Source organism: Ideonella alba (genome assembly GCF_018069845.1).
Classification (GTDB): Bacteria; Pseudomonadota; Gammaproteobacteria; order Burkholderiales; family Burkholderiaceae_C; genus Ideonella; species Ideonella alba.
This window is the reverse complement of sequence record NZ_JAGQDD010000007.1, coordinates 1-222,249: the sequence shown is the minus strand read 5'-3', so window position 1 is coordinate 222,249 and position 222,249 is coordinate 1. Positions and strand designations below refer to the sequence as shown.

213 protein-coding genes, 3 tRNA genes and 1 pseudogene (1 of these 217 only partly in view) are annotated in these 222,249 nt (G+C 69.9%); 140 read left to right on the top strand and 77 right to left on the bottom strand.

Features of this window, described 5'->3' with window-relative positions; translation table 11 throughout:
* Positions 1-304: the 5' portion of a carboxymuconolactone decarboxylase family protein gene (locus KAK03_RS12225; protein WP_210854223.1), read on the bottom strand. 92 nt of this gene lie to the left of the window's left edge; only the first 304 of its 396 coding nucleotides appear in the window; its start codon is at positions 302-304; the stop codon falls past the left edge of the window.
* Positions 301-1,872, bottom strand: coding sequence for a threonine ammonia-lyase, biosynthetic (ilvA, locus tag KAK03_RS12220; RefSeq protein WP_210854222.1), 1,572 nt, complete (start codon positions 1,870-1,872; stop codon positions 301-303). The genes KAK03_RS12225 and ilvA overlap by 4 nt, the downstream gene beginning before the upstream one ends.
* A gap of 316 nt (positions 1,873-2,188) precedes the next feature.
* On the opposite strand from ilvA, the gene KAK03_RS12215 reads away from it, so the two are divergent.
* Together KAK03_RS12215 and KAK03_RS12210 are read left to right on the top strand one after the other, a co-directional pair.
* A complete protein-coding gene (locus KAK03_RS12215; protein ID WP_210854221.1) occupies positions 2,189-2,611 on the top strand; it encodes an OsmC family protein in 423 nt (140 codons plus the stop codon).
* 238 nt (positions 2,612-2,849) lie between these two features.
* The gene (locus tag KAK03_RS12210) at positions 2,850-3,803 is read left to right on the top strand and encodes a porin (protein WP_210854220.1); all 954 of its coding nucleotides are present in this window, start codon (positions 2,850-2,852) and stop codon (positions 3,801-3,803) included.
* 83 nt (positions 3,804-3,886) lie between these two features.
* On the opposite strand, the gene lptM is transcribed toward KAK03_RS12210, so the two are convergent.
* Entirely contained in the window at positions 3,887-4,021 is a 135-nt protein-coding gene (lptM, locus tag KAK03_RS12205) for an LPS translocon maturation chaperone LptM (protein ID WP_210854219.1), read from the bottom strand.
* A 96-nt stretch (positions 4,022-4,117) separates the two neighbouring features.
* Between lptM and cyaY the strand changes: the two genes are divergently transcribed.
* Positions 4,118-4,474, top strand: coding sequence for an iron donor protein CyaY (gene cyaY / locus KAK03_RS12200; RefSeq protein ID WP_210854218.1), 357 nt, complete (start codon positions 4,118-4,120; stop codon positions 4,472-4,474).
* A gap of 35 nt (positions 4,475-4,509) precedes the next feature.
* On the opposite strand, the gene KAK03_RS12195 is transcribed toward cyaY, so the two are convergent.
* Entirely contained in the window at positions 4,510-6,876 is a 2,367-nt protein-coding gene (locus KAK03_RS12195) for a penicillin-binding protein 1A (protein WP_210854217.1), read from the bottom strand.
* A 251-nt stretch (positions 6,877-7,127) separates the two neighbouring features.
* On the opposite strand from KAK03_RS12195, the gene KAK03_RS12190 reads away from it, so the two are divergent.
* From KAK03_RS12190 to KAK03_RS12105, 18 genes are all read left to right on the top strand, one after another.
* On the top strand, positions 7,128-8,207 hold the full coding sequence (locus KAK03_RS12190) for a pilus assembly protein PilM (protein WP_375140980.1): 1,080 nt from the start codon (positions 7,128-7,130) through the stop codon (positions 8,205-8,207).
* Positions 8,204-8,815, top strand: a complete 612-nt coding sequence (locus tag KAK03_RS12185; RefSeq protein WP_210854216.1) for a PilN domain-containing protein — start codon at positions 8,204-8,206, stop codon at positions 8,813-8,815. The genes KAK03_RS12190 and KAK03_RS12185 overlap by 4 nt, the downstream gene beginning before the upstream one ends.
* Positions 8,815-9,513, top strand: a complete 699-nt coding sequence (locus tag KAK03_RS12180) for a type IV pilus inner membrane component PilO (RefSeq protein WP_210854215.1) — start codon at positions 8,815-8,817, stop codon at positions 9,511-9,513. Before KAK03_RS12185 ends, KAK03_RS12180 begins: the two co-directional genes overlap by 1 nt.
* Positions 9,510-10,043 (top strand): pilus assembly protein PilP, encoded by a 534-nt coding sequence (locus tag KAK03_RS12175; RefSeq protein ID WP_210854214.1) that lies wholly within the window; start codon positions 9,510-9,512, stop codon positions 10,041-10,043. The genes KAK03_RS12180 and KAK03_RS12175 overlap by 4 nt, the downstream gene beginning before the upstream one ends.
* A gap of 23 nt (positions 10,044-10,066) precedes the next feature.
* Positions 10,067-12,235 carry a type IV pilus secretin PilQ gene (locus KAK03_RS12170; protein ID WP_247661107.1) on the top strand — a complete coding sequence of 723 codons (2,169 nt, stop codon included), beginning with the start codon at positions 10,067-10,069 and terminating at the stop codon, positions 12,233-12,235.
* A gap of 29 nt (positions 12,236-12,264) precedes the next feature.
* Positions 12,265-14,232, top strand: a complete 1,968-nt coding sequence (locus tag KAK03_RS12165; RefSeq protein WP_210854212.1) for an autotransporter outer membrane beta-barrel domain-containing protein — start codon at positions 12,265-12,267, stop codon at positions 14,230-14,232.
* Positions 14,233-14,299: 67 nt separating this feature from the next.
* On the top strand, positions 14,300-14,848 hold the full coding sequence (locus KAK03_RS12160; RefSeq protein ID WP_210854211.1) for a shikimate kinase: 549 nt from the start codon (positions 14,300-14,302) through the stop codon (positions 14,846-14,848).
* A 68-nt stretch (positions 14,849-14,916) separates the two neighbouring features.
* The gene (aroB, locus tag KAK03_RS12155; protein WP_247661106.1) at positions 14,917-15,996 is read left to right on the top strand and encodes a 3-dehydroquinate synthase; all 1,080 of its coding nucleotides are present in this window, start codon (positions 14,917-14,919) and stop codon (positions 15,994-15,996) included.
* On the top strand, positions 15,971-17,149 hold the full coding sequence (locus KAK03_RS12150) for a deoxyguanosinetriphosphate triphosphohydrolase (protein ID WP_210854210.1): 1,179 nt from the start codon (positions 15,971-15,973) through the stop codon (positions 17,147-17,149). Before aroB ends, KAK03_RS12150 begins: the two co-directional genes overlap by 26 nt.
* A gap of 1 nt (position 17,150) precedes the next feature.
* Complete coding sequence (locus KAK03_RS12145; RefSeq protein WP_210854209.1) at positions 17,151-17,849, top strand: transposase; 699 nt, start codon at positions 17,151-17,153, stop codon at positions 17,847-17,849.
* Positions 17,850-18,008: 159 nt separating this feature from the next.
* On the top strand, positions 18,009-22,760 hold the full coding sequence (locus KAK03_RS12140) for a glutamate synthase-related protein (protein ID WP_210854208.1): 4,752 nt from the start codon (positions 18,009-18,011) through the stop codon (positions 22,758-22,760).
* Between the two features lie 27 nt (positions 22,761-22,787).
* On the top strand, positions 22,788-24,254 hold the full coding sequence (locus KAK03_RS12135) for a glutamate synthase subunit beta (protein ID WP_210854207.1): 1,467 nt from the start codon (positions 22,788-22,790) through the stop codon (positions 24,252-24,254).
* A gap of 150 nt (positions 24,255-24,404) precedes the next feature.
* On the top strand, positions 24,405-25,220 hold the full coding sequence (locus KAK03_RS12130; RefSeq protein WP_210854206.1) for an ABC transporter ATP-binding protein: 816 nt from the start codon (positions 24,405-24,407) through the stop codon (positions 25,218-25,220).
* On the top strand, positions 25,217-25,996 hold the full coding sequence (gene mlaE, locus KAK03_RS12125) for a lipid asymmetry maintenance ABC transporter permease subunit MlaE (RefSeq protein ID WP_210800557.1): 780 nt from the start codon (positions 25,217-25,219) through the stop codon (positions 25,994-25,996). The genes KAK03_RS12130 and mlaE overlap by 4 nt, the downstream gene beginning before the upstream one ends.
* A gap of 21 nt (positions 25,997-26,017) precedes the next feature.
* Positions 26,018-26,497 carry an outer membrane lipid asymmetry maintenance protein MlaD gene (gene mlaD / locus KAK03_RS12120; protein WP_210854205.1) on the top strand — a complete coding sequence of 160 codons (480 nt, stop codon included), beginning with the start codon at positions 26,018-26,020 and terminating at the stop codon, positions 26,495-26,497.
* Positions 26,494-27,249 (top strand): MlaA family lipoprotein, encoded by a 756-nt coding sequence (locus KAK03_RS12115; protein WP_210854204.1) that lies wholly within the window; start codon positions 26,494-26,496, stop codon positions 27,247-27,249. The genes mlaD and KAK03_RS12115 overlap by 4 nt, the downstream gene beginning before the upstream one ends.
* A gap of 103 nt (positions 27,250-27,352) precedes the next feature.
* Complete coding sequence (locus KAK03_RS12110; RefSeq protein ID WP_210854203.1) at positions 27,353-27,991, top strand: MlaC/ttg2D family ABC transporter substrate-binding protein; 639 nt, start codon at positions 27,353-27,355, stop codon at positions 27,989-27,991.
* Positions 27,991-28,257: an STAS domain-containing protein gene (locus tag KAK03_RS12105; protein ID WP_210854202.1), complete on the top strand. Its 267-nt coding sequence runs from the start codon at positions 27,991-27,993 to the stop codon at positions 28,255-28,257. Before KAK03_RS12110 ends, KAK03_RS12105 begins: the two co-directional genes overlap by 1 nt.
* A 2-nt stretch (positions 28,258-28,259) precedes the next feature.
* Here KAK03_RS12105 and KAK03_RS12100 read toward each other — a convergent pair whose 3' ends face one another.
* Together KAK03_RS12100 and zwf are read right to left on the bottom strand one after the other, a co-directional pair.
* Complete coding sequence (locus tag KAK03_RS12100; protein ID WP_210854242.1) at positions 28,260-29,126, bottom strand: MurR/RpiR family transcriptional regulator; 867 nt, start codon at positions 29,124-29,126, stop codon at positions 28,260-28,262.
* Positions 29,127-29,304: 178 nt separating this feature from the next.
* The gene (gene zwf / locus KAK03_RS12095) at positions 29,305-30,750 is read right to left on the bottom strand and encodes a glucose-6-phosphate dehydrogenase (RefSeq protein WP_210854201.1); all 1,446 of its coding nucleotides are present in this window, start codon (positions 30,748-30,750) and stop codon (positions 29,305-29,307) included.
* Positions 30,751-30,922: 172 nt separating this feature from the next.
* Between zwf and tal the strand changes: the two genes are divergently transcribed.
* From tal to KAK03_RS12080, 3 genes are read left to right on the top strand one after another with little or no spacing between them, the layout of a single operon-like run.
* Entirely contained in the window at positions 30,923-31,870 is a 948-nt protein-coding gene (gene tal, locus KAK03_RS12090) for a transaldolase (protein ID WP_210854200.1), read from the top strand.
* Position 31,871: 1 nt separating this feature from the next.
* The gene (gene pgi / locus KAK03_RS12085) at positions 31,872-33,467 is read left to right on the top strand and encodes a glucose-6-phosphate isomerase (protein ID WP_210854199.1); all 1,596 of its coding nucleotides are present in this window, start codon (positions 31,872-31,874) and stop codon (positions 33,465-33,467) included.
* Between the two features lie 18 nt (positions 33,468-33,485).
* Positions 33,486-34,112 carry an HAD family hydrolase gene (locus KAK03_RS12080; RefSeq protein WP_210854198.1) on the top strand — a complete coding sequence of 209 codons (627 nt, stop codon included), beginning with the start codon at positions 33,486-33,488 and terminating at the stop codon, positions 34,110-34,112.
* On the opposite strand, the gene KAK03_RS12075 is transcribed toward KAK03_RS12080, so the two are convergent.
* The 5 genes from KAK03_RS12075 to KAK03_RS12055 all read right to left on the bottom strand — a co-directional run bounded on the left by KAK03_RS12075 (position 34,092) and on the right by KAK03_RS12055 (position 38,742).
* Positions 34,092-35,099, bottom strand: coding sequence for a GlxA family transcriptional regulator (locus KAK03_RS12075; RefSeq protein WP_210854197.1), 1,008 nt, complete (start codon positions 35,097-35,099; stop codon positions 34,092-34,094). The genes KAK03_RS12080 and KAK03_RS12075 overlap by 21 nt on opposite strands.
* Complete coding sequence (locus KAK03_RS12070; protein ID WP_310738578.1) at positions 35,081-35,692, bottom strand: DJ-1/PfpI family protein; 612 nt, start codon at positions 35,690-35,692, stop codon at positions 35,081-35,083. Before KAK03_RS12070 ends, KAK03_RS12075 begins: the two co-directional genes overlap by 19 nt.
* Complete coding sequence (locus KAK03_RS12065) at positions 35,689-36,249, bottom strand: cysteine hydrolase family protein (RefSeq protein WP_210854196.1); 561 nt, start codon at positions 36,247-36,249, stop codon at positions 35,689-35,691. The genes KAK03_RS12070 and KAK03_RS12065 overlap by 4 nt, the downstream gene beginning before the upstream one ends.
* Before the next feature lie 114 nt (positions 36,250-36,363).
* Positions 36,364-37,566 (bottom strand): M20 aminoacylase family protein, encoded by a 1,203-nt coding sequence (locus KAK03_RS12060; protein WP_210854195.1) that lies wholly within the window; start codon positions 37,564-37,566, stop codon positions 36,364-36,366.
* 45 nt (positions 37,567-37,611) lie between these two features.
* Positions 37,612-38,742, bottom strand: coding sequence for an ABC transporter substrate-binding protein (locus KAK03_RS12055; protein ID WP_210854194.1), 1,131 nt, complete (start codon positions 38,740-38,742; stop codon positions 37,612-37,614).
* A gap of 119 nt (positions 38,743-38,861) precedes the next feature.
* Here KAK03_RS12055 and KAK03_RS12050 point away from each other — a divergent pair, with 119 nt between their 5' ends.
* Genes KAK03_RS12050 through KAK03_RS12040 form a run of 3 tightly spaced genes read left to right on the top strand, consistent with a single transcriptional unit; the run spans position 38,862 to position 42,317 of the window.
* Complete coding sequence (locus KAK03_RS12050) at positions 38,862-40,889, top strand: molybdopterin-containing oxidoreductase family protein (RefSeq protein ID WP_210854193.1); 2,028 nt, start codon at positions 38,862-38,864, stop codon at positions 40,887-40,889.
* Positions 40,890-40,902: 13 nt separating this feature from the next.
* The gene (locus KAK03_RS12045; RefSeq protein ID WP_210854192.1) at positions 40,903-41,997 is read left to right on the top strand and encodes an aminopeptidase; all 1,095 of its coding nucleotides are present in this window, start codon (positions 40,903-40,905) and stop codon (positions 41,995-41,997) included.
* A 14-nt stretch (positions 41,998-42,011) separates the two neighbouring features.
* On the top strand, positions 42,012-42,317 hold the full coding sequence (locus KAK03_RS12040) for a polyhydroxyalkanoic acid system family protein (RefSeq protein WP_210854191.1): 306 nt from the start codon (positions 42,012-42,014) through the stop codon (positions 42,315-42,317).
* 27 nt (positions 42,318-42,344) lie between these two features.
* Here the strand turns inward: KAK03_RS12040 and KAK03_RS12035 are convergent, their stop codons facing one another.
* Positions 42,345-42,599 carry an acyl-CoA-binding protein gene (locus KAK03_RS12035; protein WP_210854190.1) on the bottom strand — a complete coding sequence of 85 codons (255 nt, stop codon included), beginning with the start codon at positions 42,597-42,599 and terminating at the stop codon, positions 42,345-42,347.
* 106 nt (positions 42,600-42,705) lie between these two features.
* Here KAK03_RS12035 and KAK03_RS12030 point away from each other — a divergent pair, with 106 nt between their 5' ends.
* Positions 42,706-44,157 carry a wax ester/triacylglycerol synthase family O-acyltransferase gene (locus tag KAK03_RS12030; RefSeq protein WP_210854189.1) on the top strand — a complete coding sequence of 484 codons (1,452 nt, stop codon included), beginning with the start codon at positions 42,706-42,708 and terminating at the stop codon, positions 44,155-44,157.
* A gap of 167 nt (positions 44,158-44,324) precedes the next feature.
* Here the strand turns inward: KAK03_RS12030 and KAK03_RS12025 are convergent, their stop codons facing one another.
* Positions 44,325-45,098 (bottom strand): tetratricopeptide repeat protein, encoded by a 774-nt coding sequence (locus KAK03_RS12025; RefSeq protein ID WP_210854188.1) that lies wholly within the window; start codon positions 45,096-45,098, stop codon positions 44,325-44,327.
* 35 nt (positions 45,099-45,133) lie between these two features.
* Positions 45,134-45,802: a TetR/AcrR family transcriptional regulator gene (locus tag KAK03_RS12020; RefSeq protein WP_210854187.1), complete on the bottom strand. Its 669-nt coding sequence runs from the start codon at positions 45,800-45,802 to the stop codon at positions 45,134-45,136.
* 75 nt (positions 45,803-45,877) lie between these two features.
* On the opposite strand from KAK03_RS12020, the gene KAK03_RS12015 reads away from it, so the two are divergent.
* The 6 genes from KAK03_RS12015 (at position 45,878) to hisD (ending at position 51,257) form a co-directional block, all read left to right on the top strand.
* Positions 45,878-46,786: an ABC transporter ATP-binding protein gene (locus KAK03_RS12015; RefSeq protein WP_210854186.1), complete on the top strand. Its 909-nt coding sequence runs from the start codon at positions 45,878-45,880 to the stop codon at positions 46,784-46,786.
* Between the two features lie 101 nt (positions 46,787-46,887).
* Positions 46,888-47,646, top strand: coding sequence for an ABC transporter permease (locus KAK03_RS12010; RefSeq protein WP_247661105.1), 759 nt, complete (start codon positions 46,888-46,890; stop codon positions 47,644-47,646).
* Positions 47,647-47,694: 48 nt separating this feature from the next.
* On the top strand, positions 47,695-47,973 hold the full coding sequence (locus KAK03_RS12005; protein WP_210800604.1) for a BolA family protein: 279 nt from the start codon (positions 47,695-47,697) through the stop codon (positions 47,971-47,973).
* Positions 47,974-48,031: 58 nt separating this feature from the next.
* Complete coding sequence (gene murA, locus KAK03_RS12000) at positions 48,032-49,297, top strand: UDP-N-acetylglucosamine 1-carboxyvinyltransferase (protein WP_210854184.1); 1,266 nt, start codon at positions 48,032-48,034, stop codon at positions 49,295-49,297.
* Entirely contained in the window at positions 49,297-49,935 is a 639-nt protein-coding gene (gene hisG, locus KAK03_RS11995; RefSeq protein WP_210854183.1) for an ATP phosphoribosyltransferase, read from the top strand. The genes murA and hisG overlap by 1 nt, the downstream gene beginning before the upstream one ends.
* 5 nt (positions 49,936-49,940) lie before the next feature.
* On the top strand, positions 49,941-51,257 hold the full coding sequence (gene hisD / locus KAK03_RS11990; protein ID WP_210854182.1) for a histidinol dehydrogenase: 1,317 nt from the start codon (positions 49,941-49,943) through the stop codon (positions 51,255-51,257).
* Here hisD and KAK03_RS11985 read toward each other — a convergent pair.
* Positions 51,247-52,110: a hypothetical protein gene (locus KAK03_RS11985; RefSeq protein WP_210854181.1), complete on the bottom strand. Its 864-nt coding sequence runs from the start codon at positions 52,108-52,110 to the stop codon at positions 51,247-51,249. The two genes, hisD and KAK03_RS11985, sit on opposite strands and share 11 nt — an antisense overlap.
* Positions 52,111-52,260: 150 nt before the next feature.
* Between KAK03_RS11985 and KAK03_RS11980 the strand changes: the two genes are divergently transcribed.
* The 10 genes from KAK03_RS11980 to KAK03_RS11935 all read left to right on the top strand — a co-directional run bounded on the left by KAK03_RS11980 (position 52,261) and on the right by KAK03_RS11935 (position 58,438).
* Positions 52,261-52,494: a CopG family transcriptional regulator gene (locus KAK03_RS11980; protein WP_210854180.1), complete on the top strand. Its 234-nt coding sequence runs from the start codon at positions 52,261-52,263 to the stop codon at positions 52,492-52,494.
* Positions 52,491-52,949: a PIN domain-containing protein gene (locus KAK03_RS11975; RefSeq protein ID WP_310738577.1), complete on the top strand. Its 459-nt coding sequence runs from the start codon at positions 52,491-52,493 to the stop codon at positions 52,947-52,949. The genes KAK03_RS11980 and KAK03_RS11975 overlap by 4 nt, the downstream gene beginning before the upstream one ends.
* Positions 52,950-52,953: 4 nt before the next feature.
* Positions 52,954-54,048 carry a histidinol-phosphate transaminase gene (hisC, locus tag KAK03_RS11970; RefSeq protein ID WP_247661104.1) on the top strand — a complete coding sequence of 365 codons (1,095 nt, stop codon included), beginning with the start codon at positions 52,954-52,956 and terminating at the stop codon, positions 54,046-54,048.
* Positions 54,045-54,641 carry an imidazoleglycerol-phosphate dehydratase HisB gene (gene hisB / locus KAK03_RS11965; protein ID WP_210854179.1) on the top strand — a complete coding sequence of 199 codons (597 nt, stop codon included), beginning with the start codon at positions 54,045-54,047 and terminating at the stop codon, positions 54,639-54,641. Before hisC ends, hisB begins: the two co-directional genes overlap by 4 nt.
* 91 nt (positions 54,642-54,732) lie before the next feature.
* Positions 54,733-55,383 (top strand): imidazole glycerol phosphate synthase subunit HisH, encoded by a 651-nt coding sequence (gene hisH / locus KAK03_RS11960; protein ID WP_210854178.1) that lies wholly within the window; start codon positions 54,733-54,735, stop codon positions 55,381-55,383.
* Between the two features lie 93 nt (positions 55,384-55,476).
* Complete coding sequence (gene hisA, locus KAK03_RS11955) at positions 55,477-56,217, top strand: 1-(5-phosphoribosyl)-5-[(5-phosphoribosylamino)methylideneamino]imidazole-4-carboxamide isomerase (RefSeq protein ID WP_210854177.1); 741 nt, start codon at positions 55,477-55,479, stop codon at positions 56,215-56,217.
* A 61-nt stretch (positions 56,218-56,278) separates the two neighbouring features.
* Positions 56,279-57,058: an imidazole glycerol phosphate synthase subunit HisF gene (gene hisF, locus KAK03_RS11950; RefSeq protein ID WP_210854176.1), complete on the top strand. Its 780-nt coding sequence runs from the start codon at positions 56,279-56,281 to the stop codon at positions 57,056-57,058.
* Entirely contained in the window at positions 57,055-57,666 is a 612-nt protein-coding gene (gene rsmD, locus KAK03_RS11945) for a 16S rRNA (guanine(966)-N(2))-methyltransferase RsmD (RefSeq protein WP_310738576.1), read from the top strand. Before hisF ends, rsmD begins: the two co-directional genes overlap by 4 nt.
* Complete coding sequence (gene coaD, locus KAK03_RS11940) at positions 57,663-58,169, top strand: pantetheine-phosphate adenylyltransferase (protein WP_210854175.1); 507 nt, start codon at positions 57,663-57,665, stop codon at positions 58,167-58,169. Before rsmD ends, coaD begins: the two co-directional genes overlap by 4 nt.
* Positions 58,169-58,438 carry a YfhL family 4Fe-4S dicluster ferredoxin gene (locus tag KAK03_RS11935; RefSeq protein ID WP_210854174.1) on the top strand — a complete coding sequence of 90 codons (270 nt, stop codon included), beginning with the start codon at positions 58,169-58,171 and terminating at the stop codon, positions 58,436-58,438. The genes coaD and KAK03_RS11935 overlap by 1 nt, the downstream gene beginning before the upstream one ends.
* 12 nt (positions 58,439-58,450) lie before the next feature.
* On the opposite strand, the gene KAK03_RS11930 is transcribed toward KAK03_RS11935, so the two are convergent.
* From KAK03_RS11930 to KAK03_RS11920, 3 genes are read right to left on the bottom strand one after another with little or no spacing between them, the layout of a single operon-like run.
* Positions 58,451-58,909, bottom strand: coding sequence for a hypothetical protein (locus KAK03_RS11930; RefSeq protein ID WP_210854173.1), 459 nt, complete (start codon positions 58,907-58,909; stop codon positions 58,451-58,453).
* A 2-nt stretch (positions 58,910-58,911) separates the two neighbouring features.
* Positions 58,912-59,577, bottom strand: a complete 666-nt coding sequence (pth, locus tag KAK03_RS11925) for an aminoacyl-tRNA hydrolase (RefSeq protein ID WP_210854172.1) — start codon at positions 59,575-59,577, stop codon at positions 58,912-58,914.
* A gap of 7 nt (positions 59,578-59,584) precedes the next feature.
* Positions 59,585-60,571, bottom strand: a complete 987-nt coding sequence (locus KAK03_RS11920; RefSeq protein ID WP_210854171.1) for a LysR family transcriptional regulator ArgP — start codon at positions 60,569-60,571, stop codon at positions 59,585-59,587.
* 129 nt (positions 60,572-60,700) lie between these two features.
* On the opposite strand from KAK03_RS11920, the gene ald reads away from it, so the two are divergent.
* Entirely contained in the window at positions 60,701-61,813 is a 1,113-nt protein-coding gene (gene ald / locus KAK03_RS11915; protein WP_210854170.1) for an alanine dehydrogenase, read from the top strand.
* 65 nt (positions 61,814-61,878) lie between these two features.
* On the opposite strand, the gene KAK03_RS11910 is transcribed toward ald, so the two are convergent.
* The 6 genes from KAK03_RS11910 to KAK03_RS11885 all read right to left on the bottom strand — a co-directional run bounded on the left by KAK03_RS11910 (position 61,879) and on the right by KAK03_RS11885 (position 67,052).
* Positions 61,879-62,505 (bottom strand): 50S ribosomal protein L25/general stress protein Ctc, encoded by a 627-nt coding sequence (locus tag KAK03_RS11910; RefSeq protein ID WP_210854169.1) that lies wholly within the window; start codon positions 62,503-62,505, stop codon positions 61,879-61,881.
* A gap of 92 nt (positions 62,506-62,597) precedes the next feature.
* Complete coding sequence (locus KAK03_RS11905; RefSeq protein WP_310738575.1) at positions 62,598-63,560, bottom strand: ribose-phosphate pyrophosphokinase; 963 nt, start codon at positions 63,558-63,560, stop codon at positions 62,598-62,600.
* A gap of 101 nt (positions 63,561-63,661) precedes the next feature.
* Positions 63,662-63,738: transfer RNA gene (locus tag KAK03_RS11900), tRNA-Gln, on the bottom strand.
* A gap of 45 nt (positions 63,739-63,783) precedes the next feature.
* The gene (ispE, locus tag KAK03_RS11895) at positions 63,784-64,695 is read right to left on the bottom strand and encodes a 4-(cytidine 5'-diphospho)-2-C-methyl-D-erythritol kinase (protein WP_210854168.1); all 912 of its coding nucleotides are present in this window, start codon (positions 64,693-64,695) and stop codon (positions 63,784-63,786) included.
* Between the two features lie 6 nt (positions 64,696-64,701).
* Positions 64,702-65,238 carry a lipoprotein insertase outer membrane protein LolB gene (locus KAK03_RS25400; RefSeq protein ID WP_210854167.1) on the bottom strand — a complete coding sequence of 179 codons (537 nt, stop codon included), beginning with the start codon at positions 65,236-65,238 and terminating at the stop codon, positions 64,702-64,704.
* Complete coding sequence (locus tag KAK03_RS11885) at positions 65,235-67,052, bottom strand: tetratricopeptide repeat protein (RefSeq protein ID WP_210854166.1); 1,818 nt, start codon at positions 67,050-67,052, stop codon at positions 65,235-65,237. Before KAK03_RS11885 ends, KAK03_RS25400 begins: the two co-directional genes overlap by 4 nt.
* A gap of 69 nt (positions 67,053-67,121) precedes the next feature.
* On the opposite strand from KAK03_RS11885, the gene mutM reads away from it, so the two are divergent.
* The 3 genes from mutM to mutY are packed head-to-tail and all read left to right on the top strand — an operon-like array spanning position 67,122 to position 71,074.
* Positions 67,122-67,961, top strand: coding sequence for a bifunctional DNA-formamidopyrimidine glycosylase/DNA-(apurinic or apyrimidinic site) lyase (gene mutM, locus KAK03_RS11880; protein WP_210854165.1), 840 nt, complete (start codon positions 67,122-67,124; stop codon positions 67,959-67,961).
* 18 nt (positions 67,962-67,979) lie between these two features.
* A complete protein-coding gene (locus tag KAK03_RS11875) occupies positions 67,980-70,025 on the top strand; it encodes a dynamin family protein (RefSeq protein ID WP_310738573.1) in 2,046 nt (681 codons plus the stop codon).
* Entirely contained in the window at positions 70,022-71,074 is a 1,053-nt protein-coding gene (mutY, locus tag KAK03_RS11870; protein ID WP_310738572.1) for an A/G-specific adenine glycosylase, read from the top strand. The genes KAK03_RS11875 and mutY overlap by 4 nt, the downstream gene beginning before the upstream one ends.
* Here mutY and KAK03_RS11865 read toward each other — a convergent pair.
* The 4 genes from KAK03_RS11865 to KAK03_RS11850 are packed head-to-tail and all read right to left on the bottom strand — an operon-like array spanning position 71,052 to position 75,231.
* On the bottom strand, positions 71,052-71,690 hold the full coding sequence (locus tag KAK03_RS11865) for an LON peptidase substrate-binding domain-containing protein (RefSeq protein WP_310738571.1): 639 nt from the start codon (positions 71,688-71,690) through the stop codon (positions 71,052-71,054). The two genes, mutY and KAK03_RS11865, sit on opposite strands and share 23 nt — an antisense overlap.
* Positions 71,687-72,670, bottom strand: a complete 984-nt coding sequence (gene rapZ, locus KAK03_RS11860; protein WP_210854164.1) for an RNase adapter RapZ — start codon at positions 72,668-72,670, stop codon at positions 71,687-71,689. The genes KAK03_RS11865 and rapZ overlap by 4 nt, the downstream gene beginning before the upstream one ends.
* Entirely contained in the window at positions 72,667-74,334 is a 1,668-nt protein-coding gene (gene recN, locus KAK03_RS11855) for a DNA repair protein RecN (RefSeq protein ID WP_210854163.1), read from the bottom strand. The genes rapZ and recN overlap by 4 nt, the downstream gene beginning before the upstream one ends.
* A gap of 21 nt (positions 74,335-74,355) precedes the next feature.
* Complete coding sequence (locus KAK03_RS11850) at positions 74,356-75,231, bottom strand: NAD kinase (RefSeq protein ID WP_210854162.1); 876 nt, start codon at positions 75,229-75,231, stop codon at positions 74,356-74,358.
* A gap of 72 nt (positions 75,232-75,303) precedes the next feature.
* Between KAK03_RS11850 and hrcA the strand changes: the two genes are divergently transcribed.
* The 4 genes from hrcA (at position 75,304) to KAK03_RS11830 (ending at position 78,994) form a co-directional block, all read left to right on the top strand.
* Positions 75,304-76,335 (top strand): heat-inducible transcriptional repressor HrcA, encoded by a 1,032-nt coding sequence (gene hrcA, locus KAK03_RS11845; protein ID WP_210854161.1) that lies wholly within the window; start codon positions 75,304-75,306, stop codon positions 76,333-76,335.
* A gap of 46 nt (positions 76,336-76,381) precedes the next feature.
* Positions 76,382-76,458: transfer RNA gene (locus KAK03_RS11840), tRNA-Ile, on the top strand.
* 70 nt (positions 76,459-76,528) lie between these two features.
* Positions 76,529-77,770 (top strand): DUF6161 domain-containing protein, encoded by a 1,242-nt coding sequence (locus KAK03_RS11835; protein ID WP_210854160.1) that lies wholly within the window; start codon positions 76,529-76,531, stop codon positions 77,768-77,770.
* A 360-nt stretch (positions 77,771-78,130) separates the two neighbouring features.
* Positions 78,131-78,994 carry a KilA-N domain-containing protein gene (locus tag KAK03_RS11830; RefSeq protein WP_247661103.1) on the top strand — a complete coding sequence of 288 codons (864 nt, stop codon included), beginning with the start codon at positions 78,131-78,133 and terminating at the stop codon, positions 78,992-78,994.
* A gap of 269 nt (positions 78,995-79,263) precedes the next feature.
* Here KAK03_RS11830 and KAK03_RS11825 read toward each other — a convergent pair whose 3' ends face one another.
* Together KAK03_RS11825 and KAK03_RS11820 are read right to left on the bottom strand one after the other, a co-directional pair.
* Complete coding sequence (locus KAK03_RS11825; RefSeq protein ID WP_310738569.1) at positions 79,264-81,720, bottom strand: hypothetical protein; 2,457 nt, start codon at positions 81,718-81,720, stop codon at positions 79,264-79,266.
* A gap of 178 nt (positions 81,721-81,898) precedes the next feature.
* A complete protein-coding gene (locus KAK03_RS11820; protein WP_247661102.1) occupies positions 81,899-82,150 on the bottom strand; it encodes a helix-turn-helix domain-containing protein in 252 nt (83 codons plus the stop codon).
* A 168-nt stretch (positions 82,151-82,318) separates the two neighbouring features.
* On the opposite strand from KAK03_RS11820, the gene KAK03_RS11815 reads away from it, so the two are divergent.
* The 9 genes from KAK03_RS11815 (at position 82,319) to KAK03_RS11775 (ending at position 91,015) form a co-directional block, all read left to right on the top strand.
* Positions 82,319-82,795: a hypothetical protein gene (locus tag KAK03_RS11815; protein ID WP_210854159.1), complete on the top strand. Its 477-nt coding sequence runs from the start codon at positions 82,319-82,321 to the stop codon at positions 82,793-82,795.
* 109 nt (positions 82,796-82,904) lie between these two features.
* On the top strand, positions 82,905-83,072 hold the full coding sequence (locus KAK03_RS11810; RefSeq protein WP_210854158.1) for a hypothetical protein: 168 nt from the start codon (positions 82,905-82,907) through the stop codon (positions 83,070-83,072).
* A 90-nt stretch (positions 83,073-83,162) separates the two neighbouring features.
* Complete coding sequence (locus tag KAK03_RS11805; RefSeq protein ID WP_210854157.1) at positions 83,163-83,534, top strand: hypothetical protein; 372 nt, start codon at positions 83,163-83,165, stop codon at positions 83,532-83,534.
* 97 nt (positions 83,535-83,631) lie between these two features.
* On the top strand, positions 83,632-84,012 hold the full coding sequence (locus tag KAK03_RS11800) for a hypothetical protein (protein ID WP_210854156.1): 381 nt from the start codon (positions 83,632-83,634) through the stop codon (positions 84,010-84,012).
* 106 nt (positions 84,013-84,118) lie between these two features.
* Positions 84,119-84,709: a hypothetical protein gene (locus KAK03_RS11795; RefSeq protein ID WP_210854155.1), complete on the top strand. Its 591-nt coding sequence runs from the start codon at positions 84,119-84,121 to the stop codon at positions 84,707-84,709.
* Positions 84,710-85,005: 296 nt separating this feature from the next.
* Positions 85,006-86,547 carry a hypothetical protein gene (locus KAK03_RS11790; RefSeq protein ID WP_210854154.1) on the top strand — a complete coding sequence of 514 codons (1,542 nt, stop codon included), beginning with the start codon at positions 85,006-85,008 and terminating at the stop codon, positions 86,545-86,547.
* Positions 86,540-87,862 carry a cell wall hydrolase gene (locus tag KAK03_RS11785; RefSeq protein WP_210854153.1) on the top strand — a complete coding sequence of 441 codons (1,323 nt, stop codon included), beginning with the start codon at positions 86,540-86,542 and terminating at the stop codon, positions 87,860-87,862. Before KAK03_RS11790 ends, KAK03_RS11785 begins: the two co-directional genes overlap by 8 nt.
* A gap of 14 nt (positions 87,863-87,876) precedes the next feature.
* On the top strand, positions 87,877-90,213 hold the full coding sequence (locus KAK03_RS11780; protein ID WP_210854152.1) for a M15 family metallopeptidase: 2,337 nt from the start codon (positions 87,877-87,879) through the stop codon (positions 90,211-90,213).
* 289 nt (positions 90,214-90,502) lie between these two features.
* A complete protein-coding gene (locus tag KAK03_RS11775) occupies positions 90,503-91,015 on the top strand; it encodes a hypothetical protein (RefSeq protein ID WP_210854151.1) in 513 nt (170 codons plus the stop codon).
* A gap of 290 nt (positions 91,016-91,305) precedes the next feature.
* Here the strand turns inward: KAK03_RS11775 and KAK03_RS11770 are convergent, their stop codons facing one another.
* Complete coding sequence (locus KAK03_RS11770; protein WP_210854150.1) at positions 91,306-91,821, bottom strand: DUF6933 domain-containing protein; 516 nt, start codon at positions 91,819-91,821, stop codon at positions 91,306-91,308.
* A gap of 146 nt (positions 91,822-91,967) precedes the next feature.
* Here KAK03_RS11770 and KAK03_RS25515 point away from each other — a divergent pair.
* The 4 genes and pseudogenes from KAK03_RS25515 to KAK03_RS11755 form a co-directional block, all read left to right on the top strand.
* Positions 91,968-92,273, top strand: a pseudogene (locus KAK03_RS25515) (nucleotide pyrophosphohydrolase); the annotation flags it as partial.
* Between the two features lie 36 nt (positions 92,274-92,309).
* Positions 92,310-93,449 (top strand): PIN domain-containing protein, encoded by a 1,140-nt coding sequence (locus KAK03_RS11765; RefSeq protein ID WP_375140981.1) that lies wholly within the window; start codon positions 92,310-92,312, stop codon positions 93,447-93,449.
* A 22-nt stretch (positions 93,450-93,471) separates the two neighbouring features.
* A complete protein-coding gene (locus KAK03_RS11760; RefSeq protein ID WP_210854148.1) occupies positions 93,472-94,458 on the top strand; it encodes a helix-turn-helix transcriptional regulator in 987 nt (328 codons plus the stop codon).
* 78 nt (positions 94,459-94,536) lie between these two features.
* Entirely contained in the window at positions 94,537-96,501 is a 1,965-nt protein-coding gene (locus KAK03_RS11755; protein WP_210854147.1) for an amidohydrolase, read from the top strand.
* Between the two features lie 32 nt (positions 96,502-96,533).
* On the opposite strand, the gene KAK03_RS11750 is transcribed toward KAK03_RS11755, so the two are convergent.
* Both KAK03_RS11750 and KAK03_RS11745 read right to left on the bottom strand, forming a co-directional pair.
* Positions 96,534-99,329, bottom strand: coding sequence for a PhnD/SsuA/transferrin family substrate-binding protein (locus tag KAK03_RS11750; RefSeq protein WP_210854146.1), 2,796 nt, complete (start codon positions 99,327-99,329; stop codon positions 96,534-96,536).
* A gap of 93 nt (positions 99,330-99,422) precedes the next feature.
* Entirely contained in the window at positions 99,423-100,190 is a 768-nt protein-coding gene (locus KAK03_RS11745; protein WP_210854145.1) for a peptidoglycan-binding domain-containing protein, read from the bottom strand.
* Between the two features lie 250 nt (positions 100,191-100,440).
* Here KAK03_RS11745 and KAK03_RS11740 point away from each other — a divergent pair, with 250 nt between their 5' ends.
* The 7 genes from KAK03_RS11740 (at position 100,441) to KAK03_RS11710 (ending at position 110,819) form a co-directional block, all read left to right on the top strand.
* Entirely contained in the window at positions 100,441-102,543 is a 2,103-nt protein-coding gene (locus tag KAK03_RS11740; RefSeq protein WP_210854144.1) for a hypothetical protein, read from the top strand.
* 43 nt (positions 102,544-102,586) lie between these two features.
* Positions 102,587-105,958 carry a patatin-like phospholipase family protein gene (locus KAK03_RS11735; protein WP_210854143.1) on the top strand — a complete coding sequence of 1,124 codons (3,372 nt, stop codon included), beginning with the start codon at positions 102,587-102,589 and terminating at the stop codon, positions 105,956-105,958.
* A gap of 234 nt (positions 105,959-106,192) precedes the next feature.
* On the top strand, positions 106,193-106,960 hold the full coding sequence (locus KAK03_RS11730) for a DUF3348 family protein (RefSeq protein ID WP_210854142.1): 768 nt from the start codon (positions 106,193-106,195) through the stop codon (positions 106,958-106,960).
* Positions 106,957-109,128, top strand: a complete 2,172-nt coding sequence (locus KAK03_RS11725) for a DUF802 domain-containing protein (protein ID WP_210854141.1) — start codon at positions 106,957-106,959, stop codon at positions 109,126-109,128. Before KAK03_RS11730 ends, KAK03_RS11725 begins: the two co-directional genes overlap by 4 nt.
* Positions 109,128-109,769, top strand: coding sequence for an OmpA family protein (locus KAK03_RS11720; RefSeq protein WP_210854140.1), 642 nt, complete (start codon positions 109,128-109,130; stop codon positions 109,767-109,769). Before KAK03_RS11725 ends, KAK03_RS11720 begins: the two co-directional genes overlap by 1 nt.
* Positions 109,766-110,293, top strand: a complete 528-nt coding sequence (locus KAK03_RS11715) for a DUF2894 domain-containing protein (protein ID WP_210854139.1) — start codon at positions 109,766-109,768, stop codon at positions 110,291-110,293. The genes KAK03_RS11720 and KAK03_RS11715 overlap by 4 nt, the downstream gene beginning before the upstream one ends.
* Positions 110,294-110,384: 91 nt before the next feature.
* On the top strand, positions 110,385-110,819 hold the full coding sequence (locus tag KAK03_RS11710; RefSeq protein ID WP_210854138.1) for a cupin domain-containing protein: 435 nt from the start codon (positions 110,385-110,387) through the stop codon (positions 110,817-110,819).
* Positions 110,820-110,843: 24 nt separating this feature from the next.
* Here the strand turns inward: KAK03_RS11710 and KAK03_RS11705 are convergent, their stop codons facing one another.
* On the bottom strand, positions 110,844-111,509 hold the full coding sequence (locus KAK03_RS11705; protein WP_210854137.1) for a glutathione S-transferase family protein: 666 nt from the start codon (positions 111,507-111,509) through the stop codon (positions 110,844-110,846).
* A gap of 111 nt (positions 111,510-111,620) precedes the next feature.
* Here KAK03_RS11705 and KAK03_RS11700 point away from each other — a divergent pair, with 111 nt between their 5' ends.
* Positions 111,621-112,850, top strand: a complete 1,230-nt coding sequence (locus KAK03_RS11700; protein ID WP_210854136.1) for a polyhydroxyalkanoate depolymerase — start codon at positions 111,621-111,623, stop codon at positions 112,848-112,850.
* Here the strand turns inward: KAK03_RS11700 and KAK03_RS11695 are convergent.
* A complete protein-coding gene (locus tag KAK03_RS11695) occupies positions 112,844-113,686 on the bottom strand; it encodes a class III extradiol dioxygenase family protein (protein ID WP_210854135.1) in 843 nt (280 codons plus the stop codon). The two genes, KAK03_RS11700 and KAK03_RS11695, sit on opposite strands and share 7 nt — an antisense overlap.
* Before the next feature lie 19 nt (positions 113,687-113,705).
* On the bottom strand, positions 113,706-114,050 hold the full coding sequence (locus KAK03_RS11690; RefSeq protein WP_210804429.1) for a protocatechuate 4,5-dioxygenase subunit alpha: 345 nt from the start codon (positions 114,048-114,050) through the stop codon (positions 113,706-113,708).
* 84 nt (positions 114,051-114,134) lie between these two features.
* On the opposite strand from KAK03_RS11690, the gene KAK03_RS11685 reads away from it, so the two are divergent.
* The 3 genes from KAK03_RS11685 to KAK03_RS11675 are packed head-to-tail and all read left to right on the top strand — an operon-like array spanning position 114,135 to position 116,186.
* Positions 114,135-115,040 carry a LysR family transcriptional regulator gene (locus KAK03_RS11685; protein ID WP_210854134.1) on the top strand — a complete coding sequence of 302 codons (906 nt, stop codon included), beginning with the start codon at positions 114,135-114,137 and terminating at the stop codon, positions 115,038-115,040.
* Positions 115,041-115,090: 50 nt separating this feature from the next.
* Entirely contained in the window at positions 115,091-115,519 is a 429-nt protein-coding gene (locus KAK03_RS11680) for an MbcA/ParS/Xre antitoxin family protein (RefSeq protein ID WP_210854133.1), read from the top strand.
* Complete coding sequence (locus tag KAK03_RS11675) at positions 115,479-116,186, top strand: RES family NAD+ phosphorylase (RefSeq protein WP_210854132.1); 708 nt, start codon at positions 115,479-115,481, stop codon at positions 116,184-116,186. The genes KAK03_RS11680 and KAK03_RS11675 overlap by 41 nt, the downstream gene beginning before the upstream one ends.
* On the opposite strand, the gene KAK03_RS11670 is transcribed toward KAK03_RS11675, so the two are convergent.
* A complete protein-coding gene (locus KAK03_RS11670; RefSeq protein WP_210854131.1) occupies positions 116,187-118,562 on the bottom strand; it encodes a heavy metal translocating P-type ATPase in 2,376 nt (791 codons plus the stop codon). It lies immediately after the preceding gene.
* Positions 118,563-118,662: 100 nt separating this feature from the next.
* Here KAK03_RS11670 and KAK03_RS11665 point away from each other — a divergent pair, with 100 nt between their 5' ends.
* Together KAK03_RS11665 and KAK03_RS11660 are read left to right on the top strand one after the other, a co-directional pair.
* Positions 118,663-118,857 carry a heavy-metal-associated domain-containing protein gene (locus KAK03_RS11665; protein ID WP_210854130.1) on the top strand — a complete coding sequence of 65 codons (195 nt, stop codon included), beginning with the start codon at positions 118,663-118,665 and terminating at the stop codon, positions 118,855-118,857.
* Positions 118,858-118,956: 99 nt separating this feature from the next.
* Positions 118,957-120,534: an ABC transporter substrate-binding protein gene (locus KAK03_RS11660; RefSeq protein WP_210854129.1), complete on the top strand. Its 1,578-nt coding sequence runs from the start codon at positions 118,957-118,959 to the stop codon at positions 120,532-120,534.
* A gap of 21 nt (positions 120,535-120,555) precedes the next feature.
* Here KAK03_RS11660 and KAK03_RS11655 read toward each other — a convergent pair whose 3' ends face one another.
* Entirely contained in the window at positions 120,556-123,099 is a 2,544-nt protein-coding gene (locus KAK03_RS11655) for an ABC transporter permease (protein ID WP_210854128.1), read from the bottom strand.
* A gap of 83 nt (positions 123,100-123,182) precedes the next feature.
* Between KAK03_RS11655 and KAK03_RS11650 the strand changes: the two genes are divergently transcribed.
* From KAK03_RS11650 to KAK03_RS11625, 6 genes are all read left to right on the top strand, one after another.
* Positions 123,183-124,022 carry a dioxygenase family protein gene (locus KAK03_RS11650; protein WP_210854127.1) on the top strand — a complete coding sequence of 280 codons (840 nt, stop codon included), beginning with the start codon at positions 123,183-123,185 and terminating at the stop codon, positions 124,020-124,022.
* Positions 124,023-124,099: 77 nt separating this feature from the next.
* Complete coding sequence (locus tag KAK03_RS11645; RefSeq protein ID WP_210854126.1) at positions 124,100-125,554, top strand: PhoX family protein; 1,455 nt, start codon at positions 124,100-124,102, stop codon at positions 125,552-125,554.
* Positions 125,555-125,573: 19 nt separating this feature from the next.
* A complete protein-coding gene (locus tag KAK03_RS11640) occupies positions 125,574-126,176 on the top strand; it encodes a GNAT family N-acetyltransferase (protein WP_210854125.1) in 603 nt (200 codons plus the stop codon).
* 61 nt (positions 126,177-126,237) lie between these two features.
* Complete coding sequence (locus KAK03_RS11635) at positions 126,238-127,263, top strand: GGDEF domain-containing protein (RefSeq protein WP_210854124.1); 1,026 nt, start codon at positions 126,238-126,240, stop codon at positions 127,261-127,263.
* 89 nt (positions 127,264-127,352) lie between these two features.
* Positions 127,353-128,063 (top strand): toll/interleukin-1 receptor domain-containing protein, encoded by a 711-nt coding sequence (locus KAK03_RS11630; protein WP_210854123.1) that lies wholly within the window; start codon positions 127,353-127,355, stop codon positions 128,061-128,063.
* Complete coding sequence (locus tag KAK03_RS11625; protein ID WP_210854122.1) at positions 128,060-128,764, top strand: pYEATS domain-containing protein; 705 nt, start codon at positions 128,060-128,062, stop codon at positions 128,762-128,764. The genes KAK03_RS11630 and KAK03_RS11625 overlap by 4 nt, the downstream gene beginning before the upstream one ends.
* A 9-nt stretch (positions 128,765-128,773) precedes the next feature.
* Here the strand turns inward: KAK03_RS11625 and KAK03_RS11620 are convergent, their stop codons facing one another.
* Entirely contained in the window at positions 128,774-129,850 is a 1,077-nt protein-coding gene (locus KAK03_RS11620) for a BMP family ABC transporter substrate-binding protein (protein WP_210854121.1), read from the bottom strand.
* A gap of 249 nt (positions 129,851-130,099) precedes the next feature.
* Here KAK03_RS11620 and KAK03_RS11615 point away from each other — a divergent pair, with 249 nt between their 5' ends.
* Genes KAK03_RS11615 through KAK03_RS11585 form a run of 7 tightly spaced genes read left to right on the top strand, consistent with a single transcriptional unit; the run spans position 130,100 to position 139,794 of the window.
* Positions 130,100-131,701 (top strand): ABC transporter substrate-binding protein, encoded by a 1,602-nt coding sequence (locus KAK03_RS11615; protein ID WP_210854120.1) that lies wholly within the window; start codon positions 130,100-130,102, stop codon positions 131,699-131,701.
* A 59-nt stretch (positions 131,702-131,760) separates the two neighbouring features.
* The gene (locus KAK03_RS11610) at positions 131,761-132,771 is read left to right on the top strand and encodes an ABC transporter permease subunit (RefSeq protein WP_210854119.1); all 1,011 of its coding nucleotides are present in this window, start codon (positions 131,761-131,763) and stop codon (positions 132,769-132,771) included.
* Positions 132,772-132,778: 7 nt separating this feature from the next.
* Positions 132,779-133,660, top strand: a complete 882-nt coding sequence (locus tag KAK03_RS11605; RefSeq protein WP_247661100.1) for an ABC transporter permease subunit — start codon at positions 132,779-132,781, stop codon at positions 133,658-133,660.
* Entirely contained in the window at positions 133,657-134,628 is a 972-nt protein-coding gene (locus KAK03_RS11600; RefSeq protein ID WP_210854117.1) for an ABC transporter ATP-binding protein, read from the top strand. The genes KAK03_RS11605 and KAK03_RS11600 overlap by 4 nt, the downstream gene beginning before the upstream one ends.
* A complete protein-coding gene (locus KAK03_RS11595; RefSeq protein WP_210854116.1) occupies positions 134,625-135,581 on the top strand; it encodes a dipeptide ABC transporter ATP-binding protein in 957 nt (318 codons plus the stop codon). The genes KAK03_RS11600 and KAK03_RS11595 overlap by 4 nt, the downstream gene beginning before the upstream one ends.
* Entirely contained in the window at positions 135,581-137,740 is a 2,160-nt protein-coding gene (locus tag KAK03_RS11590; RefSeq protein ID WP_210854115.1) for a S46 family peptidase, read from the top strand. The genes KAK03_RS11595 and KAK03_RS11590 overlap by 1 nt, the downstream gene beginning before the upstream one ends.
* Complete coding sequence (locus KAK03_RS11585; protein ID WP_210854114.1) at positions 137,737-139,794, top strand: S46 family peptidase; 2,058 nt, start codon at positions 137,737-137,739, stop codon at positions 139,792-139,794. Before KAK03_RS11590 ends, KAK03_RS11585 begins: the two co-directional genes overlap by 4 nt.
* Before the next feature lie 399 nt (positions 139,795-140,193).
* Here the strand turns inward: KAK03_RS11585 and KAK03_RS11580 are convergent, their stop codons facing one another.
* The 3 genes from KAK03_RS11580 to KAK03_RS11570 form a co-directional block, all read right to left on the bottom strand.
* On the bottom strand, positions 140,194-140,649 hold the full coding sequence (locus KAK03_RS11580) for a hypothetical protein (protein WP_247661099.1): 456 nt from the start codon (positions 140,647-140,649) through the stop codon (positions 140,194-140,196).
* 81 nt (positions 140,650-140,730) lie between these two features.
* Positions 140,731-142,113 (bottom strand): pyridoxamine 5'-phosphate oxidase family protein, encoded by a 1,383-nt coding sequence (locus KAK03_RS24960; protein ID WP_247661098.1) that lies wholly within the window; start codon positions 142,111-142,113, stop codon positions 140,731-140,733.
* A complete protein-coding gene (locus tag KAK03_RS11570; RefSeq protein ID WP_210854113.1) occupies positions 142,110-143,960 on the bottom strand; it encodes a S8 family serine peptidase in 1,851 nt (616 codons plus the stop codon). Before KAK03_RS11570 ends, KAK03_RS24960 begins: the two co-directional genes overlap by 4 nt.
* A gap of 168 nt (positions 143,961-144,128) precedes the next feature.
* Between KAK03_RS11570 and KAK03_RS11565 the strand changes: the two genes are divergently transcribed.
* Positions 144,129-144,812 carry a dienelactone hydrolase family protein gene (locus KAK03_RS11565; RefSeq protein ID WP_210854229.1) on the top strand — a complete coding sequence of 228 codons (684 nt, stop codon included), beginning with the start codon at positions 144,129-144,131 and terminating at the stop codon, positions 144,810-144,812.
* Here the strand turns inward: KAK03_RS11565 and KAK03_RS11560 are convergent, their stop codons facing one another.
* Together KAK03_RS11560 and KAK03_RS11555 are read right to left on the bottom strand one after the other, a co-directional pair.
* A complete protein-coding gene (locus KAK03_RS11560) occupies positions 144,813-145,193 on the bottom strand; it encodes a tautomerase family protein (protein ID WP_210854112.1) in 381 nt (126 codons plus the stop codon).
* A complete protein-coding gene (locus tag KAK03_RS11555; RefSeq protein ID WP_210854111.1) occupies positions 145,181-145,390 on the bottom strand; it encodes a hypothetical protein in 210 nt (69 codons plus the stop codon). The genes KAK03_RS11560 and KAK03_RS11555 overlap by 13 nt, the downstream gene beginning before the upstream one ends.
* A 104-nt stretch (positions 145,391-145,494) precedes the next feature.
* Here KAK03_RS11555 and KAK03_RS11550 point away from each other — a divergent pair, with 104 nt between their 5' ends.
* Complete coding sequence (locus KAK03_RS11550; protein WP_210854110.1) at positions 145,495-146,388, top strand: LysR family transcriptional regulator; 894 nt, start codon at positions 145,495-145,497, stop codon at positions 146,386-146,388.
* A 3-nt stretch (positions 146,389-146,391) separates the two neighbouring features.
* Here KAK03_RS11550 and KAK03_RS11545 read toward each other — a convergent pair whose 3' ends face one another.
* Positions 146,392-147,135 (bottom strand): sulfite exporter TauE/SafE family protein, encoded by a 744-nt coding sequence (locus KAK03_RS11545; protein WP_210854109.1) that lies wholly within the window; start codon positions 147,133-147,135, stop codon positions 146,392-146,394.
* Positions 147,136-147,152: 17 nt separating this feature from the next.
* Between KAK03_RS11545 and KAK03_RS11540 the strand changes: the two genes are divergently transcribed.
* The gene (locus KAK03_RS11540; RefSeq protein ID WP_210854108.1) at positions 147,153-147,584 is read left to right on the top strand and encodes a DUF1841 family protein; all 432 of its coding nucleotides are present in this window, start codon (positions 147,153-147,155) and stop codon (positions 147,582-147,584) included.
* Positions 147,585-147,624: 40 nt separating this feature from the next.
* On the opposite strand, the gene KAK03_RS11535 is transcribed toward KAK03_RS11540, so the two are convergent.
* Genes KAK03_RS11535 through KAK03_RS11510 form a run of 6 tightly spaced genes read right to left on the bottom strand, consistent with a single transcriptional unit; the run spans position 147,625 to position 153,700 of the window.
* Complete coding sequence (locus KAK03_RS11535; protein WP_210854107.1) at positions 147,625-148,758, bottom strand: hypothetical protein; 1,134 nt, start codon at positions 148,756-148,758, stop codon at positions 147,625-147,627.
* Between the two features lie 16 nt (positions 148,759-148,774).
* Positions 148,775-149,557, bottom strand: coding sequence for a hypothetical protein (locus tag KAK03_RS11530; protein WP_210854106.1), 783 nt, complete (start codon positions 149,555-149,557; stop codon positions 148,775-148,777).
* On the bottom strand, positions 149,554-150,528 hold the full coding sequence (locus KAK03_RS11525) for a beta-1,6-N-acetylglucosaminyltransferase (RefSeq protein WP_210854105.1): 975 nt from the start codon (positions 150,526-150,528) through the stop codon (positions 149,554-149,556). The genes KAK03_RS11530 and KAK03_RS11525 overlap by 4 nt, the downstream gene beginning before the upstream one ends.
* Positions 150,529-150,547: 19 nt before the next feature.
* Positions 150,548-151,456, bottom strand: a complete 909-nt coding sequence (locus KAK03_RS11520; RefSeq protein ID WP_210854104.1) for an LOG family protein — start codon at positions 151,454-151,456, stop codon at positions 150,548-150,550.
* Positions 151,457-151,489: 33 nt separating this feature from the next.
* A complete protein-coding gene (locus tag KAK03_RS11515; RefSeq protein ID WP_210854103.1) occupies positions 151,490-152,245 on the bottom strand; it encodes a HesA/MoeB/ThiF family protein in 756 nt (251 codons plus the stop codon).
* Positions 152,246-152,266: 21 nt separating this feature from the next.
* Positions 152,267-153,700: a S41 family peptidase gene (locus tag KAK03_RS11510; RefSeq protein ID WP_210854102.1), complete on the bottom strand. Its 1,434-nt coding sequence runs from the start codon at positions 153,698-153,700 to the stop codon at positions 152,267-152,269.
* A 205-nt stretch (positions 153,701-153,905) separates the two neighbouring features.
* Here KAK03_RS11510 and KAK03_RS11505 point away from each other — a divergent pair, with 205 nt between their 5' ends.
* From KAK03_RS11505 to KAK03_RS11490, 4 genes are read left to right on the top strand one after another with little or no spacing between them, the layout of a single operon-like run.
* Positions 153,906-154,550, top strand: a complete 645-nt coding sequence (locus KAK03_RS11505; RefSeq protein ID WP_247661097.1) for a response regulator — start codon at positions 153,906-153,908, stop codon at positions 154,548-154,550.
* Positions 154,543-156,540 carry a sensor histidine kinase gene (locus tag KAK03_RS11500; protein WP_210854100.1) on the top strand — a complete coding sequence of 666 codons (1,998 nt, stop codon included), beginning with the start codon at positions 154,543-154,545 and terminating at the stop codon, positions 156,538-156,540. The genes KAK03_RS11505 and KAK03_RS11500 overlap by 8 nt, the downstream gene beginning before the upstream one ends.
* Positions 156,541-156,560: 20 nt before the next feature.
* A complete protein-coding gene (lpxC, locus tag KAK03_RS11495; RefSeq protein WP_210854099.1) occupies positions 156,561-157,496 on the top strand; it encodes a UDP-3-O-acyl-N-acetylglucosamine deacetylase in 936 nt (311 codons plus the stop codon).
* Between the two features lie 10 nt (positions 157,497-157,506).
* Entirely contained in the window at positions 157,507-157,692 is a 186-nt protein-coding gene (locus KAK03_RS11490) for a hypothetical protein (RefSeq protein ID WP_210854098.1), read from the top strand.
* Here the strand turns inward: KAK03_RS11490 and KAK03_RS11485 are convergent.
* Positions 157,619-158,287, bottom strand: coding sequence for a TetR family transcriptional regulator (locus KAK03_RS11485; RefSeq protein WP_210854097.1), 669 nt, complete (start codon positions 158,285-158,287; stop codon positions 157,619-157,621). The two genes, KAK03_RS11490 and KAK03_RS11485, sit on opposite strands and share 74 nt — an antisense overlap.
* 144 nt (positions 158,288-158,431) lie before the next feature.
* Here KAK03_RS11485 and KAK03_RS11480 point away from each other — a divergent pair, with 144 nt between their 5' ends.
* Genes KAK03_RS11480 through KAK03_RS11470 form a run of 3 tightly spaced genes read left to right on the top strand, consistent with a single transcriptional unit; the run spans position 158,432 to position 164,242 of the window.
* Entirely contained in the window at positions 158,432-159,664 is a 1,233-nt protein-coding gene (locus KAK03_RS11480; protein ID WP_210854096.1) for an efflux RND transporter periplasmic adaptor subunit, read from the top strand.
* A gap of 16 nt (positions 159,665-159,680) precedes the next feature.
* Positions 159,681-162,863, top strand: coding sequence for an efflux RND transporter permease subunit (locus tag KAK03_RS11475; protein ID WP_210854095.1), 3,183 nt, complete (start codon positions 159,681-159,683; stop codon positions 162,861-162,863).
* Positions 162,863-164,242 (top strand): efflux transporter outer membrane subunit, encoded by a 1,380-nt coding sequence (locus KAK03_RS11470; RefSeq protein ID WP_210854094.1) that lies wholly within the window; start codon positions 162,863-162,865, stop codon positions 164,240-164,242. Before KAK03_RS11475 ends, KAK03_RS11470 begins: the two co-directional genes overlap by 1 nt.
* A gap of 30 nt (positions 164,243-164,272) precedes the next feature.
* Here KAK03_RS11470 and KAK03_RS11465 read toward each other — a convergent pair whose 3' ends face one another.
* Positions 164,273-164,620, bottom strand: a complete 348-nt coding sequence (locus KAK03_RS11465) for a DMT family transporter (RefSeq protein ID WP_210854093.1) — start codon at positions 164,618-164,620, stop codon at positions 164,273-164,275.
* Positions 164,617-165,093, bottom strand: a complete 477-nt coding sequence (locus KAK03_RS11460; RefSeq protein ID WP_210854092.1) for a GNAT family N-acetyltransferase — start codon at positions 165,091-165,093, stop codon at positions 164,617-164,619. Before KAK03_RS11460 ends, KAK03_RS11465 begins: the two co-directional genes overlap by 4 nt.
* Positions 165,094-165,116: 23 nt before the next feature.
* Here KAK03_RS11460 and KAK03_RS11455 point away from each other — a divergent pair, with 23 nt between their 5' ends.
* Genes KAK03_RS11455 through KAK03_RS11440 form a run of 4 tightly spaced genes read left to right on the top strand, consistent with a single transcriptional unit; the run spans position 165,117 to position 167,996 of the window.
* Positions 165,117-165,740: a lysophospholipid acyltransferase family protein gene (locus KAK03_RS11455; RefSeq protein WP_210854091.1), complete on the top strand. Its 624-nt coding sequence runs from the start codon at positions 165,117-165,119 to the stop codon at positions 165,738-165,740.
* A 1-nt stretch (position 165,741) separates the two neighbouring features.
* Complete coding sequence (locus tag KAK03_RS11450; RefSeq protein WP_210854090.1) at positions 165,742-166,716, top strand: phosphatidate cytidylyltransferase; 975 nt, start codon at positions 165,742-165,744, stop codon at positions 166,714-166,716.
* Positions 166,713-167,276, top strand: a complete 564-nt coding sequence (gene ruvC / locus KAK03_RS11445; protein ID WP_210854089.1) for a crossover junction endodeoxyribonuclease RuvC — start codon at positions 166,713-166,715, stop codon at positions 167,274-167,276. The genes KAK03_RS11450 and ruvC overlap by 4 nt, the downstream gene beginning before the upstream one ends.
* 24 nt (positions 167,277-167,300) lie before the next feature.
* Positions 167,301-167,996: a dienelactone hydrolase family protein gene (locus KAK03_RS11440; RefSeq protein WP_210854088.1), complete on the top strand. Its 696-nt coding sequence runs from the start codon at positions 167,301-167,303 to the stop codon at positions 167,994-167,996.
* Between the two features lie 83 nt (positions 167,997-168,079).
* Here KAK03_RS11440 and arfB read toward each other — a convergent pair whose 3' ends face one another.
* The 4 genes from arfB to dusB are packed head-to-tail and all read right to left on the bottom strand — an operon-like array spanning position 168,080 to position 171,396.
* The gene (gene arfB, locus KAK03_RS11435) at positions 168,080-168,484 is read right to left on the bottom strand and encodes an alternative ribosome rescue aminoacyl-tRNA hydrolase ArfB (protein WP_210854087.1); all 405 of its coding nucleotides are present in this window, start codon (positions 168,482-168,484) and stop codon (positions 168,080-168,082) included.
* A gap of 2 nt (positions 168,485-168,486) precedes the next feature.
* The gene (purH, locus tag KAK03_RS11430; RefSeq protein WP_210854086.1) at positions 168,487-170,076 is read right to left on the bottom strand and encodes a bifunctional phosphoribosylaminoimidazolecarboxamide formyltransferase/IMP cyclohydrolase; all 1,590 of its coding nucleotides are present in this window, start codon (positions 170,074-170,076) and stop codon (positions 168,487-168,489) included.
* A gap of 30 nt (positions 170,077-170,106) precedes the next feature.
* Positions 170,107-170,343: a helix-turn-helix domain-containing protein gene (locus KAK03_RS11425; RefSeq protein WP_210854085.1), complete on the bottom strand. Its 237-nt coding sequence runs from the start codon at positions 170,341-170,343 to the stop codon at positions 170,107-170,109.
* Between the two features lie 18 nt (positions 170,344-170,361).
* The gene (gene dusB / locus KAK03_RS11420; RefSeq protein ID WP_210854084.1) at positions 170,362-171,396 is read right to left on the bottom strand and encodes a tRNA dihydrouridine synthase DusB; all 1,035 of its coding nucleotides are present in this window, start codon (positions 171,394-171,396) and stop codon (positions 170,362-170,364) included.
* A 72-nt stretch (positions 171,397-171,468) separates the two neighbouring features.
* On the opposite strand from dusB, the gene KAK03_RS11415 reads away from it, so the two are divergent.
* Together KAK03_RS11415 and KAK03_RS11410 are read left to right on the top strand one after the other, a co-directional pair.
* Positions 171,469-171,963 (top strand): YqaA family protein, encoded by a 495-nt coding sequence (locus KAK03_RS11415; protein WP_210854083.1) that lies wholly within the window; start codon positions 171,469-171,471, stop codon positions 171,961-171,963.
* Between the two features lie 96 nt (positions 171,964-172,059).
* Positions 172,060-173,556: a carboxypeptidase M32 gene (locus KAK03_RS11410; protein WP_210854082.1), complete on the top strand. Its 1,497-nt coding sequence runs from the start codon at positions 172,060-172,062 to the stop codon at positions 173,554-173,556.
* Between the two features lie 16 nt (positions 173,557-173,572).
* On the opposite strand, the gene KAK03_RS11405 is transcribed toward KAK03_RS11410, so the two are convergent.
* Together KAK03_RS11405 and KAK03_RS11400 are read right to left on the bottom strand one after the other, a co-directional pair.
* Positions 173,573-174,799, bottom strand: a complete 1,227-nt coding sequence (locus KAK03_RS11405) for a patatin-like phospholipase family protein (RefSeq protein WP_210854081.1) — start codon at positions 174,797-174,799, stop codon at positions 173,573-173,575.
* A gap of 49 nt (positions 174,800-174,848) precedes the next feature.
* Entirely contained in the window at positions 174,849-175,436 is a 588-nt protein-coding gene (locus tag KAK03_RS11400; protein ID WP_210854080.1) for a phasin family protein, read from the bottom strand.
* Positions 175,437-175,683: 247 nt separating this feature from the next.
* On the opposite strand from KAK03_RS11400, the gene KAK03_RS11395 reads away from it, so the two are divergent.
* On the top strand, positions 175,684-177,681 hold the full coding sequence (locus KAK03_RS11395; RefSeq protein ID WP_210854079.1) for an SDR family oxidoreductase: 1,998 nt from the start codon (positions 175,684-175,686) through the stop codon (positions 177,679-177,681).
* A 42-nt stretch (positions 177,682-177,723) separates the two neighbouring features.
* Here KAK03_RS11395 and KAK03_RS11390 read toward each other — a convergent pair whose 3' ends face one another.
* A complete protein-coding gene (locus KAK03_RS11390) occupies positions 177,724-178,020 on the bottom strand; it encodes a copper-binding protein (protein WP_210854078.1) in 297 nt (98 codons plus the stop codon).
* Between the two features lie 129 nt (positions 178,021-178,149).
* Between KAK03_RS11390 and argB the strand changes: the two genes are divergently transcribed.
* From argB to tatC, 13 genes are all read left to right on the top strand, one after another.
* A complete protein-coding gene (gene argB / locus KAK03_RS11385; RefSeq protein ID WP_210854077.1) occupies positions 178,150-179,058 on the top strand; it encodes an acetylglutamate kinase in 909 nt (302 codons plus the stop codon).
* Positions 179,059-179,097: 39 nt separating this feature from the next.
* Positions 179,098-179,787, top strand: coding sequence for a pyrimidine 5'-nucleotidase (locus tag KAK03_RS11380; RefSeq protein WP_210854076.1), 690 nt, complete (start codon positions 179,098-179,100; stop codon positions 179,785-179,787).
* The gene (gene slmA, locus KAK03_RS11375) at positions 179,787-180,440 is read left to right on the top strand and encodes a nucleoid occlusion factor SlmA (protein WP_210854075.1); all 654 of its coding nucleotides are present in this window, start codon (positions 179,787-179,789) and stop codon (positions 180,438-180,440) included. Before KAK03_RS11380 ends, slmA begins: the two co-directional genes overlap by 1 nt.
* Before the next feature lie 101 nt (positions 180,441-180,541).
* Complete coding sequence (locus tag KAK03_RS11370; RefSeq protein WP_210854074.1) at positions 180,542-182,365, top strand: bifunctional metallophosphatase/5'-nucleotidase; 1,824 nt, start codon at positions 180,542-180,544, stop codon at positions 182,363-182,365.
* Between the two features lie 40 nt (positions 182,366-182,405).
* Positions 182,406-183,341 (top strand): ATP-binding protein, encoded by a 936-nt coding sequence (locus KAK03_RS11365; protein WP_210854073.1) that lies wholly within the window; start codon positions 182,406-182,408, stop codon positions 183,339-183,341.
* Positions 183,334-183,810, top strand: a complete 477-nt coding sequence (locus tag KAK03_RS11360; RefSeq protein WP_210854072.1) for a (deoxy)nucleoside triphosphate pyrophosphohydrolase — start codon at positions 183,334-183,336, stop codon at positions 183,808-183,810. Before KAK03_RS11365 ends, KAK03_RS11360 begins: the two co-directional genes overlap by 8 nt.
* A gap of 25 nt (positions 183,811-183,835) precedes the next feature.
* On the top strand, positions 183,836-184,228 hold the full coding sequence (gene hisI, locus KAK03_RS11355) for a phosphoribosyl-AMP cyclohydrolase (RefSeq protein ID WP_210854071.1): 393 nt from the start codon (positions 183,836-183,838) through the stop codon (positions 184,226-184,228).
* Positions 184,225-184,572 carry a phosphoribosyl-ATP diphosphatase gene (locus KAK03_RS11350; RefSeq protein WP_210854070.1) on the top strand — a complete coding sequence of 116 codons (348 nt, stop codon included), beginning with the start codon at positions 184,225-184,227 and terminating at the stop codon, positions 184,570-184,572. The genes hisI and KAK03_RS11350 overlap by 4 nt, the downstream gene beginning before the upstream one ends.
* Positions 184,573-184,591: 19 nt before the next feature.
* Positions 184,592-184,978 (top strand): DUF4870 family protein, encoded by a 387-nt coding sequence (locus KAK03_RS11345; protein WP_210854069.1) that lies wholly within the window; start codon positions 184,592-184,594, stop codon positions 184,976-184,978.
* A gap of 24 nt (positions 184,979-185,002) precedes the next feature.
* Positions 185,003-185,350 carry a histidine triad nucleotide-binding protein gene (locus tag KAK03_RS11340; protein ID WP_210854068.1) on the top strand — a complete coding sequence of 116 codons (348 nt, stop codon included), beginning with the start codon at positions 185,003-185,005 and terminating at the stop codon, positions 185,348-185,350.
* A 60-nt stretch (positions 185,351-185,410) separates the two neighbouring features.
* Positions 185,411-185,647 (top strand): Sec-independent protein translocase subunit TatA, encoded by a 237-nt coding sequence (gene tatA, locus KAK03_RS11335; protein ID WP_210854067.1) that lies wholly within the window; start codon positions 185,411-185,413, stop codon positions 185,645-185,647.
* A gap of 25 nt (positions 185,648-185,672) precedes the next feature.
* Positions 185,673-186,149, top strand: coding sequence for a Sec-independent protein translocase protein TatB (gene tatB, locus KAK03_RS11330; protein WP_210854066.1), 477 nt, complete (start codon positions 185,673-185,675; stop codon positions 186,147-186,149).
* Between the two features lie 48 nt (positions 186,150-186,197).
* Positions 186,198-186,971, top strand: coding sequence for a twin-arginine translocase subunit TatC (gene tatC / locus KAK03_RS11325; protein WP_210854065.1), 774 nt, complete (start codon positions 186,198-186,200; stop codon positions 186,969-186,971).
* A gap of 13 nt (positions 186,972-186,984) precedes the next feature.
* On the opposite strand, the gene KAK03_RS11320 is transcribed toward tatC, so the two are convergent.
* Positions 186,985-188,154 carry a trypsin-like peptidase domain-containing protein gene (locus KAK03_RS11320; RefSeq protein ID WP_210854064.1) on the bottom strand — a complete coding sequence of 390 codons (1,170 nt, stop codon included), beginning with the start codon at positions 188,152-188,154 and terminating at the stop codon, positions 186,985-186,987.
* 27 nt (positions 188,155-188,181) lie between these two features.
* Between KAK03_RS11320 and KAK03_RS11315 the strand changes: the two genes are divergently transcribed.
* Together KAK03_RS11315 and pdxA are read left to right on the top strand one after the other, a co-directional pair.
* On the top strand, positions 188,182-188,928 hold the full coding sequence (locus KAK03_RS11315) for a Nif3-like dinuclear metal center hexameric protein (protein ID WP_210854063.1): 747 nt from the start codon (positions 188,182-188,184) through the stop codon (positions 188,926-188,928).
* Complete coding sequence (gene pdxA, locus KAK03_RS11310) at positions 188,928-189,899, top strand: 4-hydroxythreonine-4-phosphate dehydrogenase PdxA (protein WP_210854062.1); 972 nt, start codon at positions 188,928-188,930, stop codon at positions 189,897-189,899. The genes KAK03_RS11315 and pdxA overlap by 1 nt, the downstream gene beginning before the upstream one ends.
* Before the next feature lie 11 nt (positions 189,900-189,910).
* Here pdxA and mscL read toward each other — a convergent pair whose 3' ends face one another.
* Positions 189,911-190,345, bottom strand: coding sequence for a large conductance mechanosensitive channel protein MscL (gene mscL / locus KAK03_RS11305; protein ID WP_310738565.1), 435 nt, complete (start codon positions 190,343-190,345; stop codon positions 189,911-189,913).
* A gap of 235 nt (positions 190,346-190,580) precedes the next feature.
* Here mscL and petA point away from each other — a divergent pair, with 235 nt between their 5' ends.
* From petA to KAK03_RS11275, 6 genes are all read left to right on the top strand, one after another.
* Positions 190,581-191,177 (top strand): ubiquinol-cytochrome c reductase iron-sulfur subunit, encoded by a 597-nt coding sequence (gene petA / locus KAK03_RS11300; protein ID WP_210854060.1) that lies wholly within the window; start codon positions 190,581-190,583, stop codon positions 191,175-191,177.
* A 32-nt stretch (positions 191,178-191,209) separates the two neighbouring features.
* Entirely contained in the window at positions 191,210-192,622 is a 1,413-nt protein-coding gene (locus KAK03_RS11295; protein ID WP_210854059.1) for a cytochrome b, read from the top strand.
* Between the two features lie 26 nt (positions 192,623-192,648).
* Positions 192,649-193,371: a cytochrome c1 gene (locus tag KAK03_RS11290; RefSeq protein ID WP_210854228.1), complete on the top strand. Its 723-nt coding sequence runs from the start codon at positions 192,649-192,651 to the stop codon at positions 193,369-193,371.
* A gap of 129 nt (positions 193,372-193,500) precedes the next feature.
* Positions 193,501-194,112 carry a glutathione S-transferase N-terminal domain-containing protein gene (locus tag KAK03_RS11285; RefSeq protein WP_210799687.1) on the top strand — a complete coding sequence of 204 codons (612 nt, stop codon included), beginning with the start codon at positions 193,501-193,503 and terminating at the stop codon, positions 194,110-194,112.
* 19 nt (positions 194,113-194,131) lie between these two features.
* Positions 194,132-194,662 carry a ClpXP protease specificity-enhancing factor gene (locus tag KAK03_RS11280; RefSeq protein ID WP_210854058.1) on the top strand — a complete coding sequence of 177 codons (531 nt, stop codon included), beginning with the start codon at positions 194,132-194,134 and terminating at the stop codon, positions 194,660-194,662.
* 45 nt (positions 194,663-194,707) lie between these two features.
* Positions 194,708-194,783: transfer RNA gene (locus KAK03_RS11275), tRNA-Thr, on the top strand.
* A gap of 61 nt (positions 194,784-194,844) precedes the next feature.
* On the opposite strand, the gene KAK03_RS11270 is transcribed toward KAK03_RS11275, so the two are convergent.
* Entirely contained in the window at positions 194,845-195,165 is a 321-nt protein-coding gene (locus tag KAK03_RS11270; protein ID WP_210799689.1) for a hypothetical protein, read from the bottom strand.
* A 19-nt stretch (positions 195,166-195,184) separates the two neighbouring features.
* Here KAK03_RS11270 and KAK03_RS11265 point away from each other — a divergent pair, with 19 nt between their 5' ends.
* Both KAK03_RS11265 and secA read left to right on the top strand, forming a co-directional pair.
* Positions 195,185-196,147 carry a M23 family metallopeptidase gene (locus KAK03_RS11265; RefSeq protein ID WP_210854057.1) on the top strand — a complete coding sequence of 321 codons (963 nt, stop codon included), beginning with the start codon at positions 195,185-195,187 and terminating at the stop codon, positions 196,145-196,147.
* 125 nt (positions 196,148-196,272) lie between these two features.
* Entirely contained in the window at positions 196,273-199,017 is a 2,745-nt protein-coding gene (gene secA / locus KAK03_RS11260) for a preprotein translocase subunit SecA (RefSeq protein ID WP_210854056.1), read from the top strand.
* A gap of 34 nt (positions 199,018-199,051) precedes the next feature.
* On the opposite strand, the gene KAK03_RS11255 is transcribed toward secA, so the two are convergent.
* Positions 199,052-201,364 carry a hypothetical protein gene (locus KAK03_RS11255; protein WP_210854055.1) on the bottom strand — a complete coding sequence of 771 codons (2,313 nt, stop codon included), beginning with the start codon at positions 201,362-201,364 and terminating at the stop codon, positions 199,052-199,054.
* Positions 201,365-201,528: 164 nt separating this feature from the next.
* Here KAK03_RS11255 and KAK03_RS11250 point away from each other — a divergent pair, with 164 nt between their 5' ends.
* The 4 genes from KAK03_RS11250 to argJ all read left to right on the top strand — a co-directional run bounded on the left by KAK03_RS11250 (position 201,529) and on the right by argJ (position 205,465).
* A complete protein-coding gene (locus KAK03_RS11250) occupies positions 201,529-203,406 on the top strand; it encodes a hypothetical protein (RefSeq protein WP_210854054.1) in 1,878 nt (625 codons plus the stop codon).
* A 161-nt stretch (positions 203,407-203,567) separates the two neighbouring features.
* Entirely contained in the window at positions 203,568-203,903 is a 336-nt protein-coding gene (locus KAK03_RS11245; protein WP_210854053.1) for a hypothetical protein, read from the top strand.
* A 5-nt stretch (positions 203,904-203,908) separates the two neighbouring features.
* Positions 203,909-204,151 carry a hypothetical protein gene (locus KAK03_RS11240; RefSeq protein ID WP_210854052.1) on the top strand — a complete coding sequence of 81 codons (243 nt, stop codon included), beginning with the start codon at positions 203,909-203,911 and terminating at the stop codon, positions 204,149-204,151.
* Between the two features lie 84 nt (positions 204,152-204,235).
* A complete protein-coding gene (gene argJ, locus KAK03_RS11235; protein WP_210854051.1) occupies positions 204,236-205,465 on the top strand; it encodes a bifunctional glutamate N-acetyltransferase/amino-acid acetyltransferase ArgJ in 1,230 nt (409 codons plus the stop codon).
* Positions 205,466-205,512: 47 nt separating this feature from the next.
* On the opposite strand, the gene KAK03_RS11230 is transcribed toward argJ, so the two are convergent.
* Genes KAK03_RS11230 through KAK03_RS11210 form a run of 5 tightly spaced genes read right to left on the bottom strand, consistent with a single transcriptional unit; the run spans position 205,513 to position 207,664 of the window.
* Complete coding sequence (locus tag KAK03_RS11230) at positions 205,513-205,950, bottom strand: bactofilin family protein (protein WP_210854050.1); 438 nt, start codon at positions 205,948-205,950, stop codon at positions 205,513-205,515.
* 2 nt (positions 205,951-205,952) lie between these two features.
* Positions 205,953-206,396: a hypothetical protein gene (locus KAK03_RS11225; RefSeq protein WP_210854049.1), complete on the bottom strand. Its 444-nt coding sequence runs from the start codon at positions 206,394-206,396 to the stop codon at positions 205,953-205,955.
* Positions 206,377-206,877, bottom strand: coding sequence for a bactofilin family protein (locus KAK03_RS11220; RefSeq protein ID WP_210854048.1), 501 nt, complete (start codon positions 206,875-206,877; stop codon positions 206,377-206,379). Before KAK03_RS11220 ends, KAK03_RS11225 begins: the two co-directional genes overlap by 20 nt.
* 3 nt (positions 206,878-206,880) lie before the next feature.
* Positions 206,881-207,321: a bactofilin family protein gene (locus KAK03_RS11215; protein ID WP_310738563.1), complete on the bottom strand. Its 441-nt coding sequence runs from the start codon at positions 207,319-207,321 to the stop codon at positions 206,881-206,883.
* 25 nt (positions 207,322-207,346) lie between these two features.
* A complete protein-coding gene (locus tag KAK03_RS11210; RefSeq protein ID WP_210854047.1) occupies positions 207,347-207,664 on the bottom strand; it encodes a hypothetical protein in 318 nt (105 codons plus the stop codon).
* A gap of 67 nt (positions 207,665-207,731) precedes the next feature.
* Between KAK03_RS11210 and KAK03_RS11205 the strand changes: the two genes are divergently transcribed.
* On the top strand, positions 207,732-208,985 hold the full coding sequence (locus KAK03_RS11205; RefSeq protein ID WP_210854046.1) for an MFS transporter: 1,254 nt from the start codon (positions 207,732-207,734) through the stop codon (positions 208,983-208,985).
* On the opposite strand, the gene KAK03_RS11200 is transcribed toward KAK03_RS11205, so the two are convergent.
* The 6 genes from KAK03_RS11200 to ugpB form a co-directional block, all read right to left on the bottom strand.
* The gene (locus KAK03_RS11200; protein ID WP_210854045.1) at positions 208,973-210,142 is read right to left on the bottom strand and encodes a choice-of-anchor tandem repeat GloVer-containing protein; all 1,170 of its coding nucleotides are present in this window, start codon (positions 210,140-210,142) and stop codon (positions 208,973-208,975) included. The genes KAK03_RS11205 and KAK03_RS11200 overlap by 13 nt on opposite strands.
* Positions 210,143-210,239: 97 nt before the next feature.
* On the bottom strand, positions 210,240-210,983 hold the full coding sequence (gene ugpQ, locus KAK03_RS11195) for a glycerophosphodiester phosphodiesterase (protein WP_210854044.1): 744 nt from the start codon (positions 210,981-210,983) through the stop codon (positions 210,240-210,242).
* A complete protein-coding gene (locus KAK03_RS11190; RefSeq protein WP_210854043.1) occupies positions 210,980-212,047 on the bottom strand; it encodes a sn-glycerol-3-phosphate import ATP-binding protein UgpC in 1,068 nt (355 codons plus the stop codon). Before KAK03_RS11190 ends, ugpQ begins: the two co-directional genes overlap by 4 nt.
* Positions 212,048-212,050: 3 nt before the next feature.
* Positions 212,051-212,905 (bottom strand): sn-glycerol-3-phosphate ABC transporter permease UgpE, encoded by an 855-nt coding sequence (gene ugpE / locus KAK03_RS11185; protein WP_210854042.1) that lies wholly within the window; start codon positions 212,903-212,905, stop codon positions 212,051-212,053.
* Positions 212,906-212,988: 83 nt separating this feature from the next.
* On the bottom strand, positions 212,989-213,870 hold the full coding sequence (gene ugpA, locus KAK03_RS11180) for a sn-glycerol-3-phosphate ABC transporter permease UgpA (protein ID WP_210854041.1): 882 nt from the start codon (positions 213,868-213,870) through the stop codon (positions 212,989-212,991).
* Positions 213,871-213,907: 37 nt separating this feature from the next.
* A complete protein-coding gene (gene ugpB, locus KAK03_RS11175) occupies positions 213,908-215,209 on the bottom strand; it encodes a sn-glycerol-3-phosphate ABC transporter substrate-binding protein UgpB (RefSeq protein ID WP_210854040.1) in 1,302 nt (433 codons plus the stop codon).
* Between the two features lie 250 nt (positions 215,210-215,459).
* On the opposite strand from ugpB, the gene KAK03_RS11170 reads away from it, so the two are divergent.
* The 4 genes from KAK03_RS11170 to ubiE are packed head-to-tail and all read left to right on the top strand — an operon-like array spanning position 215,460 to position 220,973.
* On the top strand, positions 215,460-219,377 hold the full coding sequence (locus tag KAK03_RS11170) for a DUF3683 domain-containing protein (RefSeq protein WP_210854226.1): 3,918 nt from the start codon (positions 215,460-215,462) through the stop codon (positions 219,375-219,377).
* A complete protein-coding gene (locus KAK03_RS11165; RefSeq protein ID WP_210854039.1) occupies positions 219,377-219,811 on the top strand; it encodes an HIT family protein in 435 nt (144 codons plus the stop codon). The genes KAK03_RS11170 and KAK03_RS11165 overlap by 1 nt, the downstream gene beginning before the upstream one ends.
* Before the next feature lie 14 nt (positions 219,812-219,825).
* Positions 219,826-220,227 (top strand): gamma-butyrobetaine hydroxylase family protein, encoded by a 402-nt coding sequence (locus KAK03_RS11160; protein ID WP_210854038.1) that lies wholly within the window; start codon positions 219,826-219,828, stop codon positions 220,225-220,227.
* A 14-nt stretch (positions 220,228-220,241) separates the two neighbouring features.
* Positions 220,242-220,973 carry a bifunctional demethylmenaquinone methyltransferase/2-methoxy-6-polyprenyl-1,4-benzoquinol methylase UbiE gene (gene ubiE / locus KAK03_RS11155; RefSeq protein WP_210854037.1) on the top strand — a complete coding sequence of 244 codons (732 nt, stop codon included), beginning with the start codon at positions 220,242-220,244 and terminating at the stop codon, positions 220,971-220,973.
* A gap of 348 nt (positions 220,974-221,321) precedes the next feature.
* Here the strand turns inward: ubiE and KAK03_RS11150 are convergent, their stop codons facing one another.
* Entirely contained in the window at positions 221,322-221,975 is a 654-nt protein-coding gene (locus KAK03_RS11150) for a hypothetical protein (protein WP_210854036.1), read from the bottom strand.
* Positions 221,976-222,249: the final 274 nt, after the last annotated feature.

Sequence of the window (222,249 nt, the reverse complement as noted above, 5' to 3'; positions counted from 1 at the left end):
CGGCCGATTGCAGGAAGGCCTCGCGGATCTCCTCTCGCGTGACGCCGTTGTTCAGTGCGCCCCGCAGGTGCAGCTTCAGCTCATGCGGGCGGTTCAGCGCCACCAGCATCGCCAGCACCAGCAGGCTGCGGTCGCGCCGCGGCAGGCCGGGGCGGTTCCAGATGTCGCCCCAGGCGACCTGGGTGACAAATTCCTGCAGCGGCAGGCTGAACGGGTCGGCGTTGCGGATGGCGTTGTCCACGTAGTCGGCGCCCAGCACCTCGCGGCGCGTGGCCAGACCCTTGGCAAAGAGCTCGTCGTTCATTTCAGGAACAGCTGGTAGACCGGGTTGTCGGTCTCGTCGACACAAGGGTAGGCCAGCGTCGCGAGGAAGTCCTTGAAGGCCTTCTTGTCGGCCTTGGGCACCTGCATGCCCACCAGGATGCGGCCGTAATCGGCGCCCTGGTTGCGGTAGTGGAACAGGCTGATGTTCCAGTCGGGGTGCATGGCCGACAGGAAGCGCATCAGCGCCCCCGGCCGCTCGGGGAACTCGAAGCGGTACAGGCGCTCGTCGCGTGCCAGCTCGCTGCGGCCGCCCACCATGTGGCGCACATGCTCCTTGGCCAGTTCGTCGTCGGTGAGGTTGACGGTGGCAAAGCCGTGCTTGACGAAGTTGCGCTCGATCTTGTCGGCCTCGTCGCGCTTGCTGATGCTGACGCCCACGAAGACGTGGGCCACACGGGCGTCGGAGATGCGGTAGTTGAACTCGGTCACGCTGCGCGTGCCCACCAGCTCGCAAAAGCGCCGGAAGCTGCCGCGCTCCTCGGGGATGGTGACGGCGAACAGGGCTTCGCGTTGCTCGCCGAACTCGGCCCGCTCGGCGACGAAGCGCAGGCGGTCGAAATTCATGTTGGCGCCGCAGTTCACCGCCACAAAGGTCTTGCCCTTGAGCTGGTGCTTGTGCACGTACTGCTTCATGCCGGCCACGCCCAGCGCGCCCGAGGGCTCGACCACGTTGCGGGTGTCCTGGAAGATGTCCTTCATCGCGGCACAGAGCTCGTCGGTGGTGACGCGCACGTAGTCGTCCACCAGTTCGCGCGCCAGGCGGAAGGTCTCCTCGCCGACCAGCTTCACTGCGGTGCCGTCGGCGAACAGACCCACATCGGCCAGCTGCACGCGCTTGCCGGCCTGGACCGAGCGGATCATGGCGTCGGAGTCCACCGTCTGCACGCCGATCACCTTGATCTCCGGGCGCACCGCCTTGATGTACGAGGCCACGCCCGAGATCAGACCGCCGCCGCCAATCGCCACGAACACCGCCTCGATCGGGCCCTGGTGCTGGCGCAGGATCTCCATCGCGATCGTGCCCTGGCCGGCGATCACGTCGGGGTCGTCGAAGGGGTGGACGAAGGTCAGGCCCTGGGCCTTCTCCAGCTCGACCGCGTGGCCGTAGGCGTCGGAGTAGCTCTCGCCGTGCAGCACCACCTCGCCGCCGAGCGCACCGACGGCATCGACCTTGACCTTGGGCGTGGTCACCGGCATCACGATCACCGCGCGGCAGCCCAGCTTGCGCGCGCCCAGCGCCACGCCCTGGGCGTGGTTGCCGGCCGAGGCACAGATGACGCCGCGCTGCAGTTGCTCGGGCGTCAGGTGGGCCATCTTGTTGTACGCGCCGCGCAGCTTGAAGCTGAACACCGGCTGCAGGTCCTCGCGCTTGAGCAGCACGTGGTTGCCGGTGCGCCGGCTCAACGCACGGGCCGGCTCCAGCGGGGACTCGATCGCCACGTCATAGACCTTGGCCGTCAGGATGCGGCGCAGGTAGTCGGCGGGGGCGGGGCGTTGCGGGGTGGCCGCTCGCGTGCGCGCACGCGGCTGGCGGGGGGCGCCGGCCATGGGCGTCTCTCCTGTGGGGGGTGGGTGGGCGCACGACCCCGGCCGGGAGGCCCGACGTCGCTGCTGCAGCGCGTCATGATACCGGGGGCCCCAAGAAAAAAGCCCGGAGCCGTGAGGCTCCGGGCCAATCCACCAATGGAGGAGGTGGAGGAGACAACCGGTGCATCGGAAAACGTTTCCGGATGCGATGACCGCAGTCTAGCGGTAGTCATGGTGCACTGCAATATCCCTGTCTAGAGGGGGTCCACTAGCCCCGCATAATTCACGCTTCGCGCGCCCGGGGGTGGTGCGTCGAACGCCAACACAGGAGAAGTCGATGGAATGCACGGTGCGTTGGGTGGCCGATGCGGGCATGGTGATGCTGGCCGAGACCGGCAGCGGCCACACGCTGGCGATGGACGGCGCGCCGGAGGGCGGCGGCCGCAACCTGGCGCCGCGGCCGATGGAGACGCTGCTGGTGGGCGCTGGCGGCTGCACCGCCTACGACGTCGTGCTGATCCTGCAGCGCGGCCGCCACGCCGTGACCGGCTGCGAGGTCAAGCTGCAGGCCGAGCGGGCCACGACCGATCCCAAGGTCTTCACCGCGCTGAACCTGCACTTCATCGTCAGCGGCCGCGATCTGCCGCTGCCGGCGGTGGAGCGCGCGGTGGCGCTGTCGCATGAAAAGTACTGCTCGGCCACCGCCATGCTGGGCCGCACGGCGACCATCACCACCACGGTTGAGGTGCGCGCGGCCTGAAACCGCCCGCGCCTGGGGATGCCTTGGGACGAGCATTCCGTGGTAGGCGCTTCGTTTCACGTTGTTGCCAGACAACAGGGTTTTTCTATTTACCTGCCAAAGCTTGGCAGTCCGGAGCTCCCTCTGGTGCAATATCGGCAACTTCCGATGAGGAGGTTGGCCTGATCAGCCCCACCTGCCAGGTGATCCGGGTTCTCTCCCGATCGGGACCTCTTGTTCAACCTAGGAGATAGTTGAAATGAAAAAATCTCTGCTCGCTCTGGCCGTGCTCGGCGCTTTCGCCGGTGCCGCCTCGGCCCAATCGTCGGTCACCATCTACGGCAAGCTGAACGTTGAAGCTGGCAAGGCCATCGGCACCACCGACAAGACCCTGCTGGACGTCGCTGGCAGCCGCCTGGGCTTCCGCGGTGTTGAAGACATGGGCGGCGGCCTGAAGGCCACGTTCGGCATCGAGCACCGCTTCAACCCGGCCACCGGCGACAGCGCCGCTGCCAAGTTCTGGAACGGCTACAGCACCGTCGGCCTGATGGGCGACTGGGGCCACATCCGTCTGGGCCGCGACTACGTCGTCGGCTTCCTGATGGTGCAGAACCAGATCGACCCGTTCGGTGGCGACACCCAGGGCGCCCTGCGCAACATCGGCATGATCAGCGGCTCCACCGGCCCTGCCGGCGCCGGCAAGGTCCGCTACGACTCGCAGATCGAGTACCACTTCAGCGCTTCGGGCTTCAACATCGCTGCCCAGGTTGCTGACGCCGGTGCCGTCAACGGTGGCCGCGCCAAGCGTCCGTTTGCCCTGGCTACCAACTACGCTGGTGGCCCGCTGTTCGTCGGCCTGGCCTACGAAAACGGCGGCGATGCCGATGACAAGCACCTGTCGCTGGGCGGCCGCTACAACTTCGGCTTCGCCACCCTGTCGGCTGGCTACTCGCGCGGCACCAACGTCGCTGGCGTGGACGTCAAGGGCTACCTGCTGGGCGCCAACGTGCCGTTCGGCGCTGGCGACTTCAAGCTGGGCTACGCTGTGAGCGACAACGACGCCGTCGCTGGCAAGCTGAAGAAGGTCGGTATCGGCTACCACTACAACCTGTCCAAGCGCACCAAGGTGTTCGCTGACTACGGCAAGGTTGGCGGTGGCGAACCGGTCGGCCAGAAGACCGGCTACGACTTCGGTATCCAGCACAACTTCTGATCATGCTGCAGGCCTGCTCCGGCAGGCCCGCTGCACAGAAGACCAGGCCACCTTCGGGTGGCCTTTTTCATGGGGTCCTGGCGTCAGCGGCTGGGCGTGCTGGCCCCGGGCGAGGCCGGCGTGGCCGTCGCCGCCGCCGGGCGGGCCTCGACCCGCTGCAGCGGCCCGCGTTGGCCGCAACCCGCCAGCAGGGCCAGCGCGGCCAGCAGGGCGGCCATGCACCACAGCGAGGCGTCACGCCACCGCGCCGCACGAAGGGGAATCGAAGGCTCTACACTCGAAGCAATTGCAGTCATGACCGCGATCTTATCGAGATGTCCGCCCCCGCCGATTCCCTGCTCAACGACGCCGATTACCGCCGTCTGACCCATGCCCTGCTGTCCCTGGTGGAAAGCCAGGTGGACGCCTGGCTCGACGACGATGTGATCGACATCGACACCCACCGCAGCGGTGGCTTGCTCGAACTGTCCTTCCCCAATGGCAGCAAGATCATCCTCAACACCCAGCCGCCGCTGCACGAGGTGTGGATGGCGGCGCGCGGCGGTGGCTACCACTTCCGCTGGGATGGCCAGGTCTGGCGCGACACGCGTGACGGCGTGGAATTCCTGCAGCGGCTGTCGCAGGAATCCAGTGCGCAGGCCGGGCAGGCGCTGAGCTACGCCGCCCACTGAATCGCCAGGCGCCGCGCGGCGCGCGGCCCAGGCGGTCAGCGTTTGAACAGGTCCAGGATGCTGCGGCGCTCGTCGTCGCTGGGCGCCTGCGGCACGGCGCGCTGGTCCTCATCCTCGGTGCGCAGCGTGCCGACGCCGGCGCCCGGACCGAACTCCTCGAAGTACCACTCGTTGCCGATGTTGACGATGCCGGCCGGTGGCTGCATCTCGGCCACCGCCACGCCCTGCAGGGCCGTGGCCATGTACTCGATCCACACCGGCAGCGACAGGCCGCCGCCGGTCTCGCGGTCGCCCAGCTTGCGCGGCGTGTCATAGCCGATCCAGACGACGGCGGCCAGCGTGGGGTGGTAGCCGGCGAACCAGGCGTCCATCGAGTCGTTCGTGGTGCCGGTCTTGCCGTAGATGTCGCTGCGCTTGAGGGTGGCCTGGGCACGGGCGGCGGTGCCGGAGCGGGTGACTTCCTGCAGCAGGCTGCTCATCAGGAAGGCGTTGCGCGCATCAATGGCCCGTGAGGCCTCGGTCAGTTCGCGCGCCGGGGCCTGGAACAGCAGCTTGCCGCGGTCGTCGGTGACCTTGGACACCAGCAGGGGCGTCATCCGGTGGCCGCCGTTGGCGAACACGCCGTAGGCGGTGACCATCTGCAGCGGCGTCACCGAGCCGGCGCCCAGCGCCATCGTCAGGTAGGGCTCGTGGCGCTCGCGGTCGAAGCCGAAGCGGGTCACCCAGTCGCGCGCGTAGCCCACGCCGATCGACTGCAGCACCCGGATCGACACCATGTTCTTCGACTTGGCCAGCGCGCGGCGCAACGGGATCGGGCCATCGAAGGTGCCGTCGTAGTTCTTCGGCTCCCAGGGCTGGCTGCCGGTGCTGCCGGCGTCAAAGAACAGCGGACCGTCGTTGACGATGGTGCTGGGGGTGAAGCCTTTTTCCAGCGCGGCCGAGTAGATGAAGGGTTTGAAGCTCGAGCCCGGCTGACGCCAGGCCTGGGTGACGTGGTTGAACTTGTTCTTGCCCCAGTCGAAGCCGCCCACCAGGGCGACCAGTGCGCCGGTGCGCGGGTCCATCGAGACGAAGGCGCCCTCAACCTCGGGCAACTGGGTCATCGTCCAGTCGCCCTTGGCGCCCTTGATGACGCGCACCACCGCGCCGCGCCGGATCTGCACCTTGGGCTCGGCCTTGGACGACAGGCCCGAGGTGACCGGGCGCAGACCGTCGCCGGTGACCGTGACCAGGTCGCCGGACTGCAGCGCGGCAACCACCTTCTTCGGCGAGGCCTCGAGCACCACCGCGGCGCGCAGCTCGTCGTTGTCGGGGCGATCGCTCAGCGCCTCGGCCACCCGGGCGTCCACCGCCTTGGGGTCGGCGGGCAGGTCGACGAAGGCTTCGGGGCCGCGGTAGACCTGGCGGCGCTCGTAGTCCATCAGGCCCTTGCGCAGCGCGCGGTAGGCCACAGCCTGGTCGGCGGCGCGGATCGTGGTGTAGACGTGCAGGCCACGGGTGTAGGCGTCGGGCCCGTACTGGCTGTAGATCAGCTGGCGCGCGGTCTCGGCCACGTACTCGGCGTGCACCGGCATGTCGGTGGGCCGGCGCAGCTTGAGCACCTGTGCCTTGGCCAGGGCATGCTGCTCGGCGTTGATGAAGCCGTTCTCCAGCATGCGGTCGATGATGTACTGCTGGCGGGTGGCGGCGCGACGCGGATTGGCGATCGGGTTGTAGGCCGACGGCGCCTTGGGCAGGCCGGCCAGCATCGCCGCCTCGGCGATGGTCAGGTCCTTCAGCGGCTTGCCGAAGTAGATCTCGCTGGCGGCCGCAAAGCCGTAGGCGCGCTGCCCCAGGTAGATCTGGTTCATGTAGACCTCGAGGATCTGCTCCTTGCTCATGTGGCGCTCGATGTCCAGCGCCAGCAGCACCTCGTAGAGCTTGCGGGTCAGCGTCTTCTCGGTCGACAGGTAGAAGTTGCGCGCCACCTGCATGGTGATGGTCGAGGCACCCTGGCTGTGGGCATCGCGCAGGTTCTCGACGGCGGCGCGCAGCACGCCGCGGTAGTCCACGCCGCCGTGCTCGTAGAAGCGGGCGTCCTCGATCGCCAGCACCGCGTCCTTCATCACCCGTGGAATGTCGCCAAAGGCCACGAACTGCCGGCGTTCGTCGCCGAACTCGCCCAGCAAGGTCCCTTCGGCCGAGAACACCCGCATCGGCAGCTTCGGTCGGTAATCGGTCAGTGCACTGAGGTCGGGCAGGTTGCGGTAGGCCAGCGCCAATGCAATGCCGCCACAGGCCAGGCCGGCCAGCCCCAGTGCCAGCAGCAGCAGCAGCAGGCGCCCCAGCGCGCCGATCAGCGGGAGGCGGGTCCGGGTGGAACCCGGGCTGGCGGCGGGCGTGGCACTGTCTGGTTCGCTCATGGGGTGTCCGTTGGCGGCGGGATTATAGGAAGCGCCCCCTGCCGAACCCGCGCAGCGAGCAGCGGGCGCCCCGCCAGCCCCTGCAACCAGAGGTAAGGAGCCGCCAACATTTGACGAAGCTTTGCGCGAATCGCAACGCCCCCCCCACCGTGGCGCCTGCAAAACCTTGGTTTCACAACAATCTTGCTGATAGGATTGAAGTGCTTTGTTAACTTTGCGGCTGCAAGCTGTGGTCGCTGGAGCCTCTTTTCGTGGGTTTTCTTGATCGCCTGCTGGGCCGCAAGCACCCTCCGATGGTGGGCCTGGATATCAGTACCTCCAGTGTCAAGCTGGTGGAATTGGGACAGACCGCCTCTGGAGAGCCCATTCTTGAGCGGCTTGCCAGCGAGCCCTTCGAGAAGGGCTGGATCGTTGACGGCCAGGTCGAGAAGTTCGAGGAGGTCGCCGACGCGGTGCGCCGTGTCGTCAACCGCAGCGGCACCAAGACGCGGCAGGTCGTGATGGCCATGCCGCAGTCGGCCGTGATCACCAAGCGCATCGTGCTGCCCGCCGGGCTGCGCGAGGACGAGATGGAGATCCAGGTCGAGTCCGAAGCGCACCAGTACATCCCCTTCTCGCTGGACGAGGTCAGCCTGGATTTCTGCGTCATCGGCCCGAACACCAACTCGCCTGGCGATGTCGATGTGCTGATCGCGGCCTCGCGCAAGGACCGCGTGCAGGACCGCCAGGGCCTGGCCGAGGCGGCCGGACTGACGCCGGTGGTGCTGGACATCGAGTCGCACGCCTCGCGCATGGCCATGCAGCGGGTGCTGGCCGGCATGCCTGACACCGGCAAGGACGCGCTGGTGGCCCTGTTCGAGATCGGCGCCGACACCACCAGCCTCAAGGTGCTGCGCGACGGCGAACTGCTCTATGACCGTGACCAGTCCTTCGGCGGCTCGCAGCTGACCCAGCTGATCTCTCGCCAGTACGGCTTCTCCTACGAGGAAGCCGAGCAGAAGAAGATCTCCGGCGATCTGCCCGAGGACTACGAGCCCACGCTGCTGACCCCCTTCGTCGACAGCCTGGCCCACGAAGTCGGCCGCGCCCTGCAGTACTTCTTCACCAGCACGCCGCACCACAAGGTGCACCAGGTGATGCTGGCTGGTGGCACGGCGTCGATGCCCGGACTGCGCGAGCGCGTCAAGGACGTGACCGGCTTCCCGTCGCGCGTCGTCAATCCCTTCGAGAACATGAAACTGGGCCCGTCGGTGCGCGAGTCGCGGCTGCGGCGTGAGGCGCCGGCCTACCTGACGGCCTGCGGCCTGGCGATGCGGAGGTTCGTGCAGTGATCCTGATCAACCTGCTGCCTCACCGCGAGGCCCGCCGGCAGGAGCGCAAGCGCGCGTTCTATTCCGCATTGGGCCTGGCGGCGCTGATCGGTGTCGGCATCGTCATCCTGTGGTACGGCGTGCTGCAGCAGATGACCTCTGCCCAACAGGACCGCAATGCCTTCCTGCAGTCCGAGATTGCCAAGCTCGACGAGCAGATCAAGGACATCGCCACGCTGCGCGCCGAGATCGACGCCCTGAAGGCCCGCCAGCAGGCCGTCGAGAACCTGCAGACCGACCGCAACGTGCCGGTCTACCTGCTCGACGAACTGGCCAAGCAGACCCCGGAGGGCGTTTACCTGACGGCGGTGCGTCAGACCGGCACCACGGTTGCCATCAACGGTCTGTCCCTGACCAACGAGCGCGTCTCCGAACTGCTGCGCAACACCGCCTACAACTCCACCTGGCTGGAACGCCCTGAACTGGTCGAGATCAAGGCCGTGGATGTGCTGATCGGCCGTGACCAGCGCAAGCTGTTCGACTTCAATCTGCGCGTCACGATCAAGCGTCCGCAGTCGCCGGTCAAGCCCGGTGCTGCCGCTGCCTCCGACGCCGCGAAGGGCAAGTGATGGCCACCAAGCAAGCTGTTTCGCGCGTGGACATCGCCGCCAGCCTGAACGGGCTGAGCCGGCAGTTCCGCGAGCTCGATCCCAAGCAGCCCGGCCAGTGGCCGCTGATTCCCAAACTCACCGTCTGGCTGCTGGTCGTTCTGGGTGTGGTGCTGCTGGGCTGGCCGGCCTTGCTGAGCGGCGCTTCCGACGAACTGGAAGCCGCCCGCGAGCGCGAGCCCAAGCTCAAGGATGAATTCCGCAACAAGCTGGGTCAGGCCGTGAACCTGGCTGAGTTGCGCAAGCAGAAGGAGCAGGTCCAGGAGTACGTGACCCAGCTCGAGAAGCAGCTGCCCGGCAAGGCCGAGATGGATGCGCTGCTGTCCGACATCAACCAGGCCGGCATTGGCCGCGGCCTGCAGTTCGAGCTGTTCCGTCCGGGCCAGGTGGTGGTCAAGGACTACTACGCCGAGCTGCCGATCTCGCTGCGCGTCATGGGCCGCTACCACGACGTGGGCGCCTTCGCCGCCGACGTGGCCAACCTGTCGCGCATCGTCACACTGCACAACCTGAGCCTGGTGCCGGTCACCAAGGACACCAGCGGCAACCTCGTGATGGAAGCCACCGCGCGCACCTACCGCTACCTGGATGCTGCCGAGGTGGCCGAGGTCAAGCGTGCCGCTGCCGCGGACAAACAGAGGAAGGGAGGCTCGTCATGAGCCCGCGCTGGACCGCCCTGCCGCTGGGCATCGGCCTGCTGGCGCTGCTGTCGGCCTGTTCCGACAGCAACAATGAACTGAGCGCCTGGATGGACCAGCAGCGCAAGGAGATCCGGCCGCGCGTCGAGCCGATCACGCCGCCCACCAAGTTCGTGCCGCAGCCCTACCTGTCGGCCAAGGCGCTGGAGCCGTTCAATCCGCGCAAGATGGCGGCCACCTCGCAGATCACCCGCCAACCCAACGCGGTGCTGGCCTCCGAGATGCGCCGTCGCAAGGAACCTCTGGAAGCCTTTCCGCTGGACAGCATGGCGATGGTCGGCAGCGTGACGCGCGGCGGCAAGCCGTTCGCGCTGATCCGGGTCGACAACCTGCTGCATTACGTGAAGGCGGGCGAATACATGGGCCAGAACTTCGGCCGCATCACCCGCATCACCGAGAAAGACGTGACGCTGCGTGAGATCGTGCAGGACGCAGCGGGTGAATGGATCGAGCGCACCAGCACCCTCCAGCTACAGGAGAAGGCGCAATGAACAACGGGTTGGAGTCACGCAAGATGAGGAGTCGATTCAGCGCTGCGCTGGTCCTGGTGGCAGGGATGCTCTGGTCGGGTCTGGCCAGTGCCGAGAACCTGGTCCGCTCGATCACCGCCTCCCAGCAGGGCGGCAGCGACGTCGTCCGCATCGAGCTCACCGAACCCCTGGCAGGCAACCCGGGTGGCTTCGTCATCCAGTCGCCGCCGCGGGTGGCCATCGACCTGCCCGGCGTCGGCAATGGCCTGGGCCGCTCCAGTGTGGATGTGGCGCAGGGCAATGTGCGCAGTGTCAGCGTGGCCAGCGCCGGTGAGCGCACCCGGCTGGTGCTGAACCTCAAGCAGTCCGCCAACTACCGCACCCAGGTCCAGGGCAACACGCTGCTGGTGCTGCTTGACGGCGCGGCCATGTCGTCGGCCGAGACCACCACCGGCACGCCGGCCCAGCCGTCCTTCGCTGCCAGCCAGAACCAGGAGCAACTGGCGATCCGCGACATCGACTTCCGCCGCGGCCCCGATGGCGCCGGCCGGGTGGTGGTGTCGCTGGCCAACACCCAGGTGGGCGTCGACCTGCGCCAGCAGGGCCAGAACCTGGTGGTCGAGTTCCTGCGCTCCACGCTGCCCGAGCGCCTGCGTCGCAAGCTTGATGTGTCCGATTTCGGCTCGCCGGTGCAGTCGGTGTCGACCACGCAGTCGGGCGACCGCGTGCGCATGCTGGTCGAGCCCCGGGGTGCCTGGGAACACAGCGCCTACCAGACCGATACCCAGTTCGTGCTGGAGGTGCGTCCGCTCAAGCAGGACCCGAACAAGCTCTCGCAGGGCCCTGGCTACCGTGGCGACAAGCTCTCGCTGAACTTCCAGAACATCGAGATCCGCTCGCTGCTGCAGGTCATCGCCGATTTCTCCAGCTTCAACGTCGTCACCAGCGACACCGTCAGCGGCAACGTCACGCTGCGCCTGAAAGACGTGCCCTGGGACCAGGCGCTGGACATCATCCTGCAGGCCAAGGGTCTGGGCATGCGCAAGTCCGGCAATGTGCTGTGGATCGCGCCCAAGGATGAACTGGCGGCCAAGGAGCAGGTCGAACTCGAGGCGAAGAAGAAGATCGCCGAACTCGAGCCGCTGCGCACCCAGGCCTTCCAGCTGAACTACACCAAGTCCGAGGACGTGGCCAAGGCGCTGATCGGCACCAGCACCGGCGGTGGCGGTGGCGCGGGCTCGGGCAGCAGCGGGGGCAACAATGCCACGCGCATCCTGTCGCCGCGCGGCTCGGTGCTCTTCGAGCAGCGCACTAACCAGCTCTTCGTCTCGGACATCCCCTCCAAGCTGGAGGAGGTGCAGCAGATGATCGCCAAGATCGACATCCCGGTGCGCCAGGTGCTGATCGAGGCGCGGATCGTCGAGGCCGACGACAAGTTCGGCCGTGCGCTGGGCGCCAAGCTCGGTGTGGCCGATCTGCGCGGCCTGCGCGGTGGCGTGCCTGGCTACAGCGTGGGCGGTGGCAACTACGTCAGCATCGGCGGCAACTACGTCAACACCGGCATCCAGACCGGCCAGACGCCCAACACCGCCACCAGCTACAACAACACCCAGGTGGTGAACCTGCCGGCCAACACGGGCTCGATCAGCACCGAGGCGGCTGCCAACATCGCGCTGACGCTGTTCAGTGCCACCGCCAACCGCTTCCTGAACCTGGAACTGTCGGCCCTCGAGGCCGAGGGCAAGGGCAAGATCGTCTCCAGCCCGCGCGTCATCACCGCGGACCAGATCAAGGCCGAGATCGAGCAGGGCGAAGAGATTCCCTACCTGGTCGCCTCCACCGCGGGCAACACCTCGGTGCAGTTCCGCAAGGCCAGCCTGCGTCTGGAAGTGACGCCGCAGATCACGCCGGAAGGCAGCGTGCTGCTCGACGTGGCTGTCTACAAGGACAGCCGTGGCGTGACCACCACCGCGGGCCCGGTGATCAACACCAAGCGCGCGAAGACCCAGGTTCTGGTCGAGAACGGCGGCACCGTGGTGCTGGGTGGCATCTTCACCCAGAACGACAGCGACGAAGTGAACAAGGTGCCATTCCTGGGCGACATCCCCTTCGTGGGCAACCTGTTCAAGAACCGGGTGCGCTTCAGCAACCGCACCGAACTGCTGATCTTCATCACCCCGAAGGTGGTGACCGATCGCACCGGCGCGCGTTGAGTGCACCAGGCACCTTGAGGCTCTGAGAGATGGACATGATGGGAGAGAAGGCGATGCGAGGACTGCGAGCCTGGGGAACCGCTCTGGCGGTGAGCATGGGTCTCGCCGCGTGCGGCGGGGGAGGCGGCGATCCCGGCACCTGCTCACTGGGTTGCACCGGTGACGGCACGGTGGCCGAGGTGCGTGTGGCCGTGACCAGCGCCGCCACCAGCATCGACCTCAGCGCGCCGGTGGCGGTCACCGTCACCGTCACGGCAGTGGATTCGTCCAACCAGGTGGTGTCGGGCGCCACGGTCAGCGTCACCGCAGACAACGGCGGCAAGGTCACCACCGCCAGCAGCACCACCGGCTCCGACGGGACCGTCACTGCCACGGTCGAGTCCTCCAGCACCACGGCGGTCGGCGCCATCAAGGTCAGCGCCTCCAGCGGCGGGCGCAGCGCCAGCACCTCGATCAGCGTGACCGACAGCCAGGTGGCTGTGGGCGACCTGGTCATGGCCCTGTCGTCCAGCGCCATCGACAACTCTGGCGGCGACGAGGTCACGCTGACCGTCACCGCGGTCGATGCCAAGCGCAACACCGTGGCCGAAGCGCCGGTGACGATCACTGTTGACGACCCCGCCGCCATCATCACCCCGGCCGGCACGGTCACGGGCAGCGATGGCACGCTGACTGCCAAGGTGACGATCGGCAGCGACAAGGCCAACCGCGCCTTCACGCTGTCGGCCACCAGTGGCGCCATCACCAAGACCGCCGCAGTGCAGGTCACCGGTGCCAACCTCAGCGCCACCTTTGCCAGCGCGGTCTCTCCGGGATCGGCCGGCAATACCATTCGCTACTTGCTGGCCGACGCCAATGCGCTGCCTATGACGGGCCAGGCCATCTCGATCTCGGCGCCGGGTCTGGCCACGGTGGTCGGTACCACGGACACCGCAGGTGCATTCACCTACACCTATACGGCACCGTCTACCAACACCTCGCTGGTGGTGACCGCGACTGCGGGAGGCACCAGCAACGTGGCCACCATCCAAGTCCAGACATCTGGTACCGTGCCGCCCGCAACCGGCACCGTGGATGCGGCCCGGGTGACGATGGAGCCGCGGACCGTGGCTGTCAACGAGGCGGGCAAGACCACCAACCAGGCCCAGGTGCGAGTTCTGTTCCTCGATAGCAGCAACAAGGGCATCGCCAACATGCGTGTCCGCCTGGACCTGAACGGTGACGCCAACAACGTTGGCGGCACCTTTGCCAACGGCACCTCGATGCTCTACACCGGCAGCGACGGGTCGGTGACCACGTCGTACATCCCGGGTACGCGGTCCAGCCCGACGGACGGCCTCACCATCCGAGCTTGCTACAGCGCCCAGGACTTCGCTCAGGGCGTGTGCAGTGGCGCTGGTGTGTTCTCGACGACGACCACCGCCACCGTCACCAGTTCACCGGTGTCGATCAGTCTCGGCACGAACGAGACGATCGAGGTCGGTGACACCAGCCTCACCTACATCAAGCGCTTCGGCGTGCTGGTGTCGGACTCTGCCGGCGCGCCCATGCCTGGCGTATCGGTCAGTGCCTCGGTGGATCTGACCGACTATCGCAAGGGCAATTACGTGGTCTCGGGCGGCAAGTGGGTTCAGGTCGTGACGGCTCAGTGCACCAACGAGGACACCGACCGCGATGGCGCGCTGGACACCGGCGAGGACATCAACAACAGCAAGTCGCTGGAGCCGCGCAAGGCCGATGTGGTCGTGTCCGTGGTCAGCGGGACGACCGACACCAGCGGGCGCGCCGTGGTGAAGGTGGAGTACCAGCAGGAAGCGGCCTCGTGGGTCAACATGGTCCTGTCGGTCACCGCCACCGGTGTGAGCGGCACGGAAGGCACGGTCGCCAAGTCGGCCTGGCTGTGGACACCGGCTGATGTGATCAACAACACCTCGGCCTCGCCGCCCTTCCAGCTGAGCCCCTATGGCCAGGCTGCGGTCTGTACCAACAAGAACTGACCGTTACAGCGCACTCTCTGACCCTGCGGCGGCTCCGAAAGGTGCCGCCGCAGTTCCATCCAGACCGATGATTTCCTTGGTGGGCATGCCCGGCAGCGGCAAGTCGACGATCGGGCGCCAACTGGCGCGCGAACTCGGCTGGCGTTTTGTCGACACCGATATCGAGATCGAGCATCGCCTCGGCGAGTCCATCCGCGCCCATTTCGAGCGCATGGGCGAGGGCAGCTTCCGGGCGATCGAGTCGTCCACCCTGGCTGAACTGGCGCAGTCGGCTGGCGCCAGCCCCCTGGTGATGGCCACCGGCGGTGGGGCCGTGCTGCGCGAGGCCAACCGCGCCGTGCTGCGTGCGGCGGGTCCGGTGGTGTACCTGCGCTCGTCGCCGGAAGACCTGGCGCGCCGGCTGCGCCATGATCAGCAGCGCCCGCTGCTGCAAGGCGGCGACCCGCTGACCCGGCTGCGCAACCTCTACCGCGAACGCGACCCGCTGTACCGCGACGTCGCCAGCTACACGCTGGACACCGGCCGCTCCAGCGTGCCCACCCTGGTGCGGCTGCTGCTGTCGCAGCTGGAGTTGGCCGGCGTGGTCCCGGCCGACCGACCGCCGCATCGCCGCTGAGGCGCCCCAGGCAGCCGCGTACACTGCGGGTCCGGCCGATCCGGCCACATGCCATCGAGGGGGTTGAGTTGAGGCGCGTTGCGATTGACCTGGGGGACCGCAGCTACCACGTCTGCATTGGCGCCGGTCTGCTGGACCATGCCGAGAGCTTCGAGGGCCTGCCGAGTTCGTCCACCGCGGTCATCGTCAGCAACGAGACCGTGGCGCCGCTCTATGCCGAACGCCTGCAGCGCGCGCTGGCCCCCCGCCACGCCCAGGTGCTGGCCATCGTGCTGCCCGACGGCGAAGCCCACAAGGAATGGACGACGCTGAACCGGATCTTCGACGTTCTGCTGGCCCAGGGCTGCGACCGCAAGACAGTGCTCTATGCACTGGGCGGCGGCGTGATTGGCGACATGACCGGTTTCGCCGCGGCCAGCTACATGCGCGGCGTGCCCTTCGTGCAGGTGCCCACCACGCTGTTGTCGCAGGTCGATTCCTCGGTGGGCGGCAAGACGGCGATCAACCATCCGCTGGGCAAGAACATGATCGGGGCCTTCTACCAGCCCCTGCGCGTGCTGTGCGACCTGTCGACCCTGGCCACGCTGCCGCCGCGCGAGCTCTCGGCCGGTCTGGCCGAGGTCATCAAGTACGGCCCGATCCATGACCCCGGCTTCCTGGACTGGCTGGAGTCGAACATCGAGGCCCTGCGCGCCGGTGACCAGTCCGCACTGGCCCACGCCGTCGCCCGCAGCTGCGAGATCAAGGCCGAGGTGGTCGGCGCGGACGAGCGTGAAGCCGGGCTGCGCGCCATCCTCAATTTCGGCCACACCTTTGGCCACGCGATCGAGGCCGGCCTGGGCTTTGGCGTCTGGCTGCATGGCGAGGCCGTGGCCGCCGGCATGGTGATGGCGGCCGAACTGTCGGCGCGTCTGGGCCTGTGCGCGCCGGACCTGCGCCCCCGCCTGGAGGCCCTGCTGCAGCGCGCCGGCCTGCCGATCCGCGGGCCACGGCTGGGCGCGGCGGAGTACCTGCAGCACATGCGCGTCGACAAGAAGGCCAGTGCCGGTGAAATCCGCTTTGTACTGATCGACGGTCTGGGCCGGGCCGTGGTGCGGCCCGCCCCCGATGCGCTGGTGGCCGATGTCATCGAGTCCCTGTGTGCCTGAGACCGCTGGCCCGGCACCCTGGGCCAGCCAGGCCGCACTGAGCCGCGGCCGGCGCCGTCCGGAGCCGCCGGCCCCCACGCGCAACGACTTCCAGCGCGACCGCGACCGCATCATCCACAGCAGCGCCTTCCGGCGTCTGGTCTACAAGACCCAGGTCTTCATCAACCATGAAGGCGACCTGTTCCGCACCCGGCTGACGCACTCGCTGGAGGTGGCGCAGCTGGGCCGCTCGATCGCGCGCAGCCTGCGCCTGGATGAAGACCTGGTCGAGACCATCGCCCTCGCCCACGACCTGGGCCACACGCCTTTCGGCCATGCCGGGCAGGACGCGCTGGACGAATGCATGGCCCCCTGGGGCGGCTTTGAGCACAACCTGCAAAGCCTGCGTGTGGTCGACCGGCTGGAGCAGCGCTACCCCGAATGGGATGGCCTGAACCTGTGTTTCGAGACCCGCGAAGGCATCCTCAAGCGCTGCCCGGTGCCACTGGCCACGGCGATGGAGCAGCAGGAGCCTGGCGGCGTCGGGCGCCGTTTTCTGGACGGCACCCAGCCCAGCCTGGAGGCGCAGCTGACCAACCTCGCCGACGAGATCGCCTACAACGCCCATGACCTGGACGATGGCGTGCGCTCCGGCCTGATCACCCTGGAGCAGGCCCGCGCGGTGCCGCTGGTCGACCGCCACTGCCAGGAGGCGCTGGAGGCGCACCCCGGGCTGGCGGCCATGCCGCCGCGGCGCCTGCTGGCCGAAACGATCCGCCGCATGCTGTCGGCCCAGGTCTATGACGTGATCGGGGCGAGCCAGGCGGCGCTGGGCGCGGCCCAGCCGGCCGATGCCTGGGCCGCACGCCAGTGCCGGGGGCTGATCGGCTTCAGCGATGCCATGCGCCACGACAGCGCTGCGCTCAAGCGCTTCCTGTTCGCGGCGCTGTACCGCCATCCGCAGGTCAATGACAGCACGGCTCGGGCCCGCCGCATCGTCGCTGATCTCTTTGCGGCCTACATGGCGGATCCCGCGCTGCTGCCCCCGGAGTTCCGCCGCGAGGCCGACGTGGCGCGTGGCGTGGCGGATTACATCGCCGGCATGACCGACCGCTACGCCCGCCGCGAGCACCAGCGCCTGACCGGCCAGCAACTGTTCCTGGAGGGCGCCTGAGGTGGGCCGCCCGCTGCGGCTGGTCGCGCCCGGCCTGCCCCATCATCTGATCCAGCGCGGCCACAACAGCCAGCCCGTCTTCCTGGACGATCTGGACCGCGAGCGTTTCCTGGAGGACTTGCAGGTCGCCATGCGCGAATACCGCCTGGCCCTGCATGCCTACGTGCTGATGGGCAACCACATCCATCTGCTGCTCACGCCGCCCGACGAGGCCTCGCTGAGCCGGGCGATGCAATCCCTGGGGCGGCGCTACGTGGGCTGGTTCAACCACCGTCACCAGCGCCGCGGCACGCTGTGGGAGGGGCGCTTCAAGACCAGCGTGGTCGACACCGAGGGCTACTTCCTGGCTTGCCAGCGCTATGTGGAACTGAACCCGCAGCGCGCCGGCCTGGCATCTGACTTGCTCAGCTACCGCTGGTCCAGTCTGGCGCACCATCTTGGCGCGCATCAGGACCCGCTGATCACCGACCATCCCGCCTTCTGGCTGCTGGGCAACACCCCCTTCGAGCGGGAGGCCGCTTACCGGCGCTGGCTGGAGGAGGGGCTCGACGCTGCACGCGAGCGCTTTCTCCGGGACACACTGGCCAAGGGCGGGGTGCTGGGCGGCGAACGCTTCGTCGCTGCACTCGCTCAGCAGACCCAGCGGCGACTGACACCCGGTCGCCGCGGGCGTCCTCCCAAGCCCGCCAGCGGCGCATGAGCCGCTTGCAGAAGCCATTAATCGAGTCTGACACCATTAAATAACTGGAAGGCAACCTGTTTGCCAGTTAATAGAGTCTGACACCATTTAAATCTGCTTGAGTCCGGGGGAGAAGGCCCGTATCCTCGCGTTATCCCTGATCACGTGTAGGAGTGCGCCATGACCAAGGCCGCTGCCGGGGTGGCTTCGCCCCAGGAAATCCAATCGCTGGCCTCGCAAGGTCTGTACAACCCGGCGAACGAGAAGGACGCTTGCGGCGTCGGCTTCGTGGCGCACATCAAGGGCCAGAAGGACCACTCGATCGTCGAGCAGGGCCTGAAGATCCTGGAGAACCTGGACCACCGGGGTGCGGTGGGCGCCGATGCGCTGATGGGCGATGGCGCCGGCATCCTGATCCAGATCCCGGACGATTTCTTCCGCGCCGAGATGGCCGCGCAGGGCGTGGTGCTGCCGCCCCCGGGCGAGTACGGCGTGGGCATGATCTTCCTGCCCAAGGAGCACGCCAGCCGCCTGGCCTGCGAGCAGGAGATGGAGCGCGCGATCAAGGCCGAAGGCCAGGTGCTGCTGGGCTGGCGTGACGTGCCGGTGGACACCGAGATGCCAATGTCGCCCACGGTGCGCACCACCGAGCCGATCATCCGCCAGGTCTTCATCGGCCGCGGCGCCGATGTCATCGTGCCCGATGCGCTGGAGCGCAAGCTCTACGTGATCCGCAAGACCGCCTCGGCCGCGATCCAGAAGCTCAAGCTCACCCACAGCCGCGAGTACTACGTGCCCAGCATGAGCTGCCGCACGATCATCTACAAGGGCCTGCTGCTGGCCGACCAGGTCGGCAAGTACTACAAGGACCTGCAGGATCCGCGCACCGTCTCGGCCCTGGCCCTGGTGCACCAGCGCTTCTCCACCAACACCTTCCCCGAGTGGCCGCTGGCCCACCCGTACCGGATGGTGGCCCACAACGGCGAGATCAACACCGTCAAGGGCAACTTCAACTGGATGCGCGCCCGCGAAGGCGTGATGAAGTCGCCGGTGCTGGGCGAGGACCTGCCCAAGCTCTACCCGATCAGCTTCGAGGGCCAGTCGGACACCGCCACCTTCGACAACACGCTCGAACTGCTGACCATGGCCGGCTACCCGCTGGCGCAGGCCGCGATGATGATGATCCCCGAGGCCTGGGAACAGCACGAGATGATGGACGCGCGCCGCCGCGCGTTCTACGAGTACCACGCCTCGATGATGGAGCCCTGGGACGGCCCCGCCGCGATGGTCTTCACCGACGGCAAGCAGATCGGCGCCACGCTGGACCGCAACGGCCTGCGCCCGGCACGCTACCTGGTCACCGATGACGACCTGGTCGTCATGGCCTCCGAATCGGGCGTGCTGCCCATCCCCGAGAACAAGGTCGTCAAGAAGTGGCGCCTGCAGCCGGGCAAGATGTTCCTGATCGATTTCGAGCAGGGCCGCATCGTCGACGACGAGGAACTCAAGGCGCAGTACGCCAGCGCCCGCCCGTACCGCCAGTGGATCGACAACGTCCGCGTCAAGCTCGATGACCTGACCCCGGCCGCTGAAGCGGCGCCGGCCTCGGCCGTGCCGCTGCTCGACCGCCAGCAGGCCTTCGGCTACACCCAGGAAGACATCAAGTTCCTGATGGCGCCGATGGCGATCAACGGCGAGGAGGGCATCGGCTCGATGGGCAACGACAGCCCGCTGGCCGTGCTGTCCGACAAGAACAAGCCGCTGTACAACTACTTCAAGCAGCTGTTCGCCCAGGTCACGAACCCGCCGATCGACCCGATCCGCGAGGCCATCGTGATGTCGCTCAACAGCTTCATCGGCCCCAAGCCCAACCTGCTGGACATCAACGCGGTGAACCCGCCGATGCGCCTGGAGGTGTCGCAGCCCATCCTCGACTTCCAGGGCATGGCGCGCCTGCGCAACATCGAGTCGGCCACCGGTGGCAAGTTCAAGGTCGCCGAGATCGACATCACCTACCCGCTGGCCTGGGGCCACCAGGGTGTGGAAGCCAAGCTGGCCTCGCTGTGCGCCGAAGCGGTCGATGCGCTGCGCAGCGGCCGCAACATCCTGATCATCACCGACCGCGGTGTCAGCCCCACCCAGGTGGCGATCCCGGCGCTGCTGGCGCTGTCGGCCATCCACCACCACCTGGTGCGCGAGGGCCTGCGCACCACCGCCGGTCTGGTCGTCGAGACCGGCTCGGCGCGCGAGGTGCACCACTTCGCGGTGCTGGCCGGCTACGGCGCCGAGGCCGTGCACCCCTACCTGGCGATGGAAACGCTGGCGGCCATGCACGACGAGCTGCCGGGCGACCTGTCCACCGACAAGGCGATCTACAACTACGTCAAGGCGATCGGCAAGGGTCTCTCGAAGATCATGTCGAAGATGGGCGTGTCGACCTACATGTCCTACTGCGGCGCGCAGCTGTTCGAGGCCATCGGCCTGAACAAGGACATGGTCGCCAAGTACTTCCGTGGCACCGCCACCCAGGTCGAGGGCATCGGCGTGTTCGAGGTGGCCGAAGAGGCCCTGCGCAACCACCGCGCTGCCTTCGGCGCCGACCCGGTGCTGGCCGAGATGCTGGACGCCGGCGGCGAGTACGCCTGGCGCACGCGCGGCGAAGAGCACATGTGGACGCCCGACGCGATCGCCAAGCTGCAGCACAGCACGCGCTCGGGCAAGTTCGACACCTACAAGGAATACGCGCAGATCATCAACGACCAGAGCAAGCGCCACCTGACGCTGCGCGGTCTGTTCGAGTTCAAGATCGACCCCGCCAAGGCCATCCCGCTCGACGAGGTGGAGCCGGCCGCCGAGATCGTCAAGCGCTTCGCCACCGGCGCGATGTCGCTGGGCTCGATCTCCACCGAGGCGCACAGCACGCTGGCCCTGGCGATGAACCGCATCGGCGGCAAGAGCAACACCGGTGAAGGCGGCGAGGACCCGGCGCGCTACCGCAACGAGCTCAAGGGCATCGCCATCACCGATGGCACCAAGGTGTCGCAGGTCGTGGGCGACAAGCAGATCGAGGCCGACTACGCGATGAAGGCCGGCGACAGCCTGCGCTCGAAGATCAAGCAGGTGGCTTCGGGCCGTTTCGGCGTGACCACCGAGTACCTGGTCTCGGCCGACCAGATCCAGATCAAGATGGCCCAGGGCGCCAAGCCGGGCGAGGGCGGCCAGCTGCCGGGCGGCAAGGTCTCCGAGTACATCGGCAAGCTGCGTCACTCGGTGCCGGGCGTGGGCCTGATCAGCCCGCCGCCGCACCACGACATCTACTCGATCGAGGACCTGGCCCAGCTGATCCACGACCTGAAGAACGTGAACCCCAAGGCCGACATCAGCGTCAAGCTGGTGTCCGAGGTCGGCGTGGGCACGATCGCCGCGGGCGTGGCCAAGTGCAAGGCCGACCACATCGTTATCGCTGGCCACGACGGCGGCACGGGCGCCTCGCCGTGGTCGTCGATCAAGCATGCCGGCACCCCCTGGGAGCTGGGCCTGGCCGAGACCCAGCAGACCCTGGTGCTCAACCGCCTGCGCGGCCGCGTTCGGGTGCAGACCGACGGCCAGATCAAGACCGGCCGCGACGTCGTCATCGGCGCACTGCTGGGCGCCGATGAGTTCGGCTTCGCCACCGCGCCGCTGGTGGTCGAGGGCTGCATCATGATGCGCAAGTGCCACCTGAACACCTGCCCGGTGGGCGTGGCCACGCAGGACCCGGTGCTGCGCAAGAAGTTCTCGGGCAAGCCCGAGCACGTGGTGAACTACTTCTTCTTCGTCGCCGAAGAAGCGCGCCAGATCATGGCGCAGCTGGGCATCCGCCGCTTCGACGAGCTGATCGGCCGCGCCGACCTGCTGGATACCCGCAAGGCCGTCAGCCACTGGAAGGCCAAGGGCCTGGACTTCTCCAAGGTCTTCCACGTGCCGCAGGTGCCGGCCGGCGTGGCGCGCTTCCATGTCGACACCCAGGACCATGGCCTGGGCAAGGCGCTGGACGTCAAGCTGATCGAGAAGAGCCGCGCCGCCATCGAGAAGGGCGAGAAGGTCCAGTTCATGGAGGACGCGCGCAACGTCAACCGCTCGGTCGGCGCGATGCTGTCGGGCGAGCTGATCAAGCACCGCCCCGAAGGCCTGCCCGACCACACGCTGTTCATCCAGATGGAGGGCACCGGTGGCCAGAGCTTCGGCGCCTTCCTGGCCTCGGGCATCACGCTGTACCTGATCGGCGAGGCCAACGACTACACCGGCAAGGGCCTGTCGGGCGGCCGCATCGCGGTGCGTCCCTCGATCGAGTTCCGCGGCGACGCCACCAAGAACATCATCGTCGGCAACACGGCGCTGTTCGGTGCCACCAGCGGCGAGGCCTTCTTCCGTGGCGTGGGCGGCGAGCGCTTCGCGGTGCGCATGTCCGGCGCCTCGGCGGTGGTCGAAGGCACGGGCGACCACGGTTGCGAGTACATGACCGGCGGCACCGTGGTGGTGCTGGGCAAGACCGGCCGCAACTTCGCGGCGGGCATGTCGGGCGGCGTGGCCTATGTCTACGACGAGGACGGCCTGTTCGCCAAGCGTTGCAACACCGCCCAGGTCGCGCTGGACAAGGTGCTGCCGGCGGCCGAGCAGGAGGCCAGCATCCCGCGCGCCATCTGGCACCGCGAACAGGCTGACGAGACGCTGCTGAAGAAGCTGATCGAGGACCACCACAAGTGGACCGGCTCGCTGCGTGCGCGCGAGATCCTCGACAGCTGGGCCGAGGCCCGCGGCCGGTTCGTCAAGGTCTTCCCGCACGAGTACAAGCGCGCGCTGGGCGAGATCAACGCCGCCAAGGAAGCCGACGAGGCCGTCGGCAAGGCCAAGGGCAGCAAGGCGGCCGCCAAGGCCCCGGCCGCCAAGTAAACCGCCCCGAACACGAGGAATCACATCATGGGAAAGGTCACCGGCTTCCTGGAGTACGAGCGCATCGAGGAGGGCTACCTGCCCGTCGAGAAGCGCGTCAAGAACTACAAGGAATTCGTCATCGGCCTGACGGCCGAGCAGGCCAAGGTGCAGGGCGCACGCTGCATGGATTGCGGCACGCCCTTCTGCAACAACGGCTGCCCGATCAACAACATCATTCCTGACTTCAACGACCTGGTCTACAAGAACCAGTGGAAGCAGGCCTTCGCGGTGCTTTCCAGCACCAACAACTTCCCCGAGTTCACCGGCCGCGTCTGCCCGGCGCCCTGTGAGGCCGCCTGCGTGGTCAACGTCAACGGCGACCCGATCGGCATCAAGTCGCTCGAACACGCCATCATCGACCGTGCCTGGGAAGAGGGTTGGGTCAAGCCGCAGCCTGCGGCGGTGAAGACCGGCAAGACCGTGGCCGTGGTCGGCGCCGGCCCGGCCGGCCTGGCCGCGGCCCAGCAGCTGGCGCGCGCCGGCCATGCGGTCACCGTGTTCGAGAAGAACGACCGCATCGGCGGCCTGCTGCGCTACGGCATCCCCGACTTCAAGTTCGAGAAGACGCACATCGACCGCCGGGTGGCGCAGATGGAAGCCGAAGGCGTGGTCTTCCGCACCGGCACCATCGTCGGCGAGCTGCCCAAGGACTCCAAGGTCACCAACTGGGCCAAGACCACGGTCAGCCCCGAGCAGCTCAAGGCCGAGTTCGACGCCGTGCTGATCACCGGTGGCGCCGAGCAAAGCCGCGACCTGCCGGTGCCGGGCCGCGACCTGGACGGCGTGCACTTCGCGATGGAGTTCCTGCCGCAGCAGAACAAGGTCAATGCCGGCGACAAGCTCAAGGGCCAGATCCGCGCCGACGGCAAGCACGTCATCGTGATCGGTGGCGGCGACACCGGCAGCGACTGCGTGGGCACCTCCAACCGCCATGGCGCCGCCAGCGTCACCCAGTTCGAGGTGATGCCGATGCCGCCCGAGCAGGAGAACAAGCCGCTGGTCTGGCCCTACTGGCCGATCAAGCTGCGCACTTCCTCCAGCCACGAAGAAGGCTGCCAGCGCGAGTTCGCCATCTCCACCAAGGCCTTCACCGGCGAGAAGGGCAAGATCACCGGCCTGACCACCGTCCATGTTGAGTTCAAGGACGGCAAGCTGGTCGAGATCCCTGGCACCGAGAAGTCCTGGAAGGCCGACCTGGTGCTGCTGGCGATGGGCTTCACCAACCCGGTGGCCACGCTGCTGGAGGGCTTCGGCGTCGACAAGGACGCCCGCGGCAATGCCAAGGCCCACACCGAGGCCGTCGGCGGCTACGCCACCAACGTGCCCAAGGTCTTCGCCGCCGGCGACGTGCGCCGCGGTCAGTCGCTGGTCGTCTGGGCGATCCGCGAAGGCCGCCAGGCCGCGCGCGCGGTCGACGAGTTCCTGATGGGCAGCAGCGCCCTGCCGCGCTGAGGCCTTGCCGAACGCGCACCACGGCCGGGCATCTGCCCGGCCGTTGTCGTTGGTGGGTCCTGTGCGCGTGACGCCCGTGTGAAGCCAGGCAAAGCGGCCATGGGGTCTTCAACCCCCATGCGACAATCTTCGGGTCATCCCTGAGACCGCATGGACCGCGACCCTTTCATCGAGATCGACCACGTCACCTTCGGGTACGACAGCCAGCGCACCATCCTCAACGACGTGTCGCTGGTCTTTGGCCGCGGCCAGGTCACCTCGGTGCTGGGCAACTCGGGCTGCGGCAAGACCACGCTGCTGCGGCTGATCGGCGGCGTGCACGCGGCCGGCAGCGGCCGCGTCGTCTTCGACGGCGAGGTCATCGACACCCGCAACAAGGAGCAGCTCTACCGCCTGCGTCGGCGCCTGGGCATGCTGTTCCAGTTCGGTGCGCTGTTCACCGACCTGACCGTCTTCGACAACGTGGCCTTCCCGCTGCGCGAGATGACCGATCTGCCCGAGGCGCTGATCCGCGACATCGTGCTGATGAAGCTCGATGCGGTGGGCCTGCGCGGCGCAGCGCCGCTGAAGATCAGCGAGGTGTCGGGCGGCATGGCCCGGCGCATCGCGCTGGCCCGCGCGATCGCGCTGGACCCCGAGCTGATCATGTACGACGAGCCCTTCGCCGGCCTCGACCTGATCTCGATGGGGGTGGCTGCCAAGCTGATCCGCACGCTGACCGATGTCACCGGTGCCACCACGCTGCTGATCTCGCACGACGTGCCCGAGTGCATGGCGATCAGCGACTGGGTGGTGCTGATGGCGCCGGGCGGCCGCATCGTGGCGCAGGGCACGCCCAAGGAACTGATGGATTCGACCGACCCCGAGGTGCGCCAGTTCGTGCGCGGCGAGCCCGACGGCCCGATCAAGTTCCACTACCCGGCGCCGCCGGTGGCCGACGATTTCGGCCTGGGGGGGCGCGCATGACGTGGCTGCAGACGCTGGGGCGGCGCACGCTGGACCAACTGGCCGGCTATGGCCACGCCGCCATCTTCTCCTTCGAACTGCTCAAGGCGCTGCCCGCCGCCCTGCGCCGCTTCGGCCTGGTGGTGCAGCAGATCCACGCCATCGGCAACCGCTCGCTGGTGATCATCCTGGCCTCGGGCCTGGCGGTGGGCTTCGTGCTGGCGCTGCAGATGTACTACGCGCTGGTCACCTACGGCGCGGCCGAGTCGCTGGGCCTGATCGTCAACCTGGCGCTGGTGCGTGAACTCGGGCCGGTGGTCACCGCGCTGCTGTTTGCCGGCCGCGCCGGCACCTCGCTGACCGCCGAGATCGGCCTGATGAAGGCGGGCGAGCAGATCGCCGCGATGGAGCTGATGGCGATCGACCCGCGCCAGCGCGTGCTGGCACCGCGCTTCATCGGCGGCATCGTCGCCATGCCCCTGCTGGCTGCGCTGTTCTCGGCGATCGGCATCCTGGGCGCCTATGTGGTGGCCGTGCTGCTGATCGGCGTGGACGCCGGCAACTTCTGGTCGATCATGCAGGACCGGGTGGATGTCTGGCGCGATGTCGGCAACGGCATCGTCAAGTCCTTCGTCTTCGGCGTGATCTGCACCACCGTCGCGCTCTACCAGGGCTACGAGACCGAAGCCACGCCCGAAGGCGTGGCCTACGCCACCACCCGCACCGTGGTGAACGCCTCGCTGGGGGTGCTGGCGATGGACTTCATCCTCACCGCGCTGATGTTCTCCACCCCCTGAACGGACCCGGGAGACCTCCTCATGAACAAGAAAAGCATCGAAATCCTCGTCGGCCTGTTCGTCGCCCTCGGCGCGCTGGCCCTGGTCTTCCTGGCGCTGAAGGCCGCCAACCTGGGCAGTTTCGCCAGCGGGGGCGACACCTACCGCCTGCAGGCCCGCTTCGACAACATCGGCGGCCTGAAGGTGCGCGCGCCGGTGCGCTCGGCGGGTGTCAACGTCGGTCGCGTCACCGCCATCGTGCTCGACCCCAAGACCTACCAGGGCGTGGTCACGCTGGACGTGAACCGCGGGGTTGAGTTCCCCAAGGACTCCTCGGCCAAGATCCTCACCGCCGGCCTGCTGGGCGACCAGTACATCGGCATCGAACCCGGCGCCGACGAGAAGAACCTCGCCGCGGGCGACGTCATCCGCCAGACCCAGTCGGCCGTTGTGCTGGAGAACCTGATCGGTCAGTTCCTGTTCAACAAGGCCGCCGAAGCCGGCGACGGAGACAAGAAATGAAGACCGCCGCGCTGCTGCTGGCCCTGGGGCTGTCCGCCACGCCGCTGTGGGCGCAGACCGCTGCCGCCGAGCCGGCCAGTGCGGCTGCGGACACGGCCGCTGCGCCCGCCCCGCTGGCGTCTCCGAAGGACCCCTTCGAGCGCGGCAACCGCGCCGTCTACCGCTTCAACGACGGCCTGGACAAGGCCGTGCTCAAGCCGGTGGCTGAGGCCTATGTGGCCGCGGTGCCTGAGCTGGTGCGCTCGGGCGTGGGCAATTTCTTCGGCAACATCGGCGACGTCTGGTCGGCGGTCAACAAGCTGCTGCAGGGCAAGGTGGTGCAGGGTGCGCAGATGACGCTGCGCGTGGCCACCAACACCGTGTTCGGCCTGGGCGGCGTGCTGGACCCGGCCACCGAGATGGGCCTGGAGCGCCAGAGCGAGGACTTCGGCCAGACCCTGGGCTACTGGGGCATGCCCTCCGGACCTTACCTGGTGCTGCCGCTGTTCGGTCCCAGCACGCTGCGCGATGCCGCCGCGCTGCCGCTGGACAAGGCAGCCACCTCGGTCAGCCATGTGATCCAGGGCGACAGTGGCGTGATCGCCGCCAACGGCCTGCAACTCACCCAGACCCGCGCTGAACTGCTGGGCGCCTCGAAACTGCTGGGCGATGTGTCGCTGGACCCCTATGCCTTCCTGCGCGACGCCTACCTGGCGCGTCGGCGCAACCTGGTCTGGGACGGTGACCCGCCCGACGAGGACGCCGCGCAGTGAACGCACGATTTGTCACGCCCGGGCGGTGAACCGCTGCCGCCCCGGTGCGTTGAGGGAGTACCGCGCGGCCTTCATGCCGCGCTCATCCGAGAAGGAAAAGCCGATGTTTGAATCCGCTCTGATCGCCCGCTGGACCGCGCCCGCCGTGCTGGCGGTGGCCGCCCTGGTGGCACCGGCCGCCCAGGCCCAGGCCGTGACGGCCGATGCCAAGATCCAGGCGCTGTCCACCGAAGTGCTCGACACGCTGAAGGCCGACAAGGCCATCCAGGCCGGTGACGTGGGCAAGATCAACGCCCTGGTCGATGCCAAGGTGATGCCGCATGTCAACTTCCAGCGCATGACCGCCTCGGCGGTGGGCCGTGCCTGGCGCACCTCCACGCCCGAGCAGCAGCAGCGCCTGCAGGCCGAGTTCAAGACCCTGCTGGTGCGCACCTACGCGGGCGCGCTCAGCCAGGTCAAGGACCAGACCATCAAGCTCAAGCCCCAGCGCGGCGGTGCCGACGACACCGAGGTCGTGGTGCGCACCGAGATCAAGGGCAAGGGCGAACCCATCCAACTGGACTACCGCCTCGAGAAGGCCGGCACCGACTGGAAGATCTACGACGTCAATGTGCTGGGCGTGTGGCTGGTCGACCAGTACCGCAACAGCTTCGCCACCGAGATCAACGCCAACGGCATCGACGGCCTGATCAAGTCGCTGGCCGACAAGAACGCCAAGGCGGCGACGGGCGGCAAGGCCTGATGCTGGCGCTGCCCGCCCAACTGACGCTGCGCGAGGCGCGCCAGACGCTGGCCGCGCTGTCCGGCGCACTGGCTTCTGCCCAGGGCGAGGCGGTGGTCGATGCGTCGCCACTGACCCAGATCGACTCGTCGGCGCTGGCCGTGCTGCTCGAGCTCAAGCGCCAGGCCGCGTCGCGCGGCCTGCGCTTCGAAGTGCGGGGCGCGCCGCCCCGGCTGCAGGACCTGGCGCGCCTGTACGGCGTGCAGGGGCTGCTGGCGCTGACCTGAGCCTAATCGGGCTGCAGGTAGCGCCGCTGGCGCAGGTTGCGCTTGATCTCCTGCAGCACCGGCCGGCGTGCCGGGCCCAGGCGCAGCGCCACGCCGGTGGTCAGGATGTCGATGATCATCAGGTGCAGCAGGCGCGAGACCATCGGCACGTAGCGCTCGAAATCCTCGGGGTGGTCGGCCGGCAGCAGGATCTGCCCGGCCGACTGCACCAGCTGCGCCAGCGGTGAGCCGCTGGCGGTGATCGCCACCAGCGTGGCACCCTTCTTCTGGGCGATCTCGGCGGCGTCGATCAGGTCCTTGCTGCGGCCCGAGTTGGAGATCACGATCGCGCAGTCGCCCGGCTGCAGCATCGTGGCGCTCATCACCTGCACATGGCCGTCGCCCAGTGCCGCCGAGTTGATGCCCAGGCGGAAGAACTTGTGCTGCGCGTCCTGCGCCACGATGCCCGAGTTGCCCACGCCGTAGAACTCGATGCGCCGGCCCTGCTGGGCGGCCTCGGTGAGCGCGGCCATCGCGCGGTCGAAGGCGTGGTTGGTGGCGTCGTTGCGGTACTTGAGCAGGGCGCTGACCGCGTTGTCGATCACCTTGACGATGATGTCGCCGGGCTTGTCGTCCTCGTCCACCGCGCGGTGCACGAAGGGCACGCCTTCATTGACAGTGCCGGCCAGCTTGAGCTTGAAGTCGGCCAGGCCGTCATAGCCCACGCTGCGGCAGAAACGCACCACCGTGGGCTTGCTGACATGCGAGCGTTCGGCCAGTTCGCCCACCGGCATCGACGCGAAGCTGCGCGGGTCGGCCAGCACCAGCTTGGCAACGCGCTGCTCGGCGGGCGGCAGGGCGGGGATGGAGGCGCGGATACGGTCGAGCATGTCGGGCGATACCAGTTGACCGTGGATTGTCGCGCCAGAGCGACCATGCGCCCAGCGCACGCCCACCGGCGAGGCGCTGGGCGTGCCGCCCAGCAGGGCGCTGGTCCAGTCGCGGCTCATGGGGCGATCCTCCGTGCCGCGCACGGCAGGATTCGCGCTTGGGCGCGGCTTCGCGCGCTCATTGCTCTTCCGCCCAGGCGCAGCCGTCACGCGCCACCAGCGCGCTGGCGGCGGCCGGGCCCCAGCTGCCGGCGGCGTAGGTCTTCAGGCTGCTGCCGTCGCGCTGCCAGGCGTCCAGGATGGGTTCGACCCAACGCCAGGCCTGCTCCTGCTCGTCGCTGCGCACGAACAGGTTCAGGCGGCCGGCGATGGCGTCGAGCAGCAGGCGCTCGTAGGCGCCCACGCGGTCGCTGGGGAAGGCCTTGTCGAAGTCCAGGTCCAGCGACACCGGCGCCAGCGCATCACTGGTGCCCGAGCCCTTGGCGGCCAGCATGTGCAGCTCCAGGCCATCCTCGGGCTGCAGCTTGATGACCAGCTTGTTGGCCAGCGTCGGGCCGGGGAAGATCGGGTGCGGGACCGGGCGGAAGTTGACTACGATCTGCGCATCGCGCGCCGCCAGGCGCTTGCCGGTGCGCAGGTAGAAGGGCACGCCGGCCCAGCGCCAGTTCTGCACCTCGGTGCGCAGGGCGACAAAGGTCTCGCAGTGGCTGCCGGCGGGCACCTTGACCTCCTCCAGGTAGCCCGGCACCTTCTTGCCGTCAGCGGTGCCGGCGCGGTACTGGCCACGCACCACATCGCGCGCCACGCTCTCGGCGGTGAAGGGCTTGAGCGAGCGCAGCACCTTGAGCTTCTCGTCGCGGATGGCGTCGGCGTCGTTGGTGGAGGGCGGCTCCATCGCGATCATCGTCAGCAGCTGCAGCGCATGGTTCTGGATCATGTCGCGCAGCGCGCCGGTGCGGTCGTAGAAGTCGCCGCGTGTGCCCACGCCCAATGATTCGGCCAGCGTGATCTGGATGTTGGCGATACTCTCGCGGCGCCACAGCGGCTCGAACAGCGCATTGCCAAAGCGCAGCGCCATCAGGTTCTGCACGCTGGGCTTGCCCAGGTAGTGGTCGATACGGAAGGCCTGGGTCTCGGTGAACACCGAGCGCACCACGCGGTTGATCTCCTGCGCACTGGCCAGGTCGTGACCCAGCGGCTTTTCCAGCACCACGCGCACCTTGGGGCCGTTCAGGCCGGCGGCGCCGAGCTGTTCGCAGATCACCGGAAACAGGTGCGGGCTGGTGGCCAGGTAGAGCACCGCGGTGTCGGCACCGCGCTCGTCCAGCCAGGCTTTCAGGCCGGCGTAGTCGGCCGGCTGCGACAGGTCCATGCGGCGGTAGTGCAGCAGCTCGGCGAAGCGGGCGAACTCCTCGTCGCTGGGGCGCTTGGACGGCTCGACCTCGGAGAAGCGCTCCTTGATGAAGGCGCGGTAGTCGCCGTCGCTGCGGTCGTCACGGGCCACCGCCAGGATGCGGCCGCCACCGGGCAGCTTGCCGTGGCGGAAGGCCTGGAACAGCGCGGGCATCAGCTTGCGCCATGTGAGGTCGCCAGTGCCGCCGAAGAACACGAGGTCAAAGGACATGGTGATGTAATTAAGTTACGGATATCATGATGCATGAGTTTCTTGTGTCGGTCAATCAGGGCAGGGACTTGGCCCTGGCGCGATGTAACCGACTCGAACCCCGGTGGCCGCGCCCTCGGGTTCTAATTCCCTCTGGAACGCGCCTTGCTGGCGCCACAGCACACACCACGCCATGAACCAGCTCGACCAACTCAAGGCCTACACCACGGTGGTGGCCGACACCGGCAACTTCCACCAGATGGCGCAGTACGCGCCGCGGGATGCCACGACCAACCCCTCGCTGATCCTGAAGGCGGTGCAGCAGCCGGAATACGCACCGCTGTTGAAGGACACCGTGGCGGCCCACCGCGACCAACCGCTTGATGTGATCGTCGACCAGGTGCTGGTGCGCTTCGGGCTGGAGATCCTGAAGGTGGTGCCGGGCCGCGTCTCCACCGAGGTCGATGCCCGCCTGTCCTTCGACCGCGCCGCCACGGTGGCCCGTGCCCGCCGGCTGATCGCGCTGTACGAGGCCGCCGGCATCCCGCGCGAGCGGGTGCTGATCAAGATCGCCGCCACCTGGGAGGGCATCCAGGCCGCGCGCGAACTGGAGGCCGAAGGCACGCACTGCAACCTGACGCTGCTGTTCTCCTTCGCCCAGGCGGTGGCCTGCGGCGACGCCGGCGTGCAGCTGATCAGCCCCTTCGTCGGCCGCATCTACGACTGGGCCAAGAAGCAGGCCGGCGCCGCCTGGGACGAGGCCGCGCAGTCCGGCGCCAACGACCCCGGCGTGCGCTCGGTGGCGCGCATCTTCAACCACTACAAGAAGCACGGCATCGCCACCGAGGTGATGGGGGCGAGCTTTCGCAACATCGGCCAGATCACCGCGCTGGCCGGCTGCGACCTGCTGACGATCAGCCCCGATCTGCTGGCCCAGCTGCAGGCGGCCGAGGCGCCGTTGACGCCAGCGCTGGACGCCGCCGCCGCGCGCGATCTGGACCTGCCGGCGGTGCATCACGACGAGGCCTCGTTCCGCTACGCGCTGAACGAGGACGCCATGGCCACCGAGAAGCTGGCCGAGGGCATCCGCCTGTTCGCCGCCGACTCGGCCAAGCTGGACACCCTGATCCTGGGAGCCTGAGATGAGCCACCCGCGCTGCGACGAGACCATCGCCTGGACCGCCCTGGGCGGCCACTACGAAGCCCACGGCCGGGAGCTGGACCTGCGCGAGGCCTTCGCGCGTGATGCCGGCCGTGCCGCGGCCTTCTCGCTGCAGGCGCCCGAGATCTTCGCCGACCTGTCGAAGAACCTGTGGGACGACAGCACGCGGCGCCTGCTGGTGGAGCTGGCCGAGGGCGTGCACCTGGCCGAACGCCGTGACGCCATGTTCGCCGGCGAGCCGATCAACACCACCGAAGGCCGCCCCGTGCTGCACACCGCGTTGCGCGCGCCGCGCGGCGCCGGGCCGTTCAGCGACGAGGTGCACGAGGTGCTCGACCGCCTGCTGGCCTTTGCCGAGCGGGTGCGCGACACCGCCACCAGCGGCATCACCGACATCGTCAACATCGGCATCGGCGGCTCCGACCTGGGCCCGCAGATGGCGGTGCCGGCGCTGGACGCCTTCGCCCACCCGGGCCTGCGGCTGCACTTCGTCTCGAACGTCGACGGCCACGACATCGCGCCGGTGCTGCGCCGCCTGAACCCGGCCACCACGCTGTTCATCATCGCCAGCAAGACCTTCACCACCCAGGAGACGATGGCCAATGCCGGCGTCGCCCGGGCCTGGTTCCTGGCCAACGGCGGCACCGACACGCGCAAGCACTTCGTCGGCGTGACCACCAACCTGAAGGCGGCGGCCGAGTTCGGCATCACCGAGACCTTCGGGTTCTGGGACTGGGTGGGCGGCCGCTACTCGCTGTGGAGCGCGATCGGCCTGCCGCTGGCCATCGCCATCGGCGCTGACCACTTCCGCGCCTTCCTGGCCGGCGCGCACGCGATGGACCAGCATTTCGCCCAGGCGCCGCTGCGCGAGAACCTGCCGGTGCAGCTGGGCCTGCTGGACGTCTGGTACCGCAACTTCCACCACTTCAGCAGCCGCTCGGTGGCGCCCTACCACCAGGGCCTTAAGCGCTTTCCGGCCTATCTGCAGCAGCTGGAGATGGAGTCCAACGGCAAGCGGGTGGATAGCGAGGGCCGCGCACTGCGCCTGGGCACCAGCCCGGTGGTCTGGGGCGAGCCTGGCACCAATGGCCAGCACGCCTATTTCCAGATGCTGCACCAGGGCACCGACGTGATCCCGGTGGAGTTCATCGCGGTGAAGACCCCCACCCACGAGCACGCCGACCTGCACACCAAGGCACTGGCCAACTGCCTGGCGCAGAGCCAGGCCCTGATGCTGGGCAAGACGGCGGCCGAGGCCGCCACCGAGAGCGCCCCCACCGCATCGGCCACGCTGGACCGCACCGTGCTGTCGCGCCACCGCAGCTTCCCCGGCAACCGCCCCAGCACGACGCTGGTGCTGGACGCGCTGACACCGCGCGCGCTGGGCGCCTTGATCGCGCTGTACGAGCACCGCGTCTTCACCAGCGCCGCGGTCTGGGGCATCAACGCCTTCGACCAGTGGGGCGTGGAGCTGGGCAAGGCGCTGTGCAACCAGTTGCTGCCGCGCTTCGCCTCCGGGGACTTGTCCGGGCTGGACGGCTCCACCGCGGCGCTGCTACAACGTCTGCGTGCCTGACCACCTCAAGGACACCCGATGAAGCCCACCCACCTGATCTTCGATTTCGGCGGCGTGGTCTTCCAGTGGAACCCGGTGCGCCTGATCGCCCGCGTGCTGCCCGAGCGGGCCAACACGCCGGAAGCGGCCGATCAGTGGAAGGACCGCTTCTTCCAGGGCTACACCGGTGACTGGGGCGCCTTCGACGGCGGCCACGCGACGGCCGAGGAGACCGCGCAGCGCATCGCCGCCCGCACCGGGCTGACGCTGGCCGAGGTGCAGGCGGTGCTGGATGCGGTGCCCGACGCGCTGGCCCCGGTGCCCGAGATGGTGGCCCTGCTGCGCCGCCTGCGCGCCGCTGGCCACCGCCTGTATTTCCTGTCCAACATGCCGGCCCCCTACGCCGATCACCTGCGCCGCACGCACGACTTTCTGCTGGGCTTCGAGGACGGCATCTTCTCGTCCGAGGTGCGGCTACAGAAGCCCGACCCGGCGATCTACGCGCTGGCCCTGAAGCGCTTCGAGATCACGCCGCGCGACAGCCTGTTCATCGACGACCACCTGGCCAACATCGAGGCCTCCAACCGCTTCGGCCTGCCGGCGCTGCTGTTCACCGACCCGGCGCGCCTGGAGCGCGACCTGGCCTCACGCGGCATCCGCTGCTGAACCCCGCGCCCGGGCCCGCCGCCACTGGCGGTCGCTGCTGAAACCGGCCAGCGCCAGCGCACGGGCCATGGGCCATCCCGCGGCCAGGGCCTCGCGCATGAAGGCACTGCGCACCCGCTCCACGTAGTCGCGCGGCGTGCAGCCCACATGCTCGGCGAACAGCCGGCCCAGGTGGCGCGGCGTCACATGGGCGACCTCGGCCAGGCGCTCCAGCGTCCAGTCCTCGGCCGGGCGCTCGCCCACCGCGTTTTGCACCCGGTGCAGCGCGGGATGCAGGTGGCTGCGTCCGGCCAGCAGCGGCGAGCGCTCGGGGTCACCGGCGCCGCGGCGGTGGAACACCACCAGCACCTGCGCCACCTCGGCCGCCAGCGCCTCGCCGGCATGCTGCGCGATGCAGTGCAGCGCCAGGTCGATGCCGGCGGTCACGCCGGCCGAGCACAGCAGGTTGCCGTCGTCGACGAACACCCGGTCGGCCAGCACCCGGGCACCGGGGGCCAGGCGCGCCAGGTCGTCCAGCAACTCGTGGTGGGTGGTGGTGCAGCGGCCGGACAGCAGGCCGGCATCGGCCGCCAGCAGCGCGCCCGAGCAGACGGTGAGCAGCCGGTGCGGAGAGCTCGGGTCGGCCAGGGCCGGTCCCAGCACGCGGGACAGCCAGTCGCGTGCCGCCAGCCACGGGGCCTGGGCGCGCACCACCGCCTCGGCCTCGCCCGGGCGGCCCAGCAGCACCACCCAGGTCGGGCGCTCGAGGGATGCCGGCAGCGGCTCGATGCCCGCCAGCTGCACGCCCACCGAGGAGCGCACCTGGGCCTGCGGCCCGACATGGCGCAGCCGCCACAGCGGCGCGCGGCCCTGCCGCGCCAGCGCCTGGTTGGCCAGCCGGAAGGCCTCGGCGGGGCCCGCCAGGTCCAGCAACAGCGACTCCGGCAGGACGACGAAGCACACGTCCACCGGCGCCGCGGCCGCCGGCCTCAGGGCGACGGCGACCATGGGTAGTCCATCTGCCGGGCGGTGGCCTGCGCCAGCTCGGGTCCGGCCGCGCGCGCCACCAGGTGCAGCGCCATGTCGATGCCGGCAGCGATGCCAGCCGAGGTGACGCTGCGGCCGTTGTCGATCCAGCGCCGCTCGGGCCGCACCTGCAGTGCCGGAAAACGCTGCGCCAGGTCCTCGGCATCCTCCCAGTGGGTGGTGACCGCCTGGTCGGTGACGATGCCCGCCGCGGCCAGCACGAAGGCGCCGGTGCACACCGAGGCGGTGATCGCCGCGTCACCGGCGCGCCGCGCCAGCTCGGCCAGCGTGGCCGGCTGGGCCAGCACCCCGTCGATCACACCGCCGGGCACCAGCAGCCAGTCGGTGGCCGGGGCCTGGGCCAGCGCGTGATCGACGCTGATCGCCAGCCCGGCGCGGGCCCGCACCGGCCGGCCGTCGGCCGAGGCGGTGATCAGCTGGAAGCGCGGCCCGGCGCCACCCTGGCGCCGGGCATGGACCCGCGCCGCGGTGGTGAAGACCTCGTAGGGGCCGGCGAAGTCGAGCAGTTCCATCTCGTCGAAGGCCAGCAGCAGGACCGTGGTGCAGTCGCTCACTGCGCGCGCTCCAGCGCCTGCGCCACCGTGACCAGCGTGGCAAAGCGGCCGGCCAGCACGGTCTCGGTGCGCTCGGTGATCGCGTCGGCGCTCAGCACGCTGCCGGCGGGCGTGCGCATGTCAAAGGTCAATGTGGCCTCGGTGCAGTAGTCCACCACCCAGCCCTCGTCGCTGGCGTGGCGGGTGGTGGTCTCGCAGCACTGCTCGGTGCGGATGCCCGCCACGATCAGGCGGCGGATGCCCTGCTGGTGCAGCCAGACCGGCAGCCCGGTGCCGACCAGCGCGCTGTGGCGGTGCTTGTCCACCAACAGCGCGGCCTCGAAGGCGCGCAGGCCCTGCAGCGGCCGCACCAGGCCGCTGGCGTGGGCGAAGGGGTTGTCGGCGGTGTCGGGGCCGTCGGTGTGGACGATGCGCACCACCGGCACGCCGGCGGCCACGCAGCCCTCGATCAGGGCGTTGCAGCGCGCCAGGAAAGCGGCGGCGCGGTCGGCCTGCCAGTAAGGGCGGGCGGTGAAGCTGTCCTGGACGTCGATCAGCAGCAGGGCGGTGGTGGACATGGCAGGTGGGCGATGGCAGTGGATGAGGATGCCATCGTCGCCCACCGCGCGTCCAGCGCCCAGGCCGTGCGCGGACCGCTTGCGGTCAAAAAAGGACGTGTCAGCGCGGCGCGCTCAGCGGGGTGCCAGCCAGCGCTCGGCGATGCGCACCCACAGCGCGGCGCCGGTGGGAATCACCGCATCGTTGAAGTCGTAGTGCGGGTTGTGCAGCGTGCAGGGGCCCAGGCCGTGGGTGGCGTCGGCATAGGCACCGCGGTGGTCGCCCTCGCCGTTGCCGATCACGAAATAGGCGCCCGGGCGCTCCAGCAGGAAGTAGCTGAAGTCCTCGGCGCCCATCGTCGGGTCGAACTCGTGGGTGCGCTCCGCACCGACCACCTCCTGCATCACCGAGCGGACGAAATCGGCCTCGGCGTCGTGGTTGATGGTGGGCGGGTAGTTGCGCACGAACTCGAAGTCGACCGTGGCGCCGAAGGCCGCGGCGGTGTGGCGCGCGATCTCGCCCATGCGCTGCTCGATCATGTCGAGCACGGGGATGGTGAAGGTGCGCACCGTGCCCTCGATCACGCACTGGTCGGGGACCACGTTGGTGGCCTCGCCGGTGTGGATCATCGTGACCGAGATCACCGCCGCATCGGTGGGTTTCTTGTTGCGCGTGACGATGGTCTGGAAGGCCTGCACCATCTGGCAGGCCACCGGCACCGGGTCGATCCCGTTGTGCGGCAGCGCGGCGTGCGAGCCCTTGCCGCGGATCGTGATCTTGAACTCGTTGCTGGAGGCCATCGCCGGGCCGCGGCACACCGCCAGGTCGCCCGCGGGCAGGCCGGGCCAGTTGTGCATGCCGAACACCGCGTCCATCGGGAAGCGCTGCAGCAGGCCGTCCTTGATCATCTCGCGGGCGCCGCCGCCGCCTTCCTCGGCCGGCTGGAAGATCAGGTAGACCGTGCCGTCGAAGTTCCGGTGCGTGGCCAGGTGCTTCGCCGCCGCCAGCAGCATCGCGGTGTGGCCATCGTGGCCGCAGGCGTGCATGCGGCCGGGGTGGCGGCTGGCATGCTCGAAGGTGTTGAACTCGGTCATCGGCAGCGCGTCCATGTCGGCGCGCAGGCCCACGGCGCGCGGGCTGTCGCCGCCGCGGATGATGCCCACCAGGCCGGTCGTGCCCAGGCCGCGCTCGATCGGGATGCCCCACTCGGTCAGGCGCTGCGCGACCACCTCGGCGGTGCGCACCTCGTGGAAGCACAGCTCAGGGTGGGCGTGCAGGTCACGACGGATGCGGGTGATCTCGTCGTGGTGGGGGCGGAGGTCGTCGATCAGGGCCATGGGCCCGATCTTAGCGGCCGGGGCACGACCCCGGTGGGCCGGGGGTCAGCGGCGCACGCCGCCGTTCTCGGTCAGCATCGACAGCTCGACGAAGCGCGAGGCCACATGGTTGCCGGCCGAGAAGTTGACGCTGAAGCCGCCCAGCGAGTGGTTCTGCAGCGCCTCCAGACCGCCCACCAGGCCGTCCGGGCTGATGCTGCGGGCCCGCTTGAGCCCCTCGATCAGCACCCGCGCGCCGATGTAGCCCTCGATGCCCGAGTAATTGGGCCGCAGGCCGCCACCGGCCTTGCGCACCAGCTCCAGGTACTCGCGCACGATCGGGATCGACTGCGTGTAGGGGTAGGGCATGACCTGGCTGACCATCACGCCGTGCGCCTCCTTGCCCAGCTCGTCGGCCAGCGCCTGCGTGCCGACGAAGGACACGTTGTAGAAGGTGCCGCCGTAGCCGGCCCGGCGCGCTGCGCGCACGAAGGCGGCGCAGCTCTTGTAGGCGCTGATCTGCACCACCGCATCCGGCCGGGCGGCGACGATGGCCTTCACGGCCGCCGCCACGTCCACGGTGTTGCGCTCCACCGTGCCCACCGCCACCGGCTCCAGCTGCTGCGCCTTCAGGGCCTTGACCACGCCGTCCAGACCGGCCTGGCCGTAGCTGTCGTTCTGGCGGAACACCGCGATGCGCTTGAGCCCCAGGCCGGTCAGCTGGCGCACGATCAGCGCGGTCTCGTCGTCGTACGAGGCGCGCACATGGAAGACCTGGCGCAGCGCCGGCTCGCGCAACGACATCGCGCCGGTGAACGGGGCGATGAAGGGGGTGCGGCCCTCCTTGACCAGCGGCATCGCCGCCAGCGAGGTGGGCGTGCCCACATAGCCGAACAGCGCGAAGACCTCATCCGACAGGAAGCGCGCGGTGTTGGCCTTGCAACGCTCGGGGTCGTAGCCGTCATCGAGCGACTGGATCTCGATCGTGGTGCCGTTCAGGCCCCCGGCGGCGTTGAAGGCGTCAAAGCACAGCTTGGCGCCGCGGTTGAGCTCGATGCCCAGCTGCGCGGCCGGGCCGCTGAAGGCGGCCGACTGGCCCAGCACCAGGCGGTTGCTGCGCTGCGCGCGGCCGGCCAGCGGCCAGCCGAGTGCGGCCGCCCCCAGCGCGCCCAGTGCCTGGCGACGATGGCGGTTCATGGTCAGGACTCCCAACGAGGTCGATGTTGTGGGGCGGATTCTGGCAGCGGTTTCGGTCTTTTCCGCGACCGAGACCCTGACCTCGATCGTGGGAGGCGGCTGTGCCATCATCGCCGCCCATGAGCGAGTCCCTGCGCACCGTCCACGCCGCCTGTCCGCACGACTGCCCCGACACCTGTGCCATGAAGGTGACGGTGGACGGCGAGCGCATCGTGCGCATCCAGGGCGATCCCGACCACCTGACCACCCACGGCGCGCTGTGCACCAAGGTGTCGCGCTATGCCGAGCGCACCGACCACCCCGAGCGCGTGCTGACGCCACTGCGCCGCGTTGGCGCCAAGGGCGAGGGCCGCTTCGAGCCGGTGAGCTGGGACGAGGCGCTGGACGACATCGCCGCCCGCCTGGCCGCGATCGCCGCGCGCCAGCCTGAGGCCATCGTGCCCTACAGCTACGCCGGCACGATGGGCCTGGTGCAGGGCGAGAGCATGGCGGCGCGCTTCTGGCACCGCCTGGGCGCCTCGCGCCTGCACCGCAGCATCTGCGCCGAGGCCGGCGGCGAGGGCCTGGCCGCCACCTACGGCGGCAAGCTGGGCATGCATGTGCAGCACTTTGCCGAGAGCCGGCTGATCCTGGTCTGGGGCAGCCACTCGATCGCCTCCAACCTGCACTTCTGGACCTACGCCCAGGCCGCCAAGCGGGCCGGTGCCAAGCTGATCGCGATCGACCCGCGCCGCACCGAAACCGCCGAGAAATGCCACCAGCACCTGGCGCTGCGCCCCGGCACCGACGGCGCACTGGCGCTGGGCCTGATGCACGAGCTGATCACCCAGGGCTGGCTCGATCAGGACTACATCGACCGCCATGTCGAGGGCTGGCCGGCGCTGCGCGAGCTGGCGCTGCAGTGGCCGCCCGAGCGCAGCGCGGCTGCCTGCGGCCTGACGGCCGACGAGGTGCGCGGCCTGGCGCGCGACTACGCCACCACCGCGCCGGCAGCGATCCGCCTGAACTACGGCATGCAGCGCGTGCGTGGCGGCGGCAACGCGGTGCGCCTGATCGCGCTGCTGCCCTGCCTCACCGGCGCCTGGCGCCACCGCGCCGGTGGTCTGCTGCTGTCGGCCTCGGGCTGGGCCGCGCCGGCCAAGCGCAGCGCCTGGCTGCAGCGGCCCGACCTGCTGGCTGGCCGCCAGCCGCGCACCGTCAACATGAGCACCATCGGCGACGCGCTGCTGCACCCCGGCGGCGCCGGGTTCGGCCCGAAGATCGAGGCGCTGGTGGTTTACAACAGCAACCCGGTGGCGGTGGCGCCCGAATCGGGCAAGGTGGTGGCGGGCTTCCGCCGCGAGGACCTGTTCACCGTGGTGCTGGAGCACTTCCTGACCGACACCGCCGACCACGCCGACTACGTGCTGCCGGCCACCACCCAGCTGGAGCACTGGGACGCCCACACCAGCTATGGCCACACCTGGGTGCTGATCAACCAGCCGGCGATTCCGCCGCGCGGCCAGTCGCGCTCGAATGCCGAGATCTTCCGCCAGCTGGCGACCCGGATGGGCTTCACCGAGCCCTGCTTCCAGGACAGCGACGAGGCCCTGGCGCGCGGCGCGTTCAACGACAGCATCGACCACGCCGCGCTGTGGCGCGACGGCTGGACCCGCCTGCCGGTGCCCGACGCGCCCTTCGCCGACGGCGGCTTCGCCACGCCCAGCGGCAAGGCCCTGGCCACGCCGCTGCCCGAGGTGGTCCTGAACCACGAGTGCCAGGAAGCCACGCCCGAGCTGGCCGCGCGCTACCCGCTGGCGATGATCTCGCCGCCGGCGCGCCATTTCCTGAACTCCACCTTCGTCAACGTCAAGAGCCTGCGTGCCATCGAGGGCGATCCCTGCCTGGAGATGCATGCCGACGACGCCGCCGCCCGCGGCCTGGCCGACGGCCAGCCGGTGCGCGTCTTCAACGACCGCGGCGAGCACCACTGCGTGCTGCGCGTCAACGGCCGCGCGCGGCCGGGCGTGGTCAACGGCCTGGGCGTGTGGTGGCGCAAGTTCGGCCGCAACGGCACCAATGTCAACGAGCTGACCCACCAGCAGCTCACCGACCTGGGCCAGGCGCCATCCTTCTACGACTGCCTCGTCGAGGTGACCGCGCTGTGATGGGGCGGCGGGCATGCGCTGGGGTCGCGCGCTGATGTGGGCCGGTGCCGGCTCGCTGCTGCTGGCGCTGGCTGCGGCCGGCACGCTGTGCCTCACCAGCGGCTGCACCTCGATCGGCTACCTGGCGCAGTCGGCCGGCGGCCACCTGGGCCTGCTGGCTTCGGCGCGGCCGGTGAGCGAGGTGATCGCCGACCCCGCCACGCCCGAGACCCTGAAGCAGCGCCTCGCGCTGACCCAGCGCATGCGCGACTACGCGGTGAGTGAGCTGGGCCTGCCCGACAACCGCAGCTACCGCGCCTACGCCGACATCCACCGCGCCGCCGCGGTGTGGAACGTGGTGGCTGCGCCTGAGCTGTCGCTGCAGCTCAAGACCTGGTGCTTCCCGGTCGTCGGTTGCGTCAGCTACCGCGGCTACTTCGACCAGGCGGCGGCCGAGGCCTACGCCGCCACGCTGCCGCCCGAGGGCTGGGAGACCAGTGTCTACGCGGTGCCGGCCTACTCCACCCTGGGCTTTTCGGACTGGCTGGGCGGCGATCCGCTGCTCTCCAGCTTCATCCAGTGGCCCGAGGGCGAACTGGCCCGTCTGATCTTCCACGAGCTGAGCCACCAGGTGGCCTATGCCGAGGGCGACACCGTGTTCAATGAGAGCTACGCCACCGCGGTGGAGCGCCTGGGCGGCGCGCGCTGGCTGGCCGAGCGCGCCAGCGCCGAGGCCCGCGAGCAGTACCAGCGCTTCGACCAGCGTCGCCGCGAGCTGCGCGCCCTGACCCAGGCCACGCGCGACCGGCTGGACGCGCTGTACCGCGGCCCCGGCAGCGAGGCCGACAAGCGCGCCGGCAAGGCCGCCGAGATGGCCCGGCTGCGCGACGAGCATGAACGTCTCAAGCGCGAGCGCTGGGACGGCTACAACGGCTTCGATGCCTACATCGCCCGCAGCAACAATGCCTCGCTGGGCGTGCAGGCGGCCTACCATGCCTGGGTGCCGGCCTTCGAGGCGCTGTTCGCGCGCGAGGGCCGCGATTTCCGGCGCTTCCACGCGGCCGTGCAGCAGCTGGCTGGCCAGCCCCGAGACCAACGCGAGGCCGCCTTGCGTGCCCTGCAACCCTGACGGAGACCCCACCGATGTCCGAGATCCGCATCCGCCGTGAGCACACGCTGGGCCTGAAGAAGGCGCGCGAGATGGCCCTGAAGTTCGCCGAGGATGTCGAACAGAAGTTCGACATGGAATGCACGATCTACGAGGGCGAGAACAGCGACATGGTCGAGTTCACGCGTTCGGGCGTGCGCGGCCAGCTCGAGGTCAGCGGCGAGCACGTGGACCTGTACGCCAAGCTGGGCCTGCTGCTGGGCGCCTTTGCCGGCCAGATCGAGGCCGAGATCACCAAGAACCTCGACGCTGCGCTGGCCAAGGCCGGCAAGAAGAAGTGAGGCGCGGGGCCGCGTGCCCCGCCGCGATCACTTGAGCGACTCGATCAGGTCGATGTACTGCTGCATCGCGTCGTCGCTGCCGGTGCCCTTGAGCTCGGCCCAGGCGTCGAACTTGGCGCGGCCGACCATGTCGGTGAAACCCGGGCGCTTGCCTTCCACGTCGCCCTGCGTGGCCTGCTTGTACAGCGCGTAGATCTTCAGCAGGGTCATGTTGTCCGGCTTCTCGGGCAGCTGCTTGCTCTCGGTCACGGCTTGCTCGAAGGCGGCTTTCAGATCGGCCATGGTCGGTCTCCTGCGGTGGCGGGTGTGGGAAAGTCTGGCTTGACGCTGGCGATGTTACCCAGCATCGTCACCGGCTGGCCCGCCCATTCTCTAGAGGAAGCTCCCCATGTCCGCTCCCCGCGCCGAGCGCATGTCACGCGTCGACTACGCCTGGCTGCGCATGGATTCCGACGCCAACCTGATGATGATCGTCGGCGTCTGGCTGCTCGAGCCGGCGCTGGGCCTGGCCGAGCTGCGCGAGCGCGTCGGTGGCGCGCTGCTGAAGTACGGCCGCTTCCGGCAGAAGGTGGTGCACGATGCGCTGGGCGCCAGCTGGGTCGAGGACGAGGCCTTCGATCTGGACCACCACGTCACCGCCGAGACCCTGGACGTGCCGCCGGGCACCGCGCCGCTGGAGGCGCTGAAGACACGCGTGGCCGAACTCACTGGCGACCCGCTCGATAGCGACCGGCCGCTGTGGCAGTTCCACCTGGTCGAATGGCTGGACGAGGGTGACGGCCAGGGCCGCAGCGCCCTGATCGCCCGCGTGCACCACTGCGTGGGCGACGGCATCGCGCTGATCTCGGTGCTGCTGTCCATCACCGACGGCGGCACGCCGCCGCCGGTGCGCGAGCACGATGTCGAGCCGCCCGCCGACTCGGCCGAGTGGCTGGCCGATGTCTTCATCAAGCCGGTGGCCGACGTCACGATCAAGGCCATCGGCCTGACCGGCGACGGCATGGCCAAGTCGATCGAGCTGATGGCCCACCCGACACAGCCGCTGGCCGGCGGGCTGGAGATCGCGCGCATCGGTGCGCAGGCGGTGTCCGACCTGGCCTCGCTGGCGCTGATGCCCGACGACTCGCCCACGCGGCTGAAAGGCAAGGCCACGCCCGGCAAGCGGGTGGCCTGGGGAGAGCCGCTGCCGCTGACCGAGGTCAAGGCGGTGGGGCAGGCGCTGGATGCGTCGATCAACGACGTGCTGCTGAGCTGCGTGGCCGGCGCCATCGGCAGCTACCTGCGCGAGCAGGGCGAGGACACGGCGGGCAAGGAGATCCGCGCGATGATCCCCTTCAACCTGCGCCCGCTGGAACAGGCCTGGAAGCTGGGCAACCGCTTCGGCCTGGTGCCGCTGGTGCTGCCGATCGGCATCGAGCACCCGGTCGAGCGCCTGGCCGCGGTGCGTGCGCGCATGAACGCGCTCAAGGGCGGCTACCAGCCGGTGCTGGTGTTCGCGCTGCTGGCACTGGCCGGTTTGCTGGTCAAGCCGGCGCAGGACGCGATGCTCAACCTCTTCGCCAAGAAGACCACCGCGGTGATGACCAACGTGCCCGGCCCGCGCGAGGCGCTGCGCATGTGCGGCCGCACGATCCGCCAGGTGATGTTCTGGGTGCCGCAAAGCGGCGACATCGGCCTGGGCGTGAGCATCCTCAGCTACGCCGGCGGCGTGCAGTTCGGCCTGATCACCGACGACGCGATGTGCCCGGACCCGGAAGCGATCATCGAGCGCTTCCAGCCCGAGTTCGAACAGCTGCTGTACCTGGCGCTGATGCTGCCCTGGGGCGACGCGGAGGAGTGATTGCCCGCCGCCGGGCCGCCCCAAGGCGGGCGCGGCCCCCTTGGGGGGGCGAGTCTGGACGCACTGCGTCCTGTGGACGCGGTACGCCTGACGAGCGGGGTGGCCGCCAGGCCAGCCGAGGCCCGCAGGGCGCGACGCCGCGTAGCGGCTAGCCTGGGGGCTCCAGCTCAGTCGTCCAGTTCGGCCTTGGCCATCTCCACGTCCAGCCGCTCCATCGCATCCATCGGCGCGCAGCCGGCGGCCTCCTGGTACAGCGCCTCGGCCTCGGCCATGCGCTTGTCGCCTTCCAGCATCACCAGACCGTTGGCGTACTCCACGCGGGCGATGGCGCTGGCCGGGTTCAGCTTGAGCGCTTCCTTGTAGAGCTTCAGGCCAGTGGCGGCGTCGGCACCCTGGGTCTTGCCCAGCAGCTTGCCGACCTTGTCGATCACCTCGGCGTGGAAGGCGGCCAGCGCGATGTGGGCGTCGGCGTGCTTGGGGCTCAGCTTGATCGCGGTTTCCAGTGCGGTCTTGACCTTGCCGCCCAGGCCCTGGGCCAGCGCCTTGGTCACGCTGATGCCCTGGCTGTAGCGGCCCAGCGCATAGGCCTGCAGGTAGTGGGCATTGGCGTTCTTGGGCTCGGCCTCGGCCAGCGCGGCGGCGCGCTCGGCCACTTCGGTGAACAGGGCCAGCTTGACCTTCTCGCTCTTCTCCAGGTAGTTGGCGTAGATCGCCTGCGCCTTGTTGGCGGCATTCAGGCCCGAGCCGCCGGCCTTCAGCCCGGCCTCGACCGCCTTCTGGAACTGGCCGGCGTGGTAGAGCGCCCAGGCGGCCTGGGAGGCCTCGTCCTTGGGCCAGGGCTCGGCGTCGCCCGCGTGCAGACGCGCCCAGTGCTTCTTCAGCGCCGCGGCGTCGTAGGTGTAGTCGGCGGCGTCGTAGGGGAAGGCGGTCCACTTGGCCATCGTGTGTCTCCTGTGGGTGTTGTGGCGGACGGGGATCAGGGCTGGCGGTAGTCGGCCGCCAGGCGGTGCAGGTGTTCGCGCTGCGAGGGTTCCAGGTAGGGCTCGAGCAGGCTCAGCACGTGCCAGGCGCCACGCGCCAGCGTGGTGGCGGCATGCTCGGCTTCCAGCGCCTTGCGCGGCTCGCGCACGAATTCGTAGCTCAGCCAGTAGGTCAGCACCACCACCATGGCATTGGCCGTGGCGGGGCCGGCCGGCTGGTCGGGCCGGATCGCGCCGCCGCGCAGCAGCCCGCGCAGCACGGCCTCGACCGCCTGCGTGGTGTGCTTCAGGACGAACTGGAAATGGGTCTCCAGCCGACGGTTCTTGCTGAGCAGGTCGTTGAGGTCGCGGTAGAGGAAGCGGTGGTCCCAGATCAGCTCGAAGAGCATGTGGAAGAACAGCCAGGCGTCCTCCACGTGGCGCACGTCGTCGGCGGCGCTCAGCAGCGGGTTCAGCGCTTTCTCGTAGCGGTCGAACAGCGCGTTGACCAACTCATCCTTGGCCGGGTAGTGGTAGTACAGGTTGCCCGGGCTGATGCCCATCTCGGCCGAGATCAGCGTGGTCGAGACGTTCGGTTCGCCGAAGCGGTTGAACAGGTCCAGCGTGACCTCGAGGATGCGCTCGGCGGTGCGGCGGGGTTTCTTGGTGGCGGACGGGCTGGCCATGGTGCGGGATGTCAGCCGGCCAATCTAGCACCAAGGTGCCCCATGGGGTTTGGTGGTCCTCCCTACAATGGCCCCATGCCTGCCGTTTCCTTTCAAGAGGTCGCCAAGACCTACAACGGCGCGCGGGGACAGGTGCGGGCGCTCGACGGCGTCAGCTTCGACATCGAGCCAGGCGAGTTCTTCGGCCTGCTCGGCCCCAACGGCGCCGGCAAGACCACCCTGATCAGCATCCTCGCCGGCCTGGCCAGGGCCACCGCCGGCCGCGTCACCGTGATGGGCCACGACGTGGTGGCCGACTACGCCGCCGCGCGACGGGCGCTGGGCATCGTGCCGCAGGAGCTGGTCTTCGACCCGTTCTTCAATGTGCGCGAGGCGCTGCGCATCCAGAGCGGCTACTTCGGCGTGCGCAACAACGACGACTGGATCGACGAGCTGCTCGCCGGCCTGGGTCTGGCCGACAAGGCCAGCGCCAACATGCGCCAGCTCTCGGGCGGCATGAAGCGGCGGGTGCTGGTGGCGCAGGCGCTGGTGCACAAGCCGCCGGTGATCGTGCTGGACGAACCCACCGCCGGCGTGGATGTGGAACTGCGCCAGACGCTGTGGCAGTTCATTGCCCGCTTCAACAAGCAGGGCCACACCGTGCTGCTGACCACCCACTACCTGGAAGAGGCCGAAGCGCTGTGCGGCCGCATCGCGATGCTCAAGCAGGGCCGCATCGTCGCGCTGGACCGCACCGCCAACCTGCTGGCCGACGCCAAGGGCAGCGTGCTGCGCTTCAAGACCGACGACACGCTGCCGCCCGACCTGGCGTCGCGCGCCCGCGTGACCGGCCGCATCGCCCAGGTGGCGGCCAAGGATGCGGCGGGGGTCGAGGCCGTGCTGGCCCGCCTGCGCGAGGCCGGCGTGCGCATCGAGGACCTGGAGATCGGCCGCGCCGACCTGGAGGACGTGTTCCTCGCCATCATGCAGGGAGGCAAGGCATGAACGCCCCCGAGAATGTTCCGGGCCGAGCGCCGGGCCGCTCCCAAGCCGGCCCGGATCCCCTTGGGGGATCGGCGACCGTACCCGGTCGACGAGGGGTTGGCATGCTGCAAGGCGCGCGCACGCTGTTCTACAAGGAGGTGCTGCGCTTCTGGAAGGTCAGCTTCCAGACGCTGGGTGCGCCCATCCTGACCGCGGTGCTCTACCTGATGATCTTCGGCCATGTGCTGGAGGACCATGTCACCGTCTACGGCCGCGTGCCCTACACGGCGTTCCTGATCCCCGGCCTGGTGATGATGAGCCTGCTGCAGAACGCCTTTGCCAACACCTCGTCCAGCCTGATCCAGAGCAAGATCACCGGCAACCTGGTGTTCCTGCTGGTGACGCCGCTGTCGCCCTGGGCCTGGTACCTGGCCTATGTGGGTGCGTCGGTGGTGCGCGGCGTGGTGGTGGGCCTGGGCGTGCTGGTGGTGACGATGTGGTTCTCGCCGCCGGGGCTGGACAACATCGCCTGGGTGCTGGTGTTCGCGGTGCTGGGCGCCACGCTGATGGGCTCGCTGGGCCTGGTGGCCGGGCTGTGGGCCGAGAAGTTCGACCAGATGGCGGCCTTCCAGAACTTCATCGTCATGCCCATGACCATGCTGGCGGGGGTCTTCTACTCGATCCATTCGCTGCCCGGTTTCTGGCAGGCGGCCAGCCACTTCAACCCCTTCTTCTACATGATCGATGGCTTCCGCCACGGCTTCTTCGGCGTGTCGGACGTGTCGCCCTGGCTGAGTCTGGCGGTGGTGGGCGGGGCCACGCTGGTGGTGGCCGCCTGGACACTGCGGCTGCTGCACAGCGGCTACAAGCTGCGCGCCTGAGCCCTCGGGAACGGCCGGTCAGGGGGCATCGGCGATAATCGGGGGATCATGGCCGATCCCACCCCTGCCCAAGTCAAGAGCTTCATCGCCGCCGGTCTGGCCTGCGAGCATCTGGAGGTGGACGGCGACGGCCGCCACTTCTACGCCACCATCGTCTCGCCGGCCTTCCAGGGTCTGCCGCGGGTGCGCCGCCACCAGCTGGTCTACGGTGCGCTCGGCGAGCGCATGCGCGAGGAGATCCACGCGCTGTCGATGAAGACGCTGACGCCGGCCGAATGGGCGGCCGATGGCGCCCAGGGCGGCCTGCAGCCGCTGGCGCCGCACTGATTTCCACGATTCCGGTCGGTGCCGCTGGGTGCGGGACCGGCCTTTGCCACATCTCCAGATGGACAAACTCCTGATCCGCGGCGGACGCCGCCTCCATGGCGAGGTCCGCGTCTCCGGCGCCAAGAACGCCGCGCTGCCCGAGCTGTGCGCCGCACTGCTGACCGCCGAGCCGGTCGTGCTGCACAACGTGCCGCGCCTGCAGGACGTGTCCACGATGCTCAAGCTGGTGCGCCACATGGGCGTGACGGCCGAGCGCGATGACAACGGCACGGTGCAGCTGAACGCCGCCGACCTGTCCAACCCCGAAGCGCCCTACGAACTGGTCAAGACCATGCGTGCCTCGGTGCTGGCGCTGGGTCCGCTGGTGGCCCGCTTCGGCCACGCCAAGGTCTCGCTGCCGGGCGGCTGCGGCATCGGCTCGCGGCCGGTGGACCAGCACATCAAGGGCCTGCGCGCCATGGGCGCCGAGATCGACGTCGAGCACGGCTACATGATGGCCCGGCTGCAGCCCGGCCTCACCCGGTTGCGCGGCGCGCGCATCACCACCGACATGGTCACCGTCACCGGCACCGAGAACCTGATGATGGCCGCTGCGCTGGCCGAGGGCGAGACCGTGCTGGAGAACGCCGCCCAGGAGCCCGAGATCCCCGACCTGGCCGAGATGCTGATCCGCATGGGCGCGAAGATCGAAGGCCACGGCACCAGCCGCATCCGCATCCAGGGTGTCGAGCGCCTGCACGGCTGCGAGCACAGCGTGGTGGCCGACCGCATCGAGGCCGGCACCTTCCTGTGCGCGGTGGCCGCTGCCGGCGGCGATGTGCTGCTGCGCGAGGCCCGCGCCGACCACCTGGACGCGGTGATCGAGAAGCTGCGCGATGCCGGCGCCACCGTGCTGGAAGAGCCCGGCGGCGTGCGCGTGCGCGCCGAGGGCCGGCTGAAGGCGCAGAGCTTTCGCACCACCGAGTACCCGGGCTTCCCCACCGACATGCAGGCGCAGTTCATGGCGCTGAACATCGTGTCGGAAGGCGCCTCCACGGTGACCGAGACGATCTTCGAGAACCGCATGATGCACGTCAACGAGCTGCTGCGCCTGGGCGCACGCATCCAGACCGACGGCCGCACCGCGATGATCGAGGGCGTGCCGCGCCTCTCAGGCGCCACCGTCATGGCCACCGACCTGCGCGCCTCGGCCTGTCTGGTCATCGCCGGCCTGGTGGCCGAAGGCGAGACCGTGGTCGACCGCATCTACCACCTCGACCGCGGCTACGACCGCATCGAGCGCAAGCTCGGCGCGCTGGGTGCCGACATCGAACGGATCTCGTGATGATCACCCTTGCCCTGTCCAAAGGCCGCATCTTCGAGGAGACGCTGCCGCTGCTGGCGGCGGCCGGCATCGAGGTGCTGGAAGACCCCGAGAAGACCCGCAAGCTGATCCTGCCCACCAACCAGCCCGATGTGCGCGTGGTGCTGGTGCGCGCCACCGACGTGCCCACCTACGTGCAGCACGGCGGCGCCGACCTGGGTGTGGCCGGCAAGGACGTGCTGCTGGAACACGGCGGCGAGGGCCTGTACCAGCCGCTGGACCTGAACATCGCCAAGTGCCGCATGAGCGTGGCGGTGCGCGAGGGCTTTGACTACGCCGCCGAGGTGCGCCAGGGCACGCGGCTGCGCGTGGCCACCAAGTACACCGCCGTGGCGCGCCAGCACTTTGCCGACAAGGGCGTGCACGTCGACCTGATCAAGCTGTACGGCTCGATGGAGCTGGCGCCGCTGACCGGCCTGGCCGATGCCATCGTCGACCTGGTCTCCACCGGCAAGACGCTGGTGGCCAACAAGCTGGTCGAGGTCGAGCACATCATGGAGATCTCCTCGCGCCTGGTGGTCAACCAGGCCGCGCTGAAACTCAAGCGCGACCGCCTGCGGCCGCTGATCGACGCCTTCGCCACGGCCATTCCGGCCTGACCCCCATGTCCGCCCTGAACCTGCGCCAGCTCGACACCCGCTCCCCCGACTTCGACGCCGAGTTCGCCCGCCTGCGCCACTGGTCGGCCGACACCGACGCGGCCATCGAGCAGCGCGTGGCCGACATCCTGGCCGACGTGCAGGCCCGCGGCGACGCCGCGGTGCTCGAGTACACCGCCCGCTTCGATGGCCTGAGCGCCGACAGCGTGGCCGCGCTGGAGCTGACCCGGGACGAACTGAAGGCGGCCTTCGAGGCCATCACGCCGGCCCAGCGCGACGCGCTGCAGGCGGCCGCCGCCCGGGTGCGCAGCTACCACGAGCGCCAGCTGGCCGCCAGCGGCCAGAGCTGGAGCTACCGCGACGAGGACGGCACCCTGCTGGGCCAGAAGGTCACGCCGCTGGACCGCGTGGGCATCTATGTGCCCGGCGGCAAGGCGGCCTACCCGTCCAGCGTGCTGATGAACGCCATCCCCGCCCATGTGGCCGGGGTGGGCGAGATCATCATGGTCGTGCCCACGCCCAAGGGCGAGAAGAACGCGCTGGTGCTGGCCGCCGCCTATGTGGCCGGCGTGACCCGCGCCTTCACGATCGGCGGCGCCCAGGCCGTGGCGGCGCTGGCCTACGGCACCGCCACCGTGCCGCCGGTGGACAAGGTCACCGGCCCCGGCAACGCCTACGTGGCCAGCGCCAAGCGCCGGGTCTTCGGCCAGGTGGGCATCGACATGATCGCCGGCCCCAGCGAGATCCTGGTGCTGGCCGACGGCAGCACGCCGGCCGACTGGGTGGCGATGGACCTGTTCAGCCAGGCCGAGCATGACGAGCTGGCGCAAAGCATCCTGCTGTGCCCCGACGCCGGCTACATCGCCCAGGTGCGCGCCGCGATCGACCGCCTGCTGCCCACCATGCCGCGCGAGGCCGTGATCCGCGCCAGCCTGGAAGGCCGCGGCGCGCTGATCGTCACGCGCGACATGGACGAGGCCTGCGCGATCAGCAACCGCATCGCGCCCGAGCACCTGGAGGTCTCGAGTGCCGAGCCGCATCGCTGGGAGCCACTGCTCAAGCACGCCGGCGCGATCTTCCTGGGTGCCTACACCAGCGAGAGCCTGGGCGACTACTGCGCCGGCCCCAACCACGTGCTGCCCACCTCGGGCACCGCGCGCTTTTCCTCGCCGCTGGGCACCTACGATTTCCAGAAACGCTCCAGCCTGATCGAGGTCAGCGAGGCCGGCGCGCAGGTGCTGGGCGTGATCGCCGCCGAACTGGCCTACGGCGAGGGGCTGCAGGGCCACGCGCTGGCGGCTGAGTACCGGCTCAAGCGCTGAAATCCTTCAGGGCGCTGCGCCAGCGCTGGCCGGCAAAGCTCGGCTCGCCGGCCAGCATCTTCAGCGCCTTGCGCAGCGTCTTGATGCGCTCCGGGTACTGGTTGGCACCGACGTTCAGCAACGCCTCCACCGGCTGATTCGCCTGCAGCGCCAGGCGGATCTCGCTGCTGCTGCCCCGCCCCTGGTGGCGGATGTCGGCCACCAGCAGGCACTGCTCGATCGGCCGGCCATCCAGGCCGTAGGCAGCGTCGTAGCGGCGCATCGCGGCCTGCATGTGCTCCACGCCCGAGCGCACCTGCAGCGCGCGGTGGGCCGGGTCGTTCTGCACCCAGTGGATGAAGCGGGCGGCCTGGATCACCTCGGTGTCCTCCACCTGGGCCGTGCTGGGGTTGAGCCAGGCCATCAGCGGCGCGGTGCTGGCCGCCGATTCCAGCGGACGCAGACCGTCATCGGCATGGCGGTGCACGCGGCCATCCAGCAGCACCAGGTCCGGGAAGTAGTCGGCCGCGCCCGGCAACGCCAGCAGGGCGCGCAGGTAGACCACGAAGTCGCCGTCGGGCACGTGCGCCGCGTACTGCAGGAAGCCGAAGGTGAAGGCGGCCCGGTCGTAGGTATTGAGGGTGTGGAACAGGCCGCCCTCGGCCGCAGCAGTGGGTGCCAGGAAGTACAGCCAGACGGCCGAGTGGTCGGCCAGGTGCCGGCGCGGATCGTAGCGCTGAGCGGGCGTCCCCTTCAGGTTGCTCAGGCCCTTGCGGCCCTGGTAGGAGACCCGCTGGCCCACCAGGAACTCCGGGCCGCCATCGACCTGTGCCCAGTAGCTCACACCGTCGAATCGCAGGCTCACCATCTTCATCGCCCATCCTCCGTCTCGGACCACCCAGGAGCGCCCACAGCGTGGCACGTGACGGGCATGGCGCGCATCCCTCATCCAATGGAACACGAAGTTCGTGTTACACGAACTTCGTGTTATCCTGCGACCATCCCGCACCGGGAGACCCCGCAGATGAAGAACGTCACCATCACCATGGAAGACAGCGTCGCCGAATGGGCGCGGCTGGAGGCGGCGCGCCGCAACACCAGCGTCTCGCGCCTGGTGGGTGAGCTGCTGGCCGAGAAGATGCGGCACGACGATGCCTATGAGCGCGCGATGCGCGAGGCGCTGGAGTTCAAGAGCTTCGGCAGCTCTGACGGCCGCTACCCCACGCGCGACGAGATCTACACGCGGGGCCGCCGGTGAGCACGCTGCTGATGCTGGACACGAATGTCCTGCTCTACTGCTTCGACGACCGCGACCCGGCCAAGCGCGACGCCGCCCGCGGCTGGGTGGGCGCCTGCTGGACGCGCCGCTGCGGGCGCATCAGCGGTCAGGTGCTCAACGAGTTCTACAACAACGCCCGCCGCAAGTTCACCACCGCCATCTCGGCCGGTGATGCGCGCGCCGAGGTCCGCCGCTACCAGCACTGGAAGCCCTGGCAGACCGACCACCCGACGGTGGAAACCGCCTGGGCGATCGAGAGCCGCTTCGGCCTGAACTACTGGGACGCACTGGTGGTGGCGGCCGCCCAGCACCAGGGCTGCCGCTACCTGCTGACCGAAGACCTGCAGCACGGCCAGCAGATCGACAGCGTGCAGATCCTCAACCCCTTCCTGGTCGGGCCTGCCGTGCTCGACGAACCCGCCCCGAAAGCCTGATGCCATGAGCGCCTCCCTGGCCGACCGCATGAAACGTGTCCTGCGTGCCGACGTGCAGGGCCTGCATGGCTATGCCGTGCAGCCCAGCGCCGGCATGGTCAAGGTCGACACGATGGAGAACCCCTTCCAGCTGCCGCCCGCGCTGCGCCAGCAGCTGGGCGCGCGCCTGGCCGAGGTGGCGCTGAACCGCTACCCGGCCGAGCGCGGCGACGTGCTGCGCGCCGAACTGGCACAGCACGCGCAGATGCCCGCCGGCTGCGACATCATGCTGGGCAACGGCTCGGACGAGCTGATCAGCCTGCTGACCCTGGCTGCCGACGTGCCCGGCAACGTGATCCTGGCGCCGCTGCCCGGCTTCGTGATGTACGAGCTGAGCGCCAGACTGCAGGGCCTGCGCTTCGTGGGCGTGCCCACCACGCCTGACTTCCAGCTCGATGCGCCGGCCATGCTGGCCGCGATCCGCGAGCACCAGCCCGCCGTGGTCTGGCTGGCCTACCCGAACAATCCCACCGCCAACCTGTGGGACGACGGCGCCATCGACGCCATCATCGAGGCCGCCCCCGGCCTGGTGGTGATGGACGAGGCCTACCAGCCCTTCGCCTCGCGCGACTCGCTGGCGCGGCTGCAGCGCCATGAGCATGTGCTGCTGATGCGCACGATGAGCAAGTTCGGCCTGGCCGGGGTGCGCATCGGCTACCTGATCGGCCGCGCGCCACTGATCGCCGAACTGGACAAGCTGCGCCCGCCGTTCAACATCAGCGTGCTCAACTGCGAGGCCGCGCTGTTCGCGCTGGAACATGTGGACGAGTACGCCCGCCAGGCGGCCATCATCCGCAGCGAGCGCGCGCGCATCTTTGCCGCACTGCAGGCGCTGCCGGGCGTGCAACCCTTCCCCAGCGAGGCCAACATGGTCCTGGTGCGCGTGCCCGATGCCGCGGCCCTCTTCGCCGGCATGAAGGCGCGCCAGGTGCTGATCAAGAACGTCAGCGGCCTGCACCCGCTGCTGGCCGGCTGCCTGCGCATCACCGTGGGCACGCCGGAGGAAAATACGCAGATGCTGGCGGCCTTCGAGGCCGCGCTGAAGGACACCACCGCATGAGCACCGAGCGCATCGCCGAGATCCGGCGCGACACCAACGAGACGAAGATCCGCGTCAAGGTCAACCTGGACGGCAGCGGCCGCGCCAGCCTGGCCACCGGCATCGGCTTCTTCGACCACATGCTCGACCAGATCGCCCGCCACGGCCTGATCGACCTGGAGATCGAGGCCCAGGGCGACCTGCACATCGACGGCCACCACACAGTGGAAGACGTCGGCATCACGCTGGGCCAGGCGGTGGCCGCCGCGGTGGGCGACAAGAAGGGCATCACCCGCTACGGCCACAGCTATGTGCCGCTGGACGAGGCGCTGTCGCGCGTGGTGGTGGACTTCTCCGGCCGCCCGGGCCTGGCGATGGACGTGAAGTTCACCAGCGGCATGATCGGCGGCTTCGACACCCAGTTGACCTACGAGTTCTTCCAGGGCTTCGTCAACCACGCCGGTGTCAGCCTGCACATCGACAACCTCAAGGGCCACAACGCGCACCACCAGTGCGAGACCATCTTCAAGGCCTTCGGCCGCGCGATCCGCATGGCGCTGACGCCTGATCCGCGCTCGGCCGGCGTGGTTCCTTCGACCAAAGGAAGCCTCTGATGAACGTGAGCCCCCAAGCTTGTCGCTTCGCGCCATCGCTACCCCCCGAGGGGGCTGACCTCCCTTGGGGCGGCCCGGCGGGAGGTCGGCCATGACGCGAACCGTCGCCGTCGTCGACTACGGCATGGGCAACCTGCGCTCGGTGTCGCAGGCGGTGATGCATGTCGCCGCCGGCGAGGGGGTGGACGTCATCGTCACCCAGCGCCCCGAGGAGGTGCATGCCGCCGAGCGCATCGTGCTGCCCGGCCAGGGCGCGATGCGCGACTGCATGCGCGAGTTCGCCGACTCCGGCCTGAAGGAGGCGGTGCTGGCCTCGGTGGCCGCCGGCAAGCCCCTGATGGGTGTGTGCGTGGGCATGCAGATGCTGCTGGACCACTCCGAGGAGCAGGACACGCCGGGCCTGGGCCTGATCCCCGGCCGCGTGAAGCGTTTCCGCCTAGAGGGCCGCACGCAGCCCGACGGCAGCCGCTACAAGGTGCCGCAGATGGGCTGGAACCAGGTGCGCCAGGTGGGCAGCCACCCGGTGTGGGCCGGCGTGCCCGACGAGTCCTGGTTCTATTTCGTGCACAGCTTCTACACCGCGCCGTCGGACCCGCACCACAGCGCCGGCACGACCGAGTATGGGGATCGCTTTACCTGCGCGGTGGCGCGGGATAATATTTTCGCCACCCAGTTCCACCCCGAGAAGAGCGCCGAGCACGGCCTGGCGCTGTACCGCAACTTCCTCCACTGGAACCCGTGACCCGCTGCCGGCCACGTCCTCAATCTTCGCGTCGCCGCGCGTGATGTCCACGCGCGCGCGCCCATCCCACTTCCCACCCGCGCTCGACGAGCCATGCTGCTGATCCCTGCGATCGACCTCAAAGACGGTCAATGCGTCCGCCTTGAACAGGGCGACATGAACGCCTCCACCACCTTCGGGCTGGACCCGGCCGCGATGGCCCGGCGCTGGCTCGATGCCGGCGCGCGCCGCCTGCACCTGGTCGACCTGAACGGCGCCTTCGCGGGCAAGCCGATCAACGAGGGCGCGATCAAGGCCATCCTGAAGGAAGTGGGCGACGAGATCCCGGTGCAGCTCGGTGGCGGCATCCGTGACCTCGACACGATCGAGCGCTACCTGGATGACGGCATCAGCTACGTGATCATCGGCACCGCCGCGGTCAAGAACCCCGGCTTCCTGCGCGATGCCTGCACGGCCTTCGGCGGCCACATCATCGTCGGCCTCGACGCCAAGGACGGCAAGGTCGCCACCGACGGCTGGAGCAAGCTCACCGGCCACGAGGTGGTCGACCTGGCCCGCAAGTTCGAGGACTACGGCATCGAGGGCGTGATCTACACCGACATCGGCCGCGACGGCATGCTCACCGGCATCAACATCGAGGCCACCGTCAAGCTGGCGCAGGCGCTGAGCATCCCGGTCATTGCCTCGGGTGGCCTGTCCAACATCGCCGACATCGAGGCCCTGTGCGCCGTGGAAAGCGACGGCGTCGAGGGCGTGATCTGCGGCCGCTCGATCTACACCGGCGCCCTGGACTTTGCCGCGGGCCAGGCGCGCGCGGACGAGCTCAACGGCTGATTCCTTTCCGGCGCGGGCGGCTGCCCGCGTCCCACTGCTGCGGCCACCGGCCGAACCCGCCATGCTGGCCAAACGCATCATTCCCTGCCTGGACGTCACCGGTGGACGGGTCGTCAAGGGCGTCAATTTCGTCGAACTGCGCGACGCCGGTGACCCGGTCGAAATTGCCGCGCGCTACAACGAGCAGGGCGCCGACGAGCTGACCTTCCTGGACATCACCGCCACCAGCGACGAGCGCGACCTGATCCTGCACATCATCGAGGCGGTGGCCTCGCAGGTCTTCATTCCGCTGACCGTGGGCGGCGGCGTGCGCACGGTGGACGATGTGCGGCGGCTGCTCAATGCCGGCGCCGACAAGGTCAGCTTCAACTCGGCCGCGGTGGCCAACCCGCAGCTGATCCGCGACGCCTCGGACAAGTACGGCTCGCAGGCCATCGTGGTGGCCATCGACGCCAAGAAGCGCGTGGGCGACGACCTGGCTGCCAAAGGCCCGGGCTGGGACGTCTACACCCGCGGCGGGCGCAAGAACGAGCACATCGACGCCGTCGCCTGGGCCCGGCAGATGGCCGAGCATGGCGCGGGCGAGATCCTGCTGACCAGCATGGACCGCGACGGCACCAAGGTCGGCTTCGACCTGGCGCTCACGCGCGCCGTCAGCGACGCGGTGCCGGTGCCGGTGATCGCCTCGGGCGGCGTGGGCGCGCTGGAGCACCTGGTCGAGGGCATCCAGGTCGGCGGGGCCGACGCGGTGCTGGCAGCCAGCATCTTCCACTACGGCGAGTTCACCGTGGGTCAGGCCAAGGACATGCTGGCGCGCGCCGGCGTGCCGGTGCGCCGGTGAGCACGGCGCGCGCCCGGCCGGGGGCGCCCCGGGCCGCGGCGCACCAGGTGCGCATCATCGGCGGCGCCTGGAAGCGCAGCCTGCTGCCGGTGGCCGACAAGCCCGGCCTGCGCCCCACACCTGACCGCCTGCGCGAAACCCTGTTCAACTGGCTGGGCCAGGACCTGTCGGGCTGGCGCGTGCTGGACGCCTTCGCCGGCTCGGGCGCGCTGGGCTTCGAGGCCGCCTCGCGCGGCGCCGCCGAGGTGACGCTGCTGGAGCAGGACGCCGAGCTGGTTCGCTCGCTCCACACCTCGCGCGAACGCCTGAAGGCCACCACACTGCGCGTGCAGCGCGCCGATGCGCTGGCCTGGATGGCCTCGGCACCGCCGGCCGCGTTCGAGCTGGTGCTGCTGGATCCGCCCTTTGCCGCCGGCCTGGGCGAGCGCGCGCTGGCCGCCGCCGCGCGCCTGCTGGTGCCTGGCGGCCTGGTCTACCTGGAGGCCGGCGAGCCCTACGCCGGCACCGTGCCCGCCGCGCTGCAGCCCTGGCGCAGCGGGCGTGCCGGCGCGGTGCACGCCGCGCTGTGGCAGCATCACCTCCCCACCGAGCCGAGCCTCAGCCCATGAGCATCCAGCGCCCCGTGATCGCCGTCTACCCCGGCACCTTCGACCCGATCACCCTGGGCCACCAGGACCTGATCCGGCGCGCCAGCGCGCTGTTCGACAAGCTGATCCTGGCGGTGGCCGCCGGCCACCACAAACGCACGATGTTCACGCTGGACGAGCGCCTGGGCATGGCCACCGAGGTGTCGGCCGAGTACGGCAACATCGAGGTTGTCGAGTTCCGCGGCCTGCTGCGCGACTTCGTGCTGGCGCGCGGCGGCAAGGTGGTGGTGCGCGGCCTGCGCGCGGTCAGCGACTTCGAGTACGAGTTCCAGATGGCCGGCATGAACCGCCAGCTGATGCCCGACGTTGAAACCATCTTCCTGACGCCCGGCGACCAGTACCAGTTCGTCAGCAGCACCTTCATCCGCGAGATTGCCACCTTGGGCGGTGATGTCTCGAAGTTCGTGGCACCCTCGGTGCTGTCGCGCCTGCGTGAGCGCGTGTCCCAGCCCAAGGAGTCCTGATGGCGCTGATGATCACGTCGGAGTGCATCAACTGCGACGTCTGCGAGCCCGAATGCCCGAACCAGGCGATCAGCATGGGCGACGAGTTCTATGTGATCGACCCGGCCCGCTGCACCGAGTGCGTGGGCCATTTCAACGAGCCGCAGTGCGTGCAGGTCTGCCCGGTGGAGTGCATCCCGATCAACCCCTGGCACACCGAAACCCGCGAGCAGCTGCAGGCCAAGTACGAGCAGTTGCAGGCCGCCGCGGCGGCCGCCAGGCCCGCCTGAGCGCGGGGTCGGTCAGCGGCCGCGCTGGGTGGCCTGTGCCTTGTAGACCGGCAAGCCGTTGAGACACTGGATGCGCGCCCGGGCCTTGCCCGGGTGGCGGCCTTCCGCGCTGGCGCAGGGATGCTCGGAGGGCAGGGCGTCCAGGTCGTCGGGCTGGCGCACCGCGATGCCGGCCGGCGCCGTGGCGGGGCGCTGGAGGCGCTCCTGGGCATGGCGCTCGGCGGCCAGGGCGTTGGCCCGCTCGCGCTCCTGTCGTTGCCTTTCGTGGGCCTCGGCGCGCTGCTCGGGGCTGCGGGCGTCGTCCACGTTCACCGTGCGACCGCCGGGGCAGGGGCTGTCCTGGTAGCTGCTGCCGCAGCGGTAGACCTCGGCCCGGGCGGCGCTCAGGCCGAGGCACAGACACAGCGCCAGGCTCAGGGGCCCGCCGCACAGTACGCGGGGGCGCCGGGTACTGCAGGGCGGCGGGGGCATGGTCAGGGCTCCGAGGAGGGGGCGGGTTCGGCTGGTGTGGCCGGTGTGGCGGCGGGCGCTGCCGCCTTGACCGGATCGCGCGGCGGCTTGGGCCGCGGCGGCCGGGCGTGGATCTTCAGCTGGGCCTGGGCCATCTCGCCGGCCAGCAGGGCGTCCAGCGTGGGCAGGGAGTCGTCGATGTTCTTCTCGATGGCCTCGCGCTCGGCCGCCGGCGGCTTGCGCAGCACGTAAGCAGCCACTTCGGATTTGACGCCCGGGTGGCCGATGCCCAGGCGCAGGCGCCAGAAATCGCCGCTGCCCAGCTGGGCCTGGATGTCCTTCAGGCCGTTGTGGCCGCCATTGCCGCCGCCCTGCTTGAGCTTCATCTGGCCGGGCGGCAGGTCGAGCTCGTCATGCACGACCAGGATCTCGGCCGGGGCGATCTTGAAGAAGCGCGCCAGTGGCGCCACCGCCTTGCCCGAGAGGTTCATGTAGGTCATGGGCTCCAGCAGCCAGACCGGTCCTGCCGGACGGTTCACCCGGGCCACCAGGCCGTGGTAGGCGCGGTCATGCACCAGCGAGCCGCCCAGCCGGCGCGCGGCCTGTTCCACCCACCAGAAGCCGGCGTTGTGGCGCGTGTCCTCGTACTCGGGCCCGGGGTTGCCCAGGCCGACGATCAATCGAATCATGTGGCGATTATCGGCGCCGGGCAGCGCCCGGCTGGCCCTCTGATGGGGGAGGCCCGCCCGCCGGCGCCAGCGCCTGGCGGGCCCCGGCGATCACCGCCTGGCCGATCTGCTCCATCAGCCCGGGCGGGCCGCCGCGCGAGGCCTCGCCCTCGTCGCCGCCCAGGCGCCACTGGTGCCAGTGCAGGGCGACGTCGATCGTCACATCGGGCCGCAACTGCACCAGCGTGCCCGCCTGGATCATCGGCCGCGCCAGCAGCTCGGGCAGCACCGCGATGCCCCAGCCCATGGCCGCGGCATGCGCACCGGCTTCGGAGCTGGGCACGAAGCGCTCCTTCAGCCGTGGCTCGCGCAGCATGAAGGCCTGGGCCACCCACTGCGCCTGCATGTCGTCCTTGCGGTTGAAGACGATGAAGGGCAGCTGGGCGAAGTTGGCCGGTGTCAGCCCCTGCGGCAGCCAGCGCGCAATGAAGGCCGGCGAGGCCACCGCGATGTAGCGCATCAGCCCCAGCGGCTGTACGGTGCAGCCGCGCAGTGCCGTGGCCACGGTGCTGACGCAGCCCAGCACCTCGCCCTGGCGCAGCCAGTCGTGGGTGAAGTCCTGGTCGTCGACGATCAGCTCCAGCCCGTAGCCCTGACGCTGGCCGGCCTGCACCAGCGGGTCCAGCGCTGGCAGCACCCAGGTGGCCAGGCTGTCGGCGTTGACGGCAATCGGCAGCCGCTCGTCGCGCGCCAGGGTGGCGCCCAGTTCGCGCGCCGCATCGGCACGCAGCGCCTGCATCTGCCGCGCATAGCGCAGCAGCACCTTGCCGGGCTCGGTCAGCCGCAGGGGGCGGGCCCGCACCACCAGCAGGTGGCCGACATGGGTTTCCAGCGCGCGCAGGCGCTGGGACACCGCCGACTGGGTGATCGACAGCAGCTGCGCGGCACGCTCGAAACTGCCGGCCTCGGCCAGGGCGGCCAGGCAATCCAGGCCGGCGGTATCGAGGGCGTGCACGGCAGGGGGCTCCTGTATCAGAGACGCTAATGTAATCCCTGATTTGGCGATAGATGTTCACCCGCCGCCCGGCGCTCCCAACAATGCGCATCCACGGGCCCACGAGGCCCGGGCCACAGGAGACAGACCATGCGCATCGGTTGCCCCAAGGAAATCAAGAACCACGAGTACCGCGTCGGCCTCACGCCGGCCAGCGTGCGCGAGTTCACCACCCGCGGCCATGAGGTGCTGGTGCAGTCCGGCGCCGGTGCGGCCATCGGTCTGCACGACGAGCACTACGCCGCCGCCGGTGCCACGCTGGTGCGCGACGCGGCCGAGGTCTTCGCCCGTGCCGACATGGTGGTCAAGGTCAAGGAGCCGCAGCCGCAGGAATGCGCGATGCTGCGCGAGGGCCAGATCCTCTACACCTACCTGCACCTGGCCCCGGACCCCGAGCAGACCGCGGCGCTGGTGAAGTCCGGCGCCATCTGCGTGGCCTACGAGACCATCACCGGCCCGAACGGCGGCCTGCCGCTGCTGGCGCCGATGAGCGAGGTGGCCGGCCGCATGAGCGTGCAGGCCGGCGCGGCGCATCTGGAGCTGTCCAAGGGCGGCATGGGCGTGCTGCTGGGCGGCGTGCCCGGCGTGGAGCCGGCGCATGTGCTGATCATCGGCGCCGGCGTGGTGGGCACGCATGCGCTGCAGATGGCCATCGGCCTGGGCGCGCGCGTCACCGTGATGGACAAGAACGTCGACCGCCTGCGCCAGCTGGACCTGGTCTTCGGCAACCGCATCAAGACCCTGTACTCCAGCGCCCAGGCGCTGGAAGAGAAGGTGCTGGAGAGCGACCTGGTGATCGGCGGCGTGCTGGTGCCCGGTGCCGCTGCGCCCAAGCTGGTGACGCGGCCGATGGTGCGCTGCATGAAGAAGGGCGCGGTGCTGGTGGACGTGGCGATCGACCAGGGCGGCTGCTTCGAGACCTCGAAGGCCACCACCCACGCCGAGCCCACCTATGTGGTCGACGGCGTGGTGCACTACTGCGTGGCCAACATGCCCGGCGCGGTGGCGCGCACCAGCACCTTCGCGCTGAACAACGCCACCATCGGCCATGGCCTGGCGCTGGCCACCAAGGGCTGGAAGCAGGCCATGAAGGAGGACCCGCACCTCAAGGCCGGCCTGAACGTGGCCGCCGGCAAGGTCACCTACCAGGCCGTGGCGCGCGACCTGGGCTACGACTACGTGGCCGCCGACTCGCTGCTATGACCCCCCATCAACGACAAAGCCCCGCCGAGGCGGGGCTTTGGTCTTCCGGGCGGAAGGGCGGCGAATTACTTCTTGCCCTTCTTGCCCTTCTTGTCGTCGGCGGCCGGCGCGGCGGCGGCGACGATGACTTCCTCTTCCTTGGGCTCGGCGACCGACACGATCACCGGGTCCTTGGTGCCGTGCTTGACCAGCTTGGCACCGGCCGGCAGGGTGATTTCGGAGACGTGCAGGCTCTTGCCCTTGACCAGGCCCGACAGGTCCACGGCGATGAACTCGGGCAGCTCAACCGCCAGGCACTCGATCTCGACCTCGGTGGCGTTGTGGTTGACGATGCACTTGTCGGTCTTGACGGCGACCGAGTTCTCCTCGCCGGAGAAGTGCAGCGGCACCTTCTTGCGCAGCTTGGTGGTGTTGTCCACGCGCTGGAAGTCGATGTGCAGGACCTGGGCCTTCCAGGGGTGCATCTGGAAGTCGCGCAGCAGCACCTTCTGGGTGGCGCCGTTCAGTTCCATGTCCAGGATGGACGAGTGGAAGGCTTCCTTCTTCAGCGCGAAGAAGAGGGCGTTGTGGTCCAGCTCGATCATGGTCGGTTCACCCGCGCCAAACACGATGCCGGGCACCTTGCCCGTGTTGCGCAGGCGGCGGCTCGCTCCGGTCCCCTGCAGCTTGCGCTCGAAAGCGACGAATTGCATGACAGCTCCTTGTTGGGAGTCGGGGCCTCCCGCGACCAGGCCGGCCCCAGTTGAAAAGACGCCCCGGACATCGGGGCGCCAGCGGATGCGGGTCAGAAGTTGTTGTTCTGCTCCGCAAAGAGGGAGGTGACCGATTCGCCGTCAGAGATGCGGCGGATGGTCTCGGCGAACAGGAAGGCCACCGACAGCTGGCGGATCTTCTTGCAGGCCTTGCCCGCGTCGGACAGCGGGATGGTGTTGGTGATGACCACCTCGTCGAGGTGCGACTTCTCGATGCGCTCGATCGCCGGGCCCGAGAACACCGCGTGCGTGCAGTAGGCGTAGACGTGCTTGGCGCCGCGGTCCTTCAGCACCTCGGCCGCCTTCACCAGCGTGCCGGCGGTGTCGATCATGTCGTCCATGATCACGCAGTTGCGGCCGTCGATCTCGCCGATGACGTGCATCACCTCGGAGACATTGGCCTTGGGACGGCGCTTGTCGATGATGGCCAGGTCGCAGCCCAGCTGCTTGGCCAGCGCGCGGGCGCGCACCACGCCGCCAACGTCCGGCGAGACCACCACCAGGTCGGGGTAGTTCTTGGCCTTCAGGTCGGTCAGCAGCACCGGGCTGGCGTAGATGTTGTCGACCGGGATGTCGAAGAAGCCCTGGATCTGGTCGGCGTGCAGGTCCATCGTGAGCACGCGCTCGACGCCCACGGTTTCCAGCAGGTTGGCCACCACCTTGGCGCTGATGGGCACGCGGGTGGAGCGCGGACGGCGGTCCTGGCGGGCGTAGCCGAAGTAGGGGACCACGGCCGTGATGCGGCGCGCGCTGGCGCGCTTGAGCGCATCGACCATGATCATGAGTTCCATCAGGTTCTCATTGGTCGGGGCGCAGGTGGGCTGCACCACGAAGACGTCGCGGGCGCGGACGTTCTGCTGGATCTCGACGGTGACTTCGCCGTCGGAGAAGCGGCCGACGCTGGCCTTGCCCAGCTCGACGCCCAGGTGCGAGGCGATCTCGCGGGCCAGCACCGGGTTGGCATTGCCCGTGAACAGGACGGTGTTGAACAGCACGTCGGATTCTCCGGTGATGGCAGGCCTGGACAAGGTGACTCTGGAAACGACAACCGCGCCCCAACATGACTTGCAGGCGCGGTCAGGACTCTGAAGAGATTTGGCAGGGGAGGAAGGACTCGAACCCTCGCATGTCGGAATCAAAATCCGATGCCTTGACCAACTTGGCGACTCCCCTACACAGGACCGCGCCCCGAAAGGCCCGACCCGACAACCATGGCTTTCAGCCGGCGAGGTCCTCCAGGGGATGACGCTCGAGGCTGCGGCACAGGCGCCCCACCCAGCCTTCGGGCAGCTCCGCGAACGGGTCTGGTCCCTCGGGCATGGTCGCCAGAGATGGCGCGCCAGTACCGTTGTCGATACCTGCAAATGCCGCGCTGCCTGAACCCGTCATCCGGCCGTGACCGAAATGCCGCGTCAGCCAGCTGATCGCTTCCGACACCTCCGGGCAGATCGCTTCGGCGGCGGGTTGCAAATCGTTCTTCCAGGCCCCTCCGGTGGCTTGCGCCGCCATCAGTTTTGAAAGATCTGCTGCATCAGCAAGTAAGCCCGCTACTGTAGCAGGTCTGGTGTCTCTTGTCAGCAGTGGGCTGGAAAAAATCTGCGCCGTGGGCAGTGCGACCGGCGGTTTCACCACCGCAAAGCGCTGCGACGGCCAGGCCACCGGCGTGAGCTGCTCGCCGATGCCCTCCACCCAGGCCGGGCCGGCGCCCAGGAAGAAGGGCACATCGGCGCCCAGGGTGGCGCCCAGCGCCAGCAGGCGCTCGCGCGGCCAGTGCAGGTCCCACAGGACGTTCAGGCCGCGCAGCACGGTGGCGGCGTCCGAGCTGCCGCCGCCCATGCCCGCGCCCCAGGGCACCTGCTTGTCGATCGAGATGTCCACGCCCCAGGCGGTGCCGCTGGCCTGCTGCAAGGCGCGGGCGGCGCGCAGGCACAGGTCGTCGGCCGGCAGGGCCGGGCCCAGGTCGTGGCGCTGCAGGCGGCCATCGGCGCGGCGCTCCAGGTGCAGGGTGTCGGCCCAGTCGATCGGCAGGAACAGCGACTGCAGCAGGTGGTAGCCGTCGGCGCGGCGGCCCAGCACATGCAGGAAAAGGTTGAGCTTGGCCGGGGCGGGCAGGTCGGTCAGGGTGTTCACGGCAGATCAGCGGTCCAGGACGATGCGCAGCAGCAGCGCCGGCGCCGGCGTGTCGCGCGTGGCCAGCAGCAGGCCCTGGTCGACCAGCGCATGGGTGTCGACCTGCCAGCCGGCCTGCAGGAAGCCGACGGCGGTGGGCTCGGCCGGCGCCTCGGGCCAGGGCTGGCCCAGCAGCCAGTCGCCCAGGGCCTGCAGCGGCAGCGGCTCGCCCAGCAGTTCGGCGGCCAGCGCGCTCAGGCTGTCGTAGCGGCGATCGCCCGAGGCATCGGTCAGGACCACGCCGGTGTCGCCCCAGCGCGCTTCGGCCAGGCGGGCGCCCAGCGGGCCGTCCAGCGCCAGCCGGCCGGCGCGGGCGTTGCCCTGGTATTCGAAGCCGGCCGTCACGCTGCGCAGCGGCGGCGCATCGGCCGGGCCCACGCGCAGCAGCAGGCGGCCGCTGCGGCTGGGTGCGCTGAGCGCCGCCGCGGGGTGGGCGCAGCCACTGAGCAGGGCAGGGGGCAGCAGCGCCAGCACCAGCGCGCGGCCCGCGGCACGGCGCTTCACTGCGCGGGCGCCTTCAGCCGCGCCATCGTGGCGCGCACGCTGTCGGCACTGCGGCCGCCTGCCAGGCCTTCGCGGAACACGGCCAGGGCCTCATCGCGCCGGCCCTGCACCCACAGCACCTCGCCCAGGTGGGCGGCCACATCGGGGTGGGGGCGGGTGGTCCAGGCCTGGCGCAGCAGGCGCTCGGCCTCGTCCAGGCGGCCCGAGCGGTACTCGTACCAGCCCAGGCTATCGACGATGTACGGGTCGCCCGGCGCCAGCTTCAAGGCCTTGCGCAGCAGCTCGCCGGCCTCTTCCAGGCGGAGGTTGCGTTCGGCCAGCGAATAGCCCAGCGCGTTGTAGGCCTGGGCATCGTCGGGCTTGAGCGCGGCCAGGCGGCGCAGCAGCGCCTCCATCTCGTCGAAGCGGTTCAGCCGCTCGGCCGACATTGCCTGCTCGTACATCAGCGTGGTGTCGTCCGGGTCGGCCTGGCGGGCCAGCTGCAGCAGCGCATGGGCCTCGGTCCAGCGCTGGGCGGCGCGCAGCACCTGCAGCTCGGCCAGCAGGCGAGCGCGGGTGTCGGCCTCGTCGCTGACCGGGGCCTCGCGCACGCGGCGGCGGGCTTCGTCCACCCGGCCCTGCTGGGCGACGATCTCGGCCTGGCGCGTCAGCGCGCTGAGCGTGAGCCGCTCGGGCGGGATGCGCGAGAGCCAGTCCAGCGCCACCGGGAACTCGCCCCGCATGGCCGCCGCCTGGGCCAGCAGTTGCGCGGTCATGTCGCGCAGGCGCTCGGTGGCCTCGCCATGCGGCACGGCCTCGGCGGGGGGCGAGGTGTCGAGCTCGCGCAACGCGCGCTGCAGCGCCTGATCGGCCTCGGCCGGGCGGTGCAGGTCCAGCAGCATCGCGCCCAGGCTGAGCCAGCCCTGCGGCAGCTCGCCCTGCTCGGCCAGGGCCTGGCGGGTGTGCTGCACGGCTTCCACCAGGCGCTGGCGCTGCTCCAGCGAGCGGGCATAGGCCAGGCGCACCGCCGGCGGCTGGCCGGGCTGGGCCAGCCCGGCCTGCACCAGGGTCTCGGCGGCAGGCACGGTGGGCATCAGCTCCACGGCCAGCAGCAGCGGGCCCATCGCGGCAGGATCATCGGCCTGGGCCTTGCGGGCCAGCGCGAACGCACGCTCCCCCTGGCCGGCGGTCATTGCCACCCGGCCCAGCGCCACGCGGGCGGCGGTGCGGGTGTCGCTGGCCTCCATGAAGGGGGCCAGCGCCTGCTCGGCGGTCTGCAGCATCTGCGCCCGGTCCTTGGTGCCTTCCAGGAAGCGCGGCAGGCTGCTGATCGTGGCGGCGCGCTGTGCCGGCTCGGTCAGTTGCAGCAGGGTGCGCAGGGGTTCGCCCAGCTCGCCCACGCGGTCGGTGGCGGCCAGCATCTGCACCTGGGCACGCACCGCGGCCACCGAGCGCGGCTGCGCCTGGCGCCAGGCGCGCGCGGCCAGCAGCGCCTGGTCGCCCGAGCGGGCCTGCACGGCCAGCTCGATCGCGCGCTCGAAGACCTCGGGGTCGTTGACGCGCCGGGCCGCATCCAGCATCACCTCGAAGGCATTGCCCAGCCGGCCCGAGTTGGCCTCGAATTCGGCCACCATCAGCTGGTAGAACATCGGCGCGTCCAGCGCCGAGGGCGCGGGCGGCGGCTCGGCGGCGGTGCTGGCCGGCGCGGGGTCGGCCGGCGCGGTCTGCGCCGACACGGCCAGCGGCGCCAGGCCCAGCAGGGCCAGCAGCAACGCCGGCGTCCAGGGGGTGCGGGCGCCGAGGGCGGTCGAACGGGGGGCGGACTGTCGCGGCATCGGGGCTCCTGCTGTGGCTGATTCTAGTGGGGCCCCCCGCCAGACCGGCCCGGCCGGGATAATCCATCCATGCCAGAGTTGCCGGAAGTCGAGGTCACGCGACGAAGCATTGCCGCGGTTGAAGGGGCGCAGGTGCAGGCGCTGCGCCTGGGCAAGCCGCTGCGCTGGCCGCTGGGCTGTGCGCCTGACGCCCTGACGGGCTGCCGCATCGGCCCGCTGGGCCGGCGCGGCAAGTACCTGCTGATGCCGCTGGCGCGGCCCGGCGGTGCCAACGCGGGGGTGCTGCTGTGGCACCTGGGCATGTCGGGCTCGCTGGCCTGGCTGACCGGGGCGCACGCCGCCAACTCGGCCGGGGTGCATGACCACGTGGACCTGCACACCGACCTGGGCCTGCTGCGGATGACCGATCCGCGGCGCTTCGGCGCCGTGGTCTGGTCGCCGTCGCTGCAGCAGGACCCGGCCGCCAAGCTGCTGGCCGGCCTGGGTCCCGAGCCCTTCGACGAGCGCCTCACCGACGCCGGCTTCCTGGCCGCGCTCAAGGCTCGCCGCACCCCGGTCAAGCCGGCGCTGCTGTCGGGGGAGCTGGTGGTGGGCGCGGGCAACATCTACGCCAGCGACGCGCTGTTCGAGGCCGGCATCGATCCCCGCACGCCCTGCCACCGCATCGGCCCGCTGCGGGCCACGCGCCTGCTGGCGGCGGTGCGCCAGGTGCTGGCCGAGGCGATCGAGGCCGGCGGCTCCACGCTGAAGGATTTCCGCGATGCCCACGGCAGCGTCGGCCAGTATCAGCAGGCCGTGCGCGTCTATGGCCGCGAGGGCGAGGCCTGCCGGCGTTGCGGCCACGCGATACGCCGGCTGCTGCAAGGCCAGCGCGCCACCTATTACTGCCCCGGTTGCCAGCGCCGCTGATACGATCCACGCCTGACCGTGAAGACCCGCGACCCCGCCCTGGACACCGACCCGACCGCCCTGCAGCCGATGCTGGTGCCGGGTCTGGATGCCCTGACCGACTGGCGCCTCGCGTTGGAGCGCGACCTGGACGCGCTGACCCGCTTCCTGGTCGAGGGCGAATTGCTGTCCAGCGCCGCGCTGCAAAGCGCCCAGTCGCTGCGCCAGCGCCTGGCCACCGACAAGCTGGTGGTGGCCTTCGTCGCCGAGTTCTCGCGCGGCAAGAGCGAGCTGATCAACGCCATCTTCTTCGCCGACGCCGGCCAGCGCGTGCTGCCGGCCACGCCGGGTCGCACCACGATGTGCCCGGTCGAGCTCAGCTGGGACGAGCAGGAGCTGCCCACGCTGGACCTGCTGCCGATCGACACCCGCCGCGAAGGCAGCTCGCTGGCCGAATGGCGCCGCCAGCGCGAGCGCTGGCACCGCGTGCAGCTGGACCCGTCTGACATGGCCGCGCTCTCGCGCGCCGTGGTCGAGGTCACCGCCACCCGCCAGGTCAGCATCGACCAGGCCCGCGCGCTGGGCCTGTGGTCCGACGAGATCGGTGCCGACAACCCGCCGGTGGCCGCCAACGGCCAGGTCGAGGTGCCCGCCTGGCGCCACGCGATCATCAACTTTCCGCACCCGCTGCTGCAGCGCGGTCTGGTGGTGGTCGACACCCCGGGCCTGAACGCCATCGGTGCCGAACCCGAGCTGACCCTGGGCCTGCTGCCCAGCGCCCATGCGGCGCTGTTCGTGCTGGGCGCCGACACCGGCGTCACCCGCTCCGACCTGGACGTCTGGACCCAGCACCTGGGCGGCCAGGGGCTGAGCTGCTTCGTCGTGCTCAACAAGGTCGACACCCTGGCCGACCCGCTGGCCACCGAGCAAGACCGCGAGGCGGCCATCGAGCGCCAGTGCGTCACCACCGCCGAGACCCTGCACATCGAGCGAGACCGCGTGTTCCCGGTCTCGGCGCGCATGGCCCTGACCGCCCGCCTGGAGGGCGACGCCGACCGCCTGTCCGCCAGCCGGCTGCCGGCACTGGAAGCCGCGCTGACGCAAAGCCTGCTGCCGCAGCGCCAGCGCCTGCTGGGCAAGACGGTGATCGGCGGCGTGCAGTCGCTGCTGGAACATGCCACGCGCCGCCTGCGCGACCAGCGCCGCCACAACGCCGAGCAGATGCTGGAGCTGCGCGGCCTGCGCGGCAAGAGCCAGGGCCGCGTCAACCAGATGCTCACCCGGGTGCGCGCCGACACCGCCGAGTTCGAACGCTGCACCGCCCGCCTGTCGGCGCTGCGCGCGGTGCATGCCCGCATGCTGCGCGGCACGCTGCGCTCGCTGTCGTCCGAGCGCGTGCGCGAGGCGGTCCATGCGCTGCAGCAGACCCTGGGCAGCAGCTGGTTCAACCTGCGCGCGCGCGCCGCCTTCGGCGAGTTATGCCAGCGCCTGGTGGCCCACATCGACAAGGCCGCCCACGACTGCACCGAGATCGGCCAGATGCTCGAGGCCTCGTTCCACCAGCTCAACGCCGAGTTCGGCTTTTCGCTGGCGCTGGAGCCCGCGCCCGACCTGGCCGCCTTCCGCGAGGAGCTGCAGCTGATCGAGCGCGGCTATGCGCGCTACTTCGGCGTCACCCGCATCGTGCGCATGACGCAGGACGGCTTCAATGAGCAGCTGCAGCGCATGCTGGTGTCCAAGCTGCGCACCGTCTTCGAGACCGCGCAGGGCGAGGTCGAGGCCTGGAACCAGGCCGCGTCCTCGATGATCGACAGCCAGTACCGCGAACGCCGGCGCAGCTTCAAGCGCCGCGCCGAGGCGCTGGAGCGCATCCTGCAGGCCACCGGCGAGCTGGAACGCCGCCTGGCCGAGGTCGAGGCCCAGGACCAGCGTCTGCTGGCCCAGGTCGACCAGGCCTATGACCTGGGCACCGCGGTGCGCCAGCGCGCCGAGCGCGGCCCGGCCGCGCTGCCCTCGGCCACCGGCCGCAGCCCGCTGACGCTGGTGCGCAGCGACGGCGCGATGGCCCCCTCGCGCCGCGCGTGAGCGCCCCGCTGCCCGACATCGCCACCCCGCTGGTGGCCTGGCAACGCCAGCATGGCCGCCATGCGCTGCCCTGGCAGGGCACGCGCGACCCGTACCGCGTGTGGCTCTCGGAAATCATGCTGCAGCAGACCCAGGTCAGCACCGTGCTGGGCTACTACGAGCGCTTCCTGCAGCGCTTCCCGGACGTGGCCGCGCTGGCCGCCGCGCCGCAAGATGACGTGCTGACGCTGTGGGCCGGCCTGGGCTACTACAGCCGCGCCCGCCACCTGCACCGCTGCGCGCAGCAGGTGGTGGCGCAGCATGGCGGCGCCTTTCCGCGCAGCGCCCAGGCGCTGCAGGACCTGCCCGGCATCGGCCGCAGCACCGCTGCCGCCATCGCCGCCTTCTGCTGGGACGAGCGGGTCCCCATCCTGGACGGCAATGTGAAGCGCGTGCTGACCCGCGTGCTGGCCTTCGAGGGCGACCTGGCCGAGACCCGCGTGGAGCGCGCGCTGTGGGCCCAGGCCCAGGACCTGCTGCCCACACAGGCCGCCGACATGCCGGCCTACACCCAGGGCCTGATGGACCTGGGCGCCACGCTGTGCAGCCAGCGCCAGCCGCGCTGCGCCGATTGCCCGCTGCACGCCCATTGCCGCGCCCGGGCCGAGGACCGCACCGCCGAGTTCCCGCGCAAGACCCGAAAGCTCAAGCGCAGCCGGGTGGCGCTGACCTGGCTGTGGCTGCGCCGCGCCGACGGCGCCCACTGGCTGCTGCCGCGGCCGGCGCGCGGCGTCTGGGCCGGGCTGTGGAGCCTGCCCGAATGCGCCGATGCCGCCGACGCGCAGGCCGCGGTTCAGGGCTGGACCGGCACCGCCACGCCGGGTGAGACCTTCACCCATGTGCTCACCCACCGTGACATGGTCATCACGCCCTGGCAGTTCCGCTTCACGGGCGAAGCGCCTTCGGTCGAGCAGTTGCAGCAGCGCTGGCCCGGTGGCCGCTGGCTGGCCCCGGCCGAGCTGGACGCGGTGGGGCTGCCGGCGCCGCTCAGCCGCCTGCTGCGGCGCTGATCAGCCCCTGCTGCAGCAGGAAGGCGTGCACCACCTGCAGCCGGGCCAGCGGGTCGTCCAGCGCCAGCAGGCGCTGCCGGGCCTGCAAGGAGATGGGCAGCAGCTCGCACCAGCGGTGCGCCACCCAGCCGGCATCGTCCGGACGCGCGGCGCCGGCCAGCCAGTGCGGGTCGCGCGCGGTGATCGCGGGCAGGGCGCGCGTCAGCGCGTCGGCCGCGCCCTGCAGCGCCGGGCCGGGCGGCAGCGGCGGGTCCTCGGGCAGCCATTGCAGGTCTTCGGCCTGCCACAGGCCCAGCGCCTGCGGGCTGACGCGGCCGAAGCGAAAGCGCCGCCCGCCCTCGCAGCGGATGCGCAGCAGCCCGGGGCGCTCGGCGTCCACGTCGCGCAGCAGCGCCAGCGTGCCCAGCGATTCAAAGCGCACGGCCTCGTCCTGGCCCGGCAGGCGCACCTCGGTGCCCTGGGTCAGGCAGACCACGCCGAAGGGGCTGTTCTCGCGCAGGCAGCGGCCGATCAGGTCCAGGTAGCGCGCCTCGAACACCTTCAGCGCCAGCGCGCCGCCGGGGAACAGCACCGCCTGCAGCGGAAACAGCGGCAGGGACTGCGGCAGATCGTTCACGCGGCGGGCGCCAGCTCGCGGTGGCGGCGCAGCGTGGCCACGCGGCCGGCAAAGCGCCGCGCCAGCTGCTCGACGATGTAGACCGAGCGGTGCTGGCCACCGGTGCAGCCGATGGCCACCGTCAGGTAGCTGCGCTGGTCGTGCTCGAACGAGGGCAGCCAGTGCCGCACGAAGCCGTCGATCATGTCCAGCATCTGCCCCACCTCGGGCTGGGCCTGCAGGTAGTCGGCCACCGGCGCGTCCAGGCCGGTCTGCACGCGCAGCTCGCGGATGTAGAAGGGGTTGGGCAGCACGCGCACGTCGTACACCAGGTCGGCGTCCAGCGGCACGCCGCGCTTGAAGGCGAAGGACTCGAAGACCAGCGTCAGCCGGCTGCCTTCGGCGCCCACCAGGTCACGCACCCAGCTGCGCAACTGGGCCGGACGCAGCTTGGAGGTGTCCAGCACGGTGGAGCGCTCGCGCAGCTCGGCCAGCAGCGTGCGCTCCAGCTCGATCGCCTCGAACAGCGCGCGGTGGGCGTCGCCGTCGATCACCGGCTTGCTCAAGGGGTGCGGGCGGCGGGTTTCGGAGAAGCGCGTCACCAGCTGGGTGGTGGTGGCGTCCAGGAACAGGCTGCGCACCACCACGCCTTCGGCGCGCAGCTGGTCCAGCACCGGCCCCAGGTGCGGCAGCGAACCGGCGGTGCGCACATCCACCGCGATCGCCATGCGCCGCACGCCGTGCTCGGATTCCACGCGGATGAAGTCGCGCAGCAGCTCGGGCGGCAGGTTGTCCACGCAAAAGAAGCCCGCGTCCTCCAGCGCATGCAGCGCCACCGACTTGCCCGAGCCGGCGGTGCCGGTGACCAGCACCACCTCGCGCGTGCATGTTGGCCCCTCGCCCGACGGGTACGTCGGCCGATCCCCCGAGGGGATGGCGGGCCGGCTTGGGAGCGGCCCGGCGCTCGGCCCGCCTGAGCCTTGGACGCCGTCGTCCGTCATGCGACAGGCCCGTCAGCGCCCTGGCGGATCAGCTCCAGCGCGTGCGCCAGGCTGGTGCCGGCGGCGCGCTCGCCGCCCAGCATGCGGGCCACCTCGGCCACCCGGGCCTCGCCGGCCACCGGGGTGACGCGGCTGAGCGTGCGGCCCGCCTGCTCGGCCTTGGCCACCACATAGTGGCGGTCGGCGCAGGCGGCCACCTGGGGCAGGTGGGTCACGGCCAGCACCTGGGCGCGCTGGCCCAGGCGCTTCATCAGCCGGCCCACGGTGTCGGCCACGGTGCCGCCGACGCCCGAATCGATCTCGTCAAAGATCAGCGTGGCCGGGCCACTGGCCTGGGCCTGCACCGTGGTCACCGCAATCGCCAGCGCCAGGCGTGAGAGCTCGCCGCCTGAGGCCACCTTGGCCAGCGCGCGCGGTGCGCTGCCGGCGTGGCCGGCCACGCGCAACTCCACGCTTTCCAGGCCGAAGGCCTGCGGCTCGTCCTGGGGCAGCAGCGCCACCTCGAAGCGGCCGCCGGCCATGCCCAGCTGCTGCATCGCCTCGGTCACGCGTTCGGCCAGCGGGCCGGCGGCCTTCTGGCGGGCGCGGCTGATCTTCCTGGCCTCGGTGCGCCAGGCGGCTTCGGCGGCGTCGGTGCGGGCCTGCAGGCCGTCCAGGTCGGCGGCCTCGTCCAGCGTGCGCAGCGCGGCCTGCCACTCGGCCAGCAGCGCCGGCAGTTCCTCGGGCGGACGGCGGTAGCGGCGCGCCAGGCTCATCCAGGCCGAGAGGCGGGCGTCCAGTTCACCCAGGCGGGCCGGGTCGAGTTCGGCGCGCGACAGGTAGGCGCGCAGCGTGTGCGCGGCGTCGTCGATCTGCGCCTGCGCGTCGCGCAGCGCGGCCAGCGCGGGCGCCAGCCGGGCGTCGAACTCGGCCACGTCGTCCAGCGCGTCGAGGGCGCGGGCGGTCAGGTGGCTGGCGCTGGCCTCGTCGTCGTCCAGGTGGGCGGCGGCGCGGCCCACCGCGTCGATCAGCGCCTGGCCGTGGGCCAGCCGCTGGTGTTCGGCGTTCAGCTCGGGCCATTCGTCGGCGCCGGGGGCCAGGCGCTCCAACTCGCCGATCTGCCACTGCAGGCGCTCGCGCTCGCTGGCCAGCTCGTTCTGGCGGGTGCGGGCTTCGGCCAGCGCCTGCGCGGCGGCGCGCCAGTGGCTGAAGGCCTGGGTCATGGCGCGGGTGTCTACGCCGGCCTGCTCGTCCAGCAGCGCGCGCACCGCGGCCGGCCGGGTCAGGCCCTGCCAGGCATGCTGGCCGTGGATGTCCACCAGGTGGTCGGCCGCCTCGCGCAATTGGGCCACGGTGGCCGGGCTGCCGTTGATGAAGGCGCGGCTCTTGCCCTGGGCATCGACGATGCGGCGCAGCAGCAGTTCGTCGCCGCCTTCGAAGCCGGCCTCGTCCAGCCAACCGGCCAGCGACGCCGGGCTGTCAAAGGTGGCGGTGATCTCGGCGCGGGCGGCGCCTTCACGCACCACCAGCGCCTCGGCGCGCGCGCCCAGCGCCAGCTGCAGCGCGTCCACCAAGATGGACTTGCCGGCACCGGTCTCGCCGGTGAGCACACCAAAGCCCGCGCCGAAATCCAGGTCCAGCGCGTCGACGATGACGAAGTCCTTGAGTGTCAGATGCTTGAGCATGTGGCCCTCTGGGATTGGTGGCTAGACCACCCCCTCGTACCAGCGCAGCTTGCGGCGCAGCGTGGCGTAATAGCTCCAGCCGCGCGGATGCAGAAAGCGCACCGACTGCGCCGAGCGCCGCACCCGCACCTGGTCGCCGTGCAGCAGGCTGGCCAGGCGCTGGGTGTCAAAGCTGGCGCTGGTGTCGCGGCCGTTGACGATGGTGATTTCCACCTCCTGCGAATCGGGCAGCACGATGGGCCGGTTCGACAGCGTGTGCGAGGCAATCGGCACCAGCACCCAGCCGCCAATCGCCGGGTGGATGATCGGCCCGCCGGCCGACAGCGCATAGGCGGTGGAGCCGGTGGGCGAGGCCAGGATCAGGCCATCGGCGCGCATGTTGGCGACAAATTCGCCGCCAATGTCCACCCGCAGCTCCACCATGCTGGCAAAGGCGCCGCGGCCCACCACCACGTCGTTCAGCGCCAGGCCCTGGAAGATCTGCTCGTCGTCGCGCCAGATGCCGCCTTCGATCATCGAGCGGCGCTCTTCCTCGTAGTCGCCTTCCACGATGGGGCCCAGGGCATCTTCCCAGTCGGTGGCGCGCACGTCGGTGATGAAGCCCAGCCGGCCCTGGTTGATGCCCACCAGCGGCAGGTTGTAGGCCGCCAGCTCGCGGGCAATGCCCAGCATCGTGCCGTCGCCGCCCACCACCACCGCCAGGTCACAGGCGGCGCCGATCTGCTCGGGCGTGAGCGCGCCGTAGTCGTTCCAGCTGGTGTTGAAGGCGGTATCGCGGTCGACCGACACTTCCAGCCCGCGGCGCGACAGGAATTCGGCGATGCGTTCCAGCATCGGCCGGATGCCCTGGGCCTGGTACTTGCCGATCAGCGCGGCATGGCGGAAACGCACGGTCATGGTGTGGGGAATTACACCACAGGGCCCTTGGCGCAACGGGGCCCCGGTGCCCATGTCCGTACAATGAAAAGCATGCTCGACGAGCGCGCCCGTTCCCTGCTGAAAACCCTGGTCGAACGCTACATTGCCGACGGCCAGCCGGTGGGCTCGCGCACGCTGTCCAAGGCCTCGGGGCTGGAGCTGTCGCCGGCCACCATCCGCAACGTGATGGCCGACCTGGAGGACATGGGCCTGATCGTCAGCCCCCACACCTCCGCCGGCCGCGTGCCCACCGCCCGCGGCTACCGGCTGTTCGTCGACACCATGCTGACGGTCCAGCCGCTGCAACTGGACCAGGCCTCCCCCGACATGGCCGCCGCGCGCGACCAGCTGCACCCCGACCAGCCCCAGCGCGTGATCGCCCAGGCGGCGCACCTGCTGTCCAGCCTGTCCAGCTTCGTGGGCGTGGTGACCGCGCCCAAGAAGAGCAGCGTCTTCCACCACATCGAGTTCCTGCGCCTGGGCGAGCGGCGCGTGCTGGTCATCATGGTGGCGCCCGATGGCGACGTGCAGAACCGCGTCATCTTCACCGCCCACGACCACACGCAAAGCGAATTGGTCGAGGCCACCAACTACCTGAACGCCCACTACGCCGGTCTGGCGATCGACGAAGTGCGCGCCCGCCTGAAGAGCGAGATCGACCAACTGCGCGGCGAGATCGCCACGCTGATGCAGGCCGCGGTGCAGGCCGGCACCGACGCCATCGCCGAGACCCAGGAGCAGGTGGTGGTCAGCGGCGAGCGCAACCTGCTGGGCGTGCAGGACTTCGGCAACGACATGGGCAGCTTGCGCAAGATGTTCGACCTGTTCGAGCAGAAGACCCAGCTGATGCGACTGCTCGACACCTCCAGCCGCGCCGAGGGCGTGCGCATCTTCATCGGCGGCGAAAGCCGCATCGTCCCCTTCGAGGAACTCTCGGTCGTCTCGGCCCCCTACGAGGTGGACGGCCGCATCGTCGGCACCCTGGGCGTCATCGGCCCCACCCGCATGGCCTACGACCGCATGATCCAGATCGTGGACATCACGTCCAAGCTGGTCAGCAACGCCTTGTCGGCGCCGCGTTGAGCGGTGTCGGAAGCAGCCCGTTCCCCTGCCTACAATCGCCCCCTTCGGGCCGCTAGCTCAGTCGGTTAGAGCAGAGGACTCATAATCCTTTGGTCCGGGGTTCGAGCCCCCGGCGGCCTACCACCCCCATCGGCGCGGGATGCGACGAGATTAGGGTGGGCATTTTGACGGTGTGAGAGCAAGGGGAGATCCGATGAGCGCGCAGACCTCAGGAGTGGAGCCGCGTCCCGAACCGCTGTTCGTATTGGACCTCAAGGAAAACGGTGGGCTCTTTGCGCCGTCGAGCCTAGAGGAGATACATAACTGGATCAACCAAGAGATCAACTTTTGGTCCTGGGTCGTAGGTACCCAGGTAGGCGGCAACCATGACCAGGGGTTGAGGCAGGCGCTCAGTCAACTGGACTTGGCCAGGTCAGCGGCCGGACAAGCCTCTCAGTTTAGGGAATTAGACCCCAATCACTATCGGCACGAGGTGGCGCAGTCCTCTGAGCGCTTGAGGGCTGCCTTCTTTCAGTGCCAGTTGCCTCACAGTACGACACCGACCGCCAAACGCATAGAGCTGTATAGGCAAGCAGCTGGTGATCACGCCGCAAGCTTCTTTGCGGCTGTGTTCGTGCCGCCACCGAATGGGCACCACTTTCAACCGCAGTTGCTGATGGCGTGGCGCGGCATGGTGGAGGGCGTGATCGAGCGCTGGGGTTTGCTTGATAGCTCCCCAGAAGCCAGACGGGCTTCCTCTGAGGAGGTGTTCGAAGAATTGCGTGTTCGTGCTCAGGGCATGCTCGACGAGAAGACCCTTGCCTATGACAAGTTGCACCGCGAGTACAGTGAACTAGCCGCGAGCATCGAAGCCGCGGACCGGCAGCAGAAGGCTGGGTACGACGACGCGCAGACAGAGCGCCAGAGCGATTTCGAGGCACAGCTGGCTGCTCACAAGAAAGAAATGGAGAGCCTGCGGCGGACCTTTCGCGAGGACCTCTCGATGAAGGCTCCTGTGACCTATTGGGAGGCGAAGCGCAGTCAGCACGTGTTCTTCGGTTGGATCACCGGGTTTGTGTCCTTTACTGGACTCGTGGCTGCGGCCATAGGAATGGCATGGCTGGTCCACGACACGCTGCGATCAACAGTCCCGAACGGAGCGCCCGAAACTTGGCGCGTCGGCATGGTCTTGATCATTGGCCTCTTCACCATCTGGGCATTGCGGCTATTTGTGCGCATGTTCCTGAGTCACCTGCACCTGGCGACGGATGCGGCCGAGCGGGTCGTGATGACCCAAACCTACTTGTCGCTTCTGGAAGGTGACCGCTTGGACAGCGGCGAGGATAGGAAACTTATTCTGCAGGCATTATTCCGCCCGACTTCCGACGGCATCGTCAAGGACGAAGGTATTCCGCCGTCTGCCCTGGAGTTCCTCAGCCGGCAGCCAAAGCCCTGACGTACAGACCGCTGCCGGCTTTGGATGTTTGGAGAAAGCGGCCCTCATCCTGTTGACGCTGGGAGGCTCGGTCGGGCTCGCTGGTGTCTGAGGCCGCCGCGCCGGCATTGCTTGTGAGCCCGTCACCCATGCACGCCTCGCGCCGTCTCCTTGACTCTTCGTGGTCGAGAGAGTGCGGCAGGCCCCGCCTTGGGCGCGACTGGAGCGGCGCTTGACTGAACTGACGCGGGCCTGACTAGAGCTGTTCATCCATCCAGTTTATAGGTATAATTACTTATCTAGTGGGGCTCACGAACAGCCCGCAAGCGCGCTCCGGACCTCTTTCGGCACCGACGCTCCTCTCGTTCGGTCATCCGCGGAATGGCGGCCAAGATGAAGCCTAACCGCGAAACACCCTGGAGCTTTAGTGTGGCGCTGTCGTCCAACCACCAATACAGCCTGGAACTGATCGCGCATCAGGTTGCCAGTTCCTTCGTGCATCAAAGAGCCAGCGATGGCTATGTGAATGCCACAGATCTGTGCTCAGCCGCAAAGAAGCGCTGGCACCAGTACGTAGGCCAAGAGGCCACAGGCAACTTTCTTCGCGCCCTGGCTAAGAAGCAAGGCGTGGCGGTCGAAGACCTCGCGCAGGCTGACCTAACGCCCGGGAGGCCCGAGAGTGTCTGGGTCCATCCAAAGGTCGCGATCCACCTGGCTCAATGGCTGTCCGCGGACTTTGCGGTTCTTGTCTCTGAGTGGGTCTATGACTGGCTCAGCGGGTCAAGAGGTCGAGGTGCGGAGCTGCCGTACCACATCAAACGCCACATGGCGAATGCTGCCAAGATTCCGCATACTCACTTCTCGATTCTTCAGGAGATGACCAACTACCTTATTGCTCCGATGGAGCTAAGCGGGTATACGCTACCGGAGCGGCTGGTGCCTGACATCAGCCAAGGCCGAATGTTCTGCAAGTGGGCACGGGAGCAGCTTGGGCTGGACACGGACTCGCTCCCAACATATGAGCATCAGTATCCTGACGGGCGGCGCGTACCTGCGAAACTCTACCCTGTAGAGCACCTAGGCGCTTTTCGGGCATTTATAAGTAATGTTTGGATGCCCACCCGCGCTGAAGACTACTTCAGGCAGCGTGACCCGGCGGCGCTGATCGCGCTCGACAAAATTCTGAAGATCGCCTTTCAAACTACAGGAGGGAAGGCGGCCAGCACTGCTATGCTGAATAAATAGGTCGATACTTCCAGCGATGGTCTACCCACCCCTCAGTCGGACCTTGCATATATTCAAGAGCTGAGATTTTATCGTCCGTAACGCAGCGGATCCGGGCCTCTGAGTGATAAGTGATTCAAAGAGGCGCCTGCGGTTTGTAAGCCGCATCAGTGCAATCAGGATGTCTCCATTTGTTGATCGTCCAATGTATTGAGGAACCTGCGATTTGACGGACTGTAGAATCTGCGCTCGGGTTACTCTGCTCAAGGCGGACTTTCAGGTCAATATTTTTAATCGGACCTCATCAGGAAGCCATGAGCATAGACATCGGGGCGGATCTTTTCGCCGAGCGAATCGTGTGCCTTTTCGAAGGCGTCGAAGCTAATTGGAGCGTAGTCGCCTGAGGCGTTCCGAATCTTTAGCACGTTTCGCACCTGATACCACCCAACATCCGGGCGCTCAAGGTGCCACTCTGCGCGGACTGTGTGGGGGTCAATGTGCTCGAAATACGCACTCCAGAGCTTTCGTCCTTCCTCAAGCAACGACTGCGCTGCTGGCGACAACGCCTTTGTCGCGAGGTGTTGTGACATGAAGTCGCTCTCGAAGCGTTCCGAAGCACCAACTTGGTCTTCTGTGTACGGAACGAAGTGATTCACTAGATTCCAGCTTCGGCCGTTCCACTGCAACCCGTTTGCGCTCGCGCTGTAATTGCGAATGTCAAATAGTGCCCAGACCAAGCAATCGTCGATGAACTCCTGAGGCAGCGGGCCAAGCGGCGCCAAGAATTGATCTCGATCGTGCACCCAGCGCTTAGGCATGACGCGACGTACTGCGAAGACGACCCCCGCCTGATCGATGTTCTGCCGCGTAACGTACAGGCCTCCGGCGCTGCAGTATGGAGAAGACAGGAAAGCCGTTGAATCTGGAGCGTTCTGGAGGTCCGAGCCCTTGCAAATCATGCCGCCTATGGCGTCGTCCGCCCATTTCTTGCCCCGCACGTCCTTAGTGCCCTTAGCGGGCCAGAACGCATGGCCAAGCGGCAGCGCGTCCTCGTCGTTAGGTGATACCCGTTTAATCCACTCACCTAGCAGGCGGGAGGACGGCAGGGCGTAAAAGGTCTTGGTCCCTATCGGCCTAGCGTTTTTGTCGATGACATCCGTCGCGATCTCCACGAACCTTGGCACGGGCTTGATTTGAGGCTCAAGCTTCCACAGCAGAAATCCTATTGGAAAGTTGCCTGCCAAGCCTTCGAACGCCTTGCTGTGCACGACAAAGCCACCCAGGTATTTGCCGTTCCAGCGCTCGCGGAACGGGGCGAAGTTAGGAGCGTTGATGTGCTTCATCTTGCTGAAACAGGCTACGGTTGCGTTCGGCATTTCGCGCGCGATGCGTACCAAGAACTGGATATACAACTCACGTGCTGCGTAGCCATAGCCCGCCATTGATTTGCCCATCATCGTACTGGCGACCTCTTTTTTGGAGTCTCCCCCACCATCGCCCATCGTGTTGTCCGCGTTCGTGGACTCGGCATAAGGCGGGTTGATGAGGGCCAGAATCTTCTTGCCGTCAGCAATGGCTTGGCGAAGCGCGTGCGGAACCTTATTGGTTAACGTGTAATCAATCGACCCGTCCTCCGCAAGGTCGTCGTTGAGATAGTCGTACTGAAAACGTACCGCTGCCGCGCAGGTCTTCGTGGTCTGCATCATGCGTAGGTCGGGTTCGTCCAACGTACTCATGAAGATGCGCCGATGGTTCGAGTGCTTTACCTCTAGGTTGCCAACGCCGCAGCACATGTCCCAAACAAGGTACTCCTTCTGCCAGTTGGCGCCGAGCAATTCGCTCAGCTTATCGTAGGCCTTGTCAACAACGCTGAGCGGCGTGTAATAAGCGCCCTTGAACATGCGCTCGTCGAGCGGGATGAGACTGTCGCGGCGCTCAAGCAGATAGTCACGGTGTTCTGCCTCTGGCGGGCGATGGTAGATGGCCCAAAAGCGTCGGTAGCCTTCCTTATTGCCCAATTCGAAGACGACACCGTTAAGGATAAAAGCCGGGGCGTTGCTGATCCAGGCTAGGCGTGCGGGTAGTCCGTGGTAGGTTTCGACTTTTCCATCGTTCATCACGTCGGCGTAGAACAAGAGAGCGTAATCTTCCTCCTTCGCATCCTTGATTTCCCGGCCAATCATCGCTACCCATTTGTCATAGACTTGCTTCAGATTTGCAGGGGTAATTTGAATCCGGATGATATCACCGGACTTTATTGCCGCCTTGAGAGTTTCAATGAACTCCTTTTCGTGGGTCGCAATTCTGAAACTAACGAAGTATGTGCCGATGTGCGCTGAGATGGCCTCCAGAGCGTCCTGTGTGTACTGGCTTGCTGATTTTCCCCACTTAACAGTCTTTTTTGCAAGGAACGGAACTACGTCCGCCGTCTTCATAATGGCGGCCTTTTCAGTATCGATGACCGCAAGGAACGCCGGTAGCTTCTCGCCATTATTGATGGCTACTTGAACGTAGTGCAGCAACTGCGTGAATTGAGCGTAGGTGCTATGCTTCCCCGTATGCTTCGCTTCGAACCAGACCTCGTCGGTCTGGATATCGATGAGGCCCTTTGTGTGCGCCTTTAGTCCCAGCGCCTTGATGTATGCGTCCTTGACGTCTTCTTCCGTCTTAACCTGCTTCAGCGCTTCGTAAAGAGTAGCCACTCTGAAATTCCTCCGGATACCACGATGGTACAGGTTGATCGACACCAAGCGTGCCTGAAACGACTTCTCCCTCGGGTGGTCGCTGGACGCGCTTGAAGCAGGAGCAGTGTCATCGACTGCTGGCGCGGGAGCTGCGTTGCGAGGTTGCTCGTGGCAGCGGGCTACACATCTGGGCAGCAGGGGAGCCTTGACATGCCCTACGAAAGAACTGGTGTGGCTTGCCTCAGTTGCCGCTCGGCCCCAGCGGCCGCGCGTTCATGCGCCGCTCCACGTCACGCATCAGGTCCGCCGGTGACACGTCCAGGGCCTCACACAGCCTGAACACCATCCGGACGCTGGGACTGTTGCGCCCCAACTCGATGAGCGAGATGTAGTTGCGGTCGACGTCGGCCCGCAGCGCCAACTCGACCTGCGTCCACTTGCGTCGCGTGCGCAGGTGCCGCAGCGCCTGCCCGAATGCCTGATCTGGTTCCAATTTCTCGCCCGAAAGATCGAGCGAGAGTGCGGCCGGCTCTGGTCATAAGTTCCGCATATGTACGGCAAACGTCATCCGTCCCACCAACCCTCGACACCCCCGGAGGTCATCCGACGACACACCACTCGTTCCGTTTCGCAATCAACCATCAGAGAGGTAGATCCATTCATGAAATACACCGTCATCGCCGTCGCTCTCGTTGCCGCACTTTCCGGGTGCGGTCAGAAGGCCAATGGCAGCTTCGCCGATGTCCCCTACGGCTCCACGAGGGCAGATCTGGAGAAGGCGGGCTTCACTTGCAGGAAGGAAGCCGACACCGAGTTCACCTGCGTGAACCTCAACTGGAAGGGCACCGTCTTCGGTCGGCAGATGCGGAAGTTGGCCTTCAGTCGACAGGCCACGGGCGACGGTTCTTCAGTCGTCGTGGAAATGGCGGAGGCCCCGCGAGGCCCCGGCGACATCAAGCTCCTTGAGCGTGACATCGACCAAGTGTGCCAACGAGACGCGCGCTGGGACTACTGGACCGAAGGCACCGTGGCTCTCGCGTGGAACTGTCGCGACGGTTCCTTCCTGAAGTTCTTCTACGACGCCGCCGCGGGCGGGATCCCGGCGAGAGCTTCCTTCAGTTCCGACAGTCCCTCGTGATCGGTTCCGTGCGCGCAGCCCATTGGGTCTGATCACCCCGCAACCCCCGGCTCACCACCGGGGGTTTTCTTTTCATCCACCCACCGACCTCAAAGGAGATTCCCCGCCCATGCCCTTCCTCGTCTTCGTTCTGATCGTCGGCGCCGCCGCGGTCCTGCTGCGTCTCGGCGCACTGTCCGCCGCGTTCGCCCTGGCCAAGGTCGGCCTGGTCGTCCTGGCGCTGATCCTCGCGGCCCTGATCGCGTGGTTCGTCGTCCGTCGCGGGAGGCGACCGTGACGCGACCTCGACGACGCCCCCCGTCACATCCACCACCACCGACCCCCGCGGAGAAATCCCCGGGGGTCTTTTCATTTGGAGGATCCATCCATGCAGGTGATTCAATCGCGCGACCGGATCGAGCAAGTCCACCCGCCGTCGCTTCGCGCGACGCTGCTGCTGCGGGCCGTCGAGGCCGAGGAGTTCGTCGACGACTTCTCGGAGCTGGTGCGCTTCATCCTGATCGAGCCCGGCGACGCCCCGTCGGACCTGTCGGATGAGTTGGGCCGGGAGGTCCACCTGATCGCCCCGGACGCCTCGGAGATCGTCGGCGACCACCTGGAGCTGGTCTACGTGCTGAGCGACGACGGGGCCGGCGCGTCCGTGTTCGTTCCGCATGAGGTGTTCGCTCTGCCCCGATGGTGCGAGGTGCGCTCGCTGGTCGGAGTGCCGCACGTAGTCCCGTCGGGAGACGCGACGTGAGCGGAGCCCATTCGCCGAGCCCATCCCCGTTCATCCATCCCACATCACCCCGAGGGGCCGCCGACCAGGTGGCCCTTCTTCATATCGGAGACCCAACGTGAATCGACACACCACCGAGCGCCCCGCCGGTTCCGGCGACCGCTACCTGATCGACGAGCTGACTCGCGACATGCCCGAGCACGTTCGGGAGGAATACGAGGAGCGCGCCGCGATCCTGGAGTTCGACGGCGGCATGACCCGCGAGTGCGCCGAGTTCGCCTCCGTCGCCCTGCTGCTGCTTCGTCGATCGCCGGCCTCGTACGGCGTCCTACCGGCGCGCGTCGGGGCGGGGCAGGGCGCCGGCATAGGCCTGACCGCCGGGGCGTCCCCGTGGGCCGACTCGGGGCCTTCCTGGGCCGACCTGGCGGCGGCGCTGCGGGCCCTGGGCGGGACGGCGGCGCTGGTCCGTCCGGACGCCGATCGGGACACCCCCGAGTAGCCCCCGAAGAAGTGAGGAAAACGACGTATCTGACATGGAGAAGTTCCCGTGGGGAGCTTGTCCTTCATGTGTCCGTCGACTGATCAACAACCTGAAGGAGAGATCGATGAAGAAGACCGCGAAGACGAAGAGGGTCGCGCCGCCGACCGAGCCGAAGACCGAACCGCTGGCCGAACCGACGACCGAGCCGACGCCCGAGCCGAGCCCCGCGATCGATCAGGTCCGGGTGCTGGAGACGATCGAGTGCGACTCGCTGGCCCGCAGCTGCCGCATCACCTACGAGTTGGGCGTGCGACTTGACGGCTCGGCGGTGATGCGCGTGGCCCGCAACAGCGGCGCCGGCATGTTCTGCGACCAGTGGGTGAGCGTGGACGACGTGCTGCGGGTGCTGAACCTGCCGGCGCACCGCGAGGGCATCAGCTCCACCGCGTTCCGGCCGCTGTACCTGGGAAGGTCCAGCAACAGCCACAGCTTCCTGATGGCCGCGCTGCGCCACGAGGAGGCGGTGATTCCTCATCCCACCCGTCCGAGGAACTACCAGGCCGCGGACCCGCGCCTGTTCGAGGCCCGGGTGCGTCGCGCCGTGGACCCCGAGACGGGGGAGGGCGCCGAGACGATGCGGGGGATTGCCGGGGGTGAGGACGCCCCGACGGATATCGGCCCGGTCGACGAGGCCCTGCCGCACCCAAGGCCTTGAGGCACCGCAGTCCACAAGCTTGTGGACGACGGCCCGCGGGTAACGCCGAACAATGCGGCCCATAGACCAAGGAGCGCGCAATGCCTGTGTCTGGATGGGTGAGGTACATGGCCTTGGCGACCCTCTCGGCCCTGGGCGGATGCACGCTGCAGCCGCCCAGAGTCTTTTCGCCGCGCTACATCAGCCAGCCACTACAGGACGGTGTTCCTGTGGCGCCGCCGCCCAGGTGCACACAGAGGCACGCCACGCTGACTCATCCGACGCTGCAGCAGGCCACCGAGGAGGCCGAGTGCCTGATGTCCTTGCTGCTGGAGGCCAGCCGCAGCCAGACCGAGGTGGACAACGCCAATCGAGTGGCCATGCTCGGGGTCACGACGCTGGGCCTGTTCCGTGCCGCGACACGGCCCGACAGCCGCGAGCTGATCGGAACCAGCCTGGTCGGGGCCAATCTCTACGCCCATGCCAGCAGCACGCCGTCGCAGCAGCGCCAGCAGATCTATCTGGCCGGAGCCGAGGCGCTCAGCTGCGGACTGCGTGCTGCGCGCTTGCAGACGATGGACGAGAACGAGAGCGCCAAGCTGGACCGAGCGCTGCGCCCAGTGCAGTCGCTCATGGATGACTTGAATTGGCAGAAGGCTCAGTTGCGCGCGCTCACCCTGGAGACGACAGAGTACCAGGCGGCGCAGGCGGGGAGCTGCGGCGACAAGGCGGCTCCGGTCTGCCGCAATGACATCAAGGACGTGCAAGTCCGGTGCGAACTGGCCCGGGCCAGCTTCAACAGAAAGTGCGGCGGACGTCCTTCTTCGGCGCGTACGCTGCAAGCACCGCGGGCCTTGGTCGCGCTGAACCAGGAGGTGGCCCGCGCACAGTCGCGTCTGAGTTCGGCGGCGCATGAGGCCGCCCAATTGCCGGCTGGGTTTGCCGATGCGGGCCCGCGCCTGTGGAGGTACACCGAGCAGCTGCAGATCCACGTGGGTCTTGAACTGGCAAAGGTGGAGCCGGATGCCAAGAGCATCCTGGCGCTGGCCCAAGGGATGCGCCCGGTGGCGGCTACCCTGGGAGGCGCGCCATCGTTGCAGGCCAGCTCGCCGACTGGCGCACCGACAACCGACACGACATCAGCAGCACCCGCCACTACCCAGGCGCATGGCAGTGGTGCTGGTCGGACCGAGGTGGTCCGGCGGGAGTCGTCCGAGCGGCCGCTGACCGAAGATGATGCGGCTCTGATCGAGCGTGTACAGGTGGTTGTCGAGATGGCCGAGCAGCAGGCTCGCGACTTGAGACTTCAGGCCGCGTACCTCAACACCAGACTGCGCCAATCCAAAGCGGAGTTGGACCGCTGCAGCCAGGGCAACGTGGCGGGTCAACTTCAATTGGTGCCTGACGCCGACATGCTCAGCCTGTCAGCAGGCGAGTCGCAGCCCTTCCAGGTCAGCGGTGGCGCAGGCACGCCGCAGGCCGTGCTGAGCTCTGGGGCTTCCGTGGGCTCGCTCAGCCGGCAACTGGATGGCAGCTTCGTGTTCAAGGTCTCGGCCACAGCCTCGCAGGGAGCGGTGGCGGTGCTGCGATTCAGCGATGGCGCCCAGCGCCTCAGCCGCGAAGTGCAGATCAAGGTGGATGGCGAGGCGTCCGCAGCGGCAGCGAAGGTGCCCGTCGTCAGTCTGGACGTCAAGGCGCTGGGCAAGGCCCTGGGATTGGGCGAAGTACCCAATGACAAGGCACTGCGCCCGGCGCTGGAGGCCTGTCTGCGTGGGCCACTGCAGCAGGGTTCGCCAGACGTCACCGCCTTGAGCCCGGCGGATCTGGCCTTCATCATGGGAGGAGGCTGCCATGGATGACACCACCATCCGTCAGGCGGTCATCGTCGCCTATCAGCGCCTGTCTGCCGGGGTGGGCCGCTGCGGCCTGCGCTGGGTGCAGGCGCAGGGTGAATGTCTGGCGCTGGGCTTTGATCCCCTGCAGCGCTCGCGGCGGCGCCTGCCTCGCCGGCTGATGGTCAATGGCTGCCCGGTGCCGCTGGCCTGGTTTGCGGCCCCCCAACCGATGCGCGCCCAGGCCTGGATGCGGATCGAGGCGTCGCCTTCGAGCCCGATGGGCAGTGGCACGCTGGCCGCTGTGCTGCGCAGTCGAGACAGCCCCGACACCCTCTTGGGCCTCACCGCGGGCCATGTGCTGAACCACGGTCGCTTCGGCGACGCCGTGGTGGTGCATCCGGCCGACGCCGCTCAGCCCGTGGTCAGCGGCCAGCTTTACGACTGGCTGCCTGACGTCGGCGTCGGCTTGTCGGTGGACCTGGACGCTGCGCTGGTCACGCTGCCAGCCAACGCGATTGATCTGCTGGCCGACCGGCTCGACTGGCCCCGAGCGGCCAGACGCGATGTCCCGGTCTTCAGCCCCGTGACGCTGCTGACCCGTCATCACCGTATCGGTGGTGAGTTGCAGTGGCCGTTGACCACCCTTGTGCAGGCTGGCCCGCAGCAGTACACGATGAACAACGCACTCTGCTACCAACTGGATGGCAGCAGCGTGCCGGGTGACTCGGGGGCGCCGCTGTGGGACGACGAGGAACAACTCATCGGAGTGCACCTGGGCGCAGCGCCGGCTGGTGCGGCGGGCAATGGCGTGGGCACGCCCATCGCTCGCGTCCTTGACTGGGCCGAAGCCGACGTGGTGACACGCAGCAGCTTGGGTGCCCTGGCCTTGGGGACGACCGTGTCGACACCAGCACCGGTGTTGCCTAACCTAGGCGATGACGACACGGTCGCACGGACGCTGTGGGGCGAGGCGCGCAACCAGGGAACGACAGGCATGGAGGCTGTTGCGCATGTGATCTTCAACAGACAAGCCGATCGCCGTTGGCGCGGAAAGGGTGGATTGGCAGCCATCTGCCTGCAGCCGGCGCAATTCAGTTGCTGGAATGCCAAGGATCCCAACCGGCGCTTGTGCCTGACGGTCGACAACAGCGACCCGGCGTTCGTGCTCGCCCAGGCCGCAGTCGCCCAGGTCAGAGCCGCCCGTGTGGCCGATCCGTCTGCAGACCCCACCCACGGCGCCACGCACTACCACGCGAAGGGTGTTCTCCCGTTTTGGGCGCCGGCTGGGGAACACACCGTGACCATCGGGCAGCACCTGTTCTACCGAAACGTTCCCTGAATCGCGGAGTCGCCATGGACACACGCATGCTAGAAGTGGTGATGGGGCTGGCGCTGGTGCTGGCCTTGGTCAGCCTGTTGGCGGCCATCCTGCACGAAGCGCTCGTGGCCAAGCTGGGGCGCCGCGGGGACGTTCTCACCCTGGCCCTGTGCTCACTGCTGGGCGACAGGAGGGTGACGCAGACCCAACGCCTGCGGCGGACCAGCAGTGACATGTGTCAGTTCAGCCAACAACTGCTGCAGCATCCGATGCTGGTGTCGCAGGTGCTGGGCTCGGGTACTGACCCCGTCAAGGGAAAGGCGGCCAGCTACCTTGACAGTCGAGTCTTCACCACTGCCTTGCTGGCCTTTGGCAGCGACCGCGCCGGACCGGGTGCCATGCGACCTGCCAGCCCGGCCGACTGGGTGACGTTGATGGGTACACCATCACCGCACCAGCCTGCGCCGACTTCGGACCTGGTGGCCAACCTGCGCGCCATGCTGGCCGGCGTGGAAGAGGACTGGCCGGCCTTCGAGCGCCGTGTCTGCGCCTGGTACGACAGCGTGATGGACCGGGCGACCGGCTGGTTCCAGCGTGATACGCAGTTTCGGCTGTTCTGGATCGGCACGATCATCGCGGCGCTGGGCAACATCAACCCGCTGGTCATTGGGGGGCGTTTGTGGAATGACCCGCTGCTGCGCGCCGCGTTCGTTGATTCCAGCACGGTGGCGCTGGAAATCAAGACGCAGGAAGGGACGACACAGGCAGCGACAGGACAGAACGCCGCCAAAACAGGCAGCACAAAGCAAACAGCCAAGCCCGCGGCGAAGAAGGCCGTCCAGCCGAGCGTCGGGCTGACGCCCGCCGCGCCGCTGGCCTCAGCGACTGACCGTGCCGTGCTGCAACTGCGTGAGCGCGTGCTGGCCTGGGGCGACACCCGAGTTGTACGAGCGGGCGAGGATGCGGCAGACAAGGTGGCGACGCTGCAGAACCTGGTGCATCGGATCGACAACCTGCGTGAGGACATCGCGCGCCGACGTCAGGCGTGGCAGGACGGTGCCAGCACGGAGACCCTGTTGACGTACTCGCTGACGCTGGAGCGTACTGTGGAGGAACTGCGGCAGGTGCTCGATGCCCAGCCCGAGAAGATCGACCAAGGTCAATTGGACCGGGTGCTTGAAATGCTCAAGTTCGAGCGAAACCAGCAACTGCGCGAATCGGTCGCCACGGCGCAGAGCCTGTGCGGCCAGGCCCAGGGCGGCGCTCTGGAGGCAGCCTGCAAGGAACTGGCTGCGAGTGAGCAGACAGGCCTTGGTGAGCTTCCACTGGGTTGGACCTTGTCCAACTGGCCCGGTTGCGCCGCGGACTGCCAGCGTCGTGTCCGCATGGCGCAGGCCAGCGAACTGCAACGAAAGGTCATGGATGAAAGCATGGACAGCGCCGAGGCGTTGCGGCGCGTCGTATCGTCCGCCGATGCTCGGGACGACGCCAATGACCACACTGCGAGCGTCCGGGCGCTGACCGGGTCCGAACGCCTGTTCGGGGTTGTGTACAGCCTGTGTGGCTGGATGATGGTGGGTATCGCGAGCATGCTGGGTTCGACCTTCTGGTTCGACCTGCTGAGCAAAGTCGCCAAGCTGCGGGCCGCCGGTCTGGCTGCCAAACTGGCATCGGAAGCGGACACCAGCGCTTCCGACAGTGCTGCTGCGAGCCCCTCTGCAGCCTCAGCGGCAAGTGCCGGCGGCATCCTTGTTCGAGGCAGCAGCCCTGCCGCCAGCACGGCGCCAGCGGCGGCCGTATCGGGACCGGTCCCTCGGGCGGGCCGGGTGCCCTTGTATCCGGATGGAAACATCCATGTGCTCAGCGAACAGCAGGTGCGCGACCTGTACGGTGACATCCGAACCACGGAAACGGCCGGTGTGGTGACGCTCACCAACCCTGGCGTCGGCGCGGTAAAGCGCAACTTGGTCGATTTCAGGCACCCGGTGCTGCAAGGCAAGCGGCTCCAGGTGCATGAGCGTGCGCTGGCGCATTTTCAAGCAGCGTTCGATGCCATCGAGGCGGCACAGCTCGGCCATCTCGTTCTGAGTTGCGAGGGGACGGTGTCCCTGCGTCACATTGGACACGACCCGAAGAACGCGCTCAGCCACCATTGCTGGGGCATTGCGATCGACCTCAACGCCTTCGCCAACGCCTATGGCGCCGAACCTGCCGCGGTCGGCCAGCCCGGCAGCGTGCGAGAGCTTGTGCCCATTCTCAACCGCTATGGCTTCGCATGGGGAGGCCATTTCAACCGCAAATTAGACGGAATGCACTTCGAGCTGGCGCTGTTGGATCCAAACCAGGCGCCGCAACCGCTGGCCGGCGCATAACGTAACTGCCCACATTGGACTGCTTTGAATCCAGCGGGCCGGTTCCAGCATCCCCGGAAGACCAGAGAGAGGCAGTTAGACGCGACCCAGGCTACCACCACCAAGGTGTCTCGATCTTGGCGCTTGTGAAAGGCTGTCGGCACGACTCGGTGCGATTGGCGCAGCTATCGACGCTTGCGGCAGGCGCGACGAAGAAGCGTCCACACTTTGGGTGATGCATCCGGCGATTTAGACGGGCACCATCCTGACCATCGCCTGTACTCCGGGCGCTCCCAGCGTTTGCAACATCATGACCCATCCTGATCTCGATCTGCCGGTATTTGGGCGAGCCTCAAGGCACGGCTGCGAGTCGTCCTCATCCGTTGAGCTTCCGGGGCAATCTGCGATCGGCCGGGTGGGGGCGCTGCTGTTCGATCACCTGGATCTGCAGGCGGGCGCGGGCGAGCCGCTCAACGGGTGGCGAATTGAAGTCGTGTCGATTCCGCTGCTGCGCCCAAGCCGCCGCCGTATTCGGGTGACGGTACGTGGACAACTGATGGTGGTGTGCAAAGGTTGGGCACGTGTTGGGCTTAGCTGCGAGTCGCGTCAACTGTCGACCCAGGTCATCAGCCGAGAGTCACAGCCGTTGCCCAACGGTGCGCTGCCTGAGAAGAGCCGGCCACTGCGCGCCAGCATCGTGCTGCCGCGCAGCGTTTTGCCGAGAACGGCGCTCCAGGTTCTGATACGGCTTGAGGCGACAGCGGACTCGTCTGAGACTCAGAGCGCAATAGCCGTCGATTCGATCGAAATTGAGGCGCTGTGAACCGCCATCGATCGACATACCCGGCATGGACCTCGGGCCGCAGTTCTTGCCCCGGCGGCTCCGTCGGGCTGTGCGGCGGTCGTCTTGCTTGAGCTCGTAAGCCCCCCCCGCTCAAGTAGACAGTCCAGAAGTAGAGACCTTCTGATGGAACCGCCTGTGTTCGGGCACCGAACAGGCCACCTCACGCTGGCGGCACTCAGCCCCGCGGCGAGTTCAACGATTCATCGGTTGTCTGCGCTGGCTCGAACTCGCCAGAAAGAGTGCCCATGGATTAGACCGCGATGGCGCACTCACCGTTCGCGCGCAGCCTGCAAGGCCCTGTGGGCCGCAAAGGCCGCCAGCGTTGCGCTGTCAGGTGAGCCGTAGTCGATGAACTTCAGCGGTGTCTTGGCCAACCAGAGCGAATGGTCCAGCAGTGTCCGCTCCGGCCAGTGGGGCAGCGCGCCTTCCAGTTGGTAGACCAGATCGTTGAGTGAACCGATGACGCGGCGGTTCTCGGTCTTGCCGATGGTCCAGGTCTGCATGGCGCGGCACTCGGCCGCTGCATCTTCGGCGGGCACGCCCACGGCCTGCAGCATGGGTTCCACCGCGGTGACGATGCGCTGCACCAGCGTTTTGCCTTCACGTGCGGGGACCACCACCGGCAGCAGGCTGCGCTCGCTGACCGCCAGCACAACCTGAACGCGGCCAGCGCGAACGAGATGGGCGTACCAGGCGCCCAGGACGTTGTCCGTGGGTGCGGTCTCCACATCTGGTTTGGCGTTCAGGCGGCTGAGCAGCTTCTGGGTGCAGCGAAGGACAAACACGGTGACAGGGTGGGGTGAGGTCAGCGCACAGTATCCACGCAGCCCTCGGGGGCGGCGGACCGGGCGGGCCTGGCCGCGGCACGGTGCATGGACTCCGCAGGCGCTCGCAGAGGGTGGCAAGATGCTTTCAAACACTGGAGACCCCCATGAACCTGGGTGAACTGCAGGCCGAACTGCGCCACTTCGCGGCCGAGCGCGATTGGCAGCCGTTTCACACGCCCAAGAACCTGGCGATGGCGCTGATGGTGGAGGCGGCTGAGCTGGCCGAGATCTTCCAGTGGCAGACGCCGGAGCAGTCGCGTGGGGTGCCAGAGCAGGCCGAGCTGCGACAGCGGGTGGGCGAGGAGCTGGCCGATGTGCTGCTGTACCTGCTGCAGCTGGCCGACCACTGCCAGGTGGACCTGCCGCTGGCGGTGCGCGACAAGCTGGCGAAGAACGCGCAGAAGTACCCCGCGAAGCAACGCATTGCGCGGACGCTGGCGCCCCAGGTGGCCGCTGCCGGCGCACATGTGCTGCTGGATTTCGAGAACGTCCAGCCCACCGACGCCGAGCTGCGGGAACTGGTGCCGCAGGCCAGCCAGGTCTGGGTGTTCCACGGACCGCATCAGCGCCAGGTGGCGAAGCGCTTCGCGTCGTTCGGCCAGCACGCCACGGCGGTGCCGATCAGCAAGACCGGCAAGAACGCGCTGGACTTTCATCTGTCGTTCTACATGGGCTACATCGCCTCGCGCAACCCCGAGGCGCCGATGATCGTGGTGGCCAACGACAAGGGCTACGAGCCGATGCTGGAGCACGCCCAGGCGATGGGCTTCGTGGTGCGCCGCCAGCCCTTCCCGCCGATCACGGCGCCGGCCGGGCAGCCGGCCGCCAAGAAGACGGCGGCGCGCAAGCGGCCCGCCGGGCAGGCCAGTGCGAAGAGCAGCACCGCCAGGAAGACCACGGCGAAGACCACCTCCGCAACCAAGACCCCCACCGCCGCACCGGCGGCCCCGGCCGTGGCGCCCCAGGCCCGTACCCAGGCGGCTCGCCCGACCCGCGCTGCGCCGCAGGTGGCGCCGGCCCCTGCGCCCACGCCTGCGCCATCGCCCGCACCCCTGGCACAACCCGCGCCTGCGCCTGCGAAGCGCAGCGCCGCCAAGCCGGCAGCGCCCGCCAAGGCGCCGAAGAAGACGCCGGCCCCGAAGCCGCAGCGCGCCCAAGCTGCACCCGCGAAGCCAGAACCCGCCAAGCCCGCGCCTGCCAAGCCCACAGCCGCCAAGCCCGCACCCGCCAGAAAGGCCGCAACGCCGCGGCGCACGAACGCCGCAGCGGCCGCACCGGTGGCCCCCGCCGCGTCACCAAGACAGGCCAAGGCGCCCGCCGCTCAGCCGCCTGCTGCGCCGCGCGTGGCGGTGAGCGCCCAGGACCTGCAGCGGATCACCGATCAATTGCTCAAAACCGGCGACAAGCGTCCCACCCGGATGGGCCGCCTGAGGGGCCTGCTGAAGTCGCTGCTGTCGGCGCAGACCGGGGATGCAGTGATCGAGGTGGCGATCAACGCGCTGGTGGCGGCGGGCACGGTGGCGGTGGGCCCCGACAACGCCGTGCGCTACCCGCGTTTCGAGGCTGGCGCGGCGGCTAACCGCTAGGAGCGGGTCCTACACTGCCCCCATGCCCACCTCCCTGAAGACGCTCGAGTCCTTCAGCACCGCACTCCTCACCCTCGACGAGCTGCCCCCCACCGCCTCGCCCGCCCGGCTGATGTCCGACGGCATGGCCGCGCTGCGGGCGCTGGTGCCCTTTGATGCGGCCTGGTGGGGCGAATGCTCGGGCGGCATGGACGGCCTGGCGCCGCGCAACTGGTTGAGCGGGCGGCTGAACTTGGGGGCCGACTTCGCGCGCGAGTGGAACCGCATCGGGGCGGTGGACCGCTTTGCCGCGGCGTCGATGCAGCAGCTGGATGCGGCCGTGTGGTCCAGCGGCTATGCCGACCCCGAGCCGGCGGTGGAGGCCTTTGCCACGCGCCATGACCTGTTCCATGCGTTGGCGATCACGCGGGCGCTGCCGGGCAGCGGGCTGATGCACTTCATCGCGCTGTACCGCGGCCAGCAGGCGCCGGCCTTCGAGGCGGCGCAGCGGCGCCTGTTCGAGCTGTTCAGCGCGCACCTGATGCAGCGCTGGAGCCGGCGCGTGACCGCGCTGCTGGGCCAGGCCCGGGCGGGTGCTGACGCGCATGCGCTGGTGGACGCGGCGGGCGAGTTCGTCTACCTGGATGCGCGTCTGGGGCTGTGGCTGCGCGAGCGCTTTCCGGCCTGGCAGGGCACGCAGCTGCCGGCCGAGCTGACTACGGGTTTGGGGGCAGGGGCTACATCGCTGCGCGTGGGGCGCCGGCGCCTGTCGCTGCAGCGCTGCGGCGAACTGTGGCTGCTGGGCCTGGCGCCGCAGCGCCGGGCACCGGTGCTGCCGCCGCGCGAGCTGGGGGTGGCGCTGCTCTACGCGCATGGCCACACCCACAAGCAGATCGCCCGCGAACTGGGCCTGAGCCCCAGCACCGTGCGCACCTACCTGCGCGATGCCTACCAGCGCCTGGGCGTCAGCACCAAGGCGGCGCTGGCGCGGCGGCTGGAGGGACAGGCGCTGCCCGCCATAAAGCCTTGACCCTCCTCAATTGAGGAGGTTGGTGCGTGCCCGTTCTGCCTACCGTTGCTAGGCCATGTCTGGAACAACGGAGGAGCAATGACATCGAGCAAGACGATCGCGGCGGTGGCCGCGCTGGCCCTGGTGGCCGCGCTGGCCGCCGGCTGCAGTGGCGGTGGCGGTGGCGGCGAGGCACCGGCCGACCTGGTGCTGCGCAGCGGCAAGGTGGTGACCATGGACAACGGCCGGCGCATCGCCCAGGCGGTGGCGGTGCGTGAGGGGCGCATCGTCGTCGTCGGCAGCGATGCCGAGGTGATGCCCTACGTTGGCCAGACGACCCAGGTGGTGGACCTGGGCGGGCGCATGCTGATGCCCGGCTTCATCGACGCCCACCTGCACGCGCTGGCCGGTGGCCGCGCGCTGCTGCTGTGCGACCTGGCCTATGCGCCGCTCACGCGCAGCCAGCTGGCGGCCCGGCTGCAGGCCTGCGTGGACGCCACGCCCGAAGCCGGCCCCGATGTCTGGCTGGAGGCGGTGAACTGGGACCGCCAGTCCACCTCGGCGCTGGACGCCGACCCCACGCGCGCCCTGCTCGATGGGCTGAACACCACGCGGCCGATCGCCGTGACCTCGTCCGACTTCCACACCGTGCTGGCCAACTCGCGCGCGCTGGCGCTGGCGGGTGTCAGCGCTGCCACGCCCGACCCGTCGGGCGGCAAGTTCCTGCGCGACGGCAGTGGCGTGCCCACCGGCATCTGCGAAGACGCGGCGGGCTTCCAGCTCAAGGCCGCCATCCCGCCCGACAGCGAGGCCGACCAGCTCAAGCAGGGCCGCGCCGCGCTGGCCGCGCTGCGCGAGCAGGGCATCACCAGCTTCATGGACGCCGCCGCGGGCGAGCCGCACCTGCGCGTCTTCCAGGCGCTGCGCGCCAGCGGTGAGCTCACCGCGCGGGTGCAACTGGCGCTGAACCTGGACCCGGCCGAGGCCACCGCCCACCCCGCGCAGGCGATCGCCGAAGCCCAGGCGCTGGCGCAGGGCACGGCGCGCAACGTGGACACGCCCGCGCCGGCGGTGCGCGCGCGCTGGGTGAAGGCCTTCGTCGATGGCGTGGTGAATGCACCGGCCGACACCGGCGCGCTGCTCAGCCCCTACCTGCAGAACGTGGGCACCGATGCCGCGCCGCGCTGGGTGCCGGGCAGCAACCTGGGCCAGCTCTACTACAGCAGCACCACGCTGCAGGCCCTGCTGGGCGCCGCCACCGATGCCGGCATGGACCTGCACTTCCACGCCACCGGCGAACGCGCGGTGCGCACCGCGCTGGACAGCGTGGCCGCGGTGCGCCGGGCCCGTCCGGGCGCCGACATGCGTCCGGCCATCGCCCACGACGAAACCGTGGCCGTGGCCGACTACCCGCGCTTCGCGGCGCTGGACGTGATGGCCACGATGTCCTTCCAGTGGGCGCAGCGCGCGCCGTACTCCATTGGCGACACCGAGAACCACCTGGGGCCCGACCGCTTCGCCCGCATGGAGCCCTCGGGCAGCCTGCGCCGCGCCGGTGCCCGCGTGGTGCACGGCAGCGACTGGCCGATCGACCCGTTCGACACCTTCCTGGCGCTGAAGATCGGCGTGACGCGCTCGGGCGACCCCACCAACCCGCACAGTGCCGCCTTCATTGCGCCGGTGTTCGAAGGGCCGATCAACGCCGACCCGGGCCTGTCGCGGGACGACGTGCTGGCCGCGATCACCCGCAACGCCGCGCACCAGCTGCGCATGGAGCAGCAGCTGGGCACGATCGAGGTGGGCAAGCTGGCCGACCTGATCGTGCTGGAGAAGGACTTCCTGAGCGTGCCCGACGAGGCGCTGGGCCGCAACCGTGTGCTGATGACGGTGGTGGGCGGCCAGCCGGTGCATGCGGTCGGTGCCTTCGACGGTCTGGTGGCCGGCCAGCGCCAGCAGCTCAACGCACGCGCCAAGGTGCTCAGCGCGCGCGGCTCGGCCGGGCATGTGATCCCGTCCACTGTGCCAGGGGCGCCGCACGGCCACGGCGACGGTCACAACCACTGAGCACGGGCCGGGGGGGCCTGTGGCGTAACGCCTCAGCGCCCCGCCGCGCGCCGCAGTTCGGCCAGCAGCACGCGGTACAGCGCCGGCGGATCCACCGGCTTGGCGATGTAGGCGTTCATGCCGGCCTGCAGGCAGGCCTCGCGGTCGCCCGACAGGGCGCTGGCCGTCATCGCGATGATCGGCGTGCGCGCCAGGCCGGGCAGGGCGCGCAACTGGCGTGCCAGCACGATGCCGTCCATGCGCGGCATCTGCACGTCAGTGACGATGGCGGCGAAGGCCTGTGTGCGGGCCAGCGCCAGGGCCTCGGTGCCATCACCGGCCAGGCTGACCTGCAGGCCGGCGGCCTGCAGCAGCTCGCGCGCGATCAGCTGGTTGACCGGGTCGTCCTCGACCAGCAGCACCGCGGCGCCGGCCTGCTCGGCGCGCAGCGCGTTCAGGGCATCGGCGCCGTCGATGGGGTCGCCCACGGGTTGCTCGGGCGCCAGCGCCAGCCAGGCGGTGAACCAGAAGCAGCTGCCTTCGCCGGCGCGGCTGTGCACGCCGGCCTCGCCGCCCATCAGCGTGGCCAGGTGGCGGGTGATGGCCAGGCCCAGGCCGGTGCCGCCGTAGCGCCGCGTGGCCGACACGTCCGATTGCTCGAAGGGGCGGAACAGCCGCGCCTGCTCGTCCGCGCTGAGGCCGATGCCGGTGTCGCTGACCTCGAAGCGCAGCAGCACCCGGCCGTCCTGCCGCTCCTTCTGGCGCACGCGCAGGTCGATCTGGCCCTGGCTGGTGAACTTGACCGCATTGCCCAGGTAGTTGATCAGGGCCTGGCTCAGGCGCACCGGGTCGCCGCGCAGCGTGGCGGGCAGACCGTCGGCCTGCACCTGCAGCGGCAGGCCCTTGGCCTGGGCCTGCGGCCGGACCATGTCGCAGGCCTGGCGCAGCAGCTCGGGCAGCGAGAAGGGCTCGTCGGCCAGCGTCAGCCGGCCGGCCTCGATGCGTGAGATGTCCAGCACGTTGTCGATCAGCGCCATCAGGTGCCGCGTGGCCACCTGGATCTGCGCCAGACGCTCGCGCTGGGGCTCGCCCGCTGGCGCCATCTGCGACAGCGAGTGGCTCAGCCCGACGATGGCATTGATCGGCGTGCGGATCTCGTGGCTCATGTTGGCCAGGAAGGCGCTCTTGGCGCGGCTGGCCTGCTCGGCCGCCAGGCGGGCCTCCTCGGCCTCGGCGGTGCGGGTGCGCACCAGCTGCTCCAGGTGGTCGCGGTGCTGGGCCAGTTCGTCGGCCACGCGCAGGTGCTCGGTGATGTCGTCGAAGGTCACCACCGCGCCGCGTGAGCCATCGCGCTGGGGCGAGGGGCTCACGCTCAGGCGCACCGCAAAGCCGCTGCCGTCCTGGCGCCAGAACCAGTCCTGCACCTGGCGCGGCTGGCCATCGGCCAGGGTCAGGCTGATCGGGCACTCGCTGGCCGGGTAGGGGCGGCCATCGGCATGGTGGTGGTGGAAGACCTGGTGCTGGGGCCGCCCCAGCACCTGTGGCGCCTGCAGCTGCAGCATGGCCAGCGCCGAGGGGTTGATGAAGGTGCACAGCCCCTGCGGATCCACGCCGTACAGGCCCTGGCTGATCGAGTCGAGGATGCTGCGCTGGCGCAGGCCGGCGTCTTCCAGCGCGCGCAGCGCGTCGGCGGCCTGGCGGTGCTCGCGGCGCAGCTGGCGGTTGGTCTGGGCGATCTGCAGCAGCAGCGCGGCCAGCAAGGCCGCCAGGCCCAGGCTGCCCGGCAGGATCAGCAGGCCGTACTGCTGCAGCAGGTCCTGCAGGCGGATCGGGGTCTGCCGGTCAAAGGGTGGCACGCGCAGCGTGCGCATCATCTCGGCCACCGGGGTGTAGTCGCCGGGAATGGTGAAGCCGACGATCTGCAGCTGGCGGGCCACCACGCCGTCGTGCGGCAAGCCCAGGATGGCCGCCGCCAGCTGGCGCGCCAGGGCCTCTTGGCACCAGGGCATCACGGCCAGCGGCCACTGCGGGTAGAGCTCGGTGGAGCGCACGAAGGGGTAGTCGCCCTGGGTCTGCGGGTGCAGCACCTTCAAGCGGCCCGGGGGCACCCGGCCTTCGGCCTGCAGCGCCTCCAGCACCCCGGTGCGCACGAATGCCACGTCGGCGCGGCCCTGCAGCAGCGCCTGCACCGCGGCGTCCTGCTCGCCGCCCAGGGCCATCACCTGGGCGTCGGCCGGCAGGTTGATGCCCTCGCGCGCCAGCACCCGCGCCTGCGCCAGGTAGGCCCCCAGGGATTCGGTGCTGCTGGTGGCAATGCGCCGTCCGCGCAGATCGGCCAGCGCGCGCAGGTCCTGGCGCGTGGCATCGGCCAGGATCACGCCGCCGAACTCGGCCAGCGCGTGCGTGCCGTCGCGCTCGACCAGCGTAGCCAGCGGCGCGCGCAGACCGGCGTCGTGGGTCAGGCGGATGTAGTGGGCGGGCTGGGTCAGCACGATGTCCACCTCGTGCCGGTCCACGGCCGCGTTCAGCTCGGCGTAGCTCAGCGCCCGCAGCCGCACGGGCCGACCGCCCTGCAAGCTGGCGTTGAGGTGGTCGACCAGCGGCTGCCAGCGGGCCAGGGTTTCGGGCTTGGGGCGAAAGGCCAGCACGCCCAGGGTCAGCGTGGGCGACGCGGACGGGTGGGTGGCGGGTTCAGCGCTGGCCTGCGGTGCGGGCTCTGTGGGGGCGGCCAGCGCTGGCGCGGCCAGCAGCGCCAGCAGCCACAGCAGCGCGGCAGCCAGCACGCGCCGGGCCTGCCCCATGCGGGCGGCCAGGTGAACAGGCGCCAGCGCGAGGGGGATGTCCGCCACGCCGGCGATGGTAGCGCCCGGTCCGGCGGCCGCTGGCGGCTGCAACCGGTTGCGGCGCGCCGCCGTGTCCCCTGGATAAGGGGGGCGGTGCGTTCAGCAGGTGATTGGTGTCAAGCGGTCCAGGCCGGCCAGGTCGCGGCAGAAGAAATCGTCGGCCAGGTAGGCACGCTCGTACTGGCGCACGTCGTAATGCACCCAGGTGGGCGCGATGTCGGGGGGCTCCAGCGACTTGCGGTTGCGCGCCGCCCAGCCCACCTGGGCGTTGGACAGCTCGACGATGCGGCCGCGCACCGCGTTGCACTTGTCGGCATCGTCGCGCTTGCTCTCGCCGGGCTTGAGCGCGATGTCCAGGTCCACCGCCTTGCCGCGGTGGTTGGTGGTGGTGCGGCCGTGCTGCTGGTTGTCCACGCTGCAGCGGTAGCCCGAGCTGAAGCTGAAGCGGTGCTCCGGCAGGTAGTGGTAGACCGCGCGCACCGCCCACAGCAGCAGGCGGTGGATGCCGGGGTACTCGTAGTGGTTGAACTGCTCCTGGCCTTCGCCGCCGGGCACATAGGTGTCCCGGAAGCGCCCGTTGCCGAAGCCGCTGCAATGGCCGCAGGGGCAGCGCAGCGACTTGAAGTCGATGGGGTACTTCTGCGCGAAGGCATCGATCGCCTCGAAGGTGGCGCGGTCGACCACCCGGGTGGGGCTGGCCATGCCCATCACGTCCTGCTGGAACTTCTGCACCTGCAGCTCGGTGCCCGAGCCGAAGTCGCCATCGGGGATCGTGCCTCGAAAGCCCGCCAGGCGGACCTGCAGCTCCACCACGTCGGGGCCCTTCATGTCCTTGCGCAGCACGCGGCTGCCGTAGGCATCGGCCATCGTCACCTCCCAGGGGTGTGGAAGCGGCCCGCGCAGGCGTCGGTCGGCTGGAACGACCGGGTCCGGGGCATGCCGGGAAGTGTGCACCGGCCAGACCGGCCTGGTGGGCGCTGCGCCCATGCAGGCTAGGGGTGCGTGCCGCCCGCCGGGCCCCGGCGCTAATCCAGGCTAATCACCGGGCGGGCGGACGCCGCCCTACACTCGTTCGCCGGTATTCAGCCGCGCAGCATCCACAGCCCGGGAGACCCCGATGAAGAAGAGCAGCAGCTTCCAGCTTTCCGCGTCCTGGTGGCGCGCCGAGGGCCCCGAGTGCCTGGGCAGCGGCAAGGACCTGGAAAAGGCCCTGGCGGCCTACGAGGCCGCGCAGAAGCAGCTGGACAAGTCGCCCGACGCCAAGGCGCTGGACGCCGTCGAGCGGCAGCTCGACGAGATTGATGCGCTGGCGCGCAAACTGGTGGGCGAGGCCGAGAAGCTGCTGAAGTCGCCGCCCAAGGACCCCAAGAAGGCCAAGTTCGACGCCGACGAGGTGCAGTTCACCATCGACGCGCTGAAGAAGGCCGGCAAGCTGACGGACGCCGCGCGGCAGTCCGCCCAGAAGCTGGCCGAGGCCGAAGCCGACGAGGACGAGTCCGACGACGAGGAGGACAAGTCGGTCCTGGGCGACGAGAAGGCCTACCGCGCCTACCTGACCCGCCTGCTGAAGATGGCCGCCAAGGACACGATGTTCTATGCCATCGCCCTGGCCAAGAAGCCCGGCGAGAGCCGCATGCTGCTGCACCGCACCCGCAGCGGCAAGAGCCTGGCCGCCACGCTGCGCAAGCAGACCGATCTGAAGAAGATCGCTTTCGGCGAATGCGTGGCCGATGCCGACGACCCGACCACGCTGCAGATGCTGATCGAGGGCACGCCGGTCTCCGGCCTGGGCCGCAGCACCGAGCGCCTGTTCCACGCCTTCAAGCCGCAGCCCTTCAAGAAGGTGGTGCTGTTCGCCGGTGGCGAGGTGATCGAGGACGCGATCGACCCCGACGATCTGCCGGACGAGTACCAGGCGATCAAGGCTGAGCTGTACCCGGCGCTGAGCGCCGCGGTGCGCCAGCCGGTGCACTTCAAGGACGAGATCGTCGAGAAGATGGGCCTGGCCGACAAGGCCGCCAACGCCAAGGACTTTGCCGAGGGCATCCGCCTGTACGAAGAACTGCGCGAGTTGCTCGAGAACCCGCCACCCGCGCCGACCCAGCCCACCCAGACCTCGGCCAGGACGCCGCTGCAGAGCAACGAGGACAAGCTGCTGGCCTTCAACGAGCGTCTGAAGGCGCTGATGCCGCAGCTCAAGTCGGTGGCCGGCACGCCGGCCGGCGATGCGGCCCGCCTGAAGCTCAGCGAGGGCGGCGTCTTTGCCCGCAAGCAGGACTTCGACACCGCCAACGCGTTGCTCGACGAGGCTGAGCAACTGCTGAAGTCCGCCCCGGTGGGCGACACCCCGCAGGACGCACCCAAGGTGGACGCCTCGGCCGCGTTCAACGAACGCCTGAAGGCGCTGCTGCCCAGGATCAAGGACGCTGCCGGACGGCCCGGTGGCGAGGATGCCCGGCTGAAGGCCAGCGAGGCCGGCGTGTTCGCCCGCAAGCAGGACTTTGACCAGGCCCATGCGCTGCTCGACGAGGTCGAACAGCTGCTGGCCGCGCCGGTGGAACCGCCGGCGCCCGAGACCCGTCAGCGCACCGATGCCGGCGTTGAGATCACCGAGCGACTCAAGGGCTTGATGCCGCGCCTGAAGGAGCTGGCCGGCACGCCGCAGGGCGACGAGCTGCGCCTGATGCTCTCCGAGGCCGGCGTGTTCGCCCGCAAGAAGGAGTTCGACCAGGCAGGGGCCCTGCTGGACCGGGCCGAGCAGCTGCTGGCGGGTGAATCCATCGCGACCCCGGAGGAATCGAAGACCACGGCCCCCACCGGCGAGGTCGATCCCGACGAACTGCGCCAACGCTGGGATGCGGCGCGCAAGGACCTGTCGGTGGCCGTCGAGCGATCGATCGGCCAACTCGAGGCGCTGGCCCGGGTACTGCTGGCCACCGAAGACCAGAACCTGCAGTGGGTGGCTGAAGAAGGCATCAGCCAGGTGGCGGGCCTGCTGCGCGCAGGCCTGAGCGATGTCGAGCGGGCCACCAGCAAGAGCCCGGCCACGCTGGCCGAGCGGGCGGGCCCGGCGGTGGCAGGCTTTCGTCGCCAGCTGAACGATGCACGCGTCAAGGCCTGTGACGACAACGAGTTCGGCGTCACGGTGGCGGTCGCCAGCACAGTCGGCGGCGCGCTGACGGCGCTGGAGTCCGTGCTCGACAGCCTGGCCACCGCCTGACCCGCGCCGGCCCATCTACCCCTATTCAGTCCGAGGAACCACCATGGCTGACGACGGCACCAATCTCCCGACCCTGGCCGAGCTCAAGGGCGAGGCCCTGATGACAGCCTTCGGGCTGACCCCTCCCGACCGACTGGACCGAGACCAGCGGCGCTGGGTCGATCTTCACACGCTGCTGGACCGGGTCGATGTCGCCCTGGAAGAGGCGGGCGTGAAGGCCACCGAGGGCAAGGATGACAAGCTCACCAAGCGGCTGGAAAAGTACCGCCAGGCGCACACCAAGCTGACGGAAGAGTTCGTCAAGGTCGAGGTGGGCGATCGGCCCGGCAGGGTCGACGAGCTCGCCAAGAAGGCACGCACCTTGTACGACCAGGTGAATGCTGAAGCCTACGAAGGCGCCCGCATCACCGGTATCCAGAAGGCCCTTGGCAAGTTCATGGAACACCAGGGGGTGGAATCGATCAAGCTGGGCAAGACCTACACGGAGAAGATCCAGAAGATTGCCAAGATCGAGGACCCGGTCGAACGCATCGACCAGTACTACGAACTTGAGAAGAGGATCATCGCCTCCGACCTGGCCGCCCGAGAGCAGGACGAGCCGGGCTCCACCTGGCAGCTGCGGGTGGACCAGTCGCTCAGCGACGCCAATCCGAAGAACAAGAAGGCCCACAAGATCAAGGTGGACAGCGGCGACCTGACGGATGCCGAGATCGGCTTCCTCAATGCCGGCAACAAGAAGATCGAGGAGGCCATGTTCTCGGTGCCGGCGCGCTTCCAGGACGAGTTCCGGCGGCGTGCCGGTGACGCGCTGCGGAACTTGATCGACTCCTTGTTCCATGGCGATCACCCGCCCACCAACCGCCAGCAGCTGGGCCAGCTGATGGTCGAGGCCAACACGCGCCTGCTGCAACTGCTGGTGGGCCTGAAGCGCGAGTACCCGCCTGAGGCGCCACCCAGCGCGCGCGTGCGCAACGGCAAGCTGGTGCTCACCAAGGCGGCCCCCAAGGTGCAGAGCCTGGTCATGCAGGGCGGTGGCGGCAAGGGGGTGGGCTACCCCCCGATGCTGGAAGAGATGAACAAGGCCGGCACGCTGAAGAAGGTCGACCTGCTGGTGGGCACGTCCATTGGCGCGCTGAACGCCACCTGCCTGGCCTGCGGCGGCCTGAATGACGAGCGCCAGTTGCTGGATCTGGACCCGCTTGAGCAGGCCCTGGATCCACGCCACAAGAAGAAGGAGCGCTATCCGGGCGTCAGCTTCAAGGGTGATGTGTGGCCATCGTGTGCCGGGCAGATGGCCAAGATGGACGAGCTGACGGCGATGTCGATCGCCGATGGCGTCAAGGACTACTCCGAGGGGCAACTGGGCGCGGCGCTGCTCGACAAGCTGGCCGAGCTGGACGATGACACCCTCCAGCGCCTGGGCCTGTCCAATCCGGACCCGGCGGAGATCGAGGCCGAGGTGGCCAAGCTGGCCAAGAAGGTCAAGAACCAGGACCTCAACGCCAGCGACCGCACCAGCCAGATGATCACCTTCAAGGACCTGGCCATCCTGCACCAGCTGGACCCGGTCAACTTCAAGGAGCTCACGATCACCGGCTGGGAAGGCACGGGCGACCAGGGGCACACGGTCTACTTCAACGCCAAGGACTTTCCCGACATGCCGGTGGCGCTGGCCGCGCGCATATCCATGGGTCTGCCGATCATCTCGCCGCTGTACTGGAAGGGGCGTGGGCCGTTCTACGACGGTGGGCTGGGCTCCAACGCGCCGGTTGAAGCCACCCCCGGTCTGGACAAGTTCTACGAGGGCAAGGACCCGGCCGATGCCGAGCTGGAGCTGCACAGCGACGACATCCCGATCGACGTGCAGAAGGCCATGGCGCAGACCATGCTGATGACCTTCGACGACGAGGGCAAGGGCACGCGCAACCTGTATGGCGACGGTCGCGAGACCACGAACCCGAGCACGGGGGAGAAGATCACCGTGATGGGCAAGGGGGGCGTGTTCGACGACGCCAACCCCGAGTACGACGAGACCCTGCGCAAGGACGCCAGCAAGGTCTACAACGGCGGCGTCAACACGCTGCAGGTCTACCACGCCGACCAGGGCACGCTGTCGCTGGGGCCCCTGGGCGGCAACCCCGACGAGGTGGAGTACGCCGAGAACATGTCGCGCATGAAGGGCCTGGAACAGCTCGACCAGCGCTCGGACCAGGCGGTGGAGATGAACTGCGGGAGCGTGCTGGACGCGCTTGAGGCGATGACCCCGGCCGAGATTCGCCGCATGCTGGCCGAGGGGCCGCCTGACCCCAACGCCGACCCGCTGCTGCTGGCGCTGCACGAGGGGTGCGAGAGCTACGTCCTGGTGACCGAGGCGCTGGGCCAGTTTGTTGACGACGCCGGGCCGGCCCTGGAACTCCTGCGCGAGTCGCCGCTGTGTGTGGATTGTGTTGGTGCGGTGGACCTGCTGATCGAGGTCTGGGCCAGCTATGACGATATCGACACGCCGGAACTGCAGCCGCGTATCGAACTGATCAGCCAGGCCAGCGGGGCGATCGCCAGACTGCCCAGCTGCCTGCGGGCCATCGTCACCAAGACCGTGCTGCTGCCGCTGCAGAAGGACCTGCGCCAGGCCCGTGCCGACCTGCGCGAGGCGACGCAGGGCGATGAGGACGACCAGGACAACCCGGGCGGTGAAGGCCAGGGCGGCGACGACGTCGCCCCCCAGGGCTTCGTCTGGTCGAGGATGTTTGTGGCCAAGGAGTTCATCGACAGCATCCGGCAGGGCGCACGGCAGGGCTTGTTCAATGTGGAGGCGGCCGCGAACAAGGCGCGTGACGCCCTGAAGGACGCCTGCAAGGCGATCGAGAAGGCCGAGGCCGAGTCCCGGCCCGACAAGCGGGTCGAGGCCGCGCGCAAGGCCATGGACAAGCTCGAGGAACTGCTGCGCCGCCTGCAGACCATGGCCGTGGTGCCCAGCTATGCCCAGGTCCCGACCATGGTCGAGATGATCCGCTGGTTCCGCCAACAGGCGCAGTCAGAACACGACAACCTGCAGAAGGTGGTGCAGGGCGAGGGCAGCGACGGCTTCGGGGCACGCGACTTCCTGCCCTGGGACGGCAAGGACTGGAAGCGGCAGAAGAAGGCGGCGATCCGTGCCGGCGCGCTGGAGGACACCGGCGCGTCGGGCCTGTCCGGGGCCATGGAGGACGCGCTCAAGGCGGTCAAGGCCATCGCCAAGGCCAAGCCCAAGCGGGCCGCGCAGGCGCGCAACCAAGCCTGGGTGGGTTGGGACCGCGTCTACCGCATTGCCCACCAGCTCCACGCCCGCACCCGTGACGCCAACCTGCAGAACTACCTGCAGCAGTGCCAGGACGCGGCCGTCATCGAACGCGACAAGTACGCCGAGGGCGGCTGACGCGGGTTCGGGGGCAGGCCGGCGGCGCTGTACGCCGTTCCATGAGCACGCGGCGGTGCAGTGGCCGCGGCGGTGCCGCTGGCTTCGGGTCCTGCGTGGACGGCGTGCAGGACGTGACCTGTGCAACATCGCGCCCGGGCCCTGGGCCCGCCAGGGCGGGCTGAGTCCGGCGGTGGGTGCCCTCGGGCGGGTAGACTGCGCGGTTTTTCCTCGCCGACACCGTCGCCCCCGGGCATGGCCCACGCCGCATCCCTTGCTCACCCCGCCGCTGCGCCCGACGCACCGTCCGGCGCCGCGCTCACGTCCCTGCTGGAGCAGCTGGACCTGATCCGGGCACCGGCGCGCGCGCCGTCGGTGATCGAGGGCCTGGGCCGTTGGCTGGGCTGGGCCGAGGCGGGCCCGCTGTTCGAGGCGCTGAACACCCCGGTGCCGGTGGCCGCGGCCTTGCCCGGCGACGCGCTGACCCTGGCCGAACAGGACCTGGCCCAGGTCCGGCAGTGGCTGTCACGCGCCGTGGCCGCCGAACCCCTGACCCGCCGCGGCGCACCGCTGCCCGACGTGGCCGAGTGCCGCCAGCGCTACGCGGCGCTGCAGCACCAGATGGCGCAGGCGCTGTCGGCGCTGCGCCAGCGGCTGCGCGCGCACCTCGCGGCCGCCGGGGGCGATGCGGCGCGCCTGGCCGCGGTCGACGCCTTGCTGGCCCGTGTGGTGGAAGCGCGCGAATCGCTGATCCTGGCGGCCCTGCCGGCGCTGCTGGAGCGCCGCGCCGAGCAGCGCTGCCCCAGCGGTGCAGACCCGGACCTGCCGGGTCTGCACGCCGACATGCGCGAACTGCTGCAGGCCGAGCTGGTGCTGCGCCTGCAACCGCTGCTGGGCCTGCTCGAAGCACTGCGCGCCCGCGCCCCTGAACCGCAGCGCGCCCGCGCGCCCGAACCGCAGCGCGCCCGCGCCCCTGAACCGCAGCGCGCCCGCGCGCCCGACACCGAATCCCCGACCCGATGACCCGTCTGCTCTACCCCGCGGCCCTGCTGGCCGGCCTGCTGGCGATCGCCTGGATCGCCGTGGGTTACCTGTCCACCAGCCTGCCGGCGCTGCTGATGATGGCCCTGATCGCGGCTTTCTACGCGCTGGGCGCGCTGGAGCTGCGCCGACTGCGGGCCGACAGCGCCGCCTTGCGCGCGTCGCTGACCGAGGCGCCGCCGGCCTCGCCCGGCGACTGGCTGGCCGTGCTGCCCGCGGCCTGGCGGCCGGCGCTGCAGGCGCGGCTGGACGGCCAGCGCCTGCTGCTGCCCGGCGCCGCGCTGACGCCCTATCTGGTGGGCCTGCTGGTGCTGCTGGGCATGCTGGGCACCTTCCTGGGCATGGTGGCCACGCTGGCCGGCACCGGCCAGGCGCTGGAGCGCGCGGGCGATCTGGCGCTGCTGCGCGACGCGCTGGCCGCGCCGGTCAAGGGCCTGGGCCTGGCCTTTGGCACCTCGGTGGCGGGTGTCGCGGCATCGGCCGCGCTGGGCCTGATGTCGGCGCTGGCGCGTCTGGAGCAGTCCAGCGCGCTGGCGCTGCTCGATGAGCGCCTGGCCGGCCCCTGGCGCGCGCTGAGTGCGGCCCAGCGCGCTGACGAGGCCCGTGCCGAACAGCGCCGCCAGGCCGAACTGCTGCCCGCGCTGGTGCAGGGCGTGCAGGCGCTGCTGGCCAGCCAGCAGGCCGAGCAGCGCGCCTTCCACGAGGCCACCTCGGCCTCCTACCGCGCGCTGGCCGAGCAGGTGGCCGGTTCGCTGGACCGCACGGTGCGTGACAGCGTGGCCGGCAGCCTGCAGCAGGCGGCGCTGGGCATCCAGCCGGTGGTCGAGGCCACGATGGCCGGCCTGACCCGCGAGGCCCAGGCCATGCACGGCCGTGTGGCCGACACGCTGGCGCAGCAGCTGCAGGCCCTGGGCCGTGACCTGGCAGCCAGCAGCGACGCCGCGGTGCAGGCCTGGCAGGCCGCGCAGGCGCGCCAGCAGGCCGACGGCCAGGCCCAGGCCGCGCGCCTGCAGGGTCTGATGGACACGCTGGCGCAGGGCTTCGAGCAGCGCAGCGCCAGCCTGCTGGCGCAGATCAGTGAACGCCATGGCGCACTGCAGACCGCGCTGGCCGGTGCGGCGCAGCAGGTGGCGCGCGACGGCGCCGCGCTGCATGAACGCAGCGCTGCCACGCTGGCCGAGCAGCTGGGCGCGGTGTCGGCGCAGCTGGAGGCGGCGGTGGCCGGGGTGTCGGACCGCTGGCAGGCGGCGCTGGACGCCCAGACCGCCGCGGCCGCGCAGCTCAACGAGCAGCAGCGGGCCCAGGCCGTGCTGGCCGCCCAGCAGTTCGAGCGCCAGGCCGACGCCTTGCTGCAGGCGCTGCAACAGGCCCAGTCCGGCCTGCAGGCCGAACTGGCCGCGCGCGACGAGGCCCGCCTGGGTGCCTGGACCCAGGCCCTGAATGCCCAGGCTGCCGCGTTGCAGCTGGAATGGCGCGAGGCCGGCGCGCAGGCGCTGGCCCAGCAGCAGCAGATCTGCGCCACGCTGGAGGGCACGGCCGGCCGCATGGCCGCCCAGGCCGAGGCCCATGCCCAGGGCACGATCGACGAGATCGCCCGCCTGGTGCAGGCGGCCTCCGAGGCGCCCCGCGCCGCCGCCGAGCTGGTGGCCCAGCTGCGCGACAAGCTCAGCGACAGCCTGGCCCGCGACACCGCGATGCTGGCCGAGCGCGAGCGCCTGCTGGCCACGCTGCAGACCCTGCTGGGCGCGGTGGAGCATGCCGCGGGCGGCCAGCGCCAGGCGCTGGACACGCTGCTGGCCAGCACCGCCGACTGGCAGGCCCGCACCGAGGCGCGCATTGGCCAGCAGATCGACGCCGAATCGGCACGGCTGCAGGACCTGTCGGCGCGCGTGGGCGCCGGCGCCGCCGAGCTGGGCAGCCTGGGCGAGGCCTTTGGCGCCGCGGTGCAGGGCTTCCAGCTCAGCACCCAGCAACTGGCGGCGCAGTTGCAACGCATCGAGGAGGCGCTGGAGCGGTCGATGGCGCGCAGCGACGAGCAGCTGGGCTACTACGTCGCCCAGGCGCGCGAGGTGATCGACCTCAGCCTGCTGGCGCACAAGCGCATCGTCGATGACCTGCAGCGCCTGGCCGCGGGCCGCGCGGAGGCCTGATGCACGAGGCCGACATCGCGCAGGAAGGCACCGCGCCGGTCTGGGCCGTCTTTGGCGACCTGATGGCCGGCCTGCTGGGCGCCTTTGTGCTGATCCTGGTGCTGGTGCTGGGCATGCAGCTCGACCTGTCGGCGCGCCTGCAGGCCGAGGTGGAACGCCGCCAGCAGGAAGAGCAGCGCCGCAGCGCGCTGGAGAAGGCGCTGGCGATTCCGCTGGCCGAGGGCCGGGTGACGCTGAACAACGGCCGCATCGGCATCGCCGGCAGCGTGCTGTTCGACCTGGGCTCGGACAAGCTGCACCCCGATGGCCGCGCGCTGGTCCGGAGCCTGGGCGCGCCGCTGGCCGCCTACCTGGGCGCGCGCGACGAGATCCTGATGGTCAGCGGCTTCACCGATGACCGTGGCGTGCGCGGCGGCAGCACCGCCTTCGCGGACAACTGGGAGCTGTCGGCACAGCGCTCGCTGACGGTGACACGCGCCCTGATCGAGGCCGGCGTGCCGCGCTCGGCGGTGTTTGCCGCGGCCTTCGGCGCCGAGCAGCCGGTGGCCTCGAACGCCGATGCCCAGGGCCGGGCGCAGAACCGCCGCGTCGAGATCACGCCGGTGCCGCGCTCGCGCGCCGCGGCGGCCAGCGCCCCATGAGCGAGGGCGCCACGGATCTGGTGCGCCAGCGCCTGATCGACGGCCTGCTGCGCCGCGCCGAACGGCTGGATCCGGCGGCCCGCGCGCTGGTCGAGGCGCGCATCGCGGTGCTGCGCGCAGCGCCGCCGCTGCCGGCCCTGCCGCCGCGCTCGCCCACGCTGCGCAGCCCAGGTCCACTGGCGGCGCTGCGGGCCCGGCTGGATGGCGACGAGGCCGCTTCGGCCGTGGCGCCTGGCGCGGCCAGCGCGCCGGCCGAGCTGAAGACCGTTCGCCGCTACCGCCGCACCTGGACGCGGCTGGGCGCCGAACAGCGCCTGGTCCAGGCCCTGGCCGAGGTGCCGCCGCAGGCCGGCCCGCTGAACACGCCGCGCCTGCTGCACCAGGCGCTGTGCCTGATGCGCGACACCGCGCCCGAGTACCTGCAGCACCTGGCCACCCAGCTGGAGGCCCTGCTGTGGCTGGAGCAGGCCGGCGGCCTGGGCAGCACGCCGCGCCCGCGCGGCAGCGGCGCGTCGCGGCGCTGAACCGACACCCTTGAGCGCACCCCGCGGGTGCAGTCGGCATGGCACGGCGCATGCATCCGGCCGCAGGACCACCCACCCCACGGAGGTCCCCATGCTCGACAAGGTCCAGGACACGCTGTTCTCGCACGTCAAGCCCGCTGACACGGTGTTCCGAGGCGACGGCCTGCGCGATTTCTTCCTCTACCGCGACCTCGGCGTGGCCGAGGCCACCCGCGGCAAGGTCATCGCCCAGCTGGTGATCGCGCACAACGCACCGGAGAAGGGAACCGGCTGGCACCGCCACGAGGCGGACTTCCACATCGTCATCATGCTGCGCGGCTGGGCGAAGTTCATGTACGAGGACCAGGAGACCCTGGTCAGCGCCGGCGACTGCGTTCACCAGCGCCCCGGCGTGCGCCACTACCTGTTCGACTACTCGCCGGACATGGAGTACCTGGAGATCGTCGGCCCGGCCGATTTCAAGACCATCGATGTCGAGCCGGTGTGCCCGGTGCCCGCGTCGCAGGGCTGGGGGCTGGAGCCCTGAGCCCGGCGCACGGAGCCAACACGCTCAGAACTCGACCTCCAGCTCGTCGATCGCCTCGGGTTCCTTGCGGGCCTCGGCGATCCAGCGCTGCAGGTCGGGCAGGGCCAGGATCGTGGCGCAGTAGGCCTGACATTCGGGCGGCGGCGGCGTGACGTCGTAGGTCTGGAAGCGGGTCACCACCGGCGCGTACATCGCATCGGCCATGGTGGGCTGGGCGCCGAACAGGTAAGGACCGCCGTACTGCTGCAGGCATTCCTGCCAGATCTGCAGCACGCGGTCGATGTCGGTCTGCGCGCGGCTCCAGACCTTGTAGCCGGGAAAGCGCGCCTTCAGGTTCATCGGCAGCGCCGAGCGCAGCGACGCGAAGCCCGAATGCATCTCGCCACAGATCGCGCGGCAGTGGGCGCGCGCCGCGCGGTCGGCGGGCAGCAGGCCGGCCTTGGGCTTGATCTCGTGCAGGTACTCGGCGATGGCCAGCGTGTCCCACACGGTCACGCCCTGGTGGCGCAGGCAGGGCACCAGGATGGACGGTGCCAGCAGCAGCATCTCGGCCTTGGCCGCGGCGTCGTCGGCGCTGACCATCACCTCCTTGAACTCCAGGCCGGCCAGCCGGCACAGCAGCCAGCCGCGCAGCGACCAGGACGAGTAGTTCTTGCTGCTCAGCGTGAGGGTGGTGGGGGGCGTGGCCATGGCGTCTCCTGCGGGCGTGCACCGGGGTGCCGCAAGCCGCGTGCCAAGACCGTGCACGCCCAATGGCCCGCAACTTGCGGAGGTGGTGCACCCGGCTCACCCACACCCCCCATGCTCTACGCCAACTACCAGGCCCTCTGCGATGGCCTCGGCCCCTGGCAGGACGCTGCCCACTGGGGCGCTGCCGCGCTGCGGCCCTGGGCACGCGGGCCGCTGGCGGTGCCCGGCTGGCGCGAGGCGTCGGCGGCGCTGGACCTGTTCTCGCGCCTGCGCATGACGCACCTGCGGCCGCCCTTCGGCATCGAATCGGTGCAGACGCCCTCCGGCACGGTGCAGGTGCGCGAGCAGGTGGTGCAGCGCACGCCCTTCGCCTCGCTGCTGCGCTTCGAGCGGGCCGATGTGGCCGACGGCAGCCAGGACCTGCCCAAGGTGCTGATCGTGGCGCCGCTGTCCGGCCACTTCGCGACGCTGCTGACCGACACCGCGCGCACCATGCTGGCGGACCACGATGTCTACATCACCGACTGGCACAACGCGCGCCACGTGCCGCTGTCGGCCGGCCGCTTCGGGCTGGCCGAGTATGTCGAGCACGTGATCGGCTTCATCGAGGCGCTGGGCCCCCACACCCACCTGCTGGCGGTCTGCCAGCCCTGCGTGCCCACGCTGGCCGCGGTGGCGCTGATGGCGCAGCGCGGCCACATCGCCCAGCCGCGCAGCATGACGCTGATGGCCGGCCCGATCGACACCCGCATCAACCCCACCGCGGTCAACGAACTGGCCACCAGCCAGCCGATCGAGTGGTTCGAGAAGCATCTGATCTCGCTGGTGCCCTGGCGCTACCCCGGCGCCTTTCGCCGGGTCTACCCCGGTTTCCTGCAGCTGACGGCCTTCATGTCGATGAACCCCGAGCGCCACCGCGACGCGCTCAAGGGCCTGTACGACAAGCAGGTGCGCGGTGACGACGAGGGCGCCGCCCGCACGGCGGAGTTCTACGCCGAGTACTTCGCGGTCAATGACCTGCCGGCGGAGTTCTACCTCGAGACCGTGGCCCAGGTCTTCCAGCAGCACCTGCTGGCGCGCGGCGAGCTGGTGCTGGACGGCACGCCGGTGGACACCGGCGCGATCCGCCGCACCGCGCTGTTCACCGTGGAAGGCGAGCGCGACGACATCTGCGCGATCGGCCAGACCGTGGCCGCCCACGACCTGTGCCCGCGCATCCCGCCCTACATGAAGTCACACCATGTGCAGACGGGGGTGGGCCATTACGGCGTGTTCAGCGGCAAGCGCTGGCAGCACCAGATCTACCCGCGGGTGCGGGAGATGATCCACAGCTTTCACTGAGCTGCCGGCTCCAGCACCATCACGCCGCTGGCGGTGTTGCTGATGGGGATGTGGTAGTTGCGGTGCACCTCGCGGGCGCCGTTGCCCAGGGCGGCGCGGGTGGCCAGCCACATCAGCAGCTCGATGCCCTGGGTGCCGGCCTTCTCCACCAGTTCGGCCGAGTTCCACTGCGTGGCCCACTGCGGGTTCGTGGTCAGGCTGTCCATGAAGGCCAGATCGAAGGCCTTGTTGATGAAGCCGGCGCGCTCGCCTTCCAGCTGGTGGCTCAGGCCGCCGGTGCCCAGGAACATCACGCGGGCGTCGCTCTTCCAGGCGCGCACGGCCTGGCCGATCTGCTCGCCCAGCTTCCAGCAGCGCCTGGCCGAAGGCACCGGGAACTGCACGGTGTTGATGCACACCGGCACCACCTTCACCGGCCAGTTCTGCTCGGGCCACAGCAGCGCCATCGGCAGGGTGAAGGCGTGGTCGACCAGCATCTCCTGGCAGGTGGTGAGGTCGAACTCCTGCTCCACCAGGTGCTCGATCAGGTGCCAGGACAGGTCCTGCTCACCGGTGAAGGCCGGGATCGTGGGAATGCCCCAGCCCTCGTCGGCATTGGTGTAGGTGGGCGCGGCACCCACCGAGAAGGTGGGCATCTTGTCGAGAAAGAAGTTCAGGCCGTGGTCGTTGTAGAGCACGACCACCACGTCCGGGCGGGCGTCCTTGAGCCATTCGCGCACATTGATGAAGCCGTCGAAGAAGGGCTTCCAGTAGGGTTCGTTCTGCAGGCCCTTGGCGATGGCCTTGCCGATGGCCGGAACGTGCGAGGTGGTGACGGCGCCGACGATGTGTGCCATGTGAATTCTCCGGGTGGGGTTACTCGGCCGCGTAGGCGTTGAGCTTGGCCTGGAACTCGGCCTTGGTCAGGCCGGTCTGCTGGGCCCCGATGTCCTGCATGTCCAGCCCGAAGATGCCGGCGAACTTGGCCAGGTAGTAGGCGTTGCCACCGGCCTCCAGCAGCTGCAGCACGTTCTTCGCGCGGATCGCGGCGGCCTGCTGCTCGTTGAGGCCGTAGCGGCGCATGTAGCCCTCCTCGTCGGCCAGGAAGGCCTGGCGGTTGGCGGCCTCGTTGAACGAGAAGCACATCTTGTTCAGTGCATAGCCCTTGACGGCCATGGTCTTGTCGAACAGCTGGGTGCCGGGGATGTTGATGCCGCACATGGCGTGTCTCCTGCGGGGTGGGCGATGGGCGGGATTCTGGGCAAGACCACAATTTCGATAAAGCGATGCATACTCATCGAATTCATGAGTCATTTCGATCATTTGGACCTCGACGGCCACGCCCTCACGCTGCTGCTGGCGGTGGTGGAGGAGGGTTCGGTCACCCGCGCCGCGCAGCGCCTGGGCGTGACCCAGTCGGCGGTCAGCCACGGACTGGACAAGCTGCGCGCCATCGTCGGCGACCCGCTGTTCGTCAAGTCGGGTCGCGGCATCGTGGCCACCGCGCACGCCGCCGAGCTGGCACGGCGCGCGCGCGGGCTGCTCGATGAACTTCGCGCGTTCAGCCATGCCGCGGGCTTCGACCCGGCGCGGCTGGACGCCGAGTTCACGATCGCCGCCAACGACCTGCAGCGCGACCTGCTGCTGCCCGGCCTGCTGCGCACGCTGCGCGCCCAGGCGCCGGGGGTGCGCCTGCATGTGATCGCCTCGGGCGCGCCCAGCGCCGAGCTGCTGCGCGACCAGGCCTGCCACCTGGTGATCACGCCACGCCCGCCCGAGGCCACCGACATCCTGCAAAAGCGCCTGTTCCAGGACCGCTACGCCGTCTTCTTCGACCCGGCGCTGCGCAGTGCGCCGGTCAGCCGCGCCGAGTACCTGGCCGCCGACCATGTGACGGTGCTCTACGAGCCGCGGCGTCGGCTGGACATCGACGAGTGGCTGCTGGCCCAGGGCGTGCAGCGGCGCTTCGTGGCCACGGTGCCGGGCCTGGCGGCGCTGGGTGCGATGCTGCGCGGCAGCCCCTGGCTGGCCACCGCGCCCTCGCTGATGGCACGCACCGCACTGGCGGGCCTGGGCGTCACGCCCGTGCCGCTGAAGATGCCGGCGATGCCGATGTACCTGGTCTGGCACCAGCGCCACCAGAGCGACCCGGTACAACGCTGGCTGCGTGAACAGCTGCAGGCGCAAGTGGGGCCTGCGCTGGTCGGTTGATTGCCGTGGAAATCGAAGTGGTATAAGATTTCCATTGAAAGGACGTCGCCATGCCTGCCCTCGGACCCACCGCCACGTCGGCCGCCGAAGCCACCGCGCCCTACGCCTTGTCACCCCGTGCACTGAACGGAGACGATGCCCAGGCCGTGCTGGGCAAGGCCGCCACGCGTGCCGCCGAGCGCCTGGGCCAGTCGCGCAGCTGGCTGGCGCAGGTGCTGGGCGTCAGCCCGGCCACCATCACACGCCTGTACGCCGGCAGCTACCAGCTGCAGCCGCAGCGCAAGGAGTGGGAGTTCGCGCTGCTGTTCGTGCGCGCCTTCCGCTCGCTCGATTCCATCGTCGGCGACGAGGCCTCGGCGCGCCGCTGGCTGGCCAGCCCCAACTTGGCGCTGGGCGGCGTGCCCGCCGTTCTGATGACCACCACCGAGGGCCTGGTGCGTGTTGTCCACTACCTGGACGCCAGCCGCGCTGTGGTCTGAGCGGTTCCGCTGGCGCGAACGCGCCTGGCGCATGGTCGAGGCCCAGCACATCGCCTCGACGATGAAGCTGGTCGACGACGCCGCCGAGCAGGACCTGCTGGAACAACTGCTCGACGGCCACAAGCCCGCGCTGCCGCCGGCCGCTGCCCCGCTGCACTACCTGCTGGCGGCGCCGTTTCGCTACCCGCCGCTGCCTGGCGGCTCACGCTTTCGGGCCGGCACCGATCCGGGCGTGTTCTACGCCGCCCAGGACGTGTCCACCGCTGCCGCCGAGCTGGGCTGGTGGCGCTGGCGCTTTCTGCAGGATGCGCCGGGCCTGCAGCGGCTGGAGCCGGTGGCCCACACCGCCTTCGCGGTGGACCTGGACACGCTGGCGGTGGACCTGCGCCAGCCGCCCTTGGACCGGGATGCGGCGGCCTGGACCGCGCGCGACGACTACAGCGCCACCCAGGCGCTGGGTCGCGTGGCGCGCGAGGCGGGTCTGGGCGCGCTGGTCTACACCTCGGTGCGCGCGCCGCAGCCGGCCTGGTGCGTGGCGGTGCTGCAGCCCGCCGCCTTTGCCCAGCCGCGGCCCGATCCGGCCACCCAGACCTGGTGGCTGGCGGTGCAGCCCGACGGCGTGCTGTGGCGGCGCGAGGCGCAGGCCCTCCGCCTGGCCATGCCCTGATCAGGGCCGCGGCGGCCGCCAGCGCCCCAGCCGCAGCGCATTGCCCACCACGCAGACGCTGGACAGCGCCATCGCTGCGCCAGCCACCATCGGGCTGAGCTGGCCGGCCGCGGCCAGCGGCAGGCCGATGATGTTGTAGGCAAAGGCCCAGAACAGGTTCTGGCGGATCGTGCGGCCGGTGGCGCGGGCCAGCGCCAGCGCCTCGACCACGCTCCACGGATCGCCGCGCAGCAGCGTCAGGCCGGCGGTGTGCATCGCCACGTCGGTGCCGCCGTCGGCGTGGGTCATCGCCATGCCGACATCGGCGGCGGCCAGTGCGGGCGCGTCATTGATGCCGTCGCCCACCATGGCCACCGCAGCGCCAGTCGGCAGGCCCTGGCGCAGCTGCTCGATGAGCGCGGCCTTGGCCTCGGGGCGCACCTCGGCGTGGAACTCGGACAGGCCCACCTCGCGTGCCAGTCGGCCAGCGGCGCCGGGGTTGTCACCACTGATCAGCACGCTGCGCACGCCCTCGCGCGCCAGCGCAGCCACGGTGGCGCCGGCCTGCGGCCGGGCATCGTCGCCAAAGGCCAGTGCGCCCAGCAGGCGCGGTGCGGGGGTGGTCTCGGCCAGCCAGGACACGGTGCGGCCCTCGGCCTGCCAGGCGGCGGCGCGTGCGGCCAGCGCCGCGGTGTCCACGCCCAGCTCGGCCATCCAGCGGCCATGGCCCAGGGCCAGCGTGCAGCCATCGACCTGGCCAGTCACGCCCTGGCCGGGCACCGCGCGCAGGCCGCTGGCGGCCGGTGCGTCGGCGCCGGCGGCATCCAGCACCGCGCGGGCCAGCGGGTGTTCGCTGCCCTGCTGCAGCGCGGCGGCCCGCCGCAGCACGTCGCTGCTGTCGCCGCCACGGACCGCCTCGCAGCCGGCCAGCCGCGGGCGGCCCTCGGTCAGCGTTCCGGTCTTGTCGAAGGCCACCACCTGCACCTCGCGCAGGCGCTCCAGCGCGCTGGCATCGCGCACCAGGATGCCGCGCCGCGCCGCCAGGCCGCTGGCCACCATCAGGGTGGCCGGCGTGGCCAGGCCCAGCGCGCAGGGGCAGGCGATGACCAGCACCGACACCGCATGGATCAGCGCGGTGGGCGTGTCGGCGCCGGCCCACCACCAGCCCAGCAGCGTCAGCAGCGCGATCACCAGCACCACTGGCACGAAGACCGCGGCCACCCGGTCCACCTGCTGCTGGATCGGCGCCTTCTTCGCCTGCGCCGATGCCACCAGGCGCACGATGCGCTCGATCTGGCTCTCCGCGCCCAGCGACGTGGCGCGCAGCACCAGCAGGCCCTCGGCATTCACCGCACCGCCGGTGACCGCATCGCCCGGGCCGCGCGCCACCGGCAGGCTCTCGCCGGTGATCAGCGATTCGTCGACATGGCTCTGGCCGTCGACCACCACGCCGTCCACCGCGATGCGCTGGCCCGGCTTGACCTGCACCAGGTCGCCCGCCTGCAGCCGCGCCACCGGCAGCTCCACCCAGGCACCATCGCGCTGCACCGTGGCGCTGGACGGACGCAGCGCCTGCAGCGCCTTGAGCGCGTCCAGCGTGTGGCGCTTGGCGCGGCTCTCCAGCCACTTGCCCAGTCGCACCAGGGTGATCACCATCGCGGCGCTCTCGAAATACAGGTGCGGCATGCCGCTGTCGTCACGCGCCCACAGCACCAGCGACAGGCCATAGGCCGCGGCCGTGCCCAGCGCCACCAGCACGTCCATGTTGGCGCTGCCGGCGCGCAATGCCTTCCAGCCGGCCACGAAGAAGCGCGCACCGAAGACGAACTGCACCGGCGTGGCCAGCAGACACTGCCACAGCGGCGACAGCATCCAGTGGCGGCCGGCCAGGTCGCCCAGCATCGGCAGCACCAGCGGCAGGCTCAGCAGCGCTGACAGCAGCACCTGGGTGCCCTCGCTGCGCCAGGCGGGCACCGCTTCGGCCTCCGGGGCGTCGGCCGCGCGCGCGCCGTAGCCGGCCGCCTGCACCGCGGCCACCAAGCGCTCGGTCATCAACGGGTCGGCCACGTGGCGGACCAGGGCCTCGTTGGTGGCCAGGTTGACGCTGGCCTCCAGCACGCCGGGCTGCTTCTTCAGCGCCCGCTCCACACGGCCGGAACAGCTGGCGCAGGTCATGCCCTCGATCGCCAGCGCGGTGCTGGCCAGCGGCACCTGGTAGCCCGCACGCTGCACCGCGGCCACGGTCTCGGGCAACAGGGCGGCCGGCGCCTCCACCAGCGCCAGCTCGGCCGCCAGGTTCACGCTGGCGCTGCTGACGCCCGCCACTTTCTGCAGGGCACGCTCGACACGGCCGGCGCAGGACGCGCAGGTCATGCCCTCGACAGGCAGGGTGATCATGTCGACACTCTACCCCGTACTGGATTGATCGATCTCAATTCCCGGCCGCCCCCCCTGTCGACGCATCGGCATACTGCGAAGCCTGACTGGAGCCTGCCCCATGAGCCTCACCCTGACCCTTCCCGACATGACCTGCGGCCACTGCGCCCGCACCGTGACCAGCACGGTGCAGAAGCTCGACGCCACCGCCCAGGTGCAGATCGACCTGCCCAGCCACACCGTGGTGATCGAGACCACCCAGCCAGCCGACGCGGTCAGGCAGGCGCTGGCCGAGGAAGGCTACCCGGCCGCCTGAGCTCTGGCCACCGTGCCCCGGCGACCAGCCCGGGAAACCCCGTCGCCGAAACTGGCACGGCCTGTGCCTACACTGTGGTCATCCATCCAAGGAGGACCCATGCCCAAGCGCACCCTGCTGTCGCTCGTCCTGGCCGCGGCCCTGGCCGGCGCGGCCGCCCAGGCCCAGACCCTGCGTTACGCCAGCTCAGGCGACCTGCTGACGCTGGACCCGCACTCGCAGAACGAGAGCCTGACCAACATGATGAACGGCCAGGTCTACGAGCGCCTGGTGATGCGCGACAAGCAGCTGGGCATCGCGCCCCAGCTGGCGCAGTCCTGGCAGCAGCTCTCGCCCACCAAGTGGCGCTTCAAGCTGCGCCCGGGCGTCAAGTTCCATGACGGCGCCGCCTTCACCGCCGACGACGTGGTGTTCTCGGTCGAGCGCGCGCGCCAGCCCAGCTCGCAGATCGCCAACTACGCCGCTGCGCTGGGCGAGGTGAAGAAGATCGACGACCTGACGGTCGAGTTCACGCAGAAGGCGCCCAACCCGATCTTCCTGCAGCACCTGGACACCGTGTTCATCATGAACAAGGCCTGGTGCGAGAAGTACAAGGTGGTGCGCCCGCAGAGCTTCAAGGACAAGGAAGAGACCTACGCCGCCACCAATGCCAACGGCACCGGGCCGTTCCAGGCGGTGGCGCGCACGCCGGGCGTGAAGACCAGCTACAAGCGCTTCCCGGGCTGGTGGGGCAAGTTCGACGGCAACCTGCAGGAGGCGGTCTACCACCAGATCGCCAACGACGCCACGCGCACCGCCGCGCTGATCTCCGGCGAGATCGACTTCGTGCTGGATCCGCCGCCGCGCGACGTGGCCCGCCTGCGCGGCACCAGCGGCGTCAAGGTGATCGATGGCCCCGAGAACCGCATCATCTACATCGGCCTTGACCAGGCCCGCGACAGCCTGCTCTACGGCAAGTCGCCCGACGGCAAGAACCCGTTCAAGGACGTGCGCGTGCGCCGCGCGATGTACCAGGCCGTCGACATCGAAACCATCAAGTCCAAGCTGATGAACAACCAGTCGGCGCCCACCGGCGTGGTGGTGCCCTCGCCGCTGGCCAGCTTCAACGACCCCGAGATCGAGAAGCGCCTGCCCTACGACCAGGCCAAGGCCCGGGCGCTGATGGCCGAAGCCGGCTACGCCAGCGGCTTCGAGGTCACGCTGGATTGCCCCAACAACCGCTACATCAACGACGAGGAGATCTGCGTCGCGCTGGCGGCGATGTGGGACAAGATCGGCATCAAGGTGCGCGTCAACGCGATGCCCAAGGTCACCTACTTCCCCAAGACCGAGAAGCTCGACACCAGCCTCTACCTGTTCGGCTGGGGCGGCGCGATCACCGACGCCGAGACCACCTTCACCCCGCTCTACCGCACCCGCGGCGCCAACGGCGTGGGCGAGTACAACCGCGGCAACTTCAGCAACGACAAGCTCGACGCGCTGGCCGCCGCCTCATCGATCGAGGGCGACCCGGCCAAGCGCAAGGAGCTGATCAAGCAGGTCTTCATGGAGATGAAGGAGCAGGTGCACTACATCCCGCTGCACCGCCAGTTCATCCCCTGGGCAGCGCGCCAGAATGTTGACGTGGTGCACCGCGCCGACAACTGGCTGGAGCTGGCCTGGACCAGCCTGAAGTGAGACCGCGCCGGCGCGCCTGAGTCATTCGGGCGCGCGGCGCAGCGTCTCCACCACCGGGCGGCGCAGCACCTCGCGCAGGCCCCACCAGCCGGCCGCCAGCGCCAGCAGGGCGCCCACCGCGGTGCCGATCAGCGGCACCTCGGGGCCGGCGGTCCAGCGGAATTCGAACGCATAGCGCGCCAGCAGCGCGCCCACGCCCATGGCCGCCAGCGTGGCCAGCAGGCCAGCCAGCGCGCCCACGCCCAGCAGTTCCACCCGCTGCACCTGGGCCAGCAGGCGGCTGCTGGCGCCGCAGGCGCGCATCACCGCGTACTCGCGGGCGCGCGATTCGCGGGTGGCGGTGACCGCGGCCAGCAGCACCGCCAGGCCGGCGGCCAGGGTGAAGGCGAAGAGGGTCTCGATCGCACCGATCACCTGCGCCAGCACGCTCTGCAACTGGTTGATCGACGCGGTCACGTCCACATTGGTGAGGTTGGGAAAGCGCTGCACCAGGCGGTTGTCGAAGCCGCGCTCGGCCGGTGCGCGGTAGGCCGCCATCCAGGTGGCCGGCAGCTCGGGCAGCTGCGAGACCGGGAACATGACGAAGAAGTTGGCCCGCATCGAGCCCCACTCCACCTTGCGCAGGCTGGTCACGCGGCCCTCGCGCTCGATACCGGCGATGTCGAAGCGCAGGCGGTCGCCCAGCTTCAGGCCCAGCGTCTGCGCCAGACCTTCCTCCACGCTCAGCGCGTCGGCTTCTTCCGGTGTCCAGGCGCCGGCGGTGACGCGGTTGTGGCCGGGCAGGGCGGCGGCGTGGCTGAGGTTGAACTCGCGCTCGACCAGCCGGCGCGCGCGCTCGTCGGCCTCGATCGCCGCGCCGGGCGGCGCGCCGTTGATCGTCAGCAAGCGGCCGCGGATCATCGGGTACAGGTCGTGCGCGCCAACGCCCGCGTTCTTCAGCACCGCCTCGAAATCGGCCACCTGGTCGGGTTGCAGGTTGATCACGAAACGGTCCGGCGCGTCGGGCGGCGTGGCGCGACGCCAGCTGTCGACCAGGTCGGTGCGCAGCAGCACCAGCAGCACCAGCGCCATCAGGCCCACCGCCAGCGACGAGACCTGCAGCACCGCATAGGCCGGCCGCGCCACCAGCTGCCGGGTGGCCAGGCGCAGTGCGCGCGGCGCGCCGGCCTCGGGCACCAGCCAGCCCAGCAGCTTCACCGCGCCCCAGGCCAGCAGTGCGAACAGCAGCGTGGCCGCGGCGAAGCCGCCCACCGCGATCAGGCCCAGCACCGGGTCGCGCGCCACCGCCACCAGCAGCGCGGCGAAGGCCAGGGTGCCGCCGGCCAGCACGCCCAGCGAGGCCGGGCGCAGCCCGCCCACGTCGCGGCGCATCACGCGCAGCGGCGGCACCTGGGCCAGCTGCAGCACCGGCGGCAGCCCGAAGCCCAGCAGCAGCACGCCGCCCACACCCAGGCCCAGCAGCGCGGGCCACAGGCCAGCCGGCGGCAGCTCGGCCGGCACCAGCGTGCCCAGCAGGCCCAGGAAGGCCAGGTGCGTCACCCAGCCCAGCAACACCCCGGCACCGCCCGCCACCAGCGCCAGTGCAGCGAACTGCATCGTGTAGGCCAGCGCGATATGCCGGCGCGACACGCCCAGCACGCGCAGCATCGCGCAGTCGTCCAGGTGGGCCTCGGCAAAACCGCGCGCGGCGATCGCCACCGCCACCGCGGCCAGCAAGGCCGAGAGCAGCGCCACCAGACTGAGGAACTTGCCGGCGCGGTCCAGCGTCTGGCGCATCTCGGGGCGGCCGCTTTCCAGCGATTCGACGCGGATGCCCTTGAGGCTGCCGGATTCGATCGCCGCACGCGCCCAGCGCGACCAGGCCACCGCGGCATCGCGCTGCTGCGCGCTGCCGGCCACCGCCAGCCGGTGGTTGATGCGGCTGGCCGGCTGCACCAGGCCGGTGGCCGGCAGGTCGTCCAGGTGGATCATCGCGCGCGGCGCGAAGGCCAGGAAGCCGGCGCCGCGGTCGGGCTCCAGCACGATCAGGCGGGTGATGCGCAGCTCGGCGTCGCCCAGGCCCAGCGGGTCGCCCACGGTCACGCCCAGTGCGCCGGCCAGGGATTCGTCGATCCACACCGTGCCGGGCTCGGGCCGGCCGGCGACCAGCTCGGTCGGGCCGTCGGCGCTGCGGCGCAGGGTCAGCTGGCCGCGCAGCGGGTACTGCGCGTCCACCGCCTTCAGCGCCACCAGCCGCGTGGCCCCACCCTGGGCGGGCAGGGCGCGGGCCATGCTGGGAAAGCTGGCACTGCGGCTGACCGCCAGGCCGCCGGCGCGGGCCTGTTCGGCGAACGAGGGTGGCGTGGGCTGGTCGGAGCTGACCACCGCGTCGCCGCCGATCAGCGCGGCCGCGTCGCGCACCAGGCCGGCCTGCAGGCGGTCGGCGAAGAAGCCCACCGCGCTCAGCGCGGCCACGGCCAGCAGCACCGCCAGCAGCACCAGGCGCAGCTGGCCGGCACGCAGGTCGCGCAGGGTCTGGTTCAGGGCCAGCCGCCAGACGGGCAGGCGCACGGGAGAGTCAGGCATGCCGCCACGGTACCCGAAACCACGAATGCCGCGTTCAAGCCAGGCGAACGACCGCCCGCGGCACCGGTGTTTCAATGCCGGTCATGGACACCCGCCTCCCCACCCTGTATGTCTCGCACGGCTCGCCGATGACGGCGCTGGAAGAGGGCGCCACCACCGCGTTCTGGCGCCGCCTGGGCCCGGCCATCGACGCCGCCTTCGGCCGCCCGAAGGCGGTGCTGGCCATCTCCGGCCACTCGCTGACCCGCGAGCCGGTGCTGCTGGCCGCCGCCCGCCACCCCACGGTGCATGACTTCTACGGCTTTCCGGAGCCGCTCTACGCGCTGCGCTACGACGCCGACGGTGCGCCCGCGCTGGCCCGCGAGGTGGCCGGCCTGCTGCGCGCCGCCGGCCTGAACGCCCAGCTGTCGCCCGAGGGCGGCCTGGACCACGGCATCTGGACGCCGCTGCGCTCGATGTACCCCGACGCCGACATCCCGGTGCTGCCGCTGGGCTGGCCGCCGAACTGGGCCCCGGAGAAGCTGTTCGCGCTGGGCCGCGCGCTGGCGCCGCTGGCGGCGCAGGGCGTGCTGGTGATGGGCACCGGCGCCATCACCCACAACCTGCGCCTGTTCGCCGGCGGCCGGGGCGACCCGGCGCAGCCCGAGTACCCCGAGAGCGCGGCCTTCCGCGGCTGGATCGCCGACAAGGCCGCCGCCGCCGACTGGGCCGCGCTGAACGACTACCGCCGCCAGGCGCCGCACGCCGCCCTGATGCACCCCACCGACGAACACCTGCTGCCGCTGCACGTGGCCGCCGGCGCCGCGGGCGACGATGCGCCCGGCCGGCGCCTGTTCGCCGAGGTGCAGTGGGGCCACCTGGGCATGGACGCCTATGCCTTCGGTGCCGGCGCGCAGGCGCTGGTCACGCAGCTGTCATCGTGATGAGACGCGCCTGTCACAGGCGCTGACCACACTGCAGCCCCGAGATCGGCCCTCCGGCCGACACCTTGGAGTTGACGATGACCCGCACCCTGATCGCCCTGGCCGCCTCGCTGGCCTGCTTCTCCGCCCTGGCCGCGACCGGCCCGAGCACCACCACCACGCCCTACCTGGTGCCCACCGCCGCTGGCGTCGAGCTGACCTCGGTCCTGACCGTCGGCGACACCGCCGACAACGGCTACCAGATGGTCGGCATCCCCGACGGCATGGGCGTGGTCGACAACCGCGACGGCACCTTCACGCTGTTCATGAACCATGAGCTGGGCAACACCCTGGGCAGCGTGCGCGCCCATGGCAGCGTCGGCGCCTTCGTTTCGCAGTGGCGCATCCGCGCCAGCGACCTGAAGGTGCTGGAAGGCCGCGACATGGTCCAGTCGGGCGCCGATGTGATGATGTTCGACGGCAGCACCTGGGTGTCGGGCACCGCCGCCTTCGGCCGCCTGTGCTCGGCGAACCTGGCGCCGGTCAGCGCCTTCTACAACCCGGCCAGCGGCAAGGGCTACAAGGGTTCCATCTTCATGAATGGCGAGGAAGCCGGCGCCGAAGGCCGCGCCTTCGCCTGGGTGGGTGCCAAGGGCAAGAGCCCGGCGCAGGTGTGGCAGCTGCCCGACCTGGGCCGCGCCTCCTGGGAGAACCAGGTGGCCAACCCGGTGGCGCAGGACAAGACCGTCGTCGTCGGCACCGACGACACCTCGACCAACGGCCAGGTCTACGTCTACGTCGGTGACAAGCAGTCCAGCGGCAGCGCGATCGAGCGCGCCGGTCTGGTGGGCGGCAAGCTCTACGCGGTCAAGGCCAACGGCAACCAGAGCGAGGACGCCAGCGACCTGCCCTTCGGCGCCAGCGCCGACGGCCGCTTCACGCTGGTCGAGGTCACCGCCTCGGCGCGCGGCACCGGCGCCGCGCTGAACAGCGCCACCATCGCCGCCGGCGGCACCAACTTCATGCGTCCCGAGGACGCCGCCTGGAACCCGCGCGACCCGCAGGCCCTGTTCCTGGCCACCACCGCCAGCATCACCGGCCGCTCGCGGATCTGGGAACTGCGCTTCGACGACCTGTCGCAGCCCGAGCTGGGCGGCACGATCCGCGTGGCCGGCGACGGCAACAACGGCTTCAAGATGGCCGACAACCTCACCGTCGACCAGCGCAGCGGCCATGTGATCTTCCAGGAAGACGTGGGCAATGACGCCCGCCTGGGCAAGGTCTGGGGCCTGAACCCGGCCACCGGCGCCCTGGTCGAGCTGGCGGCGCACGATGCCGACCGCTTTGTCACCGGCGGCTCCAACTTCCTGACCCAGGACGAGGAGTCCTCCGGCGTCATCGACGTCAGTGACGTGCTGAAGAAGAACGGCTACGACACCAAGGCCCACCGCTATTACCTGCTGGTCACCCAGGCCCACTACGGCATCCCGGGTGAGCTGGTCGAGGGTGGCCAGCTGCAGCTGATGAAGGTGCCCAGCGCGCTGGTGAAGTGAGGCCCGCTACAGTGGCGGCATGACCGCCGCTGAGCGCCTTGACACCCCCCGCCTGCGGCTGCAGGCCCCCAGCGCCGGGCTCGCCCCGGCGCTGCTGTCTTTTCATCAGCGCAATGCCGCCCACCTGGCGCCCTGGGACCCGCCAGCGCCACCGGGCTTCCTGACGCTGAGCACCCAGGCCCTGCGCATCGAGCAGGCCCGGCTGGCCTTCGACCGCGGCGAGGCCCTGCGCTGGTGGCTGCAGCCGGCGGACGATCCGCTGCGCATCATCGGCGTTGTCGGTCTCAGCCAGATCGCCCGAGGCGCCTTCCACAGCGCGGTGCTGGGCTATGCGATCGACGCCGCCCACCAGGGCCGGGGCCTGATGACCGAGGCGCTGCAGGCGGTGCTGGCCGAGGCCTTCGCCGAGCGCGTCCACCTGCACCGGGTGCAGGCCGCGGTGCGGCCCGAGAACCACCGCAGCGTGGCGGTGCTGCAGCGCCTGGGCTTCGAGGCCATCGGCCTGGCGCGCGACTACCTGTTCATCGACGGCGCCTGGCGCGATCACGGCCTGTGGCAGCGACTGAATCCCGTTTTTTCGGTGCCGCTTGACTGGCGTCAAGCTTCAGATTCAGCCGGCTGAGCCGACAACCCTCTGGTCTGCTCCCGCACCCCGGGGGCCTGGATTGTTGTCGCCACCCACCATGCTGTCCGTTCAACCCACGTTCGACGCCACGCCCTCACCTCAGCAGGTGGCGCGTTGTCTGGCCGAGCTGACCAGCCTGCGCGACCGCGAGCAATTGCAGCAGCGCCTGGCCGGTCACCTCGTGGCGCACTTCCGGCCCCGCGGCGCGCAGGTCTGCCGCCGCCGTCACGACCGGCTGGAGGACTGGGACGTGCTGGCGCTGCAAGGCGCTCCCGCCGAGCCCGGCGAGGACGAACGCCGCGCGCTGCTCGAGGCCCTGGGCCGCGAACACCCGCTGCACCTGGACGGCGTGCCCGGCCGCGCCTTCTACCCCCTGCTGGGCAGCCACGGCGCCGAGGCGGTGCTGGCACTGCAGCTGGACGGCTCGCCCAGCGAGGCCCACCAGCAGGTGGCCGACGAGATCCTGCGCGTCTACCGCAACGTCATCGGTCTGCTCGACTATGGCGAACGCGACAGCCTGACCGGCCTGCTCAACCGCAAGAGCTTCGACGAAACCTTCATGCGCCTGGCGGGCCTGTCGGCGCAGGCGGAGCCGGCACTGTCAGGCTGCGATGGCCGGCGCCACTGGCACAGCGGCGACCCGTGCTTCCTGGCGGTGATCGACATCGACCACTTCAAGCGCGTCAACGACGGCTTCGGCCACCTGGTGGGCGACGAGGTGCTGCTGCTGGTGGCCCGCCTGATGGGCGAAACCCTGCGCCAGCACGATCGGCTCTACCGCTTCGGCGGCGAGGAATTCGTGGTGCTGCTCAGCTGCAGCCAGGACGAGGGCGCGCGCGCTGCGCTGGAGCGCCTGCGCGAACGCGTGGCCGGCTACCCGTTCCCGCAGGTGCAGACGCTGACGATCAGCGCCGGTTTCACCCGCATCGACGCCGACGACACGCCCGAGCAGGCCTTCGGCCGCGCCGACAAGGCGGTCTACGCCGCGAAGGAGGGCGGTCGCGACCAGGTCCGCTGCTTCGATGAGCTGCTGGCCGTGGGCGCGGTGAGCGAGACGGCCACCGGCGGCGTCGACTTCTTCTGAGCCGGCGCGTCCCTCGCCCGGGGGACGCGGCCGCCAGCGCGGTCTTGTGGCGCCTGCGCGATGCACGCATACTGCGGCGGCCAGCAGCCATGAACAGCGTCTTCCTGTCCTACACCTACCGGCCTCATCCCGACCACGAGGACGAGCTGGAGCGCCTGCGCCGCTACGTGGTGCGCGTGCTCGAGGCCATGGGCCTGCGCGTGCTGGATGGCGTGGACCTGGGCGGCCGGCCGCTGGATGACGCGCTGAGGGCCCGCATCGAGGAGGCCGACGCCCTGGTGGCCCTGGTCACGCCGCAGGCCGACGCCGCCGGACAGATGGTCCAGCCGGCCTTCGTGCTCAGCGAGTTCGCCCATGCCGATGGCCTCAAGAAGCCCACCTTCCGGGTGCTGCACACCGCGCTCAAGGCCGTGGGCCTGGGGGCGGGCAACGAATACTTCGAGTACCAGCCGGGCCACGAGGCCGACCTGATCGTCAAGCTGATGAACACCGTGGCCGTGTGGCGGCGCGAGCATGGCCGCGCCGCCCGCGTGCGCATCGAGCCCGACACGCTGGCCTCGCAGTACGACGAGACCGAGGGCGACCGCTGCGAATACCAGGTCATCTCGCAGACCGGCAACTACCAGGACTTCGAGCGCGGCCGGCTGGTGCTGCAACCCGGCGCCGCCTATGCCGTGCTGCCCAAGATGCGTGATGGCGAGACGGTCCGGCTGCGCCTGAAGCAAGGCGGCAAGATCTGGCAATCCAAGCATGCGATCGATCCCTTCGTCGGCGGCGTCCGGCTGGAGGAAAAGCCATGACGCTGCGCATTGCCCAGGATGCCCGGTACGTCGGCAACGACTACTGGAACTGGCGCGCCTGGATCGAGGGCAGCGACGAGGAACTGGGCGAGGTGGAGCAGGTGGTCTGGATCCTGCACCCGAGCTTCTCGCAGCCGCGCGTGACGGTGAAGAACCGCGCCAACGGCTTCCGGCTCGAGACCTCCGGCTGGGGCACCTTCCTGCTGCGGGCCGAGCTGAGCCTGCAGGGCGGCCGCACCCAGGCGCTGCGCCACAACCTGACGCTCGAGTACCCCGACGAGGAGGCCGCGCCGCTGCGTTCGGCCTCGGCAGCCCGCCCGCGCGGGGCCTCGGTCTTTCTGTCGTACAGCTCGATCGACGCACGCGCTGCGGCGCGCCTGCGTGACGGTCTGACACAGGCCGGCGTGCAGGTGCTGGACCAGTCCGGCGTGACACCGGGCGAGCCCTGGCAGGAGGCGCTGGCCAACATGATGGCCCGCGCCGACGCGGTGGTCACGCTGGTCGGCGACGACGACATGAGCCCCTGGGTCAGCGCCGAGTTGAGCCATGCGCTGGCCGCCGACAAGCCGACACTGGCCCTGTTCAACGAGCGCGCCGCCACGCCCCGCCTGCCCGAGGGGGTGCAGGCCCGCCCGTTCAACCCGCGCGAGCCCGACGCCCAGGGCGTGCGCGAGTGGCTGGACCAGGTGGTGTCGCGCTGAGGCGCGGGCTCAGCGTCCGGGCAGCGTGCCCACCACACCCTCGACCAGCCAGTCCATGCGGGCGATCTGCCCGTCGCTCATCGCGCCCGAGGCCTGGCGCACCTGCCCCGTGCTGTCGAGCAGGCGGCCAGTGAAGGGTTGGAAGCGGCCGGCGATGATGTCGGCCTCGCGGCGGGCCACCGACTGGCGGACGGCGGCAGGCAGGGCGTCGGACAGCGCCGAGAGCTTCACCAGCCCGTCCTTCATGCCACCCCAGACCGGGGTGTTGGACCAGCGGTCGGCCATCACGTCCTGCGCCACCCGGGTGTAGAAGCCGCCCCAGTGGTGGGTCACCGCGGCCAGCTGGGCCTTGGGCGCGAAGGCGCGCATGTCGCTCTGGTAGGCCAGCAGCTTGACACCCTTCTCCTCGGCCACCTGCGGCACCGCGGGCGAGCCCGAGTGGTTGGTCAGCACGTCGGCGCCCTGGGCCACCAGCGACAGCGCGGCGTCGCGCTCGCGCGCCGGGTCGAACCAGGCATTGAGCCAGACCACCTTGACCTGCGCCGCCGGGTTGACCGCGCGCATGCCCAGCGTGAAGGCATTGATGCCTTGCACCACCTCGGGCACCGGAAAGCCCGCCACGTAGCCGGCCACGCCGCTGCGGCTGCTGTGGCCCGCGAGCATGCCGGCCAGGTAGCGGGCCTCGTAGTAGCGGGCGTTGTAGGTGCCCAGGTTGGCGGCGGTCTTGTAGCCGCCGGCGTGCTCGAAACGCACCTGCGGGAATTCGCCGGCCACGCGCAGCGCGGGCTCCAGGTAGCCGAAGCTGGTGGCGAACACCAGGCGGTGGCCCTGGGCGGCCAGGTCGCGCATCACCCGCTCCGAGTCAGCGCCCTCGGGCACCGCCTCGACCACGGTGGTCTTGACGGCGCTGCCCAGCGCCTGTTCCATCTCGCGCCGACCCAGGTCGTGCTGGTAGGTCCAGCCGGCCTGGCCCACCGGGCTGACGTAGACGAAGGCCACCTTCAGCGGTTCGGCAGCCTGGGACGAGAGGGAAGCGATCAACGCGGCGCCGGCCCACAGGGCGGCGCGCACGAGGTTTTTGTACATGGTTGTCCTCGACATGGCCCCGGAGATGGTTGGCGCAGCCGGCGGACGGGGCGTGACCGGCAGCGAACCCGCGATTCTCGCCGATTGGCGCCGACAGGCCCGTGCAAGTCCGGATGCCCGGCGCGCAGGAGTGCCGGCTTTTCCACAGTAGCATCGGGCCTCGCCGCCACGAACCCGGCAGCGAACCCGGCCACGACGGCGCCTGCACCACCCCCGCAGCCCGCCCGCCCCGCACACAGGAGGATCCCGATGACCACCCCGATCGGCCGCCATCCGCGGCTTGCCCTGCTCAGCCTGGCCCTGCTGGCCGCCACCGGCGCCGGTGCCAAGACGCTGGTCTACTGTGCCGAGGGCTCGCCCGAGAACTTCACGCCGGCCATCAACACCACCGGCACCAGCTTCGACGCCGCCCGCCCGGTCTACGACCGCCTGGTGCATTTCCGCCGCGGCAGCACCGAGGTCGAGCCCGGCCTGGCCGAGAGCTGGACCATCAGCCCTGATGGCAAGACCTACACCTTCCGCCTGCGCGCCGGCGTGAAATTCCACAGCGTGCCCGGCTTCACGCCCACGCGCGACTTCAACGCCGACGACGTGGTCTGGAGCTTCGAGCGCCAGTGGAAGGCCGAGCACCCGTATGCGAAGGTCTCGGGCGGCAAGTACGACTACTTCGCCGACATGGGCTTCAAGGACGACCTGGTGGCGGTGGAGAAGGTCGACCCGCTGACCGTGCGCATCGTGCTGAAGAAGCCCAATGTCACGATGATCCCGAACCTGGCGATGGACTTCGCCGCCATCCACTCGGCCGAGTACGCCGATGTGCTGGCCAAGGCCGGCAAGCTGGCCCAGTTCGACCAGGTGCCGGTGGGCACCGGCCCGTTCAGCTTCGTCACCTATCAGAAGGACGCGGTGATCCGCTACAAGGCCCACAAGGCCTACTGGGGCGCCGAGAAGGCCCTGGTCGATGACCTGGTCTACGCGATCACGCCCGACGCCACCGCCCGCACCGCCAAGCTGCGTGCCGGCGAATGCCACCTGACCGGCTACCCGCGCCCGGCCGACCTGCCCGAGCTGCAGAAGGACCCCAAGCTGAAGGTGGTCAGCCTGCCCGGCCTGAACATCGCCTACTGGTCCTTCAACACGCAGAAGCCGCCGTTCGACAAGAAGGAGGTCCGCCAGGCCTTCACGATGGCGATCGACAAGGCGGCGATCCTGAAGGACGTCTACCTGGGCGCCGGCACCTCGGCCAAGAACCTGATTCCGCCCACGATGTGGGGCTACAACAACCAGGTCCAGGAGTGGCCGCACGACCCGGCCAAGGCCAAGGACCTGCTGGCCAAGGCGGGCGTGAAGACGCCGCTGGACGTGGACCTCTGGTACATGCCGGTGCAGCGCCCCTACAACCCCAACGCCAAGCGCATGGCCGAGATGATGCAGGCCGACCTGGCCAAGATCGGCGTCAACGCCAAGCTGGTCACCTACGAGTGGGGCGAGTACCGCAAGCGCCTGCAGCAGGGCGAACACATGACCGGCATGCTGGGCTGGAACGGCGACAACGGCGACCCCGACAACTTCTTCTTCCTGCACGGCTGCGACGCCGCCCGCCCGGGTGGCCAGAACCTCAGCAAGTGGTGCCACAAGGGCTTTGACGAGAAGTTGGAGAAGGCCCGCACGCTGACCGACACCAAGGCCCGCGCCAAGCTCTACGAGGAGATGCAGGTCATCGAGCGCGAGGAGGCGCCCGACTTCAAGATCGCCCATTCGGTGGTGTTTGAGGTGATGCGCCAGGAGGTGACGGGCTACAAGCAGAGCCCGTTCAACTCGCACCAGTTCAACGGCGTGGACCTGAAGTAAGCGCCTCGGTGCCCTGCAACCTCGGCCATGGCACCCCTGGGTGCCGTGGCGGCTGACCCATGCTGCGATACCTGCTGCGCCGGCTGGCGCTGACCATTCCCACCTTCATCGCCCTGATGGCGCTGACCTTCGTCGCCATCCGGCTGGTGCCGGGCGACCCGGTGGAGGTGCGCGTGGGCGAGCGCGGCATCTCGCCCGAGCGCCTGGCGCAGTTCCGCCACGAGCTGGGGCTGGACCAGCCGCTGTGGAAGCAGTTCCTGGACTACGCCGGGCAGCTGCTGCACGGTGACTTCGGCACCTCGCTGGCCACCAGCCAGCCGGTGCTGAGCGAGTTCCTGACGCTGTTCCCGGCCACGCTGGAGCTGAGCCTGGCGGCGATGTTGTTCGCCGCGCTGATCGGCCTGCCGGCCGGCACCATCGCCGCGGCACGCCGCGGCACCATCTTCGACCAGACCCTGATGGGCCTGTCGGTCACCGGCTACTCGATGCCGATCTTCTGGTGGGGCCTGCTGCTGATCATGTTTGTCGGCGAGCGCTGGGGGCTGACGCCGGTGTCGGGCCGGATCGACCTGATCCAGTACTACTTCGAGCCGGTCACCGGCTTCATGACGATCGACGCCTGGCTGTCGGGCCAGCCCGGCGCCTTCAAGGACGCGCTGCACCACCTGCTGCTGCCGGCCATCGTGCTGGGCACGGTGCCGCTGGCGGTGGTGGCGCGCATGACCCGCTCGGCGATGCTGGAAGTGCTGGGCGAAGACTACGTGCGCACCGCCCGCGCCAAGGGCCTGCCGGCCTGGCGCGTGGTGGGCCTGCATGCGCTGCGCAATGCGCTGATCCCGGTGGTCACGGTGATCGGCCTGCAGGTCGGCGCGCTGATGGCTGGCGCGGTGCTGACCGAGACCATCTTCTCCTGGCCCGGCATCGGCAAGTGGCTGATCGAGTCCATCGCGCGGCGCGACTACCCGGCGCTGCAGGGCGGCGTGATGCTGGTCTCGACGATCGTCATCGGGGTCAATTTGGCGGTCGATCTCACCTACGGCCTGATCAACCCCCGCATCCGCCATGGCTGAGACCTCGATGCTCCCCTCCGTGGCGCCGCCCTCGCCGCTGGTGGCGTTCTGGGCCGCCTTCAAGGAGAACCGCGGCGCGGTGATCGGCCTGGCCGTGGTGCTGCTGGTGGTGCTGCTGGCGCTGGGCGCCGATGTGATCGCGCCGTACTCGCCCACCGAGCAGTTCCGCGATGCGGTGCGCCTGCCACCCGCCTGGGCCGAGGGTGGCCGCGCCGGCTTCTGGCTGGGCACCGACAGCCTGGGCCGCGACCAGCTCTCGCGCCTGATCCACGGTGCACGCATCTCGCTGTTCATCGGCCTGACGGTGATGGGCGCGTCCTTTGTGGTGGGCGTGGCGCTGGGCCTGGCCTGTGCCTCGCTGGGCACCGCGGTGGACGTGGCGATCACCCGGCTGATGGACCTGATCATGGCCGTGCCCTCGCTGGTGCTGGCGATCCTGGTGGTGGCGGTGCTGGGACCCAGCCTGACCAACACCATCGTCGCGGTCAGTCTGGTCACGCTGCCGCGCTATGTGCGGCTGCTGCGCGCCTCGGCGCTGACTGAACTGCAGAAGGACTACGTCACCGCCGCCCGCGTGGCCGGTGTGGGCCGCTGGCGACTGATGACGCGCACCGTGCTGCCCAACTGCCTGGCGCCGCTGATCGTGCAGGCCGCGCTGGGCGTGTCCGACGCCATCCTGGAAGCCGCCGCGCTGGGCTTCCTGGGCCTGGGCGCGCAGCCACCCACGGCCGAGTGGGGCACGATGCTGGCCGATGCGCGCGAGTTCATCCGCTCCGACCCCTGGCTGGTCACGCTGCCGGGCCTGGCCATCCTGGTGACGGTGGTGTCGATCAACCTGATGGGCGACGGGCTGCGCGATGCGCTGGACCCGAAGATGCGCAAGACATGAAGCCGTTGCTGGATATCCAGGACCTGTCGGTCAGCTTCGCCACCCGTGGCGGTCCGCTGCGCGCGGTCGATGGCGTCTCGCTGCAGGTCGCACCGGACGAGGTGCTGGCCATCGTCGGCGAATCGGGCTCGGGCAAGTCGGTGGCGATGCTGGCGGTGATGGGCCTGCTGCCCTGGACCGCCACCGTCAGCGCCGCCCGCCTGGCCTTCGACGGCCAGGACCTGCGCGCGCTCACGGCGCGGCAGCGCCGCGCGCTGATCGGCAAGGACATCGCGATGGTGTTCCAGGAGCCGATGAGCAGCCTCAACCCCTGCTTCACCGTGGGCTGGCAGATCGACGAGGCCCTGGCCGCGCACACGCCGCTGACGCGCGCGCAGCGCCGCACGCGGGTGGTGGAACTGCTGGACCTGGTCGGCATCCCCGACCCGGCGCGCCGTGCACGCGCGTTTCCGCACCAGCTCTCGGGTGGCATGAGCCAGCGGGTGATGATCGCCATGGCGTTGGCCGGCGAGCCGCGGCTGCTGATCGCCGACGAGCCCACCACCGCGCTGGACGTGACGATCCAGGCGCAGATCATGGACCTGCTGGCGCGGCTGCGGCGCGAGCGCGGCACCTCGATGGTGCTGATCACTCATGACCTGGGCGTGGTGGCCGAAAGCGCCGACCGTGTGCTGGTGCAGTACGCCGGCCGCGCGGTCGAGCAGCAGCCGGCCGCCACGCTGTTCGCCCAGCCGCACCATCCCTACACCGCGGCGCTGCTGGACGCGCTGCCCGAGCGCAGCCGCCCCGGCCAGGCGCTGGCCTCGATCGACGGCGTCGTGCCCGGTCTGCACGACCGCCCCGCGGGCTGCCTGTTCGCGCCACGCTGCCGCCTGGCCACTGCGCGCTGCCATGCCGAGCGTCCGGTCGCGGCGCCGGCCGCGCTGGGCCAGGCGCTGTGTCACACGCCGCTGGAGACTGCCCGATGACGGCCCTGCTCGAAGCGCGCGATCTGCGCCGCCACTACCACGTGCGCCGCGGCTGGTTCCAGTCCGAGGCCACGGTGCATGCGCTCGACGGCGTGGGCTTCTCGCTGCAGGCCGGCCGCACGCTGGCGGTGGTGGGCGAGAGCGGCTGCGGCAAGTCCACGCTGGCGCGGCTGCTGACGATGATCGAGACGCCCACCGCCGGCCAGTTGCTGATCGACGGCGAGGACGTGGCCCACGCCGATGCCGCCACGCGCACCCGGCTGCGCCGCCAGGTGCAGATCGTCTTCCAGAACCCGTACGGCTCGCTGAACCCGCGCCAGACCGTGGGCGACGCGCTGATGGAGCCGCTGGAGGTCAACGCCGTCGGCGCCAACCGCGCCGAGCGCGAGGCCCAGGCGCGCGCGATGCTGGCCCGCGTGGGCCTGCGGCCCGAGCACTTCGAGCGTTGGCCGCACATGTTCTCGGGCGGGCAGCGCCAGCGCATCGCCATTGCCCGCGCGCTGATGCTGCGCCCGCGCGTGCTGGTGCTGGACGAGCCGGTGTCGGCGCTGGACGTGTCGATCCGCGCCCAGGTGCTGAACCTGCTGGCCGAGCTGCAGCGCGAGCTGGGCGTGGCCTACCTGTTCATCAGCCACGACCTGGGCGTGGTGCGCCACGTGGCCGACGAGGTGCTGGTGATGTACCTGGGTCGCTGTGTGGAGCAGGGCACCGCGGCCGAGGTGTTTGAGTCGCCGCGCCACCCCTACACCCAGGCGCTGCTGTCGGCCACGCCCACGGTCGACCCGGCGCGTCGGCGCCAGCGCATCCTGCTGCAGGGCGAGCTGCCTTCACCGCTGGAGCGGCCGCAGGGCTGCGCCTTCCGGGCGCGCTGTCCGCAGGCCTTTGATCGCTGCGGCGAGGCGCCCGCGCTGCGCGGCGAGGCTCACCGCAGCGCCTGCTGGCTGGATCCCTGATGCGCCCGGCCTGCCGCGGCCGCGCCAGTCGCGCTGCCCGCGCGGGCCGCGCCCGGGCGCTGGCGGCGCTGCTGGTGCTGCTGCCGTGGGCCGCAGGCACGGTGCGGGGCGCGGAGGGCCTGTGGCCCTGGGAGCAGGTGCCCGCGGATGCGCTGCAGCAGAGCCTGGGTGTGCGTCCATCACCGGCCCTGCTGGCGCGACTGCAGGCGGCCACGGTCTCGCTGGACGGCAGCGGGGCCGTGGTCTCGGCAGCCGGCCTGGTCCTGACCAACTACCACGTGGTGCAGGAGTGCATCGCCGCGCTGTCGGGTCCGCGCCGGGACCTGGCACGCAGTGGCTTCACCGCCGCCCGGATGAGCGACGAGCGCCGTTGTCCGGGCCTGGTGGTGCGCCAATGGGTGCACACCCAGGACCTGGGGGCCGAGCTGCAACGCGCGCTGGCCGCCGCCGGCCCCGGCGACGATCCCCAGCGCGTGCGCGCCGCCGAGCTGACCCGGCTGGAAGCCGCCTGCCAGCAGGCCCATCCGGACGAGGTCTGCGAACTCGCCACGCTGTACGCCGGCGCCCGCACGGTATTGCGGCGCTACCGCGTCTGGGACGATGTGCGTCTGGTCTGGGCACCCGAAGCGGCCGCAGCCCTGTTCGGCGGCGACGCCGACAACCTGACCTACCCCCGCTTCGCGTTGGACGCAGCGCTGCTGCGCGTGCGTGACCGCCACGGACGGCCGCCCGCCGGCCTGCGTCCGCTGGCGCTGGCCACCCGGCCGCTGCGCGAGGACGAGCCGCTGTTCGTGGCCGGTTTTCCGGCGTCGACCGAGCGCCTGCGCACCCAGGCGCAGCTGGAGATGGCGCGCGACGTCACCCTGTCCCGGGCCGTGGCCGACACGCGGCAGCGGCTGGACGAAATGCAGCGCCAGCTCGCCGCCTCGCCCGATCTGCAGCGGGCGTCCCGCAGCCTGGTCTATGACCTGGAGAACGCCGCCAAGCAGCAGGCGCTGGAGGCGCAGGCCCTGCACCAGCCAGGGCTGCTGGCCGGCCGCGCGCAGGTGGAGCAGCGCCTGCGTGCCGCCTGGTCCCGCAGCGGGCGGCCCGGCGACCCCTGGGCCGACATCGCCCAGGCCACGGCGCTGCAGCGCGAGCTGGCGCCGCAGACCGAGGCCATGGCGCTGGGCGGCTCGACCTTGTTTGCCCGCGCCACCACCCTGGTGGCCTTGGCCAGCGAGGCGGTCCGACCCGAGCTGCAGCGCCTGCCCGACTACCGCGCCAGCACCCGGCCGGCCCATGAGCGCGCGCTGCGCGACGAGAGCGCGATCGACCTGGTGCGCGAACGCGCCGATCTGACGCAGGCCCTGCAGGAGGCCCTGGCGCGCCTGGGGCCCGGGCATGCCTTCGTGCAGGCCGCCCTGGCCGGGCGCCCGCCCGCGCAGGCTGCCGAGGCGCTGGTCGCCGGCAGCCGCCTGGCCGAGTCCGCCACCCGGCGGCGTCTGCTCGACGGTGGCCTGCCCGCCTTGATGGCCTCCACCGATCCCCTGCTGGCCCTGGCCCGCGACACCTGGGGAGTGCGGCGCGAGCTGCTCTGGCGCCAGGCGCAGGAGGTCGACGCGGTGATCGAGCGCGCCACGCGGGCCATTGGCGAAGTGGCGGCGCTGCCTGAGCTGGCGCTGGCGCCCGATGCCGACGGCAGCCTGCGCCTGAGCGCGGGCCGGGCCCGGGGCGTTGTCACCGGTGGCCGCCGCCTGCCCTGGACCACCACCTGGGGCGGCTGGTGGGACCGCGCCGACAGCTTTGACCAGGCCGAACCCTTCCGCCTGCCGCCGCGGCTGCAACGCGCCCGCGCCCGGCTGGATCCCCGGGCCCGCTTGTGCCTGGCGCTGGACGCCGATGTGGCGCCAGGCCATTCGGGCTCGCCGGTGGTCAATGCCCAGGGCGAGCTGGTCGGCCTGCTGTTCGACGGCAACGGCGGCTCGCTGGGCTACGCCTGGGGCTTCGACGCCAACCAGGCCCGCGGCGTGGCGTTGCACGCGCAGGCGCTGCAGGTGGCGCTGTCGCAGGTCTATCCTGGCCGCCACCTGCTGCGAGAAATGGGATGGCCGGCCACCGCCGCATCCACGAAGATCCAACCCGCGCCACGAGCGCGTCACCCCAGGGAGAAGCGATGACCACCCCCACCATCCGCCAACTTGTTGTCAGCGCCGCGGCGGCGCTGTCCGTCCTGCCGGCCGGGGCCGACGAGGGCATGTGGACCTTTGAACACGCCCCGTTGGCAGCCATCGCCAAGCGCCACGGTGTGCAGATCGACCCGCAGATGCTGGCGCGGCTGCAGGCCGCCTCGGTGCATGTGGGCGCGTCGGCCTCGTTCGTGTCGGCCGATGGCCTGATGCTGACCAACCACCACGTGGTGGAGGGCTGCGTGGCCCGGCTGTCCAGTGCCACCAGGAACCTGGCCGCCACCGGTTTCGTGGCCGCACGGCGCCAGGACGAGCTGCGCTGCCCCGGCTTCACCGCGCGCGTGCTGCTGCGCACCGAGGACGTCAGCGCGCGCATCCAGGCCGCTGCCGCATCGGCCGGCGACGACGCCGCCCGCAACACCGCCCGCAAGGCCGAGATCGCCCGCATCGAAAAGGCCTGCACCGACGATCGCCAGGGCCAGCGCTGCAACGTGGTCTCGTTCTACAGCGGCGCGCGCTATGCGCTGTACCACTACCGCGAATGGGACGACGTGCGCCTGGCCTGGGCGCCGGAGTCCGACGCCGGCTTCTACGGCGGTGACCCGGACAACTTCGTCTACCCGCGCTTCGCGCTGGACGCGGCGCTGATGCGCGTCTATGAGCGCAACGGCCAGCCACACCGCCCCGCGCAGCACCTGCGCCTGGCGGCGCGCATGCCGCGCGAGGGGGAACTGCTGTTCGTCTCGGGCCATCCCGGCCACACCGAGCGCCTGCGCACGGTGGCCCAGCTCGAATCCGCCCGCGATGTGGAGATGCCGATTGCATTGGCCACGGCGCGCGCCGAGATCGCCGCGCTGCATGCCTATGCCGCCACCTCGCCCGAGGCGGCGCGCCAGGCGCAGTCGGGCATCTTCGGCACCGAGAACTGGTTCAAGTCCATGGACGGCGAATACCAGGCCCTGAAGGACGCGGCACTGCTGAAGGCCAAGCGCCAGGACGAGCAGACGCTGCGCGACGCCTACCGGCAACGCGGCCTGGCTGGCGATCCCTGGGCCGACATCGCACGGGCCAACGCGGTGCAGGACGCGCTGACGCCGCAGCTGTGGGGTCTGAACTTCGGCTACCGCACGGCCCTGGCGCGCGCGGTCGACCTGGTGGCCATCGCCCATGAGCGCGGCCTGCCCGAGGACCAGCGCCTGGCCGACTTCGGCGATGCCTCGCTGCCCGACAAGGAGCGTGGCCTGCGCGCCGAGTCGCCGTTCTACCCGGCGCTGGAGACGGTGCGCCTGACCACGGCGCTGGAGCGCTCGCTGGCCCTGCTGGGTGCCGAGCATCCCTACATGCGCCTGGTCCTGCAAGGCCGCAGCCCGCGCCAGGCGGCCGAGGCCCTGGTCGCCGCCACGCGCGTGGGCGAGCGCGCCGAGCGCGAACGGCTGCTCAGCGGCGGCGCGGCCGCGATCGCCGCCTCGACCGATCCGCTGATCGTGCTGGCCCGCGAGGCCTGGCCGATGCGCCGGGCCCTGCGCCTGCGCGCCGAGAACGAGGTCGACACCCCGATCCGCCGCGCCGCCGAGGCGATCGACCAGGCCCGCTTCGCGCTGTACGGCCACGATGTGCCGCCGGACGCCACCAACACGCTGCGCCTGTCCTTCGGTCCTGCCAAGGGCTATGTGTCGAACGGCCTGACCCACCCCTGGAAGACCACCTGGGGCGGCTGGTGGGACCGCGCCGACAGCTTTGACCAGCAAGAGCCCTTCAAGTTGCCGGCCCGCATCGACCGGGCCCGCGGCAAGGTCCCGGCCTCGACGCCGCTGGACTTCGTGCTGACCGCCGACATCATCGGCGGCAACTCCGGCTCACCGGTGGTCAACGCCAAGGGCGAACTGGTCGGCCTGATCTTCGACGGCAACCTCGAAGGCCTGGGCGGCAACTACGCCTACCAGGACCACACGGCCCGCGCGATCGCCGTGCACGCCGACGCCATCATGGCGGCGCTGGAGAAGGTGTACGGGGCCGGCCATCTGGCGCGGGAAATGCGGCAGTAGGTAGGGTCAGCTTTTCGCCCTAGGCAGTCATTGCCCGCAGATGTGGTTGAGGCGAGGTGGGGGAAAGGGGTCTCTCTCATGTCCCCCGGCCTGCGGCCTCCTCCTTGACTTCGTTCGACCCCTTTCCCCCACCTCGCTGGTCACCGTTTCGGGACTGCTCGCGCGAGCGACGCGGAAACGTTGGCAGCGGGCGAGGGGGAGTTCGCTTGGCCGAAGTTAAGGAGGAGGCCGCAGGCCGGGGGACGGAGCCCGGACTCAAACAGTCCTGAGGACTGTTTGTGCCTGGCGACGGCCAGGGCCTCTGGCCCTGGCATGAGGACAAGCGAACTCCCCCTCGCCCGCCGCGCCAAACCGCCGCAGTCGACCCAACGGCCGGTCAGGGCAGGAAGCAGGCAGCGATCAGGTGTCTTCGCTGAGTCGCTTGAACGGCCCGATGCAGCTGTTGAGGCTTTCGTCCTCGCACATCAGGAACTCGCGGCCCGAGCGGTGGATGATGATGAAGTTGACCGCGATGTGGCCGACCTCCGTCACCTGGCCTGTGCAGTCGGGTCGGCCGTTGTCCTTGACGAGCTTGTCGACCCAGCGGTAGAAGCCGCGCGGCGAGGGTTCCAGGTCGATCTCGAACTCGGACTCCGCGGACTGTTCGCCGCTGGTGACCGACATGCTGCCGTCGGCGTGGATGTCGTAGACCTCGTGGCAGGCGGTACCGGGCACGTCGATGCGCCAGGCGCCCACCAGCGGATGCTTGCTGGGCAGCGGCGTGCGCCGCACTTGGGTGGGCAGTTCCTGAGCGACTGCTGGCAGGGTTGGCGCAGCGGTAGCAAGGGCCAGCAGGAGGGGCCAGGTCTTGGTCATGGGTCTCTCAAGGCAGGCGGGGTCGATCAGGTCCGCAGTATGGGCCCTCGGGCCTGGGCGCCATGGGCATTGTCGACGGTGTCAGCGGGCGGGAGGCAGCCAGGCCCGCCAGTTCACGGGCAAGGCATGCAACAGCAGGCTTCGGGCGCCCCGCCACTGAGCGGACAGCAGCAACAGCGCCGCGCCGATCAGCAGCGCGGCGGCGGCCAGGCCGTGTTCCATCACACCCTGGTGCTCCAGCGAGGCCTGCAGGGCATAGACCACATAGGCCAGCGCCGACACCATGAGCGCACGCCGGTCCAGCAGGAGGGAGACAGTCGCCAGCAGCAGGTACAGCGCCAGCACGGCGATGCTTGAGCCCAGGCCGCGGTCCACCGCCATGCCGGTGAACACCGGGTGCACGATCAGCGGAGCCGCCAGCAGGTGCAGCCAGAAGGCCACGTCGGCGCGCCAGGTCTGGCGTGTCGGGTCCCGGCGATCCCAGCGCCAGGCCAGCGCAAAGACCGCGACGCCTGAGACCGACAGCAGCGCACCCGACCAGGGCTCCAGCCCCGGCGCCAGGCTCAGCAGCAGCAACAGGGCCAGGGCCACCGCAGCGGCACAGCCCAGGGCCACCGTGATCGGCACCCGGAAGCGCCGCCAGTGCAGTGCGGCGGCGGCGGCGGTCGCGGCAATGGCTGCCACCAGCGTGCCATCGTCGGGCAATCCCTGGCGCCACATCAGACCCGCGGCGAGCACGCCGCCACACCAGGCCAGCGCCAGCACGATCGAGGGCAGCGCCAGCCGTCGCTGGCGCGTGAAGATCTCGGCCAGACCCCAAGCGGCGGCGGCCACCGCCAAGGCACCCGCCCAGGGCTGCCAGCCCTTGCCCAGCACGGCCAACGCGACCAGCAGCAAGACACAGGCGATGACCACGAACAGGTCGTTGAACCCCGAGACCAGGCGCAGCCGTTCATCGTCGGCATCGGACGGTGGTGCCGCGCCGTCAGCACGGGTCTGCACGCCATAGCGCGCCATCGCCTGCGCCACCTGCGAGGCCTCGGTGGTGTGCTCGGGGTAGAGCCGGTAGCTGGGCGCGAGGATGGGCTCGGTGTGGGTGGGCGCTATCAGCACGACCGCATGGACCGGGAACCGCCCCTGGGTCATGGCCAGCAGAGGTGCGGCCCAGCGCTGGAAATCGGCATCGTCGGGGCGCAGCAGCCGCGCCCGTCCCTTGAGCTTGAAGCCCTTCTGCACGAAGACATCGACGAAGCTGAAGCACACCGCCGGCCGCTCGGCCAGGTTGCGCACCGTGGTGGGCGAGGCGATGTGGGCCACCGCGATGTGCCCGTCGACCAGCGCGAAGACCTCCTTGGGCGAGACGTTGGGCGTGCCGTCGGCGTCCACCGTGGCCAGCCAGCCCAGCACGGCGCGCCGGGCGGTGTCGAGCAGCGCGTCGTCGAAGCCGGCTGGCGTCGCGGTCATCGGGCACGGGCCTGTGCCACCGCGTTCTTCGGATGCACCAGCCGGCGGCGGCCGTCGGCGCTGGGCTCGGCGGTGGCGACGATGATGTCGATCAGCTCGCGTGGCGTGAGCTTCGGGTTGACCGCCAGCATCTTGGCCGCCAGGTTGGCCACCTGCGGTGCCGCCATCGAGGTGCCCGACAGCGCCACGCGCGCACCGCCGGGCAGGTAGCTTTCCACCAGATAGCCGTTGGCGTGCACCTTCACCGTGGGGCCGTAGCTGGTGAACGAAGCCTCGTCGCCGGCCAGGTCCACCGCGCCCACCGTCAGCAGGTTGGGCAGCACGATGCCCGAAGGGATGAACTCGTTGAAGCTGGCATCGCTGTTGTCATTGCCGCCGGCGGCGATGAACAGGATCCCGGGCGCGCTGGCCATGGCCTCGGTTTCGGCGCGCTTGAGCAGGTCGAAGTACTCGCGCGCCATGGCCTTGCGGTCTTCAGGCGTCTTGCCCAGGCCGCATTGCTCCAGATCGCTCTCGATGCTCTTGACGTTGCCGCCCCAGCTCATGTTGACCACGCGCGCACCGTGCTGCTTCAGGAACGCCACCGTGCCGTGCATCGACGCCGCCTCGCGCTCGGTCTGCTCGCGCGTGGGGCAGGGATCGGGCTGGAGCGTGTGGCCGAACTCGATGCGCGCCACCAGCAGCCGCGCGCCCGGGTTGCCGGCCATGGCAATGCCGGCCACATGCGTGCCGTGCTCGTAGTTGCCGGCCAGGTTGATCTCCTCGATCGCCGCCTTGTAGTCGGCCGGGGCCAGCGTGGACAGCCAGGTCTTGACCTCGGTGGCCTCCTTGCTGTCGATGTTGGCCTGCAGGTCGGAGAAGCCCTTGCTGCGCGCCACCATCTGCGGCAGCTTGCCGCGCAGCTCGGCGGGAATCGGTGCCAGCGTGGTGTTCGCCGGGCGGGCGTACTTGTCGTAGCCAATGACCTGCGGCTGGCCTTGGGCGTCCTTCACCACCTGGTTGCCGAACAGCGCGGTGTCGACGCCGCTGTCCCAGACCGCCAGCACCACCGGTGCCTTCACGTCGGCCGGCTGCAGGGCCACGTCGCGGGCGGCCCAGATGTCGGTCTTGGCCACCTGGTGCTGGGCCAGGTAGGCGGTGTAGGTGTCGATCAGGGTCTGCTTCAGCGGCAGGGTGCCGATCAGCGCGAAGCGGGCGAAGACGATCATCGGCGCGAATTCCGAACTCACCGCGCCCGAGCTGTCGGCGATCGGCTGCACCACCTCGCGCACGCGACCCAGCGCCAGCGCTTCGCCGATCAGCTCGGCGCTGGCCTTGGCGCCCTTGATGTCGTTGGCGATCACCGGGTAGGGCAGTGGCGCGAGCTCGCTGCTGATGAAGCGGGCCACCGCCTCGCGGTAGGCCGGGCTGCCCAGCGCATGCTGCTTCGCGGCGCTGGCCATGGCGCGCAGGCGCTGGGCCGAGATCAGCTTGTCGGCGGGCTTGTCCTGCAGGCTGCGCACCAGCTCGGCGCGCTGCAGCGCGCTGTCGTAGCGGCCGTCCAGGAAGTCCATGATGGCCAGCGTGCTCAGCAGGTCACGCCGCGTGCCGACGTCGGGAATCTCGTAGCCGGCCAGCACCGACTCGATGTCGCGGCGCAGCGCGGCGGCGAAGGGCGCATAGGCCTCGGTCTGCCGCACCAGGGTTTCCAGCGGACCCTTCACCGGGTAGCTGAAGCGGGGCAGGTCGGCCGCCTTCTCGATGCGCGGCTTGGCGCTCTGAGCCCAGGTGGCAGGTGCGCTCAGCGTCAGGCCGGCGGTCAGGGCCAGCAGGGCCAGGGTGAGCGGGGCGATGCGGAGGGTACGCATGGTGGTGTGGCAGGTCCTTGATGAGGAGCGGCGATGGTAGCGGGCGGCGGCACTGTCGCCCCTCGCCCCCCCTTGAAACCCCTGAGCGGAATCGCCCGGGGTGTCGTCGTATCCTGCGGCCATCCAACGCCTTTGAATGCACAGACCGAGGAGCCACCGATGGGCACGATGATCCGCTTCCAACGCCCCGACGGCCAGAGCGCCGCCGGCTACCTGGCCGAACCCGCGCAGCCGGCCGGCGCGCCCGGCATCGTGGTGATCCAGGAGTGGTGGGGCCTGAACGACCAGATCCGCGGCGTGGCGGACCGCCTGGCGGCGGCCGGCTACCGGGCACTGGTGCCGGACCTGTACAAGGGCCAATCGACGGTGGAGGCCGAGGAGGCGCACCACCTGATGGACGGCCTGAACTTTGGCGAGGCGGCGTCGCAGGACATCCGCGGCGCGGTCCAGCACCTGAAGGCCGGCGGCGGCAAGGTGGGTGTCACCGGTTTCTGCATGGGTGGCGCGCTGACGCTGCTGGCGCTGTGCAACGCGCCCGAGGCCGATGCCGGCGTGGTCTGGTACGGCTGTCCGCCGCTGGAGTACATCGACGCCTCGAAGATCACCGTGCCCGTGCAGGGCCACTGGGCCGAGCAGGACCAGTTCTTCCCGATCGCCACCGTGGACGCGCTGGCCGCGAAGCTGACCGAGGCCGGCGTGGCGCACGAGTTCCACCGCTACCTGGCCCACCACGCCTTTGCCAATGAGACCGCGGTGGGACCGGCGCGCATCCCCGCCACGCAGTACGACGCGGTGTGGGCCGCGCGCGCCTGGGACCGCACGCTGCGCTTCCTGGGGCGCACGCTGGGCTGATCAGCATGCAGCGGCGGCGCGCGCCGCCTGGGTGCGGCCGCCCCAGCCCCAATGCGCTGCCGGCACTTCCTGCACCTGCACGTAGCTCACCGCGTGCAGGCCCAGGCGGGCGTCCAGCGCCCGGTGGCCGGCGGCGACGAAGGCGGCGATCTCCTCGGGTCGGTTGCTGCCGGCGCTGATGCGGATCTCGACGAAGGCGGTGGGCGCGCCGGCCTGGCCGCCGATGAACCACTGGCCCGGTGGCACGAACTGCAGCGCCACCGCGGTCAGGTCGCGGCGCTTGTGCAGCGTGTCCACCGTGATGTCCAGCAGCTCGTCGGCCACTGCGGTGGCCAGGGCGTCGTCTGCTGCGACGCCCAGCAGCACGGTCAGGATGGGCATGCCGGGGTCTCCAGGCGGCGGGACTGGTGGCGCTGCAGGCGCTGCGTCAGGCGGCGGCCGGCGCGGGCGGCGCCGGTCGACGGCCGCAGCACCTGGCCCAGCAGCCAGTCCCAGGCCTGGGCGATCGCGGCTTCGCGCAACTGGTGGGCCCGGTCGATGGCCTCGGCGTGGAGGCGGGCGCGTTCTTCAAGGTCCATGGTGTGCTCCAGCGGAGGGGTGTGAGTGCACTGTATTGAAGGCACCACCGGCTGGAAACCGCCTTCCATGCGAATTGGTTTTGCAAAAATTGCAAAATATGGGCATGAATTTGCAGCTGGATGACCTGGCCCTGTTCGTCCGCGTGGTGGAGCTGGGCACGCTGTCGGCCGCCGCGCGCGAGCGCAACGGCCCGGTCAGCCAGGTCACGCGGGCCTTGGCGCGGCTGGAGGCGCAGTGCGGCGCGCGCCTGCTCCACCGCAGCACCCACGGCCTGACGCTGACCGACGAAGGCGACACCGTGCTGGCCCATGCACGCCAGATGCTGCAGACCAGCCTGCAACTGGAAAGCGAGCTCTCCGGTCGCCTGGCCGGCCCGCGCGGCTGGGTGCGGGTGGGCTGCAGCGCGGTGATCGCCCAGGCGGTGCTGGCCCCCAGCCTGCCCGCGCTGCTGGCCGCCCACCCCGGGCTGCGGCTGGACATCGTGGCCGACGACCGCATGGTCGACATGGCGCGTGAGGGGCTGGACCTGACGATCCGCACCGGCACGCCCGCTGGCGACGACCTGGTGGCGCGCGAGATTGGCCAGCTCAGCCGCAGCCTGTACGCCGCACCGACCTACGCCGAGGCCCACGGCCTGCCGACCGAACCCGAACAACTCGCCCGCCACCAGCTGGTGGGCCATGCGCTGATGCCGGTGCTCAACACCTGGACGGCGGGCGAGGGCCGCGAGCAGCGCCGCTGGACGGTCAGCCCGTCGATCCGCGCCAGCGACACCGGCACCGTGCTCGCGTTGGTGCGCGCCGGCGTGGGCATCGGTCGCCTGGTCGATCTGGTGGCGCGGCCGCTGGTGCGCAGCGGCGAGTTGCTGCCGGTGCTGCCGCAGTGGTTTGGTGAGAAGCCGCTGCCGATGTATGCGGTGATGCTGCGCGAGCGCCACCGCCTGCCCAAGGTGCGGGCCTGCATCGAACACTGGGCGGCCTGGATGGCCGCGGTCTGACCCTCAGGCCCAGGCGTCCCACACCAGCTTCAGGCCGGTCAGCAGCATGCCCAGGTGGAACAGGCGGTAGAACCAGGTGGGGTTGATGCGCCGCACGATCTTCAGGCCCAGCCACACGCCCACCGGCGCGAAGGGCGCCAACACCAGCGAGGTGGCCATGTTGCGGCCGTCGATCAGCCCCAGCCACCAGTAGGGCAGCCACTTCGAGAAGTTCACCGCGGTGAACAGCACCGCCAGCGTGGCGGTGAAGGTGATCGGCGCCAGGCGCAGCGGCAGCAGGTAGAAGCTGATCGGGGGGCCGCCCGCATGGGCGACGAAGCTGGTGAAGCCCGAGGTGGTCCCCAGCAGCAGGCCCAGCCAGCGCGGCGGTGGCGGGCTGTCGGCGCGCGGCGGGAAGGCCAGGCGGATGGCGAGGAAGACCAGCGTGATCGCGCCGACGATGCCGGCCACCGTGCGGCTGCTCAGCACGCCGAACAGCGCGGTGCCGATCACCGTGCCCAGCAGCGCCGCCGGGATCAGGCGGCGCAGCAGCGTCCAGTCGGCCTGGCGCATCAGCGCGGCCAGGCCCATCAGGTCCATGATGGCCAGCAGCGGCAGCATGATCGCGGCGGCCTGCGGCACCGGCACGGTCAGTGCCATCAGCGGCACCACGATGGCGCCGAAACCGGCGCCGAAGCCGCTCTTGGAGATGCCCATCAGGACCACCGCCGGGATGGCCACGGCGTAGAACTGCCAGTCGGTGATCATGCGGCGACAATTGGAGCATGTTCCAGCCGTCCCAGACCGATGTGCGCCGCTTCTTCTGCGAGACGCACGCCAAGGCCCGCCAGGGCCTGCCGCTCACGCCGATCGAGACCCTCGCCGCCGGCTGGATCGACCAGCACCCCGAGTACCACGCCGATCTGGCCGACCTGGAGGCGGCGCTGGCCGCGGTCTACACGGTCGAGGAAGGCCGCACCAACCCCTTCCTGCACCTGGCCATGCACCTGACGATCAGCGAACAGGTGTCGATCGACCAGCCCACCGGCATCCGCCAGGCGGTGGAGCTGCTGGCGGCGCGGCGCAACTCGCTGCACGAGGCCCAGCATGTGGCGATGGATGCGCTGGGCGAGATGATCTGGGCCTCGCAGCGCAGCGGCCTGCCGCCGGACGGCCACGCCTACCTGGACGCGGTGCGTCGGCGCGCCACGGCCTGAGGCCCGCGGGCCGCTCAGTCGGCCCGCTTGTTCGGGCCGCTTATTCGGCCAGCTCCGGCACCGGGAAGTTCCAGACCCAGTCGCCACCGGCACCCTGGCGGGCCAGTCGGCGCAGCACGCGGCGGTAGGGCTCGGTGTTGTCGGCCTCGAACTGGGCCACGATGCGCTCGCGCCGCGTCGTGTCCAGGCCGGCCGTGGCCAGCAGCGCTTCCACCACGCACAACGCCACCTCGCGCCGGGCCTGCAGCAGCGCCTGCAGCGCCAGGCGGAAGTCCTCGAAGCCCAGCGCGTGATCGTGGCTCACCGTGGGCAGGTGCTGGAACAGCTGCTCGCGGTCGAAACGGCGCCGCGCCACCTCGGCATTGGACGCTGCGCAGTGCGCGCGCACCTGGTCGGCCAAGGCCGGCGCCAGCGCAGGCCGTCGCCGCAGCGCCGGGTGCGTGCCGGCCGCGTGGCTGAAGGCCTGGTACAGGCCTTGGGGCCAGCGCTCGACCGGCAGGCGCGCGTTGAGCAGGCGCTTGAGTTCGAGCAGCGCACCGCCGATCGACGGATTGCGGTCCTGCGGCTCGTCCGAGGCATCGACCTCGATGCCCAGGCGGGCGAAGAAGTCATCGATCACGTTGCTGCGCAGCAGGGCCTGGCGGGCATACACCCCCACCTGCAAGGCGGCGCCGGGCCAGGCCGCTTCCCAGCCGGCCAGGAAGTGGTCGTAGTCGACGCCGGTGCCGTTGCCATAGGCCGCCAGCTCGGCGGCATGCTGGCGGGCATGGACCACCTGCTGGTAGCTGGAGACCAGGTAGTCGGCCTGCTCGCGCAGATAGACGATGACCGACGAGCGGCGCGGGTCGAAGGCCGCGGCCACATCCTCGGCGCGCGCGTTCTGGAAGGCCTCGGAGCTGAGCAGCACGCGCCGCGCTGGCTGGGCTTGCCACTCCAGCGCCAGGGCTTGGTGGAACTGGCGCAGCGTGGTGTCGGCCCGCTGCGGGTCTTCGCGCATCGCGCGCTGCTGCAGCACGCCGGCCACAGCATGGTGGGCCACGCCCTGACGACCGGCACGCGGATACAGGATGCCCTCGGCGGCCAGGCGCTCCGGGTGGCCGGCCAGGTAGGCCTGCAGCGAGGAGGTGCCGCTCTTGTGGCGGCCGATGTGCAGGATGAAGGCGGGATCGTTCATGGGGGCGCCAGGCGGCTCAGGCGCCTGCGGCGATCAAGGGCAGCGTGTCCACGCGCTCGTGGAAGGTGACGCGGTCGAAATAGCCTTCGATGCTGGAGCGGTACACCGCCTGCAGCTTGAAGTAGCCGTTCGGGTAGAGGTGCACCGCCTTGCCCAGCAGGCAGCCGCCGATGGCCACGTGCAGGCGGTCGGTGTGGATGGTCTCGTAGCGGTCGATCGCGGCCATGAAGCCGGCGATGTCGGTGGTGTGCTTGCCCTGGTTGCTCAGGTCGACATTGCCGGGCGGGGCGTCAAAGCGGTCGGGATGGCGTTCACGGTCGGTGCGGAAGAACAACCCGGCGCCCTGGCCCGCGCTGCGCGGCCAGTCCTGCAGCGCGAAGGCCATGTCGTGGCAGAAATGCGCGCGCGGCATGGCCTGGCGGCTTTCCTGGTGGTCGCGGCGGAAGAACGTGATGTCGTCGGGCAGGTCCACCGGAACCTCATAGGTGGAGGGCAGCACCACCACGCGGAACTTGCGGCGCAGCTTGCCGACGTGCGTGGCGGCGTGGTTCCAGAACGAGCACCAGGCGCCGCTGCCGCCGTAGATCAGCGTACCGCCGGAGGGCTTCTGCATGAAGTCGATGCAGCGGAAATGCTCCTCGACCTGGAAGCCGTGGGTCTCGAAGAAGCGCAGCGTGCCGGCGCGGATCAGCCCGTCGCCCCAGTTGCCCGGATTGGGAAAGTAGTAGACGGGCTCGTCACGGCAGATGTCCCGTAGCACATCGCGCAGGTGCTCGAAGTCGGGTCGGTGGGTCTTCATGGCGCGTTCCAGAGTTCGGATTCGACCATCGCGTGCAAGGCGGCCAGATCGCCTTTGGCCTTGCGGGCGAACAGCGCGCCCTCGGCGTGGGCCTGTCGCAGTGCCGGGGGCGCACCGGCGCCGTTGGCGCCCAGCTGGCCGCGCAGGTTGTGGCGTGTGCCGATACCGGCCTTCAGCGCCTCGGGCGCCTGGGACAGCGCGGTCTGGAAGAAGGTCTCGTCGGGCAGGAAGGTCTGCGACAGCAGCGTGGCCACCGCAGCCGCCTGCGGGGAATCGACCAGCCACTCGACCACCGATCGGTGCAGCACCACCCATTGGCGGCCGATGACGTAGGGGTGGGTCGTCCAGAACCGCTGGCGGTCGCGCAGCTCGGGAGACGTCAGCGCGCGCAGCTGCAGGAACTTGTCGGTCTCGGTGCAGCATTCGGTGCAGGCCAGCGTGCGCCGCAGCTCAATACGGGACATCGGATTGAAGGGCTCACCCGGCGCAGCCATCAGGCCCTCGACCACCTGGTCGGCCACCACCGAGATGCGGAACAGCGGCAGCCGCCGGCCCGAGCCGGGCCCCGCGTAGGCCAGCCACACCGGCGGACGCCGCACCGGGAAGGCGAACAGGTGCGAGTGCAGGCCGGTCTCGGCACGGTGGCGCGCCAGCGCATCGGCCATGGCTGCGGGCCGCCGCAGGGGGATGCAGCTGCCGCTGAGGTTGATGAACCACTCCCACCCCGGGCGTTCAGCGGCAAACAGCAGCGACTCGCGCATCTGCTGCATCACGCTGGGGCCGGCCCAGATCACGGGCTGGCTGCGTCGCACCGTGGCCAGGGGGCCGATCTCGGCCGCCAGCGTGGCCACGTCGGCGGCGGGCGCGTCCAGGGTGACATCCACCTGGCCGCCCTCGCCGCTGAGGGCGCGCACCAGCCAGTGCAGGTGCGCCCACTGCTGGCCGTGGTGCTGGATCGAGAAGTGGATCATCGACGGCGCGCCAAGCCGCTCAGATCTCGTCGGCGAAGGCGCCTTCAGCGTCGCCGCGGGCCTCGAAGGCGTAGTGCTCGGCCAGCTTGTGCCAGGCCTCCTCGGCACTCTCGACGTACTGGAAGAGGTGCACGTCGTCCGGGCTGATCATGCCGGTGTCGACCAGGTGCTGCAGGTCGATCAGCTTCTCCCAGAAGTCGCGGCCGAACAGCAGCACCGGGCGGCGGCGGCTCTTGCCGGTCTGGATCAGGGTGAGCGTCTCGAAGAGCTCGTCGAGCGTGCCGAAGCCGCCCGGGAAGCACACCAGGGCCACCGAGCGCATCACGAAGTGCATCTTGCGCAGTGCAAAGTAGTGGAACTGGAAGCACAGCTCCGGCGTGATGTAGGGGTTGGGCGCCTGCTCATGCGGCAGCACGATGTTCAGGCCCAGGCTCTGGCCGCCCACTTCCCAGGCGCCGCGGTTGCCGGCCTCCATGATCCCGGGGCCGCCGCCGGTGCAGACGGTGATGGGCGTGGCAAGTGCCTTCGAGCGCTCGGTGACCAGGCGGGCGAAGCGGCGCGCCTCGTCGTAGTAGCGGCTCATCTGCTGCGCCGTCTCGGCGCGGCGCAGCGCGGTGGCATCGCCGCTGGCGCGCGCGGCCTGCAGCCGTTCCTCGGCCTGCTCGGGGCTGGGAATGCGGGCACTGCCGAAGATCACGATGGTGCTCTCGATGCCCAGCTCCTGCTGCACCATTTCCGGCTTGAGCAGCTCCAGCTGCATGCGCACCGGCCGCAATTCCTCGCGCAGCAGGAAGTCGGTGTCGGTGAAGGCCAGCCGGTAGCTGCTCTCGGGACCGGCGTAGCGGCCGGTGGGTTGCGCGGCCTGCTGCGCATCGAGCGCGGCGCTGGGAAAGTTGCGGGCGGTGAGGTCGGAGGGACGTGCTGTCATGGGCAGCAGCTTACCCGCAAGCCGGGCGCCGGATCAGGGGCGCGTGGCGGCGCAGACCGGGCAGCCGGGGTGGGCGCTCATGCGCACCTCGTCCCACTGCATGCGGCGGGCGTCCAGCATCAGCAGGCGGCCGGCCAGCGAGCTGCCGATGCCGGCCACCAGGCGCAGCGCCTCGGCTGCCTGCATCGTGCCGATGATGCCCACCAGCGGCGCGAACACGCCCATGGTGGAGCAGCGCACTTCCTCGAAGGTGGCCTCGGGCGGGAACAGGCAGGCGTAGCAGGGCTGGCCCGGCGTGCGGACGTCGTACACCGAGATCTGGCCATCAAAGCCGATCGCCGCCCCCGACACCAGTGGCCGGCGGTGCGCCACGCAGGCGGCGTTGACCGCCTGGCGGGTGGCGAAGTTGTCGCTGCAGTCGATGACCACATCGGCCGCGGCCACCAGGGTGTCCAGGCGGGCGGCATCGGCCCGCTCGGCCAGCACGTCCACCCGCACACCCGGGTTCAGCGCATGGATCGCGGTGCGCGCCGACTCGACCTTGGGCTGACCGATGCGGGCCTGGGCATGCGCCACCTGGCGCTGCAGGTTGGTCAGGTCCACCGTGTCGTGGTCGACCAGGGTGATGCGGCCCAGGCCGGCAGTGCCCAGGTAGAGCGCCACCGGCGAGCCCAGGCCGCCGGCGCCGATCACCAGCGCATGGGCATCCAGCAGGCGCTGCTGGCCCTCGATGCCGATCTCATCCAGCAGGATGTGGCGCGAGTAGCGCAGCAGCTCGTCGTCGGTCACAGGGTCGGCTGACTTGGCGGCTTATTCGGTGGCGGCTTCGGCCTTGCGCTCGGTGGCGGTCTTGGAGACCAGCACCGGCTTGCCCTTGAGCTGGTTCAGCGCCTGCAGCAGCGGGAAGTCTTCGGCGCTGCCGAACTCGGGCAGCGGCTTGACCGCGTCCTTGGACTTGGCGAGCTGCTCCTCCAGCTTCTGGCGGGCTTCCTCGCGGGCCTTTTCACGGGCCTCGTCCTTCTTCTCGTCGGGGCCGCCCAGGTGCTTTTCCAGGTCGGCCTCGCGCATGCGCAGTGCGGCGAAGACATTGCCCTCGGCGGTTTCGTCGAGCCAGACGTCGGGCACGATGCCCTTGGCCTGGATGCTGCGGCCGCTGGGCGTGTAGTAGCGCGCGGTGGTGATCTTCAGGGCGGTGTCGGCGCTGAGCTGGCGCACCGTCTGCACCGAGCCCTTGCCGAAAGTCTGGCCGCCCATGATCAGCGCGCGTTTGTGGTCCTGCAGCGCGCCGGCGACGATCTCGGAGGCCGACGCCGAGCCCTCGTTGACCAGCACCACCAGCGGCACCTTCTTCAGCGCGGCAGGCAGCTTGCGCAGCGGATCGGGGCCGCCGCGGCGGGTGTAGTTGTCGGGGTTGGCGCGGTAGGTGGCCTTGGCGTCGGGGATCTGGCCGTTGGTGCTGACCACCACCGCATCGGCCGGCAGGAAGGCCGCGGACAGCGCCACCGCGCCTTCGAGCAGGCCGCCCGGGTCGTTGCGCAGGTCCAGCACGATGCCCTTGATCGCCGGGTCCTGCTTGTACAGCTCCTCGAGCTTGCGGGCGAAGTCGTCGATCGTGCGGTCCTGGAACTGGCTGACGCGCAGCCAGGCGTAGCCGGGCTCGATCAGCTTGGCGCGCACGCTCTGGACGTGGATCTCCTCGCGGGTGATGGTGACCGGGAAGCTGCGGCTCTCGGTCTTGCGGAAGATGGTGAGCGTGACTTTGGTGGCCGGCTCGCCGCGCATGCGCTTGACCGCCTGGTCGATGCTCAGGCCCTTGACCGGGGTGTCGTCGATGCGGGTGATCAGGTCGCCGCTCTTGATGCCGGCGCGGAAGGCGGGCGAGCCTTCAATCGGGGAGACCACCTTGACCAGGCCGTCCTCGGCGCCGATCTCGATGCCCACGCCGACGAACTTGCCGGTCGTGCCCTCGCGGAATTCCTTGAAGGTCTTCTTGTCGAAGTACTGGCTGTGCGGGTCCAGGCCGGCGACCATGCCACCGATCGCGTCGGTGATCAGCTTCTTCTCGTCGACCGGCTCGACATAGTCGTTCTTGACCATGCCGAAGACCGCCGCCAGCTGCTGCATTTCTTCCAGCGGCAGCGGGCCGACGCTGCTGCGGGCGATGGCCTGGAGCTGGATGGTCGTCAACGCTCCGGCCACGGCCCCCAGGGCCAGCCAACCCGCGACTTTCAGTGATGTCCCCATGATTCCAGCCTTTTGTGCGCACTCACCGGTGCCCGTATTGTAGGTGTCCGGGTCAAGCCCGGATGTCTCAATGCGGCCAAATGTTGCCGCCAGCAGGGGCTTGTGAGGCGGCCGGGCGGCGAAGCGGTCGCTCGCCTTGGGCCTGGCGTCCCTCAGACGCGGGATGCGGCGCGCCAGGCCTGCGGCACGCGCCTACACTGCCGGGATGGAACCGATTTCGGTCTTGATCGTCGAGGACGACGAACGCTTTCGCGTGGCCTTCGCCACCTCGGTGGCCGAGGCCGCGGACATGCGCCTGGTCGGCACCGCCGGCGATCTGGCGCCGGGCCTGCGCCTGCTGCGCGAGCAGCGGCCTGACGTGCTGCTGGTCGACCTGGGCCTGCCCAGCGGCAGCGGCGTCGAGCTCATCCGCTACGCCAACGACCACCTGCCGCAGACCGACGTGATGGTGGTCAGCGTCTTCGGCGACGAACCCCATGTGATGGCCTCGCTGGAAGCCGGTGCCACCGGCTACCTGCTGAAGGACGCCCAGGCGGCCGACCTGACCGAGCAGATCCGCACGCTGCGCGCCGGCGGCAGCCCGATCAGCCCGGTGATCGCCCGCCAGCTGCTGCTGCGCCTGACGCCGCAAAGCGCCCCGGTGGTCGACGAGGCCCTGTTGTCGCCCCAGGAACGCCAGGTGCTGACGCTGTCGGCCAAGGGCTTCAGCTTCGAGGAGATCGCCCGCATGCTGGAGGTCTCCCGGCACACCGTGATGACCTATGTGAAGCGCAGCTACCGCAAGCTGCAGGTGCACTCCAAGACCGAGGCGATCTACGAGGCCCGCAAGCTGGGCCTGGTGCGTGACTGAAGCCGGCGAGGGCGCCGCCGGCCGGAAAGCCGCGGTGCGCTGGAGCAAGGCGCTGGCCACCGGCCTGCTGGGCCTGGCCGGTTTGCTGGCCGCCGGGCCGGCGCCGGCGGTGCACAAGCTCGACCCCGACACCGTGACCAGCGCCGCCCAGCCGGCGCCGGTGCTGTACGCCGCCGGCCTGCATGCGGTGCGCCCCCACCAGCTGCCGGCCTACCGCGGCCCGGCCGACCCGGGCGGCGTGGTGCAGGCACCGGCACCGGAGGACGCCGCCGCCTGGGCGCCGCTGGCCCTGCCGCGCCACGAAGCCCGCGATCCGGTGCGCGCAGCCGCCGCCGACCGGCCGCTGGTGGTCGACTGGCTGCGCATCGACCATGTGGTGCCTGCCGGCGCGCCCGGACCGCTGGCGCTGTACCTGCCGCGCGTGGTGGGCTCGGCGGTGCAGGTGATCGCCCACGACGGCAGCCAGTGGCGCCTGCGCTGGGACGGCACCGACCAATGGCGTGAGCAGTGGAACCGCCCGGTGCTGGTGGACCTGGGGCCGGCGCCGCCGCCCGGCAGCCGCCTGACGCTGGCGGTCGGCCTGATCCACTACGACGGCGCCGAGACGCGGGTGGCGCGGATCTGGATCGGTCCGCGTGCCGAACTGGCCGAGCGCGCCGGCAGCCGCCATGTGCTGCAGCAGGTGGCGCCGCCGGTGGGCAGCCTGACCTTCCTGTCGCTGGGGCTGTTCGCGCTGCTGTTCTGGCTGGGCCGGCGGCGCGAGCAGGCCTACCTGCTGTTCTTCGGCTCCTCGCTGGTCTGGGCACTGCGCAACCTGCACTACTACGTGGACATGCCCCAGGACCGGGTGGCCTACGACTGGTTCTGGTGGATGACCAATGCCTCGCTGTCCTGGGTGATGGTGCTGGTCTACCTGTTTGCGCTGCGCTTCGACGCCCGCCGGGCGCCCTGGCTGGAGCGCGGCCTGCTGGGCTTCGTGGCGCTGATGTCGGTGCTGGCCATGCCCTGGGAGGCCTCGCCGGTGCGCACCCTGGTGCAGCTGCACCTGATCAACGCCCTGGTCGGGGCGGTGGTGCTGCTGCGCCTGAGCTGGATGGCCTGGACCGGCGGCAGCCGCGAGTTCCGGGTGATCACGGCCAGCCTGTGGCTGACCGAGGTCTTCGGCGTGCACGACCTGCTGCTGGTCTCGGGCGGTGTGTCGCCGGAGTCGATCTACCTGCTGCCCTATGCGTCCTACGTGCTGTTCCTGGCCTTTCTGTACGCGGTGCAGGTGCGCTACTCGATGGCGATCCGCGAGGTCGAGCGCGTCAACTCGGGCCTGGAGGCCCGCCTGGCCGCGCGCGAGGAGGAACTGCGCGCCAACCACGAGCGCCTGCGGGTGGTCGAGCGCGAGCAGGCGCTGCTGCTGGAGCGCCAGCGCCTGATGCGCGACATGCACGACGGGCTGGGCTCGACGCTGATGTCCTCGCTGGTGCTGGTCGAGCAGGGCCGCCTGGACGCCCCCGCCGTGGCCGACCTGCTGCGCGAGTGCGTCGACGACCTGCGCCTGGTGATCGATTCGCTGGAGCCGATCGGCCATGACCTGGTGACGCTGCTGGCCTCGCTGCGCCACCGCCTGGGGCGCCGGCTGGAGAGCGCCGGACTGGACATGCAGTGGGAAGTCCAGGACCTGCCGCCGCTGCCCTGGCTGGCGCCGCCCGATGCGCTGCAGGTGCTGCGCATCGTCCAGGAGGTGCTGACCAATGTCCTCAAGCACGCCCAGGCGCGCCGCATCCGCCTGGCCACCACGCTGCAGGACAGCACGGTGCAGGTGCTGATCGAGGACGACGGCGTCGGCTTCGACACCGGCCGCTCGGCCCCTGGCCGCGGCCTGCGCCACCTGTCGCAGCGGGCCACGCGCCTGGGCGGCGGCCTGCTGATCGACAGCGCGCCAGGCCAGGGCACCCGGGTGGCGCTGGATCTGCCACTCCAGCGCGGAATGCCGGCTTGACCGACAATCGGCGCCAGACCATGCTCCAGCAACGCACCCTCAAGACCATCACCCGCGCCGTCGGCGTGGGCCTGCACAGCGGCCAGCGCGTCGAGCTGACACTGCGCCCGGCGGCACCGGACACCGGCATCGTCTTCCGCCGTGTCGACCTGCCGGTGCCGGTGGACATCCCGGTGCGCTTCGATTCCGTCAGCGACACCCGCATGGCCAGCACCATCTCGCCCGGCGGCGACCCTGGCGGCCCCAAGGTGCAGACCATCGAGCACCTGATGTCGGCCTGCTGCGGCCTGGGCCTGGACAACCTCTACATCGACATCACCGCCGACGAGGTGCCCATCCTGGATGGCTCCTCGGCCAGCTTCGTCTTCCTGCTGCAAAGCGCCGGCATCCAGTTGCAGAACGCGCCGAAGAAGTTCCTGCGCGTGAAGAAGGCCGTCGAGGTGCGCGAAGGCGAGGGTGCCCGGCTGATGTGGGCGCGGCTGGAGCCCTTCCATGGCTTCAAGCTGAGCTTCCAGATCGAGTTCAACCACCCGGCGCTGGACGCCACCGGCCAGCAGGTGGTGTTCGACATGGGCAGCGGCACCTATGCGCGCGAGATCGCCCGCGCCCGCACCTTCGGCTTCACCCGTGATGTCGAAGCCATGCGCTCGCGCGGCCTGACGCTGGGCGGCAGCATGGACAACGCCATCGTCATCGACGACTACCGCGTGCTCAATGCCGACGGCCTGCGCTACGACGACGAGTTCGCCAAGCACAAGATCCTGGATGCGATCGGCGACCTGTATGTGGCCGGCCACACGCTGCTGGCGGCGTATTCGTCGTTCAAGGGCGGCCACGCGCTGAACAACAAGCTGCTGCGCCAGTTGCTGGCCGACGCCGAGGCCTGGGAGCTGGTCAGCTTCCCGGACACCGCCGAGGCGCCGCGCGGCTTTGCCGAGCTGGCACCGGCCTGGTGAGGCCCGCGCGATGCTGATCTTCCGTCTGGTCTTCGGCCTGCTGCTGCTGACGGGCCTGCTGTGTTTCGCGGCCTACATCGCCACCCGTGACCCGCGCTGGCGCTGGCGCGGCCTGGTGGTGGTCAAGTGGACCGTGCTGGCTGGGCTCGGCTTTTTCGCGGTGATCCTGCTGGAGCGGCTGGCGGTGATGCTGTAGCGGCACGGGCCGCCAGTCCGCCCACATAGGCCCTCACCGCGCGTTCGCCCACCGCCACCAGATCGAAGGCGGCCGGGTCCATCGTCCATTGCCGCATCAGGCCGTCGACCAGGCCGAACAGGCCCAGCGCCGCGCCATGGGCATCGGGCACCAGGGCGCGGCAGGGCAGCTCCATCGCCTGCACGAATTCAGCCACCGCCTGGCGGTGCCGCTCGCCCACCGGGGCGAGTTCGCCGGTGTATTCGGTCAGGTGCATCGCGATGCGGAACACGCGCTGCATCTGGGCGTGCCCCGACAGCGCCCGCAGCGGGGCCATGGCCATGCCCAGCAGGGTGGCGCAGGGATCGCCGGGCGTCGCGCCGCGCGCCTCGTCGAAGGCGCATTCGCAGGGCAGGGTGACGCGGTCCATCATCGCGGTGAACAGGGCGGCCTTGTCCTCGAAGTGCCAGTAGATCGCACCGCGCGTCAGGCCGGCGGCCGCGGCCACCTGCTGCAGCGAGGTGCCGGCCACGCCCTGCGACAGGAAGACCTGTTCGGCGGCGTCGAGGAGCTGCTGGCGGGTCACCAGAGCGTCGGCCTTGGACTTGCGAACCATAGAAGAATCGGCGTTCGGTCAACGGCGGGAAAAGCCCCTGCCGTGTAAACATACATACACGATTGTATGTATACTGCGCCCTCCCTGCAAGCCGACAGCGCCCTGCCGCCGTTGGCGCCCCCTTGTCTCCGTGGAAAGCCCCTGATGCCCACCTCCACCTCGCCCACGCCCGTCCGTTCCCTCGCCCGGGGTGTTCCCGGCATCGCCCTGACACTCATGATCGCCACGCTGGCCGCCTGCGGCGGCTCGGGTGGCGGTGCGCCGGGCGGTGGACAGATGCCGCCTTCGCCTGTGGGCGTGGTCACCGCCACGCGCCAGCCGCTGGCCTTGTCCACCGAACTGCCGGGCCGCCTCGAGGCAGTGCGCACGGCCCAGGTGCGTGCGCGGGTGACCGGCGTGGTCCAGAAGCGCCTGTTCGCCGAGGGCGGCCAGGTCAAGGCCGGCCAGAGTCTGTTCCAGATCGATGCCGCGCCCTACCAGGCGGCACTCGACAGCGCCCGGGCCACCGAGGCGAAGGCCGAGGCCGCGCTGGCCAACGCCCAGGCCACGCTGGAGCGCAACCGTCCGCTGGCCGAGGCCAAGGCGATCAGCCAGCAGGACTGGGTCAGCACCCAGACCGCGCACAAGCAGGCCCAGGCCGACCTGGCGGCGGCCCGCGCGGCGCGCCAGCAGGCGGCGCTGAACGTGGAGTACGCGCAGGTGCGCTCGCCGATCAGCGGCCGCATCGGTCGCGCCACCGTCAGCGAGGGTCAACTGGTCAGCCAGACCGAGGCCACGCTGATGGCCACGGTGCAGCAGGTCGACACGCTCTACGTCAATGTCACCCAGTCGGCCACCGAGGCGATGCGCCTGAAGCGCGCCTTCGACAGCGGCGCGCTCAAGGCCAGCGGCTCCAATGCGGTCAAGGTGCTGCTCGACGACGGCAGCGAGTACCCGCTGGCCGGCAAGCTGCTGTTCAGCGACCTGACGGTCGACCCCACCAGCGGCCAGGTCAGCCTGCGGGCCGAACTGCCCAATCCCAAGGGCCAGTTGCTGCCGGGCCTGTACGTGCGGGTGCGCATCGAGCAGGCGGCCACCGACCATGCCTTCCTGGTGCCGCAGCAGGCGGTGCAGCGCAGCGCCTCGGGCGACACCGTGATGCTGGTCGGCGCCGACGGCCAGGTGGCGGTGCGGCCGGTGCAGCTGGGCGGCTCGCGCGGCGCCCAATGGGTGGTGACCGACGGCCTGCAGGGGGGTGAGCAGGTGATCGTCGACGGCTTCCAGAAGATCCGGCCCAAGGCGCCGGTCAAGCCGGTGCCCTGGAGCCCGGCGGGCTCAGCCCCGGCCGCTGCGGCCTCGGCAGCGGCGTCCGCCCCGGCGTCGGCCGCCAGCCGCTGAGCGCGGGAGTCCAAGCATGAATTCGCGTTTCTTCATCGACCGGCCGATCTTCGCCTGGGTCATCGCCCTGTTCGTGGTGGTGATCGGCGCGGCCGCCATCACCCGGCTGCCGGTGGCGCAGTACCCCACGGTGGCGCCGCCGGCCATCGTCATCAGCACCGCCTACCCGGGCGCCTCGGCGCAGGTGCTGGAAGACTCGGTGCTGTCGGTCATCGAGCAGGAACTCAACGGTGCGCCCGGCCTGATCTACATGGAGTCCTCGGCCGACGCCAACGGCGGCGGCAGCATCACCGCCACCTTCGAGCCGGGCACCGATGTCGCCATCGCGCAGATCGAGGTGCAGAACCGCCTCTCGCGCGCCACGCCACGCCTGCCCTCGGCGGTGACGCAGCAGGGCGTGCGGGTGGACAAGGCGCGCTCGAACTTCCTGCTGTTCGTCTCGCTGACCTCGACCAACCCGGCCTATGACCCGGTGGCACTGGGCGATTACGCGGCACGCAACATCCAGCCCGAGCTGCTGCGCATCCCGGGCGTCGGCCAGGCCCAGCTGTTCGGCACCGAGCGCGCGATGCGGGTCTGGATCGACCCCGCCAAGCTGCAGGGCTTCGGCCTGTCGCCCACCGACGTGGTGGCGGCCATCCGTGCCCAGAACGCCCAGGTCTCCGCCGGCACCGTCGGCGCGCTGCCGAACAACGGCGAGCAGACGATCTACGCCACGATCAATGTCAACGGCCAGCTCAGCACCGCCGAGCAGTTCGGCGCCATCCAGCTGCGGGCCAACACCGACGGCTCCAGCGTGCACCTGCGCGATGTGGCCCGCCTGGAGCTGGGTGCGCAGGCCTATGGCAGCCGCTCGCGCCTGAACGGGCAGGACTCCTCGGGCATCGGCATCCAGCTCTCGCCCACCGGCAATGCGCTGGCCACGGCCACGGCCATCAAGGACCGCATGGCCGAACTCAAGGCCTACATGCCCGAGGGCGTCAGCTACGACATCCCCTACGACTCGTCGAAGTTCGTCAAGATCTCGATCCAGGAGGTGGTCAAGACGCTGATCGAGGCGATCGCGCTGGTCTTCGTGGTGATGCTGGTGTTCCTGCAGAACATCCGCTACACGCTGATGCCCACCATCGTCGTGCCGGTGGCGCTGACCGGCACCTTCGCGGTGATGCTGGCGCTGGGCTTCTCGATCAACGTGCTCACCCTGTTCGGCATGGTGCTGGCGATCGGCATCCTGGTGGATGACGCGATCGTCGTGGTCGAGAACGTCGAGCGCATCATGGCCGAAGAGGGCCTGGGCCCGCGCGAGGCCACGATCAAGGCCATGGGCCAGATCACCGGCGCCATCATCGGCATCACCGTGGTGCTGGTCTCGGTCTTCGTGCCGATGGCCTTCTTCAGCGGCTCGGTGGGCAACATCTACCGCCAGTTCTCGCTGGCGATGGTGGCCTCGATGCTGTTCTCGGCCTTCATGGCGCTGTCGCTGACCCCCGCGCTGTGCGCCACCCTGCTCAAGCCGGTGCCGGCCGACCACCACGAGAAGAAGGGCTTCTTCGGCTGGTTCAACCGCAGCTTCAAGCGCACCGCCAAGACCTACGAGGGGATGATCGCCAAGGTGCTGCCGCGCGCCGGCCGCTTCCTGGTGATCTACGCCGCGATCATCGCCGCGGTGGCACTGATGTACCGCCAGCTGCCCACCTCCTTCCTGCCCAACGAGGACCAGGGCTACCTGATCGTCAACGTGCAGCTGCCGCCGGGCGCCGCGCAGGGCCGCACGCTGGAGGTGATCAAGCAGGTCGAAGGCTTCCTGGCGAAGCAGCCCGAGGTCGACAAGGTGGTCAGCGTGCTGGGCTTCAGCTTCTCGGGCTCGGGTCAGAACGCCGCGCTGGTGTTCGTGCCGCTCAAGCCCTGGGAGGAACGCAGCGGCCCGCAGCACAGCGCGCAGGCGCTGGCCGGCCGCGCCTTCGGCTACTTCATGGGCAACATCCGCGACGCCTTCATCTTCCCGCTGTCGCCGCCGCCGATCCCCGAGCTGGGTACCGCCACCGGCTTCAACTTCCGGCTGCAGGACCGCGGCGGCAATGGCCACGAGGCGCTGCTGGCGGCGCGCAACCAGCTGCTGGGCATGGCCTCGCAGAGCAAGGTGCTGCAGGGTGTGCGCCCCGACGGCCTGGAGGATGCGCCGCAGCTGCAGCTCGACATCGACCGCGAACGTGCCGCCGCGCTGGGCGTGTCCTTTGACACCATCGGCAACACGCTGGCGGTGGCGCTGGGCTCGGCCTATGTCAACGACTTCCCCAACGGCGGCCGCCTGCAGCGCGTGATCGTGCAGGCCGAGGCCTCGGCGCGCATGCAACCCGAGGACGTGCTGCGCCTGTTCGTGACCAACAGCAAGGGCCAGCAGGTGCCGCTGTCGGCGTTTGCGCGGACGCGCTGGGTCAACGGCCCGGCGCAGACGGTCCGCTACAACGGCTACCCGGCGATGAAGATCGGCGGCGATGCCGCGCCCGGCTACTCCACCGGCGATGCGATGGCCGAGATGGAGCGTCTGGCCGGACAGTTGCCCCCGGGCTTCGGCTTCGAGTGGACCGGCCAGTCGCGTGAGGAGAAGCTCTCGGGCGCGCAGGCGACGATCCTGCTGGCCTTCTCGATGCTGGCGGTGTTCCTGTGCCTCTCGGCCTTGTACGAGAGCTGGAGCATCCCGGTGGCCGTGCTGCTGGTGGTGCCGCTGGGCGTGCTGGGCTCGCTCACCGGCGTGTGGCTGCGCGGCATGCCCAACGACGTGTACTTCAAGGTCGGCCTGATCACCATCATCGGCCTGTCGGCGAAGAACGCGATCCTGATCATCGAGTTCGCCAAGGACCTGATGGCCGAAGGCAAGGGCCTGATCGAGGCCACGCTGGAGGCCTGCCACCTGCGCTTCCGCCCGATCCTGATGACCTCGTTCGCCTTCATCCTGGGCGTGCTGCCGCTGGCGATTGCCAGTGGCGCCGGCTCGGCCAGCCAGCGCGCCATCGGCACCGGCGTGATGGGCGGCATGATCACCGCCACCGTGCTGGCGGTGCTGATGGTGCCGGTGTTCTTCGTCGTCATCCGCCGGCTGTTCCCGGCCAGTGGCCATGAGGCGCCGCACGCCACCTCGATCGGCTCGGCCGCGACCGACGCGGCCGCCGCGGCCGCGCTGCACAAGGAGGGCCGCTGATGCGCCGCCTGATCACTCCCCTGGCGGCCAGCCTGCTGCTGGCCGGCTGTGTCCACCTGGCACCCGACTACCAGCGCCCCGCCGCCCCGGTGCCGGACGCGCTGCCGGTGGCCGGTGACGTCACCCAGGCCCACTGGCCGTCGACGGTCGAGCTGCTGCGCGACGCGCGCCTGCGCCAGGTGGTCGAGCTGGCCCTGGCCGGCAACCGCGACCTGCGCGTGGCCCTGCTCAACGTCGAGAAGAGCCGCGCCCAGCTGCGCATCGCCGACGCCGACCGCTGGCCCACGCTGTCTGCCGCGCTGATCGCCAGCCGCGCGCCCAACAACCAGGGCGTGCAGGCCAACAGCTGGCAAGGCGGCCTGCAGCTGTCGAGCTACGAGATCGACCTGCTGGGCCGCGTGCGCGATGCCAGCGATGCCGCCGCCGCGTCGCTGCTGGCCACCGAGGCTGCGGCCCGCGCCGCCCGGCTGGCGCTGGTGACCCAGACGGCCACCGCCTGGCTGACGCTGGCTGCCGACACCGAGCAGTTGCGGCTGGTCCGCGCCACGCTGGTCAGCCGCGAGGAATCGCTGCGCCTGACGGTGCTGCGCGAGCGCGTCGGCGCCGCCAGCGCACTGGAGCTGCGCGCCGCCGAAGGCCTGGCCGCCAGCGCCCGCGCCGCTGTGGCGCAGCTCGAGCGCCAGCAGGCCCAGGACCGCAACGCGCTGGCCTTGCTGGTCGGCCAGCCGCTCACTGCAGCGCAACTGCCCCCGGAGGATGTGTCGCTGGCGGGCGCCGACTGGCTGGCACCGGTGCCGGCGGGCATGAGCTCGCAGGTCCTGCTGGCGCGACCCGACGTGATCCAGGCCGAGCAGCAGCTGGTGGCGGCCAACGCCAACATCGGCGTGGCACGCGGCGCGATGTTCCCGCGCCTGGTGATCAGCGGCAGCGCCGGCCAGGTCAGCGACACGCTGGCCGGGCTGTTCGATGGCGGACGCTTTGCCTACTCGCTGACCTCGACACTGGCCATGGCCTTGTTCGATGCCGGACGCAACCAGGCCAATGTGCGCGTGGCCGAGGTCAACCGCGAGCAGGCCGTGGCCAGCTACGAGAAGACCGTGCAGGGCGCCTACCGCGAGGCGGCCGACGCGCTGGTGGCGCAGTCCACCTGGACCCGCCAGGTGCAGGCCCAGCAGACGCTGCTGAGCGCCGAACAGGAGCGCACGCGGCTGACGCGGCTGCGCTTCGAGGTGGGCGCTGCCAGCCTGGTGGACACCCTGGACGCCGAGCGCTCGCTGGCCGCCGCGCAGCAGGCGCTGGTGCAGGTGCGCCTGGCCGAGGCGCTCAACCGGCTGGTGCTGTACAAGGCGCTGGGCGGGGCCGAGCGCGCGGGCGCTTGATCAGGCGTTGGCCGATGGTCCGGCGCCTGATCACTCGCCGGCCTGCAGGCCGATGATGCCCACCACCACCAGCGCGAAGAACAGCATCTTCAGCGGCGTCATCGGCTCCTGGTAGATCAGCGTGGCCAGCAGCGCGGTGCCCAGCGTGCCGATGCCGGCCCACACCGCATAGGCCGGCCCCAGCGGCACGCCGCGCAGCGCCACCGACATCAACCAGATGCTCACCAGCCCGAAGCCCACCGCCCCCGCGGTGGGCACCGGCTTGGTGAAGCCGTCGCATTCCTTCATCAGCACCGAGAAGGCGATCTCGCAGACGCCGGAGGCCACCACCAGCAGCCAGGCGAAAAGCGGGGTGGGCGAGGCGATGGACCAGTTCATCGCGGCATTGTCGCCGGGGGCCACCACTCCAGGTAGGTGTCGGCGCTGCCGAAGCCACGCCGCAGGTAAAGCGCCCGGCCGGCGGCGCTGGCATGCAGCCAGACCTTGGCCACGCCGCGTTCGCGCGCCGCGGCCAGCGCGGTGTCCACCAGCTGGCCGGCGATGCCCTGGCGGCGCCAGGCCGGCTGCACATAGACATTGAGCAGGTAGGCCTCCAGCCCGGTGGCATGGCCGGGGTAGGGCAGGCGCGGGAACCAGGCCAGTGAAGCGCAGCCCACGGCTGCCTCCTGCGCCCAGGCCAGCCAGTGCGTGCACGCCTGGGCATGCTGCTGCTGCCAGCGCGCGGTGTCGGCGCGCAAGGCTTGGGCCTGGTCCGGTGCCATGCCTTCCTCGGCAAACATCGCCACGCGCAGGTCCATCAGGCGCTCGAAGGGGTCGTCGCCCAGCGGGCGGATCGCGAAGCCGGTGTCCATCGCGGGGAGGCTACTATCGCCCCATGACCCGTGCCGAGCTGATGGGCCAGCTGCTCGCCTTTGTCGCCCGCCTGATCACGGGCGCGCAGGGCCACTGGCGCGGCTGCGTACCGCAGGCGGTGCAGCGCATCTACTTTGCCAACCACCAGAGCCACCTGGACTGGGTGCTGATCTGGGCCGCGCTGCCGGGCGAGCTGCGGGCCCGCACCCGGCCCATCGCCGCGCGCGACTACTGGACCGCGTCGCCGCTGAAGCACTGGATCACGCGCGAGGTGTTCCATGCCGTTTATGTCGACCGCCAGCGCCAGGGCGACGAGGACCCTTTGGCCCCGCTGCAACAGGCGCTGCAGGGCGGCGATTCCCTGGTGATCTTCCCCGAAGGCACGCGCGGCAGCGGCGGCGAGCCGCAGGCCTTCAAGAGCGGCCTCTACCACCTGGCCCGCCAGTTCCCGCAGGTGCAGCTGGTGCCCTGCTGGATCGCCAACGTGCAGCGGGTGATGCCCAAGGGCGAGGTGGTGCCGGTGCCCATCCTGTGCAGTGTCAGCTTTGGCGTGCCGCTGGTGCTGGGCGAGGACGAGGACAAGTCGGCCTTTCTGCTGCGGGCGCGCGACGCGGTGATGGCCTTGCGTCCGCCAGGGGGCGACTGAGATGGGCTGGCTGAGGTCGCTCAGCGTCGAGCAGCAGGTGGGCCTGTTGTTCGTTGTGCTGTTCGGCGTGCTGGCGCTGTGCAGCGCCGGCGCGCTGCTGTGGAACCTGCGCGAGCCGGGCAGCGACCGCGAACGGCGGGCCCGTGAGCGCTTCGCGCGCGACCTGCGTGCCGTGTGGTTCGGCGCGGTGCTGTTCTGGCTGGGTTGGCTGTCGGGCGCGGTGGGCGCCACGCTGCTGTTCGGCGTGCTGGCCTTCCTGGCGCTGCGCGAGTTCGTCACGCTGATGCACACCCGGCGCAGCGACCACCGCGCGCTGCTGGCGGCGTTCTTCGTGATCCTGCCGCTGCAGTTCGTGCTGGCGGGCGGGCGCTGGTTCAACCTGTTCAGCGTCTTCATCCCGGTCTATGCCTTCATCGCGCTGCCGGTGATCAGCGCCCTGGCGGGTGACCCCGAGCGCTTCCTGGAGCGCAACGCCAAGCTGCAGTGGGGCCTGATGGTCTGTGCCTTCGGCCTGTCGCATGTGCCGGCGCTGCTGCTGCTGGAGTTCCGCGGCTACGGCGGACGCGGCGCCTTCCTGCTGTTCTTCCTGGTGGTGGTGGCGGCGCTGGCGCAGATCGCCCAGGAGCTGGCCAGCCACTGGCTGCGCCGGCGGCCGGCGGTGCGGGCGATCAGCCGCAGCTTCTCGTGGCGGGCCTGGGTCGCCGGCGTGCTGGCCGGCGCGGTGGCCGGCGCGGCGCTGTACTGGATCACGCCCTTCAAGCCCTGGCAGGCTTTTGCGATGGCGGCGCTGGCGGGCGGTGCCGGGCAGATGGGCGAGCTGGTGATGAAGGCGCTGAAGAAGGATGCCGGCGTACAGTACTGGGGTCCCCAGGCCAGCGTCACCGGCGCGGTGGGCCTGCTCGACCGCATTGCCCCGCTGGCCTTCTCGGCGCCGGTGTTCTTCCACTCGCTGCGCTGGTATTTCTCGCTCCCATGACACGCGTGCTCGGCATCGACCCCGGCCTGGCCACCACCGGCTTCGGCGTCATCGAGAAGGACGGCCCGCGGCTGCACTATGTGGCCAGCGGCACGATCCGCACCACCGGCCCCGGCATCGAGGTGGCGCTGGGCGATCTGCCCGGCCGTCTGAAGCTGATCTTCGAAGGCGTCACCGAGGTGGCGCGGCGCTACCAGCCCGGCGAGGCCAGTTGCGAGATCGTCTTCGTCAACGTCAACCCGCAGAGCACGCTGCTGCTGGGCCAGGCGCGCGGTGCGGCGGTGGCGGCGCTGGTGATGGCGGGCCTGCGGGTGTCCGAATACACGCCGCTGCAGATGAAGAAATCCGTCGTCGGCCATGGCCACGCGCGCAAGGACCAGATCCAGGCCATGGTGCAGCGCCTGCTGGACCTGCCCGGCGTGCCCGGCAAGGACGCCGCCGACGCGCTGGGCCTGGCCATCACCCACGCCCACGCGGGGGGGCACCTGGATGCGCTGGCCCGCGTGACCGACCTGAAGCGCCGCACCCATGCCCACTTCAAGGGCGGGCGCGCCTATTGAGCTGCCACGCATGAGCCTGCACCCATGAGCATCCGCACCGACTGGATCGACATCGACCCCGCCCGCCCCGGCTTCCAGGGCTACCTGGCCCTGCCTCCCGCTGGCCGCGGACCCGGCCTGCTGCTGCTGCAGGAGATCTTCGGCGTCAACGCCCACATCCGCGCGGTGGCCGAACAGTACGCGCTGGACGGCTTCGTGGTGCTGGCACCCGATGTCTTCTGGCGCCAGGCGCCGCGGGTGGACCTGGGCTATGTGGGGGCCGACCGGGAGCGCGCGCTGGCGCTGATGCAGGCGCTGCCGCCCGCCGAGACCGGGCCGGACCTGGCGGCCGCGCTGGCCGCGCTGAAGGCGCGCCCCGAATGCACCGGTCGCAGCGCGGCGCTGGGCTACTGCATGGGCGGACGCCTGGCCTGGGCGCTGGCGGCGCAGGGCGGGCTGGACGCGGCGGTCGCCTGGTACGGCGGCGGCATCCACCATCAGCTGGCGCTGGCCCCCTCGGTGAACTGCCCGATGCAGTTCCACTACGCGGGCGAGGACCCGCACATCCCGCCCGAGGCGGTGGAGGCGGTGCGCGCCGCGATGGCCGGCAAGCCGGCCGAGGTTTTCGTCTACGAGGGCGCGCAGCACGGCTTCAACTGCTGGGCGCGGGCCTCCCATGGGCCGGCTGCCGCCGCGCTGGCGCACGGTCGCACGCTGCAGTTTCTCAGCGCGCTGTTCTAAGCAGCGCCCGCCGCCGGGCCGCCCCAAGGCGGGCGAGCCCCCTTGGGGGGGGCGAAGCCGCGCAGCGGCAAGCCTGGGGGCCCCTATTCCGGTCGGCCCTGACGGCCGGCCTTGATCTCGCTGCGCTTGCTCTTGCTGGCCAGGCGCCGCTGCTGCGAGCCGCGCGTGGGCCGGGTGGCCTTGCGCGCCTTGGGTACATGGGCGGCGGCGTCCACCAGGGCCTGCAGCCGCGCCAGTGCGTCGGCCTGGTTCATCGGCAGGCTGCGGTGCTCCTGGGCCTTGATGACGACCACGCCGTCGCTGCCGATGCGGCTGTCGGGCCGGGCCAGCAGCCGGGCCTTCAGCGCCTCGGGGAGTGAGCTGGCGGTGATGTCGAAGCGCAGGTGCGCCGCGTTCGACACCTTGTTGACGTTCTGGCCCCCCGCGCCCTGGGCGCGGATGGCCGTGAACTGCACCTCGGCCGGGTCGACCTTCGGTGCCGTTTTCACGTTCAGTGGCGGAAGTGGCGGGTGCCGGTCAGCACCATCGCGATGCCGCGCTCGTCGGCGGCGGCGATCACCTCGTCGTCGCGCATCGAGCCACCCGGGTGGATGACGCAGGTGGCGCCGGCGTCGACCACCACGTCCAGACCATCACGGAACGGGAAGAAGGCGTCGCTGGCCACGGCGGTGCCGGCCAGGCTCAGGCCGGCGGCCTGGGCCTTGATGCTGGCGATGCGGGCCGAGTCCAGGCGGCTCATCTGGCCGGCGCCCACACCGAAGGTCATGCCGTCCTTGCAGAAGACGATGGCGTTGCTCTTGACGAAGCGCGCCACGGTCCAGGCGAACTTGAGGTCTTCCAACTGCTGCGCGGTGGGCTGGACCTTGGTGACCACTTTCAGCTCGCCGACGATGTCGACGTTGTCGGCCGACTGCAGCAGCATGCCGCCGCCCACGCGCTTCATGTCCAGCGGGTTGCTGGTCCTGGAGATCGCCACTTCCAGCAGGCGCACATTGACCTTGCCGGCGTACGCGGCGCGCGCGGCCGGGGTGATGGTCGGGGCGATCGCCACCTCGACGAAGTGCTTGTTGGCGTTGATCTTCTCGACCACGTCGGCATCCAACGGCCGGTTGAAGGCGATGATGCCGCCGAAGGCGCTGGTGGGGTCGGTCTTCAGGGCCTTCTCGTAGGCTTCCAGCAGCGTCGCGCCCACGGCCACGCCGCAGGGGTTGGCGTGCTTGACGATCACGCAGGCGGGCGCCTCGAAGGCCTTGACGCATTCCCAGGCGGCGTCGGCGTCGGCGATGTTGTTGAAGCTGAGTTCCTTGCCCTGGATCTGGGTCCAGCCGGCCAGCAGGCCGGAGGCGACCTGCGCCTCCTTGTAGAAGGCGGCGCTCTGGTGCGGGTTCTCGCCGTAACGCATGCCCTGAACCTTGTGCAGCTGCAGGTTGAACACGCTGGGGTACTCCTCGCGTGCCGGCACGGCGGCGGTGTTCTCCTCGGCGCCCGGGGCCAGCGAGGTCAGGTAGTTGCTGATCATGCCGTCATAGGCGGCGGTGTGCGAGAACACCTTCTTGGCCAGCATGAACTTGGTGGCGCGGGTCAGCGACTGGCCCTGCGAGGCCGACAGCTCGGCCAGCACCTGCGGGTAGTCGACGGGGTCGATCACCACGCCCACGTCCTGCCAGTTCTTGGCCGCGGCGCGCAGCATCGCCGGGCCGCCGATGTCGATGTTCTCGATCGCGTCCTCGAAGCTGCAGTCGGCCTTGGCGGTGGCCTGGGCGAAGGGGTAGAGGTTGATGATCAGCAGGTCGATGGTGCCGATGCCATGTTCCTTCAGCGCGGCCATGTGCTCGGGCACATCGCGACGCGCCAGCAGGCCGCCGTGCACGCGCGGGTGCAGGGTCTTGACGCGGCCGTCGAGCATCTCGGGAAAGCCGGTGATCTCACTGACCTCGGTGACCGGCAGGCCGGCGCCGGCCAGCAGTTTGGCGGTGCCGCCGGTGGACAGCAGGCGGATGCCGTGGCCGTGCAGGGCCTGGGCGAATTCGACGATGCCGGTCTTGTCGGAGACCGAGAGCAGGGCGGTGAGCTGGGTCATGGTGGGCGGGTCAGATTGAAGAATGAAGAATCACTTGATGAGCCGGTGGTCGAGCAGCTTGCGGCGCAGCGTGTTGCGGTTGATGCCCAGCCATTCGGCGGCCTTGCTCTGGTTGCCGTCGGCCTGGCGCATCACCACCTCGAGCAGCGGCTTCTCGGCGCTGCCCATCACCAGGTCGTGCAGCGAATGCGGCTCGGCGCCGTGCAGGTCCTTGAAATACTGGTCCAGCGTGTCGCGCACGCTCTCCTCGATGTTCTTCTTGCTCATGGATAGGTTCGGGTGGGGTCAGGCGCGCTCGCGCAACAGCGACTGGTTGGCGGCGGGCAGCGGCAGGCGTTCGTGGGTGTCGGCCAGCTCGTCGAAGAAGGTGGACACCGCGCGCAGCTGCGCGTCGGCGTCGTCCAGCGTGTTCATCACCGCGCGGAAGGCCTCGCCACCGGGCAATGCGCGCACCGCCCAGCCGATGTGCTTGCGCGCGCTGCGCACGCCACTGGCCTCGCCGTAGAGGCCGTAGTGGTCGCGCAGATGCTCGGTCAGCCAGGCCTGGACCTCGCGCGTGACCGGCGGCGGCAGGTGCTCGCCGGTGGCCAGGAAGTGGGCGATCTCGCGGAAGATCCAGGGCCGGCCCTGGGCGGCGCGGCCGATCATCACCGCATCGGCACCAGTGCGCGCCAGCACCGCGGCGGCGGTCTCGGGGGAGTCGATGTCGCCGTTGGCCACCACGGGAATCGACAGCGCGGCCTTCACCGCGGCCACGGTGTCGTGCTCGGCCTGGCCGCTGTAGCCCTGCTCGCGCGTGCGGCCGTGCACCGTGACCATCGCCACGCCAGCGCTCTCGGCGGCGCGCGCCAGGCGCAGCGCATTGCGCTCGGTGTCGCACCAGCCGGTGCGCATCTTCAGCGTCACCGGCACGCCGCGCGGTGCGCAGGCGGCCACCACGGCCTCGATGATCTGCAGTGCCAGCGGCTCCTCGCGCATCAGCGCCGAGCCGGCCCACTTGTTGCACACCTTCTTGGCGGGGCAGCCCATGTTGATGTCGATGATCTGCGCGCCGCGGTCGATGTTGTAGGCGGCGGCCTCGGCCATCATCGGCGCATCGGTGCCGGCGATCTGCACCGCGATCGGACCGGGCTCGCCGGTGTGGTCGGCGCGGCGCGAGGTCTTCAGCGACTGCCACAGGTCCTTGCGCGAGGTGACCATCTCGCTGACCGCATAGCCCGCACCCAGGCGCCGGCACAGCTGGCGAAACGGGCGGTCGGTCACCCCGGCCATCGGGGCGACGAACAGCCGGTTCGGCAGCTCATGGGGGCCGATGCGCATGGGGGAGGGTGCTGAAAAAGGAGGCAGGAGTATAGCCGCCAGGGCCTTGCCCGCCGCGCCACAATCGGCCCGATGGAGGCGTGGTTCACATCACAGCTGGCCGGGCTGATGGACTGGCTGGCGCTGCCGCAGGTCGGCCTGCCGGCGGTATTCCTGGTGGCGCTGGTGTCGGCGACGCTGCTGCCGCTGGGCTCCGAACCCGTGGTGGCTGCGCTGGTGCTGGCCGAGCCGGGTCTGTTCTGGCCGGCGGTGCTGGTGGCCACCGCGGGCAACACCCTGGGCGGCGCGATCAGCTGGTGGATGGGCTGGGGCGCCGAGCGGGCCTTCGAGCAGGTCACCCACCGCCCGCCGCGCGAGCAGCGGCTGCTCGAGGCGCTGCGCCGATTCGGCCCCAAAGCCTGCGTGATGAGTTGGCTGCCGCTGCTGGGCGATCCGCTCTGCGCGCTGGCGGGCTGGCTGCGCCTGCCCTTCTGGCCCTGCGTGGTCTGGATGGCGCTGGGCAAGTTCCTGCGCTACGTGCTGATGACCGGGGCGATCGTGGCCGGCTGGCCGCTGCTGTCGGGCTGAGACTGTCAGCGGGTGCAACCGGGGCCCGGGACCCCAGGCATGCGTCCACAATCAGGGGACCATCGGTGCCTGACCGCTGGAGGGAGTGAACACACAATGACATCCGAGACATCCGCCTACCAGGCCCTGTGCGCGGCGTTCGCGCGCATCCACCGCTACGAGCACCTGCAGGGCATCGTCAGCTGGGACCAGGCGGCCTACATGCCCCCGGCCGGCAACGAGGCGCGCGCGGCGGCGCTGGCCGAGCTGGCCGCGCTGCTGCACCGCCTGCGCACCGAACCCAAGATCGGCCACCTGCTGACCCAGGCCGAGGCCGAGCCGCTGGACGCGGTGCAGCGGGCCAACCTGCGCGAGATCCGCCGCCACTGGCTGCTGGCCACCGCCTGGCCCGAGGACCTGGTCGAGCGCCGCGCGCTGGCGGGCGCGCGCTGCGAGCACGCCTGGCGCAGCCAGCGTCCCGCCAACGACTGGACCGGCTTTGCCGCCAACCTGCGACCGGTGCTGGAGATCGCCCGCGAGGAGGCGCGGCTGCTGGCCGAACGCAGCGGCCTGGGCCTGTACGACGCGCTGATGGACCAGTACGAGCCCGGCATGCGCGCGGCCGAGGTGGCCCGCCTGTTCGGCGAGGTGCGGCGCTGGCTGCCCGGCCTGATCCAGCGCGTGGTGGCGCGACAAGCCGACGAGCCGGTCATCGAGCCGGTGGGGCCGTTCTCGGTGCCGGCCCAGCGCGGCCTGTGCGAGCAGGTGATGCGGCGCCTGGGCTTCGACTTCCAGGCCGGCCGGCTCGATGTGTCGGCCCATCCGTTTTCGGGCGGCGCGCCCGAGGACGTGCGCCTGACCACCCGCTTTGTCGAGGACAACTTCGTGCTGGCGCTGATGGGCACCATCCACGAGACCGGCCACGGCCGCTACGAGCAGGGCCTGCCGCGCGCCTGGCTGGGCCAGCCGATCGGCGCGGCCCGCTCGATGGCGCTGCATGAGAGCCAGAGCCTGTCCTTCGAGATGCAACTGGGCGGCCACCCCGGCTTCGCCCGGCTGCTGTCGCCGCTGCTGGTCGAGGCCTTCGGCGACCAGAGCGCCTTCGAGCCGCACAACCTGCACCGCCTGCTGACCCGGGTGAAGCCCGGCCTGATCCGCGTCGAGGCCGACGAGGTCACCTACCCGGCGCATGTGATCCTGCGCTTCGAGATCGAGCGCGCGCTGATCGAGGGCGAGGCCGAGGTGGACGACATCCCGGCGATGTGGGATGAGCGCATGCAGTCGCTGCTGGGCATCGACACCCGCGGCAACTACCGCGACGGCCCGATGCAGGACATCCACTGGACCGACGGCTCCTTCGGCTACTTCCCCTGCTACTCGCTGGGGGCGATGTACGCCGCGCAGTGGTTTGCCGCGATGCGGCGCGAGCTGCCCGGCCTGGACACCGCCATCGACGCCGGCGACCTGTCACCGGCGCTGGACTGGCTGGCGGCGCGCATCTGGTCGCAGGCCAGCCAGTGGCCGACCGACGAACTCGCGCAGCGCGCCAGCGGTGAGACGCTGAACCCGGCGCACTTCCGGGCGCACCTGGAGCGGCGCTATCTGCGGGACTGAGGACCCGCGCGACTGATCAGCGGCGCGACACCCAGCGCTCCAGCCGGTCCAGCGTGCGGTGGGTGCGCGCGACCAGCGCCTTGCCGCGCGGCGCCGGCGGCGAGTCGCTGGCCAGCAGCTGGCGCGGCTCGTGCAGGCGGTCCTCGTTCAGGCGCAGGCCGTGGCGCGCCAGCGTCGGACCCAGCTCGGCGGCGCGCTCGCGCAGCATCTGGCGGGTCTGCTGGAAGGCATGGCTGGCCAGGCGGCGGCGCATCGAGTAGCTGAAGGTGCCGGCATGGAACATCTCGGCGTCGCCGTGGTCGGGCTCGAAGAGCAGGATGTCGCAGTCCGGGTGGCTGCGCTCATAGCCCTTCATGCCCAGCTCCAGCCGCGAATGGATCAGCGAGCGGAAGGTCTGGCTCAGCAGCGCCGGCAGGCCGCCCTGTTCCAGCCGGGGGATGGCCCCGGCCGTGGGATGACGGCCCTTGCCCGGGTCGTGCGTGGCATCGAAGGGCACCAGCGGGTTCAGGCAGATCAGCAGGTCCAGGCCGCGCTCGAGCAGCACCGAGGCGTGAACGGTCTTCTTCAGCGCGCCGTCCACATAGTGCCGACCACCGATCTCGACCGGCGGGTACAGGCCGGGCAGCGCGGCGCTGGCGATCACCGCCTGCGAGATCGGCACCTCGTCCCAGCCGGGCTGACCGAAGGGGGCGGCGTCGCCGGTGTCCAGGTCGGTGGCCACCACCACCAGGCGCTGGCCGAGGTCACGGAAGTCATTGCTGCGGCCCGGCGCCGAGAACAGCTGGCGCAGGTGCCGCTCGAGCGGCGCGTTGTCGAAGAAGCCGTTGGGCAGCAGGCGGCCGACGTCGGACATCCAGCCGGCCAGCGAGCCGCGGCCCAGCATCCACTGCCAGGCGGCCGAGGCGGTGACCAGCGGCGCCATCGCCATGCGGCGGACGTACTCGTTCCAGGCAGGCTGGGTGAACAGGCCGGGGTCGATGACGCTCTCGTCGCCACCGACGTTCTCGATGAAGGCCGCGCACATCGCGCGCGGCGTCAGGCCGTTGGCCAGCGCTGCCGCGATGAAGGCGCCGGCCGAGACACCGACGAAGTGGTCAACCCCGGTGAAGGACAGGCCCTCGACCGAGTCTTCCAGGGCGCACAGGGCGCCGATCTCGTAGATGGCGCCGATCGGGCCGCCGCCCGCCAGGGCCAGGCCGATGCGCGGACCGCGCGGGGGGCGTCGTCGGGTGGGTCGGGCCATGCGTCAGCGTCGGGGTGGGCGCCAGGGCGCCAGCACCCCGGCAGGGACCTCAGGCCGCGGGGGCCGACTTCTTGGCCGCAGCCTTGCGCGGCGCGGCAGCCTTCTTGGCGGGGGCCGGTGCCGGCGCCGCGGCCGCTGCCTTGGCGGCAGCCTTCTTCGGCGCGGCGGCCTTGCGCGGGGCCTTGGCCGGCTTGGCGGGCTTGACGTCGCCACCCAGCTTGGCCACCGCGGCGGCCAGGGCCTCGACGCGGGCGGTCAGCTCCGCCACGTCCTTGGCGGTGGGCACGCCCAGCTTGCTCATCGCCTTGGCGGTGCGGGCCTCGAAGATCGATTCCAGCTTGTCCCAGGACGCGCCGGCCTTGTTCGTGACCTCACCGGCCATCGCGCTCATCTTGCCGGTGACCTCGCCCAGGCGCTCTTCGGCCACGGCCTGGGTCTTGCGCTGCAGGCTGACGCCTTCCTTGACCAGCGCCTCGAAGACCTTGCCGCCTTCTTCCTGGGCCTTGGCGAACGCGCCCATGCCGGCCAGCCAGATCTGCTGGGCCGAGGCCTTGACGGCGCCGGCGAGTTGGCTGTCGAGCAGGCCGGCCGGGTTGGCGGCCTTGGCCTCGGCCATCTTCTTGAGCTTCTTGACCATGGGATGTGTCCTCGCAGTGTCCGTGTGGCGTGGCTGGGTGGCCCGTCCCGAAGGCTTGGGCGCCTCGGGCGGCCACGCTGTCCCCCGAGTCATGCAGGCCAGTGTAGGCAGACGGCCTGGGGGCTTCATCCTAATCCGCTAGGGAGACCGCTCTATCCCGGGATGATCCCGGGTTTGCGCGCAAAGGCCGGGCGGGCGGGCAGCGCCACAATCGGCGCCATTCGTCGAGCACCGCAAGGAGATGGGCATGCGTTACTTCGTCACTGGCGCCACCGGGTTCATCGGCAAGCGCCTGGTCGCCGCGCTGCTGGCGCGCCGCGGCAGCACCGTGTATTTCCTGGTCCGCCCCGGCAGCGAGGGCAAGGTCCAGGGCCTGCTGGAGGCCTGGGGCGTGTCGAAGTCGCGCGCGGTGGCGGTGACCGGTGACCTGACCAGCCGCAAGCTGGGCGTGGCCGCCGACCAGATCAAGGCCCTGAAGGGCCAGATCGACGCGGTCTACCACCTGGCGGCCGTGTATGACCTGGAAGCCGATGCCGACAGCCAGGTGCGCGTCAACGTGGAAGGCACGCGCAACGTGGTCGAGTTCGCCAAGGCCATCGACGCCGGCCACCTGCACCACGTCAGCTCGATCGCCGCCGCCGGCCTGTACGAGGGCGTGTTCCGCGAGGACATGTTCGACGAGGCCGAGAACCTCGACCACCCGTACTTCAGCACCAAGCACGAGAGCGAGAAGATCGTCCGCACCGAGTGCAAGGTGCCCTGGACGGTCTACCGCCCGGCGGCGGTGGTGGGCGACTCGCGCACCGGCGAGATGGACAAGATCGACGGCCCCTACTACTTCTTCAAGCTGATCCAGCGCATGCGCCAGATCCTGCCGCCGTGGATGCCGGCGGTGGGCCTGGAGGGCGGGCGCATCAACATCGTGCCGGTGGATTTCGTGGTGGCGGCGCTGGACCACATCAGCCACTCCAAGCACGCGATCAAGGGCAAGTGCTTCCACCTGGTCGACCCGGTCGGCTACCGCGTGGGCGACGTGCTGGGCGTGTTCGCCAAGGCCGCGCACGCACCGAAGATGAACCTCTTCGTCAATGCCGCGCTGCTGGGCTTCATCCCGCGCAGCGTGAAGAAGGGCCTGATGGCGCTGGCGCCGGTGCGCCGCATCCACCGCGCGGTGATGGCCGACCTGGGCCTGCCCGAGGACATCCTGACCTTCGTCAACTACCCCACGCGCTTTGATTGCCGCGAGACGCAGGCGGCGCTCAAGGGCTCGGGCATCGAGTGTCCCAACCTGCACGATTACGCCTGGCGGCTGTGGGACTACTGGGAGCGCCACCTCGACCCCGACCTGTTCAAGGACCGCTCGCTCAAGGGCTCGGTGGCGGGCAAGGTGGTGCTGGTGACGGGCGGCTCGTCAGGCATCGGCCTGGCCGCGGCGATCAAGTTCGCCGAGGCCGGCGCGATCACCGTGATCTGTGCGCGCGACGAGATCAAGCTCAAGGAAGCCGCCGACGAGATCCGTGAGCAGGCCGGCAAGGACGCCCAGATCCACACCTTCAGTGCCGACATCGCCAACGAGGAGAGCTGCGCCGCGCTGGTGGCCTGGCTGACCGAGCAGTTCGGCGGCGTGGACGTGCTGGTCAACAACGCCGGCCGCTCGATCCGCCGGGCGATCGAATCGAGCTACGACCGCTTCCACGACTACCAGCGCACGATGGACCTGAACTACTTCGGCTGCCTGCGCGTGACCATGGGCCTGCTGCCGGGCATGGCGGCCAAGCGCAAGGGCCATGTGGTCAACATCAGCTCGATCGGCGTGCTGACCAATGCGCCGCGCTTCTCGGCCTATGTGGCCAGCAAGGCCGCGCTGGACGCCTGGACGCGCTGCGCCTCCAGCGAGTTCGCGGACGTGGGCATCACCTTCACCACCATCAACATGCCGCTGGTGCGCACGCCGATGATCGCGCCCACCAAGATCTACAACAACGTGCCCACGCTGTCGCCGGAAGAGGCCGCCGACATGGTGGCCGAGGCGGTGATCCACAAGCCGGTGCGCATCGCCACCCGCCTGGGCATCTTCGGCCAGGTGCTGCATGCGCTGGTGCCGCGCGTGGCGCAGATCGTCATGAACACCAGCTTCCGGATGTTCCCGGATTCGGAAGCGGCCAAGGGCGAGAAGGGCGGCAAGCCGCAGCTGTCGGCCGAGGCGGTGGCGCTGCAGCAGATGATGCGCGGCATCCACTTCTGAGCTGGGCCGGGGCACGCGCGGGCCGGGCGGCCCGCGCGACGCTCACTTCTTGCGGATCGCGGTGATCACGTAGGTGCCGTCGCGCTTTTCAGCCTCGAACACCACCTGGTCACCCACGGCCAGGCCTTGCAGCAGCGCCGCCGAGTTGGCCTTGTAGGCCATGGTCATGGCGGGCATGTCCAGGCTGGGGATGGCGTCGTGCTTGAGCGTCAGGCGCATTTGCGCGGCGTCGATCTTGCGGATCTCGCCGTCGGCCGCGGCCGCCAGGCCGCTGGCCAGGGCCAGGCCGGCGGTCAGCACCAGGCGGGCAATGGACGCAACAGGGCGGGGGGTGTGCATGGCAGGGGACTCCTTGTGAGCCTTCAACGGGGCGGCAGCGCTGCCGGATGACAGCGGGGACCGGTCGGGATGATGCCGCAGCCGATCCCTACAATCCCGCCATTCCCCTTTCGCCCCCCTGTCACCGCCATGACCACCACCCCGACCCCCGTCAGCGTCGACCACATCCTGCCGCGCGAGAAGGCCGAGATCCTCTCGCAGGCGCTGCCCTACATCCGCAAGTACCACGGCAAGACCCTGGTCATCAAGTACGGCGGCAACGCGATGACCGACCCGGCGCTGCAGCAGGACTTTGCCGAGGACATCGTGCTGCTCAAGCTGGTGGGCATGAACCCGGTGGTGGTGCACGGTGGCGGCCCGCAGATCGACGAGGCGCTCAACCGCCTGGGCAAGAAGGGCACCTTCATCCAGGGCATGCGCGTCACCGACGAGGAGACGATGGAAGTCGTCGAGTGGGTGCTGGGCGGCGAGGTGCAGCAGGACATCGTCGGCCTGATCAATGCCGCGGGCGGCAAGGCCGTGGGCCTGACCGGCCGCGATGGCGGCCTGATCCGTGCCAAGAAGCTGAAGATGGTCGACAAGGACGACCCCAGCAAGGAGCACGATGTCGGCCAGGTGGGCGACATCGACTCGATCGACCCCAGCGTCGTCAAGGCGCTGCAGGACGATGCCTTCATCCCGGTGATCAGCCCGATCGGCTTTGGCGAACACAACGAAAGCTACAACATCAACGCCGACGTCGTGGCGGCCAAGCTGGCCACGGTGCTGAAGGCCGAGAAGCTGCTGATGCTGACCAACATCACCGGCGTGCTCGACAAGAGCGGCCAGTTGCTGACCGACCTCACCGCGCGCCGCATCGACGAGTTGTTCGCCGACGGCACGATCAGCGGCGGCATGCTGCCCAAGATCGCCGGCGCGCTGGACGCCGCCAAGAGCGGCGTCAACGCGGTGCACATCATCGACGGCCGGGTGCCGCATGTGCTCCTGCTCGAGATCCTGACCGATCAGGCCTTCGGCACCATGATCAGAAGTCATTGAAGCCCCCAGGCTTGTCGCTGCGCGCCTTCGCCCTGTGCCATGGCTGATCGCCGCACAGTCTGGCTGTTCGACCTCGACAACACGCTGCACAACGCCGGCGCGTCGGCGTTCCGCTACTTCGACGGCGCGATGAACCGCTACATCGAGGAGCATCTGCAGGTCAGTCCTGACGAGGCCGATCGGCTGCGTGCCGACTACTGGCACCGCTACGGCTCGACGCTGCTGGGGCTGATCCGCCACCACGGCGTGCGCCCCAGCCACTTCGTGCGCCACACCCACGCCTTCCCGGGGCTGGAGCGCGAACTGGTGGGGCACCCGCATGATCTGGCGGCGCTGCGCCGCTTGACCGGGCGCAAGATCGTGCTCACCAACGCCGGACGCGACTACGCGCTGCGCGTGCTCAAGGCCCTGCGCCTGGACGGCCTGTTCGACGAGGTGATCGGCATCGAGCAGATGCGCCTGTTCGGCCAGATCCGGCCCAAGCCGGACGCCCGCATGTTCAAGGCCCTGGCCGCCCGGCTGGGGGTGCACCCGTCGCGCTGCGTGCTGGTGGAGGACACCCTGCTGCACCAGCGCTCAGCCCGGTCGGTGGGCATGCGCACGGTGTGGATGCAGCGCTGGGTCAAGCACCACGCCCACGGCCCGGAAGTCGGTGTTTACCTGCACCGCAGGCCGCCCTATGTGTGTGCAAGAATCAAAACGCTGCAACAGTTGCGCCGGCTGCCCTGATGTCTGACCTGCCCGAATCCGCCGACCCGGTCGAGACCGAGGCACCCACCGACGCGGCAGCGGCGGCGTCCGGCCGCAAGCGCCCCAAGCCGGGCGAGCGCCGTGTGCAGATCCTGCAGACCCTGGCCGCCATGCTCGAGCAGCCCGGCGCCGATCGCATCACCACCGCTGCCCTGGCCGCGAAGCTGCAGGTCAGCGAAGCGGCGCTGTACCGCCACTTCGCCAGCAAGGCGCAGATGTTCGAAGGGCTGATCGAGTTCATCGAGTCCAGCATCTTCAGCCTGATCAACCAGATCGCCGAGCGCGAGCCCGACGGCCGCCTGCAGGCCCAGCGCATCACCCAGGTGCTGCTGCAGTTTGGCGAGAAGAACCCCGGCATGACCCGCGTGATGGTGGGCGATGCGCTGGTCTTCGAGCACGAGCGCCTGACCGCGCGGATGAACCAGTTCTTCGACCGGGTCGAGGCGCAGTTGCGCCAGAGCCTGCGCCTGGACGCCCAGGCCGAAGGCTCGGCCACGCCCACGGTCGATGCCAACGGCCGCGCCTCGGCGCTGACCGCCTTCATCGTCGGGCGCCTGCAGCGCTATGCCCGCTCGGGTTTCCGCCGCGTGCCCACCGAGCAGCTCGACGTGGCGCTCGCGCTGCTGGCCTGACGCTGGCCTCGTCGGTTCCCGCGGGCCGACACGATCCTGTCAACTCCGCCGCCTCCAATCGGTCCATCGGCAGTGCGCTGCCATGACCCTTGGAGGACCCCATGCTGTCTCGTTCCCGCCCTCTGGCCACCTCGGCGCTGCTGGCTGTTGCCGCATCAGCGGCGCTGGCTGGCGCGCCCGCCACGCTGACCGTCAAGATCCTGTCGCTGAACGACTTCCACGGTCAACTGGAGTCGCCAGGCAGCTTCCGCGCCCGGGCCACCGACGCGGCCGTGCCGGCCGGTGGCGCCGACGTGCTGGCGGGCTATGTGGCCGCGGCCCGAGCGGCCAACCCGAACACCGTGGTGGTGTCGGCCGGTGACCTGATCGGCGCCAGCCCGCTGGTCTCGGCGCTGTTCCACGACGAGCCGACGATCGAGGTGATGAACCGCATCGGGCTGGACTTCAATGCGGTGGGCAACCACGAGTTCGACGACGGCAAGGTCGAGCTGCGGCGCATGCAGCGCGGCGGCTGTCATCCGACCGACACCGTCAACAGCTGCCGCGGCGCCGAGGTCGGCACGCCGGTGCCCTTCGAGGGCGCACGCTTCGGCTTCCTGGCCGCCAACGTGGTGCAGCGGCGCAACGGCGAGACGCTGTTCCCGCCCTACGGCGTCAAGACCTTCGACGCCGACGGCCGCCCGCTGCGCATGGCCTTCATCGGCATGACGCTGAAGGAGACACCGCAGATCGTCTCGCCCGCCGGCATCAAGGGCCTGGCCTTCACTGATGAGGCGCAGGCGGTCAACGCCCTGGTGCCACGCCTGCGGGCCGCCGGCATCGAAGCCATCGTGGTGATGATCCACCAGGGCGGCGTGCAGACCGGCACCACGGCCGACATCAACGGCTGCGAAGGCGGGCTGGCGGGCTCGCCGATCAAGCCGATCGTCGCGGCCCTCGACGGCGCCGTCGATCTGGTGCTGACCGGCCACACCCACGCCGCCTACAACTGCCAGCTGCCGCTGGCCAGCGGCCGCCTGGTGCCGGTGACCAGCGCCAATGCGATCGGACGGGTGCTGACCGAGATCGATGTGACGCTGGACCGCCGCAGCGGCGATGTCACCGCGGTCAGCGCGCTCAACAAGGTGGTCGACCGCAGCAACCCGGCGATCGTGCCCAACGCGCAGGTCGCCGCGATCACCAGCGCCTACAAGGCGATCGCCGCGCCCGTGGCCAACCAGGTGATCGGGGCGATCACCCGCGACGTGCCCAACACCAAGGACGCCGCCTGCAACATGCCGGCCGGCGACCTGGTGGCCGACGCCCAACTGGCCGCCACGGCAGCGCCCGAGCTGGGCGGGGCACAGCTGGCGCTGATGAACCCCGGCGGCGTGCGCACCCCCGGCTTCCTGTACGCCGGCAGCGGGGTGGGCGAGGGTGATGGCAACGTCACCTACGGCGAGGCCTTCACCGTCCAGCCCTTCGGCAATAGCCTGGTCACGCTGACGCTGAGCTCGCAGCAGCTCAAGGACACGCTGGAGCAGCAGTTCCCGAACTGCTTCGGCCAGACCAGCTTCGCCCGCGTGCTGCTGCCCTCCAACGGCGTGCGCTACGAGTGGGACCACACCCAGGCCTGTGGTGCCAAGGTGCGCAACCTGAGCGTGCAGTTGCCGGGCGGCGCCGTGACGGTGGTCGATGCGGCGGGCACGGTGCTCGAGCCGTCGCGCGCCTGGCGCGTCACGGTGAACAACTTCCTGGCCGATGGCGGCGATGCCTTCACCGTGCTCAAGGGCGGCACCGACCGTCTGGGCGGTGGTCAGGACATCGACGCGCTGGTGAGTTACATGGCCCGGTTCAGGGCGCCGAACCCGCCCTACGACCCGGGCGCTGCCCACCTGGGCAAGCCGCGCATCGTGCGCCTGGACACCGGCACCAGCTGCCCCTGAGCCAGCCAGCCGCGCTGCGGCAGCCCACTACACTGGCGGGATGTTCGATCCCGCCAAACTGATGGGTCTGCTGGAGCGTGCCGATGCGGTGCTTCAGCGCCTCGAAGCCGTGCTGCCGCGCCCGCTGGCCGACCCCGACTGGTCGGCCTCGATCGCCTTTCGCTACCGCAAGCGCCAGGGCGCCGGCTGGCTGGAGCCGGTGCGCCATGTCGGCCTGATCCGTCTGGATGACCTGAAGGAGGTCGACACCCAGCGCGAGCGGCTGCGCCGCAACACCGCGCAGTTCGTGGCCGGCCGGCCGGCCAACAACGTGCTGCTGACCGGCGCGCGTGGCACCGGCAAGAGCTCGCTGATCCGCGCCTGCCTGCACGAGTTCGCCGACCGCGGCCTGCGCCTGATCGAGGTGGACAAGACCGACCTGATCGACCTGCCGGACATCGTCGAGCGCATCGCCGGCCGGCCCGAGCGCTTCATCATCTTCAGTGACGACCTCAGCTTCGAAGAGGGCGAAGCCGGCTACAAGGCGCTGAAATCCATCCTCGATGGCTCGGTGGCCGCCAGCACCGAGAACGTGCTGATCTACGCCACCAGCAACCGCCGCCACCTGCTGCCCGAGCGCATGGCCGACAACCTGGCGGCGCGTCACGACGAGAACGGCGAACTGCACCCCGGCGAGGCGATCGAGGAAAAGATCTCGCTGTCCGAGCGCTTCGGCCTGTGGATCAGCTTCTATCCGTTCAGCCAGGACGAGTACCTGGCCATCGTGCGGCAATGGCTGGCGCACTACGGCGTGCCCGCCACCGCCTGGGACGCCGCGCGGCCGCAGGCCCTGGTGTTCGCCCTGGAGCGCGGCTCGCGCTCGGGCCGGGTGGCGCACCAGTTCGCCCGCGACTATGCGGGACGCGACCACGGCACCGATCTGCCCGCGGCCCCGTCCAGCGACGCCCCGGCCCCGGACGGCCTGGACCATGTCTGAGGCGGTGCACTCGGCCGACGGCGTGGTCCGCGCGCCGCGGGCGGCGGTGGAGGTGGCCGTCGGCGTGCTGGTGCGCCCCGACGCCAGCGGCCGCGAGCGGCAGTTCCTGCTGACCTCGCGTCCGCCGGGCAAGGTCTACGCCGGCTACTGGGAGTTCCCGGGCGGCAAGCTGGAGGCCGGCGAGAGCGTGCACCAGGCGCTGGCGCGCGAGCTGCACGAGGAGCTGGGCATCACGATCGGCGCCAGCCGGCGCTGGCACGAGCTGGTGATGGACTACGAGCACGCCCGCGTGCGCCTGCATTTCCGCCTGGTGTCGTCGTGGAGCGGCGCGCTGCAGATGCGCGAAGGCCAGGCCATGGCCTGGGAGACGCTGCCGGTGGCCAGCGTGCCGGTGCTGCCGGGCACCATTCCGGTGCTGCGCTGGTTCGCCCAGGAGTGGGGCCATGCCGGTCCCACCCACGCGGGCTGAGCCTGCGCTTCGTTACACTGCCCGCATGACTGATTGGCTGGACCGCGTGCGCTGGGACCGGGACGGGCTGGTGCCCGTGATCGCCCAGGAGGCGGCGACGGGCGATGTGCTGATGTTCGCGTGGATGAACCGCGAGGCGCTGTCGCGCACCGCGGCGCTGCGCCAGGCGGTCTATTTCAGCCGTTCGCGCCAGAAGCTGTGGCACAAGGGCGAGGAGTCGGGCCACTTCCAGGACGTGCACGAGATCCGCATCGACTGCGACCAGGACGTGGTGCTGCTGAAGATCACCCAGCGCGGCCATGAGCCCGGCATCGCCTGCCATACCGGCCGCCACAGCTGCTTCTATGAACGCCTGGAGGGCGACCGCTGGGTGGCGGTCGATCCGGTGCTGAAGGATCCGGAGACGATCTACCGATGAGTGCCAACGACAGCCTGCAGCGCCTGCACGAGGTCATCGAGAGCCGCCGCCAGGGCGACCCGGACAAGAGCTACGTCGCCCGCCTGTTCCACAAGGGCACCGACGCCATCTTGAAGAAGGTGGGCGAAGAGGCCACCGAAACCGTGATGGCGGCCAAGGACGGCGACCGCGAGAAGATCGTCTACGAGGTGGCCGACCTGTGGTTCCACTCGATGATCGCGCTGGCCCATTTCGGCCTGTCGCCGGCCGATGTGCTGCGCGAGCTGGAGCGCCGAGAGGGCCTGTCCGGCCTGGAAGAGTTTGCTGCCCGCAAGGCCCAGGCGCGCGAGCGCCAGGGCGATTGACCCCCCGCTGGAGGACCCGATGAGCGAACCCGACGCCGTGGTACTGGATGCTGAGCGCGAGGCCTCGCTGCGCAGCGTCAGCCAGATCAGCTACCTGCTGCACGCCGTGGTGGCGGTGGGGGCCGTGATCCCCAGCTTCCAGCCGGGCGTGGCGCTGCTGGTGGTGGCCTTCATCATCGACATGGTCAAGCGCGGCGAGGCCCAGGGCAGCTGGCAGGAGAGCCACTTCGCCTGGCGCATCCGCAGCGTGGTCTGGGCCGGCCTGCTCTACCTGGTCACCGCGCCGCTGTGGGTGCTGCTGATCGTGCCGGGCTGGATCGCCTGGTTCGGCATCTCGCTGTGGTTCCTCTACCGCGTGGTGCGCGGCTGGTCGGCGCTGAACGACCGCCGGCCGATGCCGCGTTGAACTTTTCCGACAACGACGCATCCCATGAGTGCTGATCCGAACTGCATCTTCTGCAAGATCGTCGCGGGCCAGATCCCCGCGAAGAAGGTTCACGAGGACGACCGGGTGGTCGTCTTCCACGACATCGCGCCCTGGGCACCGGTGCACGTGCTGATCATCCCGAAGCAGCACATCGCGTCGATGACCGAGGTGACCGACGCCGACGCCGCCCTGCTGGGCCACATGAACGTGCTGGCGCCGAGGCTGATGGCCCAGCTGGGGGTGACCGGCGGCTTCCGCCAGGTCATCAACACCGGGCGCGACGGCGGGCAGGAGGTGTTTCACCTGCACATGCATGTGATGGGCGGTCCGCGCCCATGGGCCAAAGGCTGATCCGCCAGGGTGGACAGGCGCCGGCCCTAGAATCCGTGATTCGACTTAGGAGAACTTGACATGGGATCGTTCAGCATCTGGCATTGGCTGATCGTGCTGCTCATCGTGGTGATGGTGTTCGGCACCAAGAAGCTGAAGAACATGGGCTCCGATCTGGGTTCGGCGGTCAAGGGCTTCAAGGACGGCATGAAGGGCGCCGCCGAGGGCGACCAGCAGCCGGTGCCGCCGGCGCAGCAGGTGGCCGCGCCGAGGACCGACGCCAACACCGTGGACGTCGAGACCAAGACGAAGTCCTGAGCCCCGAGCCGGCAGCCGCGCGCGCATGATCGACTTCGGTTTCGACAAGCTGGCCCTGATCGGCGCCGTGGCGCTGATCGTCATCGGGCCCGAGAAGCTGCCGCGCGTGGCCCGCACCGTGGGCCACATGGTGGGCAAGGCGCAGCGCTATGTGGCCGACGTCAAGGCCGAGGTGAACCGCTCGATCGAGCTGGAAGAGCTTCAGAAGATGAAGTCCCAGTTCGAGACGGCGGCGCGCGATGTCGAGCAGACGGTGCGCACCGAGGTGAACGACGCGGCCAGCAGCTTCGAGTCCAACTGGAGCGAGGTCACTGCCGGCCTGTCTGCGCCCAGTGACAGCAGCAGCCTGGCCGAGCCGCCACTGGCCTACCAGCCGGTGCGCAAGAACTGGCGTGTGAAGCGCAGCGCCACGCCCCAGTGGTACAAGCAGCGCGCCGGCGTGCGCACCCATGTGCAGTCGGGCGCCGCCCGCGTGCGTCGCTTCCGCCCGCGCGCCGGCTGACCGCGCCCTGAATCCCCCTTTGTGCCCGACCGCGGGCCCCTGACCCGCATGAGCAACGAACCGCGCGACGAACTCGAAGGCACCGAAGCGCCGTTCGTGTCCCACCTGATCGAGCTGCGCGACCGCCTGATCCGGGCGCTGATCGCGGTGGGCATCGCCTTCGGCGTGCTGGCGCTGTGGCCCGGCCCCAGCGGCCTCTATGACCTGCTGGCCGCGCCGCTGGTGCGCAACCTGCCGCAGGGCGCGACGATGATCGCCACCAACGTGATCTCGCCCTTCCTGGTGCCGCTGAAGATCACGCTGATGGCCGCCTTCCTGCTGGCGCTGCCGGTGGTGCTCTACCAGGTCTGGGCCTTCGTCGCGCCGGGCCTGTACAGCCACGAGAAGAAGCTGGTGCTGCCGCTGGTGGTGTCCAGCACGGTGCTGTTCTTCTCCGGCGTGGCCTTCTGCTACTTCTTCGTCTTCGGCCAGGTCTTCAAGTTCATCCAGCAGTTCGCGCCCAAGAGCATCACCGCGGCGCCGGACATCGAGGCCTACCTGGGCTTCGTGCTGACGATGTTCATCGCCTTCGGCGCCGCCTTCGAGGTGCCGGTGGTGGTGGTGGTGCTGGCGCGCATGGGCGTGGTCAGCGTCGAGAAGCTGCGCGAGTGGCGCGGCTACTTCATTGTCATCGCCTTCGTCATCGCTGCCGTCATCACGCCGCCGGATGTGGTCTCGCAACTGGCGCTGGCGATCCCGATGGTGCTGCTCTACGAGCTGGGCATCCTCGCCGCGGGCCTGTTCATCAAGCACACCCAGGCGCCCCCCGACAACGGCGCCTGAGGCCCGGGGGCCGTCAGCGCGGCGATTTCGGTCGCTGGGCGACGGTGACCGTCAGCTGCAGCGTTTCGCTGCCGCGCTGCACGCCGATCTGCGCCTGCGACTGCGGCTTCAGCTCCGACACCGCCAGCAGCAGCTGCGAGGTGCTGCGCACCGGCCGCCCGGCGATGGTGGTGACCACATCGCCCGGCCGCATGCCGGCCTGGCTGGCCGGACCGTTCTGCAGCACGCCGGTGATCAGCACGCCCTGGCTGACCGGCAGGTTGAAGCTCTGGGCGAACTCCGGGTCCAGGTCGCGCGGCTGCACGCCGATCCAGCCGCGGGTGACCTGCCCGTCGCGCACCAGGCCGTCCATCACATGCTGCGCCAGGTCGATCGGGATGGCGAAGCCGATGCCCATGCTGCCGCCCGACTGCGAGTAGATCGCCGAGTTGATGCCCACCAGGTTGCCCGCCGCATCGACCAGCGCGCCACCCGAGTTGCCGGGGTTGATGGCCGCATCGGTCTGGATGAAGTTCTCGAAGGTGGACAGGCCCAGGCCGCTGCGCCCCAGCGCACTGACGATGCCCGAGGTCACCGTCTGCCCCACGTTGAACGGGTTGCCGATCGCCAGCACCGCATCGCCCACCTGGAGTTGCTCGATCGCGCCCAGCGTCAGGCTGGGCAGGTTGTCCAGACCGATCTTCAACACCGCGATGTCGCTCTCGGGGTCGGTGCCGATCAGCTGGGCCTCGGCCTCGCGGCCGTCGGCCAGACGCACGCTCACCTGGTCGGCGCCCTCGACCACATGGTGGTTGGTTAGCAGGTAGCCGTCGCTGCTGACGATCACGCCCGAACCCAGGCCCACCTGCGGTTCGGGCTGCTGGCCGGGCTGGCCGAAGAAGAAGCGGAACCACGGGTCCTGGCTGTGCGGCTGCTGGGCCGAGCGCCGCGGCGGCGCCTTGCTGGCGGTGATGCTGACCACCGCCGGCGCGGCCCGCTTGGCCGCCTGGGTCAGCGGCTGCAGCGGTGCCGACGCGCCCGGGCTGCTCACGCCCACCGTGACCACGCCCGAGGCCGGCGGCCGCGCCATGCCCAGCACGTCGGGGGCGCCACCCAGCCACTGCGGCTTGAAGGTGCCCACGACAAACAGCACCGCCACGGCCACAGTGACGGCTTGCGAGAAAATCAGCCAGGTTCTGCGCATCGGAAGACAGGGGAAAGGACAGGCACCGTGGCCCAGCGTCGCGACATCGACAGGCACCTGCACGAGCTGCTGCAGGTCGACCGCTTCAAGGATTATGGGCCGAACGGCCTGCAGGTGGAGGGCAAGGACGAGATTGTCAAGATCGTCAGCGGCGTCACCGCGAGCCGCGCACTGATCGACGCCGCGATCGCCGAGGGCGCCGACGCGCTGCTGGTGCACCACGGCCTGTTCTGGCGTGGCCATGACGGCCGCCTGACCGGCTGGCTCAAGGCCCGCGTCGAGCGCCTGATGGCGCACGGCATCAACCTGTTCGCCTACCACCTGCCGCTGGATGCCCACCCCGAGTGGGGCAACAACGCCCAGCTGGGTCGTCAACTGGGGCTGCAGGGTGATGCCCGCTTCGGCGACCAGGACCTGGGCTGGCTGGGCGCGGCGCCGGTGGCCACGCTGGACGCGCTGGCCGAGCGCGCCCACCAGGCGCTGGGCCGGGTACCGCTGGTGCTGCCGGGCGACGGCCGGCCGCTGCAGCGCGTGGCCTGGTGCACCGGCGGCGCCCAGGGCTTCTTCGAGGCGGCGATCGCCGCCGGCGCCGATGCCTTCATCACCGGCGAGGTGTCCGAGCCCCAGGCCCACCTGGCGCGCGAGACCGGCGTGGCCTTCCTGGCCTGCGGCCACCACGCCACCGAGCGCTATGGCGCCCCGGCGCTGGGGGCCCACCTGGCCGCGCAGTTCGGACTGACGCACCGTTTCATTGACATCGACAACCCCGCCTGATGAGCCTGCCGCTGTTGCTGACCATGGGCGATCCCGTCGGGATCGGCCCCGAGATCATCGTGCGGGCCCATGCGGCCGGCGCCTTGGATGAGGTGCTTGTCGTCGGCGATCCGGCCGTGCTGGCGCGTGCCCAGGCGGCCTGCGGACTGCCGCCGGCGGCGGTGCCGGTGTGGCTGCCGCCGGGCGGGCTGGAGCCGTCGCTGGCCACGCTGCCCTGGGGCCGGGTGGACGCGCGTGCCGGCGCCGCCGCGGCGGCTTGCATCACGGCCGCCACCCGCGAGGTGCTGGCCGGCCGCGCCCGGGCGCTGGTGACCGCGCCGATCCACAAGGAAGCCCTGGCCGCTGCCGGTCTGGGTGTGCCTGGGCACACCGAGCTGCTGCAGTCACTGGCCAGCGCGCACGTGGGACGCCCGCTGCCGGTGCGCATGATGCTGGCCAATGACGAGCTGCGCGTGGTGCTGGTGACCATCCACATGGCGCTGCGGCGGGCGATCGAGGCGCTGGACACCCCCGGCATCCTGGAGACGATCGTCATCACCCACGAGGCGCTGCAGCGCTTCGGCATCGCCGCGCCGCGCATCGCGGTGGCGGGGTTGAACCCGCATGCGGGCGAGGGCGGTCTGTTCGGCGACGAGGAGATCCGGCTGATCACGCCGGCGATAGAAGCGGCGTGTGCCCGTGGGATCGATGCCCGCGGTCCGTTCGCGCCCGACACGGTGTTCATGCGCGCCCGCGACAGCGCCGCCCGGCCCGGCGAATTCGACGCCGTGGTGGCGATGACACATGACCACGGGTTGATCCCGGTCAAATACCTGGGGGTCGAGCAGGGCGTCAACCTGACGCTGGGCCTGCCGCTGGTGCGCACCAGCCCCGACCATGGCACCGCCTTCGACATCGCCGGCCGCGGGCTGGCCGATCCGGCCAGCCTGCTGGCCGCCTTGCGCATGGCCCGGCGCCTGGCGCCGGGCTGATGCGCGGGGGATCAGCGCTTCAGCGCGTCGCGGATTTCGCGCAGCAGCTGGATGTCTTCCGGCGTGGGCGGCGGCTCGGCCGGGGCCGCCGCGGCCGGGGCCTCGGCCTTCTTCAGGCGGTTGATCTGCTTGATCATGATGAAGATGATGAAGGCCAGGATCATGAAGTTCAGCGCCACGGTGATGAAGCTGCCGTAGGCGAACACCGCGCCGGCCTTCTTGGCGTCGGCCAGGTTGGTGGCCGCGGCGCCCGATAGCTGGATGAAGTAGTTGCTGAAGTCCAGACCGCCGAACAGCCAGCCGACGATGGGCATGATCAGGTCGCCGACCACCGAGTCGACGATCTTGCCGAAGGCGCCGCCGATGATGACGCCGACCGCCAGGTCGACGACATTGCCCTTCATGGCAAATTCCTTGAATTCCGAGACGAAGCTCGTGGCTCTCACTCCTGTGCTGTTGTGTGCTGCGACGCCGTCCCGGAGCGGATTCCCCGTCGGCGCGGATGCAGTGTCTCCGCACGGGGCATGAAGTCAACAACTTGCGCCAGCCTGACGTGCGCAGTTGCGCGATGACAGTCGATGCTGTTGCAGGTCCGCTAAAATGCCTGGTTGACTGAAAACACTAATCTGCGGGATTCCCCCATCCCGCCCCCAGCAGCTTCCCACATTCCAAAGGACCTCCATGAGTGACAACGCTGTGGACCAAGGCAAGCGCACCTGGCTGATCGCCACCGGTGCCGCGGGTGCCGTGGGTGGCGTGGCAACCGCCGTGCCCTTCGTCAGTACCTTCACCCCGTCCGAGCGCGCCAAGGCCGCCGGTGCCGCCGTGGAGGCCGACATCAGCGCCCTCAAGCCGGGCGAGAAGATGACCGTGGAATGGCGCGGCAAGCCGGTCTGGATCGTGCGCCGCACGCCCGAGCAGCTCGAGGGCCTGAAGAAGCTGAACGACCAGCTCGCCGACCCCGACAACCAGCGCAAGGCCTACCCGATCCCCGAGTACGCCAAGAACGAGGCGCGCTCGATCAAGCCGGAGTACCTGGTGGTGGTGGGCATCTGCTCGCACCTGGGCTGCTCGCCCTCCGACAAGTTCCAGGCGGGTGCCCAGCCCTCGCTGCCCGCCGACTGGCCGGGCGGCTTCCTGTGCCCCTGCCACGGCTCGACCTTCGACATGGCCGGCCGCGTGTTCAAGAACAAGCCCGCCCCTGACAACCTCGAAGTCCCGCCGCACATGTATCTCAGCGACTCCAAGCTGCTGATCGGCGAAGACAAGAAGGCCTGATCCGGCGTCCCCCGAACACAAGAAAGGCAACCATGGCTGCTGAATTCAAAGTCGCGCCGGCGGACGCGTCCGTCGGCGAGAAGCTGATGACCTGGGTGGACAACCGGTTCCCGGCGTCCAAGATGTACAAGGAGCACATGTCGGAGTACTACGCTCCGAAGAACTTCAACTGGTGGTACATCTTCGGCTCGCTCGCCCTGATGGTGCTGGTGATCCAGATCGTCTCCGGCATCTTCCTGGTGATGCACTACAAGCCGGATGCGGCCGTGGCCTTCGCCTCGGTCGAGTACATCATGCGCGATGTGCCCTGGGGCTGGCTGATCCGCTACATCCACTCCACCGGGGCGTCGGCGTTCTTCGTCGTCGTCTACCTGCACATGTTCCGTGGCCTGCTGTACGGCTCGTACCGCAAGCCGCGCGAACTGGTCTGGATCTTCGGCTGCGCGATCTTCCTGGCGCTGATGGCCGAGGCCTTCATGGGCTACCTGCTGCCCTGGGGCCAAATGTCCTACTGGGGCGCTCAGGTGATCGTGAACCTGTTCGCCGCCGTGCCCTTCGTCGGTCCGGACCTGGCGCTGCTGATCCGCGGCGACTACGTGGTGAGCGACGCCACGCTGAACCGCTTCTTCAGCTTCCACGTCATCGCAGTGCCGCTGGTGCTGCTGGGCCTGGTGGTGGCGCACATCATCGCGCTGCACGAGGTGGGTTCGAACAACCCGGACGGCGTCGAGATCAAGGGCCCGAACGCCCCGAAGGACGCCAACGGCCACCCGCTGGACGGCATCCCCTTCCACCCGTACTACTCGGTGCACGACATCCTGGGCGTCTGCCTGTTCCTGATCGTCTTCACCGCGATCATCTTCTTCGCGCCTGAGCTGGGTGGCTACTTCCTGGAGTACAACAACTTCATCCCCGCCGACCCGCTGAAGACCCCGCCGCACATCGCGCCGGTCTGGTACTTCACGCCCTTCTATTCGATGCTGCGCGCCACGACCGACGTGATGGTCAACGTGCTGTGCGTGATCATCGGCCTGGGCGCGCTGGGGGCGGTGCTGAAGGGCAAGTTCGCCGGCACGGCCAAGATCGCCGTGATCGTCGGCGCGCTGGTGGCCATCGGCCTGCTCAAGACCTTCGACGCCAAGTTCTGGGGCGTGGTGGTGATGGGCGGCGCGGTCATCATCCTGTTCTTCCTGCCCTGGCTGGACCACAGCCCGGCCAAGTCGATCCGCTACCGTCCGACCTGGCACCGCCACCTGTACATCGTGTTCGTGATCTTCTTCGTCGTGCTGGCCTACCTGGGCATCCAGCCGCCGTCGGACATCGGCACGCTGATCGCCCAGGTCGGCACGCTCTTCTATTTCGGCTTCTTCCTGCTGATGCCCTGGTGGAGCCAGCTCGGCACCTTCAAGAAGGTCCCCGACCGCGTGACCTTCACGCCGCACTGAACCAGGCAGGAGCACACCACATCATGATCAAGAAACTCATCGCCGGCCTGGCTGCCGCGCTGTGCCTGGTCAGCGGCGCCACCGCCAACACCGGTGGCCCCGCCTGGGACAAGTTCCCCACCGAGAAGCTGCAGAGCACCGCCTCGCTGCAGAACGGTGCCAAGCTGTTCGTCAACTACTGCCTGAACTGCCACGCGGCAGCCTTCATGCGCTACAACCGGCTGACCGACATCGGTCTGACCGAGGAGCAGATCCGCACCAACCTGCTGTTCGCGGGCGACAAGGTCGGCGACCTGATGAAGGTCTCGATGGACCCGCGCCAGGCCAAGGACTGGTTCGGTGCCACGCCGCCCGACCTGACCCTGGTGGCGCGTTCGCGCGCCGGCTCGCAAGGCACCGGTGCCGACTACCTGTACACCTACCTGCGCGGCTTCTACCGTGACGAGACCCGCCCGACCGGCTGGAACAACACCGTCTTCGCCAACGTCGGCATGCCCCACGTGCTGTGGGAACTGCAGGGCGAGCAGGTGCTGGGCGCCGACCATGCGCTGACCCTGGCCAAGCCGGGCACCATGGACGCCAAGGCCTATGACAGCGCCATCGGCGACCTGGTGGCCTACCTGCAGTGGATGGGTGAGCCCGTGCAGTTCCAGCGCACCAAGCTGGGCATGGCGGTGCTGGCCTTCCTGCTGGTGCTGACTTTCTTCGCTTATCGCCTCAACGCCGCGTTCTGGAAGGACGTCAAGTAAAGTAGGCCCTGCCGGACCGGCCGCGCGCCGGTCCCCGCGCGCAGTGGGACCCTGATGCGGGCCCACTGCGTTTTTCCGTTTTCGGCCCTGCCGAACCGCTTTTCCGTTCCGATCAAGGAGCCCGCCACCATGATGGTGCTTTACTCCGGTACCACCTGCCCCTACTCGCACCGCTGCCGCTTCGTGCTGTTCGAGAAAGGCATGGACTTCGAGATCCGCGATGTCGACCTCTTCGCCAAGCCCGAGGACATCGCGCTGATGAACCCGTACAACGAGGTGCCCATCCTCGTCGAGCGCGACCTGATCCTGTACGAGTCGCACATCATCAACGAGTACATCGACGAGCGCTTCCCGCACCCGCAGCTGATGCCGGGCGACCCGGTGGCGCGTGCCCGCGTGCGCCTGTTCCTCTTCAACTTCGAGAAGGAACTGTTCGCCAACGTCAACATCCTGGAAGGCCGGGGCATCAAGGCCACCGACAAGCAGCTCGAGAAGGCCCGCGGCCAGATCCGCGACCGCCTCACCCAGCTCGCGCCGATCTTCCTGAAGAACAAGTACATGCTGGGCGACGACTTCAGCATGCTCGACGTGGCGATCGCCCCGCTGCTGTGGCGCCTGGACTACTACGGCATCGACCTGTCGAAGAACGCCGCGCCGCTGCTGAAGTACGCCGAGCGCATCTTCTCGCGCCCGGCCTACATCGAGGCGCTGACGCCCTCCGAGAAGGTGATGCGCAAGTAATCGCCCGGCCAGAGCCACGATGACCACGACGCCGCCGCCTGCCAGCCCGGACAACCAGGGCACCTCGACCCGGCCCTACCTGATCCGGGCCTTGCACGACTGGTGCACCGACAACGGCTTCACGCCCTACGTGGCGGTGTTTGTCGATGCCTCGGTGCAGGTGCCCGCCGAGTACGTGAAGAACAACGAGATCGTGCTCAACGTCGGCTTCGAGGCCACCAGCGGCCTGAAGCTGGGCAACGACTTCATCGAGTTCAAGGCCCGCTTCGGCGGCGTCGCGCGCGAGATCGTCGTGCCGGTGGACCACGTGGTGGCCATCTATGCCCGCGAGAATGGCCAGGGCATGGCCTTCCCGATGCCCACCGCCGAGGCGGCCGCCACCGAGCCCCAGGCCCTGGTGACGCCACCCGCGGCGACGGCCCGGCCGGCCACCGGCCTGCGCCTGGCCAGTGTCGAGCCCAGCGCCGACGCCGACACGTCGCCCGACCCCGAGCCCTCCGGCCCGGCCACGCCGGGTGCCGGACGGCCCGCGCTCAAACGCGTGAAGTAGGCGCCCGCGCGCAGTCGGGCGCCTCCTAGAATGCCCACCCGATCCGCCGGCTTAGCTCAGTTGGTAGAGCAACGGTCTTGTAAACCGTAGGTCATCCGTTCGATTCGGATAGCCGGCACCATCCTGGCGGGGCGTGGAATAATGCGTGCCCCGCGGCCGAAACGGCTACGGGGCTCCCCGGCTCAGGGGCGCCCGGAGCGCACCTTGATCCGCAGGGGCAGCGGCGGGCAGCCGGCCTCGGCCAGCACCGCTTCCAGGTGGGGCAGGGCGTGGCGCATCTTGGCCGCCACGGCGGCATTGGGCACCAGCAGCGTCCAGCCCTCGTCATCGAGCGGCCCCGGCTGGACCCAGGGCCGCAAGGCCGGTGCCAGGGCGGGCAGGATCAGCGCATGCCGGCGCTGAGACTCGCGCAGCCGCTCCAGCAGTCGGCCCAGGGCCTGGTTGGCATCCAGCGCCTCGGCGATCGGCCGGGTGTGGGGCTGGTGCTTGCCGGGAAGGTTCATCGGCAAGGAGTGTAGTTCGATGCAGATCCTGATCACCGGCGAGGGCGCCTCCCGCACCCGCGCCTTCCAGCTCAGCCGGCTGCAGATCAGCTCGGCCGTGCTGGCCCTGCTGATGGCGCTGCTGCTGCTGTCGGGCACGATCTACCACTTCATCTTCCTGGCGGCGGCGCGCGAGGGCTGGCCGGTGGTCAGCCAGATCGTCAAGCTGGTGGTGCGCGACGAGTTTGCGCAGCGCGACCGCTTCATGCGCGAGAACCTGGACGCCATGGCCTCCAAGGTGGGCGACATGCAGGCGCGCATGATCCGCCTCGAAGCCATGGGGGACCGCCTGACCAATCTGGCCGGCGTCAAGCCCGATGAGCTCAGGCTGCTGCAGCCGACCGCGCCGGCCGCTTCGGCCGCACTGATGCCGGCACCGACGCCGGCACCGCGCGGCGCCGGCGGCCCCTACCTGCCGCTGGATCACCCCAGCCTGGAGGTGCTGAACGAAGCCATGTCGCAGCTGGAGCAGCGCGTCGAGCTGCATGCCGATGTCTTCACGCTGACCGAGTCGCGCCTGTTCGAGAAGCGCCTGGCCTCGCTGATGCTGCCCAGCAGCCGCCCGATCGACGCGCCGATCGGCTCGGCCTTCGGTTTCCGCGCCGACCCCTTCACCGGCCGGCCGGCGCTGCACACCGGCCAGGACTTCCAGGCCGCCCCGGGCACGCCGATCTTTTCGGCCGCCGGCGGCGTGGTCACCTCCACCGCCTGGCATCCGCAGTACGGCCAGCTGCTGGAGATTGACCATGGCAACGGCCTGTCCACGCGTTACGCCCACACCTCGAAGATCCTGGTCAACACCGGTGACATCGTCAAGCGCGGACAGCACGTGGCGCTGGTGGGCAATTCCGGCCGCTCCACCGGCCCGCACCTGCATTTCGAGGTGCTGATCGACGGCGTGCCGCAGAACCCGTCGCGTTTCCTGGCCGCCGCCGGCCCCTGAACGCGGGGGCAGCCCGGCCATGCCCGGGTGATAACATGGAACGTTTGCGACGCGCCCCTTGAACCGTGGGTGCCGCGGCCCCATCTGCGGGCGTCGCCCCGACGATTCCTCAGGCCCCTCGCCGCATGTTGCCCAAGCTTCTCACCCAGATTTTCGGCAGTCGCAACGACCGCCTGCTCAAGCAGTACCGCCGCGTTGTCGAGAAGATCAACGCCCTGGAGGGCCAGTTCTCGGCGCTGGACGACGCGGCCCTGCAGGCCATGACGCCCCAGCTGCGCGAGCGCCTGGCTCAGGGCGCCACGCTGGACGACCTGCTGCCCGAGGCCTTCGCCACGGTGCGCGAGGCCGGCAAGCGCACGCTGAAGATGCGCCACTTCGATGTGCAGCTGCTGGGCGGCATGACGCTGCACAACGGCAAGATCGCCGAGATGCGCACCGGCGAGGGCAAGACGCTGATGGCCACGCTGCCGGTCTACCTCAATGCACTGGCCGGCAAGGGCGTGCACGTGGTGACGGTCAACGACTACCTGGCCAGCCGCGATGCCGAGTGGATGGGCCGGCTCTACAACTTCCTGGGCCTGACCGTGGGCGTCAACGTGCCCGGCATGGACCGCGCCCAGAAGCAGGCCGCCTATGGCGCCGACATCACCTACGGCACCAACAACGAGTTCGGCTTCGACTACCTGCGCGACAACATGGTCCACGAGACCGGCGACCGGGTGCAGCGCGGGCTGAACTTCGCGATCGTCGACGAGGTGGACTCCATCCTGATCGACGAGGCCCGCACGCCGCTGATCATCTCCGGCCAGGCCGAGGACCACACCGAGCTGTACGTGCGCATCAATGGCGTGGTGCCGCAGCTCAAGAAGCAGATCGGCGAGGCCGATCCGCGCACCGGCGAGGGCGTGATCGAGCCGGGCGACTTCACGGTCGACGAGAAGACCCACCAGGTCTTCCTGACCGAGGCCGGCCACGAGAACGCCGAGCGCATCCTGGCGCAGGCCGGGCTGCTGGCCGAGGGTGCCAGCCTCTACGACCCGGCCAACATCACGCTGATGCACCATGTGTACGCGGCGCTGCGGGCCCAGCACCTGTACCACCGTGACCAGCACTACGTGGTGCAGAACGGCGAGGTGGTGATCGTCGACGAATTCACCGGTCGCCTGATGACCGGCCGTCGCTGGTCCGACGGCCTGCACCAGGCGGTGGAGGCCAAGGAAGGCGTGGCCATCCAGAGCGAGAACCAGACGCTGGCCTCGATCACCTTCCAGAACTACTTCCGCATGTACGCCAAGCTCGGCGGCATGACCGGCACGGCCGACACCGAGGCTTACGAGTTCCAGGAGATCTACGGCCTGGAAACCGTGGTGATCCCGCCGAACCGGCCGACGATCCGCAAGGACGAGAACGACCTGGTCTACAAGACCGCGCGCGAGAAGTACAACGCGGTCATCGAGGACATCCGCGACTGCCACACCCGCGGCCAGCCGGTGCTGGTGGGCACCACCTCGATCGAGAATTCCGAGCTGATCTCGGGACTGCTCAACCAGGCCAAGCTGCCGCACCAGGTGCTCAACGCCAAGCAGCACGCCAAGGAGGCCGAGATCGTGGCCCAGGCGGGTCGCCCGGGCGTGATCACCATCGCCACCAACATGGCCGGTCGCGGCACCGACATCGTGCTGGGCGGCAACGTCGAGAAGCAGATCCAGTTCCTGGAGGCCGACGAGGCCGTGCCGGCGGACGAGAAGACCCGCCGCATCCAGCAGCTCAAGGACGAGTGGGCCGGCCTGCACGAGAAGGTCAAGGCCGAAGGCGGCCTGCGCATCATCGCCACCGAACGCCACGAGAGCCGCCGCATCGACAACCAGCTGCGCGGCCGCTCGGGCCGCCAGGGTGACCCGGGTGCCTCGCGCTTCTACCTGAGCCTGGACGATCCGCTGATGCGCATCTTCGCGGGCGACCGCGTGCGCTCGATCATGGACCGCCTGAAGATGCCCGAAGGCGAGGCCATCGAGGCCGGCATCGTCAGCCGCTCGATCGAGAGCGCGCAGCGCAAGGTCGAGGCGCGCAACTTCGACATCCGCAAGCAGCTGCTCGAGTACGACGACGTCTCCAACGACCAGCGCAAGGTCATCTACCAGCAGCGCAACGACATCCTCGAAGCGCCGTCGCTGGTGGCCCAGATCGCCAACCTGCGCTCGTCCACGATGACCGAGGTGGTGCGCACCTACGTGCCGCAGGAATCGGTCGAGGAACAGTGGGACCTGGCCGGCCTGGAGCAGGTGCTGAAGGACGAGTGGCAGCTCGAGGTGCCGCTGCGCCAATGGGTGGAGGACAGCGACGCCGTCACCGACGAGGAGATCGTCGAGAAGGTGGTCGGCGCGGCCGACGCCGCCTTCCAGGCCAAGCTCGACCTGGTGGGTGACGAGCAGTTCACGCCCTTCATGCGCATGGTGCTGCTGCAGTCGATCGACACCCACTGGCGCGAGCACCTGGCCGCGCTGGACTACCTGCGCCAGGGCATCCACCTGCGCGGCTATGCGCAGAAGAACCCGAAGCAGGAGTACAAGCGCGAGGCCTTCGAGCTGTTCTCGCAGCTGCTCGACGTGGTCAAGATGGAAGTCACGCGCGTGCTGATGACGGTGCGCGTGCAGACCCAGGAGCAGGTGGCCCAGGCCGCCGAGGCCATGGAAGAGCGCGCCGAGACCGTGCGCAACGTCACCTACACCCATCCCAACGAGGACGGCAGCGTCAGCGCCGAGGCCGATCCGGCCACGCTGGCCGCCGAGGTGCCGCGCGTCGGCCGCAACGACCCCTGCCCCTGCGGCAGCGGCAAGAAGTACAAGGCCTGCCACGGCCGCCTGGCCTGAGGCCGTGGCGCGCCGCATGAGGCGCGCCGCTCACTCAGTGCAGGGTCGCGGCTGAGCGGCCGCTGCCGGCCTCGTCGTCTGGCCGTGGGTGGTCAGGTCGCTGGGCCGGCTGCGATGAGGCATCCGGCAACTCGTAGCGGGTGGCCGGCCCCTTGCCGATCTGCACCAGCAGGCCGCGCCCCGCCAGCGCCACCAGGTGCTTGCTGGCGGTCGCCAGGCCCAGTCCGCTGATCGCCGCGTAATGGCGCTTCTGCAGCGCGCCGTGCTGCGCCAGATGCGCCAGCACCTTGGCGCAGCGCGCTCGGTCCAGCAGGTCCGCGGCCTGGGCCTCCCAGTGCGCGCGCCGCAGCTCCTCCTGGCTCAGCGCCCGCTCGAACACATCGCGCAGACTGTCCAGCGCCTCATCCATGTCCTCGGGGCGGCCGTGGGTGTGTGCCAGCGCCAGCGCTGACTCGCGCTCGCGCACGGCGATCGCCAGGTAGGCGCGGGCGATCTGCAGCCGCGCGCGCACCTGCTCGACCGGTGGCAGGTCCGGCATGGCCAGCCGGCGCCGCTGCTGCCGCACCGCATTCATCTCCTGGTAGTGGTCGGCAAACTCGTCGGGCAGCAGCCGGTCGGGCAGGTTGTCGGATCCCAGGGCATTGGACTTCAGCGCACTGACGGTCTCGGCCCAGCCCTGACGCTGGTCGAGCTGGCCCAGCCGCAGTGCGATGCCGGCATGGTGGTCGCCCAGGCGCTCGTCCTCGGGGTTCTGGTCGCGCGCGAAGCGGTGGAAGTAGGCCTCGGCCAGGTTGAAGTGGCACACGCTCAGGCGGCCGCTGATGCCGCCGCGCTCGTAGACCTGCATCGCGGCGTCGTAGTGCTGGATCGCCAGGTCGTACTGGGCCTTGTAGAAATGCGCGATGCCCACGTGCAGTTGCGCACCGGCCAGCACCTCGGGCTCCAGCGTCGTGTCGCGGGCGGCGTCCAGCACGCGCTGGCCGTAGTGGATCGCCCGGCCAATGTCCCGGGCCTCGGCGTAGATCAGGCTCAGGTTGTTGCAGGTGGACAGCGCCGAGCGCTGGTCGCCCAGGCGCTCGTAGATGTTCAGCGCGCGCTGCTTGTGCGCCATCGCCTTCTGCAACTGGCCGGCGCAGCGCCAGTACTCGCCCCAGACCTGCTCCACCTCGGCGCGGATCTCGTCGGGCAGCGGGTGGTCGCGGTCGAGCTCGTCCACCTGTTCCAGCAGGGGCAGCGACTTCGGGTCGTTGCGGCGCACGTGGATCCAGGCCAGGTGCACCAGCGAGCGCACCAGCTCTTCGCGCGCGCGCTCGGTGTCGGGGTCGTCGTCCTGGCCACCGGCGGCCACCCGCAGATGACGCAGCGCATCGTCATAGCAGGCCAGGGTGCGGTCGTGGTCGCGGGCCATGTGGAAACGGCCCAGCGCCGCGAAGGCCCGACCGCACAGCAGCGCCAGCCCGGTGGCGTCGGCGATGCGCAGGGCCTGCTGCAGGCAGTCGTTCTCGCGCAGCAGGTCGTGCCGGTGGCGCCACAGCGTCGCCATGTCCAGCGCCACTTCGAAAGCCACCCGCCGGTCGCGGCGGGGCAGCTCCCAGCTGTCGACCATCGCGTCGGCCTCTTCGGTGGCGGCCAGGGCCAGCGAATGCCGGCGGAAGACCTGCAGCACCAGCGCCGGGTCGTCGGCGGACAGGCTGTGCCACAGCGCGTCGGTGGCGCGCGCCTCGGCCATCGCCTGCTCGGCCTGCGCCAGGTGCCAGGGCTGGCCAGGCGCTGGCGTCGCCAGGGGCTGCTCGGCCAGTGCGCGCCAGGTGGCCTGGCGCAGGCTCAGCAGCCACTCGCCCGGGGGCTCGCGCTGCAGCAGCGCGGCGCCCAGCTGCTGGCGGCCCTTGTCCATGTAGCGGTAGAGCGTGCTGGGCACCACCGACCACAGGCCGCACAGGTTGTCGACGGCGGTCTCGTTCTCGCGGCGCCGGTAGTGCGACGGGAAGGCCGGCACCGCCAGGAAGCCATGGTGGCTGGCCAGCGCCAGCAGCGGTCGCCAGCTGGTGCTCTGCAGCCAGGCCTGCGCCGGGATGTCGGCCAGGCCCGGCTGACGGTCGGGTCGCAGCTGCGACAGTGCCCAGACCAGCACGCAGCGCAGCGCGAACAGCCGTCGCTGCGTGGGCGGCACGGCATCGCCCAGTGTGCCCAACACCGGCTGCAGCCAGCGCCGCTGCAGCCAGGCTGCCAGGCGGGGATGACGCGGCCCCAGACCTTCATGCAACTGGCCATTGCGGTGCGCCTGGAGGCCGGCATTCAGCAGCACGTCGAAGGCCCGGGACGAGAGCGTGCGCGTGGCGGGAGTCATGGCGATGGCGACGGGGCGAAGAGGAATCGTCCATCAATCGTACACGCTCGGCCGGGATCGGTGCTGCCGCCTGCGTGGCCTTGCAGGGCGGTCTCGCCTATGGTGCTGCAGGCAACGTGGCCGAGGTGCGTCCAGCATCCGCGGACATCGATTCAGGAGTACCCATGCCGTCTGACAACACCCCCCTCCCGGTGCAGGCCCAGGACCTGTGTCTGCTGGTCTACGCGCCTTTTGGCGACGACTACGCGCTCAGCCGCTATCCCGGCGACAACACCCGCTGGCGCGACCATCCGCTGCTGGCATCGCTGTCGGAGGTCGCCGCCAGCGGCGTGCCGGTGCTGGCGATGCTGGACCTGCCCGGCGAGCCGACCCGGCTGCTGCAGATCGACCCCGCGGCACCGGCCGCGCTGCGCGAAGAGATCTGCTGGAAGCTGGACATGGCGGCGGCGCCGTCGCTGTCCGGCCTGCTGCAGACCGCGCTGGCCCGCTACCCTGGCAAGCGCCTGGCGCTGTGCCTGGAAGGCCACGGCAGCGGCTACCTGCCCGCCATCGACAAGGCAGGCCTGATGCACCTGCACGAACTCGGGCGACTGGGTGACTGGCAGCGCGCCGGCCAGGAACAGGCCCCTTTCGACGCTTCCGGTCGGTCGGTGTACGAGCGCGGTGTGCCCACACTGCCGGGCGGCGGCCCGACCCTGCCAGGGGGCGGCCCGACCCTGCCGGGCGGTGGCCCCACCCTGCCAGGCGGTGGCCCCACCCTGCCGGGCGGTGGCCCCACCCTGCCGGGCGGTGGCCCCACACTGCCGGGCGGTGGCCCCACCTTGCCGGGCGGTGGCCCCACCCTGCCGGGCGGCGGCCCGACCTTGCCGGGCGGCGGCCCGACCTTGCCGGGCGGTGGTCCGACCCTGCCGGGCGGTGGTCCGACCCTGCCGGGCGGCGGCCCGACCCTGCCGGGCGGCGGCCCGACCCTGCCGGGCGGTGGCCCCACCTTGCCGGTCAGCCATGCGTCCATGCCCACCTGGGTGCTGGGCCAGGCCCTGGCGGCCGGTCTGCAGGGCAGCGGGTCCCGGTTGGCCGTGCTGCACCTGGCCAACTGCTTCAACATGTCGGTCGAGGTGCTGCACACGGTGGCGCCCTACGCCGACGCGGCCAGCGGCTACTGCAGCACCAACTACTTCTCCGGTGCCGCCTCGTACCCGGCGGTGTTTCGCCGCCTGGCCCAGGCTGGTTCCACCGCTGCAGTGACCCTGGCCGGCTGGTTCGTCGAGGAAAACCATCGCCTGCTGTCCCAGCGGGGTCGCCATCCGCTGGTCGGCGGCGCGCTGGAGTTGCGCCGCATGGCCGACGTCACGCGGGGCGTCGAGCAGCTGTCCGACGCCCTGCTGCAGGAGCTGCGCACCACCCGCCATCCGCGGCGGTCCCGCCGCCGCATCGAGTCGGCCGTGGTCAAGGCCCAGCAGTACGACACCAGTGGCGACCTGCTGCTGGAAGGGCCGGACCAACTGACCGACCTGCACAGCCTGGCCCACTGCATGGCCCGCGACCTGGAAGACTGGCCCGAGGTCCACACCGCGGCGCTGGCGCTGTGCCGTGCACTGGAGGGCATCAAGCGGGTCGGCGACATCGACTCGCCGTGGATGGACGATCGCGGCGAGATCGTCTGGGATTTCACCGATCCGCACCTGGCGATGAACATCTTTCTGCCCGACCCCACCCGCAGCGGCCAGTGGGACTGGCGCACACCCTTCTACGTCGACATCAATCCCGGGCAGGGTCCGGCGCGTCTGCAGGTCGGGGTGGTGCCTTTCCTGCAGGAGACGAACTGGGTCGAGTTCGTCCGCGAATACCACGCGGACACGGTGTTCCGCGCGATCAGCGTGCCGGGCCTGTTCACCGTGCCCACGGCCCGCCATGGCGTGCGGCCGGTCCCGGCCGACCGGCTGGTGCCCGGGCAGCGGGCAGCCCGGCAGGCGCCGGTGCCCGGCCCGATCGCCCGCCGCGTGGCGACCATGCTGGCGAAGGACGACCCGGTGGACGACTGAGCAGCGCATCTGGGGAATGGGCTCGATCGTCTATCGATCGTCCACGCCCCCGGGTCGGCAGGCCGTGGTCTGTGCGTCGTGATGTCACGCGAAGACCGGTGAAATGCCAACCATGCCGCGACGCCCACCGATGGGCAACGCGTCCAACCTGGAGAGCAACCATGGCCACCCTTCCCGACATGCTTCACGCCGAGATCCAACGCTGCCGCCGGGTTGCCGGCGATTGCGCCTCGCTGGGATCGACCGGTGCCTTTGCCAACGCCCTGCTGGAGCAGGCGCTGCGCGACGCCGAAGCGGCGCTGAGCCAGCGCGACTCCGCCGGCATCCAGCAGGCGCTGGAACGCCTGCGCCGCTACCGCGAGGTGCTGCCCGAGGCGCCCGCCCGCACGATCAGCGCTTCGACGCCGGTGCGTCGCGCCATGCCCCAGCGCACCCCGCTGACCCCGTACTGGGCAGCGCCGCGCGAGCAGTTCTTCACCTGGAAACGCGCCGCGTGATCGCCATGGCCCGCCAATCCACACTCACGATGACCGCGGTGCTCAGCCAGCGCGGTCTGGCCGACGTCCCGCCCCTGGGCCCGCTGCTGGGCGAGATGGCCGTCTGGGATCCCAGCGACGACCTGATGCGCGACCCCGCGCAGGCCTTCGAGGAGGCCGACCGCCAGGTCGTGCGCATCCTCAGCGGCATCAGCCTGCTCGGGCTGGTGCTGGTGGCGGTGGTGGCGATCGGGCAACTGGTGGCCTGACGGGCCCGCGCGGCGGATCGGAGGACGCCCAGGCGCCTCCCTACAATGCGCCTTCCCCGAAGCCACCCGCCCTGCGCCACCGCCATGCCCGTCCTGCTGACCGCTCCCCACCCCGCTGACCTCCACCCGGTGCCCGGCCTGCGCCTGGGCGTGGCCGAAGCCGGCGTGCGCAAGGCGAACCGCAAGGACCTGGTGGTGCTGGAGCTGGCCGAAGGCTCGGCCGTGGCCGGCGTCTTCACCCGGAACCGCTACTGCGCAGCGCCGGTGCAGGTCTGCCGTGAGCACCTGGCCAGCGGCTCGGCCATCCGCGCCGTGCTGATCAACACCGGCAATGCCAATGCCGGCACCGGCGCCGACGGCCTGGCGCGTGCCCGCCGCAGCTGCGACGCACTGGCCGCCCGCATGGGTCTGACGCCGCAGCAGGTGCTGCCGTTCTCCACCGGCGTGATCATGGAAACCCTGCCGGTCGAGCGCATCGAGGCCGGCCTGCCGGCCGCGCTGGCCGACCTGTCGGCGTCGAACTGGTCGCGTGCCGCCGAAGGCATCATGACCACCGACACCCTGCCCAAGGCCGCGTCGCGCCAGGTCCAGATCGGTGGCCGCACGGTCACCGTCACCGGCATCTCCAAGGGCGCCGGCATGATCCGCCCGAACATGGCGACGATGCTGGGCTTCATCGCCACCGATGCGGTGCTGGCCCCGTCGCTGCTGCAGCCCTTGGTCAAGCAGGCGGCGGATGCCTCGTTCAACCGCATCACGATCGACGGCGACACCTCCACCAACGACAGCTTCGTGCTGATCGCCACCCGCCAGGCGGGCCACGCCGAGATCACCGCGCTCGACAGCGCCGACGGCCAGATCCTGCGCGACGCGGTGTTCGCGGTGGCGCGCCAGCTGGCCCAGGCCATCGTGCGCGACGGCGAAGGCGCCACCAAGTTCATCACGGTGCAGATCGACGGCGGCCGCACCGAGGCCGAATGCCGCCTGGCGGCCTACGCGATCGCCCATTCGCCGCTGGTCAAGACCGCGTTCTTCGCCAGCGACCCCAACCTGGGCCGCATCCTGGCCGCGGTGGGCTACGCCGGCATTGACGACCTTGACCAGCAGCTCATCGAGATGCACCTGGACGACGTGCATGTCGTCACGCAGGGCGGCCGGCATCCGGCCTACCGCGAGGAAGACGGGCAGCGGGTGATGAAGCAGGCCGAGATCACGGTGCGCGTGCACCTGGGCCGTGGCGCGGCCAGCAGCACCGTCTGGACCTGCGACCTGTCGCACGACTACGTCAGCATCAACGCCGACTACCGCTCCTGAGCGCAGGCGTGCGGGCCGTGGCGGCGTGACGCCGCCCGGCTGGTGCCTCAGTTCGAGCCGAAGGGCCGCTGCTCCAGCTGGTGGCCTTCGATCTCGCCGCGGTACTCCACCTTGCCGCGCAGACGGGCGCGCGGGTGGATGTCGAGCAGCGCGTCGTACAGGGCGTCGCCCAGCAGCGTGGCGGTGCCGGTGATCTCGAGCGACTTGCGCGCGATCACGGTGCCGCGCACCTTGCCCTCGATCAGCACATGATCGGCCTCGATCGTGGTCGACTCGATCACGCCGGTGGCACCCACATGCACCGTGCCACCACTCTGGAAGCTGATGTCGCCCTGCAGCAGGCCGTCCACCTTCAGACCCAGGTCCTGGCGCGAGCTGAACGAGCCTTCGAAGACGGCCCCTTCAGCGATCAGGCTGGAAATCGCATTGAGCTGCTCGACGGGCACAAGGCGCGCCGGAGCGCGGGTGGCATCTGGGCTGTTCACATCTACTCCTGAGCGTCGGCCGCGGAGGCCGCTTCTGCTGATCGCGATGGTAACCGACGGTGACGAGACTGCGGTTGGGCGGCCAGGGACTCGTCATCCAGGCGCAACTGCAGCGGCGCACTGGCGGCCGGCGGCGCGATGGGCACGGCTGGCGCAGCGACCGATGCCACCGGCGTGGGCCTGACCGCAGGCGTGACCGTCGTCCGGGCGGGCGGGGCCGCGCCGTCCGCACCGGCCGCCCGCAGCCACCACCAGGCGGCCAGCGAGGCCAGCAGCAGCGGCGGCCCCAGGTAGACCAGCGCCTTGCCCAGCAGGAACACGCTCCAGCGCCAGGCCAGGCGGCGCCGGGCCACCCAGGTGTTGCGCCGCTGCGAACGTTGGAGCGCGGAGCGCAGCAGCTCCTGGCTGGTGGCGACCGTGGTCGCCTCAGCCCTGCTTCGGGACATCGGTGCGCACGCGCTCCAGCTGCGCGTTCAGGTCGGCGCCGTTGACCTGCAGGTGGGTGTAGCGGATGCGGCCGGAGACGCTGGCCGATTCGTGCAGCGTGACCCGGCCGCCCGAGGCATCGAGCAGGCCCACGGCCTGACCCATCACCGCGATGTTGGGCGCGCAGATGTCGCCGACCACGGTGCCGGTCTCGGTGATCGTCACATGGCCGTCGGGCGACTGTTCGAGCCGCAGGTCGCCCTGCACCTCGCCGGCCACGGTGATCGAGCCGACGATGCGCGCCGCGCCGGTGAAGGACAGGCCCGAGGCCAGCGTGGAGTGGCGGGCCGACAACTCGGCGCCGGGCAGGGCCTGCACCGCGGGCTGCAGCGTGGGCACGCGGTCGACGTCGGGCATGGTCTGGCCCAGCGCGATCGCGGGGACCTCGGCAGCCGGCTGGCCGTTGTCGTCGGGGGAGGGCAGGGCAGTGGTGTCGTCCATGGCTCAGGCGGTGTCGTCGAGCACCGGCAGCGCGGACTCGCCGCGCAGGGTGCGAAAGGGCCCCTGCAGCGTCGCGCCATCATACATACGCAGGCGCGTGGCCAGCAGCGTGCCGGTGGACACGCCGCTGCTGGCCACGTAGACGGTGCCCTGGCACTCGATCACGGTGTCGGGGTCGGCATCCGGCACGTCGGCACCGGCACGGCCCAGCAGGTACAGATCGCCCAGCACGCGGAAGCGGCCGCGGATCACACCGCCGGGCCACACCACCAGCCGCCCGACGATCTCGCCCTGACCGCCCAGTTCGCCCTGCAGCATCAGGCCGCCGGCATAGCGCACTCGGCCATCGAGCACGCTGCCCTCGGCCAGACGGTTCACGATGCCCAGGCGCACCGGGTCGATCACCAGCGTGTCGTGGTTGGCCGCGGGCAGATCGTCCTTCACTGTGGATTCCTTGGTTGCGTCACGCTCAGACCCGCCACCACCAGGCGCAGGCGGCCACCAGACCGGCACTCCAGACCAGCCAGGCCACCAGCAACAGCCCGATGCGCCAGCGTGCCAGACGCGGCAGGGACACGGGCCGTCCCACCAGCACCTCGCCCGGCTCGGCGGCCCAGGCGCTGCGCGCCGCCAGCAGCGTCAGCTCCAGCCCGGCGCGACTGCCTTCGACCAGCACACCGCGCGAGGGCTGGCGCACCAGCCCGACGCTGGGGCCCAGCGTCACCTGGCGCGTCGGGCCGACGATCTGCTCGGTGAAGTACTGGTCGATCGACTGCTCGTCGTGCATGGCCGTGGATTATCGCCTGCTAGCATCGCCCGGCCCCTGACGCCCGCACTTCCGGAGACCGCCCCCGTTGTACCGCCTGCGCCCCGACGACCTGTTGCGTGACCCCGCCTACCGGCGCCTGTGGGTGTCGGTGCTGTGCGGCTCGCTGGGCGGTCAGATCACGCTGCTGGCGCTGCCGCTGTCGGCCGCGGTGCTGCTGCACGCCAGCCCGACGCAGATGGGCTGGCTGACGGCGCTGGAGCTGCTGCCCTTCGTGCTGTTCTCGCTGCCCTCGGGCGTGTGGCTGGACCGCGTGCGCAAGCTGCCGGTGTATGTCGCGGGTGAGCTGTCGCTGGCCTTGGCGGTGGGCTCGGTGCCGCTGGCCTGGGCGATGGGCTGGCTGTCGATGAACTGGCTGTATGGCGTGGCCTTCGTCGTCGGCATGGTCAACGTCAGTGCCGGCACCGCCGCACAGATCGTGCTGACCCAGGTGGTGCCGCGCCAGCGCCTGGTCGAGGCCCACGCCAAGAACGCGCTGGCCAGCTCGGGCGCCGAGGTGGTCGGCCCCGGCCTGGCAGGCCTGCTGATCCGCGCGGTGGGCGCGCCGCTGGCGCTGCTGGCCGATGCCGTGCTGCTGACGTTCTCGGCCGGCGTGCTCAAGGGTCTGCGCGTCACCGAGCACCGCGACGGCGATGCCCGCCGCGGCTTCCTGCACGAACTGCTCGAGGGCCTGCGCTTCGTGCGCTCGCAAGCGCTGCTGGTGTCGCTGGCGGCCTGCGTGGCCACCTGGCAGATGTGCTACCACTCGGCGCTGGTGGTGCAGATCCTGCACGCCACGCGCACGCTGGGTCTGGACGAGCGCCAGGTGGGCCTGTGCTACATCGCGCTGGGCGTGGGCACGGTCACTGCCAGCCTGCGCGGCGACCGCCTGAGCCGGCGCATCGGCCCCGGTCCCAGCCTGGTCGTCGGCTTCGCGATCACTTCGATGGGCTGGGGGGCCGTGGCACTGGCGCCTACGGGCGCGTGGGGCGTGGCGGCCTTCGCGTGGATGCTGATGTGCTTCGGGGCCGGCGCGGTGATCCTGTTCATCAACTTCATCTCGCTGCGCCAGGCGGCCACGCCCGAGCCGCTGCTGGGGCGCATGACCAGCACCATGCGCTGGCTGATTCTGCTGCCCGCCGGACCCGGCGCGCTGTGGGGCGGCTGGCTGGGTGAGCATGTGGGTCTGCGCGCCTCGCTGGCCAGCGCAGCCATTGGCAGCGCGCTGCTGGCCCTGCTGGCCTGGCGGCTGCCGGCGATCCGCGGCGCCCGGCAACTGCCCACGCCGGCTCAGGCCACGTAGTCCAGCGCGAACAGCGTGCCGCGGCCGAGCGCGCCGCCGGCACCGGTGCAGCCCACCACGCTGCCGTCAGCGGCGATGCCGGGCGCGCCCTCGGGGCTGTAGCCGCAGGGGTCGTCCTCGCTGAAGCGGTGCACCACGGCGTAGCTGCCGTCGGGCGCGATGCGGTAGAGCGTGCCGCGCGGCATGGCCAGGTCGCCGCCGCCATTGGTCAGGCCCCACAGCGAGCCATCGGGATGGCGGGCCAGGCCGCCGCTGGGGTAGGCGCCGTCCTCGCCGCCGGTGAAGGCATGCACCACCTGCAGCGCGCCGCGGCGTGGGTGGCAGCGCCAGACCTGGCCTTGGTGGCGCGCCCGGTCGGCGCTGAGCACGCCCCAGACCCACCCATCGTCAGCCAGCACCAGTTCGCCCCGCGGCCCGCCGCTGGACCAGGTGTGCAGCACCTGCAGCGCGCCGCTGCGGACGTCCATACGGTAGAGCGCGCCACCCCGTTCGAGCGGCTCGCTGGTGGTGCCCACGAGCGCGCCGCCGGGCACCGACAACGGGCCCGAGATCACCGCCCCCAGGCCCTCGGCGCGCGGCGAGGCGATCACCCGGGCGCGCCAGGGCTGCTCGATCGGCGTGCGGTAGATTGCGTTGTCCGCGCGGTCACGCCGCAGCCCGGCGATGCCGTACAGGTGGTCGCCCAGCACCGCCAGGCGCCCCTGGAACTGGCCCGGGCCCTGGGACCGGCCGGCGCCCGGCTCCCAGCTCTGCGGCCCATCGGCCGCGGTGTGGCGCAGCAGGGTGCCCAGGCGCTGGCGGCCGCCGAACATCGTGCAGGCCCACAGCGCGCCCTGGCCGTCGAAGGCCGGCTCACCCGACGGGCCGAAGCCATTCGTGTCGCTGTAGCGCATGGCCACCAGCTCGCTGTAGTCGCCGTCCAGAGCCAGCCGGTAGACCTGGCCCAGGCTGCCCGAGCCGCCATGCATGAAGCAGCCGTACAGCGCGCCATCGGGGCCAGTGACCGGCGCACCCTGCGGCGTCGAACCATCGCCCGCACCGAGCACGTGCAGCACACGGGGGCCCATGCGGCCGGGCCGGGCCGCGCGGGCGGGCACGACCAGCGCGCTGGCGCTGCTCCAGGCGAGGAAGTCGCGACGGTGGATCGCAGTGGTCATGACGGGCTCCAGACGGGGCGGGATGAGGAGCCGCAGCGTGGGCCCATCAGCCCCTGAGTCCCATCCCTAGTGCCCTGTCCGCGCTAGGGGAGCGGGTTCAGCCGGCGTTCGCGTCGAAGCGGTCCACCGCGTCGGTGATCAGCCCGTCCACGCCGACGCTCAGCAGGCGCTGCGCCTGCGCCGGCTCGTTGACCGTGTAGCACAGCGCGCGCATCCCGGCGGCATGCAGCCGCTCGCACAGCGCGCCATCCATCAGGCGGAAGTTGGTGATCACCGCCACGCAGCCCAGCTGCTGCGCCACCGCCCACCAGCCCGGCCAGTCGGTGTCCACCAGCAGCGCCCGCGGCAGTTCGGGGGCGGCATCCCGCGCGCCAGCCAGCGCCTCGGGACGGAAGGAACTGAGCAGCGGCACGCGCGTGCGCCCGGCCCAGCGGTGCGCCACCTCGGCGGCCACCAGGCGGCCGGTGCGTTCCTCATCACCAGGCGTGGGCTTGATCTCCAGATCGAGGTCGAAGTCGTTGCGCTGCAGCCAGGTGGCGATGGCCGCCAGCGTGGCCGGCGGTTCGCCGGCGAAGGCGGCGCTGTGCCAGCCGCCGGCATCCAGCTGCGACAGCGCCGACCAGGGCAGATCCGCCGCACGGCCCTGGCCGTTGGTGGTGCGCTCCAGCGTGGCGTCGTGCAGCAGGAAGGCGACGTCGTCGCCCGAGAGCTTGACGTCGCACTCGAAGGCCCGGTAGCCGTGGCGCGCGCCTTCGCGGAACGCGGCCAGCGTGTTCTCGGGCGCCAGCTTCCCGGCGCCGCGGTGGGCGATCCAGCGCGGCAGCGGCCAGTCGCCGGTCATGCGGCGTCCACCCGCTGGCGGCTGCCGGGGTCGAACCAGTGCAGGTGCGCGGCGTCGGCCGACACGCCGAGGGTCTGGCCCGCCTGCGGCGCCGGCAGCGTGCTGTCGATGCGCAGCGTGAAGCCCTGGCCCAGCACCTGGCCGTGCACCAGGCGCTCGGCGCCCAGCATCTCCACGGTCTGCACCTGCATCGGCCAGCCGGCCGGGTCGATCCGGGCATGCTCGGGGCGCAGGCCCAGCACCAGTGCGCCGGCGCGCGGCGCGGCCGCCGGCAGCGCCACGGATTGGCCCTGGTGCGAGAAGGCTGGGCCGGCGGCTTCACCGTCCAGCAGGTTCATCGGCGGCGAGCCGATGAAGCCGGCGACGAAGGTGCTGGCCGGGCGGCTGTAGACCGCCTCGGGCGTGCCGAACTGCTCCATGCGCCCGCCGTTCATCACGATCATGCGCTGCGCCAGCGTCATCGCCTCGACCTGGTCATGGGTGACGAACAGGCTGGTGATGCCCAGCTCGCGGTGCAGCTTCTGGATCTCCAGCCGGGTCTGGGCGCGCAGCTTGGCGTCGAGGTTGGACAGCGGCTCGTCGAACAGGAAGACCTGCGGCTGGCGCACGATCGCGCGGCCCATGGCCACACGCTGGCGCTGGCCGCCAGACAACTCGCGCGGCCGGCGCTCCAGCAGGTGGCCCAGTTCCAGGATGCCGGCGGCCTTGCGCACCCGCTCGTCGATCTCGGTCTTGGGCCGGCCGGCGATCTTCAGGCCGTAGGCCATGTTGTCGTAGACGCTCATGTGCGGGTAGAGCGCGTAGTTCTGGAAGACCATCGCGATGTCGCGCTGCGAGGGCTCGAGCTGGTTGACCACCCGTGCGCCGATCGCGATCTCGCCGCCGGTGATCTCCTCCAGCCCGGCCACCATGCGCAGCAGCGTGCTCTTGCCGCAGCCCGAGGGGCCGACGATGACGATGAACTCGCCGTCGGCAATCTCGGCGTCCAGCCCGTGGATCACCTTGTTGAGCTTGGCGCCATGGCCATAGGCCTTCTCGACGCGGCGCAGGGAAATGCTTGCCATGGCTTATTTCTCGGAGTCGACCAGGCCCTTGACGAACCATTTCTGCATGAAGATCACCACCAGCGCCGGCGGCAGCATCGCCAGCATCGCCGTGGCCATCACCACGTTCCACTCGGTGTAGGCCTCGCCGGCGATCAGGCGCTTGATGCCCATGACGATCGGGTACATGCCCTCGTCGGTGGTCACCAGCAGCGGCCACAGGTACTGGTTCCAGCCGTAGATGAACTGGATCACGAACAGCGCCGCGATGCTGGTGGTCGACAGCGGCAGCAGCACGTCCTTGAAGAAGCGCAGCGGGCCGGCGCCGTCGATGCGCGCGGCCTCCACCAGTTCGTCGGGCACGGTCAGGAAGAACTGGCGGAACAGGAAGGTGGCAGTGGCGCTGGCGATCAGCGGCACGGTCAGACCGGCATAGCTGTTGAGCATGCCCAGCTGCGACACCACCTCATAGGTGGGCCCGATGCGCACCTCCACCGGCAGCATCAGCGTGACGAAGATCATCCAGAACACCAGCCCCCGCAGCGGGAAGCGGAAGTAGACGATGGCAAAGGCCGACAGCAGCGAGATCGCGATCTTGCCCAGCGCGATGACCAGCGCACTGACCAGGCTGATGCCCATCATCGGCAGCGCCGGCGGCACCGTGGAGCCGGCGCTGGTCTGGCCACCCAGCAGCGCCAGGCGGTAGGTCTCGAGCAGGTGGCTGCCGGGCCAGATCGACATCGGTCGGCCCTGGGCGATCTCCTCGGCGGTGTGGGTGGAGGCCACGAAGGTCAGCCACACCGGGAACACGATGACCAGCACGCCCAGCACCAGCACCAGGTGGGAGAGCAGCGTGGCGACGGGGCGTCTTTCGATCATGTCAGTACCGCCCGGCCGTTCCGAAGGTACTGACAGCCCCCTCGGGGGGTAGCGAACGAAGTGAGCTTGGGGGCTTCATGTTGTCAATACTGAACCTTGCGCTCGACGAAACGGAACTGCAGCACCGTCAGCGCCACCACCACCACCATCAGCACCACCGACTGCGCGGCCGAGCCGCCCATGTCCAGCGCCTTGAAGCCGTCGTAGTAGACCTTGTAGACCAGGATGGACGTGTCCTTGCCCGGGCCACCGCTGGTGGCCGCATCGACGATCGCGAAGGTGTCGAAGAAGGCGTAGACGATGTTCATCACCAGCAGGAAGAAGGCGGTGGGCGACAGCAGCGGGAACTGCACCGTCCAGAAGCGCCGCCACGGGCCGGCGCCGTCGATCGCTGCGGCCTCGATCAATGACTTGGGGATCGCCTGCAGCCCGGCCAGGAAGAACAGGAAGTTGTACGAGATCTGCTTCCACACCGCGGCCACCACGATCAGCGTCAGCGCATGGCCGCTGTCGAGCAGGTGGTTCCACTCGATGCCCAGCCAGCCCAGACCGTGGCTGACCACGCCCAGGCCCGGCATGAACAGGAACATCCACAGCACGCCCGCCACCGCCGGTGCCACTGCATAGGGCCAGACCAGCAGCGTGCGGTAGAAGCGCGAGCCGCGCACCACGCGGTCGGCCATCACCGCCAGCAGCAGCGACACGGCCAATCCGGTGCCCGCCACCAGCGCGGAATACAGCGCGGTCAGCTTGAACGAGTCCAGATAGGCCGGATCGCTGAACAGGCGCTCGAAATTGGCCAGGCCGACAAACTCGGTGCTGGTGCCGAAGGCATCCTGCTGCAGCACGCTCTGCCACAAGGCCTGCGCGGCAGGCCAGAAAAAGAACACCAGCACGATCGCCATCTGCGGGGCGATCAGCAGCCAGGGCAGCCAGCGGCTGCGGAAGAGGACGCGTTTTTCCATCGCAGGGGCCGCCCCGGGCGGGGGCCGGCCATTCAGGTCACTTCTGCGCCTTCTGGAAGCGCTCGAGCTGCTCGTTGCCGCGGGTGATCGCGGTGTCGAGCGCCTCCTTGGCGCCCTTCTTGCCGGCCCACACGCCTTCCAGCTCCTCGTCGATGATGGTGCGGATCTGCACGAAGTTGCCCAGGCGCACGCCGCGCGACTTGTCGGTGGTCTTGCGGATCATCTGCGTGACCGAGACGTCGGTGCCCGGGTTCTCCTTGTAGAAGCCCGACTTGTCGGTCAGCTCGAACGAGGCCTTGGTCACCGGCAGGTAGCCGGTGCGCTGGTGGCTCTTGGCGGCCACCTCGGGCTGCGACAGGTAGGCGAAGAAGGCCGCCACGCCCTTGTATTCGGCCGGCTTCTTGCCCGACATCACCCACAGGCTGGCGCCGCCGATCACGGTGTTCTGCGGCGCGCCGGGCACATCCGGGTAGTAGGGCAGGGCGCCGATGCCGTAGTCGAACTTGCCGTTGCGCTTGACGTTGCCGTACAGCGCCGAGGAGCCGGTCATCATCGCGCATTCGCCCGAAACGAAGACCGCATCGGCCTTGTTGCCGCGGCCCTTGTAGACGAACAGGCCCTGCTGGGCCATGTTGGCCAGGTTCTCGATGTGGCGGACATGCAGCGGCGTGTTGAAGGCCAACCGGGTGTCCAGGCCACCGAAGCCGTTGTTCTTGGTGGCGAACAGCGTGTTGTGCCAGGCCGAGAAGCTCTCCAGCTGGGTCCAGCTGATCCAGCTGGTGGTGTAGGGGCACTTGTGGCCGCTGGCCTTGAGCTTGGCGGCGGCCAGGGCCACCTCGGGCCAGGTGGTGGGCGGCTTGTTCGGGTCCAGGCCGGCGGCCTTGAGCGCGTCCTTGTTGTAGTGGAAGACGGGCGTGGAGCTGTTGAACGGGAAGCTCAGCATCTGGCCGTTGGGCGCGGTGTAGTAGCCGGCCACCGCGGGCACGTAGGCGCCCGGGTCGAACTTCTGGCCGGCTTCCTTCATCACCTCGGCCACCGGCTTGATCGCGCCCTTGCTGGCCATCATCGTGGCGGTGCCCACCTCGAAGACCTGCAGGATGTGCGGCGCATTGCCGGCACGGAAGGCGGCGATCGCGGCGGTCATCGACTCGTCGTAGCTGCCCTTGAAGGTGGGGACGATTTTGTAATCCTTCTGGCTGGCGTTGAAGTCCTTGGCCAGGTCGTTCACCCATTCGCCCAGGGCGCCGCCCATCGAGTGCCACCACTGGACCTCGACCTGTGCGTGCGCGGTGGTGCTAATCAGGCCGGCCACGGCCAGCAGGGCCAAACGTTGCTTCATCGGGATGTCTCCGGGAAAAAGGCGAAGGCGAGAGTCTGTCTCCCGCATGTGACAATCGCGTTGTCGCCGCTCAAGCGGTTCCTGGGCAAGCCGGAGAAACCCGGTTGCCGCTGACCGGGGGCGGCCGCGGTCCCTCTGAGCGGTGTGGTTTGCTGCACTGCGGTAGGATTCGCGCCCACGTTCCGCCGAGCCCACAGCCAGGCGCACCGTGCCCCGCCCGCCCGGCGCCCGGCCCGAGCACCTGCCCGACATGAACGCCCCGCACCCGATCGCTCCCCTGGCGCCCGTCGCCGACCGCCACGACAGCGCGCCCCGGCTGCGCGAGATCCCGTACAACTACACCTCGCTGTCCGACCGCGAGATCGTGCTGCGCCTGCTGGGCCCGCGCGCCTGGGAAGTCCTGAACCGCCTGCGCGAGGAACGCCGCACCGGCCGCTCCGCCCGCATGCTCTACGAGGTGCTGGGCGACATCTGGGTGGTGCAGCGCAACCCCTACCTGGAAGACGACCTGCTGGACAACCCGCGCCGGCGCGCGCTGTTGATCGACGCGCTGCGCCACCGCCTGGGCGAGGTCGAGAAGCGCCGCACGCCCGAGGCCGACCCGGCGCGCGACCAGGCCGTGGGCGAGCTGCTCGCCGCCGCCAGCGCGGCCGTGCAGCGTTTCGACGCGCGCTTCAATGAAGTGGCGGCGCTGCGCCAGCGCTGCCGCCGCCTGCTGGGCCGCCACACCGCCAAGGACAACGTCAAGTTCGACGGCCTGAGCCGCGTCTCGCACGTCACCGACGCCACCGACTGGCGCGTCGAATACCCCTTCGTCGTGCTGACCCCCGACACCGAAGCCGAGATGGCCCACCTGGTGGCCGCCTGTGTCGAGCTGGGCCTGACCATCGTGCCGCGCGGCGGCGGCACCGGCTACACCGGCGGCGCGGTGCCGCTGACCTGGAAGAGCGCGGTCATCAACACCGAGAAGCTCGAGCAGATGACCGAGGTCGAGCTGGTCGAGCTGCCGGGTCTGGCGCAGAAGGTGCCCACGATCTGGACCGGCGCCGGCGTGGTCACGCAGCGCGTGGCCGATGCGGCCGAGCGCGCCGGCTATGTCTTCGCGGTCGATCCCACCTCGGCCGAGGCCTCGTGCATCGGCGGCAACATCGCGATGAACGCCGGCGGCAAGAAGGCGGTGCTGTGGGGCACCGCGCTGGACAACCTGGCCAGCTGGCGGATGGTCACGCCCGAGGCCAAGTGGCTCGAGGTCACCCGCGTCGGCCACAACCTGGGCAAGATCCACGACGTCCCCACCGCCCGCTTCGAGCTGAAGTACTTCGACGCCAGCGGCAAGGTCCTGGAGCGCACCGAGACGCTGGACATCCCCGGCCGCGTGTTCCGCAAGGAAGGCCTGGGCAAGGATGTCACCGACAAGTTCCTCGCCGGCCTGCCCGGCGTGCAGAAGGAGGGCTGTGACGGCCTGATCACCAGCGCGCGCTGGGTGGTGCACCGCATGCCGGCGCACACCCGCACGGTGTGCCTGGAATTCTTCGGCAACCCCAGGGACTGCGTGCCCTCGATCGTCGAGATCAAGGACTTCATGTTCGACGAGATGAAGCGCCCGGGCGGTGCCATCCTCGCCGGCCTGGAGCATCTGGACGACCGCTACCTGAAGGCGGTGGGCTACACCACCAAGAGCAAACGCGGCGGCCTGCCCAAGATGGTGCTGGTGGGCGACATCGTCGGCGACGACGAGGATGCGGTGGCGCGCGCCACCTCGGAGGTCGTGCGCCTGGCCAACGGCCGCTCGGGCGAGGGCTTCGTGGCCGTCAGCGCCGAGTCGCGCAAGAAGTTCTGGCTCGACCGCAAGCGCACCGCGGCCATCAGCCGCCACACCAACGCCTTCAAGGTCAACGAGGACGTGGTGATCCCGCTCGAGCGCATGGGCGAGTACACGCTGGGCATCGAGCGCATCAACATCGAGCTGTCGCTGCGCAACAAGGTGGCGCTGGCTGACCAGCTCGAAGCCTTCTTCACCGGCGGCGCGCTGCCGCTGGGCAAGACCGAGGACGCGTCCGAACTGCCGGCCGCCGACCTGATCGAGGACCGCACCCAGCAGGCGCTGGCGCTGGTGCGCGACGTGCGCGCCCGCTGGCAGCACTGGATGAGCCGCCTGGACCAGGTGGACCCCAACGAAACCCGCAGCTGGTTCGACCAGTTGCAAGATGGCAGCCTGCGCGCCTCCTGGAAGCGTGAGCTGCTGCGCCCGCTGCAGACGCTGTTCTCGGGCGCCGTGTTCGCGCCGGTGATCGACGAGTGCCGCCGCATCCACCAGCAGGTGCTGCGCGGCCGGGTGTGGGTGGCGCTGCACATGCATGCCGGTGACGGCAATGTGCACACCAACATCCCGGTCAACTCCGACAACTACGAGATGCTGCAGACCGCCCATGAGGCGGTGGGCCGGATCATGGTGCTGGCGCGCAGCCTGGGCGGCGTGATCAGCGGCGAGCACGGCATCGGCATCACCAAGCTCGAGTTCCTGTCCGACGACGAGATCGCCAGCTTCGCGGCCTACAAGGCCCAGGTCGACCCGGAAGGCCGCTTCAACAAGGGCAAGCTGCTGCGCGGCGAGGCCCGCACGCGCCTGGGCGAGGATGTCCACGCGGCCGACCTGACGCACGCCTACACGCCCAGCTTCGGCCTGATGGGGCACGAGTCGCTGATCATGCAGCAGAGCGACATCGGCGACATCGCCAACTCGGTCAAGGACTGCCTGCGCTGCGGCAAGTGCAAGCCGGTGTGCTCCACCCATGTGCCGCGCGCCAACCTGCTGTACAGCCCGCGCAACAAGATCCTCGCCACCTCGCTGCTGGTCGAGGCCTTCCTCTATGAGGAGCAGACCCGCCGCGGCGTGTCGATCGCCCACTGGGGCGAGTTCGAGGACGTGGCCGACCACTGCACGGTCTGCCACAAGTGCCTCAGCCCCTGCCCGGTGAAGATCGACTTCGGCGATGTCTCGATGGCCATGCGCAACCTGCTGCGCAAGATGGGCCACAAGACCTGGCGGCCCGGCAACGCGGCGGCCATGCTGATGCTCAACGCCACCAGCCCCGAGACCATCAAGCTGGCACGCACGGCGATGGTGGGCGTGGGCATGAAGGTCCAGCGCATGGCGCACGACGTGCTCAAGCTGGCCGCGCGCAAGCAGACCTCGGCCCCGCCGGCCACGGTGGGCGCGGCGCCGCTGAAGGAACAGGTCATCCACTTCATCAACAAGAAGATGCCCGGCGGTCTGCCCAAGAAGACCGCCCGCGCGCTGCTGGATGTGGAAGACAAGAACTACGTGCCGATCATCCGCGATCCGCAGGTCACCACCGCGGACAGCGAGGCCGTCTTCTATTTCCCCGGCTGCGGCTCCGAGCGCCTGTTCAGCCAGGTGGGTCTGGCCACCCAGGCCATGCTGTGGCGCGCCGGCGTGCAGACGGTGCTGCCGCCCGGCTACCTGTGCTGCGGCTACCCGCAGCGCGGCTCGGGCCAGTTCGACGTGGCCGAGAAGATGATCACCGACAACCGGGTGCTGTTCCACCGTGTGGCCAACACGCTGAACTACCTGGACATCAAGACCGTGGTGGTCTCCTGCGGCACCTGCTATGACCAGCTGCAGGGCTACAAGTTCGAGGAGATCTTCCCCGGCTGCCGCATCGTCGACATCCACGAGTTCCTGCTCGAAAAGGGCATCACGCTGGAGGGCTCGAAGGGCGGTTTCCTCTACCACGAGCCCTGCCACAGCCCGATGAAGCAGCAGGACTCGCTGAAGACCGTGCGCGCGCTGGTCGGGCCTGCGGTGGTCAAGAGCGAGCGCTGCTGTGGCGAGTCCGGCACGCTGGGCGTGAGCCGGCCTGACATCGCCACCCAGGTGCGCTTCCGCAAGGAAGAAGAGATCCGCAAGGCCGAGGCGGCGCTGCGCGCCACCGGCAGCGTGGGCGAGCAGGACAACCTGAAGATCCTCACCAGCTGCCCCAGCTGCCTGCAGGGCCTGTCGCGCTATGGCGATGACCTGGCCAACGGCCTGCTGGAAGCCGATTACGTGGTGGTCGAGATGGCCCGCCAGCTGTTGGGCCCGACCTGGCTGGAAGACTACGTCGCCCGCGCCAACGCCGGCGGCATCGAGCGCGTGCTGGTGTGATGGCCTGCGAGCTGTGCACCCACCTGGAGACACCGGCCTGGTCGGTGGTGGCCTCCACGCCGCGTCTGCGCGTGGTGCGGGTGCAGGACGCGCCGGATTTTCCGGCCTTCTACCGCGTGATCTGGAACGCCCACGTGGCCGAGTTCAGCGACCTGTCGGCTGCCGACCGCAGCCACGCGATGGATACCGTGGTGACCGTGGAGCGCGCATTGCGCGAGCAGCTGTCGCCCACCAAGATCAACCTGGCGGCGCTGGGCAACCTGGTGCCTCACCTGCACTGGCATGTGATCGCGCGCTTCGAGCGCGACAGCCACTTCCCGCAGCCGATCTGGGGCGCGCGCCAGCGCGACAGCGACCCCGACGCGCTGGCGCGCCTCGGCCTGGCCCTGCCGGCCGTCGATGAACGCATCGCCGCGGCCCTGGCCGCACCGTGACGGAGACTTCCCCCATGTCCGCATCCCCGCTGCCCACCGCCCTGACCCTGCACCAGGCCTCGCGCGTGCTGGAAATCGCCTTCGATGACGGCGCGCAGTTCCGCATCCCGTTCGAGCTGATGCGCGTCTATTCGCCCTCGGCCGAGGTCATGGGCCACGGCCCCGGCCAGGAGACGCTGCAGACCGGCAAGCGCCAGGTCGGCATCATCGCCATCGAACCCGTCGGCCACTACGCGGTGCAGCCCAGCTTCGACGACGGCCATGACAGCGGCATCTTCACCTGGGAGTACCTGTACCGCCTGGGTGCCGAGCAGGCGGACCTGTGGTCGCGCTATGAGCAGCGCCTGCAGGAAGCCGGCGTCGACCGCGATGCGCCGATGCCGCCCAAGGCCGGCAGCGCCTGCGGCTCGCACTGAAGCAGGAGCGCACCATGTCGCAGACCCATTTCGGTTTCCAGACCGTCGACGAGACCGCCAAGGCCAGCAAGGTCAAGGGCGTCTTCGATTCGGTGGCCTCCAAGTACGACATCATGAACGACCTGATGTCGATGGGCCTGCACCGCGCCTGGAAGGCCTACACGGTGGCGGTGGCCAACCTGAAGGAAGGCGACCGGGTGCTCGACATCGCCGGCGGCACAGGCGACCTCTCGCGCGCCTTCGCCCGCAAGGTGGGCGAGCGCGGCATGGTGGTGCACACCGACATCAACGAGGCGATGCTGCGCACCGGCCGCGACCGGCTGCTCGACGAAGGCCTGGCGCTGCCCACCAACCTGTGTGACGCCGAGCAACTGCCCTACCCGGAAGCCAGCTTCGACCTGGTCAGCGTGGCCTTCGGCCTGCGCAACATGACCCACAAGGACATCGCGCTGGCCGAGATGTGCCGCGTGCTGCGCCCGGGCGGGCGGCTGCTGGTGCTGGAGTTCTCGAAGGTGGCGGCGCCGCTGCAAAAGCCCTACGACTGGTACTCGTTCAGCATCCTGCCGCGCATCGGCAGCCTGGTGGCCGGCGATGCCGACAGCTACCGCTACCTGGCCGAGTCGATCCGCATGCACCCGGACCAGGCCACGCTGAAGGCGATGATGAAGACCGCCGGCTTCGGCCATGTGGATGTGCACAACATGACCGGCGGCGTGGTGGCGCTGCACGTGGGCATCAAGTGTTGAACTAGAGCCCCCAGGCTCGCCGCGCTGCGGCTTCGCCACCCCCCGAGGGGGCTGCGCGGGCCTTGGGGCGGCCCGGCGGCCCGCGCTGTCGGCCCCCAGGCTCGCCGCACTGCGGCTTCGCCACCCCCCATGGGGGCTCCCGGGCCTTGGGAGCGGCCCGGCGGCCCGGGGCTGAGGCCCCCAGGCTAGCCGCTGAGCGGCATTGCGCCTGGCAGGCCGCGGGCAGCCGGGCGGCTGCCCCGCTCGTCAGGCGTGCTGCGTCCACAGGACGCACCACGTCCGGACTCGCCCCCCAAGGGGGCTGCGCGGGCCTTGGGCGGACCGCCTACCCGCGCGCTCAGGTGTCGGTCAGAAGACGTAGCTGACGCCGATGCTCAGCTGCGGGATCGCCTTGGTCTTTTCCACCTTGTCGCGCAGCTGCGCGGTTTCCTTGGCCACGTCGGCCTGGGCCAGCGGCGAGGCCAGCTGGCCGCGCGGCGTCACGGTGACGCTGGCGGTGCCGATCATCGCGCCCAGGTCGGCGTTGAAGCGCCAGCCGCTATCGCCCAGGCGATGGCCCCAGCCGATGCCCAGGTAGGGCGTGGTGCTGGGAAAACGCATCGCCACGGCCAGGCCGTCGGCCGCGGTCAGGGTGTAGCTGCCATCGCCCACCTTGACGGTGCGGCCGGCGCCCGAGGCATCCAGGTCCAGCTTGTAGTCATTGCTGGTCAGGCCGGCGGTGATGCGAAAGCCCGAGTCCATCGGGAACCAGTCGCCGAACACGGCGAAGCGGCCGGACTTCAGCTTGCCCTGGTAGGCAATGCCTTCCTGGGTGCTGTTGCGGCTGCGGTTGCCGGCGCTGGCCAGGTCGGCGCGCAGGGTGATCTGGTTGTTGATCGGCTGGGCCACGCCCAGCATCAGGCCGGGAGCGCCGATCGCGGTGTAGACCTCGGCAGCCTGGGCAGCGCTGGCAGCGCACAGGGCGGCGGCCACGGTCAACAGGGGCAGGATGGAACGGGACATGAAGACTCCTGGACAAAAGCGCGGCCCGGCCCGGTTGCTGCCGGGGCCGTCGGGGACATGGGTGGGCGCGCCGCCTGCCCGGCGCGCCGCCACTGTCGCCCAACCGCTGCGCCGGCGTCAATATCAAGTCGTAACCGATGTGGCCTGGGCGTAACGACTCAGGGGCATACTGCGGGTTTGTCCTTGTTCGAAGCGCCCCATGCCACGCGTCCTGCTCACCGGTGCCACCGGCTACATCGGCTCTCACACCTGGCTGGCCCTGTGGTCGGCCGGC

Excerpts from the sequence above, each read along its gene's own strand:
- KAK03_RS11590 (WP_210854115.1), top strand. The coding sequence starts at position 135,581 with ATGCGCCCGGCCTGCCGCGGCCGCGCCAGTCGCGCTGCCCGCGCGGGC.
- pdxA (WP_210854062.1), top strand. The coding sequence starts at position 188,928 with ATGAGCCTGCCGCTGTTGCTGACCATGGGCGATCCCGTCGGGATCGGC.
- KAK03_RS12075 (WP_210854197.1), bottom strand. The coding sequence starts at position 35,099 with ATGGTCGCCGTCGCCCTGAGGCCGGCGGCCGCGGCGCCGGTGGACGTG.
- ugpE (WP_210854042.1), bottom strand. The coding sequence starts at position 212,905 with ATGATCGAAAGACGCCCCGTCGCCACGCTGCTCTCCCACCTGGTGCTG.
- KAK03_RS11425 (WP_210854085.1), bottom strand. The coding sequence starts at position 170,343 with ATGAGCAAGAAGAACATCGAGGAGAGCGTGCGCGACACGCTGGACCAG.
- recN (WP_210854163.1), bottom strand. The coding sequence starts at position 74,334 with ATGCTCAAGCATCTGACACTCAAGGACTTCGTCATCGTCGACGCGCTG.
- KAK03_RS11400 (WP_210854080.1), bottom strand. The coding sequence starts at position 175,436 with ATGGTCAAGAAGCTCAAGAAGATGGCCGAGGCCAAGGCCGCCAACCCG.
- KAK03_RS11520 (WP_210854104.1), bottom strand. The coding sequence starts at position 151,456 with ATGACAGCACGTCCCTCCGACCTCACCGCCCGCAACTTTCCCAGCGCC.
- KAK03_RS11510 (WP_210854102.1), bottom strand. The coding sequence starts at position 153,700 with ATGGGGACATCACTGAAAGTCGCGGGTTGGCTGGCCCTGGGGGCCGTG.
- KAK03_RS11225 (WP_210854049.1), bottom strand. The coding sequence starts at position 206,396 with ATGTCCCGAAGCAGGGCTGAGGCGACCACGGTCGCCACCAGCCAGGAG.
- KAK03_RS11635 (WP_210854124.1), top strand. The coding sequence starts at position 126,238 with ATGCTGTCCGTTCAACCCACGTTCGACGCCACGCCCTCACCTCAGCAG.
- KAK03_RS11415 (WP_210854083.1), top strand. The coding sequence starts at position 171,469 with ATGGAGGCGTGGTTCACATCACAGCTGGCCGGGCTGATGGACTGGCTG.
- KAK03_RS11460 (WP_210854092.1), bottom strand. The coding sequence starts at position 165,093 with ATGGACACCGGCTTCGCGATCCGCCCGCTGGGCGACGACCCCTTCGAG.
- hisH (WP_210854178.1), top strand. The coding sequence starts at position 54,733 with ATGACGCGAACCGTCGCCGTCGTCGACTACGGCATGGGCAACCTGCGC.
- KAK03_RS11805 (WP_210854157.1), top strand. The coding sequence starts at position 83,163 with ATGCAGGTGATTCAATCGCGCGACCGGATCGAGCAAGTCCACCCGCCG.
- KAK03_RS12065 (WP_210854196.1), bottom strand. The coding sequence starts at position 36,249 with ATGTCCACCACCGCCCTGCTGCTGATCGACGTCCAGGACAGCTTCACC.
- KAK03_RS12040 (WP_210854191.1), top strand. The coding sequence starts at position 42,012 with ATGTCCGAGATCCGCATCCGCCGTGAGCACACGCTGGGCCTGAAGAAG.
- argB (WP_210854077.1), top strand. The coding sequence starts at position 178,150 with ATGACCACCACCCCGACCCCCGTCAGCGTCGACCACATCCTGCCGCGC.
- KAK03_RS11465 (WP_210854093.1), bottom strand. The coding sequence starts at position 164,620 with ATGAACTGGTCCATCGCCTCGCCCACCCCGCTTTTCGCCTGGCTGCTG.
- KAK03_RS11245 (WP_210854053.1), top strand. The coding sequence starts at position 203,568 with ATGGCCACCCTTCCCGACATGCTTCACGCCGAGATCCAACGCTGCCGC.
- KAK03_RS11405 (WP_210854081.1), bottom strand. The coding sequence starts at position 174,799 with ATGGCCCGACCCACCCGACGACGCCCCCCGCGCGGTCCGCGCATCGGC.
- KAK03_RS12045 (WP_210854192.1), top strand. The coding sequence starts at position 40,903 with ATGCGCTGGGGTCGCGCGCTGATGTGGGCCGGTGCCGGCTCGCTGCTG.
- KAK03_RS11650 (WP_210854127.1), top strand. The coding sequence starts at position 123,183 with ATGGACACCCGCCTCCCCACCCTGTATGTCTCGCACGGCTCGCCGATG.
- KAK03_RS11930 (WP_210854173.1), bottom strand. The coding sequence starts at position 58,909 with ATGCCCCCGCCGCCCTGCAGTACCCGGCGCCCCCGCGTACTGTGCGGC.
- KAK03_RS11595 (WP_210854116.1), top strand. The coding sequence starts at position 134,625 with ATGACGGCCCTGCTCGAAGCGCGCGATCTGCGCCGCCACTACCACGTG.
- KAK03_RS11640 (WP_210854125.1), top strand. The coding sequence starts at position 125,574 with ATGACCGCCGCTGAGCGCCTTGACACCCCCCGCCTGCGGCTGCAGGCC.
- purH (WP_210854086.1), bottom strand. The coding sequence starts at position 170,076 with ATGACCCAGCTCACCGCCCTGCTCTCGGTCTCCGACAAGACCGGCATC.
- KAK03_RS11835 (WP_210854160.1), top strand. The coding sequence starts at position 76,529 with ATGAGCGCGCAGACCTCAGGAGTGGAGCCGCGTCCCGAACCGCTGTTC.
- KAK03_RS12210 (WP_210854220.1), top strand. The coding sequence starts at position 2,850 with ATGAAAAAATCTCTGCTCGCTCTGGCCGTGCTCGGCGCTTTCGCCGGT.
- ubiE (WP_210854037.1), top strand. The coding sequence starts at position 220,242 with ATGTCGCAGACCCATTTCGGTTTCCAGACCGTCGACGAGACCGCCAAG.
- KAK03_RS11655 (WP_210854128.1), bottom strand. The coding sequence starts at position 123,099 with ATGCCTGACTCTCCCGTGCGCCTGCCCGTCTGGCGGCTGGCCCTGAAC.
- KAK03_RS11850 (WP_210854162.1), bottom strand. The coding sequence starts at position 75,231 with ATGACCGTGCGTTTCCGCCATGCCGCGCTGATCGGCAAGTACCAGGCC.
- KAK03_RS12105 (WP_210854202.1), top strand. The coding sequence starts at position 27,991 with ATGCTGGCGCTGCCCGCCCAACTGACGCTGCGCGAGGCGCGCCAGACG.
- KAK03_RS12025 (WP_210854188.1), bottom strand. The coding sequence starts at position 45,098 with ATGGCCAAGTGGACCGCCTTCCCCTACGACGCCGCCGACTACACCTAC.
- KAK03_RS11745 (WP_210854145.1), bottom strand. The coding sequence starts at position 100,190 with ATGGCCGATGCCTACGGCAGCCGCGTGCTGCGCAAGGACATGAAGGGC.
- KAK03_RS11760 (WP_210854148.1), top strand. The coding sequence starts at position 93,472 with ATGCCCACCTCCCTGAAGACGCTCGAGTCCTTCAGCACCGCACTCCTC.
- KAK03_RS11450 (WP_210854090.1), top strand. The coding sequence starts at position 165,742 with ATGGGCTGGCTGAGGTCGCTCAGCGTCGAGCAGCAGGTGGGCCTGTTG.
- KAK03_RS11270 (WP_210799689.1), bottom strand. The coding sequence starts at position 195,165 with ATGAACCTTCCCGGCAAGCACCAGCCCCACACCCGGCCGATCGCCGAG.
- KAK03_RS11785 (WP_210854153.1), top strand. The coding sequence starts at position 86,540 with ATGGATGACACCACCATCCGTCAGGCGGTCATCGTCGCCTATCAGCGC.
- KAK03_RS11775 (WP_210854151.1), top strand. The coding sequence starts at position 90,503 with ATGACCCATCCTGATCTCGATCTGCCGGTATTTGGGCGAGCCTCAAGG.
- KAK03_RS11910 (WP_210854169.1), bottom strand. The coding sequence starts at position 62,505 with ATGCAATTCGTCGCTTTCGAGCGCAAGCTGCAGGGGACCGGAGCGAGC.
- KAK03_RS11605 (WP_247661100.1), top strand. The coding sequence starts at position 132,779 with ATGCTCCCCTCCGTGGCGCCGCCCTCGCCGCTGGTGGCGTTCTGGGCC.
- KAK03_RS11660 (WP_210854129.1), top strand. The coding sequence starts at position 118,957 with ATGCCCAAGCGCACCCTGCTGTCGCTCGTCCTGGCCGCGGCCCTGGCC.
- KAK03_RS11755 (WP_210854147.1), top strand. The coding sequence starts at position 94,537 with ATGACATCGAGCAAGACGATCGCGGCGGTGGCCGCGCTGGCCCTGGTG.
- KAK03_RS11630 (WP_210854123.1), top strand. The coding sequence starts at position 127,353 with ATGAACAGCGTCTTCCTGTCCTACACCTACCGGCCTCATCCCGACCAC.
- tatB (WP_210854066.1), top strand. The coding sequence starts at position 185,673 with ATGATCGACTTCGGTTTCGACAAGCTGGCCCTGATCGGCGCCGTGGCG.
- KAK03_RS12150 (WP_210854210.1), top strand. The coding sequence starts at position 15,971 with ATGTCATCGAGTCCCTGTGTGCCTGAGACCGCTGGCCCGGCACCCTGG.
- KAK03_RS11610 (WP_210854119.1), top strand. The coding sequence starts at position 131,761 with ATGCTGCGATACCTGCTGCGCCGGCTGGCGCTGACCATTCCCACCTTC.
- KAK03_RS11540 (WP_210854108.1), top strand. The coding sequence starts at position 147,153 with ATGTTCCAGCCGTCCCAGACCGATGTGCGCCGCTTCTTCTGCGAGACG.
- KAK03_RS12015 (WP_210854186.1), top strand. The coding sequence starts at position 45,878 with ATGCCTGCCGTTTCCTTTCAAGAGGTCGCCAAGACCTACAACGGCGCG.
- pth (WP_210854172.1), bottom strand. The coding sequence starts at position 59,577 with ATGATTCGATTGATCGTCGGCCTGGGCAACCCCGGGCCCGAGTACGAG.
- KAK03_RS11265 (WP_210854057.1), top strand. The coding sequence starts at position 195,185 with ATGCAGATCCTGATCACCGGCGAGGGCGCCTCCCGCACCCGCGCCTTC.
- KAK03_RS11490 (WP_210854098.1), top strand. The coding sequence starts at position 157,507 with ATGCTGATCTTCCGTCTGGTCTTCGGCCTGCTGCTGCTGACGGGCCTG.
- KAK03_RS11345 (WP_210854069.1), top strand. The coding sequence starts at position 184,592 with ATGAGCGAACCCGACGCCGTGGTACTGGATGCTGAGCGCGAGGCCTCG.
- KAK03_RS11240 (WP_210854052.1), top strand. The coding sequence starts at position 203,909 with ATGGCCCGCCAATCCACACTCACGATGACCGCGGTGCTCAGCCAGCGC.
- KAK03_RS12110 (WP_210854203.1), top strand. The coding sequence starts at position 27,353 with ATGTTTGAATCCGCTCTGATCGCCCGCTGGACCGCGCCCGCCGTGCTG.
- KAK03_RS11725 (WP_210854141.1), top strand. The coding sequence starts at position 106,957 with ATGACCCGTCTGCTCTACCCCGCGGCCCTGCTGGCCGGCCTGCTGGCG.
- KAK03_RS11480 (WP_210854096.1), top strand. The coding sequence starts at position 158,432 with ATGCCCACCTCCACCTCGCCCACGCCCGTCCGTTCCCTCGCCCGGGGT.
- coaD (WP_210854175.1), top strand. The coding sequence starts at position 57,663 with ATGAGCATCCAGCGCCCCGTGATCGCCGTCTACCCCGGCACCTTCGAC.
- KAK03_RS11210 (WP_210854047.1), bottom strand. The coding sequence starts at position 207,664 with ATGCACGACGAGCAGTCGATCGACCAGTACTTCACCGAGCAGATCGTC.
- secA (WP_210854056.1), top strand. The coding sequence starts at position 196,273 with ATGTTGCCCAAGCTTCTCACCCAGATTTTCGGCAGTCGCAACGACCGC.
- KAK03_RS11340 (WP_210854068.1), top strand. The coding sequence starts at position 185,003 with ATGAGTGCTGATCCGAACTGCATCTTCTGCAAGATCGTCGCGGGCCAG.
- KAK03_RS12165 (WP_210854212.1), top strand. The coding sequence starts at position 12,265 with ATGGACATGATGGGAGAGAAGGCGATGCGAGGACTGCGAGCCTGGGGA.
- KAK03_RS11685 (WP_210854134.1), top strand. The coding sequence starts at position 114,135 with ATGAGTCATTTCGATCATTTGGACCTCGACGGCCACGCCCTCACGCTG.
- KAK03_RS11295 (WP_210854059.1), top strand. The coding sequence starts at position 191,210 with ATGGCTGCTGAATTCAAAGTCGCGCCGGCGGACGCGTCCGTCGGCGAG.
- KAK03_RS11935 (WP_210854174.1), top strand. The coding sequence starts at position 58,169 with ATGGCGCTGATGATCACGTCGGAGTGCATCAACTGCGACGTCTGCGAG.
- KAK03_RS12160 (WP_210854211.1), top strand. The coding sequence starts at position 14,300 with ATGATTTCCTTGGTGGGCATGCCCGGCAGCGGCAAGTCGACGATCGGG.
- KAK03_RS11390 (WP_210854078.1), bottom strand. The coding sequence starts at position 178,020 with ATGCACACCCCCCGCCCTGTTGCGTCCATTGCCCGCCTGGTGCTGACC.
- KAK03_RS12020 (WP_210854187.1), bottom strand. The coding sequence starts at position 45,802 with ATGGCCAGCCCGTCCGCCACCAAGAAACCCCGCCGCACCGCCGAGCGC.
- KAK03_RS11350 (WP_210854070.1), top strand. The coding sequence starts at position 184,225 with ATGAGTGCCAACGACAGCCTGCAGCGCCTGCACGAGGTCATCGAGAGC.
- KAK03_RS12215 (WP_210854221.1), top strand. The coding sequence starts at position 2,189 with ATGGAATGCACGGTGCGTTGGGTGGCCGATGCGGGCATGGTGATGCTG.
- KAK03_RS11475 (WP_210854095.1), top strand. The coding sequence starts at position 159,681 with ATGAATTCGCGTTTCTTCATCGACCGGCCGATCTTCGCCTGGGTCATC.
- KAK03_RS11440 (WP_210854088.1), top strand. The coding sequence starts at position 167,301 with ATGAGCATCCGCACCGACTGGATCGACATCGACCCCGCCCGCCCCGGC.
- KAK03_RS12180 (WP_210854215.1), top strand. The coding sequence starts at position 8,815 with ATGGCCACCAAGCAAGCTGTTTCGCGCGTGGACATCGCCGCCAGCCTG.
- pgi (WP_210854199.1), top strand. The coding sequence starts at position 31,872 with ATGAGCCACCCGCGCTGCGACGAGACCATCGCCTGGACCGCCCTGGGC.
- KAK03_RS11455 (WP_210854091.1), top strand. The coding sequence starts at position 165,117 with ATGACCCGTGCCGAGCTGATGGGCCAGCTGCTCGCCTTTGTCGCCCGC.
- argJ (WP_210854051.1), top strand. The coding sequence starts at position 204,236 with ATGCCCGTCCTGCTGACCGCTCCCCACCCCGCTGACCTCCACCCGGTG.
- KAK03_RS12060 (WP_210854195.1), bottom strand. The coding sequence starts at position 37,566 with ATGGCCCTGATCGACGACCTCCGCCCCCACCACGACGAGATCACCCGC.
- tatA (WP_210854067.1), top strand. The coding sequence starts at position 185,411 with ATGGGATCGTTCAGCATCTGGCATTGGCTGATCGTGCTGCTCATCGTG.
- KAK03_RS11370 (WP_210854074.1), top strand. The coding sequence starts at position 180,542 with ATGCTGTCTCGTTCCCGCCCTCTGGCCACCTCGGCGCTGCTGGCTGTT.
- KAK03_RS11790 (WP_210854154.1), top strand. The coding sequence starts at position 85,006 with ATGTCCTTGCTGCTGGAGGCCAGCCGCAGCCAGACCGAGGTGGACAAC.
- ald (WP_210854170.1), top strand. The coding sequence starts at position 60,701 with ATGCGCATCGGTTGCCCCAAGGAAATCAAGAACCACGAGTACCGCGTC.
- KAK03_RS11560 (WP_210854112.1), bottom strand. The coding sequence starts at position 145,193 with ATGCCCATCCTGACCGTGCTGCTGGGCGTCGCAGCAGACGACGCCCTG.
- KAK03_RS11200 (WP_210854045.1), bottom strand. The coding sequence starts at position 210,142 with ATGACCACTGCGATCCACCGTCGCGACTTCCTCGCCTGGAGCAGCGCC.
- KAK03_RS11570 (WP_210854113.1), bottom strand. The coding sequence starts at position 143,960 with ATGCGTACCCTCCGCATCGCCCCGCTCACCCTGGCCCTGCTGGCCCTG.
- KAK03_RS11705 (WP_210854137.1), bottom strand. The coding sequence starts at position 111,509 with ATGGCCACGCCCCCCACCACCCTCACGCTGAGCAGCAAGAACTACTCG.
- KAK03_RS11625 (WP_210854122.1), top strand. The coding sequence starts at position 128,060 with ATGACGCTGCGCATTGCCCAGGATGCCCGGTACGTCGGCAACGACTAC.
- KAK03_RS11815 (WP_210854159.1), top strand. The coding sequence starts at position 82,319 with ATGAAATACACCGTCATCGCCGTCGCTCTCGTTGCCGCACTTTCCGGG.
- KAK03_RS11780 (WP_210854152.1), top strand. The coding sequence starts at position 87,877 with ATGGACACACGCATGCTAGAAGTGGTGATGGGGCTGGCGCTGGTGCTG.
- KAK03_RS12135 (WP_210854207.1), top strand. The coding sequence starts at position 22,788 with ATGGGAAAGGTCACCGGCTTCCTGGAGTACGAGCGCATCGAGGAGGGC.
- KAK03_RS11720 (WP_210854140.1), top strand. The coding sequence starts at position 109,128 with ATGCACGAGGCCGACATCGCGCAGGAAGGCACCGCGCCGGTCTGGGCC.
- KAK03_RS11585 (WP_210854114.1), top strand. The coding sequence starts at position 137,737 with ATGACCACCCCCACCATCCGCCAACTTGTTGTCAGCGCCGCGGCGGCG.
- KAK03_RS11365 (WP_210854073.1), top strand. The coding sequence starts at position 182,406 with ATGTTCGATCCCGCCAAACTGATGGGTCTGCTGGAGCGTGCCGATGCG.
- KAK03_RS11545 (WP_210854109.1), bottom strand. The coding sequence starts at position 147,135 with ATGATCACCGACTGGCAGTTCTACGCCGTGGCCATCCCGGCGGTGGTC.
- ruvC (WP_210854089.1), top strand. The coding sequence starts at position 166,713 with ATGACACGCGTGCTCGGCATCGACCCCGGCCTGGCCACCACCGGCTTC.
- KAK03_RS11620 (WP_210854121.1), bottom strand. The coding sequence starts at position 129,850 with ATGTACAAAAACCTCGTGCGCGCCGCCCTGTGGGCCGGCGCCGCGTTG.
- tal (WP_210854200.1), top strand. The coding sequence starts at position 30,923 with ATGAACCAGCTCGACCAACTCAAGGCCTACACCACGGTGGTGGCCGAC.
- KAK03_RS12080 (WP_210854198.1), top strand. The coding sequence starts at position 33,486 with ATGAAGCCCACCCACCTGATCTTCGATTTCGGCGGCGTGGTCTTCCAG.
- KAK03_RS11665 (WP_210854130.1), top strand. The coding sequence starts at position 118,663 with ATGAGCCTCACCCTGACCCTTCCCGACATGACCTGCGGCCACTGCGCC.
- mlaD (WP_210854205.1), top strand. The coding sequence starts at position 26,018 with ATGAACAAGAAAAGCATCGAAATCCTCGTCGGCCTGTTCGTCGCCCTC.
- hisI (WP_210854071.1), top strand. The coding sequence starts at position 183,836 with ATGACTGATTGGCTGGACCGCGTGCGCTGGGACCGGGACGGGCTGGTG.
- KAK03_RS12175 (WP_210854214.1), top strand. The coding sequence starts at position 9,510 with ATGAGCCCGCGCTGGACCGCCCTGCCGCTGGGCATCGGCCTGCTGGCG.
- KAK03_RS24960 (WP_247661098.1), bottom strand. The coding sequence starts at position 142,113 with ATGACCGCGACGCCAGCCGGCTTCGACGACGCGCTGCTCGACACCGCC.
- KAK03_RS11255 (WP_210854055.1), bottom strand. The coding sequence starts at position 201,364 with ATGACTCCCGCCACGCGCACGCTCTCGTCCCGGGCCTTCGACGTGCTG.
- hisA (WP_210854177.1), top strand. The coding sequence starts at position 55,477 with ATGCTGCTGATCCCTGCGATCGACCTCAAAGACGGTCAATGCGTCCGC.
- KAK03_RS11470 (WP_210854094.1), top strand. The coding sequence starts at position 162,863 with ATGCGCCGCCTGATCACTCCCCTGGCGGCCAGCCTGCTGCTGGCCGGC.
- KAK03_RS12100 (WP_210854242.1), bottom strand. The coding sequence starts at position 29,126 with ATGCTCGACCGTATCCGCGCCTCCATCCCCGCCCTGCCGCCCGCCGAG.
- KAK03_RS12140 (WP_210854208.1), top strand. The coding sequence starts at position 18,009 with ATGACCAAGGCCGCTGCCGGGGTGGCTTCGCCCCAGGAAATCCAATCG.
- petA (WP_210854060.1), top strand. The coding sequence starts at position 190,581 with ATGAGTGACAACGCTGTGGACCAAGGCAAGCGCACCTGGCTGATCGCC.
- KAK03_RS12050 (WP_210854193.1), top strand. The coding sequence starts at position 38,862 with ATGAGCGAGTCCCTGCGCACCGTCCACGCCGCCTGTCCGCACGACTGC.
- lptM (WP_210854219.1), bottom strand. The coding sequence starts at position 4,021 with ATGGCCGCCCTGCTGGCCGCGCTGGCCCTGCTGGCGGGTTGCGGCCAA.
- KAK03_RS11280 (WP_210854058.1), top strand. The coding sequence starts at position 194,132 with ATGACCACGACGCCGCCGCCTGCCAGCCCGGACAACCAGGGCACCTCG.
- zwf (WP_210854201.1), bottom strand. The coding sequence starts at position 30,750 with ATGTCCTTTGACCTCGTGTTCTTCGGCGGCACTGGCGACCTCACATGG.
- KAK03_RS11980 (WP_210854180.1), top strand. The coding sequence starts at position 52,261 with ATGAAGAACGTCACCATCACCATGGAAGACAGCGTCGCCGAATGGGCG.
- KAK03_RS11645 (WP_210854126.1), top strand. The coding sequence starts at position 124,100 with ATGACCCGCACCCTGATCGCCCTGGCCGCCTCGCTGGCCTGCTTCTCC.
- KAK03_RS11505 (WP_247661097.1), top strand. The coding sequence starts at position 153,906 with ATGGAACCGATTTCGGTCTTGATCGTCGAGGACGACGAACGCTTTCGC.
- KAK03_RS11680 (WP_210854133.1), top strand. The coding sequence starts at position 115,091 with ATGCCTGCCCTCGGACCCACCGCCACGTCGGCCGCCGAAGCCACCGCG.
- hisB (WP_210854179.1), top strand. The coding sequence starts at position 54,045 with ATGAGCACCGAGCGCATCGCCGAGATCCGGCGCGACACCAACGAGACG.
- KAK03_RS11395 (WP_210854079.1), top strand. The coding sequence starts at position 175,684 with ATGCGTTACTTCGTCACTGGCGCCACCGGGTTCATCGGCAAGCGCCTG.
- KAK03_RS11190 (WP_210854043.1), bottom strand. The coding sequence starts at position 212,047 with ATGGCAAGCATTTCCCTGCGCCGCGTCGAGAAGGCCTATGGCCATGGC.
- KAK03_RS11735 (WP_210854143.1), top strand. The coding sequence starts at position 102,587 with ATGGCTGACGACGGCACCAATCTCCCGACCCTGGCCGAGCTCAAGGGC.
- KAK03_RS11670 (WP_210854131.1), bottom strand. The coding sequence starts at position 118,562 with ATGATCACCCTGCCTGTCGAGGGCATGACCTGCGCGTCCTGCGCCGGC.
- ilvA (WP_210854222.1), bottom strand. The coding sequence starts at position 1,872 with ATGGCCGGCGCCCCCCGCCAGCCGCGTGCGCGCACGCGAGCGGCCACC.
- dusB (WP_210854084.1), bottom strand. The coding sequence starts at position 171,396 with ATGCGCATCGGCCCCCATGAGCTGCCGAACCGGCTGTTCGTCGCCCCG.
- KAK03_RS12055 (WP_210854194.1), bottom strand. The coding sequence starts at position 38,742 with ATGAACCGCCATCGTCGCCAGGCACTGGGCGCGCTGGGGGCGGCCGCA.
- KAK03_RS11320 (WP_210854064.1), bottom strand. The coding sequence starts at position 188,154 with ATGCGCAGAACCTGGCTGATTTTCTCGCAAGCCGTCACTGTGGCCGTG.
- KAK03_RS11710 (WP_210854138.1), top strand. The coding sequence starts at position 110,385 with ATGCTCGACAAGGTCCAGGACACGCTGTTCTCGCACGTCAAGCCCGCT.
- KAK03_RS11150 (WP_210854036.1), bottom strand. The coding sequence starts at position 221,975 with ATGTCCCGTTCCATCCTGCCCCTGTTGACCGTGGCCGCCGCCCTGTGC.
- KAK03_RS11715 (WP_210854139.1), top strand. The coding sequence starts at position 109,766 with ATGAGCGAGGGCGCCACGGATCTGGTGCGCCAGCGCCTGATCGACGGC.
- KAK03_RS11285 (WP_210799687.1), top strand. The coding sequence starts at position 193,501 with ATGATGGTGCTTTACTCCGGTACCACCTGCCCCTACTCGCACCGCTGC.
- KAK03_RS11380 (WP_210854076.1), top strand. The coding sequence starts at position 179,098 with ATGGCTGATCGCCGCACAGTCTGGCTGTTCGACCTCGACAACACGCTG.
- KAK03_RS12130 (WP_210854206.1), top strand. The coding sequence starts at position 24,405 with ATGGACCGCGACCCTTTCATCGAGATCGACCACGTCACCTTCGGGTAC.
- KAK03_RS12115 (WP_210854204.1), top strand. The coding sequence starts at position 26,494 with ATGAAGACCGCCGCGCTGCTGCTGGCCCTGGGGCTGTCCGCCACGCCG.
- mlaE (WP_210800557.1), top strand. The coding sequence starts at position 25,217 with ATGACGTGGCTGCAGACGCTGGGGCGGCGCACGCTGGACCAACTGGCC.
- KAK03_RS11730 (WP_210854142.1), top strand. The coding sequence starts at position 106,193 with ATGGCCCACGCCGCATCCCTTGCTCACCCCGCCGCTGCGCCCGACGCA.
- KAK03_RS11220 (WP_210854048.1), bottom strand. The coding sequence starts at position 206,877 with ATGGACGACACCACTGCCCTGCCCTCCCCCGACGACAACGGCCAGCCG.
- KAK03_RS11535 (WP_210854107.1), bottom strand. The coding sequence starts at position 148,758 with ATGAACGATCCCGCCTTCATCCTGCACATCGGCCGCCACAAGAGCGGC.
- KAK03_RS11250 (WP_210854054.1), top strand. The coding sequence starts at position 201,529 with ATGCCGTCTGACAACACCCCCCTCCCGGTGCAGGCCCAGGACCTGTGT.
- KAK03_RS11360 (WP_210854072.1), top strand. The coding sequence starts at position 183,334 with ATGTCTGAGGCGGTGCACTCGGCCGACGGCGTGGTCCGCGCGCCGCGG.
- KAK03_RS11525 (WP_210854105.1), bottom strand. The coding sequence starts at position 150,528 with ATGATCCACTTCTCGATCCAGCACCACGGCCAGCAGTGGGCGCACCTG.
- lpxC (WP_210854099.1), top strand. The coding sequence starts at position 156,561 with ATGCTCCAGCAACGCACCCTCAAGACCATCACCCGCGCCGTCGGCGTG.
- cyaY (WP_210854218.1), top strand. The coding sequence starts at position 4,118 with ATGTCCGCCCCCGCCGATTCCCTGCTCAACGACGCCGATTACCGCCGT.
- mutM (WP_210854165.1), top strand. The coding sequence starts at position 67,122 with ATGCCAGAGTTGCCGGAAGTCGAGGTCACGCGACGAAGCATTGCCGCG.
- KAK03_RS11565 (WP_210854229.1), top strand. The coding sequence starts at position 144,129 with ATGATCCGCTTCCAACGCCCCGACGGCCAGAGCGCCGCCGGCTACCTG.
- slmA (WP_210854075.1), top strand. The coding sequence starts at position 179,787 with ATGTCTGACCTGCCCGAATCCGCCGACCCGGTCGAGACCGAGGCACCC.
- ugpQ (WP_210854044.1), bottom strand. The coding sequence starts at position 210,983 with ATGACCGGCGACTGGCCGCTGCCGCGCTGGATCGCCCACCGCGGCGCC.
- KAK03_RS12005 (WP_210800604.1), top strand. The coding sequence starts at position 47,695 with ATGGCCGATCCCACCCCTGCCCAAGTCAAGAGCTTCATCGCCGCCGGT.
- KAK03_RS11530 (WP_210854106.1), bottom strand. The coding sequence starts at position 149,557 with ATGAAGACCCACCGACCCGACTTCGAGCACCTGCGCGATGTGCTACGG.
- hisF (WP_210854176.1), top strand. The coding sequence starts at position 56,279 with ATGCTGGCCAAACGCATCATTCCCTGCCTGGACGTCACCGGTGGACGG.
- hrcA (WP_210854161.1), top strand. The coding sequence starts at position 75,304 with ATGCTCGACGAGCGCGCCCGTTCCCTGCTGAAAACCCTGGTCGAACGC.
- KAK03_RS11550 (WP_210854110.1), top strand. The coding sequence starts at position 145,495 with ATGAATTTGCAGCTGGATGACCTGGCCCTGTTCGTCCGCGTGGTGGAG.
- KAK03_RS11165 (WP_210854039.1), top strand. The coding sequence starts at position 219,377 with ATGGCCTGCGAGCTGTGCACCCACCTGGAGACACCGGCCTGGTCGGTG.
- KAK03_RS11410 (WP_210854082.1), top strand. The coding sequence starts at position 172,060 with ATGACATCCGAGACATCCGCCTACCAGGCCCTGTGCGCGGCGTTCGCG.
- KAK03_RS11740 (WP_210854144.1), top strand. The coding sequence starts at position 100,441 with ATGAAGAAGAGCAGCAGCTTCCAGCTTTCCGCGTCCTGGTGGCGCGCC.
- KAK03_RS11830 (WP_247661103.1), top strand. The coding sequence starts at position 78,131 with ATGGCGGCCAAGATGAAGCCTAACCGCGAAACACCCTGGAGCTTTAGT.
- KAK03_RS12035 (WP_210854190.1), bottom strand. The coding sequence starts at position 42,599 with ATGGCCGATCTGAAAGCCGCCTTCGAGCAAGCCGTGACCGAGAGCAAG.
- tatC (WP_210854065.1), top strand. The coding sequence starts at position 186,198 with ATGAGCAACGAACCGCGCGACGAACTCGAAGGCACCGAAGCGCCGTTC.
- KAK03_RS11170 (WP_210854226.1), top strand. The coding sequence starts at position 215,460 with ATGAACGCCCCGCACCCGATCGCTCCCCTGGCGCCCGTCGCCGACCGC.
- KAK03_RS11810 (WP_210854158.1), top strand. The coding sequence starts at position 82,905 with ATGCCCTTCCTCGTCTTCGTTCTGATCGTCGGCGCCGCCGCGGTCCTG.
- KAK03_RS11160 (WP_210854038.1), top strand. The coding sequence starts at position 219,826 with ATGTCCGCATCCCCGCTGCCCACCGCCCTGACCCTGCACCAGGCCTCG.
- KAK03_RS11485 (WP_210854097.1), bottom strand. The coding sequence starts at position 158,287 with ATGGTTCGCAAGTCCAAGGCCGACGCTCTGGTGACCCGCCAGCAGCTC.
- ugpB (WP_210854040.1), bottom strand. The coding sequence starts at position 215,209 with ATGAAGCAACGTTTGGCCCTGCTGGCCGTGGCCGGCCTGATTAGCACC.
- KAK03_RS11795 (WP_210854155.1), top strand. The coding sequence starts at position 84,119 with ATGAAGAAGACCGCGAAGACGAAGAGGGTCGCGCCGCCGACCGAGCCG.
- rapZ (WP_210854164.1), bottom strand. The coding sequence starts at position 72,670 with ATGACGGACGACGGCGTCCAAGGCTCAGGCGGGCCGAGCGCCGGGCCG.
- ugpA (WP_210854041.1), bottom strand. The coding sequence starts at position 213,870 with ATGGAAAAACGCGTCCTCTTCCGCAGCCGCTGGCTGCCCTGGCTGCTG.
- KAK03_RS11695 (WP_210854135.1), bottom strand. The coding sequence starts at position 113,686 with ATGGCACACATCGTCGGCGCCGTCACCACCTCGCACGTTCCGGCCATC.
- KAK03_RS12195 (WP_210854217.1), bottom strand. The coding sequence starts at position 6,876 with ATGAGCGAACCAGACAGTGCCACGCCCGCCGCCAGCCCGGGTTCCACC.
- KAK03_RS11985 (WP_210854181.1), bottom strand. The coding sequence starts at position 52,110 with ATGAAGATGGTGAGCCTGCGATTCGACGGTGTGAGCTACTGGGCACAG.
- KAK03_RS11700 (WP_210854136.1), top strand. The coding sequence starts at position 111,621 with ATGCTCTACGCCAACTACCAGGCCCTCTGCGATGGCCTCGGCCCCTGG.
- murA (WP_210854184.1), top strand. The coding sequence starts at position 48,032 with ATGGACAAACTCCTGATCCGCGGCGGACGCCGCCTCCATGGCGAGGTC.
- KAK03_RS12010 (WP_247661105.1), top strand. The coding sequence starts at position 46,888 with ATGCTGCAAGGCGCGCGCACGCTGTTCTACAAGGAGGTGCTGCGCTTC.
- hisC (WP_247661104.1), top strand. The coding sequence starts at position 52,954 with ATGAGCGCCTCCCTGGCCGACCGCATGAAACGTGTCCTGCGTGCCGAC.
- hisD (WP_210854182.1), top strand. The coding sequence starts at position 49,941 with ATGTCCGCCCTGAACCTGCGCCAGCTCGACACCCGCTCCCCCGACTTC.
- hisG (WP_210854183.1), top strand. The coding sequence starts at position 49,297 with ATGATCACCCTTGCCCTGTCCAAAGGCCGCATCTTCGAGGAGACGCTG.
- KAK03_RS12170 (WP_247661107.1), top strand. The coding sequence starts at position 10,067 with ATGAGGAGTCGATTCAGCGCTGCGCTGGTCCTGGTGGCAGGGATGCTC.
- KAK03_RS11615 (WP_210854120.1), top strand. The coding sequence starts at position 130,100 with ATGACCACCCCGATCGGCCGCCATCCGCGGCTTGCCCTGCTCAGCCTG.
- KAK03_RS11580 (WP_247661099.1), bottom strand. The coding sequence starts at position 140,649 with ATGACCAAGACCTGGCCCCTCCTGCTGGCCCTTGCTACCGCTGCGCCA.
- KAK03_RS12030 (WP_210854189.1), top strand. The coding sequence starts at position 42,706 with ATGTCCGCTCCCCGCGCCGAGCGCATGTCACGCGTCGACTACGCCTGG.
- KAK03_RS11600 (WP_210854117.1), top strand. The coding sequence starts at position 133,657 with ATGAAGCCGTTGCTGGATATCCAGGACCTGTCGGTCAGCTTCGCCACC.
- KAK03_RS11690 (WP_210804429.1), bottom strand. The coding sequence starts at position 114,050 with ATGTGCGGCATCAACATCCCCGGCACCCAGCTGTTCGACAAGACCATG.
- KAK03_RS11555 (WP_210854111.1), bottom strand. The coding sequence starts at position 145,390 with ATGGACCTTGAAGAACGCGCCCGCCTCCACGCCGAGGCCATCGACCGG.
- KAK03_RS11885 (WP_210854166.1), bottom strand. The coding sequence starts at position 67,052 with ATGCCGCGACAGTCCGCCCCCCGTTCGACCGCCCTCGGCGCCCGCACC.